Source organism: Skermanella mucosa (genome assembly GCF_016765655.2).
GTDB lineage: Bacteria > Pseudomonadota > Alphaproteobacteria > Azospirillales > Azospirillaceae > Skermanella > Skermanella mucosa.
Genome location: NZ_CP086106.1, coordinates 2,475,582 through 2,701,126 on the forward strand (window position 1 = coordinate 2,475,582; position 225,545 = coordinate 2,701,126).

Annotated in this window: 215 protein-coding genes and 4 tRNA genes (2 of these 219 cut by a window edge); 107 read left to right on the forward strand and 112 right to left on the reverse strand. The window is 65.8% G+C overall.

Annotated features, from left to right (window positions below; all coding sequences use genetic code 11):
- Both JL100_RS11185 and JL100_RS11190 read right to left on the reverse strand, forming a co-directional pair.
- On the reverse strand, positions 1-654 hold the start of the coding sequence (locus JL100_RS11185) for a DHA2 family efflux MFS transporter permease subunit (protein WP_202679776.1). Its footprint begins 903 nt before the window's first position; 654 of the gene's 1,557 nt are visible here — the first part of the coding sequence; it begins with the start codon at positions 652-654; the stop codon falls past the left edge of the window.
- Positions 654-1,748, reverse strand: a complete 1,095-nt coding sequence (locus JL100_RS11190; protein ID WP_323378486.1) for an HlyD family secretion protein — start codon at positions 1,746-1,748, stop codon at positions 654-656. The genes JL100_RS11185 and JL100_RS11190 overlap by 1 nt, the downstream gene beginning before the upstream one ends.
- Positions 1,749-1,925: 177 nt before the next feature.
- On the opposite strand from JL100_RS11190, the gene JL100_RS11195 reads away from it, so the two are divergent.
- Both JL100_RS11195 and JL100_RS11200 read left to right on the forward strand, forming a co-directional pair.
- The gene (locus JL100_RS11195; protein ID WP_202679775.1) at positions 1,926-2,579 is read left to right on the forward strand and encodes a TetR/AcrR family transcriptional regulator; all 654 of its coding nucleotides are present in this window, start codon (positions 1,926-1,928) and stop codon (positions 2,577-2,579) included.
- 196 nt (positions 2,580-2,775) lie between these two features.
- The gene (locus JL100_RS11200; RefSeq protein ID WP_202679774.1) at positions 2,776-3,957 is read left to right on the forward strand and encodes an MFS transporter; all 1,182 of its coding nucleotides are present in this window, start codon (positions 2,776-2,778) and stop codon (positions 3,955-3,957) included.
- A 131-nt stretch (positions 3,958-4,088) separates the two neighbouring features.
- On the opposite strand, the gene JL100_RS11205 is transcribed toward JL100_RS11200, so the two are convergent.
- The 3 genes from JL100_RS11205 to JL100_RS11215 form a co-directional block, all read right to left on the reverse strand.
- Positions 4,089-4,256 carry a YdcH family protein gene (locus tag JL100_RS11205; protein WP_158045044.1) on the reverse strand — a complete coding sequence of 56 codons (168 nt, stop codon included), beginning with the start codon at positions 4,254-4,256 and terminating at the stop codon, positions 4,089-4,091.
- 312 nt (positions 4,257-4,568) lie between these two features.
- Positions 4,569-4,644, reverse strand: a tRNA-Phe gene (locus tag JL100_RS11210).
- Positions 4,635-5,213, reverse strand: coding sequence for a hypothetical protein (locus JL100_RS11215; protein WP_228421204.1), 579 nt, complete (start codon positions 5,211-5,213; stop codon positions 4,635-4,637). The genes JL100_RS11210 and JL100_RS11215 overlap by 10 nt, the downstream gene beginning before the upstream one ends.
- Here JL100_RS11215 and JL100_RS11220 point away from each other — a divergent pair.
- Positions 5,212-5,565, forward strand: a complete 354-nt coding sequence (locus JL100_RS11220) for a hypothetical protein (protein WP_202679772.1) — start codon at positions 5,212-5,214, stop codon at positions 5,563-5,565. The genes JL100_RS11215 and JL100_RS11220 overlap by 2 nt on opposite strands.
- 45 nt (positions 5,566-5,610) lie before the next feature.
- Here JL100_RS11220 and JL100_RS11225 read toward each other — a convergent pair.
- Positions 5,611-5,686 (reverse strand) — tRNA-Phe (locus tag JL100_RS11225).
- Between the two features lie 282 nt (positions 5,687-5,968).
- Here JL100_RS11225 and JL100_RS11230 point away from each other — a divergent pair.
- Positions 5,969-6,151: a hypothetical protein gene (locus JL100_RS11230; protein ID WP_202679771.1), complete on the forward strand. Its 183-nt coding sequence runs from the start codon at positions 5,969-5,971 to the stop codon at positions 6,149-6,151.
- 75 nt (positions 6,152-6,226) lie between these two features.
- On the opposite strand, the gene tldD is transcribed toward JL100_RS11230, so the two are convergent.
- Both tldD and JL100_RS11240 read right to left on the reverse strand, forming a co-directional pair.
- Positions 6,227-7,663, reverse strand: a complete 1,437-nt coding sequence (tldD, locus tag JL100_RS11235; protein WP_202679770.1) for a metalloprotease TldD — start codon at positions 7,661-7,663, stop codon at positions 6,227-6,229.
- Between the two features lie 122 nt (positions 7,664-7,785).
- Positions 7,786-9,381, reverse strand: coding sequence for a lysine--tRNA ligase (locus tag JL100_RS11240; protein ID WP_202679769.1), 1,596 nt, complete (start codon positions 9,379-9,381; stop codon positions 7,786-7,788).
- Positions 9,382-9,541: 160 nt separating this feature from the next.
- Here JL100_RS11240 and JL100_RS11245 point away from each other — a divergent pair, with 160 nt between their 5' ends.
- Positions 9,542-10,249: an ABC transporter permease gene (locus tag JL100_RS11245; RefSeq protein ID WP_323378488.1), complete on the forward strand. Its 708-nt coding sequence runs from the start codon at positions 9,542-9,544 to the stop codon at positions 10,247-10,249.
- A gap of 10 nt (positions 10,250-10,259) precedes the next feature.
- Here the strand turns inward: JL100_RS11245 and JL100_RS11250 are convergent, their stop codons facing one another.
- The 5 genes from JL100_RS11250 to JL100_RS11270 form a co-directional block, all read right to left on the reverse strand.
- Positions 10,260-10,544 carry a hypothetical protein gene (locus tag JL100_RS11250; protein WP_202679768.1) on the reverse strand — a complete coding sequence of 95 codons (285 nt, stop codon included), beginning with the start codon at positions 10,542-10,544 and terminating at the stop codon, positions 10,260-10,262.
- A 223-nt stretch (positions 10,545-10,767) separates the two neighbouring features.
- Positions 10,768-11,184, reverse strand: coding sequence for a type II toxin-antitoxin system tRNA(fMet)-specific endonuclease VapC (vapC, locus tag JL100_RS11255; RefSeq protein WP_202679767.1), 417 nt, complete (start codon positions 11,182-11,184; stop codon positions 10,768-10,770).
- The gene (gene vapB, locus JL100_RS11260) at positions 11,184-11,408 is read right to left on the reverse strand and encodes a type II toxin-antitoxin system VapB family antitoxin (RefSeq protein WP_202679766.1); all 225 of its coding nucleotides are present in this window, start codon (positions 11,406-11,408) and stop codon (positions 11,184-11,186) included. Before vapB ends, vapC begins: the two co-directional genes overlap by 1 nt.
- 180 nt (positions 11,409-11,588) lie before the next feature.
- A complete protein-coding gene (locus JL100_RS11265; RefSeq protein WP_202679765.1) occupies positions 11,589-12,962 on the reverse strand; it encodes an ATP-binding protein in 1,374 nt (457 codons plus the stop codon).
- A gap of 1 nt (position 12,963) precedes the next feature.
- Positions 12,964-13,698, reverse strand: a complete 735-nt coding sequence (locus tag JL100_RS11270) for a response regulator (RefSeq protein ID WP_202679764.1) — start codon at positions 13,696-13,698, stop codon at positions 12,964-12,966.
- Positions 13,699-13,886: 188 nt separating this feature from the next.
- On the opposite strand from JL100_RS11270, the gene JL100_RS11275 reads away from it, so the two are divergent.
- From JL100_RS11275 to JL100_RS11290, 4 genes are all read left to right on the forward strand, one after another.
- A complete protein-coding gene (locus JL100_RS11275) occupies positions 13,887-14,456 on the forward strand; it encodes a Spy/CpxP family protein refolding chaperone (protein ID WP_202679763.1) in 570 nt (189 codons plus the stop codon).
- Positions 14,457-14,563: 107 nt separating this feature from the next.
- The gene (locus JL100_RS11280; protein ID WP_202679762.1) at positions 14,564-15,136 is read left to right on the forward strand and encodes a septation protein A; all 573 of its coding nucleotides are present in this window, start codon (positions 14,564-14,566) and stop codon (positions 15,134-15,136) included.
- Positions 15,133-16,065 (forward strand): heme-dependent oxidative N-demethylase family protein, encoded by a 933-nt coding sequence (locus tag JL100_RS11285; protein ID WP_228421205.1) that lies wholly within the window; start codon positions 15,133-15,135, stop codon positions 16,063-16,065. The genes JL100_RS11280 and JL100_RS11285 overlap by 4 nt, the downstream gene beginning before the upstream one ends.
- A gap of 124 nt (positions 16,066-16,189) precedes the next feature.
- A complete protein-coding gene (locus JL100_RS11290) occupies positions 16,190-17,272 on the forward strand; it encodes a CAP domain-containing protein (protein ID WP_202679761.1) in 1,083 nt (360 codons plus the stop codon).
- Positions 17,273-17,315: 43 nt separating this feature from the next.
- Here JL100_RS11290 and ahcY read toward each other — a convergent pair whose 3' ends face one another.
- Positions 17,316-18,620 carry an adenosylhomocysteinase gene (gene ahcY, locus JL100_RS11295; protein ID WP_202679760.1) on the reverse strand — a complete coding sequence of 435 codons (1,305 nt, stop codon included), beginning with the start codon at positions 18,618-18,620 and terminating at the stop codon, positions 17,316-17,318.
- Between the two features lie 32 nt (positions 18,621-18,652).
- Here ahcY and JL100_RS11300 point away from each other — a divergent pair, with 32 nt between their 5' ends.
- Together JL100_RS11300 and JL100_RS11305 are read left to right on the forward strand one after the other, a co-directional pair.
- Positions 18,653-18,871, forward strand: a complete 219-nt coding sequence (locus JL100_RS11300; protein WP_202679759.1) for a hypothetical protein — start codon at positions 18,653-18,655, stop codon at positions 18,869-18,871.
- An 86-nt stretch (positions 18,872-18,957) separates the two neighbouring features.
- Positions 18,958-19,209 (forward strand): hypothetical protein, encoded by a 252-nt coding sequence (locus JL100_RS11305; RefSeq protein ID WP_202679758.1) that lies wholly within the window; start codon positions 18,958-18,960, stop codon positions 19,207-19,209.
- 21 nt (positions 19,210-19,230) lie between these two features.
- Here JL100_RS11305 and ptsP read toward each other — a convergent pair whose 3' ends face one another.
- From ptsP to JL100_RS11335, 6 genes are all read right to left on the reverse strand, one after another.
- A complete protein-coding gene (gene ptsP / locus JL100_RS11310; protein ID WP_202679757.1) occupies positions 19,231-21,060 on the reverse strand; it encodes a phosphoenolpyruvate--protein phosphotransferase in 1,830 nt (609 codons plus the stop codon).
- Positions 21,050-21,361, reverse strand: coding sequence for an HPr family phosphocarrier protein (locus JL100_RS11315; RefSeq protein ID WP_202679756.1), 312 nt, complete (start codon positions 21,359-21,361; stop codon positions 21,050-21,052). Before JL100_RS11315 ends, ptsP begins: the two co-directional genes overlap by 11 nt.
- A 16-nt stretch (positions 21,362-21,377) precedes the next feature.
- Entirely contained in the window at positions 21,378-21,779 is a 402-nt protein-coding gene (locus JL100_RS11320; protein ID WP_201070286.1) for a PTS sugar transporter subunit IIA, read from the reverse strand.
- 49 nt (positions 21,780-21,828) lie between these two features.
- A complete protein-coding gene (gene rapZ, locus JL100_RS11325) occupies positions 21,829-22,758 on the reverse strand; it encodes an RNase adapter RapZ (protein ID WP_323378491.1) in 930 nt (309 codons plus the stop codon).
- Entirely contained in the window at positions 22,755-23,198 is a 444-nt protein-coding gene (locus JL100_RS11330; protein ID WP_323378493.1) for an HPr kinase/phosphorylase, read from the reverse strand. Before JL100_RS11330 ends, rapZ begins: the two co-directional genes overlap by 4 nt.
- 161 nt (positions 23,199-23,359) lie before the next feature.
- Positions 23,360-23,623: an usg protein gene (locus JL100_RS11335; RefSeq protein WP_202679754.1), complete on the reverse strand. Its 264-nt coding sequence runs from the start codon at positions 23,621-23,623 to the stop codon at positions 23,360-23,362.
- A 335-nt stretch (positions 23,624-23,958) separates the two neighbouring features.
- On the opposite strand from JL100_RS11335, the gene groES reads away from it, so the two are divergent.
- The 4 genes from groES (at position 23,959) to JL100_RS11355 (ending at position 27,554) form a co-directional block, all read left to right on the forward strand.
- Complete coding sequence (groES, locus tag JL100_RS11340) at positions 23,959-24,273, forward strand: co-chaperone GroES (RefSeq protein ID WP_202679753.1); 315 nt, start codon at positions 23,959-23,961, stop codon at positions 24,271-24,273.
- A 64-nt stretch (positions 24,274-24,337) separates the two neighbouring features.
- The gene (groL, locus tag JL100_RS11345; RefSeq protein WP_202679752.1) at positions 24,338-25,975 is read left to right on the forward strand and encodes a chaperonin GroEL; all 1,638 of its coding nucleotides are present in this window, start codon (positions 24,338-24,340) and stop codon (positions 25,973-25,975) included.
- A 176-nt stretch (positions 25,976-26,151) separates the two neighbouring features.
- Positions 26,152-27,198: an EF-P lysine aminoacylase EpmA gene (gene epmA, locus JL100_RS11350; RefSeq protein ID WP_202679751.1), complete on the forward strand. Its 1,047-nt coding sequence runs from the start codon at positions 26,152-26,154 to the stop codon at positions 27,196-27,198.
- Positions 27,199-27,218: 20 nt separating this feature from the next.
- On the forward strand, positions 27,219-27,554 hold the full coding sequence (locus JL100_RS11355) for a hypothetical protein (RefSeq protein WP_202679750.1): 336 nt from the start codon (positions 27,219-27,221) through the stop codon (positions 27,552-27,554).
- Here the strand turns inward: JL100_RS11355 and JL100_RS11360 are convergent.
- Together JL100_RS11360 and JL100_RS11365 are read right to left on the reverse strand one after the other, a co-directional pair.
- Positions 27,502-28,509: a DMT family transporter gene (locus JL100_RS11360; RefSeq protein ID WP_228421206.1), complete on the reverse strand. Its 1,008-nt coding sequence runs from the start codon at positions 28,507-28,509 to the stop codon at positions 27,502-27,504. The genes JL100_RS11355 and JL100_RS11360 overlap by 53 nt on opposite strands.
- Positions 28,510-28,524: 15 nt before the next feature.
- On the reverse strand, positions 28,525-29,622 hold the full coding sequence (locus JL100_RS11365) for a DNA topoisomerase IB (RefSeq protein ID WP_202679749.1): 1,098 nt from the start codon (positions 29,620-29,622) through the stop codon (positions 28,525-28,527).
- A gap of 177 nt (positions 29,623-29,799) precedes the next feature.
- Between JL100_RS11365 and glgX (JL100_RS11370) the strand changes: the two genes are divergently transcribed.
- From glgX (JL100_RS11370) to JL100_RS11385, 4 genes are all read left to right on the forward strand, one after another.
- A complete protein-coding gene (gene glgX / locus JL100_RS11370) occupies positions 29,800-32,157 on the forward strand; it encodes a glycogen debranching protein GlgX (protein WP_202679886.1) in 2,358 nt (785 codons plus the stop codon).
- Positions 32,154-33,569, forward strand: coding sequence for a sensor histidine kinase (locus JL100_RS11375; RefSeq protein WP_202679748.1), 1,416 nt, complete (start codon positions 32,154-32,156; stop codon positions 33,567-33,569). Before glgX (JL100_RS11370) ends, JL100_RS11375 begins: the two co-directional genes overlap by 4 nt.
- A gap of 57 nt (positions 33,570-33,626) precedes the next feature.
- Positions 33,627-34,124, forward strand: coding sequence for a hypothetical protein (locus JL100_RS11380; protein ID WP_202679747.1), 498 nt, complete (start codon positions 33,627-33,629; stop codon positions 34,122-34,124).
- A gap of 116 nt (positions 34,125-34,240) precedes the next feature.
- Complete coding sequence (locus JL100_RS11385; RefSeq protein ID WP_202679746.1) at positions 34,241-35,695, forward strand: TrkH family potassium uptake protein; 1,455 nt, start codon at positions 34,241-34,243, stop codon at positions 35,693-35,695.
- A 7-nt stretch (positions 35,696-35,702) separates the two neighbouring features.
- On the opposite strand, the gene JL100_RS11390 is transcribed toward JL100_RS11385, so the two are convergent.
- From JL100_RS11390 to JL100_RS11405, 4 genes are all read right to left on the reverse strand, one after another.
- Complete coding sequence (locus JL100_RS11390) at positions 35,703-37,061, reverse strand: hypothetical protein (RefSeq protein WP_202679745.1); 1,359 nt, start codon at positions 37,059-37,061, stop codon at positions 35,703-35,705.
- Positions 37,058-38,164, reverse strand: a complete 1,107-nt coding sequence (locus JL100_RS11395) for a hypothetical protein (protein ID WP_202679744.1) — start codon at positions 38,162-38,164, stop codon at positions 37,058-37,060. The genes JL100_RS11390 and JL100_RS11395 overlap by 4 nt, the downstream gene beginning before the upstream one ends.
- Before the next feature lie 77 nt (positions 38,165-38,241).
- On the reverse strand, positions 38,242-40,485 hold the full coding sequence (locus JL100_RS11400; RefSeq protein WP_202679743.1) for an anthranilate synthase: 2,244 nt from the start codon (positions 40,483-40,485) through the stop codon (positions 38,242-38,244).
- Positions 40,486-40,771: 286 nt separating this feature from the next.
- Complete coding sequence (locus tag JL100_RS11405; RefSeq protein ID WP_202679742.1) at positions 40,772-42,256, reverse strand: helix-turn-helix domain-containing protein; 1,485 nt, start codon at positions 42,254-42,256, stop codon at positions 40,772-40,774.
- A 250-nt stretch (positions 42,257-42,506) separates the two neighbouring features.
- Between JL100_RS11405 and JL100_RS11410 the strand changes: the two genes are divergently transcribed.
- The 5 genes from JL100_RS11410 (at position 42,507) to JL100_RS11430 (ending at position 49,409) form a co-directional block, all read left to right on the forward strand.
- Complete coding sequence (locus JL100_RS11410; RefSeq protein ID WP_202679741.1) at positions 42,507-44,039, forward strand: acyl-CoA carboxylase subunit beta; 1,533 nt, start codon at positions 42,507-42,509, stop codon at positions 44,037-44,039.
- A 13-nt stretch (positions 44,040-44,052) separates the two neighbouring features.
- Positions 44,053-46,038 carry an acetyl-CoA carboxylase biotin carboxylase subunit gene (locus JL100_RS11415; protein WP_202679740.1) on the forward strand — a complete coding sequence of 662 codons (1,986 nt, stop codon included), beginning with the start codon at positions 44,053-44,055 and terminating at the stop codon, positions 46,036-46,038.
- A gap of 25 nt (positions 46,039-46,063) precedes the next feature.
- Complete coding sequence (locus tag JL100_RS11420) at positions 46,064-46,654, forward strand: biotin transporter BioY (RefSeq protein ID WP_202679739.1); 591 nt, start codon at positions 46,064-46,066, stop codon at positions 46,652-46,654.
- Between the two features lie 144 nt (positions 46,655-46,798).
- A complete protein-coding gene (gene scpA, locus JL100_RS11425; RefSeq protein WP_202679738.1) occupies positions 46,799-48,931 on the forward strand; it encodes a methylmalonyl-CoA mutase in 2,133 nt (710 codons plus the stop codon).
- 118 nt (positions 48,932-49,049) lie between these two features.
- Entirely contained in the window at positions 49,050-49,409 is a 360-nt protein-coding gene (locus JL100_RS11430) for a NifB/NifX family molybdenum-iron cluster-binding protein (protein ID WP_202679737.1), read from the forward strand.
- 10 nt (positions 49,410-49,419) lie between these two features.
- Here JL100_RS11430 and JL100_RS11435 read toward each other — a convergent pair whose 3' ends face one another.
- The gene (locus tag JL100_RS11435; protein WP_202679736.1) at positions 49,420-50,241 is read right to left on the reverse strand and encodes a PhyR family response regulator anti-anti-sigma factor; all 822 of its coding nucleotides are present in this window, start codon (positions 50,239-50,241) and stop codon (positions 49,420-49,422) included.
- 391 nt (positions 50,242-50,632) lie between these two features.
- Here JL100_RS11435 and JL100_RS11440 point away from each other — a divergent pair, with 391 nt between their 5' ends.
- Complete coding sequence (locus JL100_RS11440; protein WP_202679735.1) at positions 50,633-51,286, forward strand: cytochrome b/b6 domain-containing protein; 654 nt, start codon at positions 50,633-50,635, stop codon at positions 51,284-51,286.
- A 53-nt stretch (positions 51,287-51,339) separates the two neighbouring features.
- Here the strand turns inward: JL100_RS11440 and JL100_RS11445 are convergent, their stop codons facing one another.
- Positions 51,340-51,795, reverse strand: a complete 456-nt coding sequence (locus tag JL100_RS11445) for a c-type cytochrome (protein ID WP_202679734.1) — start codon at positions 51,793-51,795, stop codon at positions 51,340-51,342.
- 249 nt (positions 51,796-52,044) lie between these two features.
- Between JL100_RS11445 and JL100_RS11450 the strand changes: the two genes are divergently transcribed.
- From JL100_RS11450 to JL100_RS11470, 5 genes are all read left to right on the forward strand, one after another.
- On the forward strand, positions 52,045-53,223 hold the full coding sequence (locus JL100_RS11450; protein WP_228421207.1) for a glycosyltransferase family 4 protein: 1,179 nt from the start codon (positions 52,045-52,047) through the stop codon (positions 53,221-53,223).
- Between the two features lie 231 nt (positions 53,224-53,454).
- Entirely contained in the window at positions 53,455-53,697 is a 243-nt protein-coding gene (locus tag JL100_RS11455) for a DUF4170 domain-containing protein (RefSeq protein WP_202679732.1), read from the forward strand.
- A 549-nt stretch (positions 53,698-54,246) separates the two neighbouring features.
- Positions 54,247-54,777 (forward strand): hypothetical protein, encoded by a 531-nt coding sequence (locus JL100_RS11460; protein ID WP_202679731.1) that lies wholly within the window; start codon positions 54,247-54,249, stop codon positions 54,775-54,777.
- Between the two features lie 64 nt (positions 54,778-54,841).
- Entirely contained in the window at positions 54,842-56,527 is a 1,686-nt protein-coding gene (locus tag JL100_RS11465; protein WP_202679730.1) for an AMP-binding protein, read from the forward strand.
- 147 nt (positions 56,528-56,674) lie between these two features.
- Positions 56,675-57,478: a response regulator gene (locus JL100_RS11470; RefSeq protein ID WP_202679729.1), complete on the forward strand. Its 804-nt coding sequence runs from the start codon at positions 56,675-56,677 to the stop codon at positions 57,476-57,478.
- Between the two features lie 518 nt (positions 57,479-57,996).
- Here JL100_RS11470 and JL100_RS11475 read toward each other — a convergent pair.
- On the reverse strand, positions 57,997-58,392 hold the full coding sequence (locus JL100_RS11475) for a hypothetical protein (protein WP_202679728.1): 396 nt from the start codon (positions 58,390-58,392) through the stop codon (positions 57,997-57,999).
- Between the two features lie 19 nt (positions 58,393-58,411).
- On the opposite strand from JL100_RS11475, the gene JL100_RS11480 reads away from it, so the two are divergent.
- Positions 58,412-59,077: a response regulator gene (locus tag JL100_RS11480; protein ID WP_202679727.1), complete on the forward strand. Its 666-nt coding sequence runs from the start codon at positions 58,412-58,414 to the stop codon at positions 59,075-59,077.
- A gap of 64 nt (positions 59,078-59,141) precedes the next feature.
- On the opposite strand, the gene JL100_RS11485 is transcribed toward JL100_RS11480, so the two are convergent.
- Positions 59,142-60,041 (reverse strand): ChbG/HpnK family deacetylase, encoded by a 900-nt coding sequence (locus JL100_RS11485; RefSeq protein ID WP_202679726.1) that lies wholly within the window; start codon positions 60,039-60,041, stop codon positions 59,142-59,144.
- 267 nt (positions 60,042-60,308) lie between these two features.
- On the opposite strand from JL100_RS11485, the gene JL100_RS11490 reads away from it, so the two are divergent.
- The 3 genes from JL100_RS11490 to JL100_RS11500 all read left to right on the forward strand — a co-directional run bounded on the left by JL100_RS11490 (position 60,309) and on the right by JL100_RS11500 (position 63,808).
- Positions 60,309-61,223 carry a VOC family protein gene (locus JL100_RS11490; RefSeq protein WP_228421208.1) on the forward strand — a complete coding sequence of 305 codons (915 nt, stop codon included), beginning with the start codon at positions 60,309-60,311 and terminating at the stop codon, positions 61,221-61,223.
- A 188-nt stretch (positions 61,224-61,411) separates the two neighbouring features.
- Positions 61,412-62,344 (forward strand): DHH family phosphoesterase, encoded by a 933-nt coding sequence (locus JL100_RS11495; protein ID WP_202679725.1) that lies wholly within the window; start codon positions 61,412-61,414, stop codon positions 62,342-62,344.
- Between the two features lie 87 nt (positions 62,345-62,431).
- Complete coding sequence (locus JL100_RS11500) at positions 62,432-63,808, forward strand: sensor histidine kinase (RefSeq protein WP_202679724.1); 1,377 nt, start codon at positions 62,432-62,434, stop codon at positions 63,806-63,808.
- Here the strand turns inward: JL100_RS11500 and JL100_RS11505 are convergent, their stop codons facing one another.
- Both JL100_RS11505 and JL100_RS11510 read right to left on the reverse strand, forming a co-directional pair.
- Entirely contained in the window at positions 63,809-64,468 is a 660-nt protein-coding gene (locus JL100_RS11505) for a class I SAM-dependent methyltransferase (RefSeq protein ID WP_202679723.1), read from the reverse strand.
- 122 nt (positions 64,469-64,590) lie between these two features.
- Positions 64,591-64,761 carry a hypothetical protein gene (locus JL100_RS11510; RefSeq protein WP_202679722.1) on the reverse strand — a complete coding sequence of 57 codons (171 nt, stop codon included), beginning with the start codon at positions 64,759-64,761 and terminating at the stop codon, positions 64,591-64,593.
- Between the two features lie 171 nt (positions 64,762-64,932).
- Between JL100_RS11510 and JL100_RS11515 the strand changes: the two genes are divergently transcribed.
- Positions 64,933-65,124 carry a hypothetical protein gene (locus tag JL100_RS11515; RefSeq protein ID WP_202679721.1) on the forward strand — a complete coding sequence of 64 codons (192 nt, stop codon included), beginning with the start codon at positions 64,933-64,935 and terminating at the stop codon, positions 65,122-65,124.
- A gap of 58 nt (positions 65,125-65,182) precedes the next feature.
- Here the strand turns inward: JL100_RS11515 and JL100_RS11520 are convergent, their stop codons facing one another.
- From JL100_RS11520 to JL100_RS11530, 3 genes are read right to left on the reverse strand one after another with little or no spacing between them, the layout of a single operon-like run.
- On the reverse strand, positions 65,183-66,205 hold the full coding sequence (locus tag JL100_RS11520) for a threonine ammonia-lyase (RefSeq protein ID WP_202679720.1): 1,023 nt from the start codon (positions 66,203-66,205) through the stop codon (positions 65,183-65,185).
- Positions 66,206-66,244: 39 nt separating this feature from the next.
- On the reverse strand, positions 66,245-66,928 hold the full coding sequence (locus JL100_RS11525) for a haloacid dehalogenase type II (protein WP_202679719.1): 684 nt from the start codon (positions 66,926-66,928) through the stop codon (positions 66,245-66,247).
- A 4-nt stretch (positions 66,929-66,932) separates the two neighbouring features.
- Positions 66,933-68,891, reverse strand: a complete 1,959-nt coding sequence (locus JL100_RS11530; RefSeq protein WP_202679718.1) for a lytic transglycosylase domain-containing protein — start codon at positions 68,889-68,891, stop codon at positions 66,933-66,935.
- Positions 68,892-68,978: 87 nt separating this feature from the next.
- On the opposite strand from JL100_RS11530, the gene dapA reads away from it, so the two are divergent.
- The 3 genes from dapA to JL100_RS11545 all read left to right on the forward strand — a co-directional run bounded on the left by dapA (position 68,979) and on the right by JL100_RS11545 (position 71,635).
- Entirely contained in the window at positions 68,979-69,854 is an 876-nt protein-coding gene (gene dapA / locus JL100_RS11535; protein ID WP_202679717.1) for a 4-hydroxy-tetrahydrodipicolinate synthase, read from the forward strand.
- A gap of 64 nt (positions 69,855-69,918) precedes the next feature.
- Entirely contained in the window at positions 69,919-70,407 is a 489-nt protein-coding gene (gene smpB / locus JL100_RS11540; protein ID WP_202679716.1) for an SsrA-binding protein SmpB, read from the forward strand.
- Positions 70,408-70,465: 58 nt separating this feature from the next.
- Positions 70,466-71,635, forward strand: coding sequence for a zinc-dependent alcohol dehydrogenase (locus JL100_RS11545; protein ID WP_202679715.1), 1,170 nt, complete (start codon positions 70,466-70,468; stop codon positions 71,633-71,635).
- A 164-nt stretch (positions 71,636-71,799) separates the two neighbouring features.
- Here JL100_RS11545 and JL100_RS11550 read toward each other — a convergent pair whose 3' ends face one another.
- The gene (locus JL100_RS11550; protein ID WP_158048089.1) at positions 71,800-72,384 is read right to left on the reverse strand and encodes a LabA-like NYN domain-containing protein; all 585 of its coding nucleotides are present in this window, start codon (positions 72,382-72,384) and stop codon (positions 71,800-71,802) included.
- A 199-nt stretch (positions 72,385-72,583) separates the two neighbouring features.
- Here JL100_RS11550 and folK point away from each other — a divergent pair, with 199 nt between their 5' ends.
- From folK to era, 9 genes are all read left to right on the forward strand, one after another.
- Entirely contained in the window at positions 72,584-73,039 is a 456-nt protein-coding gene (folK, locus tag JL100_RS11555; protein ID WP_323378542.1) for a 2-amino-4-hydroxy-6-hydroxymethyldihydropteridine diphosphokinase, read from the forward strand.
- Between the two features lie 75 nt (positions 73,040-73,114).
- Positions 73,115-73,579, forward strand: a complete 465-nt coding sequence (gene rpoZ, locus JL100_RS11560; protein ID WP_202679713.1) for a DNA-directed RNA polymerase subunit omega — start codon at positions 73,115-73,117, stop codon at positions 73,577-73,579.
- Between the two features lie 99 nt (positions 73,580-73,678).
- The gene (locus tag JL100_RS11565) at positions 73,679-75,847 is read left to right on the forward strand and encodes a RelA/SpoT family protein (RefSeq protein ID WP_202679712.1); all 2,169 of its coding nucleotides are present in this window, start codon (positions 73,679-73,681) and stop codon (positions 75,845-75,847) included.
- A 125-nt stretch (positions 75,848-75,972) separates the two neighbouring features.
- Positions 75,973-76,530, forward strand: coding sequence for a DUF2062 domain-containing protein (locus JL100_RS11570; RefSeq protein WP_202679711.1), 558 nt, complete (start codon positions 75,973-75,975; stop codon positions 76,528-76,530).
- Complete coding sequence (locus JL100_RS11575; protein ID WP_202679710.1) at positions 76,527-77,285, forward strand: pyridoxine 5'-phosphate synthase; 759 nt, start codon at positions 76,527-76,529, stop codon at positions 77,283-77,285. Before JL100_RS11570 ends, JL100_RS11575 begins: the two co-directional genes overlap by 4 nt.
- Before the next feature lie 4 nt (positions 77,286-77,289).
- Positions 77,290-77,727 (forward strand): holo-ACP synthase, encoded by a 438-nt coding sequence (gene acpS / locus JL100_RS11580; protein WP_202679884.1) that lies wholly within the window; start codon positions 77,290-77,292, stop codon positions 77,725-77,727.
- Positions 77,728-77,797: 70 nt separating this feature from the next.
- Entirely contained in the window at positions 77,798-78,538 is a 741-nt protein-coding gene (gene lepB, locus JL100_RS11585; protein WP_228421209.1) for a signal peptidase I, read from the forward strand.
- A gap of 10 nt (positions 78,539-78,548) precedes the next feature.
- Positions 78,549-79,307 (forward strand): ribonuclease III, encoded by a 759-nt coding sequence (gene rnc / locus JL100_RS11590; RefSeq protein WP_202679708.1) that lies wholly within the window; start codon positions 78,549-78,551, stop codon positions 79,305-79,307.
- On the forward strand, positions 79,300-80,238 hold the full coding sequence (era, locus tag JL100_RS11595; RefSeq protein ID WP_228421210.1) for a GTPase Era: 939 nt from the start codon (positions 79,300-79,302) through the stop codon (positions 80,236-80,238). Before rnc ends, era begins: the two co-directional genes overlap by 8 nt.
- Here era and JL100_RS11600 read toward each other — a convergent pair.
- Positions 80,226-81,077, reverse strand: a complete 852-nt coding sequence (locus tag JL100_RS11600) for an amidohydrolase family protein (protein WP_202679707.1) — start codon at positions 81,075-81,077, stop codon at positions 80,226-80,228. The genes era and JL100_RS11600 overlap by 13 nt on opposite strands.
- A 314-nt stretch (positions 81,078-81,391) precedes the next feature.
- Here JL100_RS11600 and JL100_RS11605 point away from each other — a divergent pair, with 314 nt between their 5' ends.
- Entirely contained in the window at positions 81,392-81,613 is a 222-nt protein-coding gene (locus JL100_RS11605; protein WP_202679706.1) for a hypothetical protein, read from the forward strand.
- A gap of 48 nt (positions 81,614-81,661) precedes the next feature.
- Here the strand turns inward: JL100_RS11605 and JL100_RS11610 are convergent, their stop codons facing one another.
- Positions 81,662-81,994, reverse strand: a complete 333-nt coding sequence (locus JL100_RS11610; protein WP_202679705.1) for a hypothetical protein — start codon at positions 81,992-81,994, stop codon at positions 81,662-81,664.
- Positions 81,995-82,150: 156 nt separating this feature from the next.
- Here JL100_RS11610 and JL100_RS11615 point away from each other — a divergent pair, with 156 nt between their 5' ends.
- Complete coding sequence (locus tag JL100_RS11615) at positions 82,151-82,732, forward strand: TetR/AcrR family transcriptional regulator (protein WP_202679704.1); 582 nt, start codon at positions 82,151-82,153, stop codon at positions 82,730-82,732.
- A gap of 68 nt (positions 82,733-82,800) precedes the next feature.
- Complete coding sequence (locus JL100_RS11620; protein ID WP_202679703.1) at positions 82,801-83,910, forward strand: alkene reductase; 1,110 nt, start codon at positions 82,801-82,803, stop codon at positions 83,908-83,910.
- A gap of 13 nt (positions 83,911-83,923) precedes the next feature.
- Here JL100_RS11620 and JL100_RS11625 read toward each other — a convergent pair whose 3' ends face one another.
- The 4 genes from JL100_RS11625 to JL100_RS11640 all read right to left on the reverse strand — a co-directional run bounded on the left by JL100_RS11625 (position 83,924) and on the right by JL100_RS11640 (position 86,325).
- Entirely contained in the window at positions 83,924-84,184 is a 261-nt protein-coding gene (locus tag JL100_RS11625; protein ID WP_202679702.1) for a hypothetical protein, read from the reverse strand.
- Between the two features lie 159 nt (positions 84,185-84,343).
- Positions 84,344-84,817 (reverse strand): metal-dependent hydrolase, encoded by a 474-nt coding sequence (locus JL100_RS11630; RefSeq protein WP_202679701.1) that lies wholly within the window; start codon positions 84,815-84,817, stop codon positions 84,344-84,346.
- Between the two features lie 203 nt (positions 84,818-85,020).
- Positions 85,021-85,281, reverse strand: a complete 261-nt coding sequence (locus JL100_RS11635) for a hypothetical protein (RefSeq protein WP_202679700.1) — start codon at positions 85,279-85,281, stop codon at positions 85,021-85,023.
- Positions 85,282-85,398: 117 nt separating this feature from the next.
- Positions 85,399-86,325: an aldose 1-epimerase gene (locus JL100_RS11640; protein ID WP_202679699.1), complete on the reverse strand. Its 927-nt coding sequence runs from the start codon at positions 86,323-86,325 to the stop codon at positions 85,399-85,401.
- Between the two features lie 137 nt (positions 86,326-86,462).
- Here JL100_RS11640 and xylB point away from each other — a divergent pair, with 137 nt between their 5' ends.
- Positions 86,463-87,938 (forward strand): xylulokinase, encoded by a 1,476-nt coding sequence (xylB, locus tag JL100_RS11645; RefSeq protein ID WP_202679698.1) that lies wholly within the window; start codon positions 86,463-86,465, stop codon positions 87,936-87,938.
- Positions 87,939-88,006: 68 nt separating this feature from the next.
- Positions 88,007-88,828 carry a class II glutamine amidotransferase gene (locus tag JL100_RS11650; protein WP_202679697.1) on the forward strand — a complete coding sequence of 274 codons (822 nt, stop codon included), beginning with the start codon at positions 88,007-88,009 and terminating at the stop codon, positions 88,826-88,828.
- A gap of 36 nt (positions 88,829-88,864) precedes the next feature.
- On the opposite strand, the gene JL100_RS37005 is transcribed toward JL100_RS11650, so the two are convergent.
- The 3 genes from JL100_RS37005 to JL100_RS11660 form a co-directional block, all read right to left on the reverse strand.
- A complete protein-coding gene (locus JL100_RS37005) occupies positions 88,865-88,951 on the reverse strand; it encodes a small membrane protein YohP (protein WP_456115319.1) in 87 nt (28 codons plus the stop codon).
- Between the two features lie 29 nt (positions 88,952-88,980).
- Positions 88,981-89,913: an allantoinase PuuE gene (gene puuE, locus JL100_RS11655; protein WP_202679696.1), complete on the reverse strand. Its 933-nt coding sequence runs from the start codon at positions 89,911-89,913 to the stop codon at positions 88,981-88,983.
- A 222-nt stretch (positions 89,914-90,135) separates the two neighbouring features.
- Complete coding sequence (locus JL100_RS11660) at positions 90,136-90,342, reverse strand: hypothetical protein (protein ID WP_202679695.1); 207 nt, start codon at positions 90,340-90,342, stop codon at positions 90,136-90,138.
- A 308-nt stretch (positions 90,343-90,650) separates the two neighbouring features.
- Between JL100_RS11660 and JL100_RS11665 the strand changes: the two genes are divergently transcribed.
- Entirely contained in the window at positions 90,651-90,905 is a 255-nt protein-coding gene (locus JL100_RS11665) for a hypothetical protein (RefSeq protein ID WP_202679694.1), read from the forward strand.
- Between the two features lie 24 nt (positions 90,906-90,929).
- Here the strand turns inward: JL100_RS11665 and JL100_RS11670 are convergent, their stop codons facing one another.
- Both JL100_RS11670 and JL100_RS11675 read right to left on the reverse strand, forming a co-directional pair.
- Positions 90,930-92,099 (reverse strand): ChaN family lipoprotein, encoded by a 1,170-nt coding sequence (locus tag JL100_RS11670; RefSeq protein ID WP_228421211.1) that lies wholly within the window; start codon positions 92,097-92,099, stop codon positions 90,930-90,932.
- Between the two features lie 88 nt (positions 92,100-92,187).
- Positions 92,188-92,787: a PQQ-dependent catabolism-associated CXXCW motif protein gene (locus JL100_RS11675; protein WP_202679692.1), complete on the reverse strand. Its 600-nt coding sequence runs from the start codon at positions 92,785-92,787 to the stop codon at positions 92,188-92,190.
- Between the two features lie 174 nt (positions 92,788-92,961).
- Here JL100_RS11675 and JL100_RS11680 point away from each other — a divergent pair, with 174 nt between their 5' ends.
- The 4 genes from JL100_RS11680 to JL100_RS11695 all read left to right on the forward strand — a co-directional run bounded on the left by JL100_RS11680 (position 92,962) and on the right by JL100_RS11695 (position 98,275).
- Positions 92,962-93,720, forward strand: a complete 759-nt coding sequence (locus JL100_RS11680) for an ABC transporter ATP-binding protein (protein ID WP_202679691.1) — start codon at positions 92,962-92,964, stop codon at positions 93,718-93,720.
- Between the two features lie 72 nt (positions 93,721-93,792).
- Positions 93,793-94,545: an SDR family NAD(P)-dependent oxidoreductase gene (locus tag JL100_RS11685; protein ID WP_202679690.1), complete on the forward strand. Its 753-nt coding sequence runs from the start codon at positions 93,793-93,795 to the stop codon at positions 94,543-94,545.
- Between the two features lie 86 nt (positions 94,546-94,631).
- Positions 94,632-95,315, forward strand: coding sequence for a hypothetical protein (locus JL100_RS11690; RefSeq protein WP_202679689.1), 684 nt, complete (start codon positions 94,632-94,634; stop codon positions 95,313-95,315).
- Positions 95,316-95,692: 377 nt separating this feature from the next.
- Entirely contained in the window at positions 95,693-98,275 is a 2,583-nt protein-coding gene (locus JL100_RS11695; RefSeq protein ID WP_202679688.1) for a hybrid sensor histidine kinase/response regulator, read from the forward strand.
- Positions 98,276-98,327: 52 nt separating this feature from the next.
- Here JL100_RS11695 and JL100_RS11700 read toward each other — a convergent pair whose 3' ends face one another.
- Positions 98,328-99,167: a universal stress protein gene (locus JL100_RS11700; protein WP_202679687.1), complete on the reverse strand. Its 840-nt coding sequence runs from the start codon at positions 99,165-99,167 to the stop codon at positions 98,328-98,330.
- 209 nt (positions 99,168-99,376) lie between these two features.
- On the opposite strand from JL100_RS11700, the gene JL100_RS11705 reads away from it, so the two are divergent.
- On the forward strand, positions 99,377-99,835 hold the full coding sequence (locus JL100_RS11705) for a ferritin-like domain-containing protein (RefSeq protein ID WP_202679686.1): 459 nt from the start codon (positions 99,377-99,379) through the stop codon (positions 99,833-99,835).
- 72 nt (positions 99,836-99,907) lie between these two features.
- On the opposite strand, the gene JL100_RS11710 is transcribed toward JL100_RS11705, so the two are convergent.
- Positions 99,908-100,120 carry a hypothetical protein gene (locus tag JL100_RS11710; RefSeq protein WP_202679685.1) on the reverse strand — a complete coding sequence of 71 codons (213 nt, stop codon included), beginning with the start codon at positions 100,118-100,120 and terminating at the stop codon, positions 99,908-99,910.
- 217 nt (positions 100,121-100,337) lie between these two features.
- Here JL100_RS11710 and JL100_RS11715 point away from each other — a divergent pair, with 217 nt between their 5' ends.
- The 3 genes from JL100_RS11715 (at position 100,338) to glgB (ending at position 106,572) form a co-directional block, all read left to right on the forward strand.
- Positions 100,338-100,754 carry a LemA family protein gene (locus tag JL100_RS11715; protein ID WP_202679684.1) on the forward strand — a complete coding sequence of 139 codons (417 nt, stop codon included), beginning with the start codon at positions 100,338-100,340 and terminating at the stop codon, positions 100,752-100,754.
- Positions 100,755-100,987: 233 nt separating this feature from the next.
- Complete coding sequence (gene treS / locus JL100_RS11720) at positions 100,988-104,302, forward strand: maltose alpha-D-glucosyltransferase (RefSeq protein WP_202679683.1); 3,315 nt, start codon at positions 100,988-100,990, stop codon at positions 104,300-104,302.
- Entirely contained in the window at positions 104,302-106,572 is a 2,271-nt protein-coding gene (glgB, locus tag JL100_RS11725; RefSeq protein WP_202679682.1) for a 1,4-alpha-glucan branching protein GlgB, read from the forward strand. The genes treS and glgB overlap by 1 nt, the downstream gene beginning before the upstream one ends.
- Before the next feature lie 31 nt (positions 106,573-106,603).
- Here the strand turns inward: glgB and JL100_RS11730 are convergent, their stop codons facing one another.
- The 11 genes from JL100_RS11730 to phaR all read right to left on the reverse strand — a co-directional run bounded on the left by JL100_RS11730 (position 106,604) and on the right by phaR (position 121,313).
- Positions 106,604-106,813 carry a hypothetical protein gene (locus JL100_RS11730; RefSeq protein ID WP_202679681.1) on the reverse strand — a complete coding sequence of 70 codons (210 nt, stop codon included), beginning with the start codon at positions 106,811-106,813 and terminating at the stop codon, positions 106,604-106,606.
- 17 nt (positions 106,814-106,830) lie between these two features.
- Entirely contained in the window at positions 106,831-107,151 is a 321-nt protein-coding gene (locus JL100_RS11735) for a hypothetical protein (protein WP_202679680.1), read from the reverse strand.
- Positions 107,148-107,402, reverse strand: a complete 255-nt coding sequence (locus tag JL100_RS11740) for a hypothetical protein (protein ID WP_202679679.1) — start codon at positions 107,400-107,402, stop codon at positions 107,148-107,150. Before JL100_RS11740 ends, JL100_RS11735 begins: the two co-directional genes overlap by 4 nt.
- 26 nt (positions 107,403-107,428) lie before the next feature.
- Positions 107,429-111,640: a DEAD/DEAH box helicase gene (locus JL100_RS11745; RefSeq protein WP_202679678.1), complete on the reverse strand. Its 4,212-nt coding sequence runs from the start codon at positions 111,638-111,640 to the stop codon at positions 107,429-107,431.
- A gap of 120 nt (positions 111,641-111,760) precedes the next feature.
- Positions 111,761-112,237: a bacterioferritin gene (gene bfr, locus JL100_RS11750; RefSeq protein WP_158045132.1), complete on the reverse strand. Its 477-nt coding sequence runs from the start codon at positions 112,235-112,237 to the stop codon at positions 111,761-111,763.
- A gap of 170 nt (positions 112,238-112,407) precedes the next feature.
- On the reverse strand, positions 112,408-114,591 hold the full coding sequence (gene malQ, locus JL100_RS11755; RefSeq protein ID WP_202679677.1) for a 4-alpha-glucanotransferase: 2,184 nt from the start codon (positions 114,589-114,591) through the stop codon (positions 112,408-112,410).
- A gap of 37 nt (positions 114,592-114,628) precedes the next feature.
- A complete protein-coding gene (gene treZ, locus JL100_RS11760; protein ID WP_228421212.1) occupies positions 114,629-116,503 on the reverse strand; it encodes a malto-oligosyltrehalose trehalohydrolase in 1,875 nt (624 codons plus the stop codon).
- Positions 116,504-116,587: 84 nt separating this feature from the next.
- Positions 116,588-117,616, reverse strand: a complete 1,029-nt coding sequence (locus JL100_RS11765; protein ID WP_202679676.1) for a response regulator transcription factor — start codon at positions 117,614-117,616, stop codon at positions 116,588-116,590.
- A gap of 71 nt (positions 117,617-117,687) precedes the next feature.
- Positions 117,688-119,853, reverse strand: coding sequence for a glycogen debranching protein GlgX (gene glgX, locus JL100_RS11770; protein WP_202679675.1), 2,166 nt, complete (start codon positions 119,851-119,853; stop codon positions 117,688-117,690).
- 179 nt (positions 119,854-120,032) lie between these two features.
- Positions 120,033-120,428 carry a hypothetical protein gene (locus tag JL100_RS11775; RefSeq protein WP_202679674.1) on the reverse strand — a complete coding sequence of 132 codons (396 nt, stop codon included), beginning with the start codon at positions 120,426-120,428 and terminating at the stop codon, positions 120,033-120,035.
- 264 nt (positions 120,429-120,692) lie between these two features.
- On the reverse strand, positions 120,693-121,313 hold the full coding sequence (gene phaR / locus JL100_RS11780) for a polyhydroxyalkanoate synthesis repressor PhaR (protein ID WP_158045137.1): 621 nt from the start codon (positions 121,311-121,313) through the stop codon (positions 120,693-120,695).
- 485 nt (positions 121,314-121,798) lie between these two features.
- On the opposite strand from phaR, the gene JL100_RS11785 reads away from it, so the two are divergent.
- The 5 genes from JL100_RS11785 (at position 121,799) to JL100_RS11805 (ending at position 126,177) form a co-directional block, all read left to right on the forward strand.
- Positions 121,799-122,980 carry an alpha/beta fold hydrolase gene (locus JL100_RS11785; RefSeq protein WP_228421213.1) on the forward strand — a complete coding sequence of 394 codons (1,182 nt, stop codon included), beginning with the start codon at positions 121,799-121,801 and terminating at the stop codon, positions 122,978-122,980.
- Between the two features lie 180 nt (positions 122,981-123,160).
- A complete protein-coding gene (locus JL100_RS11790; protein WP_202679672.1) occupies positions 123,161-124,336 on the forward strand; it encodes an acetyl-CoA C-acetyltransferase in 1,176 nt (391 codons plus the stop codon).
- A gap of 181 nt (positions 124,337-124,517) precedes the next feature.
- A complete protein-coding gene (gene phbB, locus JL100_RS11795) occupies positions 124,518-125,240 on the forward strand; it encodes an acetoacetyl-CoA reductase (protein WP_202679671.1) in 723 nt (240 codons plus the stop codon).
- A gap of 95 nt (positions 125,241-125,335) precedes the next feature.
- Positions 125,336-125,716 (forward strand): carboxymuconolactone decarboxylase family protein, encoded by a 381-nt coding sequence (locus tag JL100_RS11800; RefSeq protein ID WP_202679670.1) that lies wholly within the window; start codon positions 125,336-125,338, stop codon positions 125,714-125,716.
- Positions 125,713-126,177, forward strand: coding sequence for an NUDIX hydrolase (locus JL100_RS11805; RefSeq protein WP_202679669.1), 465 nt, complete (start codon positions 125,713-125,715; stop codon positions 126,175-126,177). Before JL100_RS11800 ends, JL100_RS11805 begins: the two co-directional genes overlap by 4 nt.
- 63 nt (positions 126,178-126,240) lie before the next feature.
- Here the strand turns inward: JL100_RS11805 and carA are convergent, their stop codons facing one another.
- Positions 126,241-127,434: a glutamine-hydrolyzing carbamoyl-phosphate synthase small subunit gene (gene carA, locus JL100_RS11810; RefSeq protein ID WP_202679668.1), complete on the reverse strand. Its 1,194-nt coding sequence runs from the start codon at positions 127,432-127,434 to the stop codon at positions 126,241-126,243.
- A gap of 331 nt (positions 127,435-127,765) precedes the next feature.
- Here carA and JL100_RS11815 point away from each other — a divergent pair, with 331 nt between their 5' ends.
- The 6 genes from JL100_RS11815 to JL100_RS11840 all read left to right on the forward strand — a co-directional run bounded on the left by JL100_RS11815 (position 127,766) and on the right by JL100_RS11840 (position 133,417).
- Positions 127,766-128,221 carry a GatB/YqeY domain-containing protein gene (locus tag JL100_RS11815; RefSeq protein WP_202679667.1) on the forward strand — a complete coding sequence of 152 codons (456 nt, stop codon included), beginning with the start codon at positions 127,766-127,768 and terminating at the stop codon, positions 128,219-128,221.
- A 184-nt stretch (positions 128,222-128,405) separates the two neighbouring features.
- Positions 128,406-130,271, forward strand: a complete 1,866-nt coding sequence (gene dnaG / locus JL100_RS11820) for a DNA primase (protein ID WP_202679666.1) — start codon at positions 128,406-128,408, stop codon at positions 130,269-130,271.
- A gap of 129 nt (positions 130,272-130,400) precedes the next feature.
- Complete coding sequence (gene rpoD, locus JL100_RS11825) at positions 130,401-132,365, forward strand: RNA polymerase sigma factor RpoD (RefSeq protein WP_202679665.1); 1,965 nt, start codon at positions 130,401-130,403, stop codon at positions 132,363-132,365.
- Between the two features lie 132 nt (positions 132,366-132,497).
- A tRNA-Ile gene (locus tag JL100_RS11830) sits at positions 132,498-132,574 on the forward strand.
- 90 nt (positions 132,575-132,664) lie between these two features.
- Positions 132,665-132,934, forward strand: a complete 270-nt coding sequence (locus JL100_RS11835) for a hypothetical protein (RefSeq protein ID WP_202679664.1) — start codon at positions 132,665-132,667, stop codon at positions 132,932-132,934.
- Positions 132,935-133,000: 66 nt separating this feature from the next.
- Positions 133,001-133,417, forward strand: coding sequence for a SufE family protein (locus JL100_RS11840; protein ID WP_202679663.1), 417 nt, complete (start codon positions 133,001-133,003; stop codon positions 133,415-133,417).
- 9 nt (positions 133,418-133,426) lie between these two features.
- Here the strand turns inward: JL100_RS11840 and JL100_RS11845 are convergent, their stop codons facing one another.
- From JL100_RS11845 to gloB, 3 genes are read right to left on the reverse strand one after another with little or no spacing between them, the layout of a single operon-like run.
- Positions 133,427-133,885 (reverse strand): cupin domain-containing protein, encoded by a 459-nt coding sequence (locus JL100_RS11845; protein ID WP_202679662.1) that lies wholly within the window; start codon positions 133,883-133,885, stop codon positions 133,427-133,429.
- A 9-nt stretch (positions 133,886-133,894) separates the two neighbouring features.
- Positions 133,895-134,521, reverse strand: a complete 627-nt coding sequence (locus JL100_RS11850) for a glutathione S-transferase N-terminal domain-containing protein (protein WP_323378499.1) — start codon at positions 134,519-134,521, stop codon at positions 133,895-133,897.
- A gap of 30 nt (positions 134,522-134,551) precedes the next feature.
- Positions 134,552-135,313, reverse strand: coding sequence for a hydroxyacylglutathione hydrolase (gene gloB / locus JL100_RS11855; protein WP_202679661.1), 762 nt, complete (start codon positions 135,311-135,313; stop codon positions 134,552-134,554).
- 85 nt (positions 135,314-135,398) lie between these two features.
- Here gloB and JL100_RS11860 point away from each other — a divergent pair, with 85 nt between their 5' ends.
- The gene (locus tag JL100_RS11860; protein WP_202679660.1) at positions 135,399-136,250 is read left to right on the forward strand and encodes a class I SAM-dependent methyltransferase; all 852 of its coding nucleotides are present in this window, start codon (positions 135,399-135,401) and stop codon (positions 136,248-136,250) included.
- On the opposite strand, the gene uvrA is transcribed toward JL100_RS11860, so the two are convergent.
- Positions 136,208-139,063 (reverse strand): excinuclease ABC subunit UvrA, encoded by a 2,856-nt coding sequence (gene uvrA, locus JL100_RS11865; protein ID WP_202679659.1) that lies wholly within the window; start codon positions 139,061-139,063, stop codon positions 136,208-136,210. The two genes, JL100_RS11860 and uvrA, sit on opposite strands and share 43 nt — an antisense overlap.
- Before the next feature lie 235 nt (positions 139,064-139,298).
- On the opposite strand from uvrA, the gene JL100_RS11870 reads away from it, so the two are divergent.
- The 4 genes from JL100_RS11870 (at position 139,299) to JL100_RS11885 (ending at position 143,462) form a co-directional block, all read left to right on the forward strand.
- On the forward strand, positions 139,299-139,781 hold the full coding sequence (locus JL100_RS11870) for a single-stranded DNA-binding protein (protein ID WP_202679658.1): 483 nt from the start codon (positions 139,299-139,301) through the stop codon (positions 139,779-139,781).
- A gap of 156 nt (positions 139,782-139,937) precedes the next feature.
- Positions 139,938-141,395 carry a hypothetical protein gene (locus tag JL100_RS11875; protein WP_202679657.1) on the forward strand — a complete coding sequence of 486 codons (1,458 nt, stop codon included), beginning with the start codon at positions 139,938-139,940 and terminating at the stop codon, positions 141,393-141,395.
- 114 nt (positions 141,396-141,509) lie between these two features.
- A complete protein-coding gene (locus JL100_RS11880; protein WP_202679656.1) occupies positions 141,510-142,487 on the forward strand; it encodes an SDR family oxidoreductase in 978 nt (325 codons plus the stop codon).
- Between the two features lie 111 nt (positions 142,488-142,598).
- Positions 142,599-143,462: a YsnF/AvaK domain-containing protein gene (locus JL100_RS11885; RefSeq protein WP_228421214.1), complete on the forward strand. Its 864-nt coding sequence runs from the start codon at positions 142,599-142,601 to the stop codon at positions 143,460-143,462.
- Between the two features lie 25 nt (positions 143,463-143,487).
- Here JL100_RS11885 and JL100_RS11890 read toward each other — a convergent pair whose 3' ends face one another.
- Both JL100_RS11890 and JL100_RS11895 read right to left on the reverse strand, forming a co-directional pair.
- On the reverse strand, positions 143,488-144,897 hold the full coding sequence (locus tag JL100_RS11890; protein ID WP_202679654.1) for a sensor histidine kinase: 1,410 nt from the start codon (positions 144,895-144,897) through the stop codon (positions 143,488-143,490).
- A 143-nt stretch (positions 144,898-145,040) separates the two neighbouring features.
- Entirely contained in the window at positions 145,041-145,757 is a 717-nt protein-coding gene (locus JL100_RS11895; protein ID WP_202679653.1) for a methyl-accepting chemotaxis protein, read from the reverse strand.
- Between the two features lie 409 nt (positions 145,758-146,166).
- Between JL100_RS11895 and pstS the strand changes: the two genes are divergently transcribed.
- The 4 genes from pstS to pstB are packed head-to-tail and all read left to right on the forward strand — an operon-like array spanning position 146,167 to position 149,928.
- The gene (gene pstS / locus JL100_RS11900; RefSeq protein WP_202679652.1) at positions 146,167-147,231 is read left to right on the forward strand and encodes a phosphate ABC transporter substrate-binding protein PstS; all 1,065 of its coding nucleotides are present in this window, start codon (positions 146,167-146,169) and stop codon (positions 147,229-147,231) included.
- 41 nt (positions 147,232-147,272) lie between these two features.
- The gene (gene pstC, locus JL100_RS11905; RefSeq protein WP_228421215.1) at positions 147,273-148,238 is read left to right on the forward strand and encodes a phosphate ABC transporter permease subunit PstC; all 966 of its coding nucleotides are present in this window, start codon (positions 147,273-147,275) and stop codon (positions 148,236-148,238) included.
- A 5-nt stretch (positions 148,239-148,243) separates the two neighbouring features.
- Positions 148,244-149,086, forward strand: a complete 843-nt coding sequence (pstA, locus tag JL100_RS11910; protein ID WP_202679650.1) for a phosphate ABC transporter permease PstA — start codon at positions 148,244-148,246, stop codon at positions 149,084-149,086.
- Positions 149,083-149,928: a phosphate ABC transporter ATP-binding protein PstB gene (gene pstB / locus JL100_RS11915; RefSeq protein ID WP_456115312.1), complete on the forward strand. Its 846-nt coding sequence runs from the start codon at positions 149,083-149,085 to the stop codon at positions 149,926-149,928. The genes pstA and pstB overlap by 4 nt, the downstream gene beginning before the upstream one ends.
- Before the next feature lie 9 nt (positions 149,929-149,937).
- Here the strand turns inward: pstB and JL100_RS11920 are convergent, their stop codons facing one another.
- Positions 149,938-151,863 (reverse strand): sigma-54-dependent Fis family transcriptional regulator, encoded by a 1,926-nt coding sequence (locus tag JL100_RS11920; protein ID WP_202679649.1) that lies wholly within the window; start codon positions 151,861-151,863, stop codon positions 149,938-149,940.
- Positions 151,864-152,240: 377 nt separating this feature from the next.
- Between JL100_RS11920 and JL100_RS11925 the strand changes: the two genes are divergently transcribed.
- The 4 genes from JL100_RS11925 (at position 152,241) to JL100_RS11940 (ending at position 155,186) form a co-directional block, all read left to right on the forward strand.
- Positions 152,241-152,840 carry a QcrA and Rieske domain-containing protein gene (locus JL100_RS11925; RefSeq protein ID WP_202679648.1) on the forward strand — a complete coding sequence of 200 codons (600 nt, stop codon included), beginning with the start codon at positions 152,241-152,243 and terminating at the stop codon, positions 152,838-152,840.
- A 42-nt stretch (positions 152,841-152,882) separates the two neighbouring features.
- A complete protein-coding gene (locus JL100_RS11930) occupies positions 152,883-154,610 on the forward strand; it encodes a methanol/ethanol family PQQ-dependent dehydrogenase (RefSeq protein ID WP_202679647.1) in 1,728 nt (575 codons plus the stop codon).
- Positions 154,611-154,619: 9 nt separating this feature from the next.
- Positions 154,620-154,904: a hypothetical protein gene (locus tag JL100_RS11935; RefSeq protein ID WP_202679646.1), complete on the forward strand. Its 285-nt coding sequence runs from the start codon at positions 154,620-154,622 to the stop codon at positions 154,902-154,904.
- 111 nt (positions 154,905-155,015) lie between these two features.
- Positions 155,016-155,186, forward strand: coding sequence for a hypothetical protein (locus JL100_RS11940; RefSeq protein WP_202679645.1), 171 nt, complete (start codon positions 155,016-155,018; stop codon positions 155,184-155,186).
- 454 nt (positions 155,187-155,640) lie between these two features.
- Here JL100_RS11940 and JL100_RS11945 read toward each other — a convergent pair whose 3' ends face one another.
- The 3 genes from JL100_RS11945 to JL100_RS11955 form a co-directional block, all read right to left on the reverse strand.
- A complete protein-coding gene (locus JL100_RS11945) occupies positions 155,641-157,059 on the reverse strand; it encodes a homospermidine synthase (protein WP_202679644.1) in 1,419 nt (472 codons plus the stop codon).
- Between the two features lie 94 nt (positions 157,060-157,153).
- On the reverse strand, positions 157,154-158,476 hold the full coding sequence (locus JL100_RS11950) for a type III PLP-dependent enzyme (protein ID WP_202679643.1): 1,323 nt from the start codon (positions 158,474-158,476) through the stop codon (positions 157,154-157,156).
- A 422-nt stretch (positions 158,477-158,898) separates the two neighbouring features.
- A complete protein-coding gene (locus tag JL100_RS11955; protein ID WP_202679642.1) occupies positions 158,899-159,651 on the reverse strand; it encodes a class I SAM-dependent methyltransferase in 753 nt (250 codons plus the stop codon).
- Positions 159,652-159,920: 269 nt separating this feature from the next.
- Here JL100_RS11955 and JL100_RS11960 point away from each other — a divergent pair, with 269 nt between their 5' ends.
- Positions 159,921-160,196, forward strand: a complete 276-nt coding sequence (locus JL100_RS11960; RefSeq protein WP_228421216.1) for a cupin domain-containing protein — start codon at positions 159,921-159,923, stop codon at positions 160,194-160,196.
- A gap of 113 nt (positions 160,197-160,309) precedes the next feature.
- Here JL100_RS11960 and JL100_RS11965 read toward each other — a convergent pair whose 3' ends face one another.
- The 10 genes from JL100_RS11965 to JL100_RS12010 all read right to left on the reverse strand — a co-directional run bounded on the left by JL100_RS11965 (position 160,310) and on the right by JL100_RS12010 (position 167,394).
- The gene (locus JL100_RS11965; protein ID WP_202679641.1) at positions 160,310-160,495 is read right to left on the reverse strand and encodes a hypothetical protein; all 186 of its coding nucleotides are present in this window, start codon (positions 160,493-160,495) and stop codon (positions 160,310-160,312) included.
- Positions 160,496-160,565: 70 nt separating this feature from the next.
- Positions 160,566-161,180, reverse strand: coding sequence for a GNAT family N-acetyltransferase (locus JL100_RS11970; RefSeq protein WP_202679640.1), 615 nt, complete (start codon positions 161,178-161,180; stop codon positions 160,566-160,568).
- A gap of 45 nt (positions 161,181-161,225) precedes the next feature.
- Positions 161,226-162,098: a 3-mercaptopyruvate sulfurtransferase gene (gene sseA, locus JL100_RS11975; RefSeq protein ID WP_202679639.1), complete on the reverse strand. Its 873-nt coding sequence runs from the start codon at positions 162,096-162,098 to the stop codon at positions 161,226-161,228.
- A gap of 39 nt (positions 162,099-162,137) precedes the next feature.
- Entirely contained in the window at positions 162,138-162,842 is a 705-nt protein-coding gene (locus tag JL100_RS11980) for an alanyl-tRNA editing protein (protein WP_202679638.1), read from the reverse strand.
- Between the two features lie 14 nt (positions 162,843-162,856).
- Positions 162,857-163,861: a cysteine synthase A gene (locus JL100_RS11985; RefSeq protein ID WP_202679637.1), complete on the reverse strand. Its 1,005-nt coding sequence runs from the start codon at positions 163,859-163,861 to the stop codon at positions 162,857-162,859.
- A gap of 92 nt (positions 163,862-163,953) precedes the next feature.
- Positions 163,954-164,568, reverse strand: coding sequence for an NUDIX domain-containing protein (locus JL100_RS11990; protein ID WP_202679878.1), 615 nt, complete (start codon positions 164,566-164,568; stop codon positions 163,954-163,956).
- A gap of 130 nt (positions 164,569-164,698) precedes the next feature.
- The gene (locus JL100_RS11995) at positions 164,699-165,184 is read right to left on the reverse strand and encodes a helix-turn-helix domain-containing protein (protein WP_228421217.1); all 486 of its coding nucleotides are present in this window, start codon (positions 165,182-165,184) and stop codon (positions 164,699-164,701) included.
- Between the two features lie 220 nt (positions 165,185-165,404).
- Positions 165,405-166,445, reverse strand: coding sequence for a S1C family serine protease (locus JL100_RS12000; RefSeq protein ID WP_202679635.1), 1,041 nt, complete (start codon positions 166,443-166,445; stop codon positions 165,405-165,407).
- Positions 166,446-166,640: 195 nt separating this feature from the next.
- Positions 166,641-166,841: a hypothetical protein gene (locus JL100_RS12005; RefSeq protein ID WP_202679634.1), complete on the reverse strand. Its 201-nt coding sequence runs from the start codon at positions 166,839-166,841 to the stop codon at positions 166,641-166,643.
- A 479-nt stretch (positions 166,842-167,320) separates the two neighbouring features.
- Positions 167,321-167,394, reverse strand: a tRNA-Cys gene (locus JL100_RS12010).
- A gap of 258 nt (positions 167,395-167,652) precedes the next feature.
- Between JL100_RS12010 and JL100_RS12015 the strand changes: the two genes are divergently transcribed.
- The 14 genes from JL100_RS12015 (at position 167,653) to JL100_RS12080 (ending at position 184,558) form a co-directional block, all read left to right on the forward strand.
- Positions 167,653-168,309 carry a protein-L-isoaspartate O-methyltransferase family protein gene (locus tag JL100_RS12015; protein WP_202679633.1) on the forward strand — a complete coding sequence of 219 codons (657 nt, stop codon included), beginning with the start codon at positions 167,653-167,655 and terminating at the stop codon, positions 168,307-168,309.
- A 60-nt stretch (positions 168,310-168,369) separates the two neighbouring features.
- Positions 168,370-168,702, forward strand: a complete 333-nt coding sequence (locus tag JL100_RS12020; RefSeq protein WP_202679632.1) for a rhodanese-like domain-containing protein — start codon at positions 168,370-168,372, stop codon at positions 168,700-168,702.
- A complete protein-coding gene (locus JL100_RS12025; protein WP_202679631.1) occupies positions 168,702-170,084 on the forward strand; it encodes a TolC family outer membrane protein in 1,383 nt (460 codons plus the stop codon). Before JL100_RS12020 ends, JL100_RS12025 begins: the two co-directional genes overlap by 1 nt.
- Before the next feature lie 291 nt (positions 170,085-170,375).
- Positions 170,376-170,837, forward strand: coding sequence for a DUF2497 domain-containing protein (locus JL100_RS12030; RefSeq protein WP_228421218.1), 462 nt, complete (start codon positions 170,376-170,378; stop codon positions 170,835-170,837).
- Positions 170,838-170,971: 134 nt separating this feature from the next.
- Positions 170,972-173,629, forward strand: coding sequence for a valine--tRNA ligase (locus JL100_RS12035; protein ID WP_202679877.1), 2,658 nt, complete (start codon positions 170,972-170,974; stop codon positions 173,627-173,629).
- Between the two features lie 1,208 nt (positions 173,630-174,837).
- Positions 174,838-176,517 carry a dihydroxy-acid dehydratase gene (gene ilvD / locus JL100_RS12040; protein WP_456115313.1) on the forward strand — a complete coding sequence of 560 codons (1,680 nt, stop codon included), beginning with the start codon at positions 174,838-174,840 and terminating at the stop codon, positions 176,515-176,517.
- A 34-nt stretch (positions 176,518-176,551) separates the two neighbouring features.
- On the forward strand, positions 176,552-177,346 hold the full coding sequence (locus JL100_RS12045; RefSeq protein ID WP_202679628.1) for a YdcF family protein: 795 nt from the start codon (positions 176,552-176,554) through the stop codon (positions 177,344-177,346).
- A gap of 80 nt (positions 177,347-177,426) precedes the next feature.
- Positions 177,427-178,398, forward strand: a complete 972-nt coding sequence (locus tag JL100_RS12050; protein WP_202679627.1) for a septal ring lytic transglycosylase RlpA family protein — start codon at positions 177,427-177,429, stop codon at positions 178,396-178,398.
- A 97-nt stretch (positions 178,399-178,495) separates the two neighbouring features.
- A complete protein-coding gene (locus JL100_RS12055) occupies positions 178,496-179,647 on the forward strand; it encodes a D-alanyl-D-alanine carboxypeptidase family protein (RefSeq protein ID WP_202679626.1) in 1,152 nt (383 codons plus the stop codon).
- Positions 179,648-179,650: 3 nt separating this feature from the next.
- Positions 179,651-180,280 (forward strand): dTMP kinase, encoded by a 630-nt coding sequence (tmk, locus tag JL100_RS12060; protein ID WP_202679625.1) that lies wholly within the window; start codon positions 179,651-179,653, stop codon positions 180,278-180,280.
- The gene (locus JL100_RS12065) at positions 180,277-181,362 is read left to right on the forward strand and encodes a DNA polymerase III subunit delta' (RefSeq protein WP_202679624.1); all 1,086 of its coding nucleotides are present in this window, start codon (positions 180,277-180,279) and stop codon (positions 181,360-181,362) included. Before tmk ends, JL100_RS12065 begins: the two co-directional genes overlap by 4 nt.
- A gap of 55 nt (positions 181,363-181,417) precedes the next feature.
- A complete protein-coding gene (metG, locus tag JL100_RS12070) occupies positions 181,418-182,974 on the forward strand; it encodes a methionine--tRNA ligase (RefSeq protein WP_202679623.1) in 1,557 nt (518 codons plus the stop codon).
- Positions 182,975-182,981: 7 nt separating this feature from the next.
- Positions 182,982-183,788 (forward strand): TatD family hydrolase, encoded by an 807-nt coding sequence (locus JL100_RS12075; protein WP_202679622.1) that lies wholly within the window; start codon positions 182,982-182,984, stop codon positions 183,786-183,788.
- Complete coding sequence (locus JL100_RS12080) at positions 183,785-184,558, forward strand: MBL fold metallo-hydrolase (RefSeq protein WP_202679621.1); 774 nt, start codon at positions 183,785-183,787, stop codon at positions 184,556-184,558. Before JL100_RS12075 ends, JL100_RS12080 begins: the two co-directional genes overlap by 4 nt.
- Positions 184,559-184,575: 17 nt before the next feature.
- Here JL100_RS12080 and JL100_RS12085 read toward each other — a convergent pair whose 3' ends face one another.
- From JL100_RS12085 to JL100_RS12095, 3 genes are read right to left on the reverse strand one after another with little or no spacing between them, the layout of a single operon-like run.
- The gene (locus JL100_RS12085; protein ID WP_202679620.1) at positions 184,576-185,904 is read right to left on the reverse strand and encodes an NAD(P)H-dependent oxidoreductase; all 1,329 of its coding nucleotides are present in this window, start codon (positions 185,902-185,904) and stop codon (positions 184,576-184,578) included.
- Between the two features lie 7 nt (positions 185,905-185,911).
- Positions 185,912-186,712, reverse strand: a complete 801-nt coding sequence (locus tag JL100_RS12090) for a phytanoyl-CoA dioxygenase family protein (RefSeq protein ID WP_202679619.1) — start codon at positions 186,710-186,712, stop codon at positions 185,912-185,914.
- Positions 186,713-186,738: 26 nt separating this feature from the next.
- A complete protein-coding gene (locus JL100_RS12095; protein ID WP_202679618.1) occupies positions 186,739-187,422 on the reverse strand; it encodes a GntR family transcriptional regulator in 684 nt (227 codons plus the stop codon).
- Between the two features lie 243 nt (positions 187,423-187,665).
- On the opposite strand from JL100_RS12095, the gene dmeF reads away from it, so the two are divergent.
- Positions 187,666-188,622 carry a CDF family Co(II)/Ni(II) efflux transporter DmeF gene (gene dmeF / locus JL100_RS12100; RefSeq protein ID WP_202679617.1) on the forward strand — a complete coding sequence of 319 codons (957 nt, stop codon included), beginning with the start codon at positions 187,666-187,668 and terminating at the stop codon, positions 188,620-188,622.
- On the opposite strand, the gene JL100_RS12105 is transcribed toward dmeF, so the two are convergent.
- Both JL100_RS12105 and JL100_RS12110 read right to left on the reverse strand, forming a co-directional pair.
- A complete protein-coding gene (locus JL100_RS12105) occupies positions 188,617-188,922 on the reverse strand; it encodes a hypothetical protein (protein ID WP_202679616.1) in 306 nt (101 codons plus the stop codon). The two genes, dmeF and JL100_RS12105, sit on opposite strands and share 6 nt — an antisense overlap.
- A gap of 50 nt (positions 188,923-188,972) precedes the next feature.
- Positions 188,973-189,215, reverse strand: coding sequence for a hypothetical protein (locus JL100_RS12110; RefSeq protein ID WP_202679615.1), 243 nt, complete (start codon positions 189,213-189,215; stop codon positions 188,973-188,975).
- A gap of 350 nt (positions 189,216-189,565) precedes the next feature.
- On the opposite strand from JL100_RS12110, the gene mazG reads away from it, so the two are divergent.
- Together mazG and JL100_RS12120 are read left to right on the forward strand one after the other, a co-directional pair.
- Positions 189,566-190,402, forward strand: coding sequence for a nucleoside triphosphate pyrophosphohydrolase (gene mazG / locus JL100_RS12115; RefSeq protein ID WP_202679614.1), 837 nt, complete (start codon positions 189,566-189,568; stop codon positions 190,400-190,402).
- 4 nt (positions 190,403-190,406) lie between these two features.
- Positions 190,407-191,186, forward strand: coding sequence for an SDR family oxidoreductase (locus JL100_RS12120; RefSeq protein WP_202679613.1), 780 nt, complete (start codon positions 190,407-190,409; stop codon positions 191,184-191,186).
- 12 nt (positions 191,187-191,198) lie between these two features.
- Here JL100_RS12120 and JL100_RS12125 read toward each other — a convergent pair whose 3' ends face one another.
- From JL100_RS12125 to JL100_RS12190, 14 genes are all read right to left on the reverse strand, one after another.
- Positions 191,199-191,999 (reverse strand): inositol monophosphatase family protein, encoded by an 801-nt coding sequence (locus JL100_RS12125; RefSeq protein WP_202679612.1) that lies wholly within the window; start codon positions 191,997-191,999, stop codon positions 191,199-191,201.
- A gap of 434 nt (positions 192,000-192,433) precedes the next feature.
- Positions 192,434-194,086: a chaperonin GroEL gene (gene groL, locus JL100_RS12130; RefSeq protein WP_202679611.1), complete on the reverse strand. Its 1,653-nt coding sequence runs from the start codon at positions 194,084-194,086 to the stop codon at positions 192,434-192,436.
- 37 nt (positions 194,087-194,123) lie between these two features.
- Complete coding sequence (locus tag JL100_RS12135) at positions 194,124-194,411, reverse strand: co-chaperone GroES (protein WP_201080463.1); 288 nt, start codon at positions 194,409-194,411, stop codon at positions 194,124-194,126.
- A gap of 250 nt (positions 194,412-194,661) precedes the next feature.
- Complete coding sequence (hflX, locus tag JL100_RS12140; RefSeq protein WP_407697016.1) at positions 194,662-195,969, reverse strand: GTPase HflX; 1,308 nt, start codon at positions 195,967-195,969, stop codon at positions 194,662-194,664.
- Positions 195,970-196,000: 31 nt separating this feature from the next.
- Positions 196,001-196,249, reverse strand: coding sequence for an RNA chaperone Hfq (gene hfq / locus JL100_RS12145; RefSeq protein WP_158045550.1), 249 nt, complete (start codon positions 196,247-196,249; stop codon positions 196,001-196,003).
- 77 nt (positions 196,250-196,326) lie between these two features.
- Positions 196,327-197,055: an HAD family hydrolase gene (locus JL100_RS12150; RefSeq protein ID WP_202679610.1), complete on the reverse strand. Its 729-nt coding sequence runs from the start codon at positions 197,053-197,055 to the stop codon at positions 196,327-196,329.
- Positions 197,055-197,918: a D-amino-acid transaminase gene (locus JL100_RS12155; RefSeq protein WP_202679609.1), complete on the reverse strand. Its 864-nt coding sequence runs from the start codon at positions 197,916-197,918 to the stop codon at positions 197,055-197,057. The genes JL100_RS12150 and JL100_RS12155 overlap by 1 nt, the downstream gene beginning before the upstream one ends.
- A gap of 55 nt (positions 197,919-197,973) precedes the next feature.
- The gene (trkA, locus tag JL100_RS12160) at positions 197,974-199,350 is read right to left on the reverse strand and encodes a Trk system potassium transporter TrkA (RefSeq protein WP_202679608.1); all 1,377 of its coding nucleotides are present in this window, start codon (positions 199,348-199,350) and stop codon (positions 197,974-197,976) included.
- Between the two features lie 21 nt (positions 199,351-199,371).
- Positions 199,372-200,778 (reverse strand): nitrogen assimilation response regulator NtrX, encoded by a 1,407-nt coding sequence (gene ntrX, locus JL100_RS12165; RefSeq protein ID WP_202679607.1) that lies wholly within the window; start codon positions 200,776-200,778, stop codon positions 199,372-199,374.
- The gene (locus JL100_RS12170) at positions 200,768-203,041 is read right to left on the reverse strand and encodes a sensor histidine kinase NtrY-like (protein WP_202679606.1); all 2,274 of its coding nucleotides are present in this window, start codon (positions 203,039-203,041) and stop codon (positions 200,768-200,770) included. Before JL100_RS12170 ends, ntrX begins: the two co-directional genes overlap by 11 nt.
- A gap of 72 nt (positions 203,042-203,113) precedes the next feature.
- Positions 203,114-204,568, reverse strand: coding sequence for a nitrogen regulation protein NR(I) (gene ntrC / locus JL100_RS12175; protein WP_202679605.1), 1,455 nt, complete (start codon positions 204,566-204,568; stop codon positions 203,114-203,116).
- The gene (locus JL100_RS12180) at positions 204,568-205,698 is read right to left on the reverse strand and encodes a two-component system sensor histidine kinase NtrB (protein ID WP_202679604.1); all 1,131 of its coding nucleotides are present in this window, start codon (positions 205,696-205,698) and stop codon (positions 204,568-204,570) included. Before JL100_RS12180 ends, ntrC begins: the two co-directional genes overlap by 1 nt.
- The gene (gene dusB, locus JL100_RS12185) at positions 205,698-206,684 is read right to left on the reverse strand and encodes a tRNA dihydrouridine synthase DusB (protein WP_202679603.1); all 987 of its coding nucleotides are present in this window, start codon (positions 206,682-206,684) and stop codon (positions 205,698-205,700) included. Before dusB ends, JL100_RS12180 begins: the two co-directional genes overlap by 1 nt.
- Before the next feature lie 151 nt (positions 206,685-206,835).
- Positions 206,836-207,651 (reverse strand): cytochrome C assembly family protein, encoded by an 816-nt coding sequence (locus tag JL100_RS12190; protein ID WP_202679602.1) that lies wholly within the window; start codon positions 207,649-207,651, stop codon positions 206,836-206,838.
- A 108-nt stretch (positions 207,652-207,759) separates the two neighbouring features.
- Between JL100_RS12190 and JL100_RS12195 the strand changes: the two genes are divergently transcribed.
- A complete protein-coding gene (locus JL100_RS12195; protein ID WP_202679601.1) occupies positions 207,760-208,935 on the forward strand; it encodes a bifunctional 2-C-methyl-D-erythritol 4-phosphate cytidylyltransferase/2-C-methyl-D-erythritol 2,4-cyclodiphosphate synthase in 1,176 nt (391 codons plus the stop codon).
- A 21-nt stretch (positions 208,936-208,956) separates the two neighbouring features.
- The gene (locus JL100_RS12200; RefSeq protein WP_202679600.1) at positions 208,957-209,457 is read left to right on the forward strand and encodes a CinA family protein; all 501 of its coding nucleotides are present in this window, start codon (positions 208,957-208,959) and stop codon (positions 209,455-209,457) included.
- On the opposite strand, the gene JL100_RS12205 is transcribed toward JL100_RS12200, so the two are convergent.
- The 12 genes from JL100_RS12205 to tpiA all read right to left on the reverse strand — a co-directional run bounded on the left by JL100_RS12205 (position 209,442) and on the right by tpiA (position 222,341).
- Positions 209,442-210,359 (reverse strand): DNA/RNA non-specific endonuclease, encoded by a 918-nt coding sequence (locus JL100_RS12205; protein WP_202679599.1) that lies wholly within the window; start codon positions 210,357-210,359, stop codon positions 209,442-209,444. The genes JL100_RS12200 and JL100_RS12205 overlap by 16 nt on opposite strands.
- Before the next feature lie 48 nt (positions 210,360-210,407).
- Positions 210,408-210,881, reverse strand: a complete 474-nt coding sequence (locus tag JL100_RS12210) for a type II toxin-antitoxin system RatA family toxin (RefSeq protein ID WP_202679598.1) — start codon at positions 210,879-210,881, stop codon at positions 210,408-210,410.
- 9 nt (positions 210,882-210,890) lie between these two features.
- The gene (gene lipA / locus JL100_RS12215) at positions 210,891-211,850 is read right to left on the reverse strand and encodes a lipoyl synthase (protein WP_202679597.1); all 960 of its coding nucleotides are present in this window, start codon (positions 211,848-211,850) and stop codon (positions 210,891-210,893) included.
- 135 nt (positions 211,851-211,985) lie between these two features.
- Positions 211,986-213,389: a dihydrolipoyl dehydrogenase gene (lpdA, locus tag JL100_RS12220; RefSeq protein WP_202679596.1), complete on the reverse strand. Its 1,404-nt coding sequence runs from the start codon at positions 213,387-213,389 to the stop codon at positions 211,986-211,988.
- 15 nt (positions 213,390-213,404) lie between these two features.
- Positions 213,405-214,781 (reverse strand): pyruvate dehydrogenase complex dihydrolipoamide acetyltransferase, encoded by a 1,377-nt coding sequence (locus JL100_RS12225; protein ID WP_202679595.1) that lies wholly within the window; start codon positions 214,779-214,781, stop codon positions 213,405-213,407.
- A 58-nt stretch (positions 214,782-214,839) separates the two neighbouring features.
- Complete coding sequence (locus JL100_RS12230; RefSeq protein WP_202679594.1) at positions 214,840-216,237, reverse strand: pyruvate dehydrogenase complex E1 component subunit beta; 1,398 nt, start codon at positions 216,235-216,237, stop codon at positions 214,840-214,842.
- 111 nt (positions 216,238-216,348) lie between these two features.
- Positions 216,349-217,356, reverse strand: a complete 1,008-nt coding sequence (gene pdhA, locus JL100_RS12235; RefSeq protein WP_202679593.1) for a pyruvate dehydrogenase (acetyl-transferring) E1 component subunit alpha — start codon at positions 217,354-217,356, stop codon at positions 216,349-216,351.
- A 192-nt stretch (positions 217,357-217,548) separates the two neighbouring features.
- Entirely contained in the window at positions 217,549-217,911 is a 363-nt protein-coding gene (locus tag JL100_RS12240; protein ID WP_202679592.1) for an FtsB family cell division protein, read from the reverse strand.
- An 81-nt stretch (positions 217,912-217,992) separates the two neighbouring features.
- Entirely contained in the window at positions 217,993-219,270 is a 1,278-nt protein-coding gene (gene eno / locus JL100_RS12245) for a phosphopyruvate hydratase (RefSeq protein ID WP_202679591.1), read from the reverse strand.
- A 117-nt stretch (positions 219,271-219,387) separates the two neighbouring features.
- Positions 219,388-221,016 (reverse strand): CTP synthase, encoded by a 1,629-nt coding sequence (locus JL100_RS12250; protein WP_202679590.1) that lies wholly within the window; start codon positions 221,014-221,016, stop codon positions 219,388-219,390.
- 109 nt (positions 221,017-221,125) lie between these two features.
- Positions 221,126-221,464 carry a preprotein translocase subunit SecG gene (gene secG / locus JL100_RS12255; protein ID WP_202679589.1) on the reverse strand — a complete coding sequence of 113 codons (339 nt, stop codon included), beginning with the start codon at positions 221,462-221,464 and terminating at the stop codon, positions 221,126-221,128.
- Positions 221,465-221,585: 121 nt separating this feature from the next.
- Positions 221,586-222,341: a triose-phosphate isomerase gene (gene tpiA / locus JL100_RS12260; RefSeq protein ID WP_202679588.1), complete on the reverse strand. Its 756-nt coding sequence runs from the start codon at positions 222,339-222,341 to the stop codon at positions 221,586-221,588.
- A 234-nt stretch (positions 222,342-222,575) separates the two neighbouring features.
- Between tpiA and JL100_RS12265 the strand changes: the two genes are divergently transcribed.
- Together JL100_RS12265 and trpE are read left to right on the forward strand one after the other, a co-directional pair.
- Complete coding sequence (locus JL100_RS12265) at positions 222,576-224,456, forward strand: peptidylprolyl isomerase (RefSeq protein ID WP_202679587.1); 1,881 nt, start codon at positions 222,576-222,578, stop codon at positions 224,454-224,456.
- A gap of 6 nt (positions 224,457-224,462) precedes the next feature.
- On the forward strand, positions 224,463-225,545 hold the 5' portion of the coding sequence (gene trpE, locus JL100_RS12270; protein ID WP_202679586.1) for an anthranilate synthase component I. Its footprint extends 423 nt past the window's final position; 1,083 of the gene's 1,506 nt are visible here — the first part of the coding sequence; its start codon is at positions 224,463-224,465; its stop codon lies off the right edge, out of view.

Sequence of the window (225,545 nt, forward strand, 5' to 3'; positions counted from 1 at the left end):
GCCCAGGAACAGCGCCATGAACAGCAGGCCCGGGAGGTCGAACCCCTTGAGCACGCCCAGGTCCGGCTTGTCGACGTCGACGAAGCTCCAGACCAGGGCGGACACGGCCAAGCCGGGGCCGACATTGATCAGGAAGAGCCAGTGCCACGACAGGCTCTGCGTCAGATAGCCGCCCAGGGTCGGCCCCAGGGTCGGGGCCATGGTCGCTACCAGGCCGATCATGACCGAGACGCCGGCGCGCCGGTCCGCCGGGAACAGGGAGAAGCTGGTGGCGAACACGGTCGGGATCATGGCGCCGCCCAGGAAGCCCTGCAGGGCGCGGAAGACGATCAGCGACTCGATGTTCCAGGCGAAGGCGCAGGCGATGCTCATGATGGTGAAGCCGATCGCCGACACGACGAACAGCCAGCGGGTCGACATGACGCGCGCCAGGATGCCCGACAGCGGGATCATGATGACTTCCGCGATCAGGTAGGAGGTCTGGACCCAACTGATCTCGTCGGCGCTGGCCGACACCCCGGCCTGGATTTCCGCCAGGCTGCTCGACACGATCTGGATGTCCAGGATCGCCATGAACATGCCCACGACCATGGCGAAGAAGCCGATCCAGTCCCTCGCCGTGACGCGCCGGGCCCCCGCGGCTTCGGCCGCCATCACTTGCGTCCCGGTTCGGCCGCGGCGGCGGTTCCGAAGATCCCGCCGGCCGCCAGCGGCCCGATCCCCTCGTCCCGGGTGTCCACCGAAACCTCGACCGAAAGCCCGGGCCGGAGCAGGCCGGCCAGCGGGTTGTCGGACGGCACGGCGATGCGGACGGGGATGCGCTGGACGACCTTTGTGAAGTTGCCGGTCGCGTTCTCCGGCGGCAGCAGGCTGAACTGTGAGCCGCTGGCGGGCGCGAAGCTGTCGACGGCGCCGCGCAGCACCTGTCCGGGGAAGGCGTCCACCGACAGGTCGACCGGCTGGCCGCGCCGCATGCCGGCGAGTTGGGTTTCCTTGAAGTTCGCGACGACGTAGACGTCGGGGAGGGGAACGATGGCGAGAAGCGCGGAGCCCGCCTTGACATACTGGCCCAGCTGGACCCCCTTGTTGCCGATCACGCCGCCCACGGGTGCGCGGATCACCGCATGGCCCAGATTGTCCCGCGCCAGGTCGAGGTTTGCCTCGGCCTGCCGAAGCTTCGCCTCCGCCTCCTTGCGCGACGCCTGAAGCACGCCGAGCTGGTCGTGCTCGGCCGCCAGGCCGGCGATCGCCTTGTTCAGCGCAGCTTCGGCCTTTCGGAGGTCGGCCTCCGCGGCGTCGTACCGCTGGCGGCTGACCGTGTCGCCGCTGACCAGGCTTTTCACCCTGTCGTAATCCTGCCGGGCGCGATGCAGGTCGGCCTCGGCGCCCGCGACCGTCGCCTGGCTCTGCACGATCATCGAGTGCTCGAGGGTGATCCGGCTGTCGATGCTGCCGATGGCGGCCCGCGCGGCGTCCATCGCCGCGTCGGCCTGTGCTTCCTGCGCCCGGTACTCGGCGTCGTCGATCACGACAAGGATGTCGCCGGCCGCGACCTCCTGGTTATCGGTGACACGGATATCGGCGACGTAGCCGGCGATCTTCGGGCTGACGATCGAGATGTCGCTGTGCACATAGGCATTGTCGGTCGATTCCAGGAAGCGCCCGACCGTCCACCACTGCCAGCCGAAATAGCCGCCGGCCGTCAGCACCAGGACAGCCGCCACGACCAGAACCGACCTGCGCATCATCCATAAACTCCCCAAAGAGCGCCGCCCCCCGGATCACCCGGACCTACCCGGCGTGACCGAACTGAACGGTTCAGTTCACTCTGCTCTTCCGGAAAGTGAGCAGGTCGATAGGTCTTGTCAATGCAAAACTGAACGGTTTAGTTTAGTGTCCGATCCCTGCTTTCCGGAGATGACGAGATGCCCAGGATGGTCGTTCAGGACCAGCACCGCGAGAATCGCCAGGGGCAGAAATCCGCCCAGATCATGTCCGCCGCGAAGACGCTGTTCACCAGCCAGGGGTTCGGCGCGACCAGCATGGATGCCATCGTCCGCATGGCGAACGTTTCCAAGGCGACCCTCTATGCGCATTTCTCCGGAAAGGAGGAACTCTTCGCCGCCATCGTCAGCCACGAGTGCCGGACCCAGCAGAGCCTGCTGTGGGCGCCCGGCGTGGAGGAGAAGGAGGTCGAGGACGCGCTCGGCGAGATCGGCCGCAATTTCCTGGGACTGATCCTGTCGGCCCCGGCCGTGGCCATCTTCCGCGTCGTCGTGGCGGAGTCCGCCCGGTTCCCGGATCTCGGCCGGATCTTTTTCAATTCCGGCCCTAACCAGATGAGGCAGAGCCTCAGTTCGTATCTCGCCAAGGCGACGGCGCGCGGCCGGCTCGACATCGACGACCCCTGGCGCGCGGCCGAACACTTCATCGGGATGCTGCAGACCCCGGTCCACTTCAGCGTGCTGTTCGGCGTGAAGGATCATTTCTCTCGGGATGAACTCGACGGGATCGTGAAGGACGCCGTGGGGGCGTTTCTCCGTGCCTATCTGCCACGCGATCGGATGGAGAAGTCGTGACATAAGTGGTACATTGTTTGAGGGGTTGCTGACTTCAAAGCGCTTTGTTCGTTGTTGAGCAGTCATCGAACGTACTGCCCCTGTCAGCGACATCGGTTTCCCTGGACATCCTGAACAATCGGCCGGACGTGGATTCATCAACTCTGCTGACGGGCGCTTAAAGATTTAGCTTAAATTGAGAGACACGGAATCGGTCATGACTCAGGAACTCGCCGTCGCGGAGCATTCACGACCGGCACAGGCCCGTATCGCGGTCGCCGTGATCTTCTTCGTCAATGGAACCGCCCTGTCGAGCTGGGTCCCCCATATCCCGACGGTGCAGCAGAAGCTTGGCTTGAGCACCGGTACGCTGGGGCTCGCGCTGCTGGGAATCGCGGGCGGATCGCTTGTATCCATGCCCATAGCCGGGTGGCTGATCGCGCGGCACGGCAGCCGCGTCGTCACGCTTACGGCGGCAATCCTATACTGCCTTGCGACGCCGCCGTTGCTTCTGGCCTCGAGCCTGCCGGCGTTGATCATGGCCTTGATCCTGTTCGGGGCGTTCAACGGCGCGATGGACGTCGCGATGAACGCCCACGGCGTGGCTGTCGAGCGCGCCATCGGACGACCGGTGATGTCGTCGCTCCACGCGCTGTTCAGCATCGGCGGGCTGGTAGGGGCGGGGAGTGCGGTGGTCCTGCTGCCGATCGGGATGACGCCGGCCGCCCATGTGACCGCCGCGGCGACCGGGGGGCTTCTCCTTGTGCTCGCCTCCGCGCGTTTCCTGCTGCCGCGAGGGGTCGATATCAGCACGGGCGGCGGCCCTCGTTTCGTTTTGCCGCGCGGGCGGTTGCTGGTGCTGGGGGCCATGGGCTTCTTCATCCTGATGATGGAGGGCGCCATGTCGGACTGGACCGCGGTTTACCTGAAGATCGACCTGGGAACCGGCGCCGCCTTCGCAGGGCTCGGATATGCCGTCTTCTCCGCAGCCATGGCGGTCGGGAGACTGACCGGGGACCGTATGGTCGCCAGCTTCGGCCCGGTCGCGATGGTCCGGTGGGGATCGCTGCTGGCGGCGGCCGGCCTGGGTGGAGCATTGCTGTTGCACGATCCGGTGGCCGCGGTCGTTGGCTTCGGCCTTGTCGGGCTGGGCCTCGCCAATATCGTGCCGATCCTGTTCAGCGCGGCCGGGAGGACTCCGGGCATGGCTCCGGGACTGGCGATCGCAGCCGTGACGACGGCCGGATACTTCGGCTTCCTCGCAGGGCCACCGCTAGTCGGGCTCGTCGCCGAAGTGCTCGGGCTGCCCGGTTCCCTCGGAATCCTTGCCGCTGCGGTCGGATTGATGGCGTTTCGGTCAGGGGTACTGGAACCGCGCGAAGGGCGGGTTCAATCCTGAGAAATGCCGGTTGGACGGGGAAATGGTGCCGCGAAGAGCGGGACGGGAGTTGACGGTAAGCACCCTGCGGCGGACCGGCTCCTAGCGTTCGCCGGGCGACCGCAGGGCAGAAGAAAAGCCTGTGCTTTTCCTCAGTGGCGGGAGAGCCGCGCCAGTTCGTCCTTTACCCTGAGTTTATCAAATTTAAGTTTCTTGATGTCGATATCTTCGGAGCCCGGCTGCTTCTGCAGGGCTTCTATCTGTCTGTCGAGCGAGGCATGGCGGTCGCGTAGAGCCTGAATGTGATTCTCGTTCACCATGTGACGTGCTCCATGTCTTTCAGACTATAACATGAGAAGCATACACGCTCTCGAAGGGATTGCCAGCCTCTTCGTGTATGAAAATGAAAGAATCCCGATGTTTCACGCAACATTGAACCAGTTTAAATGCATACCAGAATAATTTTTCTTAAGATTGCAAACGAAGGTCTGGTTAACCAATGTTTCCCGGACTTTGGGGCCGATCTGTGGGGCAGGAGGGTTTCGGCAACGGCCACATCAGGGCATGCATGACTTGACCACGCGGGTACTCAACGTGGGGTTCAAAGCGTCATCAATCTGATAAGGGAGAGATGGTGCCCAGGGACGGATTTGAACCGCCGACACGGGGATTTTCAGTCCCCTGCTCTACCAACTGAGCTACCTGGGCGCCGCCGTCATTCCGCATCGGCCAAGTATGCCGTGCTGCGGTGGGGCAGGGACGTGCTTATAGAAAAGTTCGCCGAGGCTGTCCAGGGGAGAAGTTGCCGGAAGCGCTTGCCGTCGTAATCCGGTTACACGACATTGCGGAAGGAATTCCCCTTGCGGAGGCTGGCAATCATGGTCGATCCCACCGCGTCGAGGCGCGTCCGGCGGTATCGCGCGGTCCAGAAGAACCCGCGTGACATCGTGCGGGCGGACCTCCAGGTTCCGAAGCTGGAACTGGCCGATCTGAAGGCCGCCGCCAAGGAAGCGCGCGATCGGCATGCCAGGGCTTGCCTGGCGAAACGCGAACTGGACTTCGTGCTTGCCACGATCAATGCGCCGCGCCCTTGCCATCTGGATGCCCAGGGATTGGTTCATTGCCTCCATACCCCCAATCCCGACCCCGCTTGGCTTCCCCATGTCGAAGCGCTGTTCGACGAGGTTTCGGTCGAAGGCATCCACGATCTCGTGCTGGCAGGGGTCATAGACTTCGAGCAGCTCTATCGCGCGTCCCGCACCTGGAGAGTAACGCATGGGCGAAACGTCCCCTGGATCAAGGAAATGGCCGACCTCAGCTTGGCGAGACCTGCTGACTTCGACGATCCAGCTGTTCGACACGCTGCCCGAGACCCCTGAATGGAGTTTCGGCGAAGGCACATCGCTGGCAGTCCATTGCGACCACCGCTACAGCCATGACATCGATGCTTTCGTCAGCAGCGCCGAAGTCATTCGGGCCCTGTCGCCCAATCGCAATCCTGCCACCAAACGGCTTCCGGATGGTCGCAAGTACGAATATCCTGGGAATTACCTGAAGCTCGTACTCGATCGCGGCGAGATCGACTTCATCATCGGCGGCAGTCGTACGGATCGAGCCGTCGAGTCATGAGAGTTCGACGGCAGGATCTTGAACATCGATCTATCGGCAAGGAAGTGGTGCCCAGGGACGGATTTGAACCGCCGACACGGGGATTTTCAGTCCCCTGCTCTACCAACTGAGCTACCTGGGCATCCGGTCCGGCGTGGCCTGAAGCGTCGCCGTCGGGGCGTGCTTGTAGGAAAAATTACGGGGCCTGTCCAGCACCGGATTTCATTTTCGTGCAGATTTCGTGAACCAGGCGCCCGGCCATCCGGATGCCATGAAGGGAGTAGCCGTCCGCGTCCCGCATTCCCGGTACGCGCCGTCGATGATGCGGCGCAGCATGGTATCCTGTGAGATCATGTCGCAAGGTGCCGAAAGCCCATGACGGTATGATGACAGCAACCAGCATCCAGCCCGAAGGGGTGACGTCATGAAGATCGTCGCGCGCGAACAGAACAGCTTCCGGATCACTTGCCCGAACGGCCATGACTTTACCGCTCCGCGCCACAGCATCTCGGTGGAATGCCCGACCTGCGGCGCTACCGGGAGCACCCGCGAACTCGTGGACAGGATGATCAGGACTGCGGAGCGACCCCAGGCGACGGCCGCCTGAGGGTTTGAGGCCCTTGCGTCCGCCGCACCACGGCCCACCCGGGCCATGGTGCAACGGATGACGCCGGCCGTCAGGTCAGGCCGCGGCGGTGCCGCCGACGGTCAGGCCGTCGATCCTCAGGGTCGGCTGGCCGACGCCGACCGGCACGCCCTGGCCTTCCTTGCCGCAGGTGCCGATGCCCGGGTCCAGTGCCATGTCGTTGCCGATCATGCTGACCTTGGTCAGCGCGTCGGCGCCGTTGCCGATCAGGGTGGCACCTTTCACCGCGGGGCCGACCTTGCCGTCCTCGATCAGGTAGGCCTCCGAGGCGGAGAAGACGAACTTGCCCGAAGTGATGTCCACCTGCCCACCGCCGAAATTCACCGCGTAGAGGCCCTTCTTGACCGAGCGGATGATTTCCTCCGGGGTCTTGTCGCCGGAGCGCATCACGGTGTTGGTCATGCGCGGCATCGGATGATGGCCGAAGCTCTGGCGGCGGCCGTTGCCGGTCGGCTTGACGCCCATCAGGCGCGCGTTCATGCGGTCCTGCATGAAACCGACCAGGATGCCGTCCTCGATCAGGGTGGTGGACTGGCTCGGCGTGCCCTCGTCATCGACCGTCAGCGAACCGCGCCGACCCTCGATGGTCCCGTCATCGACGACGGTGACGCCCGGAGCGGCGATGCGCTGGCCGAGCAGCCCTGCGAACGCCGACGTCTTCTTTCGGTTGAAGTCGCCTTCCAAGCCGTGGCCGATCGCCTCGTGCAGCAGGATGCCGGGCCAGCCGTTGCCCAGCACGACCGTCATCTCGCCGGCCGGCGCCGCGATCGAGCCAAGGTTGACCAAGGCCTGCCGGAGCGCCTCGTCCACCTGCCCCTGCCAAGCGGCAGGGTCCAGGTAGGCGTCGTAGCTGGTTCGTCCGCCGACGCCGTGGCCGCCGCTCTCCATCCGGTCGCCGTCGGCGACCACGACCGAGATGTTCAGGCGGACCAGCGGGCGGACGTCGGAGACTCGCAGCCCGTCGGCGCGGATGATCTGGACGGCCTGCCACTCGCCGCCGATCGACGCCGAGACCTGCCGGACCCGGGGGTCGCGGCCGCGCGCATAGGCGTCGATATCCGACAGCAGCTTGACCTTGGTCTCGAAATCTACCAGGGCGAGCGGGTTGATCGCTTCGTAGAGCGCGCGGTTGGTGCCGGTCGGCGGCTCGGCCATGGTGCCGCTGTGGCCGGCATGGACCGCCTTGACGGTCTCCGACGCGCGTCGGATGGCGTCTTCGGACAGGGTGGAGGCGTGGGCATAGCCGGTCGACTCGCCGGAGATCGCGCGGAGGCCGAAGCCCTGGCTGGTGTCGAAGCTGGCGCTCTTCAGCTTGCCGTCGTCCCAGGCCAGGCTTTCGGACTGGCTGTATTCCAGGAAGAGTTCGCCGTCATCGGCACCCGCCAATGCTTCCGACACGATCGATTCGGTACGTGACCGGTCGAGACCGGCGCGGTTGAAGAAGATGTCGTCGGTTACGGCGAGGGTGCTCATACAAGACTCCGGAACGGGGGGATGCCGTGGCAGTTGGCCCATCATAAGGGTAGAATACTTATGTGGGCCAGCCCCCGCGGATGTGAAGGGCCGGCCGAGGTCCACCCTTCGACGGCGGTTTTTCAGCCGGGGTTCTGCGGCCCGACCTCTCGCTCCAGCGCCTGGGCGATCAGATCACGGGTATTGCCGATGCCGTACAGCTCGATGAAGCTGCCCATGCGCGGCCCCATGGTCTGTCCCAGCAGCACCTCGTAGAGCGCCTGGAACCAGCTCTTCAGGTCGGCGAAGCCGTGCCGCTTGCCGATCTCGTAGACCTGGAACTGGATCTCCTCCGCCTTGGCGCCGTCCGGCAACCGGCCCAGTTCTTCCAGCAGCTCCCGCATGGCCGCGCGCTCCTGTTCGGTCGGCGCGCGGTACCGCTTCGTCGGCTTGACGAAGTCCTGGTAATAATTGACCGCGTACTGCACCAGCCGGTCCAGGAACGGTGCGCTCTCGGGATTGGCGTCGGGCGCGTAGCGGGTGATGAAGCCCCACATCACGTCCTTGCTCTCCGCGTTGGCGACGCCGGCCAGGTTCAGCAGGATGTTGAAGCTCAGGTCGCTGCGCGCCTCCGGCGGGTGGCCGCCATGGATGTGCCAGGCCGGGTTCTCCAGCTTGCGGGCCGGCTCCTCCGACGGGAACTTGGAGACGAAGGCCAGGTACTCGTCCACCGCCCGGGGGATCACGTCGAAGTAGAGACGCTTCGCGACGCGCGGCTTCTGGAACATGTAGAGCGACAGGCTCTCGGGCGGGGCGTAGCGCAGCCATTCCTCGACCGACAGGCCGTTGCCCTTGGACTTGGAAATCTTCTGGCCCTTGTCGTCCAGGAACAGTTCGTAATTGAAGCCCTCCGGCGGCTGGGTGCCCAGGATTCGGCAGATCTTCCCGGCCAGCTCGACCGACGGGATCAGGTCCTTGCCGGACATTTCGTAGTCGACGCCCAGCGCGTGCCAGCGCATGCCCCAGTCCGGCTTCCATTGCAGCTTGCAATGGCCGCCGGTCACCGGGGCTTCCTTCTTCCTGCCGTCCTCGTCCTCGAACACGATGGTGCCGGCATCCACGTCATGTTCCAGGATGGGCACCTGGAGCACCCGGCCGGTGGTCGGGGAGACCGGCAGGAACGGGCTGTAGGTCGCCGCCCGCTCCTCGCGCAGCGACGGCAGCATCACCTTCATGACGGCGTCGTAGTTGCGGAGCACCGTCAGCAAGGCCTCGTCGAACCGGCCCGAACCGTACCATTCTGTCGCGGACTGGAACTCGTACTCGAACCCGAAGCCGTCGAGGAAGCCCCGCAGCATCGCGTTGTTGTGGTGGCCGAAGCTTTCGAACTTGCCGAACGGGTCGGGCACCCTGGTCAGCGGCTTGCCCAGGTGCTCGCGCACCATCTCCTGGTTGGGGATGTTGTCCGGAACCTTGCGCAGCCCGTCCATGTCGTCGGAGAAGGCGAACAGGCGGGTCGGCACGTCCGGCGCCATGAGCTGGAACGCGCGGCGCACCATGGTCGTGCGCGCGACCTCGCCGAAGGTGCCGATATGGGGCAGTCCCGACGGTCCGTATCCGGTCTCGAACAGGACATAGCCTTTGGCCGGCGCTTTGCCCTTGTAGCGCGCGATCAGCTTGCGCGCTTCTTCGAAGGGCCACGCCTTGGCCTGCAATGCCAGTTCCTGTTCGCCAGACATCGTACTTCACCGCTCGGGATATAGTTTGGAAGCGGCGACCCTAGGGAACTTGGGAGCGCCGGTCAATCGCGACGCGACGCCGGCAAAGGGGGCCGGGGGAGTTGTCGTGCGTCGGGGGGCTGGCTACCATGGCATCCTTCCGGCAACTCCGACGGTTATCATGATGCAGGACGTGATCGACGCCTTCGCCGCCGCAGGCGGCCTGATCCTGGGTTTCGACGACCAGCTGGCCCAGATCGTGCTGCTGTCGCTGCGCGTCACCCTGACGGCCGTCGGGATCGCCATGGTGATCGGCCTGCCGTTGGGCGCCATGCTGGGGATCGCCCGGTTTCCCGGCCGGGGAGCCGTCATCGTCCTGTTCAACGCCCTGATGGGGCTGCCGCCGGTCGTGGCCGGGCTCCTGGTCTACCTGATGCTGTCCCGCTCCGGTCCTCTCGGCGGGCTGGGCTTGCTGTTCACGCCCGCCGCCATGGTCATCGCCCAGACGGTCCTGGTCACTCCCATCGTCATCTCGATCACCCGGCAGGTGGTCGAGGACATGTGGAGCGAGTACGAGGAGCAGCTTCGCTCCCTGGGATCGACGCGCCGGCGCGCGATCCCGACGCTGCTGTGGGATGCGCGCTTCAGCCTGGTCACCGGAGTGCTCGCCGGTTTCGGCCGGGCCAGCGCCGAGGTAGGGGCGGTGCTGATCGTCGGCGGCAACATCGCCGGGGTCACCCGCACCATGACTACCGCCATCACGCTGGAGACCGGCCGCGGCGACCTTGCCCTGGCGCTCGGGCTCGGCATCCTGCTGCTGGTGCTGACGCTGGCGATCAACGCCGCCGCCTATGCCGTCGGGCAGGTGGCGCGGAGGTCCGCCGGCTGAGCGGATGGCTTCAGTCGTCGTACCGGCCCCATTTCTTCTTCTTGCCATGGTGATGGTGGTGATGGACCTCCCGCCCGCCGTCGGGCGTGGTCAGTGCGCCCAGCAGGGCGCCGCCGGCTCCGCCGACCAGGGCGCCGCCGAGGGGGTCGTAGCCGAACAGGTAGCCTCCCGCGGCGCCCGCGCCAGCACCCAGCGCGCCGCCCGTGGCGGCGCGGCGTTCGGCATGGTTCAGCGTGCAGGCCGACACCAGGATGCAGCCGGCCAGCAGGAAAACGGTACCCAACTTCATCGTCATGGAAGAGCCTCATGGATCAACTGGAGGCAGCCTGCCGCGTTACCGGCGCATGCCCTGTGACCAGCATCACCCGGCGCGAAATAAAGCGGTAGTGCCGCTTCCGGACCGGGCCGCGGCCGGAGGGATTACGCCTCGGCCAGCAGCAGGTCGGCGGGCGGCGCGACGGTCCGCCGACTGAACAGGTTGCCGCCTGGGCGTTGGCAGATGCCCTTCGCCCCAAGCCTCAGCTGCCCGGGGACTCGTCCAGCCAATCCTCGCAGCGCAGCCCGTCGACGCGTCTGAATTCGCGCAGGTTTCCGGTGACCACGACGAGGCCTCGGCTGCGGGCGTGGCCGGCGATCATCAGGTCGTACGAGCCAATCACCATGCCGCGGCGCTTCAGGTCGGCCCGGATGTCGCCGTAATGCGCAGCGGCCTCGTCGTCGAACGGCAGCACCTCGAGACGGGCGGCCAGCCGTTCGACCTCACGGCGCATGTCAGCCGGCCGGTCCGACTTGGCAGCGCCATGCAGCAGTTCGCCCAGGGTGACCGCCGAAATGGACAGGCCATCGGCCTCGTCGTTGAAACGCGTCCGGGCGCTGGCCGGCCGATCGCGCAGGACCCGGATACACACATTGGTGTCGAGCATGAAGCGGCGCATCACAGCGCTTCGCGCTCCTGGGCGGCGGGCTGGTCGCGGTCCGGGAAACCGATGCCGGGGGAATCGAAAAAGTCGTCCCATACACTGTCGGCCGGGATGATGATGCGTCGGGGACCTTCGCGCAGGATCAAGACGTCGCGCACTCCCGGCGGGAACGAAACGTCTTTCGGGAGTCGGACGGCTTGGCTGCGGTTCGAGTGGAACAGGGTGGTACGGGCTTGCATGGGACGCCTCAGTCCGGAGTTCTCGTAGGAAGGCCGCTATTGGATATACGATTGGGATACACATCGCCTCGTCGCGGACGACAAGGACCTCCACGCCGGGTCTTGATCGGGCGACTCGCCCGACGTTATCCTCAAGACTGCGCAGCGCCCGGCGGCACTTGGCCATTTTGAAGAGCCGTATCACGCCTCCGCCAGCAGCAGGTCGGCGCTCAGGCCGCCGCCGGGCCGGTTGCGGAGCGTGACGTCGCCGCCATGGGCCCGGGCGATCGTGCGAGCGACGGACAGGCCGAGGCCGGTGCCGCCGGTATCGCGGCTGCGCGACCGCTCCAACCGGTAGAAGGGGGCGAAGACCTTCTCCTGCTCCTCCACCGGGATCCCCGGCCCGTCGTCGTCTATGCGGATCGCGACGTGCCCGTCTTCTTGATGGTCCAGCAGCGCCACCCGGGCGCAGCCGCCGTATTTCAGTGCATTGTCGATCAGGTTGCCGATCGCCCGGCGCAGCGCGACCGGCCGGCAGGCGATCGTCCTATGCTCCGGCCCCGAATACTCGACCTCGTATCCGGCATCCCCGAGGTCGTCGACGAGGCTCTGGAGCAGCGCCGCGAGGTCGATCGGGACGCGCGGCTCCTTTCGCGCGTCGTCGCGCGCGAAGGCCAGGGTGGAAGCGATCATCGCCTCCATCTCCTCCAGGTCGGCCAGCATCTTGCGCTGCTGTTCAGGATCCTCGACGAACTCCGCGCGGAGCCTCAGGCGGGTCAGCGGCGTGCGCAGGTCGTGGCTGATCGCCGCCAGCATCTGGGTCCGATCCTCGACGAACCGGTGCAGGCGCGTCTGCATCTGGTTGAAGGCGCGGGTCGCCTGCCGCAGCTCGCGCGGTCCGGCCTCGGGCAGCAGCGGCGCCTCGCCGTCGACGCCCAGCCGCTGGGCCGCTTCGGCGAACCGCTTCAAGGGCGCGCTCAGGCGGCGCCCGGCCCACAGGGACAGGCCGAAGATGACCAGCCCGACGAGACACATCCACAAGCCGAAGCGGATCAGGCGGAACGGGCCGTCCCGGTCGGGGTCGGACCGGAACACCAGCCAGGTTCCGTCCGACAGGGGCAGCGCCATCTGCATCACGTTGCCGAACAGCCGCGCCTCGATCGGGGCCAGGGGACCCGGGCTGGGCGGGCCGTTCCGCACCTCGATCAGGATCTCCCGCGTCGGGTCTTCCAACGCGTTGCGCAGCCTCCGGCGGAAGCCGTCCAGGGGGAAGCCGACCTGGTTCCGCTCGATGTCCGGTGCCCTGGGCCGCCACTCCACCTCCAGGCCGGGCGCGTCGACCGCGCGGACGACGCGCGGGCGGAACTGGGGCGGAGTCTCGTCGGCCAGGCGGACGATGGCCGCTACCCGTTCGACCATTTCCCGAGGGCCGTGGCGCGGATGGCCTTCGCCGCGGTCGGTCACGTACACCAACGCGCTGACCGCCTGGGTCAGCGCCAGCGCCATCAGCACCGTCAGGCCAAGCCGGACGGCAATTCCCGCCGGAAGGAACCTCCGCTTGAACCTCTCCCACATGTCAGGCCTTCGTGACGGCAGGTGTGAAGATGTAGCCGCCGCTGCGCACCGTCTTGATCAGGGTCGGCTCCTTCGGGTCCGGCTCGATCTTGCGGCGCAGGCGGCTGACCTGGACGTCGACGCTGCGGTCGAACGGCATGGCGGTGCGCCCGCGCGCGAGGTCGAGGAGCTGGTCGCGGTTCAGCACCCGCTGGGGATGTTCGGCGAAGGCCACCAGCAGGTCGAACTCGCCGGCGCTGAGCTGGACCAGCACGTCGTCGGGCGACCACAGCTCCCGCTTGGCGACGTCGAGCCGCCACCCTTCGAAGGTCAGCCCCCGACTGGCCGGTTCGGCCGAGGCCCCGACCGGCAGGCCGGTGGAGCGTCGCAGCACCGCCTTGGCGCGGGCCAGAAGCTCGCGCGGGTTGAAGGGCTTGGCCAGATAGTCGTCCGCGCCCATTTCCAGCCCGACGATCCGGTCCGTCTCCTCGCCCATGGCGGTCAGCATGATGATGGGAATGGCGCCCGCCGGCCCGGGCTGGGCACGCAGGCGGCGGCACAGCGCCAACCCGTCCTCGCCCGGCATCATGAGGTCGAGGACGATCAGGTCGATCCGGGATGTCTCCAGCACCTGCATCATCTCCGCGCCGTCGCGGGCGCTCGACACGCGGTAACCGTGCTTGGTGAGGAACTGGGAGATCAGGGTGCGGATTTCCCGGTCGTCGTCGACCACGAGAAGGTGGGGCTGCTTGTCCATGGCCGGCATCTTCCTTCAGGGCAGGTCGCATGGGTAAGGCATTTGTTGTAACTGATCGTTACAGCGGGGGCGCCGGTTACACAACGTTACCAAATGCCTCTGCCGGAGACATCAAGCGGCAAAGGTCGGGCCCCATCTTCAGGTCATCGAAGCGACGATCCGCTTCGCAGGACAGATGGAGACAGAAAATGAAGCGTACCGTTTTGGCAACCGCCGTGCTCGGCACGATGCTGGCAGCCGCCGTCCCGGTCTTCGCCCAGGGCGGTCCCGGCGGTCCGGGCGGCGGTCCCGGCGGCCCCGGTGGTCCCGGTCCGCGCTTCGAGCGGATGTGCGAGAACCTGGACGCCCGCGTCGCCGGCATGCTGGCCTTCGCGGAGACCCGTCTGAAGATCACCGACGCCCAGCGTCCTGCCTGGAACAACTTCACCCAGGCGGTCAAGAACAGCGAAAGCCCCATGAAGCAGCGTTGCGAGAACCCGGAGGCCTTCACCCGCCCCGCGACCTTGCCGGAGCGGGCCCAGCGCATGGAGGAGATGATGACGGCCCGGCTTGAGCAGGTCCGGCAGATCCGTCCGGCGCTCGACCAGCTCTACGCCGGCTTCTCGGACGAGCAGAAGAAGACCGCCGACGAGATGACTGAGCGCATGATGCGGCACGGGCGGGGCGGCTTCGGAGAGTTCGGCCAGGGGCATGGTCACGGGCACGGGCATGGCCACGGCCGTGGCGACGGCCCGCGCGGCGACCGCGGCCCGATGTAACCGACGAATTTGGATGTCCGGCGCGCTGGAGCGCGTGCCGGACATCCAGCGTCGGCGGCACGCCGTTTTCTCTTTGAGAGCCGCCGCGTCGCCGCTATGTAGGGACCGTGAACCAACTGACCAAACTCCTGATCGAAGCCGGGCCGCTTGCGGTCTTCTTCGTGACCAATTCGAATGCCGGCATCATGATCGGCACGGGCGCCTTCATGGCGGCTACGGCCGTGGCCGTGCTGCTGTCCTGGCACCTGGAACGCAAGCTGCCGATCATGCCCCTGGTCGGCTGCTTCTTCGTGATCCTGTTCGGCGGATTGACCCTGTGGCTCGATGACGACCTGTTCATCAAGCTGAAGCCGACCGTGGTCAACCTGCTGTTCGCCACCGTTCTGTTCACCAGCTTGGCGCTCCGCCGCAACGTGATGAAGCCGCTGCTCGGGACGGTGCTGAACCTGAGCGAGGAGGGCTGGCGCATCCTGACGGTCCGCTGGGCCTGCTTCTTCGTGATCCTGGCCGTGCTCAACGAGGTGGTGTGGCGCACCATGACCACCGATGCCTGGGTCAATTTCAAGGTGTTCGGGATCCTGCCGCTCACCCTGGTGTTCAGCGGCCTTCAGATGCCGGTGATCATGAAGCACCAGATCCCCGACGAGGCCGAGGCCAAGGAGCCCGCGCGCGCCGAATGACCGCGGAAAGCGTTCCCGACTATCTGCCGTTCGCCGAGGGGCCGTTCCGCATGGCGATGGGCCTGATGGCCCTGAAGCCGGCGGACTGGATCGAGATAGACGGCAATTACGCCTCCGAGATCGCTCTGCGCGACCGCCTGCTGATCGAGCGGCGCGGCGACGTCCTGGCCATGCGGCCGGGGGCCGCCGGGGCCTGCCGCGAGGTGCTGGACCAACTCGCCGGCTTCCTGCCGGAGCGGTTTCCCGAACATTTCCAGCGAACCGGCCCGGAACTGCTGAACCACGTCACCGGTGACCGCTGGCAGGTGGAGGGCGAGCTGTCCGACCCGCTGGAGATCGCCGGGCGTCTGGTCCAGGAAGACCTCTGCATCCTCCAGGAGGTGGATGGGGAGCTTCGCCTGACCGCGGGGGTCCTGTGCTTTCCCAACCGCTGGAGGCTCGCCGACAAGCTGGGTCTGCCCATGCTGGGCATCCATGCTCCGGTACCGGCCTACGCCGACCGTCTTGGCAGGCCGGTGGACCGGTTCCTCGGCCTGATGACGCCGGACAGGCCGGTCTGGCGGCTGAACTGGTCGCTGACGGACGATCCGACGCTGTTCCAGCCGGTGGGGCATGGGCGGCTCGAACCCGATCGGAGCATGACGGCGGAGAATGCCGGGGTGCGCGTCTTCCTGCGCGTCGAGCGGCAGACCCTGCGGCGCCTGCCTCGCACCGGGGCGGTCCTCTTCACGATCCGGACCTATCAGCGTCCGGTCGAAGCCCTGGCTGCCCGGCCGCAGGAGGCGGCTCGCCTGGCCTCGGCGGTCCGCGCCTTGCCCGACGACACCGCCCGTTATAAAAGCGTCATGCCATTCCGGTCGGCTCTGTTGGCCTGTCTGGATCGTATGACCGGTCTGTCCGCTAGTAATAGTCAGCAAGATAGATCGTAAGCCGGTCCGACAATGCGTTGACCGAGGGAACTGGATCCGGGCGGTGGCTCATAATTGTAACGGTACTTTCCATAGTACACGGACTATTGCTGCCTCCCAGATGGTATTCCTTTGAGGTGATGAAATGACCGAGCCGACTGCGCTCGATCAATACCTGATCGAATTGATCAATCGGGCGCGACTGGATCCCACCGCGGAAGCGGCGCGCCTGGGGATCGATATCAACCAGGGGCTTTCCGACGGACAGATCAGCACGGCGCCCAAGCAGCCGCTCGCCTTCGATCCGGACCTGACCGAAGCGGCGCGCGGACACGCCGGATGGATGCTGGATAGCGACGTGTTCTCCCACACCGGCGCGGAGGGCAGCAATCCCGGCACGCGCATGGCGGACGCGGGCTACGAGTTCACCGGGAATTGGCGCTGGGGCGAGAACATATCCTGGCGCGGCACCATCGGACCCGCCGAGGATGCCGCAGCGTCGGTGGGGCGCCAGCACGATGCGCTGTTCCTTAGCCCCGGCCACCGCGAAAACATCCTTCAGGACGATTTCCGCGAGATCGGTGCCGCCACCGTTTCCGGTGACTTCCAGGGTTACGACACGCTGATGGTCGCCGAGAGCTTCGGGAAGACCGGCGACGACGTGTTCCTGACCGGCGTGGCCTATGATGACCTTGACGGAAACGATTTCTACACGCCGGGCGAGGGAAGGGGAGGCATCAACGTCACCGCGACCCCGATGGGATCGGCCGAACCGGTCAGCCTGACGGACCTCACCGGCACGGCCGGCGGCTACGAGATCGCGGCCCAGCCGGGAACCTACTCGGTCACGTTCTCCGGCGGTGGGCTGGCAGCTCCCGTGGTGCAGACCGTGGAGCTGGGAAGCGAGAACGTGAAGCTCGACCTGATCGATCCGGAAGTCGCCCCGCCCGCCCCGGGCAGCGAGGTGGCCGGCGTGTCCGGTATCGGCTCGCTGGCTTCGCTGATCGACTATTTCGCGGCTGAAACCGAAGGCCTGGACTTCGCCGCGCTGGTCGATCATGTCCAGACCGGCGAACCCTTGCCGGATGCCTGGGTCGACACGATTCAGGACGGAGTCGAAGTGCTGCGCACGGTCGACGTGGATGCGATCGCGGACGAGCTGTCGGGTTTTATCGGCCTTGCCGGCCTGCCCGATGTCCGGAACGCCGACGACGGCCAGTGGATCTGACGCGAAGGGCCGGCCCGGTTATCCCGGACCGGCCCTGACGGTCTTAGTAACGGTAGTGGTCGGGCTTGTACGGGCCGGCGGCCGGAACACCGATATAGGCCGACTGCTTCTCGGTCAGCTCGGTCAGCTTCGCACCGATCTTGCCGAGGTGCAGGCGGGCCACCTTCTCGTCCAGGTGCTTGGGCAGGACATAGACCTTGCGCTCGTATTTGGCATGGTTCTGCCACAGCTCGATCTGGGCCAGCACCTGGTTGGTGAAGCTGGCGGACATCACGAAGCTGGGGTGGCCGGTGGCGCAGCCGAGATTTACGAGCCGGCCCTTGGCCAGCACGATCAGCCGCTTGCCGTCGGGGAACACCACCTCGTCCACCTGCGGCTTCACCTCTTCCCAGGCGTAATTGCGCAGGCTGTCGATCTGGATCTCGCTGTCGAAGTGACCGATGTTGCAGACGATCGCCCGGTCCTTCATCTGGCGCATGTGATCCTGGGTGATCACGTCCACATTGCCGGTCGCCGTCACGAAGATGTCGCCCACCGGGGCGGCGTCGTCCATGGTGGTGACCTGATAGCCTTCCATGGCGGCCTGGAGCGCGTTGATCGGGTCGATCTCGGTGACCAGGACGCGCGCTCCCTGGCTGCGCAGCGAGGCGGCCGAGCCCTTGCCCACGTCGCCGTAGCCGGCGACCACGGCGACCTTGCCGGCCATCATCACGTCGGTGGCGCGCTTGATGCCGTCGACCAGGCTCTCCCGGCAGCCGTACAGGTTGTCGAACTTCGACTTGGTGACGCTGTCATTGACGTTGATCGCGGGCACCTTCAGCGTGCCGGCCTTGACCATCTCGTAGAGGCGGTGGACCCCGGTGGTCGTCTCCTCGGACAGGCCGCGGACGTCGTTCAGCATCTCCGGATACTTTTCGTGCATGATCTGGGTGACGTCGCCGCCATCGTCCAGGATCATGTTCGGCGTCCAGCCGTCGGGGCCGCGCAGGCTCTGCTCGATGCACCACCAGAACTCCTCCTCCGTCTCGCCCTTCCAGGCGAACACGGGGACCCCGGCGGCGGCGATGGCGGCGGCGGCCTGGTCCTGGGTCGAGAAGATGTTGCACGAGGACCAGCGGACGGTCGCGCCCAGGTGGGTCAGCGTCTCGATCAGGACGGCGGTCTGGATCGTCATGTGCAGGCAGCCGACGATCCGCGCGCCCTTGAGCGGCTTGGAGTCGCCGAATTCCTCGCGCAGAGCCATCAGGCCGGGCATCTCGGTCTCGGCGATCGCGATTTCCTTGCGGCCCCAGCCGGCGAGCTCAATGTCCTTGACCTTGTAATCAGTGAAACCACTGGCGACGGCCATCTGGAAAACTCCTTGCGGTAACTGCGGTACGAGTGACTGCGCAGGGTTTATCAAGACCCGCTCTTCCGGGCAAGCATAAAGATATCTTTATGTCTGCAACAATGTACGGCAAGCCCACCGGATTGAAAGTTGCGGCGGCCTGTCGCATCGGACGTGCGCTGCCGCCTCTCCTGCATCGTTACGGTTATGGATCGATCGCCGAGAAGAAACCGGTGGACCGCTTATCCGAATGGCATATAACCATCGACTGATCTTCGCACTTGCGGTATCGCGGGATTTTTCCGGATCGCCGTGACCGCCGCGAATTGATGCATGATGATCCTTTGGAGCCGATGCCATGACGGAGCCGAGAGACCAGCCGGAAGCGCAAGCCGCTCCTGTTCGCACGATTGGGACGGCCCTGCAGTTCCTGCTGGTGATCGCGTTCCTGGCCGACCTCGTCTTCCTGGCGACCTTGGGGCTTCATCTTTCCGACGGCATCGAGGCGACCGGACTCACCCTTGCAGCCGGAAGCGCGATCCTGCTGTTGGCGGCATTGATCCGCGTCACCCGGCGGATCGGTGCGTCCGGGCCGGCGGAGCAGGGATGAGAAGGCGCCGCGCCGTGCCTCTCACGCCAGGGCGTTGAAATCGTCGAGCAGGATGGCGATCCGGCCCGCATCGCTCTGCTCCATGATGACCCGGGCCCGGCGGGTCGCCTCAACGAGGTCAAGTGCCCGGATCCGGCGCTTGACCGCCAGCAGCGATCCGGGCGACATCGACAATTCCCGGATGCCGAAGCCCAGGAGCAGGGCGGCATACCGGGGATCGCCGGCGATCTCGCCGCACACGCTGACGGGGATGCGCGCCCGCAACGCCGCTTCGGTCGAGAACTGGATCAGGCGCAGCACCGCGGGGTGGAGCGGGTCGTAGAGGTGGGCCACCTGCTCGTCGCCGCGGTCGATCGCCAGGGTGTACTGGGTCAGGTCGTTGGTCCCGATCGCAAAGAAGTCGCAGGTCGTCGCCAGCGCGTCCGCCGACAGGGCGGCGCCCGGGATCTCGATCATCACGCCCAGCGGCGGCAGCGGATCGGCGATCCGCACGCCGCGCCGCTTCAGCCGGTTGGCGACGCGGATCAGGATCTCGCGGACCTTCCGCACCTCCGAGACCGTGCAGATCATCGGCAGCAGGATGCGAACCGGGCCGTGCGCGCCCGCCCGCAGCATCGCGGCAAGCTGGGTCTCCAGCAGCTTCGGCTCGCGCAGGGACAGCCGGATGGCGCGCAGCCCCAGCGCCGGGTTGGCGCAGTCCGCGAAGTGACCGCCCAGCGAGGTCGCCAGCTTCTCGCCCCCGATATCCAGGGTCCGCGCGGTCACGGTGCGGCCCTGCATGCCTTCGACGATGCCCTTCAGGCTCTCGTACTGCTCTTCCTCATCCGGCAGGTCGTCCCGGTTCATGTAGAGGAACTCGGTCCGCAACAGGCCCACTCCGGCGGCACCGCAAGCCATGGCGCCCTCGACGTCGCGCGGCATCTCGATGTTCGCGTTCAGCACGATCGACGTGCCGTCGCGGGTCACCGCCGGCAGGTCGCGCAGGCGCTTCAGCGACTCCCGTTCGCGGGCCAGATCCTGCTGGCGCGACTGAAAACCGTTCAGCGTCGCCACTCCCGGATTGACGAAGACCCGGCCCGAGATGCCGTCCACGACCACCCGGTCACCGGTGCGCACCCCGTGCATCAGCCCGGCGACACCCAGCACCGCGGGCAGGCCCAGCGACCGCGCCATGATCGCGGTATGGCCCTCGGCTCCGCCCAGCACGGTCGCGAATCCGCCGATCCGCCGCGGGTCCATCAGGGCGGTGTCGGCCGGCGTCAGCTCCTCCGCGATGATGATGCTGCCTTCGGGAACCTGGGAGAACGCCTGGAACTTGCGCTGCATCAGCACCCGGATCAGCCGGGCGCCGACCTCGCGCACGTCGGCGATGCGCGCCGAGATGTAAGTGTCGTTCATCTCCGCGAAGCTGTGCGCCAGTGCCGCGATCTCGGCCTGGACGGCGCCCTCGGCGTTGATCCGGTCGTTCAAGATCCGGCGTTCCACTCCGCGGGTCAGCCGGGAGTTGGACAGCATGGCCAAATGGGCGTCGAGCAGGAAACCGACATCCTCCGCCGCCGATTCAGGAAGCAGCGATGCCTTCTCCTTCAGCTTGCGGATCTGCCGGCAGGCCTTGCCCGTGGCCTCGGCAAAGCGCGCCCGCTCCGCCTCGATCTGCTCCGGGTCGATCTGGTATTCCGGCACCTGGAGCGTTCCGCTGTCCACCACATAGGCAGGGCCGACGGCGATGCCGGAGGAAACGCCCAGGCCGCGCAGCATGCGTTCGGGCGACGCATGCCCCACGGGTGAGGTTCCGGGGATCCTGCTTTCCGGCGGCTCGGTCGGCTTGGAGGGGTCCCGGTCAGTCTTCATCGAACTTGCGCCCGATCAGGTCCACCAGCGCCGTGATCACCGGCTCCGCCTGGTTCCCATAGGCGCGCAGGGTGACGGTGCAGCCCTGGCTGGCCGCAAGCATCATGAGGCCCATGATCGATTGGCCTGACACGATCATGTCGTTCCGTTCGACCTCGACCTCCGCGTCGTACAGGGCGGCCAGCTTGACGAACTTGGCCGCCGCGCGGGCATGCAGGCCGCGCTGATTGCAGATGGTTACGGTGTCGAAGGCGTCCGGGGCTTTGCCGCCGGAGGCATTCTCAGTGCCGGATACCGACATTTTCCAGTCCTTGGGCTCAATTATCGGACAGCAGCGTCGAAGCGACGTTGATGTATTTCTGCCCGGCATCGCGGGCGGCGAGCACCGCATCCGCCAGCTTTTCGGAACGCCGCACGCTGGCGAGCTTGATCAGCATGGGCAGGTTCACGCCGGCGATGACCTCGACCTTGGCCTTGTCCATCACGCTGATGGCGAGGTTGCTGGGAGTGCCGCCGAACATGTCCGTCAGCAGGACGACGCCGCTGCCGTCGTCGACTTCCGCGACGCTGTTCAGGATGTCGAGCCGGCGCTGCTCCATGTCGTCATCGGGACCGATGCAGACCGCCGCGACCTGCTCCTGTTCTCCCACGACGTGCTCGAGTGCCGCGATGAACTCGGTCGCGAGACGCCCGTGCGTTACAAGAACCATTCCGATCATCGAACTTCCTTCTATCAACCGATCTGAACGCCGGCTTGTCATTTCAGCGTCATCCCTGCCGGGTGCCGCTCCGTTCCAGGTCGCGATGCGTAAGCCCTACCTTGTAACCCTGGCCGCCGAGCCACTCGGCCAGTGATTTCGCCACGAAGACCGACCGGTGGCGGCCGCCGGTGCAGCCGATCGCGATCGTCAGGTAGCTCTTTCCTTCCTGGTTGTAGCGCGGCAGGAGCGGCTGCAACAGGTCCGTCAGATGACTGAAGAAGGCATCGAAATCGGGATCCTCCGCCACCCTTGCGGCGACCGGTGCGTCCAGCCCGGTCAAGGGCCGCAGGCGCGGATCGTAATGGGGATTGGTTAAGAACCGTACATCGAAGACCAGATCGGCCTCGCGCGGCACGCCCTGGCGGAACGAGAACGACGTGACGAAAACATGGAGCGTCGGCTCCGCGCTCAGTTTGAAGTGTCCGGCGAGGATGCGGCGCAGGTCGTGGATCGACAGCAGCGACGTGTCGATCGTGACGTCGGCCCGGTCCTTCAGCGGGGCCAGAAGGGTTCGCTCGCGGAGGATGCCGTCGGCGACCGGACGGTCCACGGCGAGCGGATGGCGCCGCCGCGTCTCGGTGTACCGACGCTGCAGGATCTCGTCGGCGCACTCCAGGAAGATCAGCCGCACCGCAAGGTCCGGCCGGGCGGCCAACGCCTCGATCCGCGCCATCAGCGCGTCGGAACTGAAGTGCCGCGTCCGGGCGTCAACCGTGATGGCTATGGGCCGAGACAACAGGTCGCCCTGCTCGACCAGCGCGTCGACCATGTTCATCGGCAGATTGTCCACCGCCTCGTAGCCGAGATCTTCGAGGCACTTGAGGGCGGTGGAAAGGCCGGCGCCCGACATCCCGGTGACGATCGCGACGGCGCGTGGCTTTGGCGGGTCCTGGGAGAACTCGCCGGGAACCGTCCCCTCGGAAACTGGCATCGTCATGGGCGTTCCGGAACAGGCTCGAGTGCCCCCGCCTTGAGGCGCGCGGCGGCGAGCCTCACCTTGGCCGGCGTCGAAGCGTGGAAGGGGGCGAGGGCCACCCGGCGAATCGGGCGGTCCAGAAGCGGGCAGGTCTCGACCTCGGGCAGGCGCTCGATCCGGTCGTCATCGCCGAGATCGACGACGAGCCCGACCGGAGCGGCCCGGACGGCATCGACGGGCAGGATGCCGATTCCCCGAACCTCCAGCAGTCCGGCAAGCGGCTTGGGCGCCCTGGCCATCACGCGGCCCGCCGCATCCAGGCTCAACTCGACCTGGTCATCGGCGACCAGACGCGCGCCGCCATCGATCAGGCGCAGAGCCAGATCGGACTTGCCGCTGCCGGAGGGTCCCCGCAACAGGACCCCGAAGCCCGACAGCGCTACGCACGTGCCGTAAATCATTAACATGGTCTGGGGAGGTTGCTGTGCCCGCGTCCCGCTGTCAATGCTCAGCCGCTGGAATAAATAGCTCTTTCGGGATTTGCAATGCGATTTCGATCGGTCCGGCCGTGCGGTCGGAAGCGCCGCCGCGTCCGGTTCCGGCGCGGCGGCGCTTCGAGGGTTCAATGAAGCTTCAGTTCCGCATCGACGAAGCGGCATTCGCCCGGCTTTATCAGGGAATTTGACGCCACCTTCACGGAGTGGAGCTTGCCATCCAGCTCGCGTTCCCAGAACGTCAGGAACTTGCGCAGCACGGGGTAGCGGGGAGCTATGTCCAGGTCCTGCCAGATGTAGCTTTGCAGCAGACCCGGATGGTCCGGCATGTGGTACAGGATCTCGGCGACGGTCAGGCGATAGTCACGCAGCTGAAGACTCAAACTTGCCATGCAGATCTCCTCCGTGGTTGCGACCGGTGGGACTCCCGACATCTTGGTCTTGGCCTGAGTGTGGCCTTGGACAATTTCCCTGGCAAGCGAAATCAGCCTTTATAATCAGTAAGTTAGCAGCCGATTGCGGTGGCTGCTGCCAAGCCGGCGAACGGCCTCGAAAAAATCCGCAAAAACCCTCTTGAAACGAAATCCGGCTTCAATTAGCTAGTTGGCACTTCTCGGGCGAGAGTGCTAACAGCGCGCGGCGCGGCATCCTCGGCCGGGGTTCATTGATCCCATGTCTTGAGGGCCGGCACGACCGGCCCGGTTCTGAATTTGGAGGAGATTCCGCGATGAAGTTCCGTCCTCTGCATGACCGCGTGGTGGTTCGCCGGGTGGAGCAGGAAAGCAAGACCGCCGGCGGCATCATCATCCCGGATACGGCCAAGGAGAAGCCGCAGGAAGGCGAAGTGATCGCCGTAGGCCCCGGCGCCCGGGACGAGAGCGGCAAGGTCCATGCGCTCGACGTCAAGGCCGGCGACCGCGTCCTGTTCGGCAAATGGTCGGGCACCGAGGTCAAGATCGACGGCGTGGACTACCTGATCATGAAGGAATCGGATCTGCTGGGCGTGCTCGAAGCAGCACCCGCCACCGCCAAGGCCGCCTGACCGGCGCCGCCTCATCCGGACTTAACATTTCCAGCCTCAACATTTCCAATCAGGGTTTACGGACATGGCTGCCAAGGAAGTCAAGTTCAGCATCGACGCGCGCAACAAGATGCTGCGCGGCGTGGACATTCTGGCCGACGCCGTCAAGGTGACGCTGGGCCCGAAGGGCCGCAACGTGGTGCTGGAGAAGAGCTTCGGCGCTCCGCGCATCACCAAGGACGGCGTCACGGTCGCCAAGGACATCGAGCTGTCCGACAAGTTCGAGAACATGGGCGCGCAGATGGTGCGCGAGGTCGCCAGCAAGACCAACGACCTGGCCGGCGACGGCACCACCACCGCGACGGTCCTGGCCCAGGCGATCGTCCGCGAGGGCGTCAAGTCGGTCGCGGCCGGCATGAACCCGATGGACCTGAAGCGCGGCATCGACCTGGCGGTGGAAGCCGTGGTCGAGGCGGTCAAGGCCTCCTCCAAGAAGATCAACACCAACGCCGAGGTGGCCCAGGTCGGCACGATCTCGGCCAACGGCGAGCGCGAGATCGGCGAGATGATCGCCCGCGCCATGGAGAAGGTCGGCAACGAGGGTGTCATCACCGTCGAAGAGGCGAAGTCGCTGGAGACCGAGCTGGAAGTGGTCGAGGGCATGCAGTTCGACCGCGGCTATCTCAGCCCCTACTTCGTCACCAACGCCGACAAGATGCAGGCGGAGTTGGAGAACCCCTACATCCTCCTGCACGAGAAGAAGCTCTCCGGCCTCCAGGCCCTGCTTCCGGTCCTCGAGTCCGTCGTTCAGAGCGGTCGTCCGCTGGTGATCGTCGCCGAGGACGTCGAGGGCGAGGCGCTGGCCACACTGGTGGTCAACAAGCTGCGCGGCGGCCTGAAGATCGCCGCGGTCAAGGCCCCGGGCTTCGGTGACCGCCGCAAGGCGATGCTGGAGGACATGGCCATCCTGACCGGCGGCCAAGTCATCAGCGAAGACCTCGGCATCAAGCTGGAGAACGTGACGATCGACATGCTCGGCACCGCCAAGCGCGTCGTCATCACCAAGGAGAACACCACGATCGTGGACGGCGCCGGGTCGAAGGACGACATCAACGCCCGCTGCACCCAGATCCGCCAGCAGATCGAGGAGACCACCAGCGACTATGACCGCGAGAAGCTGCAGGAGCGGCTGGCCAAGCTGGCCGGCGGCGTCGCGGTGATCCGCGTCGGCGGCGCCACCGAGGTCGAGGTGAAGGAGCGCAAGGACCGCGTCGACGACGCGATGCACGCGACCCGCGCGGCGGTCGAGGAAGGCATCGTCGCCGGGGGCGGCGTGGCCCTGCTGTACGCTACCAAGGCGCTCGACGCGATCAAGCCGGCCAACGACGACCAGCGGGTCGGCGTCGAGATCATCCGCCGCGCCCTGCAGGCTCCGGCGCGCCAGATCGCGGTGAACGCCGGTGTCGACGGTTCGATCGTGGTCGGCAAGCTGATCGAGCAGACCGACACCGGTTTCGGCTACAACGCCCAGACCAACCAGTACGGCGACATGTTCCAGTTCGGCGTGATCGACCCGACCAAGGTCGTCCGCACCGCGCTGCAGGACGCCGCTTCTGTCGCCGGCCTGCTGATCACCACCGAGGCGATGGTGGCCGACAAGCCGGAAAAGAAGGCTCCCCCGGCCGGAATGCCCGGCGGCGGCATGGGCGACATGGACTTCTGATCCGATCGTTCAATATACTTGTATCGATGCAATCGCCTTGGGCGGCCCGCTTGGGCCGCCCTTTTTCTTGACGGTCCTTGGCGGCTCCGGACCGCCGACCCGGCAAAACGCTCTGTCGCTCCCACATATCCGCGGCTATCTGTGTCATCTGTGGCCGAGAATGGAAGAGCACTGCGATGGAATGGTGGCATCCCGACAGTTTCGCCCGGCGGCGCCCGTTCCTGGAGGGCAGGGCGCTGATCGCCTCCAGGGTGCGGGGCTGGTTCGAAGGGCAGGGCTTCATCGAGGTCGAGACGCCGGCCCTCCAGGTATCGCCCGGGCTGGAGCCTCACCTGATCGCGTTCTCGACCGAGCTTGTCGGTCCCAATCCGGACGACCGGCGCACCCTGTATCTCCACACCAGCCCTGAATTCGCCATGAAGAAGCTGCTGGTGGCGGGGATGCCGAAGCTGTTCCAGCTCGCCAAGGTGTTCCGCAACGGCGAGCGGTCGGGCACCCACAGTCCGGAATTCACCATGCTGGAGTGGTACAGGGCAGGGGCCGGCTACCGGGACCTGATGGAGGACTGCACCGCCCTGGTCCGGACGGCGGCCCGGGCGGGCGGGCGCGAGGGGTTCCAGTGGCGCGGGCGGTCCTGCGATCCGTTCGCCCCATGGGAGGTGCTGACCGTCGCCGACGCCTTCGACCGCCACGCCGGCATAGACCTGCTCGCCACCGCGCCCGATCCGCTGGCACCCGACGCGGAATTGCTGGGACGCGAGGCGGAGCGGATCGGAATCCAGCCCCATTCCGGGGATTCCTGGGAAGACCTTTTCTTCCGCATCTCCCTGGACCTGATCGAGCCCAATCTCGGCATGGAGCGGCCGACCTTCCTGACGGACTATCCCGTCTCCATGGCGGCATTGTCCCGCCCCAGGCCCGACGATCCCCGCGTCGCCGAGCGCTTCGAGCTTTATGCCTGTGGCCTGGAACTCGCCAACGCCTTCGGCGAGCTGACCGATGCCGCTGTCCAGCGAGCCCGGTTCGAGGCAGACATGGATCTCAAGGAGCGGCTCTACGGCACCCGCTATCCGATCGACCCGGATTTCCTGGCGGCGCTGGAGTTCGGCATGCCGGAGAGCGCGGGAATTGCCTTGGGGTTTGACCGGTTGGTCCTGTTGTGCACCGGGGCGGAGGATATCGGCGATGTCCTCTGGGCTCCGGTGGCCGGTTTCGAAAGGTGATGGGATTGATCGGATTTCTGTTGAACAAGGTTCCGCTGCGGCTCCTGCTGTCCGCGGGGCTGCTGCTGACCGCTTCCTGTGCCAGCCTGGAGCCCAATCCCTTGCTGGGCCGCTGGACCCTGTCCTCGCCGGTGGCTCCCGGCTTGGTGCTGGGCACCTACGAGTTCCGGCGCTCCAGCATGACTGCCTTCGGGATGACCCAGCGGGTGGAATACTCGGTCGAGGGCAATGACGTGCTTGTCCTCCCCGAGGCGCTCGGGATCGGGTTGGAGATCACGGTGGTGGACGAGGACACCGCCCGGCTCAACGATCCGGTGACCGGCGGCCTGGTGACGCTGCGCCGGCTTCGGAGCTGAGTTCCGGGGAGTTGAGTTCCGGGGAGTTGAGTTCCGGCGCCGCGGCGAGCCGCTGCTCCCGGTGGAAGACGAACAGGCCGCTGGCGACGATCAGTGCCGCCCCCGCCGCGACCCACGGGTCGGGGACATCGCCCCAGATGATCCAGCCCAGCGCCAGCGCCCAGACCAGCGACGTATACTGGTAAGGCACCACGACCGCGGCGGGGCTTAGCTTCAGCGACTGGTTGACCAGCGCGTGCGCGGCCAGCGCCACGACGCCCAGGATGCCGAGGAGGCCCAGGTGCGGCCATGTCGGCAACGTCCAGTAGAACGGAACGGCGATGGCCCCCGCCGCCCCGACGCCCAGCGTCTGGAAAACCAGCAACGTCAACCCGCCGGTTCCCCGCAGCGAACGCGTCGAGATCAGCATCAGGGCGAAGGTGAAGCTGCCGCCCAACGCCGCCAGCGCGCCGAAATTCAGGATGTCGCCGGTCGGCCTGAGCACCATGAGCACGCCTGCGAAACCCACGGCGATCGCGCACCAGCGCCGGGGTCCGACCTTCTCGCCCAGCAGCGGCACCGACAGGGCCGTCACGAGCAGCGGGGCCGCCATGTAGATCGTCAGGACGTCGGCCAGCGGCAGCACCCGGACCGAGATGTAGAACAGGGCGACCTCGGCGATCATCAGCGCGACCCTCACGAGATGCGCGATCGGCTTGTCCGTCCGCAACACCCGGAGCGGGCCGGCGCGCATGATCAGGGGGGCCAGGATCAGCAGCGACGCGGCGCTTCGGATGGCGAGGATCATCGGGACCGGATAGATCTCCACCAGCCACTTGCCCATCGCATCGTTCAGCGTGAACAGCGACATGCCCAGGATCATGCAGAGGATGCCGAGCCGGTTATCCGGCCGTTCCTCCATGGAGGCGGAAGGGGATCCGGCCGCCGGGACGGCGCGGGAGGCGGGAGAAGACAAGCGGGAAACTCCGGATCAGGCGGCGTCGCGCTCCAGGCGGCGGTGGAGAAAGGCCAGAACGGCCGCTTCCTCCGGCTTGAGGGCGGCGAGGCCGGAGCGCAGATCGTCTTCTACCTGATCCTTCAATTGGGTGACCAGATCCCCTTCGAGATAGCAGTCGAGCACCTGGGGGTGGATATAGCATTTCCGGCAGATCGCCGGCGTGTTGCCGAGCCGGGCGGAAACCCGTTCGATGGCGGCGCGCAGATTGCGCTTGGCGGCGGCCTTCGTGTCGAAGCTCTCGAACTCGGCCAGAGCCAGCGCCGCCAGCACGGTTCCGGCCCAGGTGCGGAAGTCCTTGGCCGAGAAGTCCTTGCCGCTGATTTCCCTGAGATAATCGTTCACGTCCTGCGAGGTGACGCCGTGGCGGGTGCCGTCATCGTCGAAGTACTGGAACAGGTGCTGGCCCGGCACGTCCTGGCAGGACTTGACGATGCGGGCGATCCGCCGGTCCTTGACCTGGAGGTTCCAGACCTTGCCGCTCTTCCCCTTGAACTCGAAACGCAGCTTGCCGCCATCGACCTCGACATGCCGATCCTGCAGGGTAGTCAGGCCGAAGCTCTTGTTTTCCTTGGAATATGTCGCGTTGCCGACGCGGATCAGAGTATTTTCCAGCAGGTGGACGACGGTCGCCAGGACCTTCTCGCGCGGCAGCCCGCGCTTGCCCATGTCGGCCGCTATGCGGTCCCGGATCGCGGGCAGTGCCCGGCCGAACTCCAGCATGCGCTCGTACTTGGTGCTGTCACGCACTTCCCGCCAGCGGGGATGGTAACGGTACTGCTTGCGGCCCCGGTCGTCGCGGCCCGTGGCCTGGATGTGTCCCCGGGGGTCGGGGCAGATCCAGACATCCGTGTAGGCCGGCGGGATCGCCAGTGATCTGATACGCTCAAGGTCCGCCTTGTCCTTCAGGACGCTGTCGTCGGGGTTCCTGTAGCTGAATCCCTTGCCCGACTTCCGCCGCCGGATCCCGGGCTCCTCGTCCGAGACATAGACCAGTCCGGCCTGTTCCGCCGCCGCCGGCGGATCGACGACAGTGCCTTCCTCTTCGTTCACGCGGATCGCGCCGTCCTGCATTCTGACTTCCTTGGCCTCGGTTACTTGGCTGGGCTACTGAGCAATAACGCTTTGAAAAGAAAATCAGCGCGGTCGAGTTGCCGGACGGGACCTTGCGGGCACTTCGGTTGTTCTCTCGTCACCTGATGCCAAACCTGCGATCTCCAAAATTTCCATCGAGGCCGATCCGTGAGCAGAATGCCGCCTGTTGTCAATGTCGTCCGCCGGTCCCGTATCCAGGAAGGTCTCCCTTTTCCCCTGGGCGCGACCTGGGACGGGTTGGGAGTGAATTTCGCGCTTTTCTCCGCTCACGCCACGAAGGTAGAGCTTTGCCTTTTTGACAGGGACGGCAAGAGGGAGCTGGAGCGTATCGAGCTGCCGGAGTACACCGACGAAGTCTGGCACGGCTATCTTCCCGACGCCAGACCGGGCACCGTGTACGGCTACCGCGTCCACGGCCCCTTCGAACCGACCGCGGGCCACCGCTTCAACCCGAACAAACTTCTGCTTGACCCCTATGCCAAGGCGCTGGTCGGCCATATGCGCTGGTCCGACGCCCATTTCGGATACCGCATCGGCTCGCCGCGCGACGACCTGTCGTTCGACCGGCGCGACAGCGCGCCGGGCATGCCCAAGTGCCGCGTCGTCGATCCGGCCTTCACCTGGGGCCATACCCAGGCGCCGCGGATTCCCTGGGAACGGACGATCTTCTACGAGACCCATGTGGGCGGCTACACGATGCGCCACCCCGCGGTGCCGCCCCAGCTCCAGGGGACCTATGCCGGGCTGGCCCACCAGGACGTGGTCGATTACATCCGCAGCATCGGCATCACCTCGATCGAGCTCCTGCCGGTCCACGCTTTCCTGGACGACCGGCACCTGCTTGAGCGCGGCCTGCGGAATTACTGGGGCTATAATACGATCGGCTTCTTCGCGCCGGAGCCTCGCTATTCGGCCTCCGGGACGATCGGCGAGTTCAAGGAGATGGTCGCCCGTTTCCACGACGCGGGCATCGAGGTGATCCTGGACGTCGTCTACAACCACACCGCCGAGGGTAACGAGCGCGGCCCGACTCTGTCCTTCAAGGGCATCGACAACGCCTCCTACTATCGCCTGGCGCCCGATCCGCGGTACTACATCAACGATACCGGCACCGGCAACACGCTGAACGTGTCCCATCCGCGGGTGCTGCAGATGGTGACCGACAGTCTCCGCTACTGGGCGACCGAAATGCGGGTGGACGGGTTCCGTTTCGACCTGGCGACCATCCTGGGACGCGAGCCGCACGGCTTCGACCAGGGCGGCGGATTCCTGGATGCCTGCCGCCAGGACCCCATCCTGTCCCGCGTCAAGCTGATCGCCGAGCCGTGGGACATCGGCCCCGGCGGCTATCAGGTCGGCGAGTTCCCGCCGGGCTGGGCGGAGTGGAACGACCGTTACCGCGACACCATCCGCAGCTATTGGAAGGGTGACGAGGCCAAGCTGCCGGAAGTGGCATCCCGTCTGACCGGCTCCAGCGACTTCTTCGAGAAGCGCGGCCGCCGTCCCTGGGCGAGCGTGAACTTCATCACCGCCCACGACGGCTTCACCCTGAACGACCTCGTCTCGTACAATGAGAAGCACAACGAGGACAACGGCGAGAACAACAACGACGGCCATTCCAACAATCATAGCTGGAACCATGGCGTCGAGGGACCGACGGACGATCCCGAGATCAAGACGCTCCGCGAGCGGCAGAAGCGCAACATGCTGGCCACGCTGCTGTTCTCGCAGGGAACGCCGATGATCCTGGCCGGCGACGAGTTCGGCAATACCCAGGGCGGAAACAACAACGTCTACTGCCAGAACAGCGAGATCGGCTGGATCAACTGGGACAAGATCGATGAAGACGATCAGGCCCTGATCGAGTTCGTCCGCGAGGTGGTGGCGCTCCGCCAGTCCCATCCGCTGCTGGGTCTGCCGAAGTTCCTGCACGGGCACCAGGACAAGGAACTGGGGTTCAAGGACATCACCTGGATCACCCCCGCTGGCGTCGAGAAGAGCTCGGAACAGTGGCAGGATCCGATGGCGCGCTGCGTCGGCATGCTGCTCGACGGACGGGTCGCCCGCGGGCTCCAGCAACAGGCCAAGGGCAAGCCGGGCGATATCCTGATGCTGGTGATCAACTCCTACCACGAGGATCTGCCGTTCAAGATGCCTTCCGTGCCGGGAGTGGTCGGCTGGCAGTCCCTTCTCGACACGGCCAGTCCGGGCAAGAAGCCGTCCCTGCTCGACACCGACGGCCAGATCACGGCGGCCGGGCGCAGTCTGGTGCTGCTGACGGCGCTCCATGACGGTGCGGTCTGGACCAGCGCCGAGTCCACCCGCGAGCGGCTGTCCATGCCCGAGTTCGACCCGGTTCCCGAGCCGATGGAGGACGATGTTCCCCTCGACGCGCCGACTGCGGCCGAATTGGCGGCGGTCGATCCCGCCGACCACGGACGTCCGGCCGAGGAGGCTTCGCCGGAGGAGGCCGAGGCGCAGCAATCCGAACCCAGCGAGACACCGGCAAAATGAGCGACATGCTGGGGCCTGACGAGGAGCGGTTCCGCGCTCTTGCCGACAGCGCCCCGGTCCTGATCTGGATGTCCGAGACTACCGGGCGCGGCATCTACTTCAACCGCGCCTGGGTCGACTTCACCGGCCGCCCGCTTGAGCGGGAGGTCGGTGAAGGCTGGCTGGAAATCCTTCATCCCGACGATCGCGGGCAACTGGATGATGCGTTCGAGGCTTTCAACGCCCGGCGCCCGTTCCAGATCCAGTTCCGCCTGCGACGACGGGACGGCGTCTGGCGCTGGATGCTGAACACCGGCAAGCCGCGGTTCACGCCGGAGGGAAACTTCTCCGGCTATACCGGCAGTTGCGTCGACATCACCGAACGGTTCGAGGCGGAGGAGGAAGCGCGCCGCCAGCTCCGGCTGATGCGGACGATCACCGACAACGCCGCGGAAGCGCTGTTCCTGATGGACGGGCAACGTCGGGTTTCGTTCGTCAACCCAGCGGCCGAGCGCATGTTCGGCTGGCCGGCAGAGGAATTGGTCGGCAGGGACCTGCACGATGCCCTGCACTACCGCTATCCGGACGGCCGGCCGTTTCCCATAGAGGAATGCCCGCTCAACGCGACCCTCTCGACCCGCAGCACGCTCCGTGAACACGAGGATGTCTTCTTCCGTCGAGACGGCTCCAGGGTCGACGTGCTCTGTTCGGCGGCGCCGATCCTGAGCGGCGACAGGGTCGACGGCGCTGTTCTCGTCGTCCATGACATCACCGAGCAGAAGCGTGTCGAGGCCAGCATCCTGCAAGCCAACCAGGAACTGGTGGCGGCGCTGGAAGAGCGCGAGGTCCTGCTGAAGGAGGTTCACCATCGCGTCAAGAACAACCTTCAGGTGGTGGTCAGCCTGCTGCGGCTGCAGGCGAGCCGCCTGCGCGACGAGACCGGGGTCGATGCCCTGCGCGAAAGCCTGAACCGGGTCTCGGCGATGAGCACGATCCACGAACTGCTCTACCGCTCGACGACCCTGGCCGACATCGATTTCGCCGAGGTGCTGCGGACACTGACCGCCAACCTCCAGGATGCCTACAACCTGCCGGAGGAGCAGGTGGTCAGCGTGGTGGAGGCCGCCGTGCCCGTGCCGGTCAGCATGGATGCCGCCGTGCCCCTGGCCCTGATCGCCAACGAGCTGATCTCGAACGCCTACAAGCACGCGTTCCCGAACGGCGCCACCGGCGAGGTCAGGGTCAGTCTGGCGCGGGAGGATGGTGCCGTGGTATTGCGCGTGTCCGATACCGGACCCGGCTTCACGCCTCCCGCGCGGCGCTCCAGCCTCGGCATCATGCTGGTCGACCGCCTGGTCCGGCAGATTTCCGGCCGGCTCGACCAGGAGCCGCCGCCCGGAACGCGTTACCGTCTGACGTTCTCCCTGGAATGACCCGGGATGTACCGGACCGGTGGATCGGGTCGATGTCTCAGCGGGGGAGGGGAAACCATGGCCGATAGTGGACAGCCGCCGGATTCCGGCGACGTCGACTGGCAGTTCGACACCGTCGCCGGCTCGGCCGGGGAAAGGCGCGATTTCCGGATCACGCTCGGGCTGCGGGAGGGCTGGAGCCGCTCCGGCAGGATCTACGACATCGAGCAGGCGGTCCGGGTCGCCCACGACTGGATGAAGCGCCGCGCCGATGCCGGGCAGCCGTTCCTGTCCGGCATGTTCACCCGCGGCGAGGTCGTCTATGCCTGGCCGGGCGCCGGAGGCGCCGGGAGCAAAGGCGCCGCCGGCAGCGACCGGGAGCCGGTGGCGATCTTCACGGGCGAGGCCCTGCCGCTCTACAGCGGCGACCTGGACGACGAGTCGATCTGCGCCCTGCTCAACGATCTCGCTTCCGAGATGGGGCGGGTGCTCGGGCAGGAGGATCTCCACCTCGCCTACAAGGACCGCGCCTGGGTGCTGCGCCGGGTGCGGGACAAGGGCGACGGGCGGGGATAGCGGCTCGCGCCGGGCGCCGAATCGCGGCAATCAAAGCGGTCTTTACAAGGAACAGAAGGCGTGATGCATTGGCGTCACGTGACAGGCATGCGGATCGGCAGGAGAACTGAAACTTGATGGCCGCACTTGACGTTCGGCCCGTCTTCTACGTGATCGGCAGCCTCATCACCATCCTGGCAGTCGCCATGCTGGCTCCGATGCTGGTCGACCTCGCCGCCGGAAGCTCGGACTGGAAAGTATTCGGCACCGCATCGGCCTTGACGCTGTTTTTCGGCGTCCTGCTGCTGCTGACCAACTGGACGCCGACCATAACGCTGAATCTCAGGCAGACCTTTCTCCTGACGACGCTCAGTTGGGTGATCGTCTGCCTGTTCTCGGCGCTTCCCTTCATGTTCTCGGTCATCAACCTGAGCGCCACCGACGCCTATTTCGAAGCGATGTCCGGCCTGACCACGACGGGGTCCACGGTGATCGCCGGGCTGGAGACCCTGCCGCCGGGCTTGCTGCTGTGGCGGGCGCTGACCCAATGGCTGGGCGGCATCGGGATCGTCGCCATGGGCATCGCCATCCTGCCGTTCCTGCGAGTCGGCGGCATGCAGCTGTTTCGGTCCGAGTCGTCGGACCGGTCCGACAAGGTGGTGGCGCGGGCGTCCGATTTGGCCATCTGGCTCGGCTGGGTCTACCTGACATTGACGGTCATGACCACCGTCGCCCTTAGGTTCAGCGGCATGACGGTGTTCGACGCGGTGACGCATGCCATGGCGGCGGTTTCCACCGGCGGTTTCTCGACCCGGGATCCCTCGATCACCGCGTGGGAGAGCGATGCCATCGAGTGGGTGCTGGTCGTCGCCATGACTGCCGGCGGCATGCCTTTCGTCCGGTTCCTCAGCTTCGCCAAGGGGGACGCCGGCGCCCTGTGGCGGGACACGCAGGTGCGCTGGTACATCGGGTTCCTGGCGGTGGTCTCGATCGTCATGGGGACATGGCTGTCCCTGCGGGAAGACCTGAGCTGGTACGACGGAGTCAGGCTCGCGACGTTCAACGTCGTCTCCGTGGTGACCACGACCGGCTTCGCGTCGGCAGATTACAACAGCTGGGGACCGCTCGCGATCGCCGCCTTCCTGGTGCTGACCCTGGTCGGCGGATGCACCGGCTCGACTTCCGGCGGCATCAAGATCTTCCGGTTCGAGATCCTGTTCCTGGTGCTGAAGAAGCAGCTTATCCGGCTCTACAGCCCGCACCGCGTGATGCCGATGACCTACAATGAGAAGATAGTCGACAGCGACATCATGCTGTCGGTGATGAGCTTCGGCTTCATGTTCATGGCCCTGCTTCTGATTTTCACCATCGCGCTGGGAGCCGCAGGGCTGGACCTCACCACCGCCCTGTCCGGCGCCGCCACGTCGCTGGCCAATGTCGGCCCCGGCCTGGGACCGATCATCGGCCCGGTCGGCAATTTCGCTCCCCTGCCGGACAGCGCCAAATGGATCCTGACCACCGGGATGCTGCTGGGTCGGCTGGAGTTCTTCACCGTGATCGTCCTGATGAACCCCAACTTCTGGCGCGGCTGAACCGAGGCTAAGGCGCCGCCATCGCTCTCTGGCCGAGTCCCTCCAGGGCCCGCGAGCCGCGGGTCAGCAGCATGTCGGCCCGGCTGGAGCCGCCGACCAGCTCGATCATCCGGATCGCCCCGAACAGGCGGGAGCCGGCCAGCACCGCCTCGGAATGCCGCGTGTCGCCCGATTCGAGTTGCAGGATCAGGGAACCGGCGCTGCGCTCCAACTCCTCCTCGATCATCTTCAGCGTGCTCTCGACCATGCCGCCCAGCCCCAGCGGCGCCGCGATGCGGGTACACCGGCGCAACGCGCGGGCATGGTCCTCGGCTTGCTGGAGCCGCTCCATCGTCAATTCCCCTTCCAGGGCCGCCGGCAGGATCCGGCCGGGGGCGGCGTCGATCACGCCTGACTGGATCAGTCCGCGAACGGCGCCGCGCACCGTCTGGAGGCGGCTGGCAACGGAGTCGTCGTAAGCCGAGTCGAGCGCGCTTCCGGCAGAGATCAGGCCGTCGATCAGGCTTTCAGCCAGGGCAACCGCATCGCCAGGCCGCGTCGCCAGGGTCGCGTCCCCTGTCAGGTGATGGGAGCGCTCCTCCAGGTTCCTGACCACCATCGATCCGAGGCGGGCGATGATCAGCGGCTTCTGCGCCCGGGCATGCTTTCCGAAATCCATGTCCTCCAGGCGCTGGAGCAACGAGGCCGGATTGGCGAGCCGGCCGGCGACCACCAGCAGGATCTGGAACGGCCTTCCCGGGTCCCGCCGGGCGACCATCTGGACCTGATGCTCGATCACCGCGATGTCGGTTGCCGACAGATAGGTGATCGGCTTTTCCGGCAGCAGCGGCTTCAGCTCCTCTATTGCTTCCGCGCTGTCGAGGAAGGGCATCACCGATTCGACGTCGCGGCGCAGGATGGTCGCGGGTATGTCGCCGGCCGGCGGTTCGGGCAGGTCGAGGCGGCGTTTCAGCACTTCCGCGGCCGCCCGCCACAATTGCCGGCCGATGGCCTGCTGCCCCGCCGTGTCGCCCGGATCGGTCGCGGCGCTGTTATGCTGCAGCAGGTTCAACAGTTTCGGGTCGATGCCGTTCTCCACGATCCGCCAGATCGGGATGATCGCGCGCCGCTGGACTCCGCCGATGGTGCCGACCCGGCCGCCGCCATCCAGCACGTCCTCGAAGGGCAGGCACATCAGGCGGGTCAGGGTCGGGCGCCGCTGGGGGCGGACCTGGGTAAGGCGCGGGCGGATCGTTGCCAGCGTATCCTCGACCTCCGGCCGCTCCCGGACCTGCTCGAGCAGCTTCACGATTTCCCGGAACTTCGCGGCAGGTACGTCGAGCAGCCGCTTTTCCAGATCCTTCAGGTCGGTCTTCTGGCTTGTCATGCCGCCTTCGCCTTGACCCGCTCGATGCGCTGGATCATTTCCAGGTCCCGTTCGCCGGTCCGCCAGTCCTCGTAGGGGCGGACCGTCCGGCGCTGGGACCGCGCGACCCTGACCTTCTCGGCATGGAGGTCGGTGGTCGCTTCCCGTGTCGGAACCAGCGGCAGGACGCGGAAGATGTCCTCCATCGCCTCGCACTGCTCCTGCAGTTCCTTCCCCTCCGACTCGGCCCAGCAGGCCACCACGTAGTCCCATCCGTCGAGCAGCCAGGCAAGCCGGATCGACAGGTCGCGGACGTGCGGCATCTCCCGGTGCCAATGGGACAGCAACGGACCGATATCCATCAGCTTGCCGTTGAACGCGGCGAGCACTTCGTGGCCGAGATCGATCGTCAGGCCCGCGACGTCGGCGCAGAACCGGCCGACCGGCGCGCTCTCCTCCGGAGCGGTTCGCGACCATTCCGTCATCTTGTCCCGGCAGGCCGACAGGTCGGCGACGCGGCGGCGGAGCCGTCCCGGCCTGGGCGCCCGTTCCAGGCCGATCGGGCAGATAGCGTCGCTGAGTTCCTCCACCCGGGCGAACAGTTCCGTCGGCGTCAGCTTCAGGCTCGCCGCCGCCCGTGCCATCAGGCCGCGCGCCAGCAGTTGCCCCTGCTCGGTATCGAGGCCCGCCGTCAGGATGTCCGCGCTGTCCAGCCCGACCGCTTCCAGGATGCCGACGATCAGCATGTAGTTCGCCAGGGTCCGGTGATTCTCGTCCTCCCGGAGAGCGGCATCGGCGGCCGCCGCGGCGGGAGGGCCGGCGAGGCCGGTCCGCGCGACCCGCAACGACGCGGCCCGGACCTCGTTGGGCGAACAGACCGGCTCCTTGACGATCAGGCGATGGAGGCAGCGGTCATGCACCGTCATCGACACCATTTCCGGTACCGCCTTCCAGGGAATGACATAGATGCCCTTCCCGGCGGAAAAGCTCGGCACCAGCACCTCCAGCCTGTCCCGATCGTCCTTCCTGATACGGGTCTGGGACAGCATCGGTGTGGTGAATGAAACCGCCGTGCCCCGCTCCTCAAAGGTCGACGGGGCGAATTGTACCGCCTGCCTGCTCACGTCGTAGATCCTGCCTGGGCCGATCCTTCGGGATGTGGAACGGATGGCGGGGACGGTCCCGCCGCCGCGGTGCTCCGTCAGACTGTACAGGCCAATGTTTCTGCTAGTCCAGAAGAGGTAGGCCGATCGGCCGAATTTTCGGCCAGGTGTTGCCCGTCTGCGGATATGCCTTCGACCACCGCGCGGATCAGTCGCAGCCCCACGTCGTCCTCGACCGACAGGATCGACTCCGGGTGGAACTGGACGGCGGCGAGGGGAAGGCGCCGGTGCTCGATCGCCATGACGACGCCGTCCTCGGTGACCGCGGTCACCTCAAGTTCCGCGGGGAGGGAGGCCCGGTCGGCGTACAGGGAATGGTACCGGCCGACGCCGAATCCTGCGGGCATTCCCGTGAACAGCCGCCCGCCGGTCACCCGCACGCGCGACGGCTTGCCGTGCATCGGCTCCTCCAGCACGCCCAGCCGTCCGCCGAAATGCTCTACCATTCCCTGCAGGCCGAGGCAGACGCCGAACACCGGCACGCCCAGGTCCAACGCCTTGCCGAGGGTCGCGGAGACATCGAAGTCCACAGGCCTGCCGGGGCCGGGCGACAGCACCAGCAGGTCGGGCCGGCATGCGGCCATGCCGGCCCGCGCGGCGTCGGCGCGCAAGGTCGTCACCTCGGCACCGGTCTGCCGGAAATAGTTGCCCAGGGTATGGACGAAGCTGTCCTCATGGTCCACGAGCAGGATCCGCTTTCCGGCACCCGGCCGCACCGCCGGTGCGCCTGCGGGCACTCCGTTGCCGGCCGGCCGCCGGATGGCATCGAACAGGGCCGAGCCCTTCAGCCGGCATTCGGCGTCCTCTGCCTGCGGATCGCTGTCGTAAAGCAGCGTGGCGCCGACCCTGACCTCGGCGATCCCGCGATGGAGACGGATCGTGCGTAGCGTCAGCCCGGTGTTCATGCCGCCGTCGAAGGTCAGGCAGCCGATCGCGCCCCCGTACCAGCGGCGGGGAGAGTTCTCGTTGTCCTCGACGAACTGCATGGCCCGCCGCTTCGGCGCGCCGGTCACCGTGACCGCCCAGGCATGGCTAAGGAAACCGTCGAGCGCGTCGAATCCCTCGCGCAGCGTTCCCTCCACATGGTCCACGGTATGGATCAGCCTGGAGTACAGCTCGACCTGGCGGCGGCCGATCACCCGCACCGAGCCGGGCTCGCAGATCCGCGACTTGTCGTTGCGGTCCACGTCGGTGCACATGGTCAGTTCGGCCGCGTCCTTGGCGGAATTCAGCAGGGTCAGGATCTGCGCGGCGTCGCCGATCGGATCGGCGCCCCGCGCGATGGTGCCGGAGATCGGGCAGGTCTCGATCCGGCGTCCCTCGACGCGGACATACATTTCCGGCGACGCCGCCACCAGGAACTCGCCGTCGCCCAGGTTGATCAGCGCGCCGTAGGGCGACGGGTTGGCCCGGCGCAGCCGGCGGAACAGGGTGGCCGGACCGCTGGGCGAGGGCTCCGCGAAGACCTGGCTCAGCACCGTCTCGAACAGGTCGCCCCGCTTGAAGGCTTGGCGCGCCCGCTCCACCGCAGCGGCATAGCCGCCCGGCCCGTGGTCGCATGACGGCAGTCCGGAGGCACCGGCCGGCGGCGTGGCGTCGTAAGGGCAGGGGGCGGTCGTCCGGGCCAGCCCGTGGGTCCGCTCGCCCGCCGCGGCGAACTCGTAATGGTGGATCGTCGCGGTGGCCGTGACATGGTCGACCACCAGCACCTCGTCCGGCAGGTACAGCACCATGTCGCGCTGGTCGCAGGCCCGCTCCAGCCGACGCCGGATCGGCTCGAATTGGAAAGCCAGATCATACCCGAAGGCGCCGTACAGGCCGAGCCTGCGGTCCTCTGCCGACTCGAACAGGCCGGACACCGCCCGCAGCACCGAGAAGACGGAGGGTTGCCGGCTGCGTTCCTCCTCGGTGAAGCCCGGCGTCGCCTCCCGTACCCGGCACTGGATCAGGCCGGGTGCAGTTTCCAGCCGTTCCAGGGCTTGCAGGTCCGCCAGCGCCTCGCAGATGGCGCGGAGCAGCACCCGGCCGCGCGGGTTCAACGCCTCGATCCGGACGTCGCGGTCGCGGGCGGTCAGCATCACCGGCGGGTCGACGAACCCCAGGTCCCACCGGGTATAGCGGCCGGGATAGTCGAAGCTGGACGACAGCAGCACGCCGCGCCGCCGCTCCAGCGCGTCCACCAGAGGTTCGACGGCGCCGTCGTAGGGCTGCGGGATCAGCCGGCGCTCGACCTGGATGCCGCCGCGCGTGCGATAGGTGAGGGACTTGGGAAGCTCTGCCATGGTCGTGGTTTCCTTCGGGGCTCGCGATTCCAGGTGCCGCGACGGAGACCGAACGGAACTACCACGTCCTCTCGCTGAAAAGACGAAGGCCGCCCGGAACCCGTGGCGGCCTCGATGTCGATCACAGTGATCGTCAATGCATGAGGGTTGGCCGCCCGGTTACACGGGCCACCACCAACGCTGCGCTGCTGTGACGACGAAGCTGTTCATGCCGACGACGGTGACATGGCGTCCGGGAACGGTCAAGCGCCATTCCGACGCTGCCGCCGCCCGACGAGCCGGCCGGTCATCCCACACCCTCGACCGCCGTTCCCGTGACCGCTCCCGCTTCGCCCTCGCCTGCCTGGGTGAACAGGTAGGGGACGAAGCTGCGGTGATGCTCGTTCACCGTCAGGTGGCTGCCGATCGGCGGGAAGGCCCGCTGCTGGCAGTCCTCGCGCTCGCAGATCCTGCAACTCACCCCGATCGGGACGGCGGCGTCGGCGTTGCTGATATCCAGCCCGGCCGAGTAGACGACCTCGGACGCGTAGGCCGCCTCGCAGCCCAGGCCGATGGCGAACTGGCGGCTCGGCTTCAGGTAGGCCCCGGCCCGTTTCGTTACGCTGCGGGCGACGCAGATATAGGCGACGTTGTCCGGCATGCGGGCGAGCTGGACCAGGATCTTGCCCGGCTGGGCGAAGGCCTCATGGACGTTCCACAGCGGGCAGGCGCCGCCGAACCGCGCGAAGTGGAACCGCGTGGCGCTGTGCCGCTTGGTGATGTTGCCTGCCATGTCCACCCGGACGAAATAGAACGGCACGCCGCGGGCTCCCGGCCGCTGGAGCGTGCTGAGCCGGTGGCAGACCTGCTCGAAGCTGACCGCGAAGCGGCTCTGGAGCTGCTCTATGTCGTGGCGGACGGCCCTGGCCTGCGCGGCGAACGCGCGGTAGGGCATCACGAGCGCGCCGGCGAAATAGTTCGCAAGCCCGACGCGGCAGATCGACTTGGCGTCCTCCGTGGTGAAGTTCGCCTCGGCGATCAGCTGTTCGATCGTCTCGCTCTGGCCCAGAAGCGCGATCTGGTGCGCCAGATGGAAGGCCCGGCTCGGCCCGCTCAGCAGGGCCGACAGGAACAGCGTGCCGCTCGCCGAGTCGTAGCGCCGCATCGCCGTCTCGCCGTCATGGTCGGCGACGATCCTGATCCGCACGTCGTGGCGGGCCTTCAGGTGGTTCATCAGGTCGGTCTGCATGTCGGCCGGGCGGAAGCCCTCCTGCTCCGACAGCTTCTCCGCGGCCTCGTCCAGGGGGCCGACATAATTGTTGGAATAATGGAAATAGTCCCGCACCTCTTCGTACGGGAACTGCGGCCCGGCCAGCGCCTGACCGCGCTCGTGGCTCGACAGGGTCTCGGCCAGCGATTGGACCCGCTCCTGGAGCTTCTGGTAGGCCTGGTGCAGAACCAGTGAACGCCGCGCCAGCTCCGGCGAGGCGGCAGCGGCGTTGCGCAGCTCCGACATGCCGATCGGCCCGCCGGCGAACAGCGGGTCGGCGAGCGCCTCCCGCAGGTCGGAAACCAGCCGGGCCTCCTCGTCCTCCACGAATGTCGCGAGATCGATCTCGAAAATGGTCCCGATTCGCAGCAGAACGGGCAGCGTCAGCGGGCGCTGATTGTTCTCGATCTGGTTCAGATAGCTCGGCGACAGTTCCAGCAGTTTCGCAAGTGCTGCCTGCGTCAATCCGCGCTGTTCGCGCAAACGGCGCAGCTTGTATCCGAGAAAAAGCTTCTTTTGCATACTAATATACGCCGAAAATTCGCAAACTTCGCAGTCTTATCATCCCTTTCGGCGAAGCTTTTTGCAAGTTCGCTCTTTTGTTACGGGACAATCATTGCAACCCTGCCAAGGATGCAAATAAGGTGCGCTGCTGCTCTCGGGTGCCGAAGGCGGGGCTCAGGCGCATGGGTTGCCATCGCTTGGAGCGCGGTTGTGCAGGGCACCGACCCGGGGCGCGCGGGCGTGGATTGAACGGGGGAAACGACGGATCATGCAGGAAGTCCTTGCGAAGCTCGAACAGATGCGCGCCGCGGCGCGGGCCGGCGGCGGTGAACGGCGCGTCGAAGGCCAGCATGCCAAAGGCAAGCTGACCGCCCGCGAGCGGATCGAACTGTTGCTCGACGAGGGCTCGTTCGAGGAATGGGACATGTTCGTCGAACACCGCTGCGCCGATTTCGGCATGCAGGAGCAGAAGGTGCCGGGCGACGGCGTCGTCACCGGCCACGGCACCGTCAACGGCCGGCTGGTGTTCGTGTTCTCGCAGGACTTCACCGTGTTCGGCGGCTCGCTGTCCGAAGCCCATGCCGAGAAGATCTGCAAGGTGATGGACCAGGCGCTCAAGGTCGGCGCGCCCGTGATCGGGCTGAACGATAGCGGCGGCGCCCGCATCCAGGAGGGCGTCGCGTCGCTGGGCGGCTACGCCGAGGTGTTCCAGCGCAACGTCATGGCCTCGGGCGTCGTGCCGCAGATCTCCCTGATCATGGGTCCGTGCGCCGGCGGCGCCGTGTACTCCCCGGCCATGACCGACTTCATCTTCATGGTGAAGGACAGCTCCTACATGTTCGTGACCGGGCCCGACGTGGTGAAGACCGTCACCCACGAGGTCGTCACGGCGGAGGAACTGGGCGGCGCCATGACCCACACGGCCAAGTCGGGCGTGGCCGACCTGGCGTTCGAGAACGACGTCGAGGCGCTGCTCCAGACCCGGCGCTTCATCGACTTCCTGCCCCTGTCCAACCGCGAGAAGCCGCCCGTCCGCGTGACCGCCGATCCCGGCAACCGCGACGACTTCTCGCTCGACACGCTGGTCCCGGCCAATCCGAACAAGCCCTACGACATGAAGGAGCTGATCCTGAAGGTCGTGGACGAGGCCGACTTCTTCGAGATCCAGCCCGACTACGCCAAGAACATCATCACCGGCTTCGGCCGCATCAACGGCGGCACGGTCGGCGTGGTCGCCAACCAGCCGATGGTGCTGGCCGGCTGCCTGGACATCCAGTCCGCGATCAAGGCCGCCCGCTTCGTCCGCTTCTGCGACGCCTTCAACATCCCGATCGTGACATTCGTTGACGTTCCGGGCTTCCTGCCGGGGACCGCGCAGGAATACAACGGCATCATCAAGCACGGCGCCAAGCTGCTGTTCGCCTACGCCGAGGCGACGGTGCCCAAGGTCACCGTGATCACCCGCAAGGCCTATGGCGGCGCCTACGACGTCATGGCGTCCAAGCACCTGCGCGGCGACGTCAACTATGCCTGGCCGACCGCCGAGATCGCGGTCATGGGGCCGAAAGGCGCGGTGGAGATCATCTTCCGGTCCGACATCGGCGACCCGGAGAAGATCGAGCAGCGGACCGAGGAGTACCGCCAGAAGTTCGCGACCCCCTTCGTGGCCGGCAGCCGCGGCTACGTCGACGACGTGATCATGCCGCACGGAACCCGGCGCCGCGTGTCCAAGGCTCTCGCCATGCTGAAGAACAAGCAGCTCGAGAATCCCTGGAAGAAGCACGACAACCTCCCGCTCTGAAGGCGCGACCACCATGTTCTCCAAGATCCTTATCGCCAACCGTGGTGAGATCGCCTGCCGCGTCATCAAGACCGCCCGGCGCATGGGCATCAAGACCGTCGCCGTCTATTCCGAGGCGGACGCCGCGGCGCTGCATGTCGAGATGGCCGATGAGAAGGTCCTGATCGGACCGGCGCCGTCCGCACAGAGCTATCTGGTCGCCGACCGCATCATCGAGGCGTGCAAGCGCACCGGCGCCCAGGCCGTCCATCCCGGCTACGGCTTCCTGTCGGAGAAGGCGGAGTTCTGCGAGGCGCTCAAGGCCAACGGCATCACCTTCATCGGGCCTGACGTCCGCGCCATCGCGGCGATGGGCGACAAGATCGAGTCGAAGAAGCTGGCCCACGCGGCCGGCGTCAGCACCGTCCCCGGTTACCTGGGCGTCATCCCGGATGAGGACGACGCGGTCCGCATCGCCAAGGACATCGGTTACCCGGTGATGATCAAGGCGTCGGCTGGCGGCGGCGGCAAGGGGATGCGCGTCGCCTGGAACGACGAGCAGGCCCGGGAAGGCTTCCGCTCCGCCCGGAACGAGGCGCGCTCCAGCTTCGCCGACGACCGCGTGTTCGTCGAGAAGTACATCGAGCAACCGCGCCACATCGAGATCCAGGTGCTGGGCGACGCCTTCGGCAACACCCTGTACCTGGGCGAGCGCGAATGCTCGATCCAGCGCCGCCACCAGAAGGTCATCGAGGAGGCGCCGAGCCCCTTCATCGACCCGGCGACCCGCAAGGCGATGGGTGAGCAGGCGGTGGCGCTGGCCAAGGCGGTGGAATACAAGTCGGCCGGAACGGTCGAGTTCATCGTCGACGCCAACCGCAACTTCTACTTCCTGGAGATGAACACCCGACTCCAGGTCGAGCATCCGGTGACGGAACTGGTCGTGGGACTGGACCTGGTCGAGCAGATGATCCGCGTCGCCGCCGGCGAGAAGCTGAAGCTTCGCCAGGAGGACGTCGAGTTGAACGGCTGGTCGATCGAGGCCCGCGTCTATGCCGAGGACCCGACCCGCGGTTTCCTGCCCTCAACCGGCCGGCTGACCCGCTACGTCCCGCCGGCGGAGGACGCGCACACCCGCGTCGATACCGGCGTCTATGACGGCGGCGAGATCAGCATGTTCTACGATCCGATGATCGCCAAGCTGATCAGCCGGGGCGCCGACCGCAACAGCGCGATCCACCACATGCGCGAGGCGCTGGACAAGTTCCAGATCCGCGGCGTGGCCCACAACATCAGCTTCCTGTCGGCGCTGATGAACCATTCGCGGTTCGTCGAGGGCCGCCTGACCACCAACTTCATCGCCGAGGAGTTCCCCGACGGCTTCCACGGCCTGTCGCTCGATACCGACACCAACGAGCGGCTGATGGCGGTCGCCGCCTCCGTCCAGCGCAAGGTTGAGGAGCGGGCAGCCACCATCAGCGGCCAGATGCCGGGAGCTCGCCACAAGGTGGCACGGGACTGGGTGGTGCGGACCGAGCGGACCAACCATCCCTGCACGGTCGAGGCGGTGGACGACGGCTACGACGTGTTGTTCGGCGACAAGCGGTTCGAGGTCCGCTCCGACTGGGAGATCGGCCAGCCGCTGTGGACCGGTACGGTCAACTACCGGCCCTTGTCGATCCAGCTGGACCGGGTCGGCACCGGCTACCGGCTGATCCATGCCGGGGCCGAGATGAAGGCACAGGTGCTGAGCCCCCGGGCCGCCCAGCTCGCCGACCTGATGCCCGTCAAGCTGCCGCCCGACATGTCCAAGTTCCTGCTGTCGCCGATGCCGGGCCTGCTCGCCCGCGTCGCGGTCGAAGTGGGGCAGGAGGTCAAGGCCGGCCAGGAGCTGGCGGTCGTCGAAGCCATGAAGATGGAGAACCTGCTGCGCGCCGAACAGGACGGCAAGGTGGCGAAGATCCACGCGGCTCCGGGCAGCAGCCTCGCCGTGGACCAGATCATCATCGAGTTCGCCTGAACGCGCTCCCCTGAAGGACAGTGACATGAAGTCGTATTCCCCGACCCACCCGACACTGCTCGGCACGCTGGCACCCGGCGGAAGCCTGATCCGCGCCGCCGGGTTCGCGCTCGCCGGCAGCGTCCTGCTGGCCCTGTCGGCCAAGGCCCAGGTGCCGTTCTGGCCGGTCCCGATGACCCTGCAGAGCCTGGTCATCATGATGCTGGGCATGGCCTATGGCAGCCGGCTCGCCGTGGCGACCGTCCTGCTCTACCTGGCCCAAGGCCTGGCCGGCCTGCCGGTGTTCGCCGGCGCCGGAGCCGGGCTCGCCTACATGACGGGGCCGACCGCGGGCTACCTGATCGGCTTCGTCATGGCGGCCGGCCTGATCGGCTGGCTCGCCGAGCGCGGCTGGGACCGCAGCCCGCTCAAGGCCGTAGCGGCCATGTCGATCGGCCACGCCCTGCTGTTCATCCCCGGCGTCACCTGGCTCGCCGTGCTGTTCGGGATGGACAAGGCCGTTGCCGTCGGCCTGACGCCCTTCGTCGCCGCGACGCTTCTGAAGACCGCCCTGGGCGCCCCGCTGATGCACGCCGCCTGGACCGTGGTCGCCCGCCGGTCGCAGAATTGGGGCTGATCGGGCACGGGAACGCGCCTCCGCCAGGGGGCGCGTTGCTGCATGCTGCGGCACGTGACCGCATGGCCCGTCGCCTGTTCTGATACGATACCGTTCCGAAGACACCGTCGAACAAGACGCTTAGCCGCCCCGGAGGATTGTCCCATGGTCGATTTCCCCAAGAAGACGCTGGCCGACTGGACCGCGCTCGCCACCAAGGACACCGGCGGCGCCTCGCCCGACACGCTGGTCTGGGACACGCCGGAGGGCATCCCGGTCAAGCCGCTCTATACCGCCGACGACCTCGCCGGGCTGGAGCTGGAGACCCTGCCGGGATTTGCGCCGTATACGCGCGGACCGCGCGCGACCATGTACTCCCACCGGCCCTGGACGATCCGCCAGTATGCCGGCTTCTCCACCGCGGAAGAGAGCAACAAGTTCTACAAGCAGAACCTCGCGGCCGGCCAGATGGGGCTGTCGGTCGCCTTCGACCTGGCGACCCACCGGGGCTATGACAGCGACCATCCGCGCGTGGTCGGCGACGTCGGCAAGGCCGGGGTGGCGATCGACAGCGTCGAGGACATGAAGATCCTGTTCGCCGACATCCCGCTGGACAAGATGACGGTCTCCATGACCATGAACGGCGCGGTGCTGCCGGTCCTGGCAGGCTACATCGTCGCGGCGGAAGAGCAGGGCGTCAGCCAGGACAAGCTGGCCGGGACCATCCAGAACGACATCCTCAAGGAGTTCATGGTCCGCAACACCTACATCTACCCGCCCGCGCCCAGCATGCGGATCGTCGCCGACATCATCGAGTACACGGCGCTGAACATGCCGCGGTTCAACTCGATCTCGATCAGCGGCTACCACATGCAGGAAGCCGGGGCGACCGCCGTGCAGGAACTGGCCTTCACCCTGGCCGACGGGCTGGAATATGTGCGCGCGGCCAAGTCCAAGGGGCTGAAGGTCGACCAGTTCGCGCCGCGCCTGTCGTTCTTCTTCGCCATCGGCATGAACTTCTTCATGGAGATCGCGAAGCTGCGGGCGGCCCGGCTGCTGTGGGCGCGGCTGATGCAGAAGAATTTCGAGCCGAAGGACGCCCGCTCCCTGGCGCTGCGCACCCATTGCCAGACCTCCGGCGTGTCGCTGACCGAGCAGGACCCCTACAACAACATCATCCGCACCACGGTGGAGGCCATGGCCGCCGTGCTGGGCGGAACCCAGTCTCTGCACACCAACGCCTATGACGAGGCGCTGGGCCTGCCGACTCCGTTCTCCGCCCGCATCGCCCGAAACACGCAGCTGATCATCGCGGAGGAGACCGGAATTCCCCACGTGGTCGATCCGCTCGGCGGCTCCTACTATATCGAGGCGCTGACCAACTCGCTGGCGACCCACGCCCAGGCCCTGATCGACGAGGTCGAGGGGCTGGGCGGCATGACCCGCGCGGTCGAGAGCGGCATGCCCAAGCTGAAGATCGAGGAGGCCGCCGCCAAGCGCCAGGCCCGTATCGACCGGGCGGAGGAAGTGGTCGTCGGCGTCAACAAGTACCGCGTCGCCAATCCCGAGAAGGTCGACGTGCTGGATATCGACAATACCGTGGTGCGCGAGCAGCAGGTCGCCCGGCTTCAGAGGATCCGCGCCAGCCGCGACGAGGCGGCATGGCGGGCCTCGCTGGACGCGCTGACCCAGGCGGCGAAGGATGGCAGCGGCAACCTCCTCGACCTGGCGGTCAAGGCGACCCGCGCGCGGGCGACCGTCGGCGAGATCTCCGACGCGCTCGAATCCGTCTTCACCCGGCACCGCGCGGTGATCCGCTCAGTCAGCGGCGTCTATGGCGCCGCCTACGAGGGTGACGAGGGTTTCGCCACGATCCAGCAGGAGGTCAAGGCCTTCGCCGAGGAGGAGGGGCGGCGTCCCCGCATGCTGGTGGTCAAGATGGGCCAGGACGGCCATGACCGCGGCGCCAAGGTGATCGCCACCGCCTTCGCCGACATCGGCTTCGACGTCGATGTCGGCCCGCTGTTCCAGACCCCGGACGAGGCGGCCCGCCAGGCGATCGAGAACGACGTCCATGTCATCGGCGTATCCAGCCAGGCCGCGGGCCACAAGACCCTGGTCCCCTCCCTGATCGAGGAGCTGAAGAAGGCCGGCTCGGACGATATCATCGTGGTTTGCGGCGGCGTGATTCCGCCGCAGGACTATGATTTCCTGCTGAAGTCCGGCGTCGCGGCGATCTACGGCCCGGGCACCAACATTCCGAAGGCGGCCCACGAGATCCTCGGCATGCTCCGTTAGGAAGCGGGCACCTGCGGCAAATGGACATCCAGGCCGGCGGTTGCGGCATTTCAATGATGCCCGGTCGCTGGCCGTCGCATGTTCGGGCGACAGTCGCCGCACCAGGAGTTTCGCAAGCATGCGCATCGCCCTCACCAGCCTCGATCTGGAAACCGTCACCCCTCATGCCGGCCGGTGCCGGAGCTTCCTGGTCTACGAGGCCGAAGCGGGAACGGAACCGGTCAAGGTCAAGGACCTGTTCCTTGCGGAGGATCAGATCTTCCATGTCTTCGAGGGCGATGGTCCGCATCCGCTCGACGAGGTTACCGTCGTCATCACGGGGAATGCCCGGGAGAAGTTCATCCGCAAATGCGCTAGCCGGGGCATCGAGGCCGTCCTGACGTCGGAGACGGACCCGGTCGTCGCGGTAAAGGGCTACTTCGTCGGCACGCTACCGGCTCCGGCGCCGCTGCCGGAAAAATGTTATCACGAACACTGAAGGGTTGCGGCTATCCGACGGACCGGCCGGCCAGCGTCGGCTTGGCGTCGCCAGGGCGCGGCGTGAACACGGCCTGGGTGATCGCCCGCTCGATCTGCTCGCGGGTGAACGGCTTTTTGATGACCGGTCCCAGATAGTCGAGACCGCGCTGCTTGAGCTCCTCGGCGAACGCCGTCACGAAAATGATCGGCAAGGCCCGCGACTCCCGAAGTGCCTGGGCCGTGGTGATGCCGCTGCCGCCATGGGCCAAGCGCAGGTCCATCAGCGCAAGGCTGGGCTGGTTGGCGGCGGCGGTCGCCAGCGCCTCCTCCATCGTGGCGGCGGTGCCACAGACCTTATGGCCCATGGCCAGCACGGTCTCGGTCAGGTCATAGGCGATGATGGCGTCGTCCTCGACGATGAGGATGTTCGCGACCAGTTGCTCCCGCATGGCGTTCTGGGCCCTGCCGAGAGCCTCCCGCACCTGCTCTACCGGCTCTCCGATCACCTCGGCCGCCTGCGTCGTCGGCAGCTCTTCCAGGCTGACCAGCAGGAAAACGCGGCGTTCGAGCTCCGGAAGGCTGCTCAGCGCCGCTTCGATCGGATGCCCGGGCTCCGGCGCTTCTGCAAGTGCGGGTTCGGTATCGAACAGACTGTTGAGCAGCGCGTAAAGCCGACGTCGCGTCACCGTTTCCGCGTCGTCTTCCAGATGATAGCGCTCCGGGTCGGCAAGTGCGGCTTCCACCGCGCGCGTAACCAGATCGTCGCCGCGCGACGTGGAGCCGGTGAGCGCGCGCCCGTAGCGTCGCATGTACGGCAACTGAGCCATCAGTCTCCGGGCTTGCGCTTCCATATATCCTCCGCAGGTCCCCTTCCGTTCCTTGAAGGGATGATGTCTGTTTATCCCGCGCGCGGAACGAATTCAAGCCGACTGCGCAAGTGTAGTCCCCAGCCTCATGTTTGAACGAGCATAAAGAGTAGTGCGGCAAATGATGGTGTCTGCTGCGCGAAAGGTTAAGTCTTTCGGGATATAGCCCGCCGGTGCATTGCCGACAGAGGCAATTGGCCGCTGCTATTCTTGCCGCGCGAGATTTCGAATTGCTCTATGATCGCATAGATAACCCACTGTTCGGCAAATGCCACTGCGGGCCGTCAAATGGTCGCGCCGCATTATCAATGGATCTATCGTATCATCGCAGGGAGTCATCATGAAGGAGTATGATAAACGCCCCCCGGAGCGGTCCGTGGCCGTCTGGGACCTGCCGGTGCGGCTATTCCATTGGCTTCTGGTAGCCGCGGTCGGGGTCTCGTGGGCAAGCGGGGAACTCGGCTGGATGCGGATTCATTTCGTCACCGGTTATTTCATTCTGACGTTGTTGCTGTTTCGAGTGGCCTGGGGCTTTGTCGGCAGCAAGTCTGCCCGGTTCAGCGATTTCCTGAAGGGGCCGGCTGCGGCATTCGAGCATCTGCGCGAGCTGCGGTCCTCCGGCAAGCACGCCCACCCTGTTCTTGGACATAATCCGCTGGGCGGATGGATGGTCGCGGCGCTTCTCCTGATCCTGGCGGTGCAAGTGGGAAGCGGCCTTTTCACCAGCGACGACATCCTGGTCGATGGGCCGCTGGTCGCCCATGCCGGGAGTGCCGTGGTGAAGTTGCTCAGCACTGTCCATCGTCTGGCTTTCAACCTGATCCTGGCGATGGTCGCGGTTCATATCGTCGTAATCGTCGCTTACCTGCTCCTCCGCGGGGAAAATCTCGTCCGGCCCATGCTGACGGGTCGCAAGATCGTCCCGGGCGGCATCACCGTGGAACCACCCCGCCAAGCAGGCCTTCTGCCGGCCGCCCTGATCGCCTTTATGGCTGCGGCATTGGTCGTGACTCTGGTGACGGCCGCCTGACCGGCCGGCGCCACAGGGGATTCCCCCGGCGCCGGTCCAGCCGGGATGAAGGACTATTCCGCCCGATAGGTGTCGTGGCAGGCTTTGCAAGTGCCGCCGACGGCTCCGAACTGCTTCTGCACCGCCGCCTTGTCTCCGGACGCGACCACCTGGACGAGCTTGGCGCTTTCGGTTTCGAACGCCTGGGCCTTGGCGGTGAAATCGGCGGGACTGGTCCAAATCGTCGGCTTGGCCTTCGTGTCGCCCTTGTCGGACCCGGCCGGGAACAGCCCGGGTACCTGCTTGGCGAACGAGGCGAGGGACTGCGCGGGAGCGGCGGCGCCTCTAAGGTCAGCGCCATCCTCCAGGATCTTCTTGATGGCTCCCATCGCCTTCTTGTTGCCATCGAAGCCCTCCTTGCGGACCTTCACCGGATCGTCGGCGGCGTGGACGCCGGCGGACAGGATGCCGGTCCCGACCAGGAGCACGCCGGCGATGGCCGCAACGGCGGCAATGCTGCTCTTCCGCATGATTGGTATACCTCGCTATAGGGGATTATGTTTTTCGCGGGGAGAGTCGAAGGACGCGGGTCGGTTGTCAAGGTTGCGCCCAGGGACTGCCGGTACGAGTAACGTGCCGCCAGTTCGAAAGTGTTCGTTCCAGACCCGGAACCATGCCCCTGAACGGTGGGTTATCCCATCGCGATGCAGGATCTATTGCTTCTCACTCCCCACATTCCGCACCCGGAGCAATCCGGTTCCTCGCAACGCGCCTGGCGTATGCTGCGGTATCTTTCGGGGCGCTATCGGGTCCATCTCGGCTGCTTCGCGGACGACTCGATCGATCGGCGGCAGGAAGGCTTTGTCCGTCAGTTCTGCCACAGCGTTTTCTTCGCCCGCGGCTGCCCGCCGGCAGCCAAGGGATCGGGACCGGCGGGCCTGTTCGGGTTCAACCGGCCTTTGCGTACGGGCAGGGATGCCGGGCTGTCCATCTGGGTCGAGCGGATCTGGAGCGCGCGTCGTCCAACCCGTGTCCTGGCGCTCTGTGCCGCCATGGCGCCTTATGCCCTGATGCGGCCGGATTTGCCGGCGCGGCGTGTCCTTGACCGTTCGGATATCGAAGGCGATCCCTGGGGAGGGGACCCCGCTCCAGAGCAGTGGCGGCCCGCCCAAGGAATATGGCGCTGGCTCCAGACCCGGGAGCTGCGCGCGATGCTGCTTCTGGACCAGCACCGCCTTGCCTCCTGGGATGCCAGCCTTCTGAGTTCGGCCCCGGCGGTTGCCAAGCTCCGGCAGTTGTTGCCCGACGTCGCCGGCCGGATCCATCATGTTCCCGACGGCATCGATACCGTCCGCTTTGCGCCCAACGACGGCCGTTACGCCCCGCCGCTGCCGTACGGCGGCCGCTCGATCCTGATGGCCGGCGCGCTGGATGGTCAGGTTGACGCGGAAGCGGCGAAGTGGTTCGCCGTCGAGGTCCTGCCCCGTGTGCGCGCCGTGGCGCCCGACTGCAGGCTGATCCTGGCGACACCGGATCTCGGTTCGGGACTTCCGCCGCCCACGGCCTGCCCCGGGGTCACCGTTGCTACCGGCGTCCGCGACATGCGCCCCTGGCTCGCCCATGCCGCCGTCGTTGTCGCACCCTTCAGCCTACCCAATCCCCGTCCAGTGCTGGAGGCGATGGCGATGGGGCGTCCGGTCGTCGCGACGCCTGGCGCACTCGGCTCCTTCCGTGAACTGATCGAGCAGGACCTTTGGCTTGCTGCGGAGCCGGCGGACGTCGCCCAGGCCGTTCTGGCCGCCCTGTATGTGCCGCTGGGGACCGCGGTCGGGCGGGCCGCTCGCGCCCGCGTCCTGGCATACCACTCCTGGGAAGCGGGATTGGCACGGCTCGACGCGGTACTCGAAGGGCGCGCCATGCCCTGCATCGAGCGGACCCGCCCGATGACCATGGGGTGAAGCGGATGTCGCCCCTATCCGGTGAGAGTGCAGCCTCAGCGGCATCTCGCCGCAGCTCCATCGTATGGCCGCCGCCGGATTCGTATAGGTCGGGCATCGCGGGTTCAGCCATGCTATAGCGCGGCCAGCAGGCGGTCATCGGGCCCCATGGCGGTCCTGCCGGCGGATTGATGGCTGCTGGCAGGCCACTGGACCGGACCGCCCTCCCGATCTGAGTAAAGGAGGCTTTCGGTGCCCAACAAGCAACTGCTTCACCTTGTTTTCGGCGGACAGCTGGTCAGCCCTGATTCGACCGAGTTCGTAGATCCGAACAAGCTTCACATCGTCGGCATCTTTCCGAACTATGCCGAGGCTTACAAGGCGTGGCGCGGTGCCGCTGCGGCCACCATCGATGATGCGCACATGCGCTATTTCATCGTCCACATGCACAGGTTCCTCGATCCCGCGAGCGATGGGGACGGACACGCCCACTGACCCTCTTCCGGGCGCAACTCCGACGGCAAGAATGCAAAGAATGCCGGGAAGGGGCGTGCCGTTAACCAAACTGCAAGAGATTGCGAAATAAGGTTAACGCGCCCTAGCTGAGGGTGAGGCAAGTGTTCCCGACCTAGGGTGCGGCTGTCAGGTTTCTGGCGACGCACCCTTTCTTTCCCTGCCGGGCACTGAGTCTGCTCGTGTTCTGCAAGGCAAGCGGTCCGGCCTGTCCTTCATCCTGAAATTGTTCGAGGCGTGAGAATTCTTCGGAACCTGACAGGCGAAGGCGTGTTCCCAGTGCAATGGTGTGATTCCTCCCTGAACCGCCAGCCACTGCGAAGCCGCCATGCGGGTCCTATGTCCGCTGGCGGCCTTTTTTGTCACCTCTCTGTCATTTCGGCTAGCAAATCCCACCGGTTTGCCGATGGTTTCTGGTAATGTCCATGGGATATGGTTGCGATCTCACCGGGTTTAGTGCCGCCGTATACCTGTCAAGGTTGATGTGTCTTTGGGCTTTTGCAGTATTTCTTTGTCGAGCCGGATTTGCCCATGTCTGAAGAAGAGATAGACGCCCAGATTCTCCAGGGCATTCCGGACCACGAGCTTCACGACTTCCTGGCATGGCGCGACCGCGTTCGCGACGCCAACATTTCGGGCAAGACCCTGCTTGCCACGGATTACCTGAACCATTTCAACGAGATCGTCATGCTGATCGAGATGGTTCCGGACATGCCCGACATGGTCGAGGATTGCCGGGCCTGGCATCCCAAGTCTTACCAGCAGCATTTCCGGGACAGCGGCTTCTCCGAGAAGGATCTGGCGATCGAGGCCTATGACCATGTCCCGAACAAGTTCCGGTCCCCGTTCGAAGCGACGATCGCGCAGATGGATGCGGTGATCCTATTCACGCTCGACCGAATGGAGTCGGCCATCGCCGCCGACGATTCCGACCGGCTGCGCTTCGATTGCTCGACCTCCGTCGAGATGCTTCACAAGATCATGCAGGTGGCGAACGGCATCATCCATGGCACCACCCACGTGATGCAGCAGACGGAAATCGACGATTACATGGGCAGATAGCCAGCGGCGATCGGCGCTCCGGGCTCCAGTTGCCGGCCGCCATCCCGGCATGGTACGACCAATCATGTCCCTGACGAGCGGTAGCGGCGCTTTCCTTACTCCCGATGCCGGACGCGGCGAGGCCGGCCCGGTAGATGCGTTCGTGCGCGATAGGCTGCCGCCTCGAGATCAATGGCCGGAGTTGGTCTTCGACCAGCCCCGATACCGCTTCGAGGGTCCGCTCAACGTCACCGTCGAGTTGGTCGACCGCCATGTGCGCGAGGGGCGCGGTTCCCGGCCATGCTTGATCGAAGCTGAGTCTGGGCGGCTGACTACCTATGCCGAACTGGCTGACCGGATCGATCGCATCGCCGCGCTGCTTACCGGCGCCTTCGGCCTCGTTGCCGGCAACCGCGTCCTGCTGCGCGCTCCCAATTCGCCGATGCTGGTGGCCTGCTGGCTAGCGGTTGCGAAGGCCGGCGGAGTCGTCGTCCCAACGATGCCTTTGCTACGCACCCGCGAACTCGGCGTGATCTGCGCCAAGGCCGAGGTCGGCCTGGTGCTGTGCGACGACCGGCTGCTGCCGGAGTTGGCCGTCCTGGATACCGTAGCGGGTTCCAGGCCGATTGTGTTGCCGTTCGGCGAACTGGCCGAACGGATGGCGGAGCAGCCCCCCGGCTTCCAGGCCTGCGCGACCGACGCCGGCGATGCATGCCTGATCGCATTCACGTCAGGAACCACAGGAAACCCCAAGGCCGTCGTCCATTTCCAGCGCGACCTGATGGCCGTAACGGAAGGGCTCCCGCGCGAGATCCTGAATGCCGGACCCGATGACGTGTTCTGCGCCGGGTCCTCCCTGGCCTTTACCTATGGCCTAGGCGCCGCAGTCCTGTTTCCGTTGCGGCTCGGCGCAGCGAGCGTCCTGGTCGAGACTGCCACGCCCGAGGCGCTGCTCGATGCGGTGGCCGACCACGGCGTCTCCCTGATCTTCTCGGTTCCGACCGGCTATCGTGCCATGGCCGACCTGGGGCGCGGCAGGGCATTTCCCAACCTGCGCGCCTGTGTCTCGGCAGCCGAGGCATTGCCCCGCCGGACGTTCGATGCCTGGTTCGAGGCAACCGGCCTGCCGATCATCGATACCATCGGCTCGACCGAGATGCTGCATACCTTCATGGCAAACCCACCCGATGCGCTTCGCCCCGGTGCCACGGGCAAACCTCTGTCGGGATATCGCGCCATGGTCGTGGACGAGGCCTTCCGTCCGCTTCCGGCCGGGCGGGTGGGCCGCTTGGCGATCCGCGGCCCGGTCGGCTGTCGCTACCTGGACGATCCCCGCCAAGCCGAGTACGTGCAGCATGGCTGGAACCTGCCCGGAGACGCATTCCTGGTCGATGACGACGGCTATTTCTGGTACCGGGGGCGCACCGACGACATGATCGTTTCCTCCGGGTACAATATTTCCGGCGTGGAGGTCGAGGAAGTGCTGCTGGAGCATCCCGCCGTGCGCGAGTGCGCAGTCGTTGCTTCGCCCGACGACCGGCGAGGAACCGTCCCCAAGGCTTTCGTCGTTCCGACCGACGGCGTGCGGGGCGACCCCGAACTGGCAGCGGAACTCCAGGCCTTCGTGAAAAGATATCTCGCCCGCTACAAATACCCGCGCGCGGTCGAGTTCATGACCGCCCTGCCGCGGACTGAAACGGGCAAGATCCAGCGTTTCAAGCTGCGTGACCTGGAACTGGAGCGCGCAGCCGAGAGAACCTGCCTTCTATAGGTTCGTTCCATTATCATTACGTGTCCATGGATTGGTAACTTCCCGTCAAGAATGATTGGGTAGGGTGCATGCTGAGCGATGCCGCAGTGACGGTTACGAGGTGTCGCGCGCTAGTTCCATGAGTCGTCCCGAGCCCATTGCGCACCTATGCCCATCGTCGTCGTCGTGGACGATCGCCGCATCAATTTGAAGATCCTTTCAAAGCTGGCCGGATCGCTGGCCGCTGACATCATCGTCCACGCCTTTGCCGATCCGGTGGAGGCTCTGGACTGGACCGCATCCAACTGTCCGGACCTTTGCATCACCGACTTCAAGATGCCGGTTCTGGACGGTGCCGCCTTCATCCGCCGCTTCCGGGCCCAGCCGGATCGCACCCATGTGCCGGTCGTCGTCGTCACCGCGTTCGATGACGCCAGGCTGCGCCGTCAGGCGCTTGAAGCGGGTGCGGACGATTTTCTGCTGGGACCGGTCGACCCCCTGGAGTTCCGCGCCAGGGTACGGACGCTGCTGACGCTGAGACGCCAGCACCTGCTGCTCCGTGGACAGGGAGTGCGCGCAACCGTGGCTCGTTGTCGCGACCTGGTAGAAGTGCTGGACACGGTTCCGGCCATGGTCTCCGCTACTGGGCCGGATGGAAGGTACCAGTACGTCAACCGTACCTATGCGGCGGCGCTGGGAGTTACGGCGGAACGGGCGGTCGGGCGATCCCCTGCGGATCTGCTTCCGCGTGATGGCGGGACGCGTGCCATGGCGCTGGATCGGCGTGTGGCCGCCCGAGGCGAACCGATGACGCCGTTCGAGGAGGAGGTCGAGATGCCCGACGGCGTGTGCCGCACCCTGGTTACGCTCAAGACACCCGTGCGTGACCGGGCCGGCACCATCGTGCGAATCGTCACAGTGTCGATGGATGTGACCGCCTGTGCCCGGACCGGCGATGGAGAAAAGGCATGACCGGGCAGATCCCGGACCAGACCATCGATCCCGATGGAGAACTCGACTTGCCGGTACCTCCGCCAAGTCGGGTTCGTGGTCTGTTGATTTCCTTCGGCTCCGCCGCACTGGGTTTGTCCGCGGCCCTGGCGTTTCATGCCCTTTCCGGCGTCGACTCCCTGCTGATGCCGGCTCTTGCGGTTGCCCTGCTGACGGCCGGACCCGTCGGGACGGGATGGATCGCGTGGCGGCGCACTCTGCGCGATGCGTGGCGGGAGATCATGTTCCGATGCGTGGACGAGGTCGTCCTGGCAATCCTGCGCATCCTCGGACTTACCGCCATGATGCTCTATGCCGCCGGCGTCATGGTTCTTTCTCCCGTTCCGGAGGTCCAACGGCTGGAAGCGGCGATGCTGGTCCTCCAGGCTGGATCGCTTTGCGGCTGGATTATCCTGCTCGACCTGCTGCGACGCAGGCAGGCTTGCCGAAAAAGGCGCATCGGCGCAGCCTGTGCGGACCTGGTTTGCGTGACCGCACTTCTATGCCTGGGCGGCCCGCCCATGCAGGTCTGGATGTTCTGTTATCTTGGCATCGCGCTCGCCAGCGGCCTGGGTGACGGCCGCACCGGCCTGATCCTGGCTTCGGCCGGAGGCGTCGCCGGGCTTGCCGTGGTCGCGGCTTTCACCGGTGTTCTGTCCGAGACGCCGTTCCTGATCGTCGGGGTCGGAGTGGGGTTGCTGCTGTTGCCAGCCCAGTCGGTCTTCCTGGCCGGCTCCGGCCTTGGCCGGACGATCGGTCCGCCGAAAAGGAGGTTTCGGATCCTTCTCGCGGAGAATAGCCGGTTCGGGTTGCGCAGCCTTCGCCGGTTGCTTGAACGCGCAGGACACACCTTGCTCATCGCCGAGGATGGAAATACCGCCCTCGACCTGCTGCACAAGGGGGGGGCTCGATGTCATGCTGCTCGACGTGCAGCTGCGAGATCCCAATGCACTCGACCTCGTCCGCATGTATCGGTTCATGCGGTCGGAGGACGCGCATCTGCCGATCGTCGGGCTGGTGCCTGGGCTGACCGATCCGGCCCGCAAGCGGTGCATCGCCGCCGGAATGAACGAGGTGCTGCCGGTGCCGGTCGAGGAGTTCCGGCTACTGGAGGCGGTCGACCGTCTCGGTGCGGCATCGCTGAGCGCCCGCGAGGCCTTGGAAACGGGCGTCATAGCGTCGATCTCGGCCCATCCCCGCTTCTCCACCGTCGCAGAGCCCTGCATCGACGAAGATGCGCTCGACGCGCTCCAGTCGCTGGACCCCGACAATGGTTTTCTGGAGGACGTCATCGCGGTTTTCCTTGCCGATGGTGCCGAACTGATCGATGCGATGGTCAAGGCATTGAACGAAGGGGACGTGGTCAGCTTCCGGGATCACGCCGACTCGTTGGGAAGCAGTTCCACCCACATAGGTGCAATCCGCCTCGTCAAGTTACTGGCCCGATGTCGTGACATGCCGACACGGGGCTTTCGAGAGGAAGGCAACCAGAAAATGCTGCAGATCCAAGATGAGTTCAGGCGCGTCCGAACCGCATTGCAGAGCCATGTCTGGACCCTGCATCACAGCAACTTCAACTGACCGGCACTCCCTTGAACCAGAAGAACATCCGGCACTGTCACCGCAAAATGCCAAGCGGCGAAGATTACTTCCGGAACCTGCTGAGACACAGGTTCCGTTTGTTCAGCAACGCGGGCAACCCGTGCCCGCCCAACCAGTCGTACTCGACCCGGCGCTGCTCGACCACCGGATCGACCGCTCTCAAGGTGTCGTCCGGAATGCCGGGATGACACATTACCAGCCCGATGCCAGCCTGCGGCTCAGGCAGATCCTCGACGAAGCGGTCCATCATCGCACCGAACGGCACGGGTCTGGAAAAATCATAAACACCACGAAAACTGATGTTGGTCGCAATCGTATGCTTCCGCGCAAGTTTGTGCAAGCGCCTAGACAACATTGAAACAAAAAAGGACTTGGGAATAGCTATTCCACGCGTTAAGATAGCAGAAGCGCCGTCATGACACGATCTTAGATATGGGGTGGCCGTGGTAGGAGACTTCCCCTTCAGCCGGCCGGACAGTGCCCGGATCACCGCCTCCCGGATCGTTGGAAGCTGGTGGACATGCTGATGCCCGTCGATGAAGGCAGGCGGACGGCCCAGTGCGGCCTCGAAGGCGTCGATCTGGCGGTTCAGTTCTTCATCGACCTCGTCCGCGTCCAGTCGGCGACTGTAGGCCAGCCTCATCAGCGAGCCGAGGGAAGGCAAGCGCCCGCCGGGAGCCGTTCGGGGCATGGGACCGATCGGCTGCTGGTCGGTCAGCGTCAGGTGAAGTCCCACGTCGATCTGGTCGACATAAGGAAGAAGCCAAGTCGCGTGATCCCGCCAGAACGGGGACGAGGTCATGCAGCTGGTGGCCGACAGCCTTTCGCGGTCGATCAGGTCGCGGATCGCCGAACTGACCCCCGGCGACAAGCCATAATCGTCGGCGCAGAGTACGAATGGCTTGGGGGAGCGTGTCGGCGGAGGGGGAAAAGCGGCGGTCACGGTGTCGGCTGATCCGTACGGAGGGTGGGGTCGTGCGGCCGGAGATAGAAGCAAAGCCGCCAGGGTTTTGCAACGTGGGTGCGGGCCTGACAATCAAACCCTCGCGCCGGACCAGCACCTTGAGCCATCCCATGTTCACCTTCCGCGCGGATGGAAGGCGTCCTGCGACGGTTTGTCAGCAGGACGTAGGGCACCCGGCGCGCGTTCCCGTTCCCTTGGGCATCGGCAAACGCTTGCCGTTGCCGGATGGACGACTGCCGCACTGTGATGGCCGACATTGACCGTCCCGAGCATTTGGGACAACTTGAAGATACGAATCGATCATCAGGGGCCGGGATCGACACAGGTGAGCGCGACCGGACACATGAAGGGCACTTCATCTCGGGCGGTTTAACTTCATCAAGGAGCGGGATCATGTCCACTTCGCCCAGCATCTTCGTATGGCATGAGCTGATGACCGACGACACGGAGTCGGCCATCGCCTTCTACCGGGCCGTGGTCGGCTGGAACTCCCAGGACTGGGGGGAACCCGGCGCCTATACGCTGGTCGGCCCGGGGGAGGAGCGGGTCGCCGGGATCATGCCTCTGCCCGAGGAAGCCCGGGCGGCCGGTGGCCGACCCGCCTGGCTCGGCTATATCGGCGTCGCGGATGTGGATGCCGCAACGGTTTCCCTGGTTGCCGCCGGCGGCCGGGTCTGGAAGCAACCCTCCGATATCCCCGAGGTCGGCCGCTTCTCCGTCGTCGCCGATCCGCAGGGCGCCGTGTTCATGCTGTTCAAGCCGACGGGCGGCAATCGGCCCGCGGCCTCCGATGGAGCACCGGGCCATGTGGGCTGGAACGAGCTGTGCGCGGTGGATTGGGAGCAGGCATTCGACTTCTATTCCGGGCAGTTCGGCTGGACCAAGGCGGATGGCATCGACATGGGCTTGATGGGCATCTACCAGCTTTTCTCGGCAGGCGGAGCTCCGATCGGCGGCATGATGAACAAGCCCGAGGCGATGCCTGTGCCGGCCTGGATATTCTACTTCAATGTGCCCGAAATCGACGCGGCCGTGGCGCGCGTGATGGCGGGCGGCGGCCAGATCCTCAACGGCCCGATGGAGGTGCCGGGCGGGAGCTGGATCGTGAACTGCGTGGATCCGCAGGGCGCGATGTTCTCGCTGGTGGCACCCGCCCGCTGAGAGGGCACGCGGGAGAGGTCCGCATATCCCGGTGACAAGGGCCTCTCCCCTCCTTTGCGATCCCCTGGTGTTCCTGGTATCCGATCCCGCCGTCCGTACCGCCGCTGGACATGGCGGACGGCGGCTTGACCGCGCCCGTGGATATGATCATAAGTGGTAATCCGAAAAGAGGTTCCAGGGGCAGGTGCATGATGGGCGGGCGGAAGTTCCGGTTGGTCACCAGAAGCGACTTCGACGGCCTCGTCTGCGCGGTCCTTCTTCGGGAATTGGACATGATCGACGAGATCAAGTTCGTCCATCCCAAGGACATGCAGGATGGCGTGATCTCCATCGGTCCCCTGGATATCACCACCAACCTGCCTTACGTGCCCGGCGTCCATCTGGCGTTCGACCATCATCTCAGCGAGACCAGGCGGGTCGGCCAGCATTCCAACCATGTCATCGATCCCAAGGCACCCTCGGCCGCCCGGGTCGTGTACGACTACTATGGCGGGGCGGAAAGGTTCGCGGGGATCTCCGGGGAGATGATGAGAGCGGTCGATCAGGCGGATTCGGCCGACTATGGGATCGACGACATCCTGCGTCCGGCCGGCTGGACGCTGTTGAACTTCCTGATGGATCCGAGGACCGGGCTCGGACGCTTCCGGGATTTCCGGATTTCCAACTACCAGCTCATGATGGAATTGATCGACCGGTGCCGGAGCCACGACATCGACGGTATCCTGGCTCTGCCCGACGTCGCCGAACGGGTCGAGCTCTACTTCGCCCAGGAGGAGCTTTTCAGGCAGCAGGTCGCCCGCATCGCGGTGGTTCACCAGGACTTGGTCGTCCTGGACCTGCGGGCGGAGGAGACCATCCACGCCGGGAACCGCTTCATGGTCTACGCGCTATACCCGGGCTGCAGGATCTCCATGCATGTCCTGTGGGGCGTGAAGCAGCAGAACACGGTTTTCGCGGTGGGCAAGTCGATCCTGGACCGCACGTCGCCGGTCGCGGTCGGCCCTCTCATGCTCGAGTATGGTGGTGGCGGTCATGAGGCGGCCGGAACCTGCCAAGTAACCAATGACCGTGCGGAAATCGTCAAGAGAGAGCTTATAGAACGACTTTCTACCTTTAAATGAAGCAGTTTCCAGACACTTAGCAAATTATCAACTTGTCGAGCCTAGGCTTGGCAGGTCCCATTGTGAAGCTTGAAGGACGGCACTTCGATGGAGACGGTTCCTGTCGGTCCTCATGGAGGTACCGTCCGTCGCGCAGCGCTCCATGGAGCCCTGCTCATCTGCGTTTCCGTCGGAGCGACGCAGGGCCTTCTGGCCCTGGATCTGCTCGAAGCCTTCGCAGCCCCTCTCATCACCATCCTGATCGCGGTCGCCATTGCGGCGACGGCAATGCTGTTCCGGCTGCGGCAGCGGCTGAGCCGCGCGGCGACCGCGCCGGAAGCGGCCCCGCCGGTCGGTGAAGGTCTCTACGCTTCCATCGTCTCGGCCCTGCCGGAGTTGATCCTGATCAGCCGCAACGGGCGAGTCGATTATGTCAACGACAGCGGCATCCGCATGGTCGGCGTCGCGTCGGCCGATATCCTTCTCGCCCGCCCGGTGCTGGACCTCGTCGACGCCGTCACGGCGCGGGAGGTTCGGGATCGCATCGAAGCGGCCCTTCTCGCCGGGGAGGCCGTTGCCCCGTGCGAGATCTGGCTTTCGCGGTTCGACGGCGCCCCGCTTTGCGTCGAGGCTTGCGGCGTGCCGATGGCCTGCCAACCCGACTCGCTGGTCCTGCTGACCATGCGGGACATCTCCGATCATCGGCGAACCGAGGCGGCCCTGCGCCGGGCCAAGGAGCAGGCGGAGCTTGCGAACCGCACCCGGAGCCAGTTCCTGGCCAATATGAGCCATGAACTGCGCACGCCGCTGAACGCGATCATCGGGTTCTCCGAGATCATCGCCGACGAGGCTTTCGGCCCGACCGGACAGCCGCTCTACACGGAGTACGCCCGCGATATCCGCGATGGCGGGCGTCATCTTCTTACGGTGATCAACGACATCCTGGACTATTCCAAGGTCGAGGACGGCAAGATGGAGCTCTACGAGGACATCGGCGACATAGCAGAGATCATCGCGGCATCCGTGAGGGTCGTCATCGGGCGCGCGGAGAGCGCCGATGTTCGGATCACCCAGGAGATCCAGGAGAATCTACCTCACGTCCTGGCGGACGCCATGAAGCTGAAGCAGGTCCTGCTGAACCTGCTGTCCAACGCGGTCAAGTTCACGGCGCGCGGAGGCAGCGTCACCGTTTCCGCCGCCGTGGCGCCCGATGGCGGACTGGACATCACGGTCGCCGATACGGGGATCGGGATGACCAAAGCCGAGATCGCCATGGCCCTGGAGCCGTTCACCCAGATCGAATCCGACCTGAGCCGGAGATACGAAGGGACGGGACTGGGTCTGCCGATCACGAACTCGCTGGTCGAACTGCATGGCGGGCGACTGTTGATCGCCAGCACGCCCAGCGTGGGCACGCGCGTGACGGTCCACCTGCCGGTCTCCAGAATTCTCCGGCAGGCGGCACCGTCCCTGGCCAGCCGATGATCACCCGCGGCGCAGTGCCGCGAATTCCCGCTGGGAGGCGTTTTCGGTTTGCTTCCCTTCCGGGCTCAACACCAGCAGCTTCACGACGTCACCCATGACGAAATCGTTCCTGACCGGGGTCAGGCGGGCTTCCGGCAGATAGGATTCGTACTGCGCGGTATAGCGCGCCGCGAAGGCGAAGTTCAGCCAGGGCGAAACGACGCGCATCATCAGGCGGACCGGCGCCTTCTTCGACATCGTATAGTCCAGGATGCGGATCGTTCCTGTCGGCTTGCAGATGCGGTGCATCTCACGCAATACCGGGAGCTGAAGCTCCTCCGGCAGGACGCAGAACACGAACGTCGCGGCGATGACGTCGAAATGGTTGTCCGGAAACCTGGTCCTGGTGAGGTCCATCTCCAGGAACTCGGCGGCGACGCCTTCCTTGGCGGCGCGCTTCCGGGCCCTGACCAGCATGCCGGGACTGTTGTCGACGCCGATGACCCGCGCGTTCCTGGGATAGAAGGGGATGTTGCATCCCGTTCCGGCCCCGGCGTCCAGCACCATGCCGCCGGCGTCGCGGAATACATCGTTGCGTAGCCGCCGCTTCCAGGAAACTTCGTAGGCTTTGTCCAGCACGTCGTAAAGAGGAGCAATCCGCTCATACTTTTCGTAACTCACCGCCCATCACCCTTCGCTGGAGATCATCTCAACGGATCGGGTGCGGATACTCGGTGCTGGAACATAAGGCAAATGAACCTTTTAATACCATCCGGTCCCGGGAAAGTAACGGGAACGTCCTGTCAGCTCTTCCCTCCGAGGATCAGGACGTATCGTCCATCCCGCGTCAGGGAAGGAAGGCAGCGGGTGGTCTTCCGCTTCTGGTCCTCGTGGCGTTTGGCCATGACCTCTTCGAGCTTTCGCAGCGGTCGCAGCAGATAGGGGCTGACATTCGTGCTCTTGGTGTCGTCCATGACGCAAATCGCCTGCCGGAAAGCCGTTCTGTTTCGAAGAATATGGACGTTCACCCGGCAGGACGGGAGAGCGATTACGTCTGTAAGCATATGTACTGACGGTTTAGCCATCCGGGAATTGGAGCGGAATCGCTCTCTCATCCGTTGGTGCTCCCGGATGGAGGAAATGCAATGAAAATCATCGAACGCCGCCCCGGCGGTTATCTGGTGGACTGTGGTTGCGCCCATGGGGGTCCGTTCGTTCAGCGCCGTCCGGCGCTGGCGGCGGAATGCCCGAAATGCGGCAAGACCGGAATGATGGCGGAACTGGTGACGACCTGGGTGATCGCCAACGACCGGGAGCGGATCGAAGCCGCGGACTGAGGTCCCGGATCAGAACTGCGCCAAAGGGCGGGAGACCGATGGTCCCCGCCCTGATCCCTCAGCCCGGGACATCGTGAGCGATAGCCAGGGCCCTTTCATAGACGATCGGGTCGACGTTGCCGCCGGAGCATACAACGGCGATCGTCTTGCCCGGCGCGGGTATCCTGCCGGCCAGCACTGCCGCCAGTGCCACGGCGCCACCCGGTTCCACGACCAGCTTCAAATGGTCCCGAGCCACCGACATCGCGCGGCAGACCTCGGTATCGGAGACGGCGAATCCTTCCGACAGGTGCGCCGCGTTGACCGCGAAGGTCAGCTCCCCCGGCTGGGCCGCCAGAAGCGCATCGCAGAACGATACGGCGCCCGGGTCGTTCGACAGGCGCCTTCCGTCGGCCAGCGACCGGCGCGTATCGTCGAAGCCCTCCGGCTCCACGGAATGGACCGCGGTTTCCGGCAGCCGCTCCGCCAGGGCAAGGGCGATCCCGCTGATCATTCCGCCGCCTCCGCAGGGCGCCAGCACCATATCGGGCTGGGCGCCCAAAGCTGCCGCCTGGTCGGCCAGTTCCAGGCCGATCGTGCCTTGTCCGGCCATGACGTAGGGATCGTCATACGGCCGTACCAAGGTGGCGCCCGTCTCCGCCGAAATCCGCGCACCGATCGCCTCCCTGTCCTCCGTCCAGCGGTCGTACAGCACGACTTCGGCACCCCAACCCCGGGTATTGGCGACCTTGATCGCGGGCGCGTCCGATGGCATCACGATGGTTGCCCCGATTCCGAGCATCCTGGCCGCCGCGGCTACGCCCTGTGCATGGTTGCCGGAGGAGAACGCCACCACCCCGCGCGGGCGCTCCGCTTCGGGGATCAGGCTGATGCGGTTATAGGCGCCTCGGAACTTGAAGCTGCCCGTGCGCTGAAGCACTTCGGCCTTGACCAGAAGCCTGCATCCCAGAGCGTCGTTGAGGAGGGGGGACTCCAGCAGCGGGGTGAGGACGGCGCGCCCGGCCAGCCGCCCGGCGGCGGCCACGATGTCGGCGTAACCGGGCAGGTGGCCGGCATCGAGAGTCGGGGAGTTGAATGACATAGAGGGGAAACCCTTGGTGACGGAAGGCGGCGGGACCGTTCAGGCATCCCCACGCGCGACAAGGCCGGGCAGGCGGTCCAGGCTGCGCATCACGAGCTTCGGCGGGCCCGGCAGCCGGTCCCTTGTCTGGTCGAGCCGGTTCAGCCACACGGTTTGGAAGCCGAAATGTGCGGCTCCGGCGACATCCCACCCGTTGGACGACACGAAGCAGATCCGCTCCCGGGCCATGCCGAGCCGCTCGCAGGCGAGCTGATAGACCGAGGGGTGCGGCTTGTAAACACCGACCTCCTCGACCGACAGCACGGCGTCCAGGCTGTCCGTGATCCCGGCGCTCTCGATGCCGGCAGCCAGCATTTCGGGCGTTCCGTTCGACAAGATCGCGGTCTTCAGCCCCGCCAGCCGCAATTCCGCCAGGACCGGGGCGACATCCGGATAGCAGTCGAGCGACAGGTAACGTTCCATCAAGCGGTGCTTGAGCCCCGGGTCGTCGAGTCCGGAGGCATCGAGCGCGTAGTCCAGCGCGTCCCCGGTAACCTGCCAGAAGTCCCGATGCTCTCCCATCAGGCTCAGCAGCCAAGTGTATTCGAGCTGCCGGGTGCGCCAGACGGCGCCGACCTGGTCGGCCTTGTCTCCCATCTCGCCGGCCAGACGGCCGGTCGCCGACCGGACATCCAGGAGGGTGCCATAGGCGTCGAAGACGCAGGCCGCGATGCCGGTCAGCATGGTGTCACCGTCTCAGATCCTCCTCCAGCAGCAGCCTCGCCGTACCGCCGTTCATGCGGGCGCGATAGACGTGGAGAGCCTCCATCACCCGCTGGACATAGTTGCGCGTCTCGTAGATCGGAATCAACTCGATCCAGTCGATCACGTCCACCCCTTCGGCCCGCGGGTCCCCGTTGGCCTGAAGCCACTCGCGCACCCGTCCAGGACCGGCGTTGTAGCCCGCTATGGCAAGGATGTAGGATCCGTTGAAGCGGTCCAGCAATTCCCTCATGTAGGCGCTGCCCAACGCGATATTGTACTCCGGGTCGGCCGTCAGCCGGCCGTTGGTGTGCTCCATGCCCAACTGGTTCGCGACCTGCCTGGCGGTCGCCGGCATCAGCTGCATCAGGCCCCGGGCGCCTGCCGGGCTGACGGCATTCTGGTTGAAGGTGCTCTCCTGCCGGATCAGGGAATGGACCAGCGCGGGCTCCAGCCAGCCGAGCTGCGGCATGTCGACCACGGGATAACCGGCATCGGACAGCGTGACGTCGTCCTGCACCGCCTGCTTGGCGACGGCGACCGCCAGGTCGGCCCGGCCGATCTCCCGCGCCAGCCCGGCGACCAGGGCGTACTCCTCGGCAGTCTTGGCGTTCGACCCCATCCGGCGGACGAAGATCCCCTCCCGGTCGGCCACCGGGTCGATGCGGTTCAGCATCCGGGCCAGCCTCGGCAACTCCCGCCGTCCGAACGCCGCGACCGCATCGGCCGATGGCCGTGCTTCGGCGGGCAGGGCGCCGGCGGCTGGTGCTTGCAGGCGCTGCTGGGCAAGCTGTCCATAGAAGGTCATGACATGCTGGGCAGCCAAGCCGTACCACCTGCGCGCCTCGTCCGCCTGCTTCAGGGACTCGGCGGCGCGTCCCGCCCAGTAGGCTCCCCGGGACCGGCTGATCGGCGCGCTGACACCGGCGTACAGCCGCTCGAAATGCTTCAGCGCCTGCTGCGGCCTGTTCAGGAAGCGGAGCGCCAGCCACCCGGACAGGAACTCGGCTTCGGCCATCGGCAAGCCGTCCCGCTGCCCGTGATTGGAGGCGATACGGTAGGCCTCCGCATAGGCGCCGCGCTCGATCGAGCGCCGGGCCAGGATATGCATCTCGGTCCACCACGCCGCCGGACGGCCCAGTTCGGCCGGCTTGTCCATCAGGATCTCCAGCGCGCCGGCATCGAGGTCCTTCCGTCGGCGCCAGCGTGCGCGCTCGTAGAGCAGCCCCGGGTCGTTGCGCAGACTGGGCGGCACATTGTTGATCAAGGCGTCGACATTGCCCCGCTTCATGCCTGCCAGATGGAACCGCGCTTCCGCGAGCGCCTGGTGCCCGCTGCCGACCAGGGGGAGCATGCGGCGGGCGGCCGACTCTTCGTTGTCCCACATCAGCCGGTCGAACCGGGCCAGATGGTCTCGGGGGCGCAGCAGGTTGCCGAAACGCGAGCGGAAATCCTGCTCCTCCGTCTGGCCGAAGCCGCCGGCGACCCAGCGCTCACGAACCAGTTCGGCGGCCTGCGCGGTCTTGCCGTCATTCAGCAGCACCGTGGCATAGCGCAAGGTGCCGCCGCCGGTCAGCGGAGGATAGGCCTCGAACCAGGCCTTCACGTCGGCGGACGGCATCCAGAGCGGCATTGCCATTTCCGCGTTCCGGCGCAGGGTGTTCAGGTTCGGCCATTCCGGGTTGCCGCGGACGAAGGCGGCGATGGACTCGAAGCTCGCGGCGGTGCCGGGGCGCGCCATGTCGAGCCACTGGATGGCCTTGGCCGGCAGCGGTTCCTCGGCCTGGGAAGCCAGGGCCATTGCTTCGTCCCAGCGGCCGCTCTCCGCCGCCCTGAACGCGGTGCGGTAGAGTGTCAGGTCGCGTTCGTCCAATTCGGCGGCCGACGCGCCTGGCATCCAGGCACCGGCCGCGACGGACAGGGCCAGCACCAGGGCGATTACCATCGCATGGGCGGGGCGGGCGCACTTGCCGTACCAGTCCGCTGCGGCTAATGTGCCTGCCTTATTTCTTGTGCCGGTACGGAGGTCGGTATGTTTTCGGGGTCCATCGTCGCGCTCTTGACGCCTTTCAAGAACGGGAAAGTCGACGAGAAAGCCTTCCAGTCCTTCGTCGATTGGCAGATCGGGCAGGGAACCAACGGGCTGGTGCCGGTCGGGACGACCGGCGAGTCCCCGACCCTCAGCCATGAGGAGCACATGCGCGTCGTCGAGCTGTGCATCGAGGCGGCCGCCGGCCGTGTGCCGGTCATCGCGGGCGCAGGCTCCAACTCGACGGCGGAGGCGATCGCCTTCACGCGTCACGCCAAGAAGGCGGGCGCGGAGGCCGTGCTTACCGTCACGCCCTATTACAACAAGCCCACGCAGGAAGGTCTGTATCAGCATTACAAGGCGATCCACGACGCTGTAGAAATTCCGATCATCATTTACAACATACCGGGTCGCAGCGTGATCGATATGACGGTCGCCACAATGGCACGTCTCGCGAAGCTTCCCAATATCGTCGGCGTCAAGGATGCCACGGCGGACTTGACCAGACCGTTAAGGACCCGTGTCGAAATCGGGCCGGAATTCTGCCAGCTCAGCGGCGAGGATGCCACTGTCGTCGGCTATCTGGCGCAGGGCGGGCACGGCTGCATCTCGGTGACCGCCAACGTCGCTCCGGCCCAGTGCAGCCAGCTTCATGCCGCCTGGACCGCTAACGACAGGCCGACCGTCGAGCGGCTGCGCGACCAGTTGATGCCGCTTCACCACGCCCTGTTCCTGGAGACCAGTCCGGCACCGGTCAAGTACGCGGCCAGCCTGTTGGGCCTCTGCTCCGAGGAAGTCCGGTTGCCCGTGGTCCCGGTGACGGATGCGACGCGGACGGCCGTGCGCGAGGCCATGGTGAAGGCGGGCGTGCTCAACTGAGCACGTTCGGCGGCACGGCGTAAGACAACCTGCGTGGCAGGAAGAAGAAAGTAGAGGAATAATCATGGCTCAGCCGGGGCCCGTCTCGGGCCGGATCGCGGCTCAGAACCGCCGTGCCCGGTTCGATTACTTTATCGATGAAACGCTTGAGGCGGGGATCATGCTGGTCGGCACGGAGGTGAAGTCGCTCCGCGCCGGCAAAGCCAGCATCAACGAATCCTATGCGGGCGAACAGAACGGCGCATTGTACTTGGTAAACGCCTACATTCCGGAATACCAGCTCGCCGGCCAGTACTATCAGCACGAGCCCAAGAGGCCGCGGAAGCTGCTGGTCCACAAGCGGGAGATGAACCGCCTGATGGGCGCCATCAAGCGCGAGGGCGTCACGATCGTCCCGTTGTCGATCTACTTCAACGCGCGCGGCATCGCCAAGGTCGAACTCGGGGTTGCCCGGGGCAAGAAGAAGGTGGACAAACGCGCCTCGGAGAAGGAGCGCGACTGGCAGCGCGACAAGGCTCGGGTGATGCGCAGCAGGGGGAAGGACGCGGATTAAGGAACCATACCAGCCGAACCCGGTTGGAGCCTCCAACGGAAAGACAAAGGAGACTCCGATGCGCGCACTGGTCTGGCATGGCAAGGAAGATGTCCGGGTCGACACCGTGCCCGATCCCAAGATCCTGAATCCCAGGGACGCGGTGGTCAAGATCACGTCGACGGCGATCTGCGGGTCGGACCTGCACCTGTACGGCGGCTACATCCCCTCGCTGAAATCCGGCGACATCCTGGGCCACGAGTTCATGGGGGAGGTGGTCGAGGTCGGTAAGGAGCCTGGACGGCTGAAGGTCGGAGACCGAGTCGTCATTCCGTTCACCATCGCCTGCGGGCACTGCTATTTCTGCGACCATGACCTCTGGTCACTGTGCGACAACTCCAATCCCAATTCGGAGATGACGTCCAAGGTCATGGGGCAATCGCCGTCGGGGCTGTTCGGATACACCCACCTGTTCGGCGGTTATGCCGGCGGACAGGCCGAGTATGTCCGCGTGCCTTACGCCGATGTCGGACCTTTCAAGGTGCCCGATGGCTTCAGCGACGATCAGGTCCTGTTCCTGACCGATATTTTCCCGACCGGCTACATGGCGGCCGAGAATGCCGACATCCAGCCCGGCGATACGGTCGCGGTGTGGGGTTGCGGTCCGGTCGCGCAGTTCGCGATCCGTAGCGCCTATCTTCTCGGGGCGGAGCGGGTGATCGCGATCGACCGCGTTCCCGAACGGCTTGCCATGGCGCGCGACGGGCGGGCGATCACGATCAATTTCGACGAGGAGGACGTTCACGATCGCCTGATGGAACTCACCGGCGGGCGCGGTCCGGACAGCTGCATCGATGCCGTCGGCATGGAGGCCCATGGAGGCGGAAGTGTCGACGCGGTCTACGATCGGGTCAAGTTCGCCGCCTTCATGACTACCGATCGGGCCCATGTGCTGCGACAGGCGATCCTGGCGTGCCGCAAGGGCGGGACCGTTTCGCTGGCGGGCGTCTATGGCGGCGTGGTGGACAAGATCCCCATGGGAGCAGCTTTCAACAAGTCCCTGAAGTTCAGGATGGGTCAGACCCACGTCCACAAGTACCTGCCACGCCTGATGAAGCACATCCAGGAGGGTGATCTCGACCCCAGTTTCGTGATCACCCACAAGTTGCCCCTCGACCAGGCGCCCGAAGGTTACCGGATCTTCCGGGAGAAGAAGGACAACTGCATCAAGGTCGTCCTTAAACCCTGAGCGTCACCTTCGCCGGTATTTGCCCGTTGGTGAAGACCGGAGCGGAGCGTAGCTGGTTTAGGCCTGTGAAACGAAAAACCGGACCGGGGGTCGACCCCCGGTCCGGTTTTTCGTTCATGGAGAGGCTGGCCTGAAAGATGCCGAAACGATAGGTTGAAGATCGTTCAGGCAGTCTCGTAAAGGTTGCTGTGCGGATCGTTGGACGGCGGGTCGCGATGCTGGTGGACCCGGGCGATCGACGGCGACAGATCCTGGAGTTCGATGAAATTGTCGGCCTGCCTGCGCAGTTCGTCGGCGACCATGGGCGGCTGGCTGCGGACGGTGCTGATCACCGAGACCCGCACTCCCTTCCGCTGAACGGCGTCGACCAGCCGCCTGAAATCTCCGTCGCCGGAAAACAGCAGGATATGGTCCACATGCTCAGCCATCTCCATCACGTCGATGGCGAGCTCGATGTCCATGTTCCCCTTGATCTTGCGCCGTCCCGATGCGTCGGTGAATTCCTTCGTCGGCTTTGTTACCATGGTGTAACCATTGTAATCGAGCCAATCCACCAGCGGCCTGATCGGGGAGTATTCCTGATCTTCGACTAGCGCGGTATAGTAAAAGGCACGGACAAGGCGTCCTTTGGATGCAAACAGGTCAAGAAGGCGTTTGTAATCGATATCGAAGCCTAGGGCTCTCGCCGCGGCATATAAATTTGCACCGTCTATGAACATTGCGATGCGTTCTTCTTGATAGAATATCATCTGAGTACCTTTTGGACTATAATGGTTGTCACGCACCGGCCAATTTCTTATCCCGCTTCGCTCGCCAGGCAGGAAGGTCTTTAATGCCGCATTGGCCACGATGTAGAGATAGGGCAATGCTTCCAAGCAGACAAGAGGTTCCCTTGAGGCCACGACAAAAGTGATTTTCATCGCATTAGGATCAAACCTTTCCAGTGATGTGTATGGCTCATCCCAAGACATATGCGAAGCTGCGATAGGTGCGCTGCAAGACCGCGGAATCTCTGTGGTCGCTCGCTCGCGCTGGTTCCGGACGGCACCAGTTCCGGTCTCAGATCAACCTTGGTTTGTTAACGGCGTGATTGCGGTCGCTACAGGGCTAAGGCCTGCCGATCTTCTCTCAATACTGCACGAAGTCGAGGCGGAATTCGGGCGGACCCGAAACATCCGCAACGAAGCCCGAATCCTGGATCTGGACCTCGTCGCATATGACGATCTTGTAACAGATGGGGCGACACCGCCGGCGCTTCCCCACCCCCGGATGCACGAAAGGGCGTTCGTCCTGCTTCCGCTTTCGGACATCGCGCCGGACTGGAAGCATCCGTCGACGGGGATCAGCCTGCCCGACCTGATCGCGGCGCTTCCCGCCGACCAGCGCGCGGAACCGGACGCCTGATACGTCTCGCACTTGCTTCGACCCTACCCAAACCGTATATAGAATAGCTTGGCATATTGTTGGAGTTTGCCCCTTATGGCACGCGTAACCGTTGAAGACTGCGTCATCAAGATTCCAAATCGTTTCGAGCTGGTCATGATGGCCGCCCAGCGGGCGCGGGACGTCGCCACGGGTGCTCCGCTATCGATCGACCGCGACAACGACAAGAACCCGGTCGTGGCGCTGCGCGAGATCGCGGACGAAACGATCGGCCTGGACGAACTGCGGAACGCGCTGATCCGCGGCCACCAGAAGGTTGTCGAGGCCGACGAGCCGGAGGACGACATCGTCGAGCTGATGGCCGGCGAGCAGGCTTGGGCCCAGCAGATGACGGTGGGCGACGATGACCTGGGCGGCGACGACCTGGGTGCCGACGGCGACGTGGAGGAGGGTGACGACGTGCTCGCCGACATGGAGCAGGAGCCGGGCGTCGACATCGACAGCGAGGAAGGCCAGTTGGTCGACCGTGACGTCGACGATGTCGGCAAGGCCTACGAGTAAGGGCCGGCCGGGAATTCGGGTCTCGGATCGCGGGAGGATCGCCGTACGAGTGTGCGAGATCGAATTCATGACGCCGTCGTTTGCCGTGGGTGATGGTCGATGATCCGGCAGTACGAGCTAGTCGAGCGAGTCAAGGCGTATGATCCGAGCGCGGATGAGGATGCCCTCAACCGCGCTTACGTCTTCTCCATGCGTGCCCATGGTTCACAGACGCGGGCCAACGGCGACCCCTACTTCTCCCATCCGCTGGAAGTCGCCGGCATCCTCACCCAGATGAAGCTGGACAGCGCTTCGATCGTGACGGCCCTGCTGCACGACACGGTCGAGGACACCGTCGCGACGCTGGAGGATGTGCAGCGCCTGTTCGGGGCCGATATCGCTCGCCTCGTCGACGGCGTCACCAAGCTGTCGCGGATCGAGCTTCAGAACATCGAGACACAGACCGACCAGGCCAAGCAGGCGGAAAACTTCCGCAAGCTGGTGCTTGCCATGTCGGAGGACATCCGGGTCCTGCTGGTCAAGCTGGCCGACCGCGTCCACAACATGCGCACCCTGTCTTATCTGCGGGACCCCGAGAAGCGGAAGCGGATCGCCCGCGAGACGCTCGAGATCTACGCACCGCTTGCCGAGCGCATCGGCATCCACAAGATGAAGGACGAGTTGGAAGATCTCTCCTTCTCCGAGCTGAATCCCGACGCCCGTGACAGCATCCTCGCACGCCTGGCCTTCCTGCGTACGTCCGAGGGCGGGCTGGTCGGCCGCGTCCTCGACGAACTGCGCCATACGCTGGCCGAGCATGGCCTGCCCGACGCGACGGTCACCGGCCGGGAGAAGACAGCCTACTCGATCTGGCGCAAGATGCAGCGCAAGAACGTGGCCTTCGAGCAGCTCTCCGACATCATGGCGTTCCGCGTCATGGTCGATTCGGTCGAGCAGTGCTACCAGGGGCTGGGCGTGATCCATGCCCGCTATCCGGTCGTGCCGGGCCGCTTCAAGGATTACATCTCGACTCCCAAGCCCAACGGTTACCGCAGCATCCATACCTCGGTGATCGGGCCGGAGCGCCAGAGGATCGAGGTGCAGATCCGCACCGACGACATGCACGAGGTGGCAGAACTCGGCGTCGCCGCCCATTGGGCCTACAAGCAGAACCACCAGCGCACGGAAGGCCGCCAGTATCGCTGGCTGCGCGAACTGCTCGATATCCTGGAACATGCGCAGAAGCCCGAGGAGTTCCTGGAGCACACCAAGCTGGAGCTGTTCCAGGACCAGGTGTTCTGCTTCACGCCCAAGGGCGACCTGATCGCGCTGCCGCGCGGCGCCACCCCGGTCGACTTCGCCTATGCGGTTCACAGCCAGATCGGCGACACCTGCGTCGGCGCCAAGGTCAACGGGCGGATGCTGCCGCTGCGCAGCCAGCTGCAGAACGGCGATCAGGTGGAGATATTCACCTCCAAGGCCCAGACGCCGTCCCCCACCTGGGAACGCTTCGTCGTCACGGGGAAGGCGCGGGCGCGCATTCGCCGGTTCATCCGGACGCAGCAGCGCTCGCAATACATCGATCTCGGCAAGGCCCTGCTTCAGAAGCTGTTCCGCCAGGAGGGCTACGAGTTTTCCGACAAGGCGGTCGAAGGTGTCGTGAAGATCTTCCAGGCGTCCTCCGTGGACGACCTGTTCGCCAGTGTCGGCGCCGGGCTCCAGTCGGCGCGCGAAGTCTTCAACGCGGTCTTCCCCGGCCACAAGCCGGCGTCGGAGCGCGACGACAAGGTCGTTCCGATCAGCCGGTCCGCCCGGCACAAGCACAAGAAGGACATCCCCCTCCCGATCCGCGGCCTGATTCCCGGCATGGCGGTACACTATGCGGGCTGCTGCCATCCGCTGCCGGGTGACCGTATCGTGGGGATCGTGACCACCGGCAAGGGCGTCACCATTCACACGATAGACTGCGAAACGCTGGAAAGCTTCAGCGATACGCCGGAGCGCTGGATCGACGTCGGCTGGGACAGCGGCGGAGAGGCGGCCGAGGAGCATGTCGGTCGCATCAACGTCATCATCGCGAACGAAGCGGGCAGCCTGGGAACCCTGTCCACCGTGATCGGCAAGAACGGCGGCAATATCACCAACCTGAAGATCACCAGCCGCAACACGGATTTCTTCGAGATGCTGATCGACATCGACGTCAAGGACGTCAAGCATCTGACCAACATCATCGCGGCGCTCCGGGCAACTCCGGTGATCAATTCGGTCGATCGGGCACGCGGACGGTGACTGAACGCGTCGCCGCCTCCATATAGGACGAAGAACGCGGCGGCAGCGCGCCCTTGGAGCCACATCCGCCGCTGCCGCCGCATTGCAACGACGTCCTGCCCCGATAGACTGATCCGTCCCGCCCCATGTTCCGCCGCCGCACCAAGCACGCCTTCCACCATCGCATCCGTGACCTGTTCTGGCCGCGCGGGGGATGGCGGCGTTCCTCGGCTTATGTGGGGCACCGCATCGGGCGGCTGCCGGGTACGCCCTATTCCATCGCGGCCGGCTTCGCTTGCGGGGCCGCGGTCTCCTTCACCCCCTTCATCGGCTTTCACTTCCTGCTCGCGGCAGGGCTCGCCCTGGTCCTTCGGGGCAACCTGCTGGCGTCGGCGATCGGCACGGTGGTCGGAAACCCCTGGACTTTTCCCGGCATCTGGTTGGCGACGTACCGTGTAGGGGCTATGGTGTCCGGGCAATCGCATGGTGGAGAAGTGGCGGCGCAACACCTGACCCTGGCAATGATCCTCGATCACCCGGGACAGGTGTTCCTGCCCATGGTGATCGGAGGCACGCTGCTGGGGATCGTCGCCTGGTTCCTGTTCTTCTTTCCCGTGCGCGCCGCGGTATCGGCCTATCATGCCCGGCGCGTCCTGCGGCGGACCAGAAAGGCGCGGCACCGCAAGCTGGAGCTCGAAGTATGATACGCACCCTGCGCCTTGGCGTGAACATCGACCATGTCGCGACGATCCGAAATGCCCGGGGCGGCAGGCACCCGGACCCGCTCCGCGCCGCCCGCGCCGCGGCGGAGGCCGGGGCCGACGGCATTACCGCCCATCTGCGGGAGGATCGGCGCCATATCACCGACGACGACATCCGGCGGCTGAGCGCGGAAATCGACCTTCCCCTGAACTTCGAGATGGCGGCGACCAGGGAGATGGTCGCCATCGCCTTGCGCCACCGTCCGCATGCCGCCTGCATCGTTCCCGAGCGGCGGGAGGAACGGACCACCGAGGGTGGCCTCGACGCCGCCGGCAACCGTGACGCGCTCACCCCGATCATCCGGGATCTGGGCGCCGCCGGGATCCGGGTGTCCCTGTTCGTCAATCCCGACCCGCTCCAACTGGATGCCGCCGCATCGCTCGGCGCCCCGGTGGTCGAAATCCACACGGGAGCCTATTGCGACGCCGAGGCGGACGATGTCCGTGCCCATGAGTTGGAGCGTATCCGGGCCGCGGCCGCCCATGCGGAGGCGATCGGGCTGGAGTGCCATGCCGGCCATGGCCTTGCCTTCGATACCGTCGGTCCGGTCGCGGCCATTCCGACCATCGTGGAGTTGAACATCGGACATTTCCTGATCGGCGAAGCGGTTTTCGGAGGGCTCGACGGGGCCATCAGGCGGATGCGGGCGCTGATGGACAGGGCGCGGTCCGCTGCGGACGATCGGCGCGGTGCCTGACCCCATGATCCTCGGCATCGGCAACGACCTGATCGACATCCGGCGCATCGAGCGCACCTTGGAGCGCTATGGCGAGCGCTTCCTGGATCGCGTCTTCACCGATGTGGAGCGGCGGAAATCGGACCGGCGCAACCAGCGCGCCGCCAGCTACGCCAAGCGGTTCGCCGCCAAGGAGGCCTGCGCGAAGGCGCTCGGCACCGGGCTGAACCGCGGGGTCTACTGGCGCGACATGGGTGTGGTGAACCTGCCCGGCGGACAGCCGACCATGCATTTGACCGGCGGCGCCCTTGAACGCCTTAAGCGGATCACGCCGCCCGGCATGTCACCCGTGATACATCTCACCTTGACCGACGACCTCCCTTTGGCGCAAGCCATCGTCATCATATCCGCCGTGCCCGCCGGTGAAGCCGTCCAGGACGGCTCCTCCGTCCCTCAAACCTGACCGCCACGGAGCAGCCGCCCCCGGGTGGCGTCACGCCATGACAGAACTGACGAGAAAGCAGACAGAATCGATGCAGAAGAACAAGAGCGGCGGCATCGGCGAGACCATCAAGACGGTCGTCTACGCCGTCGTGATCGCGTTCGGCGTCCGGACCTTCGCCTATGAACCGTTCAACATCCCGTCCGGATCGATGATCCCGACGCTTCTCGTGGGCGATTACCTGTTCGTCTCCAAGTTCTCCTATGGCTACAGCAAGTACACGGTCGCCTTCGGCGCGCCGCTGTTCGACGGCCGCCTGCTCTACACCAAGCCGGAGCGCGGCGACGTCGCCGTCTTCAAGCTGCCGCGGGACAACAAGACCGACTATATCAAGCGCATCGTGGGACTTCCCGGCGACCGGATCCAGGTGATCAACGGCGTGCTGCACATCAACGGGGAAGCGGTCAAGCGGGACCGGGTCGAGGATTTCGTCACGACCGACCAGTTCGGCCGCCAGATCCGAGTCGCCCAGTATGTCGAGACGCTGCCCAACGGCCGCCAGCACCGCATCATCGAGGAGAGCGACAGCGCTTCGCTCGACAACACGCCGGTGTACGTGGTCCCGGAAGACCACTTCTTCGCGATGGGCGACAACCGCGACAACTCGCTCGACAGCCGGGTCGGCGCGATGGTCGGTTTCGTCCCGGTCGAGAATCTCGTAGGGCGGGCCGAGTTCCTGTTCTTCTCGATCGACGACGATGCCCGCTTCTGGGAGTTCTGGAAGTGGCCGTGGGCCGTGCGCTTCGGCCGTATCTTCGACGGCGTGAACTGAGGGGGACGGCATGTCCGCCATCGGAACCGAACAGAACAGCCAGTCCGGTCCCGCCGACCTCGCCCAATTGTCGGCGGCCCTGGGTCACCGGTTCAGGCAGCCTGAGCTTCTGGTGGACGCGGTGACCCATCCCAGCGTCAGCGGGATGGAGCGCGTCGGCAAGCGGCCGGGCAGGGCGGCGATCCCGGGGCTCGCCTACGAGCGGCTGGAGTTCCTGGGCGACCGGGTCCTCGGCCTGGTCATCGCCAACTGGCTGCTTGAGCGCTTCCCCAATGAGCGCGAGGGGGCGCTGGCCCGCCGTCTCGCCAGCCTCGTCCGGTGGGAGACCCTGAGCCAGGTTGCGGCCACGCTGGACCTCGGTCGCTATCTGAGGCTCTCCACCGGCGAGGCGGGGTCCGGCGGCCGGACCAACGGGACGATCCTGGCCGACTGCTGCGAAGCGGTGATCGGCGCGCTGTACCTGGACGGCGGTTTGCCCGCCGCGGAATCCTTCATCCGCAGCCGGTGGGCCGACCAGATAGACCGTGCGGCATCGCCGCCGCAGGACGTCAAGACAGCCCTCCAGGAGTGGGCGCAGGGGCGCGGCAAGCCATTGCCCGTTTACGAAACCATGGGCCAGACCGGCCCGGACCATAGCCCGCAGTTCGAGGTCAGGGTGCATCTGCAGGGTTTCGAGCCCGCCGTCGCCCAGGGCAATTCGAAGCGGGCGGCAGAGAAAGCCGCGGCGAGCGAGATGCTTCGCCGCGTCGGAGCACCGATCGATGAATGACGAGACCGATTCCCTGGAACCGGCCCCCATGCCCGACCATCCGCGCTGCGGATTCGTGGCCCTGGTGGGAGCGCCCAATGCCGGCAAGTCCACCCTTCTGAACACCATGATCGGCGCCAAGGTGTCGATCGTCTCCCCTCGCGTCCAGACCACCCGTACCCGGGTGCTGGGCATCGCGACGGAGGGCGATTCCCAGGTGATCTTCGTCGATACGCCCGGCATCTTCGCGCCCAAAAAACGGCTGGAGCGCGCCATGGTGGCTGCCGCCTGGCAGGGGGCCAGCGATGCCGACCTGGTGGTGCAACTGGTCGACGCCGCGCGGAAATCGATCGACGGCGATACCCGCGCCATCATCGCCAAGCTCAAGGGATCCGGGCGTCAAGCCATCCTGGCGCTGAACAAGATCGACCTCATCAAGCGGGACAAGCTGCTGGCGCTTTCCGCCGAGTTGAACGCCGAAGGCATCTTCACCGACACCTTCATGATCTCGGCCGAGACCGGCAACGGCGTCGATGACCTGCGCAGGCACCTCGCGTCGCGCATGCCCGAGGGACCGTGGCATTTCCCGTCCGATCAGCTCTCCGACATCCCGATGCGCCTGCTGGCGGCCGAGATCGTCCGGGAGAAGCTGTTCCTCCAGCTTTACCAGGAACTGCCCTATTCGGCGACGGTGGAGCCGGAAGGCTGGGAGGAGTTCGACGACGGCAGCGTCAAGATTTCCATGGTCGTCTTCACCGAGCGGGACAGCCAGAAGGCGATCATCCTGGGCAAGGGAGGCCAGCGGATCAAACAGATCGGCGCCACCGCGCGCACGGAACTGGAGGAGATGCTGGAGCGCCGCGTCCATCTTTTCCTGCATGTCAAGGTGCGGGAGGAGTGGACCAACGACCCCGAGCGCTATCGCGACTGGAATCTCGATTACAACGCGTAGAATTCGGCAGCGTTCTCCCTCATCAAGCGGCGCCGGTCCGCGCTCGTGCAGAACTGCGTCGCCCATAGGACGGTCTCGATCCAGCGCGGATAATCCGTCGCAAGGGTGCTGACGGGCCAGTCGCCGCCGAACATCACGCGGCGGAAGCCGAAGCACTCGATCACATGGTCGATGTAGGGGCGCAAATCCTCGCGGTTCCAAGCCACATGATCGGCTTCGGTCGCCATGCCCGACAGCTTGCACCATACGTTCGGCAGTTCCGCCATGGCCTCGATATCGGTCCGCCACCGGTCGATCAGGCCGGCGCGGATGCCCGGCTTGCCCGCATGGTCCAGCACGAAGCGGACTTCCGGGCAGCGCCGGACCAATTCGACCGCGGCAGCCAATTGTCCGTGGTAGACGCAGATGTCGAAGCTGAAGCCGTAGCGGGGCAGCAGCCTGACACCCTCGATGAAATCCGGCCGAAGGCAGAATTCCGGGTCGGGCTCGGACTGGATCAGGCGGCGGACGCCCCGCACGAGGCGACGCTCGGCAAGCCTTTCCAGGTGAGGTTCCGCGGCACTTCCCAGCTCCAGGGGAGCCGCCGCGACGATAGCCCCGATGCGCGGGTCGGCCTCAGCCAGCCCGGTCACCCAATCGGCCTCGGCAAGCCGGTCCGCGGGGGCGGCATCGACTTCCACGAAAACCAGACGGTCCACCGGGATGGGGCCGCAGGCGCCGGTGAAGTCGCCGGGAAGGTGAGGGCGGTTCAGCGCCGGAACGCCTGCCATCCAGGGATAGCCCAGGACCGAGGGATCATAGAGGTGCACATGGCTGTCGATGATCGGAAATACGCTCATGATGCTTCTGCCTCCCCCGGGAATGCAGCAGATCCTATTCGATCTTCCCTGTCGGAGCCAGGAGTTAGCGGGCAAAGGAACACACATTCTTATCGAAAGAGGTAACCCTATGGCGAAGTGATGCTAGAAGGCTCAAGACTTCGGCCGAATGGATTAGCGGGATCTACATTACCTAATGCGGTATAAAATGGGGTAATCCCTAAACCAAACCCCCTCGTAAAGCGATATTTACTTGTCGTTAAGATTCTGAAGTCAGTATTGCCTCGTGGACAGCAAGGCGCCACCTCGAAAAACCTCTCACGAAAGAGCCGATCATGACCGACGTTCGCCGCTACACTGATCTTCGCCTCGCTCAATCCAGCCGCGTTCATGCCCGCCTGATCGAGCGATTCATCGAGGTCACGGAGTCCGAACTGGCGGGGCAGTCCGATCCCTTCGTCCGTGAGAGCCTGCAGGACCTGCTGTCGACCATGCGCGACGATCGCCGCGGCTACGGCATGATCGGCGGCGTCATGGCCGTCAGCGAGGCTGCCTGACGCTCGAAACGATATCCGTGGCGCCGATGAAGCGGTGCCGGCGAGCCTTCAGGCGCCGGTCTCGCTCTCGGCCGCGGCGGCCAGTGCCATCAAGGGCACGAGCAAGCCAAGGCTGACCAGCCGCAGCCATCCCGCGGCTTCGCCGGCCGGGGGCAGGTAGCTGATCGCGGCAAGTCCCGCCATCGCCATGAAAAGCAGGGGCGACAAACGCCAGTACAGCCGGTGCCACCGCGACCGGTTCGGCGGCAGGAACAGCGCCTGGCGCAGGGACCATTTCGGGTCCAGGATCGTCTTCAGCAGCAGTATGAAGAGACACATCGCGACCACGCTCGCGACGTTGGTGCCGCTCAGGTCGAAATCTCCCATGTCATTGGGGCCCATGGTGTCCTCCCAGCATCATCGAATGGCTGGAATGTGCGGCGAATCCGGCGCTGCGGACAAACGAGCAATTTTCATGATCCGCATAGATCCCTCTCATGCGGCGCAGACATGAAGTTTTTTCTGGACTGTCTGGTCCGGAACCCCCATGTATCCGGCATGGGCAGACCGCGTGAATTCAATGCCGACGAAGCTCTGGACCGTGCGCTGCACGTGTTCTGGACCAAGGGTTATGCCGGCACCTCGATGACAGACCTGCTGGAGGCCATGGGCCTCAGCAAGAGCAGCTTCTACGAGTTTTTCGGCAGCAAGCACGAGGCCTTCATGGCGGCGTTGCGCCGTTATGGGGATCGCGAGGCCGCCCGGTTGGACGCGTGCGTCGGCTCGGCAGGGTGTGCCCGTCGCCTCATCGAGGTCCAGCTTAGAAGCATCATCGAGCGGCCCTCGGCGGAGGGTGATCGGCGCGGATGCCTGACGGTGAACTGCGCGGTCGAGCTTGCGCCACATGATCCCCTGATCGAAACGGCCATCGCGGCCCATCTGGATCGGATGGAGGAGCTTTACCACCGCCTGATTGCCCGCGGACAGGCGGACGGCGGCATCTCGACCCGCCACGATCCCCGGACGCTGGCCCGTTACCTCGTCAATTCCCTCTGCGGCCTTCAGGTCATGGCGAAAGCCGGCCGTGATCCCCAGGCACTGGAGGATGTCGTCTTGACCACCCTCGAAGCCCTGGACTGACGCGATCTATCGTCAGCCCCATTCTACGTAAATTTTGGACCAATCGGTCCTTAACTAAAGGAAGTATCATGAGCGAGAGCGATCTTTTCCAGCCCGTCAAGCTCGGCCCCTATACCCTGGCGAACCGCATCGTCATGGCCCCGCTGACCCGCAGCCGCGCCAACAAGGACGACGCCCCCTTCGCCCTGCACGCGGAATATTATGGCCAGAGGGCGACCGCCGGGCTGATCATCAGCGAGGCGACCCAGATCTCCCGCCAGGGCAAAGGTTACGCCTACACCCCCGGCATCCACAGCGAGGCCCAGGTCGCCGGTTGGAAGCAGGTGACCGACGCCGTACACGCCAAGGGCGGCAGGATCTTCCTCCAGATGTGGCACGTCGGCCGCATCTCCCACCCGTCGCTGCAGGAGAACGGTGCTCTTCCCGTCGCTCCCAGCGCGATCAAACCGGAAGGCAAGGCTTTCACGGAAGACGGCTTCGTCCCCTTCGTAACCCCGCGGGCGCTTGAACTGGACGAGATCCCCGGTATCGTCGAGCAGTACCGGACGGCCGCCGGGAACGCCAAGCGCGCCGGCTTCGACGGCGTCGAGATCCATGCCGCGAACGGCTACCTGATCGACCAGTTCCTGCGCGACGGCACCAACAAGCGGACTGACGCCTATGGCGGGTCGGTCGAGAACCGCGCACGCCTGATGCTGGAAGTGACCGAAGCCGTCGTCGGCGTCTGGGGCGGCGACCGGGTCGGCATCCGTCTGTCGCCGATCAGCCCGGCCAACGACATCTCGGACAGCGACCCGGATCCGGTCTTCACCTATGCGGTGGAACAGCTGAATCGCTTCGGCCTGGCCTACCTGCATCTGGTGGAAGGTTCCACCGGCGCGAGCCGCGAGGTTTCCGGCGCGGTGGACCTGCGCAAGCTGCGGCGGATCTTCGACGGGCTCTACATCGCGAACAACCTGATCGACCGCGACACCGCGATCGCGCTTCGCGAGACCGGTGAGGCCGACCTGGTCGCCTTTGGCCGGCCGTTCATCGCCAATCCCGATCTCGTCGAGCGGCTGCGGATCAACGCCCCGTTGAACGAGCCTGACCGGGACACATTCTACGGCGGCGGGGCGGAAGGCTATACGGATTATCCGTTCTTGAGCGACGTGGAGCGCCAAGCCGCAGCCGATTGAGGGCGGCGGATCGTCAGGCCGCCTCGTTCAAGGTGACAGCCTGTCCGGCACCTTCGCCGGGCAGGCCATCCCTGAGGCCTATACGGTAATAGGCCAGCCGTTCGCGCTGGAGCGTCTCCACGTAATCGATCAGGCTGTCACGCAGGAAACCAGGCTCGCAGGCCTCCGCCCGGCTCAGCACCGTACCGATGTAATCGTCGAGTAACATGATATGTACTAGTGCGGCACGCATGGCGGTGCTGTCGTTGACGGTCTGCAGAGACTGGTCAGGCATTGACTTCCCCCTAAGTGTTTTATGGTTGTCGGTCGAGCTTTATAGCAGGCATATGAGTTTTTTCCGACCCGGCACAAAGACTTCTATCCGGCTTCGCATCTTTGTCATGCGGGCTACTGCACTCGGCTTTGCTGCATCACACAATCCACCTTCGAATGTTCAGCCGCAACTGCCCAGAGCCTGGGCAAAAAGCCAGCCCGCCACAACGGTCACCAGAGCCTGTTCCGCGAACGAGCCGGTTCTGATCAGGGGGAACGCGAAGGTCCGCTTGAGCGGCCAAGCGAGGCACAGTCCGGCGGGTGTAATCAGGTCGGCCGCCAAGTGGCTGGCATAGCCGATCACGAAGGGCAGGGTATGGTGCCATTGCTGCCCGTCCCAGCGAAGCACGGCGACGCACCCGGCGACCGCCACGATCGAGTGGGTCAGGCCGCGATGTCCGAACAGTTTCGACAGCGGAACGGAAATGAACTTCAAGCGCCGCCCGACCCACGACTTCGGATGGTCGATATCGGGACCCAGCGACCCGGCGACGGCCAAGCCGAGCGCCACCGGGTCGAACAGGGGCAAGCCCATGCCATGGGCAAGGTAGAGCCATGAGGCGGAGCCGATCAGGGCGTGGGAACCCGCCATCATGGCGTTATCCCGTTCCGGTCCTGAGGAACCGCCCGACCACCTTGAGAAGACATCTGAACCGCACACGGTAAAACGTTGATTCAGTTCAGAGTCTATCTTAATTATCCACAGAACTAAAGCCGAACATCATGGCTTTTCGGTGTCCTTGGACTCAACTCGCCCAAAATGCCGGGGACACGCCTGCCGGTGCAGGGCGGGGCGGGTCACGACAGGAAGGGGAACAATCCCATGATCGCGGCGACGACGCTGTCGTAACAACTCAGGCTTGGGCTGAACATCACCGCCATGGCCTCGCCGCTCTTGCCATCCATCGCCAGCTCAAGTGCCGACATCCCGGCGTCCCACAGGCCGGAGCATCCGGAAGATACGGTGTTCGCCGCCGCGCCCGCGTCGCTGGCGAAGCTCTCGACCGATTTCTCAAGCGTTTCGGCGGCCTTGCCGAGGGATTCGGTAGTGTCGCTCATGGTCACCCTCCAGGTGCATCGTGCAGATGAAGGGTCCGACATCGCAACGCGCCCATGCGCTTGCCAGAGGGGCCCGGACCCCGATCAATGCCAGAGATGGTGGTGCCGAGTCCCTAATCAATCCCCGCTGGATCGCTCGCTCAGTTCGACCGCGAAAGTGATCGAGCCGCCGAAGCTGTCGCCCGGCGCCAGCTCCGCGAATCCGGTGCCCCGCTCGCCGGCCGCGGCGCGGTTGACGGCGTTGGTCATGTGGCTGACCGGCTCGAAGCAGAAGTAATCCTGGTTGTGCGGCACATAGACGACGGCATGCCGGAACGGCGGCGTCGCCTCGATGCGGAGGCTCGCCCCCGCGCCCGGCCAGTCGATCCGCGCGCGGCCGTTCCAGCCGGTGAAATTGTTGTCGAGCACGATATCGTCCAGCGCGACCCCATGGGGGAAATCCCAGGCCAGCGGCAGCGGCACCCGCTCGGTCGGGATGTGCCCCTCGTCCCCCAGCCAGACGCCGTCGAGGTCGGCGGTCAGCCGGGTGCCGATCGGCTTCGGGAAATAAGGATGAAGCCCGAGCCCCGCGGGCATCGCAAGATCCCCCGTATTGACCAGTTCCATCGCTATGGTCAGACGGTCATCGGCGAGTTGGAACCGTTGGGTCGCGCTGTAGGCGTAGGGCCAGGTTCCGGCGGCGTAATCGAAGGTCATCACCGCCGAGCTGCCGTCCTGGGTGGAAACGGTCCAGGGCGCCTGCCAGCCGTGGCCGTGGATCACGTCGGCGATGAACGGCGCATTGGGCGGCAGATCCACGGAGCGGCCATGGAAGACGAAGTGGCCGCCCGCGATCCTGTTGGAGAACGGGACGAGGGGATGGCAGGACAGGTCGGCCGGCTCGCACCGGTCGACGGCGCCGGGCTGGGCGGGGCGCATCAGGTGAAGTGGAGCCTGGTCGTCCCGATGCAGCAGCAGCCGGATGATCGATCCTCCGCACTGCGGGCTGATCGCGCATTCCAGAGGGCCGTGGCGGAGGATGATCGCGCTGTCCGGTTCTGCCATGGCTGCCTCTCGGCTGACGTTGCGCCGTTGTGGTGGACGGCGGATATGGCATAGCCTACCGGCAAATGAAAGACGCGCCAGCGGGATCGGTCGGACCGGCTCAACCCGGCGGCGCCACGGCTGGGTAGGGGGAAAACGTGTTTCTTGGGATCGATCTGGGCACATCGGCGGTGAAGGCCGTGCTGGTGGATATCGGACAGCGGGTCGTCGCCCAGGCGGTGGCGCCGCTCACCGTCTCGCGCCCGCATCCCCTGTGGTCGGAGCAGGACCCGGAAAGCTGGTGGCGCGCCACCAACGCGGTCGCGGCGGAACTGCGCCGCTCCCACTCCGCCGAGATGGCCCAGGTGACCGGCATCGGCCTGTCCGGCCAGATGCACGGCGCCACCCTGCTGGACGGACGGGACCGTGTCCTGCGGCCGGCCATCCTGTGGAACGATGGCCGAAGCGGTGCCGAATGCGCCGAGCTGACGCGCAGGATACCGTCGCTTCCCGAGATCGCCGGCAACCTGGCCATGCCGGGCTTCACCGCGCCCAAGCTGCTTTGGGTCGCCAGGCATGAGCCCGAGATATTCCGCGCGATCGCCAAAGTGCTTCTGCCCAAGGACTATGTCCGCCTGCGCATGACCGGTCGTTACGCATCCGACATGTCCGATTCGGCTGGAACCCTGTGGCTCGACGTGGCCCGGCGCCGCTGGTCGCCCGAACTGCTGTCCGCGACCGACCTGGACGAGGGCGAGATGCCGGAGCTGTTCGAGGGGTCGGAACCGACCGGCCTCCTGCTGCCGGAGGTGGCTTCCGCCTGGGGATTGGGCGATTCCGTCGAGGTGGCCGGAGGCGGCGGAGACAATGCCGCCGGAGCCGCCGGTGTCGGCGTGCTGAAGCCCGGATCGGCCTTCCTGTCGCTCGGCACGTCGGGTGTCCTGTTCGTCGCCAACGCGGGGTTCGCGCCAAATCCCGCGCGCGGGGTCCACGCGTTCTGCCACTGCTTCCCGGGCCTGTGGCACCAGATGTCGGTAATCCTCAGCGCTGCGAGCTGCCTCACCTGGGTGACCCGTCTCACCGGCGCCTCCAGCGAAGCCCAACTCCTGGCCGAGGTCGAGGCCGCCGACCGCGATACCGGGGCGCTGCTCTTCCTACCGTACCTCTCGGGTGAGCGTACGCCCCACAACGATCCCGACGCCAAGGGCGTGTTCTTCGGGCTGAACCACGACCATGGCCGCGCCGACCTCGCCCGGGCGGTGCTGGAGGGCGTGGCCTACGCCTTCGCCGACGGGCAGGACGTGCTTGCGGAGGCGGGCACCGAGATCGGCACCGTGTCGGTCATCGGCGGCGGCGCGCGGAGCCGGCTGTGGGGTCGCATCCTGGCCGACGTGCTGGGTCGTCCGCTTACCTACCACAAGGGCGGCGAGGTGGGACCGGCCTTCGGCGCCGCCCGGCTGGCCCGGCTGTCGGTCACCGGCGAGGACATGGCGTCGGTCTGCACCGCGCCCGAGACCGATCTCGTGATCGAACCCGATCGGGCCGCGACCGAGCGGCATGCGTCCAAATTGACACTGTACCGGGATATCTACCGCGGACTCTCGGGCTTGTTCCGGGGCGGGGCATCGACATAATTCTGCCATGGGGTTAACCTTACCTCATTCGGTTGACCCCATGATCCGAACATCTTCGCGGAGCTAGCATGTGCCGTTGGCTGGCCTATCAAGGCCGTCCGATCCCGATCGATACCCTTCTGTTCAAACCCGCCAACTCCCTGATCCACCAGTCGCTCGCGGCCCAGCGCGGGCATGTGCCGACCAACGGCGACGGCTTCGGGCTGGGCTGGTACGGTCATCTTCGGAAGCCCGGCCTGTACCGGGATACCATGCCTGCCTGGAATGACCTGAATCTTCGATCCGTGTCCGAGCAGATCCGATCCGGGTTGTTCTTCGCCCATGTCAGGGCGTCCACCGGGGCATCCACGGCCCGGGTCAATTGCCACCCGTTCCGTTATGACCGCTGGCTGTTCATGCACAACGGGCAGATCGGCGGCTGGCCGGTCGTCCGGCGCGTGGTCGAGAACCTGATAGCAGACGACCTCTATCCGTTCCGCGAGGGCAGCACCGACAGCGAAGTGATTTTCTATCTTCTGCTGACCAACGGCGTCGCGGATGACGTCCATGCCGCCTTCGCGCGGACATGCCGCCAGATCGGGGAGGCCATGGCCGCCCACGGCATCATCGAGCCGCTTCGGCTGACCGCCTGCCTGACCGATGGCGAGCGCCTGTACGCGCTGCGCCACTCCAGCGACCGGGCCTCGCCGACCTTGTTCTATGCGCTGGGAGGAGGCATCAGCGTCGACCAGGGCTGCTGCCGTTTCGAAAGCAGCCAGGGCGACGTTCTGGTCCTGTCGGAACCCCTGGACGCCATCGAGGCGGTCTGGCACGAGGTGCCGGAAGGACACATGCTGACGGCCTCGGGGGGCAGGGTCGAACTGCATCCGTTCGATCCGACACTGCAATGAGGATGCCGGCGTTCGCCGGGAGCGCCGACAGGGTCGTCAGAAGATCAGCGCCAGCAGTCCGATCACGACCAGCAATCCCATCAGGAAGATCAAGCCGATAGCGCCGCCCAGGAATTTCAGCATTGTCGATCGTCTCCTTGTTCGGGCGGCGGTCAGCCGTTCCGGACGGCGGGTCGGTAGGGATGCTGCTCGCGCCAGTGGTTCGCGATATCGATCCGGCGGCAGATCCAGACCCGGTCGTGGCTCTGGATATAGTCCAGGAAACGGGCGAGGGCCGCGGCGCGGCCGGGACGTCCGACCAGACGGCAATGCAGGCCGATGGACATCATCTTCGGTGTCCTGGCGCCCTCGGCATAAAGGACATCGAAACTGTCCTTGAGGTAGCTGAAGAACTGATCGCCGGAATTGAACCCCTGCGACGTGGCGAAGCGCATGTCGTTGGCATCCAGCGTATAGGGCACGATCAGCTGCGGCTTGCCGTGGCTGTCGTCCCAATACGGCAGGTCGTCGGCATAGCTGTCCGCGTCATAGACGAAGCCGCCTTCCTCGACCACCAGCCGCCTCGTGTTGGGGCTGCATCGGCCCAAATACCAGCCCAACGGCCTGCTGCCGGTCAGTTCGGTCTGGATCTCGATGGCGCGCCGCATGTGGTCGCGTTCGACATCCTCGCCGACGTGCTGGTAATCGATCCAGCGCCAACCATGGGTCGCGATCTCATGTCCCGCTTCGACCATGGCGGCGACCGCCTCGGGATTGCGCGCCATCGCCATGGCAACGCCGAACACGGTCAGAGGCAGGCGCCGCTCGCCGAAGATGCGCATCAGTCTCCAGAAGCCGGCACGGCTGCCATACTCGTAGATCGATTCCATGTTGATGTGACGGACACCGTGGAGAGCCTGGGCACCCACGATTTCCGACAGGAACGCTTCGGACGCGGCGTCGCCATGCAGGATGTTGTTCTCGCCGCCCTCCTCGTAGTTCATGACGAACTGGACGGCGATGCGCGCGCGGTTGGGCCACTGTGCATCGGGCACCCGGGCGCCGTAGCCGATCATGTCGCGCGGATAGCCATTTTCGGTGGACATGCTTCCTTCTCCCAAAACACGACCCGTTGCATCGCCATGAAGCATGGCCCTGGGCACGACATCACGGTGTCGAGGACGGGACATTAGTTCGATGTCGTCGGTTGTTCAATGTACGCCTTGGCCGGTTGCCCGACGACTCATGTCGGGCGATCTGATCGGGGGCATCGGATCGGGGCTATCGGATCGAGGCCATCGGATCGAGGGAAGGGTATTGGTGGATGATCAGGCGCCGGGACGGCTTTCCTCCGGATCCGTTCTGGTCTCTGCAGACATTTCCTGTGACGAACCGGTGGACCGCCTTGCCGCCGCCATCGCCCTGACCTGCCGCGCCTCTTCGACGACACGCCGCGACCGTTCGAAGGCGGCATTCGCCCGCTCAAGCAATGCCGCCAGACGCGGGTTCAAAGCTCCTTGATGCGTATCCGTCATGAGTCCTCTCCCTATGCGATTGCAATAAGGGGACAGTCACACAGTCAAGTCTGTACGCTAACGGACCCACCTTGGCAAAAACATGCGGAAAATCCGGTCTCTTCCATCAACCCACCCAATGTACGAAACCGAACAGACAGACCTGTATTATTGATGCCTGCTGAGGTCTGGATGTCGATCCGCAGGGAAGTCGCGGGGCGGATTCTACTCAAATACATCGCTTTTGCACATGCGGGCGATGGTTTGACATGGGTGAGCCCAGGGCCGCGCTGTCTATGCGACGTATCGTCGAATATGAGAGAGCAACAATGATCACCAACGAGTTCTTCGTTACGACCAGGGTTGGCAAATGGTACGTGGACAACGGGATGGAATCCCACGGACCTTATCTGAGCCAGCGTGACGCCGTCGCCGATGCGATCGACGCGGCGAAGTCGGTATCCGGCCGCAAGAAGCCGGCCACCGTCCTGCTTAAGCTGCCCGGCTCCCATGCGGAGGTTGTCTGGAGTTCGCGGGAAGAGATACGCGAAGCCAACGCCGCCAAGGCAGCCGTGGAGGCGTGAGCCGGAGCGGTTCGCGCCCGCACCTCAGAAAACCGGGAACTTGGCGACGATCTCCCTGGTGGCCCCGTCCCGTTGCACGCTGAGCGGCAGCCACGTTCCCGGTGCCTGGCGGTTGACGATGTCGATGAACTTGCCGACTTCGGTGGTCTTCGTGCCGGCAGCGGCCAAGATGATGTCGCCCGCCTTCAGCCCGGCGGTCTCGGCCACGCTGGCGCCGGCTACCGACTCGATACGCAGGCCCTCGTCCCGGGGAGCGAGGCTCACTCCCAGCCGCGGACGCCAGGATCTCTGTTCCTCCGGATCGTCGGAGACCCCGAACACCGCGTCGGCAAGACCGGCCTCCAGTTCCGAACAGGGAATGGCGGCGCTCCAGGGCAACAGGACCATGCTGTTCCCGATGCCGAGGTCGGAGAGTTGGTGGGGGATGCCGTAGCGATTCTCAATGTGACCCGCGCCGACGATGCCGACCACGGTCGCACCGGTGCGGCGGTGGGCGTCGGCGATCGCTTCCGCCATGGCGCGGTCCCATAGGAGTTGGGCCTCCTGAAACCGGCGGAACGCGGGATCTACCCTCACGTCGCCTGTTACGGGTTCGCGGCCGTGGGCAGAGTAGATTTCGGCCAGATCGTCGATATAGGCGGCGGGCGCCGGGGCAGGGTCGCCAACTCCCTCGCGGCTGGGCGGCGGGATGCTGTCCCAGCCCTCCCGTCCCACGCGCGCCGTCAGCGCGCGGTCGACATTCAGGGCGACCACCGGGATCCGGTGCATACGAGCGAACTGAAGGATGGGCATGTAGAGCGCGCTGTCATAGCCCCACACGGTGCGCCAGTCACTCTCGGCCAGGAATTCCTCCTCGGTCGTCTGACCGGCGATCCATCGATCAAGCGCCGGCTGAGCCCTGCGCGGGAACATTTCCATCCCGATCACCAACTCCGGCCGATAGGCGTGCAGGCCGGCCAGCGTGTGGAGTTGCCAGCGGTGATGTTCCACGCTGTCGTGCCGCTCGCCCAGCAGCACCACGGGCATCCCGGATGCCCGGCGGAACAGCTCGGGCACGGCGAGCGCGCCGCCGGCCGTCTTGTCCGCCGGTTCGATCCAGGCACCTTGGGGAATGCACGCGGAGGGGTTTCCGGCGGCTTCCGCCGGTCCGCCCCGCCACGCCATGCATCCGGAAAGAAGGACGGCGACAGCCATCAGTTTTCGCACGAGCGGCATTCCTTTCGGGTGGGGCCTCGCATTTGCAGAGTCCGACATTTAGGTCCGGCAGATCCGGTGACCACCGTCAACCTGCGTCCAGGGGAACCGGATCGACGATTTCGGTCGGGAGTTCGAACTGTTGCCAGACGTCGATGCCGTCGCGGAACCAGTATACCTGCGTGTACCCCCAGGAAAGCGCGCGCTTCGCGGCGTTCCACGACATCCAGCAATCGGTCACGCAATAGAACAGCAGGCCGGCCGCCTTGTCGCCCGCGGTCAGCCGATCGAGATTGCGACGGAAATAGTCTTCCACGACGGGGTCCGGTCGGCCCTCGCCGACTTCGGGAAGCCAAGTGCTGCGGGCGATCGCGACATGGGGCTTCGCAACCAGCCATTTGCCGGAAACGCCGGGCGAAGCGGCCCTGGGAACCTTCATGACATCGATGAACAACACGGATCCCGCCTTGTGCAGCGACTCGGCCTCCTCCAGCGAGACGGTGGCGGCCCCGGGCACATGGGATGGAACGGGGGCTCGGTAGCGATCGAGGCGATAGCCGTCCGGCAGCGGAACTTCCGATCCGGGTCGCGTGTCGCCCGCCGTTCCCGGGGCCGATGCCGCCAGGAGACAGCTCAGCAACGCGATCGTCGGGGCGAAGATGCCCCCGGTCCGGCATGTCCGTTTCATCGATGCAGGCAATCATGGGGCTGGATGTTCGCACCAGTGCCACGATAGTGCTATAGGCGACCGGACTATGGAAGATTAAGGTTCAGGCTTTGTTTCGTCTGGTACGGTTGAATGTTGAATACCTTCGCCCGGAGTCCCGACCCTGATGGTTTGTCCGGCCCGGTGCCGGACACAATGCCCGACCTGTTGGTACAGATCGACGGCAAAAGGTTTCCGGCGGTCGGCGACGCCCCTGCCCACGAGGCGGTACGCGGGTTCCGGCTGGCGGCGCGCCGCGGGGAGTTCGTCGCGATGGTCGGTCCGTCCGGCTGCGGCAAGACGACGACGCTGAACATCGTCGCTGGCCTAGACCGTGACTTCAGCGGACAGGTGCGGCTGCCGACGGCGGCGGGCCGGGACCGTCCGGTCCTTGGATATGTCTTCCAGAACCCCCGACTGCTGCCGTGGCGCACCGTTTACCAGAATCTTGCGCTGGTGTTGGATCCCGGTCATGACCCTGACGCAGAGGCCAGGATCGCAGCCCTGCTCGACGCCATGGACCTGACCCGCGTTCGGGACCAGTATCCCGGGCGTCTGTCGGTCGGAATGGCCAGGCGAGCGGCTCTCGCCCGCGCCTTCGTCGTTCAGCCCGATCTGCTGCTGATGGACGAACCCTTCGTGTCGCTGGACGAACTGACGGCCCAGCGGCTGCGGTTGCTCCTGCTCGACGTGTGGAGCGCCCGGCCGACAACGGTCCTGTTCGTCACCCACAATCTGCGCGAGGCGATCCAGCTTGCGGACCGGCTCGTGCTGCTTTCGCTTCCTCCCACGCGGGTGCTCGCCGATCTGCCTATTGATTTGCCGCGCGCCGACCGGAGCAACGAGGCCGTCGTCGAGGCTTATCGCGCCGAACTGCTGGGGCGCGGGGGACCGGCGATCCAGCTGCTGGGGTGACCTTCCGGGCGAGCAAAGGGCGAATGCTTGGCCGGCTTTGCAGCGGTCGCGGCGTTGCGGTATTGTGGGGGCATGCCAGAGACGCCCGCACCCGAGAAACCGACCGTCATCCTGACCGGCGCCAGCCGGGGGATCGGCCATGCCACCGTCCAGCGCTTCAGCGACGAGGGTTGGCGCGTGATCACCTGCTCGCGGGAGACGATCCCGGAGGACTGTAAAGCCGATCCCAACTGGACCCACCATATCGCCGCTGACCTGGGCGATCCGGACAGCCGCGCCGAGTTCGTCAAGGAAGCGAACCGGGTGCTGGGCGGCGGGCCGCTTCATGCGCTGGTCAACAATGCCGGGGTGTCACCCAAGACACCGATCAAGGAACGTCTCGGCTGCTTGAACGGCGACCTGAATGCCTGGCGCTCCGTCTTCGAACTGAACTTCTTCGCGCCGCTGGTCCTGGCCCGCGGCTTCGCTGCCTCGCTCGCCAAGGGCAAGGGCGCCATCGTCAACATCACCTCGATCGCCGGCCATGCGGTCCATCCTTTCGCCGGCTCGGCCTACAGTACGTCGAAGGCGGCGCTGTCCGGCTTGACCCGCGAGATGGCCGTGGAGTTCGCTGATCTTGGCGTACGGGTCAATGCGGTCGCTCCAGGAGAGATAGAGACCGCGATGCTGTCACCGGAAACCGACATCCTGATCCCACGCATTCCTCTGCACCGGCTTGGACAGCCGGCTGACGTCGCATCGGCAGTTTTCTATCTCAGCTCGTCCGCGTCCAGCTATGTGACCGGAACGGAGATCTTCGTGACCGGTGGGCAGCATTTGTATTAACAAATACGCGTCTTCCCAACAAGTTTGACAATCGCTTCATAAAACCATCATGATTGATTAACAAACCAATCGTGAAGGATGGGGCGGTGGCGTCGATTTCGGAGAACAGCTCAAGAAGCTCGTTGAATATTACTGCAAGCGGCGACACGTCGCGTCGATGGCTGGCGGTAGGTATTTCGGTTCCGGCGATCATCGTCACATTGGCACTTCTCCAGAATGGGTATACTTACGGAGAGCTTCTCAACGATCCGGCCGACATCATCGGTTATGACCCATTCCTCGGGATGATTTCCACCCTTGGCCTGTTCTCCTGGGCCGCCGCTGCCGGGGTCGCCGCCCTGGCGGCCACAGTGCTCCGCGGCGCAGGGGATGCGCAGGCCGGCCGCTTTTTCGGGATCGCCGGTGTTCTCACGCTGCTTCTGCTGGTTGACGACGCCTTCATGCTCCATGAGCAGGTGTTGCCGAAAGGACTGGGCATTCGGGAGCGCTATATAAAGGTGGGATACTTGTTTCTGGCGGCGGCATTCGCCATGACGTTCTTCCGTTTCCTGATCCGCAACAATCCGATCCTGCTTGCCTCTTCGGTCGGCTTCCTCGCCGGCAGCGTCGTCTTCGACAACCCGGCACTTCTGAATGGCCTGGGCTTGATGCAGACCGATCTCGTTCTGTATATCGTGGAGGACGGGTGCAAGTTCACCGGCATCGTCCTCTGGTTTACCTGGATGCTGAAGACCGCAGCAGATTCGATCGGAAATCCGGCGGGGACTTGACTATCGGTTCGGACAATACCGGAATGCCTGGACTGGGTCTCTTGAGTCCCTGCCTTTGATGTGTGTCCGACAAGCCATTTTGGTCGCATTCCAGGGACACTTGCCCCCTGATGGGTGTCGGTCGCCCATTCAGCACACTTTCGCGACCCGCGGTAGCGCAACGCCATCGGTGTCGGGCCTGCCGGAGAAGTCCGGTCGGGATCGATGATGGATCGTACGGTCAGTAACGGACAGCCATGAGCCGGCTCCGAAGTAAAAAACCGCCAATGATGTCTTTCAATGACTATGCTCCGTTCCTTCGGCAGGGATGCGATGGTATTATCACTAAGGTAACGTCGCATCCCTGACGGAGTAGCAGAATTTTGAGCCGGCGGCGCATGGAACTGCTGATCGTGACGATGGCGGCGTTCTGCGCGCTGAGCGTGGTGGGCATGCGGGCGGTGTGGCTGTGGTCGGAGTACGACCGCGAACTTGCGAGGGCCGAGTCTGCGAGTCGCGATCTCGCTCGCATGACCGAGGAATACATCGACCGGATTTTCGAGACCAGCGACCTGATCGCTTTGGAGGTCGTGCGCTACGTCCGGCAGAAGGGCGGCGTCGAGCAGATCAGCAACCGCCTGGAGCCGCACCGCTATTTGGGCGATCTGGCGCGCCGGATCGCCGGTTCGCAGATCTTCGTCGTCGACCGCAAGGGTGCTCCCGCGCTGCTGACCACGCAGTTCCCTGCGCCCTCGGGCGATTTCACTGATCGCGCCTGGCTAAGGGACCATCTGGCCGGAGCGGAAAGCCATATCGGCGAGGCCCTGATCGGCCGGTTTCCCGAGGAGATCCTGTTCACCTACTCCCGTACGATCCGGGATAACGAAGGATCCCTTGACGGGATCGCGCAAATTTCGATGCGGCCGACCTTCTTCGAGCAGGTTCCGCTGACCAGCGACCTGGGGACCGGTGTCCAGTTGACGGTCTGGAACCTTGACGGCGGCGTCATCGCCCGGACGGGCATGACGCCCCAGGAGATCGGCCGGAATTACAGGGACCACTCGGCCTTCTGGTCGCTTCTCGCCGGGCAATCCGGTACCTTCCGCGCACAATCCCCGTTCGACAGGGGGGACCGGATCTTCTCTTTCCGGCGGCACGCTTCCTGGCCGGTGATCGTCAGCGCAAGCGTACCGGTCTCCAATGCGATGATCCCGTTCCGCGAGAGCCTTCACCAGAGCGCCTGGCAGATAGCCCTCCTCCTGTTCGGGCTTGCCGCGCTGACGGCGGTGTCGCTGCGAATGAGCCGGCGCGAGGCCATCCTGCGTGAGGAACTCACGATGTCCAACGATGCCCTTGCCCTTTCGGGACGCCGGCTGGAAGGGCAGGTCGAGGAGCGCACACGCGAACTCGGTGCGGCCAACGACAGGATGCGGGAGGAGGAAAGGCGCTTCCGCGGCATCTTCAACTCCATGTTCCAGTACATAACCTTGCTCAGGCCCGACGGGACCGTCCTGGAGATCAACCGGGCGGCGCTGGATTTTGGCGGGCTGAGCCAGGATGACGTTATCGGAATGCCGTTCTGGGAAACGCCCTGGTGGCGGCCGGACGGAGACGCTGCGGACAAACTGCGGCAGGCGATCACCCAGGCGGCGGGGGGTGAGTTCGTGCGTTACGAGGCCGAGATCACGGGAGTGGGCGACCGCAGGGTACTGATCGATTTCTCGCTGAAGGGCGTCACCGACGAGCAGGGCAGAACCGTCCTGCTGGTGGCCGAGGGGCGCGACATCTCAGACCTGAAAGCCGCTCAGGCGAAGCTTCACGAGGCTCAGAAGCTGGAACTGCTGGGCCAATTGACCGGCGGCGTCGCCCACGACTTCAATAACCTTCTGATGGTGATCCTGAGCAACCTGGATCTGCTGCGGAAACGCCTGCCCGACGACGAGCGGGTGCGGCAGTTCGCCGACAGCGCGATCCAGGCGGCGGAGCGCGGCACCACCCTGACCCAGCGGCTGCTGGCTTTCGCCCGCCGACAGGATCTGCGGCCCGAGGTGATCGACCTGCGCGACCTTGTCGGGGGCATGAAGGACTTGGTGGAGCGATCGGTCGGGGTCGGTATTCGCACGGTGTTCGACCTGCCCGACGGCCTGCCGAATGTCCGGGTCGACGCCAATCAGCTCGAACTGGCGTTGCTCAACCTCGTGCTGAACGCGAAGGACGCGATGCCTGAGGGCGGCGTCCTGACCATTTCGCTGCGCCACCAGCCGGCCGATCGCGATGATCCCGGCCAGCCGCGCGCCGGCTTCGTCTGCCTGACCGTCTCCGACAACGGTTGCGGGATGGACGAGAAGACTTCGCGGTCGTGCATAGAACCGTTCTTCACGACGAAGCAGCCAGGCAAGGGCTCGGGCCTCGGGCTGTCCATGGTCCATGGGCTGGCGGTGCAGTCGGGCGGCTGGCTGCGCATCCTGACCCAGGTCGACATGGGGACCCGGATCTCGGTCGGCCTTCCGGCCGCGGGGACGGTGATGCCGATCAAGCCGCTCCTCCCCGGTCTCGGGAACGAGGTGTCGGCTCCGCCATCGTGCCGTATCCTGCTGGTGGAGGACGATGTTCTCGTCGGCATGGGAGCCGAGGCGGTGCTTCAGGACATGGGGCATGCCGTCACGCTGGCCCATGACGGCAGCCACGCGCTGGACATCCTGGACAGCGCCGGCCCGTTCGACCTGATCATCACCGACTATGCGATGCCAGGCATGACCGGGCTGGACCTGATCGAGGCCCTGCGGAGCCGACACCCGGATCTGCCCATCATCCTGGCTTCCGGTTATGCCGACCTGCCGACCGGTGCTATTCCGGCAGGTGTCGCGCGGCTGTGCAAACCCTACCGGCCGCCAGACCTGATCGCCGTACTGGCCGACCTTCTCGGTCCCGGCGGCCCGTCGAACGTCATCCGCTTCCAGCGCGACCCGCGCGCCCAGTGAGTCCGATCCGGTCCGGGATCCTCAGACCATCAACCGTCGTCGGCCCGGACCGTCAGTGGGCGAGCAGCACCGGCATGTTGGCCATCGCCAGGATATGGCTGGTGGCGCCGCCGAAGATCATCTGGCGCAAGCGGCTCTGGGTATAGGCTCCCTTGATCAGCAGGTCGACCTCCAGCGCCTTGGCATGTTCCAGGATCGTCTCGCCGACGCCGCGGTTCTGCGGAACGTGCATCGCTTGGGCCGGAATGCCGGCCCGGGTCAGGTAGCGGGCGGCCTCCTCGGCGCTCGGGCCGGCGACCACCCCGCCTTCCACGGACAGGACGAACACACGCTCCGCCTGCTCCAGGAAGCTGCGGGCGAGACCGACCGTGCGTGCCGTCTCCGTGCTCGCGTTCCAGGCGATCATCACGTTGTGGCCGAGGCGGCGTGGGGCCGTCGGGGGCGCCACCAGGACCGCCCGGCCGCCGTCGAACAGCGCCGCCTCCAGGGTGCTCATGCGGGGCGGGGTGGCGCCCCGCGAAGGCTGGCCCAGCACCGTCACGTCGAAAAGCCGCGCATGCTGACCGATGAAATCGTCACCCGGCGGAGCCTCGATCCGGAAGGTGGCCCAGGGTTGGCCGCTGCCGGCACCACCGTCCAGGGGGACGTCGTTGCGGTTCAGGAACTGCTCGAATTCCAGCCGGGAGCGCTGGATGCTCTCCCAGTCCTCTTTCCGGAAATCCTCGACCACGTAAGGCGCGCCCATGCCGGTCGCAGCGATGATCCCGGCGAAATCCGGCCGGACGTGCAGACCTTCCATGTGGCTGCCGAAGCGCCTCGCCACCAGCAGGGCCGTCTCCAGCACCGACTCCAGCAGTTCGCTTTCCTCGACCGGAATGAGAATGCTCTTCATGTGCCTGAACCCCCTAGATGCCTTCGTGATTATCGACCGGTTTCACCGGCGACGATCATCCGCCGAGCCAAGGCGCCATGCAACCATCTTGCAGGCTAGGTCAAATCGTCACGCGGCGCAGTCCGGATGGGTTCAAGGCGAGACAGCGGACGGCTCTGGTCCTACTGTGGGCATGACCCATCTTTCCCACTCTCCATGCTGGTTTGATCATGAACGATGTAGCAGAGTTTCTCGCCTATGCGATCAAGCTGGAGGAGGATGCCGCGGCGCGTTTCTCCGATCTGGCCGAATCGATGAAGACCTACGGCAACCGGGATGTGGCCGAATTTTTCGGCAAGATGGCCCACTTCTCGCGACTTCACCTGGCGGAAGCCCGAAAGCGCGCGGGGTTCCACAAGCTGCCGGACATGAAGCCGGAAGATTTCGTGTGGCCGGGCGACGAGAGCCCGGAGGCCACCTCCATGGAGGGATCGCACTACCTCATGAACGCGGAATATGCGCTGTCACTGGCACTCGACAGCGAGGAGCGCGGATACGCTTTCTATCAGAACGTCGCGACCACCACCAAGGACCCCGAAATCCGCATGATGGCGGAGGAGTTCGCGGAGGAGGAGGCGGAGCATGTCGCCGAACTGAAGAAATGGGTGACGCGGTTCAAGGCCGCTTGATCCGTCCTTGGACGCCCGGCTGCCGCCCAGTTCGAGCCGGCCGGCAGCCGGGCGTTCCTTGAGTCCCAGGCTTCAAGCCTTCAGGGCGGAGTAGTCGATCTCGTAGACCTTCTCCTGCGGCTTGTAGCTCTTGAACGCCAGGATCACGTCGTCGATCGTGACATCTTCGGGAACGTTCAGAATTTCGTAAATAACGGAAGATCCGCTGGTCGGGCCGACATCGGCGCTGCGATGGGCCTTTGTCACCAGCCCTTCGCCCGCGACCTTGATCATATATGATGCCATTATTCAGCGCTCCTGAAGCTTTGCCTGTCGAAATTGGACCAGAACTTTGGTCATGCGGGTCTCGGCCCTATCTGGACCTTGACCAAGACTAGCAGCCCTTCCGGTGCCGGACCGCGCGACAAGTTGCCCTTGGGTCCCGGGTCTGAAAAATTCCCGAACAAATTATCTCTATTTCTCCGCACGCGATGGTATGATGCGCGGGCAGGGGGATACCGACATGGATGTAGCGCTGATCGTTGCGACGCTTTGCGTGGTTTACATCGCGTCGATCTACAATCGTCTGCAGCACCTGCTGCTTGTGGTCCAGGAGAGGAAAGCTAACGTCGAGGCCGGGGCGCTCGGCCGAACCGAACTGCTGGAGAGGCTTGCGGACGGCTCAGGGCGGGCGCCGGAGTACCATCAGATGCTGGCGCAACTCGCCGGCGCGGAACAGGATCTGCTGGCCCGCCGGGAAAGTTGTAATGCGGAAATCAGGGCGTACAACGCTTATCGCGCACAGATCCCCCAGATCCTCCTGAGTCGCATCGCCGGCTTCCGCCGGATCGACTTCCTGGTTCCGGACCGTACCCTCTCCGCCGGACGGCCGCGCACCGAAGATGGGACTTCGGCCACCGTTACGCCGATGAGGCGCTAGTCCAAGCGAAACCCCAGAGAGTTTTAACTGAAACGGCCGGGAGCAAGGGCCGGGCAAGCACGAGACCGCAAAAACTGGGGGGCACCTGTGCCTTCCAGCGTTCTCGCGTGTTACCCTGATCAGTCGCACGCTCATCCAGCACCGGCAGCCCGCGCCGAGACGCCGTGAGCGGCCAAGATCCGCCAAGCCCATAACCAACGGGCGCCCACGTCCTTGCAACAGCCCGGGATACCATGATCGATCGGAACGACCGCCTCTGGTACAAGGATGCCGTCATCTACCAACTCCACGTGAAGGCCTTCTTCGACGCCGATAACGACGGCATCGGCGACTTCGCGGGGTTGTCTCAGAAACTGGACTACCTTCAGGAACTCGGTGTCACGGCGCTGTGGTTGCTGCCCTTCTATCCCTCGCCGCTGCGTGACGACGGCTATGACATCGCGGACTATCGCAACGTCAACCCGTCCTACGGATTCATGCGGGATTTCCGGCAGTTCGTGCGCGAGTGCCATAACCGTGGGATGCGCGTCATCACCGAGCTGGTCATCAACCACACTTCCGACCAGCATCCTTGGTTCCAGCGCGCCCGGACCGCCAAGCCGGGCTCCAACCACCGCAATTTCTACGTCTGGAGCGATACCGACCAGAAGTACCAGGGCACCCGGATCATCTTCCTGGATACCGAGAAGTCGAATTGGACCTGGGACCCGGTCGCGAAGGCCTATTTCTGGCACCGCTTCTACTCGCACCAGCCGGACCTTAATTTCGACAATCCGGCCGTGATGCGCGAGGTCCTGAGCGTGCTGCGCTTCTGGCTCGACATGGGGGTGGATGGGCTGCGGCTCGACGCCGTGCCCTACCTGATCGAGCGCGAGGGCACGAACAACGAGAACCTCAGCGAAACCCACGACGTCCTGAAGCAGATCCGCGCCGCCGTGGACGAGGGCTACCAGGACCGCATGCTGCTGGCCGAGGCCAACCAGTGGCCGGAAGACGTGCTGCCCTATTTCGGCGACCTGTCCAAGGGCGGCGATGAATGCCACATGGCGTTCCACTTCCCGCTGATGCCGCGCATGTACATGGCGATCGCCCAGGAAGACCGGCATCCTGTCACCGACATCATGCGTCAGACGCCGGAAATCCCGGAGACCTGCCAGTGGGCCGTCTTCCTGCGCAACCATGACGAGCTGACCCTGGAGATGGTCACCGACAAGGAGCGGGACTATCTCTGGAACTTCTACGCCAAGGACCGGCGGATGCGGATCAACCTGGGCATCCGCCGCCGTCTCGCTCCGTTGATGGACAACGACCGGCGCAAGATCGAACTGCTGAACAGCCTGCTGTTCTCCATGCCCGGCACGCCGGTGGTCTATTACGGCGACGAGATCGGGATGGGCGACAACGTCTATCTGGGCGACCGCGACGGCGTCCGGACGCCCATGCAATGGTCGCCGGACCGTAACGGCGGCTTCTCCCGGTCCGACCCGGCCCGTCTCTACCTGCCGGCCGTCGCCGATCCGATCTATGGTTTCGACGCCGTCAACGTCGAGGCCCAGGAGCGCAGCCCGTCGTCGCTGCTGAACTGGATGAAGCGGCTGGTCGCGGTGCGTCAGCAGCAGAAGGCGTTCGGCCGCGGAACGTTGCGCTTCCTTTATCCCGGCAATCGCAAGGTGCTGGCGTACCTGCGCGAGCACGAGGGGGAAGTGATCCTGTGCGTCGCCAACCTGTCACGGTCCGCCCAGGCGGTCGAGCTTGACCTGGCGCGCCACAAGAACTGCGTTCCGGTCGAACTGATCGGCCGAAGCACGTTCCCGCCGATCGGCGACCTGCCATACCTGCTGACGCTTCCGGCCTACGGCTTCTACTGGTTCGGTCTGACCAACACCGCCGAGCAACCGGCTTGGCACGAGCAGCTTCCGGAAGTCATGCCGGAGTTCGTGACGCTGGTGATCACCGATGGCTGGCGCAACCCGACCGGCCGCGCGGCGACCGAACTGTCCCGTGACGTGCTGCCGACCTACCTGCCCAAGCAGCGCTGGTTCGGCGCCAAGGACGAGGTCATCAACGAGACCCGGGTCCGCACGATCGCGGAGCTTTCGGGTCGGGGCGAGACCTTCATGCTCGGCGTCATCGACGTCGTGCTGTCCGGGGTGGACGAGCCGCATCCCTACTTCCTGCCGCTGGCGGTCAACTGGGACGAGAGCGCCGCGTCTCCCGCATCGCCCCTGCTGCCCTATACGCTGGCGCGCGCCCGGCGCGGTCCGCGGTTGGGCGGCCTGTACGACGCCATGCAGTCGGACCGTTTCCTGCTGGCCGCCGTCGACGCGATCAAGCGCAACGATCAGGTCAAGGCGAGTTCCGGCACGATCCAGTTCCAGCCTACCCAGCGCATGGCGGATCTGGAGCTTCCCGAGGAACCGGAGATCCGTCGGCTGGGCGTCGAGCAGAGCAACACGTCCGTCCTGGTCGCCGACCTGATGGTGGTGAAGGCCTACCGCAAGCTGGTCCGCGGCGAGCATCCGGAACTGGAGATCGGCCGCTTCCTGACCGAGGTCGCCGATTTCCGCAACACGCCGCCGCTGCTGGGCTCCGCCTTCCACGTGGACGACGACGGGACGGCGACCGCCCTGATGATCGTTCAGGGTTTCGTGCGAAACCAGGGCGACGGTTGGAGCTACACGGTCGATCAACTGGTGCGGTACCTGGACGAGATCCGGCTGGGCGCCCCCACCACCGAGGAGACCGAACAGTCCGCGGCCGAGGACCTTGAGTTCTACATGGCATTGGCCGGGACGCTGGGGCAGCGGACCGCGGAGCTGCATCGCGCGCTGGCGGTGGAGAGCGGCAACCCCGCCTTCGAGCCGGAACCGGTCACCGACGACGATGTCTCGCGGTGGATCGACGAGGCCAGAAGCCAGGCGGAACGCGCTTTCGGCAGCCTGGAGCAGGCCCGGTCGAGGCTGACCGGAGACGAGCTTGCCGAGGCCGAATCGCTGCTGGGACGCCGCCAGGAGTGCCTGGACCTGATCGGTTCCCTCGTTGCCGGAGGCGTCACCAGCTTCAAGACGCGCTACCATGGCGACTATCATCTGGGTCAGGTGTTGAAAGCCCAGAACGACTGGTACGTGATTGACTTCGAGGGCGAGCCGGCCAAGACGCTCGACCAGCGCCGGGCCAAGCATGCGCCGCTCCGCGACGTGGCCGGCATGCTCCGGTCGTTCAACTACGCGGCCTGGGCGGCGGTGAAGCGGGTCCAGGAGATGCAGGCCGACGCGGGGTCCAGGGTGCTCGGCACCGCGCTGGAATGGGAGCAGCAGGCCTCCGGAGCATTCCTCACCGCCTACCACGATGCGATTCTGGGGTGTCCCAGCTATCCTGCCGACGAGCGCGTTGCAAAACGTCTGCTCGACCTGTTCACGTTGGAGAAGGCGCTTTACGAAGTCGCCTACGAGGCCGCCAATCGGCCGACATGGCTGGGCATCCCGATCAAAGGGGTGGCCGGCATCCTTGATGCACACGCCGCCAGCTCACAGCCTGGGGAGGTTTGATGACCGCCTTTACCAAGAACCCGACCAGCCAGCCCGCAACCGGGACCGCCGACGGTTCGGGTGCCAAAAGCGCCGAAGTCCTGCGTCAGGAGATCGAGGCCATCGTCCGGGCCGACCATGGCGACCCGTTCGGCATCCTGGGGATGCACACCGACGGGCCGGAAGGCGCCGTCACCGTCCGCACCTTCATCCCCGAAGCGCGCCGGGTCCTGCTGATCGACGGCCCTAGCGGCGAGCCGATCGCGGACTTGGAGAAGATCCATTCCGACGGCTTCTGGGCCATCACGCTGGACGATCGCAAGAATCTGTTCCGCTACCGGTTCCGTATCGACTTCGCGACCCACACCGGCGAGTTCGAGGACGCCTACAGCTTCCCGCCCGTGTTGGGCCAGCTCGACGTCCACCTGCTTGCCGAGGGCACCCACCTGCGCAGCTTCGAGCGGCTGGGGGCCCACCCGCACGAGATGGAAGGCGTCGCCGGAACCGCGTTCGCGGTCTGGGCGCCCAACGCCCGGCGCGTCTCGGTCATCGGCGATTTCTGCAACTGGGACGGCCGCCGCCTGCCCATGCGCAAGCGCCACGAATGCGGCGTGTGGGAACTGTTCGTGCCCCACGTGGCCAAGGGCGACCGCTACAAGTACGAGATCAAGGGTCCGACCGGCAGCCTGATGCCGTTGAAGGCCGACCCCTATGCCTTCCGGTCCGAGCTGCCGCCCCATACGGCCTCGGTCGTCCAGGGACTGAACAGCCACGACTGGGGCGACAAGGAGTGGCTGCGCGACCGGGCCAAGACGGACTGGCGGGGCAAGCCGGTCTCGATCTACGAGTGCCATCTCAGCTCGTGGAAGCGTCCGGACGGCGAGGGCGGGATACGGTACCTGACCTATGACGAACTGGCCGACGACCTCGTTTCCTATGTCAAGGAGATGGGCTACACCCACATCGAGCTGCTGCCGATCACCGAGTTCCCGTTCGACGGATCCTGGGGCTACCAGCCGATCGGCATGTATGCTCCGACCAGCCGCCACGGCGACCCCGTCGCCTTTTCCCGCTTCGTCGAGCGCTGCCACCAAGAAGGGATCGGGCTGCTGCTGGACTGGGTGCCGGGCCATTTCCCGACCGACCCCCACGGCCTCGGCATGTTCGACGGGACGCACCTGTACGAGCACGCCGACCCGCGCCAGGGATTCCACCAGGACTGGAACACGCTGATCTACAATTTCGGCCGGCGCGAGGTGTCCAGCTTCCTGCTGGGCAGCGCGCTGTACTGGATGGACCAGTTCCATTTCGACGGCATCCGGGTGGATGCGGTGGCGTCGATGCTGTATCTCGATTACAGCCGGCAGGCCGACCAGTGGGTGCCCAACCAATACGGCGGCAATGAGAACCTGGAGGCGGTCGCCTTCCTGAAGCGGATGAACGAACTGGTCTACGCCAACCATGCCGGCGCCATGACCGTGGCCGAGGAGTCGACTTCGTGGCCGGGCGTGTCGCGGCCGGTCTATCTCGGCGGCTTGGGCTTCGGCTTCAAGTGGAACATGGGCTGGATGCACGACACGCTCCGCTTCATGTCCAAGGACCCGATCCATCGGCGCTATCACCACCACGACCTGACCTTCGGCCTGCTGTATGCCTTCAGCGAGAACTTCGTTCTGCCGCTGAGCCACGACGAGGTGGTACACGGCAAGGGCTCGTTGCTGAACAAGATGCCGGGCGACCGTTGGCAGAAGTTTGCCAACCTGCGGGCCTATTACGGCTTCATGTGGACCCATCCGGGGAAGAAGCTGCTGTTCATGGGCGGCGAATTCGGCCAAGAGCGGGAATGGAACCATAATCAGGGGTTGGATTGGTTCCTGCTGGACGATCCTTTCCACAAGGGTGTACAGAACCTGATCCGCGACCTTAACCACCTGTATCGCGATACCGCCGCGCTGCACGAACTGGACAACGAAGCCCCGGGCTTCGAGTGGATCGAGGCGAACGACAGCGACAACAGTGTCCTGGCCTTCCTGCGCTACGGCAAGGACAGGGAGCGGCCGGTGGTCTCGGTCAGCAACTTCACGCCGCTTCCCCGGCAAGGCTACCGGGTCGGCGTGCCGCTGCCGGGTTTCTACCGCGAACGGCTGAACACCGACGCAGGCATCTATGGCGGCAGCGACGTCGGCAACGGTGGCGGCGCCGAGGCGGAGGAGGTGCCGCACCATGGCCGGCCCTACTCGATCTGCCTGACGGTGCCGCCGCTGGGCACGCTGGTCCTGGAACGGCAGTAGCCCGGACGATACGGAAGGGCGGGGCGCCCGTTCAGGGCGCGCCGTCCGACCGTCGATTGATGACGAATACGGCCGACGCGGCATCGAATCCGCGCCGGTTCAACTCGTCCAGCAGTTCCCCCAGCATGTCGCCGAGGCACCCCGCGTCATCATCTTCTATCGGCCTGCCGTCAGGATCGAGCACGCGTACCGTTCCGCTCCCGTCATCCAGGCGGGCGACGTAAACTGCTGGGTCCGGCATGTTGGTTCCCAGGCCGATCAGTGCTGGGAGGGGGAGAAGATCGCTGCGAGAGCGGCATCGTCGAGGTCCGGAATGTCGCGTACGGCATCCATCCAGCGATCGAGGTCGTCGGAGGAAGTGCCATGCACCCGTTCGGCCACGGACCGGGGAACATGGCCCAAGCGTCGTTCGATCTGCCGGAGCAATGAGCCAGCCTTTCCCTTGACCTCGCCTCGAGCTTCACTCCTGGCCGCGATCTCCCGCAGATAGGGATGCTCATCGACGTTGATCTGCACTGCCATGGACTTCAGCTCCTCCTTCACGATCGGCACCGCCCTGCGCAACTGGGCGAGGATCAAAAGCTTCGCCGTCCCGTCATCACGCGCCCGGCGGTCGAGCGGGACGACACGGGCCAGGATGCTCCCCGAATATCGTTGTTTCCGCACAGGATTGCCAGCACCGCATCCCCGGGGGCATGACTGTCGAACAGCGGTTGGGGATCGAGGTCTCTGATGTGGCGGACGTGATAGGCGAAGTTCAGGTTGGGATGCCCGATACCAGCCGGCTTGCCCCTGCCGCGTTCGCCCAGATGAAGGACGAGTTGCGTCACCGGAGCGCCGTCATTGAGCTCCGGGATCAGCCGCTCAGGAGGTTCATCAGCTCCTCGTCGCTGAGCTTGGCGCTGGCCTCGCTGCCGTCCAGCAGTTCGGCCGCCATCTCGCGCTTGTCCTGGTGCAGGCCCAGGATGCCTTGCTCGATCGTTCCGGCGACCGCCAAGCGATAGACGGTGACGGGGCGCTGCTGGCCGATCCGGTGGGCGCGGCCGGAGGCCTGGTCCTCGACGGCCGGGTTCCACCAGGGATCGAGGTGGATGACATAGTCCGCAGCGGTAAGGTTCAGCCCCGTGCCGCCCGCCTTGAGGCTGATCACGAAGAGATCGCCCTCGCCGGCTTGGAAGGCGTTGACCCGCTTCTCCCGCTCGCGCTGAGGCGTCTGACCGTCCAGGTACTGGTAGGCGATGCCGCGCTCGTCCAGGGCCTTCCGGACGATCTCCAGAAAGCCGACATACTGGCTGAAGACAAGCGCCTTGTGCCGGTTGCGCACGAGCTCGTCGACCAGTTCGAGAAACAGCGACAGCTTGGCGCCCTCCATCCCGGTGGCGTCGGGAGCCGCGAGGGACGGGTGGCAGCAGGCGCGCCGCAGCCGCGTGATCTCGGCCAGAATGTGGATCTTGCGCTGGCCGGAGGCGTCGTCGGGCAGGTTCTCGATCCGCTCCATGGCACGGCGCCGCAGGGCTTCGTACAGGGCGCGCTCGTCGTCGTCGAGATCGACCAGGATCGTCTGTTCCGTCCGCGGCGGCAGTTCAGTCAGCACCGCCGATTTGGTCCGGCGCAGGATGAAGGGGCCGACCAGGGCCTTCAGGGACTGCTTGGCCGACTTGTCGCCGCGCTCGATCGGCAGGGCGAAGCGCTTGCGGAAGCTTTCCAGGGAGCCGAGCAGGCCTGGATTGATGAAATGGAACAGGCTCCACAGCTCTTCCAGGTAATTCTCCACCGGCGTCCCGGTCAATGCCAGCCGGAAGTCGGCCTGGAGCATCATGCTGGCCTGGGCGCGCTTGGTCGCCGCGTTCTTGATCGCCTGCGCCTCGTCCAGCACGGCGATCCGCCAGGGTGTCGCCGACAGAAGTGCCGCCTCCTGATGGAGCAGGCCGTAGCTGGTTACCAGCACGTCCATCGGACCCAGCGACTTGACGAGGGCGGTGCGGTCGCCGACAGCGGCGAACTGGTGGACGAAGAGGGACGGCGCGAACCGTTCGATCTCGGCGGCCCAGTTGTGGCAGACCGAGGTCGGGGCAACCACCAGGATGGCGCCGTGGGGAGCGTGCTCCAGCATCACCGCGATGGCCTGGACGGTCTTGCCGAGACCCATGTCGTCGGCCAGGCAGGCCCCGGCACCCCAGTGAGCCAGACGCGACATCCATCGGAATCCTTCGGCCTGATAGTCGCGCAGGTCGGTCTGTAGCGTCGAGGGGATCTTGGGGGCGTGACTGCCGGCCGCCCGGATCCGTTCCAGCTGGTCGCGCCACTGCTTGTCGGCATCGAGCTTCCCGGCATCTTCCAGCGCCTCGGCGACGGCGAATGCCGCCATCCGGTGGACCTTGCGGCCCCGCCCATCGCCCTCGGACAGCGCGCCCAAGCGGTCCAGGCGGCGGCGCAACTCCTCCGTCAGCGCCAGGAAGCGGCCATCGTCGAGCTGGATGAAACGGCCCTGCGTGCGGGCGGCCCGGTCCAGCAGCTCCCGCAGGTCCATCACCAGGTTCTCGTCGATCCGGACTTCGCCGCTGACCTGGAACCAGTCGCGCGAGGCCCGCAGCTTGACCGACATGCCGGCGCTGGCCGCCGCGGCCGTGACCTGGAGCCGGCCGCCTTCCGGCCATTCCAGCGAGACGGCTCCAGGGTATCCTTGGACCTCGGACAGGAATTCGAGGCTGTCGTAGAGGTCCGGCAACGCCCATTCCATCTCGCCGACCGCGCGCTCGTCAAGGCTGGGACAGGCGGCCAGCAAGGCCGTGAGCTCCGCCGTTTCGCGCTCCAGGTCGCGGTTGGCGCGCTGGGTCTTGCCGTCGACCAGTGACAGTACCGATTTGCCTGCGTGCCCCGGCAGGTAGTGCGGCCCGGCATCCCCGAACGGCAGCACGAAGGCGGACACCCGAAGGCCTCGGTCGATCGGGACAAGGCGGAGGACGGGCGTAGGATCGCCTTCGATGGCAGGGACCTCCACGGCGTCGATCTCCGACCGGATCGGCAGCGCCCCGCCGATCGACCGCCGGACCAGGTTTACGACGCGGTCTCGTCCGTCCCGGGGGACGACCATGCCGTCCGACCCGAGAAGCGACCCGACCTTCACCACGTCGGCCGAGACGTCGATCACGCGATAGCGGTCCGGCGCCTCCTGTTCCAGGAGGGTTGCGGGCTGTTCGGAGAAGTGGGACAGCGCGATGCGATAGCCGCCAGGTGCTTCGGAAACGACCAGTTCGACCGGGTAGCGGACGAGGTCGAGCTGACGGCTCCTGTCTTCCGCGTGGAAAACCCGTGGGTGGCCGACCAGTGCCAAGAGCGTCTTGTAGGGATCGGGGCCGTAGCTCTCCATAGCGGTGTAATAGTAAGGGGTCCGATCGTAGCCATGGCGCAGCGTCGCGACTACCCGCCGGTCGTGGTCGTCCATCTCCAGCGGGGGTTCGTTCTTGCCGACACGGCGGAACGACAGCGTGCGCCCGGCATTCCAGCCCTCCTTGACCTTCGCGGTTTGTTCGACCACCTCGATCGTGCCGATATCGGGCTCCAGAAGCCAGATCAGGCGCTTCGACTTCTTCCTGGCGGGCTCTGCGACGGGATTGGCGGACGGCGCCAGCAATGTCTCGAGATGGTCGAGCGCACGTTCCCAAGGATCGTTCACCTTGATCAGATCGACGAGGCGGATGATCGGCTGGCGGCCGGGCCGTCCCAGGAACTCGCGGTAGGGTTCGGGGTCGTTGGCCAGCTTCTCCAGCAGCGAAGCATAGATCTCCGCTATCAGCGGCAAGGTGTCCCGGTAGCGTTCGAACAGCGACTTGAGCTCGGCCATTCGAGCCCGGAGCGGCGTGGGGTCGAGCAGGAACTGGGCAAGTGGCTCGACAGCCCGAGCCAGCGGAGCATTGTAATTGAGAGCTGAGTTCTTCAGGACGTTTCCAGCCGCATCGTCCTTTCCCTGCACGATAAGGGCCATTGCCCAGGCCGCGTCGACGCCACCCAGGTTCGAGCTTCCGAAGGTATCGCGCCCGGCATCCTCCACCCAGCCCATCAGCTCCGGAATCAGCGCGGAATCTCCTTCCCTCAGGATGCACAGCATGGCCAGGAGGCCCTCTATGTCGGGCAGGAAGATCTTTCGCTTGTGGGTGGATTTGCGGAACAGTTTCAGGCCTTCGCGGAATCCCGCCAGCGCCTCGGTGTTGCGCCCGCAGGTGAAATGCGCCATCGCCGCGATCAGATGCCTGTAGGCGGCCACCATCACGCCGTGGTCGCTCGCCTTCCCTCCCTCGATTTCCCGCGTCCTGGGGCGCAGATCCTCCCCGATCTGGATCGCTCCGGCGGGTTCGCCTCTCAGGATCGCGAACCGTGCGAGGGAAATGCGGGTGCCAGGGTCCTGGCTCGTTGCGGCCAATTGCTCCAACTGTGTCCGGAAACCGTCGAAGTCCGGCGGGCGATGCCCAGTGCGGAGCAAGAAGTCGAGCTTCGCCAACAGCAAGGCTTCCCGGATGACAGGTGCCCGGCTGGACAACCACTCCGGCCGAAGGGTGACATCGCTGACGAAACCCGCCAGGAGCGCCAGGGTGCCGGGTGTATCCTCGACGAGCCTTCCGGCCATGGCATCGTCATAATTCCCGTAGACGACGAAACGCAGTTCCCGGATGCGGTGCGCTTGGTAATGGACGTATGAGGTTGAGCGGCTGGTCCGTTCCACCGCTTCGATGTAGAGGCCGCACATCGGGTCCGCGAATGCGGCGATGTTCATGTCATGGCAGAACTGGTTCCTTTCCTGGTTCAGTCCCAGCCACAGGCCGCTGCCCTTCACCTGTGACACGACCTCGCCGACGAAGCCCGCCCCGAGCGTCTTCCCGCCCGGTAGCGGAATCTTGACCGCCGAAACCGCCTTGTACAGCGTACCATTGCCGGCTCCACTGCCGGCGACGATCTTAAGGTGAACCACGACCTTGGCGGCAGGCGACAACTCGCCATAAAGACGATAAAGCTCCTCGGGCGGCGGAGCTTCCGGGGATTCGGCCTGGGGCTTGACGGGACTGTACTGCATGGCAGGACGCTAACGGTTACGGACCAGCCTATCAACAGGTACCGAAAGCGGGAAATTCAAAACGGCGGCCCCGGATGGGACCGCCGCCGGACTTGCGGTGAAGAAGGTCGGGAGGAGCGTTCAGCTCGCTTCGAACATCTGCTCCTGCTGGTAATTCTGGGCGCCGACGCGTTGGATCAGGTCCAACTGGGTTTCCAGCCAGTCGATGTGTTCCTCGGTCTCGTCGAGGATCTTGACGAAGATCTCCCGGGTCTGGAAATCGCGGACCTCCTCGCAGTAGGCGATCGCCTCTTGAAGGCAAGTGCGGTTATGGCTCTCGACACCGAGGTCGCAGGTGAACATCTCTGGCACGTCTTCGCCGATTTTCAACTTGTGCAGGTCCTGAAGGTTCGGCAGGCCTTCCAGGAACAGGATCCGCTCGATGATATAGTCGGCGTGGTTCATCTCGCCAATTGATTCATCATATACATACTTGGCGAGCCGCAGAAGGCCCCAGTTCTTCAGCATGCGCGCGTGCAGAAAGTACTGGTTGATCGCCGTCAACTCGTTCGTCAAAATAGTATTCAGATGACGGATTACTTTCGGATCGCCCTTCATTTTCTTCTCCGTGCAAGCGCTGTGGACCAGCCCCTAGATCGCACCCGGGTGGGATGCGTAAACCTCGCTGTCTGTTAAATATACGAACCGGCCCGAAATAAAACCTGAAAGTTATTCTCACGGACCGTTTTCTTGCGCCGATAACCATTCTCATTATGACAGTGCTTCGATCAGTCGCGGCCGTGCTCGCGATTGATGGCCCGGACGATGGCCTGGGCGAGCGGGGACCCTGGGATGCCGTCGATCTCGACCGGCAGCTTGCGCTGCCAGTTCGGGTGCTGGTGGACGGTGCCGGGCAGGTTGGGCTGGTCGATCTCGCCGACCATGTCCTCCGCCTGGACCATCAGGATCCGGCCGGGCGTGCGTGCCAGGTAGCCGTGTATCGCTCCGGTCAGTTCGTCCGTCAGCGCCTCGGAACCGGTCTCCTTCGGAACCACGCCCACCCACCGCATCGAGGATAGCAGCCGTTCGCGGTCGGTCCTGCGCTCGGCCAGTTCGGAGTCCAGCGTGCCGGGCTCCGAGTACTGGCCCAACTCGGCACGGACCCGGATGTCGTGGCCGTTCCACCAGCCCTTCAGGGTCGGCAGGTCGTGGGTGGTGACCGACACAAGGGAGTCGCGCGGGTAGTGCTCCGGCGCGATGAAGCCCTTGTCGGGACCCCGTTCGAAATAGAGCACGCGGTATGACAGGATGCCGGCCCGCTGCATGGCCGGGCGGAAGCCCTCGGGAACGGTGCCGAGGTCCTCGCCGATTACCAGGCAGCGGTTCCGCCGGGATTCCAGCGCGATGATGCGCACCAGGTCGCGCATCGGATAGGCCACATAGGCACCGCCCTCGTGATCCGGCCGGGACGGTATCCAGAACAGGTGTTGAAGCGCCATCACGTGGTCGATCCGAATCGCGCCGGCGTGTCGCATGTTGGCGCGGAGCGACTGGATGAAGGTCTCGTACGCGGTCTCGACCAGCCCGAGCGGCGACAGGGGCGCCAGCCCCCAGTTCTGTCCGTCGGGGCTGAACATGTCGGGCGGCGAGCCGACATTGGCTCCCTGTACGATCACGTCCTGCGCCGACCATGCCGCGGAGCCTCCGGGATGGTTGGCGACGGCGAGGTCGCGGTAGAAGCCGATCGGCATGCCGGCGCGGTGGGCCCGGTGGGCCGCGGCGGCGAGCTGGTCGTCGGCGACGAACTGCATCCACTGGAAGAACTCGACCCGATCGGCGTGCTCCTCGGCGAAACGGGCGACCGCCTTGCTCAGGGGATCGCGGTAGGCTTCGGGCCAGTCCTGCCAAGCCCATTTACCCTCGCCCTTGAAGAAATGCTCGTGCAGCGCGTCGAAGACGGATTGGCGGACCAGAGGCTCGTCCATTTCCCGCTGGAACAGCAGGAAGGCATCTCGGCGTGGTCCGACGTTTTCGCGGGCGCTTTTGAAGACCAGTTCGAGAACCGGCATCTTGAGGTCGGCGACCGCCCCGTAGTTGACCAGCGGCGCTTCGCGGACGGCCCGGAGCCGCTCCTGGAAGTCTGCGCTTTCGATCAGGGAGCGCGCCTCCGGACTCTCCGCCAGTTCGGGCAGGACGGCGACGTCGATGAACAGGGTGTTGAGGAAACCCCGGTTGCTTGGCGAGTAGGGGCTGTTGTGGTTGGGATCGGAGGGGAACAGGGCGTGCAGCGGGTTGAGACCCAGCACGCCCGCGCCCATGCCGGCGGCCTGCTCGGCGGCGGCTCCCGCATCGCCATAATCGCCGATGCCCCAGTTCGTCCCGGAGCGCAGGGAATAGAGCTGGACCCCCATGCCCCAGGACCAGCCGTCGCCGCCCGCCAGATCGTCGGGAGACAGGCAGCTTTCCGGCGCCACGATAACACAGGCGGATCCTTCGTGGACGACGCTGTCGGCGACGTTCAACTGGATCGCCAGCCGGTGATAGCCGTGGGGCAGGGCCTCGGGCAGTGTCAGGCGGTGCCGGGTGTAGCGGACATCGTCGAAGGTCTCCTCCCCGACGACAGGCAGGTCTGACAGGGGCTGTTCGCCCCAGTGCACGTCACCGAACTCCTCCGAAAGGGTCCAGGTGATCCCGGCGGGGCCGGTCCGGTCGGGCACGGTGAAGTCGACCTCGACCGGATCGGATTCGCCAAGCACGAAGACCGGTCTCAGCATGCGCCGCCAGTCCCGCTCTCGCAGCCGGTACAAGCTGTCGGCCGCCTCCTCCGGAGTGCCGGCCGGGAAACCCATCGCCTCAACCAGGTCCCGTTTGGTGGCGGGGCCGATCTCGCGCCGGTTTCCCCAGATGTCGTGATAGAACGGCTCGACACCCAACATCCCGGCCAGCCGGTCCAGATCGGCTCCATCCTTCATGCTCTGCTTTCCCCTCTAAATCCCACCGGTTGCCGTCTTAGACCGTCCCGGACGGTTCGGTGATGTACCAGGCGACGGCCCAGGGACCCATTCGCCCCGACTCCAGGTCGCTGCTGACCGACCGGGCGTCCTGGGATCGGCCGGTCTGGAACAGCAGGTCGCCCGTGACTGCTTCCAGCCCCTCCACGGGTTCGTCGCCCAGGTTAGCAACTAAGGTCAGCCGTCCGCCATCCTTGAAAGGCCAATGGGCCTCGATGGCGGTCTTGCCCCGGACCTTCGAGACGCTGTCGACGCCGATGCCGGCGAGCCGCGGGACCAGCTTGCGCGACCTGATGTCGATAAGCGTCCGGTACCAGTCGAGCCATTCGGCATGGCCCGATGCCGACGCCGCGTCCCAATCGAGCTTCGATCCCTCGAAGGTGCCTTCGTTGTTCGGATCGGGGATCTTCTCGCGCGCTTCCGGGTCGGAAAACTCGGCGAAGCCGGCGAACTCCTTGCGGCGCCCCTCGCGCACGGCGTCGGCCAGTTCGCCGTGGAAATCGGTGAAGAAGTTGAACGGCCGGTCGCTTGCCCATTCCTCGCCCATGAACAGCATGGGCACCTGCGGCGTCAGCAGGAACACCGCGGTGATGGCCTTCAGCCGCTCGGGCGAAATCAAGGCCGACAGCCGCTCGCCCATGGCCCGGTTGCCGACTTGGTCATGGTTCTGAAGGAAGCTGACGAAGGCCTGAGGCGGCAGGTGACCGCTTGACTCGCCGCGGATCTTGCCGTCCTGGTGGGGGGAGGGGTCGCCCTGATAGACGAACCCGTCAGCCAAGGAGCGTGCCAGCTTCCCATGCGAATCGTCGGCGAAATCCTCGTAGTAGCCGGCGCGCTCGCCGGTCACCAGCGCGTGGGCGGTATTGTGGAAATCGTCGTTCCACTGGGCGGTGAAGTGGGGCGGCAGGCCGGCATCGTCGCGGCCCAGCCGATGCGCCTGGTTCGCCTCGTTCTCAAGGACCAGGTGGACGTGGCGGCCGGGCGTTCCGGACTCGATCCGGCCGCGGACGGTCTCGGCCAGTTCCGTCAGGATGTGAGGCTTGCTGTCGTCGATGATCGCATGGACGGCGTCGAAGCGGAGCCCGTCGAACCGGTACTCCTCGAGCCAGTAGAGCGCATTGTTGATGAAGTAGTCGCGCACCGGGCGCGCGTCCTTGCCGTCGAAATTGATCGCCGCACCCCAGGGTGTGTGATGGCGCTCGGTGAAGAACGATTTGGCGTAGGTGCTGAGATAGTTCCCCTCCGGCCCGAAGTGATTGTAGACCACGTCCAGGAAGACCATCAGCTCACGCTCGTGCGCCTCGTCGATCAGGCGCTTCAGAGCGTCGGGCGCGCCGTAGGCATCGTCGGGCGCATAGGGCAGCACGCCGTCGTAACCCCAGCCGCGCCGGCCGGCGAAATCGGCCAGCGGCAGGAACTCGATCGCCGTGACCCCCAGCTTCGCCAGATGGTCGAGCTTGCGGCGCACGCCGTCGTAGGTGCCCTCGTCGGTGAAGCAGCCGACGTGAAGCTCGTAGAGGATCGTCTCTTCCCATGGGCGGCCGCGCCATGCGGTGGTGCGCCACTCGTAGGCGTTGGGATCGACCACTTGGCTCGGACCGTTGACATCCTCCGGCTGGAAGCGCGAGGCCGGGTCGGGCACGCACAGCCCGTCGGGCAGCCGGTACTGGTACCGCGTTCCGGCCGGCGCGCGGTCGGTGACTGTTTCGAACCAGCCGTCCTCCCGCGCCGTCATCGGCACGGGAGCATCCGTCCGGCCGTCGAGGACAAGACCTATCTCGGCATGTGAAGGCGCCCAGAGGCGAAAGCGGGTCGTTCCGTCCTGGCGAAGTTCGGCGCCGAAAGGCATGGAGTGGGCAAAGCGGGCGGACATCGGGGAGCCATCCTGGGATTGGACTGTGAGACACCGCTTAGAACATCCTCACATGGCGGATGATCCCGTCCTTTCCCGGAAAGGTCAAAGAAAGCTGCCGGTCCCGGCCAGTCCCCCCTGGACAAGGCTTTTGGCCCCTTCGGCCGCCTTGGCCTCCGCCATCTCGTTGAGCCGGCTGCGGTACATTGCCGCCGCGGCGGCGACCTCGCGGCCCGGAGCGTCCGCGGGGCGCTCCGGGCTCAGCGTCGACATGATCTCCAGCGCCGAGGATTTCAGGCGGTCCAGCCCTGGCGGAACCATGCCGGAGAGGATCTGGGCGTGCGCCACCTCGACCGCGGCGATCAGGGCCTTGGCTTGGTCGGCGGCCGTGGAGCGGCTGCCGGTCGCATGGGCGGGCAGGCGATGGATCAGGTCGTCCAGCACGGGCACCACCCGCGTCAGGTGCTCGACCGCGATCCGTTCGACAGGCACGGCCGAGAGGCCCGGGGTCGCGAACTCGATCAGGAAGGCGGCCTGGAACGCCTGCCGCAGCAGTTTCTGCTCGTTCACCTCGGCGGATGCCCGTTCGATCAGTTCGTGAGGGTTGGTCCTGCCGAAGGCGTTGGTCGCCTTGAGGCGCAGCGTATTCGGAACCTCGACCAGGGGGATCTGGCTGCCTTCGCGCGGGGACTTGCGCCGGTCCGGGCCGATGAAGTCGCTGGTCACCACGAAGTTCCGCGGGTTCTCGACCAGGGCCGTGATCCGCTCGTGGAGTTGCTTGGGAGCCAGCGGCTTGACCAGCAGGGCGTCAGCGCCGCAATTGGTCACCCGGGCGAGCAGCGGCTTCGTCGGGTTGAAGGCGGTCACGACGATCGCGAGGAACGGATTGGCGCCCAGCAGGCCGTGGCGGAGGGCATGAACGACCTTGAAGGTCTCGCTGTCGGTGCCGGTGGCGTCGGCGACCAGCAGGTCGGGATTGCCGGTCTCGAACGCTTTCCGGACGTCCTCCATATGACCGAACGCCTGGACCCGGTTGATCCGCAGATGCCCCAGGGCGTCGCGCATCAGGCGGCGGACATTGCCCTCGGGTTCGAACAGGATGCACTCGACCTGGCTTAGATCGTACTCTGGCATGGCGATGATCGGTCGGCAGAAGGACAGGATCGGCGCGGGCGCGCGGGAAAGCCCAGTATCGCCGCCAATCCCTAACGCGCCGCTAAATCGAGACGATTTGTATCTACCAGCACGAACAGATGAGCCGAACGGCCGTCCACATCGAAGGTTTCGCCGGCCGGAAGGTCCCCGCGATCCGAATGCCCGTCAGCCTCGACCGTATCCAGCAGGCAGCGCCAAGCCGTGCCGCCCCGTACTTTCGGCAGGATGAACGGGACCGTATCGTGGAAGGCGTTGAGGATGATCAGCAGGCGGTCGTCCGTCGCCGGGTTGCCGTCGTGCGTCATGTAGTCGCCTGCCTCTCCGTTGAGCAGCAGCCCGATGCAGCGGGCGTGCCGGTCGCCCCACTGCGCACTGGTTTTCTCGGTGCCCTGCGGCGTGATCCAGGTGATGTCCTTGACCTCGTCGGCCGACTTCTTGGTGCCGTGAAGGAATACGGCGCGGCGCAGCACCGGGTGTCGCCGCCGCAGGTCGAGCAGCCGCCGGGTGAAGTCGGCAAGGTCGCGCCCGTCGGCGGTGACGCCCGGCCAGTCGATCCAGGAGACTTCGTTGTCCTGGCAATAGGCGTTGTTGTTGCCGCCCTGGGTGCGTCCGATCTCGTCGCCGGCCAGCAGCATCGGCGTACCCTGGGAGAGCAGCAGGGTGGTCAGGAAGTTTCGGCGCTGGCGCTCCCGGAGGGCCGTGATCTTGGGATCGTCCGAGGGGCCTTCGACACCATGGTTCCAGCTGTGATTCCCCGAGTGGCCGTCCCGGTTGCCCTCGCCGTTGGCCTCGTTGTGCTTGTGATTGTAGGAGACCAGGTCGTTGAGCGTGAAGCCGTCGTGGGCGGTCACGAAGTTGATGCTGGCCCAGGGCCGCCGCCCATGCCGCTCGAACAGGTCGCTCGATCCCGTCAGCCTGCCGGCCAACTCCGGCAGCATGCCCTCGTCGCCGCGCCAGTAGCGCCGGACCGTGTCGCGGTAGCGGTCGTTCCATTCCGCCCAGCCCGGCGGGAAGCCGCCGACCTGATAGCCGCCGGGGCCGATGTCCCACGGTTCGGCGATCAGCTTCACGCCGGACAGCACCGGGTCCTGGCGCACGGCGTCAAGGAAGCCGGAGCCGGCGTCGTAGCCGTGGATTTCGCGCGCCAGCGTCGTGGCGAGGTCGAAGCGGAAGCCGTCCACATGCATCTCGGACACCCAGTAGCGCAGGCTGTCCATCACCATCTGGAGAACCCGCGGATGGGTGATCGCCAGCGTATTGCCGGTGCCGGTGTCGTCGATATAGAAGCGCTTGTCGCCGGGCATCAGGCGGTAGTAGCTGGCGTTGTCGATCCCCCGGAAGCTCAGCGTCGGGCCCATGTGGTTGCCCTCGCCGGTGTGGTTGTAGACCACGTCCAGGATCACCTCGATGCCGGCCTCGTGCAGCCGCGCCACCATGGTCTTGAATTCCGACAGGACGCCGGTCGTCATGAACCGCGGCTCGGGCGCGAAGAAGCCGATGGTGTTGTAGCCCCAATAGTTCCGCAGGCCGCGCTCCACCAGGTGGCGGTCGTCGCAGAAGGCCTGGACCGGAAGCAACTCGATCGAGGTGATGCCCAGCGAGCGCAGCTTGTCGATCACCGACTGGGTGCTGAGCCCGGCGAAAGTGCCGCGGAGTTGCGGTCCGACTTCGGGATTGCGCATGGTGAAGCCGCGGACATGGGCCTCGTAAATGACCGTGTCGCTCCAGGGGACGCGCGGCGCCCGGTCGTTGCCCCAGGTGAAGGCGCGGTCGACCACCCGGCACTTGGGCATGCCGCGCGCGTTGTCGCGGCGGTCGAACGACAGGTCCTCGCGGGTCGAGCCGACGCGGTAGCCGAAATGGGCGTCGGACCAGCGGAGCGCTCCGAACAGAGCCTTGGCATAGGGATCGAGCAGCAGCTTGTTGGGATTGAACCGGTGGCCGGCCGACGGTTCATAGGGTCCGTGGACCCGGTAGCCGTAGAGGGTGCCCGGCCGCGCCTCCGGCAGGTAGCCGTGCCAGACCTGGTCGGTATATTCGGGCAAGGCCACCCGATCGATCTCGCGCGTGCCGGTCTTGTCGAACAAGCATAGCTCGACCTTGGTGGCATTGGCCGAGAACAGGGCGAAATTGACGCCGAAGCCATCCCAGGTAGCGCCCAGCGGATAGGGCCGGCCGGGCCATACCACGGTGCGCTGGGAGCCCGTCGTCTTCATGTGCGTTCACCGCTAAGGTCGGGAAGGGGATTGGTGCGTAGGAAACCGAAAGTCACTCTGCTTCCGCGAGGTGTGGCGATATCGGATGGTACCTGCTGGGCAAACGCAAGTATGGGAAATCGCCGTGCCGTGCAAGAGCTTCGTGCCGGGAGCCGAAACCCCGCCCGAATGCGTTGCCGTCAGGGCATACCGTAGCGCAACCGGGGCGCCGCGGTCTCGCTCGCGCGCTCGTAGGCGCTGATCGCCTGCCGCCACGGCTCGATGTAAAGACCAGTCTTGAGGACTTCCTGCGCCAGGACCTGGGCAACGAACGGGGCGCTGCCGGGAGCCGCCCAGGCGCGCCGGCTTTCGGCTGCCTGAGGCTGGGCGGCGATCGCGGACTGGCGCGGCGCTTCCACGTCTTCGCGCCGCGCTGCGGGATCGGCGCGGTCGAATGCGGTTCCGGCGGTGGCGTCGTCCGCCTCCCGGTCCGCCGCCCGCCGCGGGCGGCGGCGCCTCTCGCGCTCGACTTCATCCGTCCGCGCCGGCAGGGAGCGGGCAGGGGATATCGGCACCAGACTGCGCGAGTCGGGCAAGGGCTGGATCGGAGAGCGTGAAAACGGGCCGACGGCCATTCCCGTGCCGAACCTTCTGCTGGATGGACCTTCCAGGGATTGAACAGCAGTTTCGATCCCGGAGCCTTAAGGAATTCCGAATCCGGACGGCGCCGGCGGATTAGCCCCCGGGGAAGGAATTCGGGCAATCGCGATGGTTCCGGGCGGGGCTGCCGGATGGGCACCAAGGCACCGCCCCGCCGGACGCAGCCTTCCTTCCGGCAAGTCCCGGCCGTCCGGTTTCCGTTACTCGGCCTTCGACTTAGTGATCGTGACGAGTTGCTTCTGAAGTTCTTCGAGCTGCTTCTGCAGGTCGTCCAGCGTCTTCTCGCTTTCGGCCCGGGCGCGCTGGGCCGCCTGGTCGAACTGCTCCGCCGCGGCCTTGCCCTGCTCGGTCTGCGGTCCGAACGGGGTGAACATCCGCATCGCCCGCTCGAACATCGCCAGGTTCTGCTTGCCCACTTCCTCGAACGTGGTGCCGAACGGGAAAATCCCGCCGATCGTGTTCGAGAAATAGTCGCGCATCTGTTCCTGGTTCCGGGCGAACGACTGCATGCTGTATTCGAGGTAACGGGGCACGACCCACTGCATGTTGTCGCCGTAGAAGCTGATCAGCTGGCGGAGAAAGCTGATGGGCAGAAGATTCTGTCCTTTGCTTTCCTCCTCCACGATGATCTGCGTCAGCACGGAACGGGTGATGTCCTCGCCCGTCTTCGCGTCATAGACGACAAAGTCCATCCCGTCCTTGACCATCTGACAGAGGTGGTCCAACGTGACGTAGCTGCTCGTTGCAGTGTTGTACAGCCTGCGGTTGGCGTACTTTTTGATCGTGATCGGGGCAACTTTCGCGTCGTCTTTTTCGGCCATTTCGTATGCTTTCACGCGGTGGCATTGCGCTTAAATCCCTCAAGACATTAGGAGTACGCGAAGAAAGCTCCTTTAAGCAAGCTTTCTGCCGCGTCGCCGTCCGCAATTGGGCGGCGACCTGTTCGGGCCGCGACATACCGTACAATGGCGGCGCCCTGTTCAAATGCGGTAGTTCACTATTATATTCGCCGCCATGGCCAACACATCGGATCAGGAACCGCCCTCCCTCGAAAGCCTCGCGCGCCGCTATCTCGACCTTTGGCAGGACCAATGGTCGGCGCTGGCGGTCGATCCCGAGGTCGCGGAGAATTTCGCCCGCCTGTTCCAGATCCTGGGGCAGGGAGCCGCCGCCATGGCTCCCTTTTCGGCATTCGCCGCGCGCGGCAGCAGTCAACATCAGCAGTTTCATGACCCATTCGCCCCCTTCACGGCCGGCCGACCCATGGCGGATACCCCGACAGGGACCGCGTCCGCTCGCGCTCCACATGGCGGCGACCCTGACCACGCTGCTGAGCTCGCCCGCCGGATTGCCGTTCTTGAGGAGCGGATCGATTCCCTGGAAGGGGGGGCTTCGGGACCGCGCCGCGGACCTGCGGGCGGAACTCGCCGGCGTCGATCCTGAAGCTTTCGCGCGGGCCGTCGACCGCGAGATGCGGTGGCGGTTCGACGCGCTGCTGACGGGGGTGGAACGGTACCGGAACCATGCCTACCGCCGCGATCTTGCCGATCCGCCGGCGGTCTGGCGCGAAGGGCCGGCCCGCCTGCTCGATTACGGGGCGGGCGACGGGCCGGGCGGCGGCGGGCTGCCCGTCCTGTTCGTCCCGTCGCTGATCAACCGCCACTACATACTCGACCTGTCCGGGGATTGCTCCCTTATGCGCTGGCTGGCCGTCCGCGGCATCCGGCCGCTGCTGCTCGACTGGGGCCGGCCCGGCCCGGCGGAACGCCGCTTCACCCTGACCGACTTCGTCGCCGGTCGGCTGGAACGCGCGCTGAATGCCGTCCTGGACCTGTTCCCCGCGCGGCCGGCCGTGGTCGGGTACTGCATGGGCGGCCTGCTGGCGACGGCGCTCGCCCAACGGCGGCCCCGCGATGTCGCGGGCCTCGCCCTCCTTGCGACGCCTTGGGATTTCCATGGCGACAATCCGGCCATGGCGAAGCGCACGGCCGCCGCCTTGGCCCCCTACGAGCCGGTGCTCGATACCTGGGGCGAACTGCCGGTGGATGCCATCCAGGCGCTGTTCGCGATGCAGGACCCGCTGCAGGTCGCGCGCAAGTTCACCCGGTTCGCGCGGATGCCGCCGGACGGCGCCGCCGCCCGCGGGTTCGTGGCCCTGGAGGACTGGCTGAACGACGGCGTCGCTCTGCCGGCGGCGGTTGCGCGGGATTGCCTGACCGGATGGTACGGCCGCAACGACACCGCGGAGGGGCGCTGGAGCATCGCCGGAGAGAGCGTCGATCCCCGCAGGCTTCGGCCGCCTGCGCTGGTCATGATCCCCGAGAAGGACCGCATCGTTCCGCCGTGCTCGGCGCGGGCGCTGGCCCAAGCGATCCCCGGCGCCGACATCCACAATCCCCACCTGGGGCATGTCGGCATGATCGTCAGCGCAGGAGCGCAGACTTTGGTGTGGGAACCCCTTGCCGAATGGCTTCGCAACCGAAGGTGATTGCTCTAATAGTTAGGAGACTAGGTTTCTCTTTTCGAATGCGCGACTTAGTAGCGCGGGCAAAAGTGTAGGGCGGGCATGAACCCGCGGTGACTTGCGCCGAAAAATTGCTGGGGCTAGTTTAAGCCGTGCTTAAGGCAGGCCCATAAAAAAATTGCCATCAGCTAAGGAGCGTTCCCCATGACCGAAGTCGTTATCGCCAGCGCCGCGCGCACGCCGATCGGTGCGTTCAACGGCTCGCTGAGCTCGGTACCCGCCCATACCCTGGGCGAAGTGGCGATCCGCGAGGCGCTGAAGCGCGCGGGCGTCGATGCGGGCGAAGTGTCGGAGGTCGTGCTGGGGCAGGTCCTGACCGCCGGCACCGGCCAGAACCCCGCCCGCCAGGCCGCCATCGCCGCCGGCATCCCGGTGGAGAAGACCGCCTACGCGATCAACCAGCTTTGCGGTTCCGGCCTGCGCACCGTCGCGCTCGGCTACCAGGCGATCAAGCTGGGTGACGCCGACATCGTCGTCGCCGGCGGCCAGGAGAGCATGAGCCTGGCACCCCACTGCATGCATCTGCGCAACGGCACCAAGATGGGTGACACGCAGATGATCGACACCATGATCAAGGACGGGCTTTGGGACGCCTTCAACGGCTACCACATGGGCACCACGGCGGAGAACGTCGCCCAGAAGTGGCAGATCACCCGCGAGCAGCAGGATGAATTCGCCACCGCCTCCCAGAACAAGGCCGAGGCGGCGATGAAGTCCGGCAAGTTCAAGGACGAGATCATTCCGGTCACCATCAAGACCCGCAAGGGCGACACCGTCGTCGACACCGACGAGTTCCCCAAGGCCGGCGTCACGGTCGATGCCCTGGGCAAGCTGCGCCCGGCCTTCTCGAAGGACGGCTCGGTCACCGCGGGCAACGCCTCGGGCATCAATGACGGCGCCGCGGCGCTGGTGCTGATGGGGGCCGATGCCGCCGCCAAGCGCGGCATCACGCCGCTGGCCCGCATCGTGTCGTGGGCGACTGCCGGCGTCGATCCCGCCATCATGGGTTCCGGCCCGATCCCGGCCAGCCGCCTGGCCCTTCAGCGCGCCGGCTGGAGCGTCGACGACCTGGACCTGATCGAGGCGAACGAGGCCTTCGCCGCGCAGGCCTGCGCGGTCAACAAGGACCTCGGCTGGGACAAGTCCAAGGTCAACGTCAACGGCGGCGCCATCGCGCTCGGCCATCCGATCGGTGCGTCCGGTGCCCGCGTCCTGGTCACGCTGCTCCACGAGATGCAGAAGCGCGACGCCAAGAAGGGCCTCGCCACCCTGTGCATCGGCGGCGGCATGGGCATCGCCCTCACCGTTGCCCGCGACTAAGCGGTCCGGTTCCTGTTGATGCACGTTAGCGTTGACATCGGGCCGGATCCGTCCGGGTTGATGCACGTCAACGCGCAGGACGTGAACGACTGTTAATACTGTCAGGCTGAAGCCGCACGTCATCGCGGCTTCAGCTTCGGCCACCACGTCAAATCATCATCGCTTTCTGGGGGAGGAATCAATGGCAAGAGTTGCAGTTGTTACGGGCGGTACGCGCGGCATCGGCGAAGCCATTTCGGTCGGTCTCAAGGACGCCGGGTATAAAGTCGCCGCCATTTACGCCGGCAACGACGAGAAGGCTAAAGAGTTTTCCGAGCGGACCGGCATCGCGGTCTTCAAGTGGGACGTCAGCAACTTCGAAGCCTGCAAGGAGGGTCTCGCGAAGGTCGCGTCGGAACTGGGGCCGGTCGAGATCGTCGTCAACAACGCCGGCATCACCCGTGACGGCGTCATGCACCGCATGACCTACGAGCAGTGGAACGACGTCATCCAGACGAACCTGACGTCTTGCTTCAACATGTGCCGCAACGTGATCGACGGCATGCGCGAGCGGGGCTTCGGCCGCATCGTCAACATCGGCTCGATCAACGGCCAAGCCGGCCAGTACGGCCAGGTGAACTATGCGGCGGCCAAGTCGGGCATCCACGGCTTCACCAAGGCGCTCGCCCAGGAGGGTGCGGCCAAGGGAATCACCGTCAACGCGATAGCGCCCGGCTACATCGACACCGACATGGTCCGTGCCGTTCCCCCGAACGTGCTGGAGAAGATCGTCGCCAAGGTTCCGGTCGGACGGCTCGGCAAGGCGTCGGAAATCGCCCGCGGCGTGCTGTTCCTGGTGGCCGACGAGGGAGGCTTCGTCACCGGCTCGACCCTGTCGATCAACGGCGGCCAGCACATGTATTGATCCTTCGCCCCTCCGGCGGTGTTAGGATCGACGGGGCGCCCCGCTGGGGCGCCCCGTCTTCATTTCCGCAGGCAACATTTCCGAGTGGAGGACAGATGGTCGAGTACGAGGACGCCAGTCCCGAAGTCCGCGCCGTCTATGACGACATCATGGCGACCCGCAAGACCGACCTGATCAACAATTTCTGGAAGGTCCTGGCCAGCCATCCGCCGACGCTGAAGCGCACCTGGGAGAGCATCAAGGAAGTCATGGCGCCCGGCGCGCTCGATCCGCTGACCAAGGAGATGGTCTATCTCGCGGTCAGCGCCACCAACAACTGCGAATACTGCATCGCCTCGCATACGGCGGCGGCCCGCAAGGCCGGCATGACGGACGAGATGCTGGGCGAGTTGCTGGCCGTCGTCGGCATGGCGAACGAGACCAACCGGCTCGCCAACGGCTACCGCGTCCAGGTGGACGAGCGGTTCAAGTCGTGACCCCGCCCAAACGGGGGTACCCTGACCGGGAATATCCGGACCGGCCCTGGGTCGGGGTCGGCGTGGTGGTCTGGCAGGGCGACCGGGTCCTGCTGATCCGCCGAGGCCGGGCGCCCCGACTTGGTCAATGGGGCTTGCCGGGCGGCGCGCAGTCGGTCGGCGAGACCCTGTTCGAGGCGGCGGCGCGCGAGGTGCTGGAGGAGACCGGTCTCGTGGTCGATCCGCAGGCGGTCGTGACGGCGCTGGACTCGATCAGCCGCGATCCCGATGGGGAGATTCAGTTCCACTACACCCTCGTCGAGGTGCTGGCCGAATGCGCCGAAGGCGATCCGGTCGCGGCCGACGACGCAATGGATGCACGGTGGGTCACGCCGGAGCAGGTCTCGGAACTGGTCGAGTGGGGGGAGACGATCCGGGTGATCCAGCTGTCCCGGGCATTCCGGCGAGGGATCGCCGGGTAGAATTCTCGTACCTCGGATGGACGGGCATCTTCATCCATGCCCGTCCAACCGTGACGAAGCCGGTCAGCCTCGCTTGTCGATCAGGTCCACGAAACGGTGGAACAGGTAGTGGCTGTCCTCCGGGCCGGGCGAGGCTTCGGGATGGTACTGGACCGAGAAGATCGGCTTGCCCCTGACCTTCAGCCCCTCGTTGGTGCCGTCGAACAGGCTGACATGGGTCACTTCCACGTCGGTCGGCAGGCTGTCCGGCTTGACCACGAAACCGTGGTTCTGGCTAGTGATCTCGACCCTTCCGGTCTCCAGGTCCTTGACCGGGTGGTTGGCGCCCCGGTGGCCGCGGGGCATCTTCTCGGTCTCGGCGCCCAGCGCCAGCGCCATCAGCTGGTGTCCCAGGCAGATGCCGAACATCGGCACACCGGTATCCATCAGTCCGCGGATCGTCGGCACGGCATAGGTCCCGGTCGCGGCCGGGTCGCCCGGTCCGTTGGACAGGAAGACGCCGTCCGGCTTGTGACGCATCACGTCCTCGACCGTGGCCGTCGCCGGCACCACCGTCACCTTGGCGCCGGTCCCGGCGAGGCAGCGCAGGATATTGCGCTTGGCGCCGTAGTCGATCGCGACGACGTGGTGGCGCGGGTTCTCCTGCGTCGCGTAGCCCTGGCCGAGCTTCCACATCCCCTCGTTCCAGGAATAGGTCTGGCGGCACGAGACATCCTTGGCGAGGTCCATGCCTTCCAGGCCCGGCCATTGCCGCGCCTGGGCGACCAGCGCGTCCAGGTCGAACCGCCCGTCCGGGGCGTGGGCGATCACGCCGGTAGGCGCCCCCCCGTCGCGGATGCGCCGGGTCAGGCGCCGGGTGTCGATGCCCGAGATGCCGATCAAGTCGAAGCTCTTCAGCCAGTCGTCCAGGTGGCGGGTCGCCCGCCAGTTGGACGGATCGGTGATGTCGGCGCGAAGCACGAGGCCGCGGGCCGCGGGCGTGACCGTTTCGATATCCTCGCCGTTGGCGCCGGTGTTGCCGATATGGGGGAAGGTGAAGGTGATGATCTGCCCGGCGTAGCTGGGGTCGGTCAGGATCTCCTGGTAGCCGGTCATCGACGTGTTGAAGCAGACCTCACCGACCGACGCGCCCACGGCACCCAGTCCGCGCCCCCACAGCACCGTACCATCGGCCAGGACGAGGACGGCGGTGGCGCCATCCGGGCGCGACGCATCTGCGGCGCTCGGCGCCGGGGTGGCGGAAATGTTTTCGGACATCGGTGAAAGACCCCATATTGACGGCCCTTGCGGGCGCATTACCTGAAGCGGCTCGGACCCCGGCCGCCCCGCCCCGATTTGGTCGGCAGGAGGGCGCGCGTCAACCCCGCGGCCGGACCCGGACCATGCGCCCGGGCTCGATCGCGGCCCGGCCTTGATCGTGGTTGGAACCGACCGCGTGCGATTAGACCATGGCCGGCGCCCGGTCAATAGGATGCGGTGTCCGCATCGCTCTGTCGGGGCGGGCGGCGGGCATGCCGTGGCGCCGCTGGCGGAGGGGGCCGACATTCGCTATCATTCTGTAAAATTTGCTTCATGAGGACTCCACACGATGTTCCGCAGCCGGCTCAACGAGGCCTTGAAAGAGGCGATGCGGTCCAAGAACCAGCGCGCCGTCTCCACGCTGCGCCTGATTTTGGCGGCTCTGAAGGACCGTGACATCGCCGCGCGCGGGCGCGGGGTCACCGACGGCATCGATGAGGACGAGATCCTGTCCATGCTCCAGACCATGATCAAGCAGCGGCGCGAAGCCATCGCCCTATACGAGCAGGGCGGCCGGCTCGAACTGGCCGAGCAGGAGCGGGAAGAGATCGGCATCATCGAGACCTTCCTGCCCAAGCAGTTCAGCGAGGACGAGATCCGCGGCGCGGTCGACACCGTGATCAAGGATATCGGCGCCACCGGCATCAAGGACATGGGCCGCACCATGGCCGAGCTGCGCACCCGCTATGCCGGCCAGATGGATTTCGGCAAGGCCAGCGGTTTCGTGAAGACCGCGCTGGTCTGACGACTTCCTCGATAGCGGTTTCCTTTATAGCCTGTTAACCAATCATGCCTTACCGTTCCAGCGACGCCGTTCATCGGCAGCCAAGAAGCTCGGACCCGGTTCCCGCAGCACTGGAGCGGCACACGCCATGATCTGGCGATCCAACTATCGGCAATCCAAGCATTGAAGGTGATGCGCAGGCGCCATGGCGTTTCCTCCCCAATTCCTTGAAGAGCTGCGGGCGCGTCTGCCGCTCTCCGACGTTGTCGGGAAACGGATGCGGCTGATCCGCGCGGGCCGGGAATTCAAGGCGCCCTGTCCCTTCCACAACGAGAAGACGCCGAGCTTCTACGTCAACGACCAGAAGGGCTTCTTCCACTGCTTCGGTTGCGGCGCCCATGGCGACATCATCGGCTTCGCGATGCGCCATGACAATCTGGCCTTTCCCGAAGCGGTCGAGCAACTGGCGTCCGAGGCCGGGCTGCAGGTGCCCCAGGCCACGCCGGAGGACCGGCAGCGCTTCGAGCGGCAGAAGTCGCTGCACGACCTGGTCGAGGCGACCTGCCGCTGGTTCGAGAAGCAGCTTTCCGGCGCCGGCGGCCATGCCGCGTTCGACTACCTGAAGAGCCGCGGGCTTGACGAGGAGACGATGGTCCGCTTCCGCCTCGGCTTCGCCCCGGCGGACGGCAACGCTTTGCGCGTCCATCTGGCGCGGGAAGGATTCAAGGAGGAGGACATGCTGGAGGCCGGCGTCGTCAGGGCGTCGGACTATGGCGGCGGAGCCTTTTCCTTTTTCCGCAACCGCGTGATGTTCCCGGTCACCGACCGGCGCGGCCGTGTGGTCGCCTTCGGCGGCCGCATCATGGAAGGCGACGGGCCGAAATACATCAACTCCGCCGACAATCCCCTCTTCCACAAGGGGCGGCTGCTCTACAACATGAGCCGCGCTCGGCAGGCGGCGGCCGACGGCCAGCAGATCATCGTGGTCGAGGGCTACATGGACGTCATAGCCCTGGTCCGCGCCGGCTTCGACGGCGCCGTGGCGCCTCTGGGCACCGCGCTGACCGAAACCCAGATCCTGGAGCTGTGGAAACTGGCGCCCCCGGGGCGCCGGGTCCCGGTGCTATGCTTCGACGGCGATGCCGCCGGGCAGCGCGCCGCCTTTCGCGCGGTCGAGCGGGTTTTGCCGCACCTGCTGCCCGACCATTCGGTCCGCGTGGCCTTCATGGTGGGCGGCGACGATCCGGACAGCCTGCTGAGGAAGGAAGGGCCGAAAGCCATGCAGCAGGTGCTGGACGGCGCCATGCCGCTGGCCGACGTGCTTTGGCGGATGGAGGAAGAGGGCAGGGTGCTGGACACGCCCGAGGCCCGCGCCGGGCTCCAGGCCGCCTTGGACGAGCGGGTCGGCCTGATCGCCGACCGGACCGTGCAGTCTCTCTACCGCGACGAAATGCGCCGCCGCTTCTTCGAGAAGTTCCGTGCCCGGCCGGCGTTCCAACCGGGGCAGCGTTTCACCGGCGGGAGCGGAGGCGGATTCAAGGGGCGCGGCTACCGTCCGCCGCGCAACACCGATCCGCCGCCCGATTTTCAGCGCAGCCGGCCCAGGCCCGCTCGGGAAGGTCGGGAGCGTGTCCTGCTGGCAACACTGCTGAACCACCCTGAACTGTTCGAGGAGGTCGGTGAATCAATAGGTAGCGTTGAGTTCTCACTGCCCGCGCTTGACCTGCTCCGTCAGGCCGTCGTGTCGGTGCTTAGCGAAAATACCGGGCTTGACGCTGCCGGATTGGGTAGCCACTTGACTGATAAGGGCTTCTCCCAACTGGAAGATGCCATAGGTCCGGCTTCCTTTCTGTATGCCTTTGCCAGGCCCGATGCGACACTGGAGCAGGCCCGGCGAGGCTGGTATGACGTATGGGGGCAGACATATACCGATCATATCAAGTCCGAGCGCCGGGAGGCGACGCAATCCTTCGCCCGCGACATGAACGCCGATAACTGGTCTCGGGTCCGGGCGCTGCTCGAAGCCGAAGCCGGCGCGGCCGAGTTCGACGACCCCGACCTTGAATACTGAGGTCGCCTATGGCAGATGGAGCAGGAGCTTGGGTCAGGCCAAAAAAAGTCAGTCCTGTGTGTGCGGGTGGCGCGGGGCACCGTGGGCCTTGCGTCACGCACGTGTTATCTAGGCGGGGGCATCATTCGAATGGCCACGAAAGCGACGAACGGCGCGGAAGTGACGGAAAATCGTGAAGAATCAGGCGATGGCCCGCTGATGGACGGCATGGTGCAAGCGGTCAAGAAGATGATCGCCCGCGGCCGGGAGCGCGGGTACGTCACCTATGACGAGATGAATGCCGCCCTTCCGCCCGACCAATCCTCGTCGGAGCAGATCGAGGACACGATGGCCATGCTCTCGGAGATGGGCATCAACGTCATCGAGAGCGAGGAACAGGACGACAACCAGAACGCCGCCGCCGATGCGGACGGTGAGGCCCGGGTCGCCGGTAACCTGGACGACGACGATATCGGCCGCACCGACGATCCCGTCCGCATGTACCTGCGCGAGATGGGATCGGTAGAGTTGCTGTCCCGCGAGGGCGAGATCGCCATCGCCAAGCGGATCGAGGCCGGCCGCGAGCAGATGATCGGCGCGATCTGCGAATCTCCGCTGACGATCCGCGCGATCATCGAATGGCACGACGCCCTCAACGAGGGCAAGATGCTTCTTCGGGACATTATCGACCTGGACGCCACTTATGGCGGAGGACCCGACGCCGAGGGCATCAGCGTTCCGGCGGATGGGGAGGGCACCCCCGCGCAGGAGGCAGGCGCCGAGGAGTCCGAGGAAGCCCCGATCGGCGCCGAAGGCGAAGGTGAGGGAGAAGGGGAAGGCGAGGAGAACAATCTCTCCCTGTCGGCCATGGAAGCCGCGCTGAAGCCGCAGGTGCTGGAGACCTTCGAGAAGATCGCCGCGACCTATGAGCGGCTTCATAAGATCCAGGAAGCCCGGTTGGCTGCCATCCAGCGCGGAGAGGACCTGGGCAAGAACGACAAGAAGTACGACCGCCTGCGCGCCGAGCTGATCGAGCTGATGAATACCGTGCGCCTCAACAATGCACGGATCGAACAGCTGGTGGAGCAGCTTTACGGCCTGAACCGCCGCCTGAATAGCATGGAAGGCCGTCTGCTGCGCATGGCGACCGACTGCAAGGTCAAGCGCGAGGACTTCCTGCACCACTACCAGGGCCACGAGTTGGACCCCAATTGGACGGACAGGATCAAGGGGCTTTCCGGCAAGGCCTGGCCGCGCTTCCTTGAGAAACATTCGACCGAGATCGTCCGGGTGCGCGAGCAGATCTCCGTCCTGTCGGACGAGTCCGGCCTGCCGATCCAGGAATTCCGCCGCATCGTCTCGACCGTCCAGAAGGGCGAGAAGGAGGCGAGCCGCGCCAAGAAGGAAATGGTCGAGGCCAACCTGCGGCTGGTGATCTCGATCGCGAAGAAGTACACGAACCGCGGCCTTCAGTTCCTGGACCTGATCCAGGAGGGCAATATCGGCCTGATGAAGGCGGTGGACAAGTTCGAGTATCGACGCGGCTACAAGTTCTCCACCTATGCGACGTGGTGGATCCGGCAGGCGATAACCCGCTCCATCGCCGACCAGGCCCGCACGATCCGCATCCCCGTGCATATGATCGAGACGATCAACAAGCTGGTGCGGACCTCCCGCCAGATGCTGCACGAGATCGGCCGGGAGCCCACGCCGGAAGAGCTGGCGGAGCGCCTGCTGATGCCGCTGGAGAAGGTCCGCAAGGTCCTGAAGATCGCCAAGGAGCCGATTTCCCTCGAAACGCCGATCGGCGACGAGGAGGATTCGCATCTCGGCGATTTCATCGAGGACAAGAACGCGGTCCTGCCGCTGGATGCCGCGATCCAGGCCAACCTGCGGGAGACCACCACCCGCGTCCTGGCGAGCCTGACCCCCCGCGAGGAGCGTGTGTTGCGCATGCGCTTCGGCATCGGCATGAATACCGATCACACCTTGGAAGAGGTCGGCCAGCAGTTCTCGGTCACCCGTGAACGCATCCGGCAGATCGAGGCGAAGGCGCTTCGCAAGCTGAAGCATCCCAGCCGGTCGCGCAAGCTGCGCAGCTTCCTGGACACCTGAGCCGGCTTGACGGAATCGGCGGACGCGCGGCTTCGGTCGCGCGTCCCGTCCTTTCTGCGACGAGACCGGGGCACGGCAATTATCGGGGTTGCTTTAAGGCGTTTTCGGCGGCACATTCTCGTGCCTCGCGTCGGGCGTGTAGCTCAACTGGTTAGAGCTGGCCGCTCATAACGGTCTGGTTATCGGTTCAAGTCCGGTCACGCCCACCATTCCCCGCCGCCTTCCTCTGGTGCAAACGCTTGCAAAACTTCGGTTTTGACCGCACCTTCTTATCATGTGCTTAAGCACGCGGAGGGAGAATGGCGGAAACCATCGATCTATCCTCGTTCCGACAGGCGCGCGAAGCAGCGCCACTGGCGCGGGCCACGAACTCTTTCCTCGCCCTGGCAACCCAGACGAACCATGCCGGCCTCGATACCAGGCTGTTGCTCCAGGCCATGACCATCGCGCTGGCAAAGTTGGTCGTGGAGGCCACGGACCAGGAAGACGCCGAAAGGGTCGCCAAGCAGATCGGCGACAGCCTTCCAGCCCTGGTGGAACACCTCGTCAGGACCGACCCGACCCATTGAACGTCAGCGGGCTTGCGCCTGGGCCGGTTGGCTGATACGGACCGGTGAACGCGACCAGGAGCCGCCATGACGATCGACGAGTTGATCGAGAACTTCGAACTGTTCGACGAGTGGGAGGACAGGTACCGCTACGTCATCGACCTGGGACGCGGCCTGCCGCCGCTGGACGACCGCTATCATACCGATGCCTTCAAGGTCGAAGGCTGCATGAGCCAAGTCTGGCTGGTGCCGCTGCCGTCCGAGGAACGCCGTATGCGGTTCGCCGCCGACAGCGACAGCGCGATCGTGAAGGGACTGGCCGCGGTCCTGCTGACCGCTTATTCGGACCACACGCCGGAGGAGATCCTGGATACCGACCTGGAAGCCATCTTCGCCCGGATCGGCCTGGACCAGCATCTCAGCCCCAACCGGCGCAACGGCTTCTTCTCCATGGTCGAGACCATCAAGGCGTCCGCCAAGGCCCGGATCGCCGCCAGCGACTGACGCGCCCCGTCAGCCTTTTCCGCCGACCCGGGGCATCGGGCGCCAGTCCGGCGGAGCCAGCTCGAACCCGGCGAACTCGAAGGCCGGTGACACCGTGCAGCCGACCAGCGTCCAGGCTCCCAGCGATACCGCCGTCTGCCAGGCACCGGCGGGAACGACGGCCTGGGGGCGCTGCCCCTGGGCGAGCGCCGGTCCTAGATGCACCGCCTCGGCATCGTGGCCGTTCGGCGAGATCGTGAGGGCCAGCGGTCCTCCGGCATACCAGTGCCATATCTCCACCGCGTCGACCCGGTGCCAGGCGGAGAACTCGTCCGCCTGCAGCAGGAAATAGATGGCCGTGCAGGAGCCACGCGAACCGTCCGCCGACTTGTCCCGGAACGTCTCGACATAATGCCCGCCCTCGGGATGCGGCTGCATCCCGAGAAGCCGGATGATCTCCGCGGCGGAGAGATCGCCGATCGGCGGCACCGCGCGCCCTCAGGCCGCCGGAGGCTTGGTGGCCGCGAAGCTTTCGCGGGCGCTGGCCCCGTCGAACCAGGCGCTGAGGGTTGGCCGGCCGTGCCGCCAATCCTCGTGCCCGAAGCGGAAATCCAGGTATCCGAGCGCCGCGAGCACGGCCAGCGTCCCGATATCGGCGCGGGTGCCGAGTTGGCCGGCCTCCTTCTCCAGTTGGTCGAGGGATCGGGCCACCGCCCGGCGCTGACGCTCCATCCAGTCGGCCGAGCGGATCTGTTCCGGCCGGTTGCCCTCCAGCCGCCGCAGGATCGCGGCATCGCAGATGCCGTCGGCGAGCGCCTGGAACCGCAGAGCCGCCCAGCGCTCCGCGCCCGGCGGGGGAAACAGCCGTCCCTCGCCACCGGAAGCCAGGCTGTCCAGGTATTCGCAGATGACCGGGCTGTCGAACAGCGCGGTGCCTCCTTCGACGACCAGGGCCGGGACCTTGCCGAGCGGGTTGTCGTCCGGGAGGTCGGTCTCCGGACTCCAGGCGTCGGTCTTCTCAAGCTCGACCCTGTCAGCCAGGCCCAGTTCGTGAATCACCATCATGACCTTGCGCACATAGGGCGAGGTCGCGCTGTAGCGCAGCTTCATGTCGGGTCCTTTCAAGAATGCCCTCTTTGCTTAACGAGGCAGCTGTCAGAAATGATCCTTGCGCCGCCGGATCTCGGCGAAGACCTCTACCGGATCGGTGCCCGCGAGGCCGAGTTCGGCGGCAAGATCCGGATCGTCGGCGCGCAGGAATGGGTTGGTCGCCCGCTCGACGCCGAGGGTGGTCGGGATGGTCGGCTTGCCGGCGTCGCGCAGCACGGCGATGTCGGCCGCGCGTTCCTTGAGGGCAGGGTTGCCGGGATCGACGCTGACCGCGAAGCGGGCGTTGGACAGCGTATATTCGTGTCCGCAATAGACCCGAGTGTCGGCGGGCAGCTCCCGCAGCTTCAGCAACGAGTTCCACATCTGGGCCGGCGTCCCTTCGAACAACCGGCCGCATCCCAACGCGAACAGCGTATCGCCGCTGAACAGGGCGGACGCGTCGGGAAACCAGAAAGCGACATGGCCGCTGGTGTGGCCCGGCGTCTCGAAGACGCGGACTTCGTGCGAGCCGAAATGGTAGGTGTCCTCGTCGGCGACGACCACGTCCAGTTCGGGAATGCGGCCGCGGTCGGCTGCGGGTCCGATGATGGTACAGCCGAAGCGCTGCTTCAACACGCCGTTGCCGCCGATATGGTCGGCATGATGATGGGTGTTGAAGATGTGCGTCGGACACCAACCTGTTCTATCCAGGGCGGCGAGCACGGGTCCGGGATCGCCGGGATCTACGATGCCGACGGCATCGCTCTGGGGATCCTTGAAGAGGTAGACGTAGTTGTCGCTGAGCGTTGGGATGAGCTGGATATCCATGACGAAGAGGTTACCCCATGGCCGTGGGTCAGGCAAAGCCCCGGGCATGACCCCGGCTGTTGTTTCGTGTTAGACTCTGGACACAATGTATACCGACGCCATTGATCTGCGCGAGTTTTACGAGAGCAGCCTGGGACAGGTCGCCCGGCGGATGATCCGTCGTCGTGTCCGCGAGCTGTGGCCGGATGTCCGCGGCCAAGTGGTTCTGGGCGTTGGCTATGCCGCCCCGTACCTGCGCCCCTTCCGGGACGAGGCGGAGCGCACCATAGCACTGATGCCGGCGTCGCAGGGTGTCGTCTATTGGCCGGCCGAGGGTCCGGGATTGTCCGCGCTGGCGGACGAGGCGGAACTGCCGCTGCCCGACATGTCGGTCGACCGGGTGCTGCTGGTCCATGGCCTGGAATGTACCGAGCAGCTTCGTCCGATGATGCGCGAGATCTGGCGCGTCATGGCGGGCGGCGGGCGGCTGCTGGTGGTGGCGCCGAATCGGCGCGGCATTTGGGCGCGGATCGACCGCACGCCGTTCGGACACGGCAGCCCCTATTCGCCGTCCCAGCTGAAGCACGTGCTCCGGGAGAACATGTTCGTTCCGGAACGCTCGGCCCGTGCCCTGTTCATCCCGCCGATTCGCTCCCGCTTCCTGCTCGGGTCTGCGCCGGCTTGGGAGGAGGTCGGCGAGCGCTGGTTCAAAGCTTTCGCCGGCGTCTATCTGCTGGAGGCGAGCAAGCAGATCTATGCGGGCGTGTCGCGCAAGGTGGTCCGTCCGAAGAAGCGCCGCCTGATGGTGCCGATCCCCTCCGGCGCCGGCATGCCGGGCGCCGCCGGCGCCGCCCATGTCGAGCATGTGGACGGCGTGCCGACGGCGGCCTGCGAGGAGGCGGACGAAACGACCGACTATGCCGACTTCCGCGACTTGCCAACCGGCGTCGGCAGGTAGGGCGCCAGATAGCGGCCGGTGTAGCTGCGTTCCTCCCGGACGACCTTTTCGGGAGGGCCCTCGGCGACGATGTCGCCGCCGCCAGTGCCGCCTTCCGGGCCGAGATCTATGATCCAGTCCGCGGTCTTGATGACCTCCAGGTTATGCTCGATCACCACGACGGTGTTGCCCTGGTCCACCAGGGCATGGAGCACCTCCAGGAGCTTCCGCACGTCCTCGAAATGCAGGCCGGTCGTCGGCTCGTCGAGGATGTAGAGGGTGCGGCCGGTGGCGCGGCGGCTCAGTTCCTTGGCGAGCTTGACCCGCTGGGCCTCGCCGCCCGACAGCGTGGTCGCCGCCTGCCCGACATGGATGTAGCCCAGGCCGACCCGTTCAAGCGTCTGCATCTTGTCGCGGATCGACGGAACCGCCTTGAAGAACTCGGCGCCTTCCTCCACCGTCATGTCCAGGACATCGGCGATGCTCTTGTCGCGGTACAGGATTTCCAGCGTCTCGCGGTTGTACCGCTTGCCGTGGCAGACATCGCAGGTGACATAGACGTCGGGCAGGAAGTGCATCTCGATCTTCAGCACCCCGTCACCCTGGCAGGCCTCGCACCGGCCGCCCTTGACGTTGAACGAGAATCGGCCGGGTCCATAGCCGCGGGCCTTAGCTTCCGGCAACCCGGCGAACCAGTCGCGGATCGGCGTGAAGGCACCGGTATATGTGGCCGGGTTGGACCGCGGCGTCCGGCCGATCGGCGACTGGTCGATGTCGATCACCTTGTCCAGGTGCTCTATGCCGTTGATCGCGTCATGCTCCGCCGGATGCTCCCGCGCGCCGTTGAGTTTGCGGGCGAGCGACTTGTAGAGGGTCTCGATCACCAGCGTGCTCTTGCCGCCTCCCGAGACGCCGGTGACGCAGGTGAAGGTGCCGAGCGGGATCTTCGTGGAAATATCGCGCAAGTTGTTCGACCGTGCGCCGACGACCTCCAGGAATTGGCCCTTGTGGCCTTTGCGCCGCTGGGCCGGTACAGGAACCGACCTGCGACCGGTCAGGTAGTCGGCGGTGATGCTGTCCGGGTTCTGCATCACCTCCTCCGGCGTGCCGGCGGCGATCACCTGGCCGCCATGGACGCCGGCGGCCGGCCCCATGTCCACCAGGTAGTCGGCGGCCCGGATCGCGTCCTCGTCGTGCTCGACCACGATCACCGTGTTGCCGATGTCGCGGAGCCGCCGCAAAGTCTCCAGCAGGCGGTCGTTGTCGCGCTGGTGCAGCCCGATCGAGGGCTCGTCGAGCACATAGAGCACGCCGGTCAATCCCGAGCCGATCTGGGAGGCGAGCCGGATGCGCTGACTCTCGCCGCCCGACAGCGAGCCGGAGTTGCGGCTGAGCGTCAGGTAGTCGAGACCGACATTGTTGAGGAAGCCCAGCCGCTCGTTGATCTCCTTCAGGATGCGGTAGGCGATCTCCTGGTCCTTGGGCCGGAGATGCTGGTTCAACTCGCCGAACCACTCGCCGGCCTTCAGGATCGACATCTCGGTGACCTGGCTGATGTGCAGGCCGCGGATCTTGACGGCCAGCGCCTCCGGCTTCAGGCGGGCGCCCTTGCAGGCCTCGCAAGGCTGGCTGGACTGGTACTTGCCCAGCTCCTCCTTGACCCAGGCGCTCTCCGTCTCGCGCCAGCGCCGTTCGAGGTTGTTGACGATCCCCTCGAAGGCCTTGTTGGTCTCGTAGCTGCGCAGGCCGTCGTCATAGCGCATGGTGACCGGCTTGCCGCCGGAGCCGTAGAGGATGGCATGCCGGACATCCTCCGGCAGGTCCTTCCACGGCTTCGTGGTCGCGACCTTGTAGTGGCGCGCCAAGCTTTCCAGCGTCTGGGCGTAGTACTGCGAGGTCGAGTTGGCCCAGGGGGCTATGGCGCCCTTGTCGAGCGACAGGTCCTCGTTCGGCACGACCATCAGCGGATCGAAATACAGCTTCTCGCCCAGGCCGTCGCACGATGGGCAGGCGCCGAACGGGTTGTTGAACGAGAACAGCCGGGGTTCAATCTCCGGGATCGTGAAGCCGCTCTCGGGACAGGCGAACTTGGCGGAGAAGGTGGTCCGCTCGCCGCCGTCCGCGTTCTCCGCGAAGGCGAGGCCGTCGGCCAAGCCCAGGGCCTGTTCCAGCGAATCGGCGATCCGGTTGCCCAGCCCCTCGCGCACGACGATCCGGTCGACGACCACCTCGATGTCGTGCTTCAGCTTCTTGTTAAGGGCGGGGGCCTCGTCGATCTCGTACAGTTCCCCGTCGATCTTGACGCGCTGGTAGCCGCGCTTGGACAGGTCCTGGAGTTCCTTGCGGTACTCGCCCTTGCGCCCGCGCACGATCGGGGCGAGCAGCAGCAGGCGGGTGCCCTCCGGCATGTCCATGATCCGGTCGACCATCTGGCTGACCGTCTGGCTCTCGATCGGCAGGCCCGTCGCGGGCGAGTAGGGGACGCCGACCCGAGCGAACAGCAGCCGCATATAGTCGTAGATCTCCGTCACGGTACCGACGGTGGAGCGCGGATTCCGCGACGTGGTCTTCTGCTCGATCGAGATCGCGGGCGACAGCCCCTCGATCGAGTCCACGTCCGGCTTCTGCATCAATTCCAGGAACTGGCGCGCGTAGGCCGACAGGCTCTCGACATAGCGTCGCTGCCCCTCGGCGTAGATGGTGTCGAACGCCAGCGAGGACTTGCCGGACCCGCTCAGGCCAGTGATCACCACCAGCTTGTCGCGCGGCAGATCCACGTCGATGTTCTTCAAATTATGTTCCCGCGCGCCGCGGACCGTGATAGATTTGTTCATGAGATGTTCTTACCAGGAAGACCGGTAGAGGGGAAGCGACAAACCACAGACATATGAGCGATGCGGGATGGAATTGCGACTCCCGGCTCGGCAGATCTGTGGTGCGAATCGTGGGACACGAGAGTCGCGGCACCGGGCCGTGACGGCGTAGCCAAGGGCAGCCGTTGCGTTCCGGACCTCTCCCGCCTACGGTAGGCATCATCGCGCCACCGGCGGATCAGGAGTTAGAGAGACCATGAACGTATGGACATTCAGCGGCCGCGTCGGCGCCGATGCGGAATTGAGGACCACCCAGAGCGGCGAGAAGGTGCTGAGCTTCCGGGTGGCCAACGACGTCGGGTTCGGTGACCGCAAGACAACCCAGTGGGTCGACTGCTCCATGTGGGGCAGGCGGGCCGAATCGGTCGCCAACTATGTCAAGAAGGGCGACAAGGTCGTGGTCAGCGGCGAGCTGAAGCTGGAGGAATTCCAGCGCCGCGACGGCACCCCCGGTTCCAAGCTGAGCGTCCGCGTCGCCGAGATGGATCTCGGCAGCAAGCAGGGTGAAGGCGGCGGAGGCGGCTACGAGGGTGGCGGCGGGGGCGGCTACGGCAGTGGCGGTGGCGGCGGCGGTGGTTACGGCGGCGGCAGCGGCGGCGACCGGGGTGGCTCGGGCGGCGGCCGTGGCGGCAGCAAGCCGGCCTTCGACCAGGATCTGGACGACGAAATCCCGTTCTAAGCTGCCGGCTCGAACCGGCCAGAGGCAGTCTGACGCAAGTTGTATGGTTGGGGGCTTCCCTGCTTCGGCGGGGAAGCCCTTTTCATTGGTTGACGGTTGACCTGCCGCGCGGGCTATGGCTGTTACGCCGGAGTATTTCACCGCAGGAAACCAGGATTGGCCGAGAGTTCGCACCGTTATCCATTCATCCTGGCCCTTGGCCTGACTCTGGCGGCTTTCGCCTTGAACGCGGCAAGCGTCTTCCCGAACGGCTTCGTGGAGGACGACGGCTATTTCTACAGCAGGATCGCCTACAATATCGGGGTCAACCACCTCTCCAGCTTCGACGGGGTGTCGACCACCAGCGGCTATCACCTGCTCTGGGGATGGCTGCTCGCCGGGATAAGCTGGATCATCGGCTTCGTCACGCCGGCGGTCCCGGTTCACCTGTTCGCCCATCTCGCGGCCTTCTACAGCCTGATCCTGCGGGCGAGCTGGGAGGCCACCCGCCGGCCGGTGGCTGCTGTCGCGGTGGCCGCGTTGCTGTTGACCTCCAGCGGGCTGATGGAAACCGGGCTGCTGGCGCTGCTCCTCGCGATCCTCTTCCGGTCCTTCCTGGCCCGGGACGACGAGCGGCCCGCGGTCCCGATGATCCTGGCGGCCGGCCTCGTTCCGCTCGTCCGGATCGACTCCGCCATCATCGTCGCAATCCTGGTCCTGTATCTGCTGATCCGCCGGCGGCGGGCAGGCGTCGTCCTGGCCGCCGCGCTCGCGGCCGGGTGCTTCGCGCAGATCGCGCTTATGAAGGCGGTGTTTGGCGAGTTTTATTCCGTGTCGTCCTTCCTGAAAGTCAGTGCGGACGTTCATGGTTCCGGCCTCGTCGCCCATCTCAGGGACAACATCTTCGCGTCCTCCGGACAACTGGCGCGCTTCGGCTGCATGGCACTGCTGCTCGTCTGTTGTCTGGCCACCATCGTGGGCGCCGAGACCCGTGAACAGATGCTGCGACGGGCGACCGTCGTGGCTTCGGTCCTTGCGTTCTTCACACCGCTGCTCGTCCTCGTCAATGTACGAAGCTGGTACTTCGTCGTCCCGTTCCTCGGCCTCGCCACAGTAGCCTGCCAGCCGTTCCGGACGGGCCGGAGCCGCTCCGTCGCCCCCCGCCGCGACCTCGCGCTGGGATTGGCGGCGCTTTTCCTGGCGCTGAACCTTGCCGGCCGCGTCCACTACTACGCCGGTTTCCGGGCCGACCAACTTGCCAGCGCGGAGCTGATCCGCACCATACATCTTTCGGTCCCAGCCTCCGCCCGGATGTACCAGATCGACGGCAGCGGGTTCGTCGGCTATTTCGCCGACCGGACCCTGATCAACGGCGACGGGCTGGTGAACAGTTACGACTACGCCCGACGGCTTCGAGCCAACGCCCTAGGTGGATACCTGGCGGAGATGGGCGTCTGCTACGTCGTGACCAACGTTGCGGAACCGCCGGTCGGCCCGGATGCCGCCATCGTCGAGATCGGCGGGCTGGTAGTCAGGCGGGGGGAGGTCGACCACGTCTATTCGCGACCGGACCGGAACGTGAATCCCTACGCCAGGTTCAACATGTATCGCCTCCGGCGCGCCGATTGCCTGTGACCGCGACACTCGGAACCAAGCACTGGAAGCCCTGTTGTCGGTCCCATGCTGCATTGCGGCACGGACAGTGGCGATGCGCCACCCGACAACCGACAACATCGAAGGGGTTCTCAGATGCCTCCACATCCTGACCATCCCGTGGTCGTGATCACCGGAGCTTCGAGCGGTATTGGACGCGCGACGGCCCACGCTTTCGCCCGGAAGGGAGCTACGGTGGTCCTCGCCGCCCGGCGGGCGGAAATGCTGCGCGAGGTGGAGCGCGAATGTCTCGACCTTGGTGGCCGGGCGCTGGCGGTGCCGACCGACACGACCCGGGAGGACCAGGTCGAGAGGTTGGCTGCGATGGCCCTGGAGCATTTCGGCCGGATCGACGTCTGGTTCAACAATGCCGGGGTCGGCGTCTTCGGCCGCTTCGAGGATATTCCGTCAGACGCCTGGCGCCGGGTCATAGAGACGAACCTGTTCGGCTATGTCCATGGCGCCAAGGCGGCCATGCGCCAGTTCCGCGCCCAGGGCCACGGCGTAATGATCAACAACGCCTCCATCGTGGGCCGTCTCGCGAAGCCGGACTCCACGGCCTACGCCACCAGCAAGTTCGCGGTCAGGGGCTTCTCCGAAGCCTTGAGGCAGGAAGTGCTGGACCAGCGCGATATTCATATCTGCACCATCCTGCCGTCGGTGATCGACACGCCGTTCTTCCATCATGCCGCCAATTTCAGCCATCACCGCGTGCGCGCCGCTCCGCCGGTCTACACGCCCGAGAAAGTGGCCCGGACGGTGGTCGGTCTGGTCGATCATCCGCGTGCCGAAGTGATCATCGGCGGGATCGGCAAGGTCGCCGCGATCCAGAAGCGGCTCGCCCCCTCGCTGATGACCCGGATCAACGGCCGTGCGCTGAACTACGGCTTCCTGGCCGACGAGCCGAGCGACGAGACCACCGGAACGCTGTTCGAACCGATGCGGGACGGGCAGGGCGTCCATGGCGGCTGGAGAAAGGGTTACAACAATGGCGGCGTTCCGCTGGCGGCGCTGACCCTGCTGGCGCTTCCCGCCGCAATCGCGTTCCTGCTGCGCGCCCGCCGGGCCTACTGAGGGCCGGCGTTCCGACATTAATTCAAGCAATCTCGACGTGTGCTGGAGACGATCGGGCGGTTGCTGCTGTTGACGGTCCATCGATGCCCCGGTCCGCTACCGGACCGGGGCATGGCAGGCATTCAACAGATTGTTAAAGAGGACGCTGAAATGGCTCAGTATACCATCGTGACCATGTTCCGGGATCGGGACGTCATCGGAACCGTCCAGCAGGAACTGCGCAATTCGGGCGTGGACCTGCACGACGGGCAGATGCTTGACCGCGATCAGGGCGACGTGGAAGGCGAACTGGTTCGCCGCCACGTCGATGGTGACGACATTCGCCATTACATGCGCGGCGTGGAGAAGGGATATCCGCTCCTGGTGGGGACCGTGGACGAGGCCAACCTGCAGCGGACCGTGGACATCCTGGATAATCATGGCCCGGTCGACATGCGTGACGGCGCGGATCTGGACTCCGGTGCCGCTGATCTGACGACGGACCAATCCGCCGGCACCGGACTTTCGGCTGCGGCAACCGGCCTGCGGGACGTCAACGAGACCGACGACATGGATCGCCGGACTGGCACCGCGGAGCAGGAGGAAGTGATTCCGATCGCCGAGGAGGAACTGCGTGTCGGCAAGCGGGCGGTCGAGCGCGGCGGCGTCCGGGTTCGCAGCTACGTGGTCGAGACCCCGGTTGAGGAATCGGTCAGGCTGCGCGACGAAACCGTCCATGTGGACCGCCGCAAGGTAGACCCGAACCGCCAGGCGACCGACGCCGACTTCAAGGAGCGGGTCGTCGAATTGCACGAGACCGATGAGGAAGCGGTCGTCAGCAAGCAGACCCATGTCACCGGGGAAGTGGTCGTCCGCAAAGACGTCGAAGAGCGGGAACAGACCATCTCCGACACCGTACGCCACACCGAAGTCGACGTCGACAAGGGGGCTGCCGGTCTGGACCGTACCAATCTCGACAAGGGACCTGTTCGCTAAGGATCTTTAGACCAGGGTTGTCTGCTTACGGCGGAGGCTTCGGCGCCTCCGCCGTACCCAGTGGGACCGTGATCGCGAACATCGATCCATGGTCGGGTCGGGAGCAGACCGTCACTGGGTGGTCGAGCAGGGCCGCCGTTCGACGGACGATCGAGAGGCCGAGGCCGACGCCGCGGAAATCCGTTTGTTCCACTTGGTCGATGCGCCTGAACTCCTCGAAGATGTCGTCCAAGCGGTCGGCGGGAATGCCGATGCCGGTATCCCATACCTCGATGCGGATGTGCACGCCGCGCCGTCGGCAGCCGAGCAGGATCTTTCCTTCGGCGGTATAGCGCACGGCGTTCGCCAGCAGGTTGGCGATGATCTGGTGTAGCAGCACCGGATCGCTCAGGACCGTGCCGTCGCAGTGGCGAACCGTAAGCGTGAGGCCGCGATTTCCGGCGAGGGGACGGAACTCGTCGCCCAACTCCTCCAGCAGATCGTCCACGGAGAAGCTCTCGAGCCGGACCTGGACCGTCCCGGTCTCCAATCTGGACAGGTCGAGCAGTCCGGCCAGCATCCGTTCGCCGGATATGTGAGCTTTCATCAGGTTGCGCACCAACTCATGGTTGGACGTTCCAGCGAGCCGCGTATCGAGCAGGTCGATGAACAGCCGCATGGCCTGGAGCGGCTGTCCCATGTCATGGCTGGCCGCGGCGAGAAACCGGGTCTTGGCTAGGTTGGCGCGGTCGGCCTCGTCGCGCGCGATCCTGAGGTCCGCCGTGCGCTGTTCCACCTGCCGTTCCAGGTTGTCCAGCACGGTGGAAAGCTCTTCGGCGAGTTGGATCTTGTCGAGCTTCAACAGCAGCATCTCGCGTATCCACCCGTTCAGCTTCCACGCTGCGGTCCACAGGCCGCCGGTGAAAACTATGCCCAGCACTGCCATGCCAAGATAAACAGGGCTGCCTTCCAGGCCCAGGCGGACGACCAGAGGCAGCATGCAAGGCGCCAGGAATGCCGTCACGACCGGCATCAGCGGCGACAGCGTGGCGACCGATCCGGCGGCCATGCCGCCCAGCACGAAGGCGACGAACATGCGGTAGATCAGGGGATCGGGCATGAGCAGGACCAGCCCGATGCCCCAGATGAGACCCGACACGCCGGACGCCAAGGTGAGCTTGGCGACCATGCGGTCGGGGTCGAGGCGCCTGCTCGGACTGCCGCTCAGCCATTTCAACTGCACGAAACGGATCGCGGTCAGCCCGATCAGCAGTCCCGCCCAGAGAATGGCATGGTTGATCCGCACGACCGGGGCGAGGACCATCACGGTCAGGACGGGATTGGCCAGGTTCGCGACCAGAACCAGGGGAAGTTGCTTTACGACCAGCGAAACCTGCTCGCTACGGACATCGGAAGGCCGGCTCCTCCGGTCCGCGCCCCCATTGGCCTGTCCCATTGCGCCGCTGCCCCGCTCGTGACATCGGCACGTATCATACAATGCCGCATTATTGCCGGGATCTGATTTTTTAACAGAATCCGATCATCGCTGAAATCGCTCGGGCTTGCGGTCGAGAACACGCTGTACGGGGGAGGATCCCGTCACGGCGGAGATTGCTCGGTCGCAGTCGTCGGAGCCGCGCGCCGGCCGGTCCATTCCGCCAAGCAAACCACCTTGCGGCCCCCGTCGGGCAGGATGCCCTCCACCATATCCTCCATGCCGGAGACGACCGCGCCGACTTCGTCCACGGTCTCCGAAACGCTCGTGGCCAGTTCGTTTATGTCCCTTATGTGGTCGCCGATCTCGGCCATGGATTTCCCGGTTTCGCCGGCGATGGTCCGGGCCGCCGTGGCCGCGGTCGCGAAACCCTTGCCGGACTGGGCGAAGCGGACGGTCGCGATCATGCTGTCGAGGGCCAGCAGGTTGGTTCGCGCCGCGATGTCCTGGGTCGCCTGGGTCGCCTTTGCGATCCGACAAAGGCTGCTGTTCAGGGCCCGGAGCGTGTTTCTGACCCGCTCCCGGAGGTCGCTGATACGGCCGAGGGCCGGTGTGACCGAGGCGATGGAGGCCGGTCCCGCCGGACCTGGCGGCTGGGCGGCTTCGGCCAGGGACGCCGGCCGGCCGAACCTCCGGTGGTGGACAATCCGGGCGGAGAAAAAGCCGATGCATGCCAGGACGGCCGTGCCGCCGAGCCATGCGGAGGCCGCCGTCCCGTAAGGCACTTCGCCGACGACCAGGACGCCGCCGAAGACCAGCCAGGCGGCGCTCCAGACCAACAGTTGCCCCCAAGTCGCCCCGAAGGCGCCGTTCTTGCGCATCGCGATCCTCCGTCCTTCGGTATCAGGCGCCGCGAGGTAAGCGCCGCCCGATCCTGCGGACCCGGGTCCGCACATGCCCGAGAGTGTATCGCGTTTCGTGACTTAAGGGTTACCTATTCAGGAACAGATGGCGCAAGTAGGTTATGGCGGTCATCGGTCGATCTGCTAGGTTCGCGCCGCCAGTCGTCAACAATGCGCGTCCGAGCGATCCTGCGGCGTAAACGTGAAAGCCCCGGCAAATGAGGCCTCCACCAGTGTCAACACTAAGCTGAGCAAGATAGGGTGTGTGCAATAAGCACTAAATGCCGTATTAAGATTTAGTGAAGGATGCTTTGGGGTTGGTCAGTTGTTGCTCGAATTTGTTAATAACGCGACTGCCCATGACCTTCATGATGAGCGAGAGGATTTGATGACCATCATCAGCAAGACCGTCATCCGCAGCGCAATAGCCGGGCTCGCCGGCATCGTGCTTGGGTCTTCGGCATATGCCCAGAACATCTCCGGCGCGGGCGCGACCTTCCCCTATCCGGTCTATGCCCGCTGGGCGCAGGCCTATCAGCAGGAGACCGGGACCAACATCAACTACCAGTCGATCGGCTCGGGCGGCGGCATCCGGCAGATCAAGGAAAAGACGGTGACCTTCGGCGCTTCGGACAGTCCGCTGAAGCCGGAGGAACTCGAGCAGGCCGGTCTCGTCCAGTTCCCCATGATCATGGGCGGCGTGGTCCCCGTGGTGAACGTTCCCGGCATCCAGCCGGGCCAGCTCCGGCTCGACGGCCCGACCCTTGCCAACATCTATCTGGGTGAAATCACCAGCTGGGACGACGACGCCATCAAGGCTCTCAATCCCGACCTGCAGCTTCCCGATCTCGCGATCGCGCCCGTCTACCGCTCCGACGGGTCGGGCACCAACTTCCTGTTCACCAACTACCTGAGCCAGGTCAGCGAGGACTTCAAGGAGCAGGTGGGCAGCAACACCTCGGTCCAGTGGCCGACCGGACTGGGTGCCCGCGGCAACGAAGGCGTCGCGGCCCAGACCAGCCAGATCCAAGGCGCCGTGGGGTATGTCGAGTACGCCTACGCCAAGCAGAACCAGATGACCAACGCCGTCATGAAGAACAAGGACGGGCAGTGGGTCGAACCCAACAGCGAGACCTTCCAGGCCGCGGCGGCCTCCGCCGACTGGAGCGCCAACCCCGGCTATTACGTCATCCTGACCGACCAGCCCGGCGCCAAGAGCTGGCCGATCACCGGCGCCAGCTTCATCCTGATGCATCGCCAGCCGCAGGACCCCGCCGCTTCCCAGTCGGCGCTCCGGTTCTTCCACTGGGCCTATATGAACGGCGACCAGATGGCCGACGAGCTGGACTACGTTCCGATGCCCGACAAGGTCGTGGACCAAGTCGAGCAGACCTGGACCACCGGGTTCGCCGAAGTGAACGGTGAGGCCATGTGGACCGGCGGCCAGCAGTAACGTAACGCCGACCTGGACGCAGAAAAATGACCGATACCGCCATGACAGCCCAAAGCCGCACCCTCAGCGGCAGCCAGGCCAGACGCCAGAGCCTGATGGACAAGGCTTTCCAGTCCGCGACGGCGTTCTTCGCCGTTCTCGTCCTGCTGATCCTTGGCGGAGTCTTCGTCTCGCTGGTGCAGGGCGCCCTTCCGGCGCTCGGCACCTTCGGGTTCGACTTCGTGACCACGCAGGTCTGGAACCCCGTGACCGACCGCTTCGGCGCGGTGTCGCCGATCTATGGCACATTGATGACGGCCTTGATCGCCATGGCGGTCGGCATTCCCATCAGCTTCGGCATCGCCGTGTTCCTGACGGAACTGGCGCCGCCGTGGCTGAAGCGTCCCGTCGGCATCGCTATCGAGCTGCTGGCCGGCATTCCCAGCATCATCTATGGCATCTGGGGCCTTTTCGTGTTCGCCCCGATCTTCCAGCAGACCCTCCAGCCGTTCCTGATCAACACGATCGGCCAGGTGCCGGTGATCGGCGACCTGTTCTCGGGCCCGCCGTTCGGCATCGGCATCTTCACCGCCGGCCTTATCCTCGGGATCATGGTGCTTCCGTTCATCACCTCGATCATGCGCGACGTGTTCGAGACGGTGCCGCCCATGGTCAAGGAATCCGCCTACGGCCTTGGTGCCACCACCTGGGAGGTGGTCTGGAAGGTCGTGCTGCCCTATACCCGCGTCGGCGTGGTCGGCGGCGTCATGCTGGGCCTGGGACGTGCCCTGGGCGAGACGATGGCGGTCACCTTCGTGGTCGGCAACGCGCACCGCATCGGCAATTCCCTGATGGCGCCGGGAACGACGATTTCCGCCGCGATCGCGAACGAATTCAACGAGGCCGTCGGCGAGCTGTACATCTCGTCCCTGATCGCCCTCGGCCTGATCCTGTTCTTTATTACCTTCACCGTGCTGGCACTGGCCAAGATCATGCTGATGCGCATGCAGCAGCGGTCGGGAGGCTGACCGACATGAATCTCTACGCCCGTCGCCAACTCACTAACCGGGTCGCGCTCGGCTTGTCGATGGCGGCCGCCGCCTTCGGCATCTTCTGGCTGGTCGCGATCCTCTGGACCCTGTTCTACAACGGGCTGTCCGCGCTGGCGCCCAGCATCTTCACCATGAGCACGCCGCCGCCCGGCGTGGCGGGCGGCCTGATCAACGCGATTTACGGCAGCGTCGTGCTGACCCTGCTGGCGACCCTGATCGGCACGCCGATCGGCATTCTGGCCGGGACGTACCTGGCGGAATATTCCCGCGGCAACCTGCTGGGGCAGGTCATCCGCTTCATCAACGACATCCTGCTGAGCGCGCCGTCGATCATCATCGGCTTGTTCATCTATGGCGTCATGGTCGTCCCGATGGGCCATTTCTCGGCCTGGGCCGGCGCGGTCGCACTTTCGGTCATCGTCATCCCGGTCGTGGTCCGCACCACCGAGGACATGCTGAACCTAGTGCCGGCGAGCCTGCGCGAGGCCGCTGCGGCGCTGGGCGCCCCGCGGTGGAAGGTGATCGTGATGATCGCCTACCGTGCCGCCCGGAACGGCATGATCACCGGCGTGCTGCTGGCGGTGGCGCGGATCAGCGGCGAGACGGCCCCGCTGCTGTTCACGTCGTTGAGCAACCAGTTCTGGAGCACCGACATGAACGCGCCGATGGCGAACCTGCCGGTCGTCATCTTCCGCTTCGCGCTCAGCCCTTACGAGGACTGGCAGCAGTTGGCCTGGGCCGGCGCCCTGCTGATCACCGTCACGATCCTCATCATCAACATCACCGCCCGCGTGCTCGCCGGGCTCGGATCGAAGGGACGATGACCATGCAAGAAGCCCGCTCCACCGCCACGGCCGGCCGCCAGATGCTGGTCCAGTCCATGCCGCCCGGCGCCGCGCAGGAAGGCCAGATGGTCGAGAAGATATCCGTCAGGAACCTCAGCTTCTTCTACGGGGATTTCGAGGCGCTGAAGAACATAACCCTGCCGCTTTACGATCGGAAGGTTACCGCATTCATCGGCCCTTCGGGCTGTGGCAAATCCACGCTGCTTCGCATCCTCAACCGGATCTACGACTTGTACCCGAAGCAGCGCGCCGTGGGCGAGGTGCTTCTCGACGGGCAGAACATCCTGGCGCCGGGCATCGACCTGAACCTGCTGCGTGCCAAGATCGGCATGGTGTTCCAGAAGCCGACTCCGTTCCCGCTCAGCATCTACGACAACATCGCGTTCGGCATCCGGCTCTACGAGAAGCTGCCGCGCGACGAGATGGACGGCCGGGTCGAGCAGGCCCTGCGCCGCGCCGCCTTGTGGAACGAGGTGAAGGACAAGCTGAACCAGAGCGGCCTGAGCCTGTCCGGCGGCCAGCAGCAGCGCCTGTGCATCGCCCGGGCCGTCGCGGTCAACCCGTCGGTGCTTCTGATGGACGAGCCGGCATCGGCGTTGGACCCGATCTCCACTTCCAAGATCGAGGAATTGATCGACGAGCTGAAGAGCGAGTACTGCATCTGCATCGTCACCCACAACATGCAGCAGGCGGCGCGCGCGTCTGACTTCACGGCCTTCATGTATCTGGGCGAGCTGATCGAGTACGGCGTGACGGAGGACCTGTTCACGGCGCCCAAGCAGAAGCGCACCGAGGAGTACGTGACCGGCAGGTTCGGCTGAACCGCCGCTTCAAAGCTGGTTCGGCGGCACGACGCCGAACTTGGCCATGCGCCGGTAAAGCGTCATCCGGCTGACGTTGAGGCTCCGGGCGGCATCCGCCACGCACCATTTGTGGCTGCGCAGGATCGCCTGGAGCCGTTCCGCCTCGGTACAGGCGGCCGGGCAGGCGGCGGCCGCGCCGGAAAAGCGCGGCATGCCAAGGGGAAGGTCCTCGCACCGGATCAGCCCGTCCTCGCAGCCGATCACCGCGGCCCGAACGACCGTCCGGAGCTGGCGGATATTGCCCGGCCAGTCGTGGCTCATCAGCAGGGATCGCGCTTCGGGCGTCAGGCGGGGAGGGGCGGGAAGCCCCGTCGCCTCCAACTCCAGCGCGCGGTCGATCAGCGCAGCCTTGTCGGCCCGGTCGCGCAGCGGCGGCAGGACGATGCGCAGGCCGTTCAGCCGGTAGAACAGGTCTGCCCGGAAGGCGCCGGAGGCGACCAGGGCTTCCAGGTCGTGGTGGCTGGCGCAGATCACGTGAAGATCCAGCGGAATGGCGCGGTCGCCCCCTAGCGGGATCACCTCCCGTTCGGCCAGGACGCGGAGCAGCCGGGTCTGGGCTCCCAGCGGCATGTCGCCGATCTCGTCCAGGAACAGGGTGCCGCCGTTGGCCTGGACCAGCTTGCCGCGCATGCCGTCGCGCCGCGCGCCGGTGAAGGCGCCTTCCGCATAACCGAACAGTTCGCTCTCGATCAGGCTTTCCGGCAGGGCCGCGCAGTTGATGCCGACGAACGCCCTGGCGGCGCGGGCGCTGGCGTCATGGATCGCGCGGGCGAAAGCCTCCTTGCCGGTCCCGGTCTCGCCGCCCATCAGGATCGGCAGGTCGCAGTCTACGAAGCGGCGGATGCGGCGGACATGGGCCTGCATCTGGGGATCGCCGCCGGCCAGCTCTTCGAGCGTCATAGGGCGGGACGGGCGCGCCGTCGCCGGGGAGCGTGCGGCGAGCCGGCGCGGCGGCTGCCGCCGCGCCGTCGCCGCCAGCGGCATCCGGAGCGTCACTGCCCAGCGCCGCTCGGTGCCGGACTGGCGTACCAGGGCCATCCCCTCGGCCAGCCGGTCCAGCGACGTCTCCAGCACGGCGTCCAGTCGGGTGCCGATCAGGGTCTTGCCGGCGAACAGCCTGCGCGCGCCGCCGTTGAGGCCGACCACGGTGCCCGCCGGATCGACCGCGATCATGGCATCGGTCTCTATCCCCGCCATCTCCGGCGAGCGGGCGAGGGCGAGCACGCAGTTCTCCCGCGTGCGGGCCAGGAACCAGGTGTCCTCAATCTGGCGCGCGGCGGACATGACGAAGCCGTGGACCAGCGACTGGAACTGCCCACCCGCCGGCGCGGTCAGGGAAGAGACGTCCAGGGCGGCCAGCAGCTCCCCGGCGGGTCCCAGGATCGGCGCCACGGAGCAGGTCAGGCCGGTGTGGCGGACCGCGAAATGATCGAAGCGATGGACCAGGATCGGCTTGCCCGAAGCGAGGCAGGTGCCCACGCCGTTGGTGCCCTCGCAATCCTCCGCCCAGACGGCGCCGCGTTCCAGCCCGGCCCGAGCCATGCGCCCCTCGACCGGCAGGCTGCCGAACCGCTCGATCGTAACGCCGTGCCGGTCGGCCAGCAGGACGACGTAGCCGGACGCCGCGAGCTGGGCATGGAGGCCGAGCAGGCTCTCCCGGGCGAAGCCCAGGAACTCGCCGACCGGCTCGACATGGTCGCGCAACTCGGGCGGCGTCAGGACGTTGGGAGCGTTGACGGTGGCCGGGTCGAGCCGGTGCTTCAGCACGCAGCGCTTCCAGGAGTCGGCGATGATGTCGTGGGGCGGCGGACTGGTCGGCACGGCGGCTCCGTCGACCCAGGCCATGATGCGGTCTATATGGTCGCTCGCCGTCGATCCGGGCGCGATCATCATTCCCCCAATCCGTGACACCGGTTTTCCGGCTTTCCTGTCTTCGGGTCAGGCTAACTCAATAAATAATTTGAGGCTAGAGCATGAGCCGAGTTTTGAAGCAATGTTCCTAAAAATATTTCCTTGTGCGGCGCAATATCAGAGGGCTCGGCTTGTGACGAATGCTGTGTGACACGTGTAACGATATGTGACGCCGAGGCCCGGTTGAACCTGGAGTTTTCCCACTCGACAGGATTGGCACGCTCATTGCTGCACTAACCCCCGCATCAATCGATGTGACGGTCCGATGTCTCCTCCTTACGGTGCGGCGCAACACGCGCCGCACCGATTTCCCGGTCGGGGTCGGGCCGCCCGAAAAAGGATACAGGGGAAACTGCCACGTGGATCATCAGGAGCCTGAAGTCGATATCGAGCGCCGGACCGTCCTGAAGGCGGCGTTGTGTGCCGGAGTGGCGCTTCATCTGGCGCCGATGGGCGGTCCGGCGGAAGCCGTGGCCCAGGGAGACCCGCGCAAGTCGAGGCCCCAGGCGGGCGACCGGCTGGTGTTCGCCTCCGGCGAGCGCAAGGGAGAGCCGATCGGCGACAAGGACATCGAGCAAGGCCGGCAGCAGGTCATGGCCTATTGCCTCGACCCGGCGTCGGAAACGGTCCGCGACGGCTCGCGGCTCAACAAGGTGATGCTGATCCGGCTCGATCCGGCCGATCTGGACGAGGAGACCCGGAAGCACGCCGCCGGCGGCATCGTCGCCTTCTCGGCCGTCTGCAGCCATGCCGGCTGCGACGTTTCCGGCTGGCACGCAGAGGAGAGGATCCTCGAATGCCCGTGCCACCACTCCAAGTTCGACCCGCGCGCCAGCGGCAAGGTGGTCGGCGGCCCCGCGCCCCGCCGCTTGGCGCTCCTGCCGCTGGAGAACGGCCCCGACGGGCTGGTCGTGGCGGCCGGGTTCATCGGCAAGGTCGGCGCCGCGACGTCGGCCTGAGGGCAAGCAACGAAACGATAAACAACATTTCGGGAGGAAACCATGGACAAGAGAGCGTTGGCCAGGGGCATCGCCGCGGTGGCGCTGATGCTGGCTCCGGTACCTGTACTGGCGGCCGGCCCGCTGGACAACTATGCGCCGGTCACCCAGGAGCGGCTGGAGAAGCCGGAGGACGGCAATTGGCTGCAGTACCGCCGCACCTATGACAGCTGGGGCTACAGCCCGCTGTCCCAAGTGAACACCGGCAACGTCAAGGACATGGTGCCGGTCTGGAGCTTCTCGACCGGCGTGAACGAGGGGCACCAATCGCCGCCGGTGGTCAACAACGGCGTCATGTTCATCACCACGCCCCAGGCGCAGGTGATAGCGCTGGACGCCAAGACCGGCGACCTGCTGTGGCGCTACAAGCGCGAGCTGCCGGAGGACCTGACCCAGCTCCATCCGACCAACCGGGGCGTGGCGCTGCTGGGCGACAAGGTCTATGTCGGCACGGTGGACGCCTTCATCGTGGCGCTGGACGCCAAGACCGGAAAGCCGGTGTGGGAGCAGCCGGTCGAGGATTACCAGAAGGGCTACTACATCACCATGGCGCCGCTGGCCGCCAAGGGGAAGGTGATGGTCGGCATGTCCGGCGGCGAGTTCGGCATCCGGGGTTTCCTGGCGGCGTTCGACGCGGAGACGGGCAAGCCCGCCTGGAAGACCAGCACCATTCCGGGACCGGGCGAGCCGGGGAACGAGACCTGGGCGGGCGAGACCTGGAAGACCGGCGGCGCCCCGGTCTGGATCACCGGCAGCTACGACCCGGCCACGGGCCTGTCCTATTGGGGGACCGGCAACGCGGCGCCGTGGATGGCCGACCAGCGGGCGGGCGACAACAAGTGGGCGAACTCCGTCGTCGCGATCGACGTGGAGACCGGCAAGATGAAGTCGGCCCACCAGTACCATTGGAACGAGGCATGGGATTGGGACGAGGTCGCGGCCCCGATCCTGGTCGACGTGCAGCGGGACGGCCGGACCTACAAGAGCCTCGTCCATGCCGGCCGCAACGGCTATCTCTGGATTCTGGAAAGGTCGGGGGACGAGATCAAGTTCGTCGACGCCAAGCCTTTCGTCCGGCAGAACGTGTTCAAGAGCCTGGATCCCAAGACCGGGCGGCCGACCTATGACGAGACCAAGGTGCCGGGAACCGGCAAGCGGGCGGACTTCTGCCCGTCGCTGTGGGGCGGCAAGGACTGGCCGCCGGTGGCCTACAACCCGCAGACCCGGCTTATGTACATTCCGGCCAACGAGAACCTGTGCGGCTACCTGGAGGGCAAGCAGACCGAATACGAGCCGGGCCAGCTCTATATCGGCGTCGCCATCTCCGACATCGGCATGACGGTCCATCCCGATGCCGACCATATCGGCGAGCTTCAGGCCTGGAACCTGGATACCGGGCAGAAGGTCTGGACCCAGAAGTTCGACAAGTCGCAGAACTGGGGCCCTGTACTGACGACAGGCGGCGGCCTGGTCTTCATGGGCGGCACCAACGACCGCTTCTTCCGGGCATTCGACGCCAAGACCGGCGACAGGCTGTGGGAGACGCGGACGAACTCCGGCGTGACGGGCGTGCCGGTATCCTACGAGGTGGACGGGGTGCAGTACGTCGCCGTCCAGTCCGGGTGGGGTGTCGATGCCCAGCGCAAGCAGGAGAAGCTGGCCCAGCTCGGCTACGCGACGCTGGACGTCCCCCAGGGTGGCGTCGTCTGGGTCTACGCGCTTCGCAAGTAGATCCGGGAGATGCTTCGACTTAGGTCGGTGCCGGGAGATCCGCCGTCGCGCTGGTCGGCCGAGATCGTGGCGGGCTGCGGGGAGTTCCGCAGCCTGCTGCTCGGGACCGGGCGGGACCGCCGCTACATCATCGACTTCTGCGTGGTCGCGGACCGGCCGATGATGCTGATCAGCCTGACTGACGGAACGCCGGAAGCAGCGGTCTATATCGAAGCCGGCAGGGTCATCCTGGAGGACCGGTGCCGGCATGCCGCGGTGGTGGAGGGCGGCCTGTTGCGGGAGGAGGGGGAATAGGCGCGCTTTTGTTGCCCTGCGGGGGCTCTTTCCCGCAACAAGCGGCTTGACGTGGGCTCCGGATGTGCGAACCTTTCCGTCAACTGCAAACAACGGAAAGGAGGTGATCCAATGTCTCATGGAGCAAAGCCGGTCATTGCCGTGCTGTTCGGCATCTCGGCTCTTCTGACGGCTGGGGTCGCCAGTGCCTGCCCTTCGCACACGACCCACTCCGCTCAGGCCCCGGCCAGCGACACCGTCGCCGACCAGGGCAAGAAAGTGCAGAGCGAGACACGCGGCTGACGACTGGCTGCACCATGGTAAGAGGCGGGCCGTCCCACACCGGGGCGGCCCGTTTTCCTTTGGGGAGGGGTAGGGCGGGCCTCCCCAGGCCGTGGGTGACGGTGATGGACGAAGATAGATCACCGATCCCCCGGGCGTCGCTTCAACCCAAGTTGGTACCGGACTGGCCCTGAATCAAGGATTATGTTCCTTTTATCGCCGTCGTGCCGCAGAACCCGTTGGACTGGCCGCAGATGTCAGCAAAGGTCATGGGTCTCGATAATGTTGACATCACTCCCCCTGGTTATGTTCGCAAATGTCAGCATCCGTACCAAAGGGGGCCTGTAGCCAGCTTGGCTTGGCCACATCGACAGCCACAATCCAACTAGGTGAATACGATGTCAGGCGCCGCTCCGCCAAGCCCGAACCACATCCCCGGTGATGGCGGTTATCACCGGGGTGGGGATTGTCCCGATCAGACCACCCGGAAGTTCTTGAACTGCCAGGGATCGGAGGTGTCTACGTCCTCCGGGAACAGGACGCCCCGGTTGTGCAGCGGAGTCCAGTCGCTGTAGGCACCGGTCAGTTTACCAAGGTAGGGTGCGGCGATTTCCAGCACGCGGTTGTGGTTCAGTTCCTCCGGTTCGACGATGCCGGCCCGCGGGTTCTCCATCGCCCAGATCACGCCGGCCAGGGCCGCCGCGGTCACTTGAAGGCTGGTCGCGTTGTTATGCGGGCACAACTCGCGGGCTTCCTGGATCGAAAGCTGGGAACCGAACCAGTAGGCGCCTTTCTTGTGGCCCATCAGCAGCACGCCCAGCTCGTCGATGCCGCCGATGATCTCGTCCATCATCAGGCGCTTTTCCGGTTGAAGGGTCCAGGTCTTGCCTGCGAACTCGTGGAGCGACAGGATCGCGTCGTCGCACGGGTGATAGGCATAGTGGACGGTCGGCCGGTAACGGACCGAGGTGCGGTCCCAGACGGTCAGGTAGTCGGCGATCGAGATCGCCTCGCTGTGCGTGATCAGGAAACCATGAAGCGGCCCCTCCTTGGGCGTCCAGGTTCGCACCCGGGTGCCGGCGCCGGGACGCATCAGGTAGATCGCGGCGTCGCATCCGAACTCGTGGCGCCGGCCGTCGGGGGGAAGGCCCTTCTCATGGGTTCCCCAGCCAAGTTCGGCCGGCTGCGCGCCCTCGCCGACGAAGCCGTCGATCGACCAGGTGTTGACGAACTCGCCGCGCTTCTTGGGTACGTTGGCTACCTGGGTGTCGCGCTCCGCCACATGGATGGCCTTGATCCCCAACGCCTGGGCCAGTTCCGCCCAGCCGCTGCGGGTACGCGGCTCCTTGACCTCCAGACCGGTGTCTCGGGCGACGTTGAGCAAAGCCTGCTTCATGAAATGGGAGACCAGCCCGGGATTGGCGCCATGGGTGATCACCGCGGTGGGGCCGTTGGCATAGCCGCCCTTGTGCTGCAACACCGATTCGCGCAGCGCGTAATTGGAGCGGAGCGAGGGCGACAGGCTCGTGTCGGTGTAACCGCCGGCCCAGGGCTCGATGCAGGTGTCGAGGTAGAGCGCGCCCCGGGTGTGGCAGAACTTGATCAGCGAGAGGCTGGACACGTCGACCGACAGGTTCAGGATGAAGTCGCCCTCGCCGACCATCGGGTCGAGCACGGTCCGGAAGTTGTCGCGGGTTAGCGCCACGCGGTGGAACTTGACGCCATATTCCTCCGCCTCGGCCTTGCCGCGGTCCTCGGCCGTCACGATCGAGATCTGCTCGGGCTTCATGTCGATGTGGCGCAGCAGGAGAGGCAAGATGCCCTGGCCGATGCTGCCGAATCCGACGATGACGATGCGGCCGGCAAACTTGACGATGGGATTGGTCGTGGTCATGGCTTGTTCCGAACAGGCTGGAGGTGGCTGACGAATGTCGGGGCCCCGCTGGGTGGATAGGTTGACGGGTGAGACAGTAGAGGACAGGCTGCGTTCAGGCAGCCTGTTCCGTGATGTAGCCGACCGAATTTGCATTTTCGCCGCTTCGATCGGACAGATGGGCCTGTTCATCGGCCCGATCCAGGTAGCCCGGAGTTTCCAGGAGCGGCCGATCGGTCACATCGACGAGGCGGGCATTGTCGAACCCGTTGAACGCGGTCCGCAGGCACGAGCCGTAGGCCCCGAGCTGGCCCAGCTCGATCCAGTCGCCGGTCCGGATGTCTGCCGGCAGCAGGAAGGGGCCGGCCATGTAGTCGGCGCTGTCGCAGGTCGGGCCGTAGAAGGCGAACGCCTCCTCCGCCGCGTCCGACGCTCCGGCATCCGGACGGATCATGCGCGCCGGGAAACGGAAGGCGGGGACGCCGGCATCGGACAGGCTGCCATAGACGCCGTCATTGATGAACAGCTCGTTGCCGCGGCGCTTGATCACCTGGACCAGCAGCGAAACGCCGGGTGCGACGAGGGCGCGGCCGGGCTCGCACCACAGGCGGGTGCTGGACGGCAGGTCCAGGCGCGCGAAGCCGCGCGCAATGGCTTCCATGAAGTCTCCCAGCGGGGGCGGGGTGACGCCGGGATAGCTGACCGGGAAACCGCCGCCCACATCCATCACGTCGATCTCGACGCCGGCCCGTGCTATTACCGTGCCGGCCAGTTCGAGCGCCCGTTCGTAGGCGGCCGGATCCAGGCACTGCGATCCGACATGGAAGCAGATGCCGACCTTGCGGCCGACGGCGCGGGCGGTGCGCAGCAGCTTGGCGGCCTCGTCCGGAGCGGCTCCGAACTTGCCGGACAGGTCGTAAACGGCCGAGCCCTTCGGCAGGGCGAGGCGGATGAACAGCCCCAGGTCGTCGGCACCGTCGGTCTGTCCGACAAGCTTCTCCAGTTCCTCGGCGCTGTCGAGCGAGAAGTCGCGCACGCCGAAGTCGAAATAGGCTTGGCGGATGGCGTCCGGCGACTTGACCGGATGCATGTAATGGATCTCGGCGTTCGGGAACATCTGGCGGACCAGACGGACCTCCCCCGGAGAAGCGGCATCGAAATGGCGCACGCCGCCCTCGTAGAGCGCGCGCAGCACCGCCGGCTCCGGATTGCACTTCACCGCGTACAGCACGTCGCCGGGAAACGCCGACACGAACCGGGCGGCGGTCGCGGACAGGACGGCAGGGCGAAGGCAGTGGACCGGATCGGAGGGGCGCAGCGTCTCGACCAGATTGTCGACGCAGGTGACGGGGCGGCGGACGGACGGCGCGCCGCGGCGGCTGAGCGTGGTGCCTCGGCGCAGCGGCGAGACGGCGGAACGGTAGCGGACTTGAGCCATGACGCATCCTCTCGTGGGCCGCGGCCGCGCCGGCAGACCCATGAAGACAAAACGACCCTAACGGCATGAAGGCCGCGGGAATGGACGAATTGAGCGGGGATGAGATCGGCAAATCGGGCGACGCCCCGGCACCGCTCTTGAACGCGGTGTGCGGGATCTTCTCAGCGCCGGCGGATTTGCCCGCTACCTTACGGTACTAAAGCCTTCTGGCCGATATCTAACATACTTACCTCCCTCTCGGGACCGGCCCACGGATGACCGGTTCTGCCAAAAAGGACGCGGTACGTCGTTACATAACCTCAAAGGGCCAGCGGCACGTGCGGGTGCGTCAACGACCGTTGAGATACTCTTTCTGTGCGCAGATGCAAGAGTATTTTTGTTACAGACCTGGATTTTTGGCCGGGGAGTCAGGAAACGCCGGGTCAGAGCAGCGCCAGGGCCAGATAGTCGCCGAGATGGCGCCAGATGCAGCCGACTTCGCGGAACCCGACCTGCCGCAGGGCGGCCAGATGGAATTCCATGGTCATTTCCTGCTTGCGTGGGAGATTGGAGAAGCGGCGATGGCGTTCGGCCACGGCAGCTTCCAACGCAGGTTCAGCCGCGACCGCTTCCCACCAGCCGACCCAGTCGTGGGCGCCGTCCGCCTTCGCCGCCGCCCGGTTCGCCTTGATCGACGCCGCCGTCATGCGCCTGAGGGTCGGCTGGGTCTGGTCGTAGGAGCAGATGTCGCCGTTGACGAAGACGCCGCCGGGTGCCAGCACCTGCGTCAGGTCCTGGTAGACCCGCATCAGGTTCGGGGCGCCCAGCCAGTGCAGGGCGGTGGTGCTGACGACGGCGTCGAACTGCCGGCCGTCCAAGTAGTCGACCCAGTCCTGCCGACGCATGTCCAGCTCGATCCAGCTCCGATCGGGGCTCTCGGCGTGGACGGCGCGGGCGAGGGTCAGAAGGACGGGATCATAGTCCAGGCCGACGATCTCCGCGCCGGGCAGGCGTTCCGCCAGGCGGTCGCCGAGGCTTCCGGGACCGCATCCCAGGTCCAGGATGACGGGGGCCACGAGACCGGCGGCGGTCAGGGCGTCGGCGATGATTTCGAATCGGATCTCCCGGTGACCGACATAGCCTTCCTGCTGCCGGTCCCATTCCTTGATCCAACGGGACGCCTTCTCAACGGGCAAGTTTCGCATCCGGGTCGCCGTCAACGCCTGATCCATTCGCGACATCCTATTCCTGGGCCGCACGCCCGGTCCATGACCGTACCAACGTAAGTTCTCTATCCGACGATAAAACCTCCTGTGACATAAAGTCTTCACGAATGCCGGTACGGTGACGAAGAAATTGGGTATGCCCCTGATGGTGCGACGCAGCAATCATTTGGATTATCGGAAGGATAGTATCGTTGAATAACAACATATTGAGAGACATTCCTCATGCAGGGCGCGAGGAAGTGATCACTCGGTTGCTGGCGATGCCGTCGGTTCGGGTCGAGCGGATCGTTTCCCACGGACAGGTGTCACCGCCGGGTTTCTGGTATGACCAGGACGAAGGAGAATGGGTGCTGGTGCTGGCCGGATCCGCAGTGCTGGAGGTCGAGGGCGAGGCAGTGGCCATACCTATGGGGCCGGGCGATTGCATCGACATTCCGCCCCGCCGGCGCCATCGCATCGCCTGGACGGACCCCGACCAGCCCACCGTCTGGCTGGCCGTGTTCTATGCCGTCTGATGGTCCGGATCGTCTGATGGTCCGGATCGTCTGATGATCCGGCCGGGGGACCTGATGAGCCCGCTACGGGAGAGAGGTGGCAGTCCTGTACAGCCGGGGCCGGGATCCCGGCATCAACGCCCGCCGACTTCCTTTTCCAGATCGGAGATCCGCTTCGCCATGGCGGTGCGGATGCCGGGCGCTACGGTCGGTTTTAGGGCGGCGAACTGCTCGCGGAGCTGCTTCAACAGCAGGACCTTCTGGTCGCGGCTTCGCTTGATGGCGACATTGTCCGAGTGTTGGCCTTCGAAGGCACGCATGACTGACCTGTCCGTTGCTGTCTGGAGTGCTCGTGGTAGGCCGGGACCATAGGAGGCACTGCTTAATAAATCAAGAAGTTACGATCGGGTGTTGAGGTGCCGCATTAACTGGGATCAAGCCCATCGCGCGGGGGTCGTCGGCGATGCGGACTTCCTGCCGGACCGGCACGAACCCGGCGCGTTGATAGAGGCGCAGGGCCTTGGGGTGGTCCAGCGTGCAGGTATTGACGGTCAGCTTGCGGGCCCCTCCCGTCCAGGCCGAGTCGATCGCGCAGCCCAGCAGAAAGGGGCCGAGCCTCATGCCGACGAATTCCGGGATCATGCCGAAATACCGAAGGTCCACGATATTCTCCCTGCCGCGCCGGTCCAGTTCGGCGAAGCCGGCCGGAACGCCGCCGACATACAGCACCGTGATCTCCACCTTGGGATCATGGATGATGGCGGCCAAGGCTTCGTCGTCCAGCTTGCGCCGGTCGACCCATAGCCAGGGTTCCCCGACCGTGTTGTAGAGATACCTGTAGAAGGAGACCGTCGGGCGTTCCGCCCGGAGCAACGCCAGCTTTTCGACCGGCGGGCGTAGCTTCGGCGCGTTGGGCGGGCTGGTCATCTCCAGGAAGGTGATGACCACGCGGAGCTTGCCCGGCGGCAGACCCGGCACGACGCGAAGATCGGGTGGGGTCGGCATCAGGTCTCCTTCACCGATTTCGGGCACCGATTTCAGGCACCGATTTCAGGAGTTCGCCTTGGCAGGCCCGGTCTCGACCGGCAGGTCCTCGCGCCGGCCCCATTCCGCCCAGGAGCCGTCATAGACCGCGACGTCCTCCTTGCCCAGGAGGTAGAGCCCCAGCGCGGCGACGCAGGCCGTGATGCCGCTGCCGCAGCTGGTGACGACCGGGCGCTTCATGTCGATCCCAGCCTTGTCTACGAGCGCCTGGAGTTCGTCAGCGGACTTGAAGGTGCGATCGCCGGCGTTCAGCATGTCGGCGAACGGCAGGTTGAGGCTGCCGGGGATGTGTCCGGCCCTGCGGCCCGGCCAGAAATCGGGTTCGGCTCCGGTGAAGCGGCCGGCGGCCCGTGCGTCCACGATCTGTTCGCGGTCGCGGCCGATCGTGTCCTGGACCTGACCGGCGTCGCGGACCAGGAACGTGTTGAGGCGCGCGGTGAAATGGCGTTCGCGCGGCATCGGCGGGAGGTCTTCGAGGGGGCGCCCCTCGGCGATCCATTTCGGCAGGCCGCCGTCCAGAACCGCGACGTCGCGATGGCCGAACACGCGGAACATCCACCAGACCCGCGCGGCGCTCATCAGTCCGTGGGTATCGTAGACGACGATGCGGACGCCGTCGCCCAAGCCGAGCTTGCGGACCCGCGAGGTGAACTTCTCCGGTGCCGGCAGCATGTGCGGCAGGTCGCTGGAGGTGTCGGCGATCTCGTCGATATCGAAGAACACCGCGCCGGGGATGTGGCGCTCGTTGTATTCGGCGCGGGCGTCGCGGTCGGCACCCGGCAGGAAGTAGGTCGCATCGACCACCCGGACATCGGGAGCGCTCAGGTGCTGGGCGAGCCAGTCGGTGCTGACCAGCGCATCGGGCTTGGAATAAGGCATCGTTTCCCCTCGAAAGATCGGTGCGGCTTCAGCCGGCTGTCATGTTGCGAGCGCGACGACCACGCGCCGGTTCTGCTTGCCCTTGTTCTCGATCTTGACGACCTCGACCCGGCCGATCTCGCCGGTGCGGGCGACATGGGTGCCGCCGCAGGGCTGGAGGTCCACGCCGTCGATCTCCACCAGCCGGACCTTGCCGGTTCCGGTCGGCGGCTTGACCGACATGGTGCGGACGAGGTCCGGGTTGGCATCCAGCTCGGCGTCGTCGATCCAGCGGTACCGCACGGCATGGTCGCCGTCCACCAGCCGGTTCAGCGCCGCCGTCAGCTCGTCCTTGTCGAGGCTGCCGGACGGCACGTTGAAATCCAGGCGGCTTTTGTCCGTCCCGATCTGGCCGCCGGTCACCGCCCCGGGCACCACGGCGCAGAGCAGGTGCAGGCAGGTATGCATGCGCATGAGGGCGAATCGGCGGTCCCAGTCCAGCTCGACCACGACCGGCGTACCGGGCGGCGGTGCTGCGGCACCGGGTTCGAGCACGTGGATCGCCGTATCGGGGCCGTCGCCCTTGATCGTGTCGATGATCCGTACCTCGTCGCCGCCATGGCGGAGCACGCCGGTGTCGCCCGGCTGGCCGCCGCCGGTCGGGTAGCAGACTGTCCGGTCCAGCGTGACGCCGCCGGCATCGGCCGACACGACGGTCGCATCGCACCGCGCCGCGTAGGAGTCGTGGCGGAAGATCGTTTCCATGCGCTGCTGTGCCCTCATTCGTCCAGCCATGCCGGCACCGGCAGGTTCTTTTGCCGGAGAAAGGCGGGGTTGAACAGCTTCGACTGATAGCGCGTCCCGAAGTCGCACAGGATCGTCACGACGGTATGCCCAGGCCCCAGGTCCCGGGCCACCTTCATGGCCGCGGCCACGTTGATCCCGCTGGAGCCGCCCAGGCACAGGCCCTCGTTCTTCAGCAGTTCGAACAGCAGGGGCAGGGCCTCCTCGTCGGTCACCCGGTGCCAGCCGTCGATCGGGGCGGCTTCCAGGTTGCGGGTGATGCGGCCCTGGCCGATTCCCTCCGTGATCGAGCTTCCTTCGGCCTTCAGTTCGCCATGGGCATAGTGATTGTAGAGCGCGGACCCCATCGGATCGGCCAGCACGATGCGGACGTCCGGGTTCTTCTCCTTCAGCGCCATGCCCACGCCGGCCAGGGTGCCGCCGGTGCCCACCGCGCAGGTGAAGGCGTCCACCCGTCCGCCGGTCTGGCGCCAGATCTCCTGTCCCGTGGTCGCCCTGTGGCCCTCGCGGTTGGCGACGTTGTCGAACTGGTTGGCCCAGATCGCGCCGTTCGGCTCCGACGCGGCCAGTTCGTTCGCCAGGGTCTCGGAGTAGCGGACATAGTTGCCCGGATCCTTGTAGGGCAGGGCTGGGACCAGGCGAAGATCGGCGCCGACCAGCCGAAGCATGTCCTTCTTTTCCTGGCTCTGGGTTTCCGGCATCACGATGACGGTTCGGTAGCCCAGGGCGTTGCCCACCAGGGCCAAACCGATGCCAGTGTTGCCGGCAGTCCCCTCCACGATGACGCCGCCGGGCTTCAGGGCGCCGCGGTGCTCGGCGTCCCGGACGATCGCGATGGCGGCGCGGTCCTTGACGGAGCCGCCGGGATTGAGGAACTCGGCCTTTCCCAGGATGTTGCAGCCGGTCGCCTTGGAGGGACCTTCCAGCCGGATCAGGGGTGTTTCGCCGATACTTCCGATGAATCCTTCGCGTACGTCCACGGTGAGCGTTCTTCCCTCTGGCCTGTCGAATGGCTGACAGACTAGCTTTCGCCCGTCACCGGATCAAGCGGGCCTCAGGCCCTCTCCCGCCTTCAGGTCCTCTCGCTCCTCTCGCTCCTCAGGGCGTCACGGTGCCGGGCAAGCCAGTTCAGCGCGATGATGCTGGCGGCATTGTCGATCTCGCCCTCGTCGACCCGCCGGATCGCCTCTGCCGAGGGAACGACATGGACGCGGATGTCCTCGTGCTCGTCGGTGAGGCCGTGGATGCCCCCGGTGCCGGACGAGTCGACCAGACCCAGGAAAACCGTCACCACCTCCGTGCTGCCGCCGATGCTGGCCATGAACTCGCCGATCCGCCTGATGTCGCCGCCGATCTCGCAGCCGGTCTCTTCTAACGCTTCGCGGCGGGCGACCTCGGCCAGTTCCTCGCCGGGCTTTACCACTCCCGCAGGGACTTCGAAGCTCCAGGCGGACCGGCCGGCCAGACGCGCCGGCAGGCGGAACTGCTCCACCATCACGACCGTGTCGGCCTTCGGGTCGTAGAGCAGGGCCGCGACCGAGTTGCCGCGCTCGAAGATCTCCCGCTCGAGTTCCTGGGTCCAGGCTCCATCGAACTTCCGGTGGCGGAGCCGGTAGCGGTCCATCCGGAAAAAGCCGTCATGCAGGGTTTCCTTGGCAAGGATCTCGATATCCTGCTCGTCGTTCATCATGTCGCTCGATCGCATCGGAATAAAGGCCACGGGCTGTTGTGCGGCAACAGCGCATCTCTTAACCCATGCCGCCGCCGGGTGCGAGCACCCCGCCGGACAACCCCAATGCGTCATCCCGCCCTGCCCGCTACACCTCTTCGGGAACGCTTTCGGGGGTGGCATCTTCCCCTCGGCGACCTCGGTTGATCGAGGCGCTTTCGCTTACGGTGCGCAGGAAGTCGAGCGCGCGCCGGCGGACTTCGGCGTCCGTTATGCTGTAATAGGCCCGCACGAGTTCCGTGGTTTCGCGGTTGAGCAGGACGTCGGAGCCCAGGGGCGACTCGCCGATCGCGCGGGAGCCGTTGGGCAGCCGGGTCGACATCACGGCCGCGGTCTCGTCCGGCATGTCGTCGAAGAAGTAGGCCACGGGAACGTCCAGGACCCTGGACATGTCGTAAAGACGACTGGCGCCGACCCGGTTGGCGCCCCGCTCGTATTTCTGGATCTGCTGGAAGGTCAGCCCTAAGGCGTCCCCCAGCTTTTCCTGGCTGATTCCCAGCAGCAATCGACGCAGGCGGAGCCTGGCACCCACGTGCGCATCGATCTCGTTGGCGACATTCTTCGGCTTGCCCATCATTCTCCACGCCCGTCTGCGGCTGCATATCGGATCCCGGGCGTGAAAATATCCGCGCCTCGGACGATCCGACAAAGCAAGCGCGGGCGGATCACCTCCTCGGGGAGGCACCGCCGCGCCAGCCAAGGCATGCTATATCCAAATAAATATAAATACCACTAGAAGGCGATCGATCCTTCCGGATAACGCCGCCTATACGAGAAGATATGATGACAGTGCCTTAGAATGTGGGCCTGAGCCTGAGGTGGCGGAGCCGGTCGATAGACTGGACCGACACCGTCTCGACCCGTCCCGCGCGCTGGATCCCGAGCGGGACGCTGACGCCGGCTTCGCCCAACGCCCAGATTTTCCGATAGAAATCCGCAAGCCGGTTGACCGGCTGGCCGCCGACGGCGACGATCGCATCGTCCGGGCGCAGGCCGGCCGCCGCCGCCGGGCTGCCCGGCGTGACCCGCTGGATGACGAGCCGGTCTCCGGCCTGCTGGGTGGTGACGCCGAGCCAGGGACGGGGCGACTCGGCGGAGCGGCCGAGTGCCAGCAGATCGCCGAGAATGGGATGGAGCACATCCACCGGGATGAACATGTTGCCGGGTGCCACCAGCGGCGGCGCCGCGTCGTGGACGAACAGGGAGCCGACGCCCATAAGTTCACCCCTGGGCGAGACTAGTGCCGCGCCCCCGAATTCGGCAATGGCCGGCGAGGTGAAGATCGCCTCGTCCAGCAGGTATTCCCAGTATCCCGCGAACTCCCGTTTGCTGACGACCAGCGTCGCGTGGACCGCGCCGGGACCGCCGTGGGCCAGGGCCAGCATCGGATCACCGACCTTGGCCTCCTCGGAGCGGCCGAGCCGCATCGGCTTGGCGCGGAACCCGTACTGTCCCCTGAGCAGGCCGAAGCCGCTGACATGGTCGTAGGCCACGATCTCGGCGGGATGGACCTTGCCTTCGGCGGTCCGGACCTCGACCGCGCTGGCTTCCATGATCAGGTAACCGATGGTGACGATCAGTCCCGCGCCGTCGATCACGATGCCGCTGCCAATACGCTCCGTACCGAGGCTTTCGGCGGAGCGGGCGTCGGAGGGGACCGTAGCCTTGATCCCGACGACCGACTGCATCATCGCGGTCACGTCGGGCGCCTCGACCCGCTGGGCAGCGACCGGAGCCGGCCTCGCGACCCATGGGGCCGCGGCCAGCGCGGCGATCAATCCAAGCCGGCCCAGGCGGGCCAGCGGTCGGTCCAGCAGGCGGACAGGCGAAAGCATCACAGACCTCCCTCGCATCCGCGCGATCGCCGCGCGCCGTATCAATCACATGTGCGGGAACGGAGGCTTCATCAAGCGCCTGTCGGGCAAGGAGGGCGGACAAAAAAGTGCGGGGGCAGGCAGCGCGGCAAGGCCTGCCCCCGCTGCAGTCGCGCCAGCGAAGGAGAGGTGGGAAGGGGATGAAGGGTCCGCGGCTCAGCGCGGCAGGGGCACCAGGATCATCGGCCGGGTATTCTCCGGCAGGGCAGCGTCCGGGACGGCCAGGAGGTCGGACGGCCCCTGCCACGCGGTGAACGCGATTCCGCCGGCCACCGCAACGGTCAGTGCCAATCCGGCCAGGGCCGCCACGGCGTGGTTGCGGGTGAACGATGCTGTATGTCCTGCCGCGATTTGCATGATCCGCTCCTCGTACTGACTTACAGGCCTGCCTTGAGTTCCCCGATCCTTCAGGGTTCCGCTCGGGCCGGCCGGTTCTCCGGCCGGGGCGTCGGATCACATCGAACCGTCACTCCAGGCCAACAATTCGCTTTCGAAAAGTATGATGCACGAATCCGGCGGGCATCTGCCACGTTTTCAAAAAGGTCCGCCTGAATAGTTTTGAAGGTGTAGTAAAAATGCGTCAGCATTGTCGACCTATTCCATAATCAGGTAAACAAAGAGCGACTATATAAAGAAGTTTGTCTTTCCTGAAAACAAGATAATATCGATAGGGGTATATGTGTTCTCAACGGAAGAGGGCAGGGGAGGGCAGGGGAGGGGACAGCTTTCCGGTGGGGCAGGCCGAAGATTAGTCACCAGGGCGCAAGTTTAGCCGCTGGCCGCGGTGATGGCCGCGCTGCCATGCCTTTGCTCAAATGTCGAGGAACATGGGGGATTGGAGGCACGGCCGGGAATCGAACCCGGATATACGGATTTGCAGTCCGCTGCATCACCACTCTGCCACCGCGCCAGGTGCCGGGACCGGCCCTTGATCGTGCCGGCTCCGGAGAGGTGACCTGATATAGCCGGCCCGGAACCGCCGGTCAAGCGGCGGACGGCGTGCCGCTACCCGCCGATGAGGCATCCATGCGACAGACCGCCTGTGTCGTCAGACGCTTCGATGGCTCTCCGTTGTGTTCGAACGCATTGACGGATATAAGGCGATACAGCGCCGCTCCGCCGCGGAAGACTGGCGCGCCGGATGAAACAAGATCAGAAAACGGTTGCCATGCCCGATTATTCCGCAGCCCGCTACAACATGGTCGAAGGGCAGGTCCGCCCCAACAAAGTAACCGACCACGCGCTGGTCGATGCGATGTCGACCATTCCCCGCGAACTGTTCGTGCCCAAGGCGTCGCGCGGCTTCGCCTATGTGGACGAAGATATCCCGGTCGCCAAGGGGCGGTATCTGATCGAGCCCATGGTGATCGCCCGCCTCCTCCAGGAGGCGCGGGTCAAGCCGACGGACATCGTCCTCGATATCGGCTGCGGCACGGGCTACGCCAGCGCCCTCCTGTCGCGCATGGCGGCGACCGTGGTCGCGCTCGAGGAGAACCCCGAGCTGGCGGCCCGGGCCGAGGAGACGTTGCGCGAACTGGGCGTGGACAACGTCGTGCTGGTGCAGGGGCCGCTGACCGAGGGCTATGCCAAGCAGGCGCCCTACGACGCAATCCTGATCCACGGCGCGGTGACCGAGGTTCCGAAGGCGATCCTGGACCAGCTGGCGGACGGCGGCCGGCTGGTGACGGTGGTGGCGCCGGACGCGCGGATGGGGCAGGCGCGCCTGTTCCAGCGCACCGGCGCGGTCGAGACCGGCCGCATCCTGTTCGATGCCTCCACTCCCCTGCTTCCGGGCTTCGAGCCCAAGCCGGTCTTCCAGTTCTGACGACCGGCCGCGATGTCCGACGGATGCGGGCCTGGAGCATCAAGTGACTAGGAGCGAGTGATGACCGACACAGTGCCGCTGCAGATAGATGTCGATGCTCTTCAGGGTCTGCGCCAGTCCGGCGCCGATCTCGCCCTGGTGGACGTGCGGGAACCTTGGGAGTTCGAACTCTGCGCGATCGAGGGGAGCACCAGCGTTCCCCTGGGGGCGCTGGCCCGTCGCGCCGGGGAACTCCCGAAGGATCGGCAGATCGTCGTGGTGTGCCATCATGGTGGGCGGAGCGCCCAGGCGACCGCCTGGCTGCGTCACAACGGGTTCGACAAGGCGACCAACCTGATGGGCGGCGTTGACGCATGGGCTCGCCGAATCGATCCGACGATGAAGGTGTATTGATGAGACGGAACTCACGGCGGACCGGCACCGCCCTCGGTGCTTCACTGGGCGGCGCCCTGCTGGCCCTGGTGGCGAGCCAGCCCGCCTCTGCGCAGAGCCTGGAGGAAGCGCTGGCGAACGCCTATGCGACCAATCCGACGATCGATTCGCAGCGCGCCCAGCTGCGCGCGACCGACGAACTGGTGCCGCAGGCGCTGTCCGGCTACCGTCCGTCGGTGGAAGCCACCGCCGACGCGGGCTACAACCGGCAGCGGACCCGTGCGGCCGGCGTCAACCGCGACAGCAACCTGCAGCAGCGGGGAGTCGATCTCAGCGTCGTGCAGCCGCTCTATACCGGCGGCAGGACGGAGGCGAGCACCAAGCGCGCCGAAGCCCTGGTCCAGGCCCAGCGGGCGGACCTGCTGTCCACCGAGCAGTCGGTCCTGCTCGATGCCGCGACCGCCTACCTGGACGTGGTGCGGGACCAGGCCGTCGTGGACCTGAACGTCAACAACGAGCAGGTGCTGCGGCGGCAGCTCGACGCCTCGCAGGACAGGTTCAATGTCGGCGAGATCACCCGGACCGACGTCAGCCAAGCGGAGTCGCGGCTTGCCCGCGCGGTTTCCGACCGGATTCAGGCCGAGGGCCTGCTGAGCGCCAGCCGCGCGGTCTATGCCCGCCTGATCGGATCGCCTCCCGGCCGGCTGACGGCACCACGCCTGCGCTTCGACCTGCCGGCGACCCGCGAGGAAACGATCTCGCTGGCCGAGAGCAACAATCCCGGCGTGGTGGCGGCGGAGTATTCGGAAACGGCGGCCCGCAACGCGGTCGACCAGGTCCGGGGCGAGATGCTGCCGTCGGCCAACCTGCGCGGCACTGTGTCGCGTGTCTATGAGCCGAGCAGCCAGGCCGACCGGTCCGACGGCGCCTCGGTGGTGGCTTCCGTCACGATCCCGCTCTACCAGGCCGGTTCGACGGCGGCGCGGGTCCGCGAGGCCCGGCAGACCGCCAGCCAGCGGCGCATCCAGATCGAGGAGGCGCGGCGCCAAGTGGTGGAAAACGCCATCCGGGCCTGGGAGGGACTGACCACCGCCCGCGCCACGATTCAATCGCGCCAATCCCAGGTCCGGGCCTCCGAGATCGCGCTGGAAGGCGTGCGCCAGGAAGCCCTGGTCGGATCGCGGACGACCCTGGACACGCTGGACTCGGAGCAGGAGCTGCTGGATGCGCGGGTCGAACTGGTCCGGGCGCAACGCGACGAGACCGTCGCCGCCTTTGCCGTGCTGGAAGCCACCGGTCAGCTCACCGCCCGCCAACTCGGACTCCAGGTCAACTACTACGACCACGAGAAGCACTACAAACAGGTTCGCGACAAGTGGTGGGGCACCGATATCGATGAGTGAAACTTCGGCTCTCGCCAGACCGGTTGAACGACTTGGTAGTAATTTAACCTGTTGTGACATAGGCTCCGGGTTCCGGATCAGGCCCCTGGGGTTGCGCTGATGAGTGATACCAAGTCCCAGCAAGAACCATCGATGGAGGAAATCCTAGCCTCCATCCGGCGAATCATATCCGAAGACACCGAGCCTGCGGAGCCGAGCAAGCCTGAACCGGCCCCGCCGCCTCCCGCTCCCACGCCGGCTCCCGTCTCGGCCTATGTCGCTCCGCCTCCGCCGCCTCCTCCCGAGGAGCCGATGGACGAGGATGTGCTGGAACTCACCCAGATGGTGCAGGACGACGGTTCCGTCATCGACGTGGAGGATCCGCAGGACGATCCATGGGCCCGGGCGATGGATCCGGAGCCCGAACCCGAGGAGCCTGAGCCGCCGCTGTCCCTCGACTCCCTGGACGACCTGTTCGACAAGCCGGCGCCGCGCCGTCAGCCGGTTTCCAGCTATGACGACGACGATCTGGTGTCGGCACCGACGGCGGCCGCGACCAGCGCCGCCTTCGCGCAGCTCGCGAGCAGCATCGGCGGCAACCGCTTCTCCGGCAGTATGCAGGCCTATGGCGGCGGCCCGACGGTCGAGGATATCCTGAAGGACGTCATGCGGCCGCTGCTGCGCGACTGGCTGGACCAGAACCTGCCGCCCATGGTCGAGCGAATGGTCCAGCGCGAGATCGAGAAGATGGTACGCCGCGCCCAGGGCGGCTGACGAGCGATCCAGCCATAAGCCTTGGGCGTCAGAACTGATCGGGGCGGACCGTGCTGAAGGCAGGGTCCGCCAAATCCATTTCCGTGGTCCAGGTCATTCAGATCCAGGGACCCGAAAAGTTGAAAGATTCAGCGATGCTGGACAAGACCTACCGCCCCGCCGACGTCGAAGCGAAGCACTACGACGCGTGGGAGAAGTCGGGCGCCTTCGCCGCCCATGCCGAGTCGAACGCCCGGCCCTATACCATCATGATGCCGCCGCCCAACGTGACGGGCAGCCTGCACATGGGGCACGCGCTGACCTTCACCCTCCAGGACATCCTGATCCGGTACCACCGCATGCGCGGCGACGACGCCCTGTGGCAGCCGGGAACCGACCATGCCGGCATCGCGACCCAGATGGTGGTCGAGCGTAATCTGGCAGCCGAAGGCAAGACGCGCCACGACTTGGGCCGCGCCGCCTTCATCGACAAGGTCTGGCAGTGGAAAGCTGAGTCGGGCGGCACGATCACGCGCCAGCTTCGCCGGCTGGGCGCCTCGCCCGACTGGGAGCGCGAGCGCTTCACCATGGACGAGGGCCTGTCGGAGGCGGTCGCCAAAGTCTTCGTCACGCTGCACAGGCAGAAGCTCATCTACCGCGACAAGCGCCTGGTCAACTGGGACCCGAAGCTGCATACCGCGATCTCCGACCTGGAAGTGGAGTCGCGGGAGGTCAAGGGACACCTCTGGCACTTCAAGTATCCGTTGGAGAACCAGCCAGACCGCTTCATCACCGTCGCGACCACCCGGCCGGAAACCATGCTGGGCGACACCGCCATCGCGGTGCATCCTGAGGACGAGCGCTATCGCGACCTGATCGGAGGCTTCGCGGTGCTGCCGCTGGTCGGGCGGCGCATCAGGATCGTCGGTGACGAGTATGCCGACCCGGAGACCGGCAGCGGCGCGGTCAAGATCACCCCGGCACACGATTTCAACGACTTCGAGGTCGGCCGGCGCCACGGCCTGGAGATGATCAACGTCCTGGACCGGGACGCCCGGATCATCGACGACGCGATCATCCCCGAAGCCTACCGCGGCCTGGACCGGTACGAGGCGCGCAAGCGGATCGTCGCCGACCTGGAAGAGCTGGGCCTCGTCGAGAAGATCGAGCCGCACACGCACATGCTGCCCCACGGCGACCGGTCCGGCATGGTGATCGAGCCGTGGCTGACCGACCAATGGTACTGCGACGCGGTCACCCTGGCCCAGCCCGCGATCAAGGCGGTCGAGGAGGGCAGGACGGTGTTCGTTCCCAAGCAGTGGGAGAACACCTATTTCGAATGGATGCGCAACATCCAGCCCTGGTGCATCAGCCGGCAGATCTGGTGGGGCCATCAGATCCCGGCGTGGTACGGCCCGGACGGGACCGTCTTCGTCGAGGAGACCGAGGAGGCGGCCAAAGCGGCGGCCGCGGCCCATTACGGCTCGGAGACCGAGCTGACCCGCGACCCGGACGTGCTGGACACCTGGTTCTCGTCGGCGCTGTGGCCGTTCTCGACCTTGGGCTGGCCGCAGCAGACCAAGGAGCTGGAACGCTACTACCCGGGCGACGTGCTGGTCACCGGCTTCGACATCATCTTCTTCTGGGTCGCCCGGATGATGATGATGGGGCTTCACTTCATGGGCGACGTGCCGTTCCGCCACGTCTACATCCACGCCCTGGTGCGCGACGAGCGCGGGCAGAAGATGTCGAAGTCCAAGGGCAACGTCATCGACCCACTGAACCTGATCGACGAATATGGCTGCGACGCGCTGCGCTTCACGCTGGCGGCCATGGCGGCGCAGGGGCGCGACATCAAGCTGGCGGTCGGCCGCGTCGAGGGATACCGCAACTTCGCGACCAAGCTGTGGAATGCCGCGCGCTATTGCCAGATGAACGAGTGCCTGCCGCAGGCGGGCTTCGACCCCGGGGCCGTCGGCCAGACGGTCAACCGCTGGATCGTCGGCGAGGTGGCGAAGACGTCTGCCCGCGCGGCCGAGGCGATCGAGGCCTATCGCTTCAACGACGCGGCCAACACGCTGTACCAGTTCACCTGGGGTACCTTCTGCGATTGGTACCTGGAGTTCACCAAGCCGATCCTCAACGGAGACGACGCCGCCGCCAAGGCGGAGACGCGGGCGACGACAGCCTGGGTGCTCGACGAGATCCTCCACCTGCTGCACCCCTTCATGCCCTTCATCACGGAGGAGCTTTGGGAGCAGATCGGTACTGACCGGGCGACCGGCCTGATCCGCGCCGCCTGGCCGGAGTTCGGCCCGGAGATGGAGAACGGTGCCGCCCAGGCCGAGATGGACTGGGTGGTCCGCCTGGTTTCGGCGATCCGTACCGTCAGGAACGAGATGAACGTGCCGGCGGGCGCCCAGATCCCGATGCTTCTCAAGGACGCCTCGGCGGAGACGGTCCAGCGGTTGGATACCCACCGCGACATCATCCTGCGCATGGCCCGCCTGTCCTCCGCCGCGACGACCGGCGATCCGGCGCCCAAGGGAGCCGTCCAGGCGGTGCTGGACGAGGCGACGGTGGTGCTGCCCCTGGCCGGCGTGATCGACATCGACCAGGAGAAGGCCCGCCTGACGAAGGAGATCGACAAGCTTTCCGGTGAGGTCGCGAAGATCGACCAGAAGCTGAACAACGCGAACTTCGTTTCCCGCGCGCCCGAAGAGGTGATCGAGGAGCAGCGGGACCGCCGTGCTGCGGCGGAGTCGGCGAAGCAGAAGCTGGCCGAGGCGCTCGCACGGCTGACTTCGGCGTAAGCCGGCGTCGGACCACCGTTTCCCAGGGGGCTTTACTGACGATGACCTCGACGGGAAATGGTGGTCCGACGCCGATGGCGCGGTCCGGACCATCCGCGTTTCCTATAAAAGAACAAAGAGTGTACAAGAAGAGAGCGCGGTGACATCCCAGCGGGGAACCCGAGGGTTTGCGGTCCTTTGGCAAAGAGAGATGTATACATCATCAGCCAAGCCGAAGCTGTTTCACGGTGTCGCCGACACTTACGATTGCTGCCAGTATATTTTCCTATGAACGGGGCTTTGCCTCGAATCCCTGTCTGAAAATTTCCGATAGCGTGGATTGGATCGGTTCTTGATCAAACAGCGCGGGGTATTTATATTCTTTTGTGTTAACACTATGGCGAAGGAGTGAGATGCCATCGAGACCAGCGGGCGACTTGGGGCGCCGCGGCAAAGCGGCAAGGCGCCCACCGCAAAGTGATTCGCCGCACGTCTCGTCAACCCGCAAGAAGCCGCCGGCTGGTGGGCGCCGAGAGGTCGCTGCAAGCTCTGCAGTGGCTAAACCTTTAGGTGTTGAAGAGCTTCTCGATGAAATAGAGAAGGAAGCCAACCAGAAAGGTTGGATAGATTATGATGAAAGCAATCCATTCAAGTAGAATCGCTCATCGTAGCGCGGCTCCGCGATATCCAAGGCTATGTTGAAAGTAGAATATCCGCCACATTTTCAAAAATCGGCCAGAGATCTCGATCCCGGATACCAAACAATCATCACTTAGATGATTCAGGCAGTGAGATTGGCAACGGATTTAAGAACCAGATTGAGTATTCACTGAATAAATCTTGGCAATCGTTTTGTTTTGATTCATTGTGGGTGGTGCCTAATCTACCGTAGAATCGCGGCCGGCTCCGCGGCGAAGATTGAGTCACTACTTTTCGGCCGCGTTTTCTTCGAGAACGAGAGATTGTGGTTCGACTTCGAGAAGTCGCCGCCCGTTTTCTAGAGAATTGGTGGCGCGAGCCAGCCATGCGCCTTTCGCATCCGAGCATCCCGCCCCGCCATTCACCTTTGCCGTCCAAAGCGCACTAGGCTTCGGAAACCCGCGGCGCTATGTTCCGGCGCAACAAGAGCAGCCCTCCGCGGGCCAAATGGCAACAAGAGGTAATCGGTCATGCCCTACGGCGACAACAAACCCACCACCTGGGACAAATCGAACCTGCCGAGCCGGCATGTGTCCGTTGGGCCCGAGCGGGCGCCGCATCGCTCCTATTACTACGCCATGGGGATGACGGAGGAGGAGATCGCGCAGCCCTTCATCGGCGTCGCGACCTGCTGGAACGAGGCGGCTCCCTGCAACATCTCGCTGAACCGGCAGGCGCAGGCGGTCAAGATCGGCGTCAAGGCGGGGGCGGGCACCCCGCGCGAATTCACCACCATCACCGTCACCGACGGCATCGCGATGGGCCATGCCGGCATGAAGTCGTCGCTGGTCAGCCGCGAGGTCATCGCGGACTCCGTCGAGGTGACCATGCGGGGCCACTGCTACGACGGGCTGGTCGGGCTGGCAGGCTGCGACAAGTCGCTGCCCGGCATGATGATGGCCATGGTGCGGCTGAACGTTCCGAGCGTCTTCATGTATGGCGGCTCGATCCTGCCGGGCAAGTACAAGGGCAAGGACGTCACGGTGCAGGACGTGTTCGAGGCGGTCGGCGCCCACTCGGCCGGCCGGATGAGTGACAGCGACCTGCACGAGCTGGAATGCGTCGCCTGCCCGTCGGCCGGTTCCTGCGGCGGTCAGTTCACCGCCAATACGATGGCCTGCGTGTCCGAGGCGATGGGCATAGCGCTTCCCGGTTCCGCCGGCGCCCCGGCCCCCTACGAGAGCCGCGACGCTTATGCCGAGGCTTCGGGCCGTGCCGTCATGGAACTAGTCAAGCGCAACATTCGGCCGCGGGACATTGTGACCCGCAAGGCGCTGGAGAACGCCTGCGTCGTCGTGGCCGCCTCCGGCGGATCGACCAACGCGGGCCTGCACCTGCCGGCGATCGCGCACGAGTGCGGTATCGAGTTCGACCTCCACGACGTCGCCGAGGTGTTCAAGCGCACCCCTTACATCGCCGACCTGAAGCCGGGCGGGCGTTATGTCGCCAAGGACCTGTTCGAGATCGGCGGCGTGCCGGTCCTGATGAAGGCGCTTCTGGACGGCGGATACCTGCACGGCGACTGCATGACGGTGACCGGCAAGACGATCGCGGAGAACCTCGCCGACGTGGTGTTCCCGACCGACCAGGACGTCATCCGTCCGACCAGCGACCCGATCACCCCGACCGGCGGCGTCGTGGGCTTGCGCGGCAATCTGGCGCCCGGCGGCGCGATCGTGAAGGTCGCCGGCATGAAGAAGCTCCAGTTCAGCGGCCCGGCCCGCGTGTTCGACTGCGAGGAGGAGGCCTTCGCCGCCGTCGAGCGCCGCGACTACAAGGAAGGCGAGGTGATCGTCATCCGCTACGAGGGACCGCGGGGCGGCCCCGGCATGCGCGAGATGCTGTCGACCACCTCGGCCATCTACGGCCAGGGCATGGGCGACAAGGTTGCCCTGATCACCGACGGCCGTTTCTCAGGTGCCACGCGCGGCTTCTGCATCGGCCATGTCGGGCCGGAGGCGGCGGTCGGCGGTCCGATCGGCCTGCTGAACGACGGCGACATCGTCTCGATCGACGCCGAGGCCGGGACCATCACGGTCGAGCTGTCGGACGAGGAATTGGCGGAGCGCCGCAAGGCGTGGACGCCGCGCCGCCACGACTTCCAGTCCGGTACGCTGTGGAAGTACGCGCAGCTCGTCGGCGACGCCGAGAAGGGGGCGGTGACCCACCCCGGCGGAGCGGCCGAAACCCACTGCTACGCCGACATCTGACGGCACGGCACAAGTCCCGGATCGGCTTCGACCCATGTCCTTCGTCCTGTCGAAGCTGGTCTGGGCGCTCGTGAAGCCCGGCAACGTCCTGGCGGCTTTGCTGGTCGTCGGGCAGCTTTTGCAGGTCAGCGGCCGCTCCGGCCTGAGGCGGGCAGGGTGGTGGATGACCACCGCAGGCATCCTGGCGGTGGCCCTCATCACGCTGCTGCCGATCGGGCAGGTGACCCTTCGGCCGCTGGAGGAGCGGTTTCCCCGGCCGGACCTGCCCGAGGTGGTGGACGGGATCATCCTTCTCGGCGGTTCCGTCCATACCGAGATGACCGCCGACCGGGGGCAGCCGGTGCTGAACGGCGCCGCCGAGCGGATCACCGAGTTCGTCAGGCTTGCCCGGCGCTATCCGGATGCCCGGCTGGTCTTCACCGGCGGGTCAGGCTTCGTCTTTTCCGGCGACCTGCGGGAAACCGACGTCATCGCCGAGGTGCTGGACGGGCTGGGCTTCGACATTTCCCGGATCCTGTTCGAGCGCGAGTCGCGCAACACCTACGAAAATGCGCTCTTCACCAAGGATCTGGTCGGCGCGGCTTCCGGCGGAACCTGGCTCATCATCACGTCCGCCGCCCATATGCCGCGGTCGGTCGGCATCTTCCGCAAGGCCGGCTGGCCAGTCGTGGCCTACCCGGTCGACTACCGCAGCGCCGGCGAACTGATGTGGGGACCGGACCTGCTGGCCGGCCTGGATGCGCTGAACGAAAGCATGCGCGAATGGATCGGGCTGGTCGCCTACAGGATCATGGGCCGGACCGACAGCCTGTTTCCCGGACCCGCCTGATTACTCGAATCGGTTAACCATTTTTGTTGGAGCTTTGGCTTAGATGGGTTAGGTTCGCCCCACCTATCGAGGAAGCCAGGATGGCCGGGAAAGCTGTGGCCAGCAATCTGTTGAATGCTCTGCTGGTGGCCGCCGCCATCATCGCCCTGTCGGGATGCTCCACCCAGACCCCATCGTCCAAGGTGGCCGGCCAGGGTGGCGTCCGGTCCGCCATGGGCGGCTACAAGATCGGGGAGCCATACCAGATCAAGGGGGTCTGGTACTATCCCAAGGAGGATTTCGGCTACGACGAGACCGGGATAGCGTCGTGGTACGGACCAGGATTCCACGCCGAAACGACGGCGAACGGCGAACGGTTCGACCAGAACGAACTGACCGGCGCGCACAAGACGCTGCCGATGCCGAGCCTCGTGCGGGTGACGAACCTGGAGAACGGCCGGTCCATCATCGTCCGGATCAACGACCGAGGCCCGTTCGTGCCCGGCCGAATCGTCGACCTGTCCCGCCGCGGCGCCCAACTGCTCGGGTTCGAAGCTCAGGGGAGCGCGAAGGTCCGCGTCACGGTCCTGCCGGACGAAAGCAGGGCGGTCGCCGCCGCCGCGCGGGCAGGGCAGGCCGGAGTCGACGTGGCGCAAGTATCGCCCGACGGAGCCCCGGTACCGGTCGCGGCGCCGCGGGGTGCCGTGCAGGTCGAAGGAGCCCAGGTCCCGATACAGGTCGCGGAACGGCGTGCGTTCGATCCGGCGCAGACCCTTCCGGGTGCCACGGTGGACGGCCGGTTCATGCCGGCTCCGGTCGTCGCCGAGCTTCCGGTGCGCTCTTCCGGCAGGATCTACGTGCAGGCCGGGGCCTTCACGGTGTATGAAAACGCCAACAGGCTGCGGGCGCGGCTGTCGGGCCTGGGGGTTTCCCGGATCGACCCGGCCATGGTCGGCGATACCCAGTATTTCCGGGTCCGTGTCGGTCCTCTTCCGACCATTGAGGCGGCGGACCAGGTCCTGGGCCAAGTGATCGAGGCCGGCAGCAACGGCGCACGGGTCATCGTCGATTGAAGACGATACGGGGGCGTCCGCGAGGATCGAACCCCGGGCAGCGCGCGGCTGGAGTCCATGCCGCGCAGGTACTTGGAAAATGAGGATAACGAAAGAGATGTCCGTCGCCCATCCGCGCAAACCGATCGCCTGGATCGCAGGGATCATCGTCTCCTGCATCGCGAGCGTCTCGTCGGCTGCGTCGATCGACACCATCGCGAAGCAGGCGATCCTGATCGACATGTCGACGGGGACAACCCTGTTCGAGAAGAACGCCCACCAGCGCATGCCGACCTCCTCGATGAGCAAGATCATGACCATGTACATGGTCTTCGATCGTCTCAGGGCGGGCCGCCTGTCGCTGGACGATACGCTTCCGGTCAGCGAGCGTGCCTGGCGCATGCAGGGCTCGAAGATGTTCACCGAGCTGAACGCGCAGATCAGGGTCGAAGACCTCATCAAGGGCGTCATCGTCCAGTCCGGCAACGACGCCTCGGTCGTGCTGGCGGAAGGGCTGTCCGGCTCGGAAGAGCGGTTCGCGGAGGAAATGACGCGGCGCGCGCGGGAGATCGGCCTGAACGAGAGCAACTTCAAGAACTCCACCGGCTGGCCCGACGAGAACCACTATTCGACCGCCTCCGACCTGGCGCTGCTGGCCCAGCACCTGATCAAGGACTACCCGGAATACTATCACTACTACTCCCAGACCGAGTTCACCTATCACGGGATCAAGCAGGGCAACCGCAACCCGCTGCTGTACCGCAACATGGACGTGGACGGGCTGAAGACCGGCCATACCGAGACCGCGGGCTACGGCCTGACGGCGTCAGCGGAGCGCAACGGCCGGCGGCTCGTGCTGGTGGTCAACGGGCTGCCCAGCATGCAGGCCCGCGCCGACGAGTCGGCCCGCCTGCTGGAATGGGGGTTCCGGGAATTCGAGTCCTACGCCCTGTTCAAGAAGGGGGAGCCGGTCGATCAGGCCGCCGTCTGGCTGGGTGATTCCGACACCGTCCCGCTGGTGGTCGAGGAGGACCTGCGGGTCACCATGAACCGGGACGAGCGCCGCAACCTCAAGGTCTCGGTCGTGCTGGAGGAACCTGTGCCGGCACCGGTCGCCCAGGGCACGCCGCTGGGCAAGATCGTCATGGAGGCGCCGGGCTTCAGCAGGAAGGAAGTGCCGCTGGTGGCGGGCCAGAGCGTCGATCGGCTCGGCTTCGTCGGCCGGATCGGCGCCGCGGCGATGCACCTGATTTCGGGCGGAGGCAGCTGACCGGTGACGCGCGGCCGATTCATCACGTTCGAAGGCGGCGAGGGCGCTGGCAAGAGTACCCAGCTCAAGCTGCTGGTGGCGGCGCTGGCGGGGCAGGGCAGGGATGTCCTGGCAACCCGCGAGCCCGGCGGGGCCACGGGGGCGGAAGAGATCCGCAAGCTCCTGGTGTCCGGAGAGCCGGGCCGGTGGGATGGGGTGACCGAAGCCCTTCTCCATTTCGCGGCGCGCCGTGACCACCTGACGCGGACGGTCTGGCCGGCGCTGGACGCCGGCCGCTGGGTCGTTTCCGATCGCTTCGCCGACAGCACCATGGCCTATCAGGGCTATGGCCATGGGTTGGGGCGGGAGCCGATCGAGCGGCTTTATGGCGTGACCGTCGGCGATTTCGCCCCCGACCTGACCCTGATCCTCGACATTCCGCCGGGTACCGGAGTCGCTCGCGCCCACTCCCGGCATGACGGCGAGGACCGCTACGAGCGGATGGATCTGGGCTTCCACGAGCGTCTCCGCGACGGGTTCCTGGACATAGCGTCCCGCGAACCCGGCCGTTGCGTCGTGATCGATGCCGGCGGCACGGTCGAGCAGGTCCATGCCGCCATCCTGGCCGCCGTGACCGGGCGGCTCCGGCCATGAGCACGGAGATTGCCGATCCCCGCCATAATCCGGAGCTTCTGGCCCATGACCAGGCGGAGCGGATCCTGCTCGACGCCTGGAACTCGGGCCGGCTGCCGCATGCTTGGCTGATCGGCGGCGTGCCGGGCATCGGCAAGGCGACCCTGGCGTTCCGGTTCGCCCGGTTCCTGCTGTCCCAGGGCCAGGAGTCGGGCGGACTGTTCGGCGATCCGCCGCCCGCGACCAGCCTGCGGATCGGTCCCGAACATCCCGTGTTCACACGCGTCGCGTCCGGCGGGCATGCCGACCTTCTGACCATCGAAAGGCCCTTCGACGACAAGAAGGGCCGGCTGAAGTCGGACATCCCGGTCGACCAGGTCCGCCGCATAGCGCCGTTCCTGCGCCTTACCGCCGCCGAAGGCGGCTGGCGGGTGGTCGTGCTCGACGGGGCCGAGCGGCTGAACATGAACGGCCAGAACGCGATCCTGAAGATCCTGGAGGAGCCGCCGGCCCGGACCGTGCTGCTGGTCGTCACGGAGAATCCCGGCGGCCTGCTCCCGACCATCCGGTCGCGCTGCCGCAAGCTGCTGCTCAACCCGCTGCCCGAGGAAGTCGTCGCAGACCTGCTGGCCCGGATGCGGCCGGATCTCGCCGACGCCGACCGGGCAGCGCTGGCCCGGCTGGCCGAAGGCAGCATCGGCCGGGCGCTCGATCTGGCCGAGGCGGGAGGGCTGGCGCTGTACCGTGACCTGATGGGCCTGCTCGGCACGCTGCCGCGACTCGACGTCGTTGCCGCGCATGGGCTGGGGGACAAGCTGGCGCGCAAGGGAGCCGACACCGCATACTATGCGGTGACCGATCTGCTGGTCTGGTGGCTCGCCCGCTTCGCCCGTTCGCTCGCCCGTGGAGCGATCCCGCCGGAAGTGGTCCCCGGGGAGGCAGCCCTGATGCAGCGTCTCGCGCGGGATCGCGGCCTTGATCGGTGGGTGGAGGTATGGGAAAAGGTCAATCGCCTTTTCGCACGGGCCGAAAGTGCCAATCTCGATCGCAAACAGGTCGTCCTGAACGCCTTGCTGACGGTGGAGGCCGCCGCTTCGGCCTGACGATCGAGGGCGGCACCGGAATTCAAGAAGTCACGCCGCGCAGGAGAGCCAAGAAATGGCCGGGCCACAGCCCTTCTACATCACGACGCCGATCTATTACGTCAACGACGTGCCCCATATCGGCCACGCCTATACTACGCTGGCGTGCGATGTCCTGGCCCGGTTCATGCGGCTGGACGGCCGCGACGTGAAGTTCCTGACCGGCACCGACGAGCATGGCCAGAAAGTCGAGAAGTCGGCCCAGGTGGCCGGCGTCGATCCCCAGGCCTTCACCGACCGGGTGTCGCAGAATTTCCGCGACCTCGTCGGTGCCATGAACTATTCCAACGACGACTTCATCCGCACGACCGAGCCGCGCCATATCGAAGCCTGCCAAGCCCTGTGGCGGACGCTTGCCGACAAGGGCGAGATCTATCTTGGGTCCTACGCCGGCTGGTATGCCGTCCGGGACGAGGCGTTCTACGGCGAGGATGAACTGACCACCACGCCGACCGGCAGGAAGCTGGCGCCCAGCGGGGCGGAGTGCGAGTGGGTCGAGGAGCCGAGCTACTTCTTCCGCCTGTCGGCCTGGCAGGACCGGCTGCTGAGGTTCTACGACGAGCACCCCGACTTCATCCTGCCGCCGGGCAAGCGCAACGAGGTGATGGCCTTCGTCAAGTCGGGGCTGCGCGACCTGTCGGTCAGCCGGACCACCTTCAACTGGGGCGTCCCGGTGCCGGGCGACGAGCAGCACATCATGTATGTCTGGCTCGACGCGCTGACCAACTATATCACGGCGCTGGGCTATCCCGACACCGCGCCGGGCACGCCGTATGCCAAGTACTGGCCGGCCGACCTGCACATGGTCGGCAAGGACATCCTGCGGTTCCACGCGGTCTATTGGCCGGCTTTCCTGATGGCGGCCGGCCTGGAGCCGCCCAAGCGGGTGTTCGCCCATGGTTGGTGGACCATCGAAGGCCAGAAGATGTCCAAGTCCCTGGGCAACGTGATCGCGCCCGAGACGCTGGTCTCGACCTACGGGCTGGACCCGACGCGCTATTTCCTGCTGCGCGAAGTTCCGTTCGGCAATGACGGGGACTTCTCGCACCGGGCGATGGTCAATCGCTTGAACGGCGACCTGGCGAACGACTATGGCAATCTGGTGCAGCGCGTGCTGTCCATGATCCAGAAGAACTGCGGCGCCACGGTACCGGACGCCGGCGCCTTCGGCGAAGCCGACGACAAGCTCCTGGGTTCGGCCGGGGCCTTGCTCGATACCGTCCGGCGGGAACTGTCGGTGCAGGCCTTCCACAAGGCGATCGAGGCGATCTGGGCCGTCATCGGCGACGCCAACCGCTATGTTGACGAGCAGGCGCCCTGGGCATTGCGCAAGACCGATCCGGCGCGTATGGGAACGGTTCTGTATGTGTTGGCCGAGACGATCCGCCGGCTGGCGATCCTGACCCAGCCGCTGATGCCCGACGCGTCGGCGAAGATCCTGGACCAGCTCGCCGTTCCGGCCGGAGAGCGCGGGTTCGACAGGCTCGCCGAAGGGCAGGCGCTGGCGTCGGGAACCCCGCTGCCCCGTCCCGAGGGCGTGTTCCCGCGGTTCGTCGAGGAAGCTGGAAACTGAGAGCACGATGCTGATCGACAGCCATTGCCATCTGGATTTCCCCGACTTCGCGGAGGAGCGGGACGAGGTGATCGCGCGGGCGAAGCGGGCAGGGGTGGCCCGCATGGTCACGATCTCGACCCGGATCAGCCGGTTCGACCAGATCCGGGAGATCGCGGAAGCCTATGACGAGGTCTATTGCACCGTCGGCGTTCACCCGCATCAGGCGGCCGAGGAACAGGCCGTGACCTCGGTCGAGAGGCTGGTCGAACTGTCGCGGCATCCCAAGGTGGTCGGGATCGGCGAAAGCGGCCTGGACTATTTCTACGACAACAGCCCGCGCGATATCCAGCAGGCGGGTTTCCGCATGCACGCCCAGGCCTGCCGCGAGACCGATCTTCCCATCGTGGTCCATACCCGCGACGCCGACGAGGATACCGCCCGCATCCTCAAGGAGGAGGGAGCGGGGCAGGGGCTTCGGGGCGTCCTGCACTGCTTCAGCTCCGGCCGAGCGCTGGCCGAGCAGGCCCTGGAGTTCGGGTTCTATATCTCTCTGTCGGGCATCGTGACCTTCAAGCGGTCCGAGGAGCTGCGCGACATCGTCCGGTCGGTGCCGCTCGACCGTATCCTGGTGGAGACCGACGCGCCGTTCCTCGCGCCGATCCCGAAGCGCGGCAAGCGCAACGAGCCCTCCTTCGTGGCCCATACGGCGGCCGCCGTCGCCCAGGTCAAGGGCATAAGCCCGGAAGAACTCGCGGCGCGGACGACCGAAAATGTCCTGAAGCTGTTCAACCGAATGCCGGCACCCGCCGCCGGGACGATTCCCGCATCATGAGGATCACCATTCTCGGTTCGGGCGGGTCGGGAGGCGTTCCGCTGATCGGAGGCGATTGGGGGGCCTGCGACCCGGCCAACCCGAAGAACCGGCGGAGCCGGCCTTCGATTCTGGTCGAGGACCGGGGATCCCGCGTGCTGGTGGACACAAGCCCGGACCTGCGGGAACAGCTGATCGCCACCCGGACGACTTGGTTGAGCGGCGTGGTCTTCACCCACGGCCATGCCGACCACACCCATGGGCTCGACGACCTTCGCGGCATCAACCATGCGATGGACGCGCCGATCGACGTTCATGCGGACCGGAGCACGCTGGACGACCTGATGCACCGGTTCGGCTATTGCTTCACGCCGATCAAGCCGGGCTCGATCTATTACAAGCCGGCGCTGGTTCCGCACGTGATCACCGGCCCGTTCAGCGTCGGCGGGATCGAGATCCTGCCGTTCGAGCAGGATCATGGCTGGATGAAGACGCTGGGCTTCCGGTTCGGACGGTTCGGCTATTCCACCGATGTGGTCAGGATGGAGGATGCCGCCTTCGAAGCGCTGGAGGGCATCGACACCTGGGTGGTCGATTGCGTCCGCGTGGCTCCTGCCCATCCCGTCCATGCCCATCTCGAGCTGACGCTGGAGTGGATCGAACGGGTTCGCCCGCGTCGGGCCTATCTGACCCACATGAACCAGAGCATGGACTACGAAAAGGTGATGGCGATGCTCCCTCCGGGAGTCGAGCCGGCCTATGACGGCTTGGTGATCGACATCCCGGATTGAGCGGCTTTCGATCTCCGTCACTCGGCGGCGGCGCTGGCCTCCTTTAGCGCGAACCGCCGCTCCATGTCGCGGCGCACCCGCACGGCCTCGGTGTCGGGAATGCTGATGTCCGCCCAGGTGACGATCCGGCCGGCCGGAACGTCCTTCAGCAGCTTGACCTTGTGAGCGAGGCCGATCGGCAGCGCCCCTTCGGCAAGGCTCCGCTCGGCCGGAACCAGCTTGCCCCAGACGGTGTAGCCGCCCTCGCCGTCGAGCATTTCCCCGGCCTTGAGCGGCCGCTTTGCGACGGCGGCCACGTCGCCGCGGAAACCGCGGGTCTGGCCGGTCGGCTCGCCGCGGAGCGCCGCCGACAGCACCGAGATGCCCAGCTCCAGCCCGATCAGGTGGTACGGCTTGTACATGGCGGCGTAGTTGCCGGTGTCGTCCGTCTTCAGGCCGTACTGCTTGAAGCAGGCCCGGGCATAGTCGTTCGGCGCCTTCAGGACGACGTAGACGCCCCAGCGCAGGTCCCGGAAGACCGGCCTGCCGTCCCGTTCCAGGGAGGAGACGGTCTCCACCATGCCCTCGCGCTCCAGCACGCCACCGGCGGAAGCGGGCCGCAGGACGTGGGGCAGGTCGTCCACGCCGCAGGGCGGGAAGAGCAGGCCGTCGGACGGCACGGCGAGTTCGCAGGCGTTCGCGATCGCCGCCATTTCGAGCGCCGACTTGGTCCCGTCCAGGAAGGAATTGAACATCTGGGCGTTCATGCCGGCGGTGCGGGCCTCCTCGGGCGTCAGGCCGTAGTGGGACCAGACATCGTCCGGGGTCACCGTGTGGAACAGCGGCAGGTACTTGGTCCCCTTGCCGGCCGCGACCACCTGGAACCCGCAGGAGCGGCCCCAGTCCACCATCTCGGCGGTGAGCGCGGGCTGATCGCCGTAGGCCATGGAATAGACTACGCCCTTGGCCCGGGCCTCCTCCGCCAGCAGGGCGCCGGCCAGGACGTCCGCCTCGACGTTCACCATGACGATGTGCTTGCCGGCCGCGATGGCGGCGCGGGCGTGGGCGATGCCGGCGGCCGGGGCGCCGGTCGCCTCGACGACGACTTCCACGCGATCGTCTCCGCACGCCTCGGCGCCGGAGGTGACGAACTCCGTGCGCGCGATCCGGGCTTCGTCCCAGCCGACCTGCCGGCACGCCGACTTGGCCCGTTCGGGGTCGAGGTCGGCGATCACGGCGACCTCCAGGCCCGGCGTCGTCGGGACCTGGGACAGGAACATGGAGCCGAACTTGCCGGCGCCGATCAGGCCGACCCGGACCGGCCTGCCTGCGGCGACCCGGGCCTGGAGCAGATGATGGAGATTCATCAGGCCCTTACTCCGCAGCCAGCCGGCCGGACCGGGCATAGGCGGTCAGGGCGTCGTCGGCGACCGTCTCGATCGGCGTGAAATCCCGATGGGCGATCCATTCCGGCCGGGTCGGCTTGCGGATGTGGTTGGAGACCGCGCACAGGGTCAGATAGACGATCTTGCGAGGGTAGGGGGTGATGTTGCCCGCCGAGCCATGGACAAGGTTGCCGTGGAACATCAGGACGGAGCCGGGCTTGCCGGTCGGTGCCACGATGCCGCCTTCGTCCACCAGCTTGGCTACGGCGTCATGATCCAGCGTCCAGAGCGGGTAGGAAGTGGTCTGCTTGTCGTGGCCGGCCGGGAGCGTGCCGTGGGTGTGGCTGCGCGGGATCAGCATCAGGGGGCCGTTGATCGGCATGACCTCGTCGATGAAGACCGAGATGTTCATGGCGCGGGGTTCCGGCATGCCGTCGTCGCGCGCCCAGGTTCCATAATCCTGGTGCCACTGCCAGACCTCGCCGTCAAAGGCGGCCTTCGCGTTGATCTTGTACTGGTGCATGTAGAGCTTTTCGCCGAAGAACTGCTCAACGGGCTCGATCAGGCGGGGATGGGCGCCGAGGATGCGGAAAGCCTCGTTGTAGGTGTGCGCGGCGAAGGCGGTGCGCGGCGCGCCGCTCTTCTCGCGCCAGACTTCCGGTCGGTCGGAGCGGTAGATCTGCTCGGCCTCGCGGCGCAGGACCTCCACTTCCTCGGGCGTGAAGGCTTCCGGCAGGAAGATGTAGCCCTGTTCCTCGAAGGTGGCGAGCTGTTCCGGGGTGAGTTTCATGGTCGTTTCCTCCGTTGCTGTTGTGATCAGGCGGCCTGGTTGATCGCCGCCAGTCTTTGGGATGTCTCGGTGCCGGCGCGGCTGGCGTGCTTGAGTGCTGCGGCTTCGGCGTTGGTGGCGTCACCGGCCAGGATGAAGCCCGCGATGACGGCATGTTCGTTCCAGACCTTGGGCCGGTGCCCCGGCTCGTTCAGGACGACCCCCATGGACCGCTTGAGATGCGGCCATTGCGGCGCCACGGTTTCCTCGATCGCCGAGTTTCCGGACAGGCGGTAGATCGCCGTATGGAAGTCGGCGTCGGCCTGGATGAAGACGGCCGCTGGTCTGTCGGGATCCAGCGACGCGCCACGCTGAAGCGCGTCTTCAAGCTCCCGGCGTGCCGAGGGTCCGGCGGTGCCGGCCGCGATCCGCAGCGCTGCCAGCCGGGCGGCGAGGGCGTCGAGCGACGTCCTGACCTGGTAGAGGTCGAGGATGCGGGCCGCATCCAGCGGCGCCACGGTCAGGCCGCGCTTGCCGCTTTCCACGAGCAGGCCTTGGCGCTTGAGGAGCTGGAGAGCGTGGCTGACCGGCTGACGGGATACCCCGAGCCTTTCGGCAAGTTCCTCCTGGCGGATGCGGCTGCCGGCCGGCAAACTGCCGTCGGCGATCGCCTTTACGAGAGATTCGTAGACTTGGTCGATCAGAACCGGCTGGGAGGATATCGGCTTCATGGGTCCGTCGCTCGGGTAAGGAGTTTCGGAATTCAGAATTCCGTATGCGGTGAAGCTAGGCTAATCAGTCCCGATGGTCAACCCACATACCGTTGTATCCAGAAAATTATTTCCATAATATAAATTATCACATCCAGGTTGGGGTGCGGAAAGGGCGGTATCCGTGTTCCCGGTTTGCCTGGATTGTCGTGGTGCGATGCCGACGACCCTGCCCGCCTGTTAATGGTTCCAGGAGGATTTCAAATGCATAGCGACTCCCTGCATCGTTGGCAGCATGACCATAGTTTCGGCCAGGATCGCGCGGCGGTCGGCGAGCGGCGCACGATGCTGGTGGTCGCTTTGACCGCCATCACCATGGTGATCGAGATCGGTGCCGGCGTTTGGACCGGATCGATGGCGCTGCTGGCGGACGGCGTCCACATGGCATCCCATGTGCTGGCGCTCGGCATTTCGGCCTTCGCCTATGTCTATGCGCGCCGGCATGCCCACGATGCCCGCTTCAGCTTCGGGACCGGCAAGGTCAATGCCCTGGCCGGCTTCACCGGTGCACTGCTGCTGGCCGTCGTGGCGCTGGGAATGGCCTGGGAAAGCGCCGGCCGCCTGCTCGCCCCTGGGGAAATCGCGTTCGACGAGGCGATCGTGGTCGCTGTCCTGGGGCTTGTGGTCAATGCGGCGAGCGTCGTGATCCTCGGCGGTCACCGGCACGATCATGAGCATGCCCATGACCATCATCACGGAGATGAGCATCATCATCACCATGGGCACCATGGCGAGGACCATAACCTGAGATCGGCTTACCTGCATGTCCTGACCGATGCGCTGACCTCGGTTCTGGCGATCCTGGCGCTTCTCGGGGCCAAGTATCTCGGAGCCGGTTGGCTGGACCCGGTAATGGGCATAGTCGGCGCTGTTCTGGTCGCCAACTGGTCACGCGGCCTGCTGCGCAGCACGACCGGTGTCCTGCTGGACCACCAAGCTCCCGAACCTGTGCGGGAGCGGCTGCGGAACATCTTCGAAATCGGGAGCGGCGATCGGATCGCCGACCTGCATGTCTGGTCGATCGGCCCCGGAATCCATGCCGCCATCGTCAGCATCGTGACGCATGAACCAAAGACGCCGGAATTCTACCGGAGCTTGGTTCCTGACGATCTAGGCATCAGGCATTTGAGCGTGGAGGTCAATTCTACCGAACAACTATGAATCTTCAGAGGATTCAAAGTCAAAAACAAATCCCTTGTCATTCACAGTTACGAATCCGCACTGGTACATGTCTATCCTGCTTTCAGTGATCTGATACAGGACATACAGTCTCTTGGATTTGAATTTCTGCTCGACCAGCGCATGCATTGTGCCGATTTCGTCATCGTGGAACCGGTAATCCGTCTTCTCGGGCGGAGTGGTGCCGGCCGAAACAACCAATTCTATCACAATGCTTCGATGTTTTGGCTGCAGTTCACTAAGCCGCCTGTTGAATTCAGGTGTAAGTTCGACGTTCGGCATTTTCTCGGTCTTGCTTGTCGATGGTACGGCTCAGCTTACCGGACATGAAATCAGGACGATGACGCCTCAGGGTCAAACTTGGTCCACCCGATCTCGTCAGCCTCCTTCTTGATGCGCTTGACCATCTTGGCCGCTTTCGCGGATTGCTCCGGCGTGGCGATGATCGGGCCTGCCTTGGTTGTCGGGCGCGACCGCGGTGGCATTTCCTGTTTGGTTTGGACCTCCGCCAGCGCGGCCTTCGCGCTCTTGTGCGGAGAGTTTCCGACATAGTCAGGCTTCTCGCTGCGATCCATGGCTCTAAGCCTTCCAAGGGTAAGTTTTCCTCCGAAAGACTTACCCTGTCAGGAGTGCGAATCAAGCGGTATCGTTGCTTGCGAAGCTTGCAAGTCCCGATAGCACCACGATGTGCTCCATCGGCAACGGCACTTCTTCCTATGCTATGGAAGGTGCGTGCAGCCAAAGATTGCCGGCTCGCCCTGCCCGCTTTCCGGCACCGAACGGACCGCAGAGTTCTTCGTTTCCAGATGGAAATGGACGGCCGGACGAGGCATCCGCTTGCTGTGCACCGGACATACGGGTTTGCACCTCCCGCGCCCTCGGCTAAGGTCGGGCTATCTTCCTCTCCGCGACGGATACAATCCGCATGTCCCGAAACATCGACCGCCTGCTCGACATCATGGCCCGGCTGCGTGACCGCGACGGCGGCTGCCCGTGGGACCTGGAGCAGACTTTCCGAACCATCGCGCCCCACACGATCGAGGAAGCCTACGAGGTCGCCGACGCGATCGAGCAGGACGACATGCCCGCGCTCAAGGACGAACTGGGCGACCTGCTGTTCCAGGTGGTCTTCTATGCCCAGATGGCCCGGGAGGCCGGCGCATTCGACTTCGAGGCGATCGCGGGCGCTATCTCGGACAAGATGATCCGGCGGCACCCGCATGTCTTCGGCGACGTGACGGTGGAGAGCGCCGATGCGATGGTCGTCCGCTGGGAGGACCAGAAGGCGGCCGAGCGGGAGGCCAAGGCCGCCGCAGAAGGCAGGGTTCCCAGCGTGCTGGACGGCGTTATCGGCGGCCTGCCGGCGCTGACCCGGTCGATCAAGCTCCAGAAGCGGGCGGCGCGCGTCGGTTTCGACTGGGCCGAGACCGCCGACATCCTGGACAAGATCGAGGAGGAGATCGGCGAACTGCGGGCGGAACTGCAAGCCGCCGACCCTGCCCGGCTGCGCGACGAGCTGGGCGACCTGCTGTTTGCCGTCACAAACCTCGCGCGGCGGTTGGATATCGACCCGGAGACGGCGCTGCGCGGCACCAACGCCAAGTTCGAGCGCCGATTCCGCCGGATCGAGGCATGGCTGGCCGAGGCCGGGCGGGATCCCGCCCGGTCGGACTTGGCCGAGATGGAAACCCTGTGGCAACGGGCCAAGCGCGAGGAGACGGCGCTGGGATCGGGCGGCAGGAACAACAAGAACGAGGAGTGAGACGATGACCTATGCCAACAACGCCCCGCACAAGCCCGGGATGGTGCTGATCACCGGCGCCACCGGGGGATTCGGCAGCGCCTTCGCGCGCCGTTTCGCCGCGATCGGGTCGAAGCTGGTGCTGGCCGGACGCCGGGCGGACCGGCTCAAGGCGCTGCGCGACGAGCTGAAGACGGATGTCCACACCGTCGAGGTGGATGTCCGCGACCGCAGGGCCATCGAGCAGGCCTTCGGTTCCCTGCCCGCCGGTTTCAATGAGGTCGAGACGCTGATCAACAATGCCGGCCTGGCGCTGGGCGCCGATCCCGCCCAGAAGTCCGATCCGGACGACTGGGAGACCATGATCGACACCAACGACAAGGGGCTGGTGTTCTGCACCCGCGCGCTGCTGCCGGGCATGATCGAGCGCGGACGCGGCCATGTGGTGAACATCGGGTCGACCGCGGGCAACTACCCCTATCCCGGCGGCCACGTCTATTGCGCCTCGAAGGCTTTCGTGAAGCAGTTCTCGCTGGCGCTGCGGGCGGATCTCCAGGGCACCGGCGTGCGGGTCACCAACGTGGAGCCGGGCATGGTCGAGACCGACTTCTCGCTGGTGCGCTTCAAGGGCGATGCCGAGAAGGCGGGCAAGGTCTATGCGGACACGACGCCGCTGACCGCCGACGACGTGGCGGAGGCGGTGTTCTGGGCGGCGACGTTGCCGCCCCATTTCAACGTCAACCGCCTGGAGATCATGCCGACCACCCAGGCGTTCGGGCCGCTGTCGATCCACCGGTCGACGTGACCGTTCCGGCGGTCAGTCCTGGAACAGGAGATCGCGCAGTTCCGTCCAGCTCGGGCGGTCGGGGGCCAGCAGGAGGCCTCCGGCCTGCTCGGTCGGGGCATAGGGGCTGCCGTCGAGCCTGGCATGGTAGCCGCCCGCCTCGGCGTGCATGAGGGTCCCGGCGGCATGGTCCCACGGCATGATCCGGCGGTAGAGCGAGAAATGGACCTCGCCGCTGGTCAGGCTCAGATACTCGTGGGCGGCGCAGCGGAGCGAGAAGGTATGGGCGAACCGGTGCCGGCGCTCCTCCAGCCGCTCCCGGATAGAAGGGTCGAAGTAGCGCGACGACAGGACGCCGGTCATGTCGGCCGGCGAGGCCGGGTCGGCGGTGCGGAGCCGGGTGGAGTCCAGCCAAGCCCCCTCGCCTTTCACGGCGACGGCCAATCGGCGGCCCAGCGGGTCGTGGATCCAGCCGGCCAGCGTCTCGCCTCCGCCGGCCAAGGCGACGATCACGCCGAACTGGGTCTTGCCGGAAGCGAAGTTGGACGTGCCGTCCACCGGATCGATGATCCAGACCGGCTCTTCGTTGAAGATCCGCTTCAGCACCGCCGGGTCGGCGGCCGTGGCTTCCTCGCCGATCACCACCGAGCCGGGAAGCAAGTCGCGCAGGCGGCGGGACAACTCCCGTTCGCTGGATTCGTCGGCGACGGTGACGAGGTCGCCGGGACCTTTCTCACGGATATCGGAGGTCGCCAGCCGGCGGAAACGGGGCAGGATCTCCGCTTCGGCCACCTCACGGATGATGGTCGAAACGCGGTCGGTATCTGGCAGCATACAGGGGAAATCCAGGTCAGCTCTGAGGAGTGCTTCTATCGGATATATTGGAAGCCGACGCGATATTGCAAAACCTGATTGCCGGTCCGGGAACTCCCCTGCCCCGCCGCTGGGTGACGCCCGCCCTCAGCTTCTTTCGGGCAGCAGTTCGAGCACCGCGTTCACGACCAGGAACATCACGATCAGGGAAAGGGCCGTACGCATCAACATGTCGTTCCTCCGGTTCGGTCTTTGTCGGCAGACCCGTCGCACGGGCTTCTAGGCGCCGTTGCACAGGCCCATTGAGGCTATCCAAGCGGCATTTCGCCATACGACCTTCGGATAGGATGGGCTGTCTTCCGCTGATGACTCCCGGAAACGGAAAAGGGCCGCAGCGCGATGCTGCGGCCCCTTCCCTGTTCGACTTCCAGCCGGAGCGGCCGGACGACCGGTGCTTAGAAGCCCATGTCGCCCATGCCGCCCATGCCACCCATGCCGCCCGGCGGCATGGCCGGGCCGCCCTTGGGCTCCGGCTTGTCGGCGATCATCGCCTCGGTGGTGATCAGCAGGCCGGCGACCGAGGCCGCGTCCTGCAGGGCGGTGCGCACGACCTTGGTCGGGTCGATGATGCCGGCCTTGAACATGTCGCCGAACACGCCGTTCTGGGCGTCGTAGCCGTAGGACGGATCGGTCGACTCGAGCAGCTTGCCCACCACCACGGCGCCGTCGGCACCGGCGTTGTCGGCAATCTGACGGGCCGGGGCCTTCAGGGCGCGACGGATGATCTCGACGCCGACCCGCTGGTCGTCGTTGGTCACCTGGACGTTGTCCAGGGACTTGATGGCGTACAGCAGGGCCGCACCGCCGCCCGAAACGACGCCTTCCTCGACCGCGGCGCGGGTCGCGTGCATCGCGTCGTCGACGCGGTCCTTGCGCTCCTTCACCTCGATCTCGGTGGCGCCGCCGACGCGGATCACCGCGACGCCGCCGGCCAGCTTGGCCAGCCGCTCCTGCAGCTTCTCACGGTCGTAGTCGCTGGTGGTCTCATCGATCTGACGACGGATCTGGGTGCAGCGGGCCTCGATGTCGGCACCGGCGCCGGCGCCGTCGACGATCGTGGTCTCTTCCTTGGTGATCAGCACGCGCTTGGCGGTGCCGAGCATCTCCAGGCTCACGTTCTCGAGCTTGATGCCGAGATCCTCGCTGACGACCTGGCCGCCGGTCAGGATAGCCATGTCCTCGAGCATCGCCTTGCGGCGGTCACCGAAGCCCGGAGCCTTCACCGCAGCGACCTTCAGGCCACCACGCAGCTTGTTGACCACCAGGGTGGCCAGGACCTCGCCCTCGACGTCCTCGGCGACGATCAGGAGCGGACGGCCGCTCTGGACGACGGACTCGAGGACCGGCAGCATCGCCTGAAGACCGGAGAGCTTCTTCTCGTGCAGGAGAATGAAGGGATTCTCCAGCTCGGTGGTCATCTTCTCGGCGTTGGTGACGAAGTAGGGGCTGAGATAGCCGCGGTCGAACTGCATGCCCTCGACCACTTCCAGCTCGGTCTCCAGCGACTTCGCCTCTTCGACGGTGATGACACCCTCGTTGCCGACCTTCTCCATGGCGCGGGCGATCATCTCGCCGATCTCGCGCTCGCCGTTGGCCGAGATCGTGCCGACCTGGGCGATCTCAGCGTTGGTGTTGATCTTCTTGGAGGAGGCCTTGACGGAATTGACGACGGCTTCCACCGCCAGGTCGATGCCGCGCTTCAGGTCCATCGGGTTCATGCCGGCCGCGACCGACTTGACGCCCTCGCGGACGATCGCCTGGGCCAGGACCGTCGCGGTGGTGGTGCCGTCGCCGGCCAGGTCGTTGGTCTTGCTGGCGACCTCGCGCACCATCTGCGCGCCCATGTTCTCGAACTTGTCGGACAGCTCGATTTCCTTGGCGACCGTCACGCCGTCCTTGGTGATGCGCGGTGCGCCGAAGCTCTTCTCCAGCACCACGTTGCGGCCCTTCGGGCCGAGCGTCACCTTGACGGCGTCGGCCAGAATGTCCACGCCGCGCAGCATGCGGGTGCGGGCGTCGACCGAAAACTTAACTTCCTTGGCAGCCATGCCCTGGATCTCCTATATGGCGGTTGACGCGGGGTTTTTACTCGAGGACGCCCATCAGGTCGGACTCACGCATGATCAGCAGCGTGTCGCCCTCGATCTTGACCTCGGTACCGGACCACTTGCCGTACAGCACCTTGTCGCCCGCCTTGACGTCGAGCGCGGTGACCTTGCCGTCCTCGCCGCGGGCACCGGGGCCGACGGCGACGACTTCGCCCTGCATCGGCTTTTCCTTGGCGGTGTCCGGAATGATGATGCCGCCGGCAGTCTTGTTTTCCTGCTCGGTCGGCTTCACGACGACGCGATCATGCAAAGGCCTGAACTTCATGGGATCTCTCCGAGATGTCTGTCGCCGGCCTTGGTGCCGGCTGTGTTGTCAGCGCTGGGTGTTAGCACTCAAGGCCAGGGAGTGCCAGCCGTATAGCGGCAGATCTCCCCGCCGTCAAGCATTTCACCCCGGCAGATGGGGTCTCGCCTCTTTTGCGCCAGGGGTCGCGGCGCGTTTTCCCGGGGCAAAATGAAGGCCGGCACCCTGGAAGGCGCCGGCCCGGAGATTTCCGCACGCGAACGGATATGCGTCAGGTGGCGGGATGGTAATCGTATCGTCGCTCGAAACGGGCGAGGTCGGCAGGATCCAGGGCGATCTGGAGATGGGCGAAGGACTCGTCGTCCCGCCGCTCCAGCACGTCCCCGCGCTGGTAGAGCCAGGCCAGCGCCGCCCCGTCGTCGATCCGGACGGCCAGCTCGACGGTCTGCCGGTCCATCGTCATATGACGGTCGAGGAGCGCGAACAGCTCCGGTAGCCCCTCGCCGGTCAGGGCCGAGACCGCCTGCATATGGTCATTCCGCGCGGCCTGGGCGAGCAGGGCGTTCCGCGTCGCGGCGTCGAGCAGGTCGATCTTGTTCAGCACCTCCACCACCCGTCCGTCCTGGGACGGATCGATGTCGAGGTCGCGCAGCACCGCTTCCACGTCGGCCTTCTGGGCCTCCGAATCCGGATGGGCGATGTCGCGGACGTGCAGGACGATGTCGGCGGCCTGCACCTCCTCCAGGGTCGCCCGGAAGGCTGCGACGAGGTGGGTCGGCAGGTCGGAGATGAACCCCACCGTGTCGGACAGGATCACCTTGCGGCCGGTCGGCAGCTCTATCCCGCGCATTGTCGGGTCGAGCGTCGCGAACAACAGGTTCTTGGCGAACACGTCGGCGCCGGCCATCCTGTTGAACAGCGACGATTTGCCGGCGTTGGTGTAGCCGACCAGGGCCACCACAGGATAGGGCACCCTGTCCCGCGCCTTGCGGTGCAGGTCCCGGGTCCGCCGGACCTCGTCCAGCTCGCGCTTCAGCTTGATGATGCGGTCGCCGATCAGGCGGCGGTCGATCTCGAGCTGGCTCTCGCCGGGTCCGCCCAGGAAGCCGAAACCGCCGCGCTGGCGCTCCAGGTGGGTCCAGGACCGGACCAGCCGCGATCGCTGGTAGCTGAGCGCGGCAAGTTCCACCTGCAGTTGCCCTTCGCGGGTCCTCGCCCGGGCTCCGAAGATTTCCAGGATCAAGCCGGTGCGGTCGATGACCTTTGCGTGAAGCCCGCGTTCCAGGTTGCGCTGCTGGACGGGCGACAGTGCGTGGTCCATCACGACCAGGTCGATCGGTTCCCCCCGCTCCTCGGCGTCGCGGATGAGGCCGGCGAAATGCTCCACCGTGCCCGATCCGAGCAAGGTCGAGGGCTGGGGCCGGTTGACCTTGACGGCTTCGGCGTGGGCGACATCCAATTCGATCGCGGCAGCCAGCCCGACGGCTTCGTCGAGGCGAGCTTCCGGGCTGCGCATGCCATCGTCGATCTTGGCTTCGCGCAGGATCGGATGGATCACGAGGGCGCGGCCGGTGCCCATGGCGGACCGGCCGGTGCCCTGATCGGGTGCGTTAGGTACCTTCACCTTCCTTGGGCGGTTCGAAAAGTTGAATAGGATGGGCAGGCATCACGGTCGAGATTGCATGCTTGTAGACCAGTTGGCTATGCGCATCGCGTCGCAGCAGGACGGAGAAGTTGTCGAACCACGTTATGATGCCTTGGAGCTTCACGCCGTTCACCAGGAACACGGTGACCGGAGTCTTGTTCTTTCGAACGTGGTTTAAGAAAACGTCCTGAACATTTTGACTTTTTTCGGACATGTGCAATCGCCCCGTTGTGATGGTTCTTGGGGCCCCATCCCAGAGCCCGGATAACATTCCATAACCCTTTTGTTGGGCTATTTTCGTTGTTCGACTGGAGTCTCCAGCGATATGGGGGCGCCAAGGCGCCGCACCAAGTCGGATACTATATCGCAGGTGTCAAACCGGTGCGCAGGCGGAAAATTCCCGAAGTCGTCCGGACTGTCCCCGATCAGCACCGGAACGCATCCGCCGGCATGGGCGCACTGCATATCCACATCTGCATCGCCGATGAACCAGACCTCGGGACCGGCGATCAACCCGCCGGGTTCAAGGGCCATGTGGATGGGGTCAACCGCAGGTTTATCTTGGGGCGCATCACCTGCCCCGACGAGCTTGCCGAAGTAGCGGTCCCAACCGAGCTGGGCCGACTCGGCCCGCAGGAAACGGCCGGTCTTGTTGCTGACCACCCCGAGATAGACGCCCTGCCCGGCCAGTACCGACAGCAGCTCCTCGGCACCCGGGAGCGGCTTAAGGTAATCGAGATGGTGGCGGCCGAAATGGTCGTAGAAGATGTCGCGCGCGTCGGTCCAGCGGTCGCCGAACAGCCGGGGGAAGCTGTCGCGAAGGCTCTGCCGGACGCGGAGGCGGGTCTCCTCCAGGGTCCACGGCGGCAGGCCGTGGGCGACCAGCGCGGCGTTCAGCGCGGCATGGATGCAGCCCCAGTTGTCGACCAGGGTATTGTCCCAGTCGAACAGGACCGCGCGGGGAAGCCGCGACGGCTCCCCGTTGCTAATGTCGGGGGCGGCAAGGCCGTGTTCCGGCATCACGACGCGCCCGCCGTCCGAGCATACTCGAGGTAGGCCTGCCTCAGGCGCTCGCCCAGGGAACCCGGCTTGCCGTTGCCGACGGTGCGGTCGTCGATCCGGGTGACCGGCATCACGAAGGTGCTGGCGCTGGAAACGAATGCTTCCCGCGCCCTGTAGGCTTCCTCCAGCGAGAAGGGGCGCTCCTCGAACGGAATGCCGGCTTCCTTGGCCAGCCGGATGATCGACAGCCGCGTCACGCCGTTCAGGATCAGGTTGTTGGCGTAGCGGGTCACCAGGGTGCCGTCCTCGGTGACGATCCAGGCGTTGCTGGAGCAGCCCTCGGTCACGTTGCCGTCCGGATCAAGCTGCCACGCCTCGAACGCCCCAGCCTCCACCGCCTGTTGCTTGCCCAGCACCTGCGGCAGCAACGCCACCGACTTGATGTCCCGGCGCAGCCAGCGGATGTCGGGAATCGAGATCACCTTGACCCCGTTCTCCAACTGTTCGGCGGTAGCGAAGGCGGCCGCCCGCTTGGTCGTCATCACGAGGGTGCTGTGGGAGTGCTTGGGGAACTTGAAGTCGCGCGGGGCGACGCCGCGGGTGATCTGGAGATAGATCGTCCCTTGGGTCACGTGGTTGCCGGCGATGAGCCGACGCATCAGCAGCTTCAGGACGCGGGGCGCCACCGGCCACGCGATCCGCAACTCGTTCAGCGACCGGGCCAGGCGATCAAGGTGCCCCTGCTCGTCGACGAGCCTGCCGCCGATGATCGTGACCACCTCGTAGACCCCGTCGGCGAACTGGAATCCGCGGTCCTCGACATGGACCATGGCCTCGCCGTGGGGAACGAACCGGCCGTTGACATATGCGTATCGAGCCATGCTTTCCGCTTCTTTGGGTGAGCTTTTCAGGATCGCGGGACGGGTCGGCGGGCGTTCAGAAGAACTCGAGCCGGACCGCGAACATTTTCTCGACCTTCTTCACCTGCCCGACCGCGGCCAGGATGATCACCCTGTCGTGCGGCTTGATCACCGTGGAGGGCCTGGGGATGATCACCTCCTCGCCGCGCACGATGGCGCCGACGATCACGCCGGTCGGCAGTTTGATCTCGCGCAGCGGCGTGTTGATCAGGCTGGAAGTCTCCAGCGCCTCCGCCTCGATCACCTCGGCGAAGCCTTCGCGCAGGCTGTGGACCGCGCGGATCCGGCCGCGCCGGACATGTTGCAGGATGGTCGAGACGGTGATGGTCCGCGGGCTGACCACCGCGTCGATGCCGAGCGTGGTGACCAGCGGCGAGTAGGTCGTCTTGTTGATCAGGGTGATGGCGCGCTGGCAGCCGTAGCGCTTGGCGAGCAGCGAGGCCAGGATGTTGCCCTCGTCGTCGTTCGTCACGGCGACCACGGTCTCCGCCGCCCTGACATTGGCCTCCTCCAGGATCTCCGGGTCCAGGCCGTCGCCGTGCAGGACCATGGTCCGGTTGAGCCGCTGGGCGATGTACTGGGCGCGGCCGCGGTCGACCTCGACGATCCGCGCGCTGACCTGCGGATGCTTCGCCTCCAACTCTTCGGCGAGGCACAGGCCGATATTGCCGCCGCCCAGGATGATGATCCGGCGGGCCTCGGTCTCCTCATGGCCGAAGGCGGCCATGGCGCGACTCAGGTGCCGGGTGTCGGCGACGAAATAGACCTCGTCCCCTGGCAGCATCTGGTCGTCGCCACCGGGGATGATCGGCTTGTCGTTGCGGACGATCGCCACGACCTCGAGATTCAGGTCGGGAAACAGACCGGTCAACTGGCGTAGCGGCGTGTGCAGGATCGGGCAGTTGTCGGAGCAGATGACGCCGATCACCCGGACCTTGCCGTCGGCCAGCGGGATCATGTCGAACGCGCCCGGAACCTGGAGCCGGCGGGCGACCGCCCGGGCCACCTCGATCTCGGGCGAGATGATCACGTCGATCGGCATGTGCTCGCGCGAAAACAGGTCCGCCCATATGGGAGCCAGATAGCTCTGGTTGCGGACGCGGGCGATCTTGGTGGGCACATTGAACAGCGAATGCGCCACCTGGCAGGCCACCATGTTGACCTCGTCGGCCAGGGTGACCGCGATGATCATGTCGGCGTCGGCGGCGCCCGCCTGCTCCAGCACGTTGGGGTGGGAGGCGAATCCGACCATGGCCTGGACGTCCAGCGTGTCGCTGATCTTCTGGATCAGCTCCGGCGACTGGTCGATCACGGTGACGTCGTTGTTCTCGGTCGCGAGATAGCGCGCGATGTTGGAGCCGACCTGGCCGGCGCCGCAGACGATGACCTTCATGGACCGGTGACCTTCATGACCTCAATCCCCGGCCAGCTTGTGGGGGGGCTTGTCGTTGCCATGCACGCCCAGCGACTTCAGCTTGCGGTGCAAGGCGGAGCGCTCCATTCCCACGAACGCGGCCGTGCGGGATATGTTGCCGCCGAACCGGGTCACCTGGGCAAGCAGATATTCGCGCTCGAACACTTCGCGGGCCTCGCGCAGCGGCAGGCCCATGATCTCGCCGCCCTTGTCCCACTTCAGGACCGTCGGGGTGATGGCGCCGATCTCGGGCGGCAGCATGTCGGCGCGGATCGGCTCGCGCGGGTCGCCGGTCGACATGATCAGCAGCCAGTCCACGACGTTGCGGAGCTGGCGCACGTTGCCCGGCCAGTCGTAGGCCTGGAGCGCCGCCATGGCGTCCTCGCCATAGTCGCGGGCGGGCAGGCCCGCCGTCTCGGACGAGCGGATCATGAAGTGGCGGGCCAGGAGCGGAATGTCCTCGCGACGCTCGGTCAGCGGCGGGACCCGGATCGGCACGACGCTGAGCCGGTAGAACAGGTCCTGCCGGAACCGCCCGGCCTCAATCTCCGACGGAAGGTCGCGATTGCTCGACGCGATCACGCGGACGTCGACTTCGACCCTCGCGCTGCCGCCGACCCGCTCGAAGGTCTGCTCCTGGAGCACGCGGACGATCTTGCCCTGGGTCTCCAGCGGCATGTCCGCCACCTCGTCCAGCAGCAGGGTGCCGCCATGGGCCTGCTCGAAGGTGCCGACCTTGCGCGGCAGGCCGTCCTGGCCGTGCTCGGTTCCGAACAGCTCGACCTCCAGCCGGTCTGGCCGCATGGTCGCGCAGTTGAGCCCGACGAAGGGGCCGTCGGCCCTGCGGGAGCGGGCGTGGAGAAGGCGGGCGACGACCTCCTTGCCGGAACCGGCGGGGCCGGTGATCAGCACCCGGCTGCCGGTCGGCGCCACCTTCTCGATCGAGTGCCGGACATGGTTGATCGCCGACGACTTGCCGATCAGCTCGATCTGGCCGCCGGTCCGAAGCCTCAGCTCCTCGTTCTCCCGCCTGAGCCGGGCCGCCTCGATCGCGCGCTCGACCAGGACCAGCAGGCGGTCGGCCTTGAACGGCTTCTCGATGAAGTCGTAGGCGCCCTGCTTGATCGCCGACACGGCGGTCTCGATCGTCCCGTGGCCGCTGATCATGATGACCGGCATGTTGGGATGATCGCGCTTCAGCTCGGCCAGGATCTGGATGCCGTCCAGCCGGCTGCCCTGGAGCCAGATGTCCAGGATCACCAAGCTCGGTCTTCGGGCACCGACGGCGGCGATCGCCTGGTCGGCGTCGCCGGCCTGCCGGGTCTTCATGCCTTCGTCTTCGAGGATACCCGCAATCAGCATGCGGATGTCCGCTTCGTCATCGACGATCAGGATGTCATGCGCCATAGCGACTCTGTTTCTGCTGCGTTTCTTCGGCGGCCACGGCCGGCGCGGCGATTTCGGTCTTGGGGATCACCAGACGGACTTGCGCGCCCGGGCCGGAAGCCCTGTCTTCGAGCACCAGCTCACCGCCATGGTCTTCCATGATCTTCTTGACGATCGCGAGCCCAAGCCCGGTGCCCTTGGCCCGGGTGGTGACGTAGGGCTCGGTCAACCTGTCCCGTTCCTCGTGGGGCAAGCCCTTGCCGTTGTCGGCGATGACGATCGACACCCGGTCGTCGTCCACCTCCAGGCTGAGATCCACCTGCCCCGGCGGCAGCGTCCCGATGTCGGGCGCGGGGCGGCCGTCGATCGCGTCCACTGCGTTCTGGAGCAGGTTGGTCAGCGCCTGCGAGATCTGCCGGCCGTCGCACGGCACGGTGAGCGGCCCGGGCGGCAGGTCGGCCGTGAACTTGATGGCGGGATGGGCGCTGGACTGGAGGAACACGGCTTGGCGACACAGTTCGTTGATGTTCTGTGGCTTCATCACCGGGCTCGGCATCCGCGCGAAGGCGGAGAACTCGTCAACCATCCGGCCGATATCGTCCACTTGGCGTACGATGGTATCGGTACACATCTGGAACGTCTCGGGGTCGCTGGTGATTTCCTTGAGGTATTTTCGGCGTAAACGCTCGGCCGAGAGCTGGATCGGGGTCAGCGGGTTCTTGATCTCGTGCGCGATGCGACGCGCCACGTCGGCCCAGGCAGCCTTGCGTTGCGCCGAGAGCAGTTCGGTGACGTCGTCGAAGGTCACGACGAAGCCGCGGATGTCGCTTCCGACCGACTCGGCGGCGACCCGCACCAGCAGGGTCCGCGTCGCCCCGGCGCGGCGGAGCTGGACCTGGGCCTCCATCAGCTTGGCCGGGCGGCGCCGGATCATGCCCATCAGCTCGCCCATCTCGGGCGCCACGTCGACCAGCTTGCGGCCGATCAGGATCTCCGGGTCGTCGACCCCCAGCAGGTGGGCGCCGGACAGGTTGGGCAGGTTGATGCGGCCCTCGTGGTCCAGGCCGACGACGCCGGCGGAGACGCCGGCCAGCACGGTCTCGGTGAAGCGGCGGCGCAGGTCGAGCTGGCGGTTGGCCTCGATCAGTTCGCGCCGCTGGCTCTCCAGCTGGCTGGTCATGCGGTTGAAGGCCCGGCTCAGGGTGCCCAGCTCGTCCTCCGGCAGGAGTTCCGGCACGCGGGCTCCCAGATCCCCTGCCCTCACCCTCTCGGCGGCGCCGATCAGCGAGCCGATCGGCGCCACCAGCGCCGTCGCGAAATTGAGGCCGATCCACACCGCGGCCAGCAGCAGCAGAAGCGCCACCACGACGAAGATCAGCGTCACCGTGATCTGCAGGCTGGAGCGCTTGCCTTCCAGTTCGGCATAGGCGCTGGCCGCCTCCTGGGCCGACTCCATGTGGTTCAGCACCCGCGGCTCCACCAGCCGGCCGACGAACAGGAAGGTATCGACGAAGCGGTCCAGCCGGACCAGCGCCCTGACCCTGTCGTCGGTGTCGGTCACCATCAGGACGACCTCGCCCTGCCGGGCACGCTCCAGGGCGCTCTCGGGGATCGGCTCGAATTCCAGCGTGAAGGACAGGCCGGAACGCGCCAGCATCCTGCCGCTGCCGTCGAAAACGATCGCCTCGGTCAAGGCCCGCAATGCCGCCTGGGTCGCGACCACCTGGGCGAACCGGCCGGGATCGGTCAGCAGGCGCGCCGCCTCCCGGTTCAGGTCGTTGGCCATGGCCAGCGCGTCGGCCCGGATCACCTGCTGGTGCTCGTGAAGATAGGCTTGGGCGACGGCGCGCGACTCGTTGATCGCGGTGCGCACCCGTTCGCTGAACCAGGACTGGACGCCGACATAAAAGAAGATTGCGGAGAAGGCCGCGACGATGATCGCCGGCATGACGGCCAGAAGGCTGAAGGTCGCGACCACCCGGACATGGAGGCGGGACCCCGCCAGGCCGCGCCGCCGCTCGATCCACAGCCCGACGATGCGCCGCGCGATGATGGCGCCGAGCAGCAGCAGCAGCGCCAGGTCAAGCGTCAGCAGCAGGCTGACCGTATTGGGATCGTTGCCGAACGGAGGCGTCGCGGTCAGGGCCGCGTATGTCGCGAAGCCGGCGCCGATCGCCGCGACGGCCAAGGCGACGGCGAGCTTGCCGGCCAGCCCGACGCGGCTGGCCCAGATCAGGAACTGATTCCAGAAGGATTGCGGCATACCCGCGGGTTCACTGGTCATCTGTCTCGTCGCACCGGGCTCACCCTGAACCCGTCCTGTGACCAGGATGTCACGAGACCGATGCAGGGTGTGTTATTTTAGCCCACGGATGACCTGAATATCCAGTTCGCGAATCTTCTTTCTGAGGGTGTTCCGATTAAGTCCCAACATCTGTGCAGCCTTGATCTGGTTACCGCGCGTCGCCGAGAGGCTGAGGGAGATCAGAGGGCGCTCGATTTCGCGCAGGACGCGGTCGTACAGACCGGCGGCCGGGATGCCGTCCTTGTGGGCCGCGAAATAATCTTTCAGATGCCGTTCCACCGCCGAGCTGAGGCCTTCGTTCTGGTGCTCCTCGACCTGGGGCGTGGCGGGCGCCGCGTCGGCCAGCTCGGACTCGATCACGTCGATGCCGATCACCTCCTGGCTGTAGAGCGCCGCGAGGCGCCGCACCAGGTTCTCCAACTCGCGCACGTTGCCGGGCCAGCGATAGCGCTTCAGGCGGTCCATCGCCGGGCCGTCGATGCTCTTGATCGGCAGCCCTTGGGCGGAGGTCAGGGTCAGGAAATGGCGGACCAGCGACGGGATGTCCTCGCTCCGTTCGCGCAGCGGCGGCAGGCGGATCGGCACGACGTTGAGCCGATAGAACAGGTCCTCGCGGAACAGGCCCTGGCGGATCAGCGTGCGCAGGTCGCGGTGGGTCGCCGCGATGATCCTGACATCGGTCTTGATCGGGGTGCGGCCGCCGACCGTCGTGTACTCGCCCTCCTGGAGAACGCGGAGCAGCCGGGTCTGGGCTTCCAGCGGCATGTCGCCGATCTCGTCGAGGAACAGGGTGCCGCCTTGGGCCTGCTCGAACCGGCCGGTGGATCGGGTCGTGGCACCGGTGAAGGCGCCCTTCTCGTGGCCGAACAGTTCCGACTCGATCAGCTCGCGCGGGATCGCCGCCATGTTGATCGCGACGAATGCGCCGTTGCGGCGCTTGCCGTATTCGTGAAGCGCGCGGGCGACCAGTTCCTTGCCGGTGCCGGACTCTCCGGTGATCATCACCGTCAGGTCGGTACCCATCAGCCGGGCCAGGACCCGGTAGATCTCCTGCATCGCCGCCGACCGGCCGATCAGGGGGAGCTGCTCCTCCGTATCCGCATTGTCGAGGGCGCTGTTGCCATTGAGGGCGAGCGGCTGGGGCGCGCTGAGGGCGCGCTCGACCACGTTGACCAGTTCCTTCAGGTCGAACGGCTTCGGCAGGTATTCGAAGGCGCCGCGCTCGGCCGCCTTGACCGCAGTCATCAGCGTGTTCTGGGCGCTCATCACGATGACGCGCAGCTCGGGGCGGATCTTCTTGATCCGCGGGATCAGGTCGAGTCCGTTCTCGTCCGGCATGACCACGTCGGTGATGACGAGATCTCCCTGCCCGTCGGCCACCCAGCGCCACAGGGTCGACGCGTTCCCCGTGGTCCGTACGTCGTGGCCAAGCCGGATCAGGGCCTGGTTCAGCACGGTGCGGATCGCGCGGTCGTCATCGGCGACCAGGATCGTCGATGACGGCATTACGACTGCTCCAGAGACTGTTCGAAATCGGCATACATCGGTAGCGATACCTTGAATACGGTTCGGCGCGGCAGCGTCTCGAAGTCGATGACTCCGCCATGGTCGCCAATCAGTTTCGCAACCAATGCAAGACCCAGGCCGGTTCCATTCCGCTTGGTCGTGACGAACGGATCGAACAGATGCGAACGGAGATCCTCCGGTATGCCGTTGCCATTGTCCTGCACGCTGATCAACAACGGCAGGTGGACTCGGCTGTCGGTGCCGGGAACGGCCAGCCGGACGCCATGCTGGTAGGCGGTGCTCAAAATAATCTCACCGCTCTGTTCCGGAACCGCTTCTGCCGCATTTTTAATCAGGTTGAGGAAAACCTGGATCAGCTGGTCGCGGTTGCCGTACACGTCGGGAAGGGACGGATCATACCTTTCCGTGAAACGAACCGTGCGGGCGAAGCCGCTCTGGGCGACCTTGCGGACATGTTCCAGAACACTGTGGATATTGACCGCCGTCCGATCCGGCGGCCGCTTGTCGGAGAACACCTCCATGCGGTCGACCAGCGCCACGATGCGGTCGGACTCGTCGCAGATCAGGCGGGTCAGCTCGCGGTCCGGTTCGGACGCGTTCTGTTCCAGCAGCTGGGCGGCTCCGCGGATGCCGGACAGCGGGTTCTTGACCTCGTGGGCCAGCATCGCGGCCATAGCGGTGACCGAGCGGGCAGCGTTCCGGTGGGTCAGCTGGTTATCGATCTTGCGGGTGATCGATTTTTCATGGAGCGACATCACCACGCAGTCCGCCGGCTCCCCCAGGGGCGCCACGCGGACCGTGACCAGATGGACACCGATCCGGGGCGTGTCGAGGGTGACGCCGTATTCCGACATGCTGGCACCGCCGGCCAGGGCCTGCTCGATCAGGAAGAATACCGGGCTGTCCGCCGGCAGCAGGTCGGTCAGCGGCTGGCCGATCAGCGCCGCTGCGCCGCAGTCGAAGAACTCCTGGGCTTCCAGGTTGACGTAGCGGATCTCGTGCCGGTCGCCGATCACCAGCACCGGATCGGGCAGCGCGTTGAGGATGCCGGAGGGATCGATCTCCTGCCGCATCGACTTGCGCCGCAAGGGGGTTGCCGCGCGCGCCATCAGGCTGCCATCCGTTCGATTTCGGGGGAATAGAAGGACCGGATCATGTCGAGCACGACGGCCGGATCGGAGATGCGGTTGACTTCGGCACGGAACTCCGCCGAGCCGGGCAACCCCTTGCTGTACCAGGAGACATGCTTGCGGGCGATCTTGACACCGGTGTCGGTACCGTAATGTTCCAGCATTGCCTCGTAATGTTCGAGAAGCGTGGCGAGTTGATTCTCGAGCCGCGGGTCGGGCAAGCGCTCACCGGTGCGCAGGTAATGGATCACCTGGCCGATGAACCAGGGGCGGCCATAGGTCCCGCGTCCGATCATGACGCCGTCGGCGCCCGAGTCCTCCAGGCAACGGGTCACGTCCTCGAAGGTGGTCATGTCGCCGTTGGCGATGACCGGTATCGAGACGACCTCCTTCACCCGGCGGATCGCCTTCCAGTCCGCGGCGCCGGTATAGAACTGGCACCGGGTGCGCCCGTGGACCGTGACCATCCTGATGCCGCATTCCTGTGCAATACGGGCCAAGTTGGGAGCGTTGCGGTTCGAGTCGTCCCAGCCCAGCCGCATCTTCAGCGTGACCGGGATGTCCACCGCCTTGACCGTCGCCTCCAGGATGCGGGCGGCGTGGACCTCGTCCCGCATCAGGGACGATCCGGCATGGCCGTTGACGATCTTCTTCACCGGGCAGCCAAAATTGATGTCGATCAGCGCGGCGCCCCGGTCCTGGTTCAGTTTGGCCGCTTCCGCCATGACCGCCGGCTCGCACCCGGCGAGCTGCACGGCCATGGGAAATTCCTCGGCGCAGTTGGTCGCCATCTTCATGGTCTGGCGCGACGCGCGGATCATCGCCTGGCTGGCGATCATCTCAGACACGACGAGACCGGCGCCGGCTCGCTTGACCAGACGGCGGAACGGCATGTCCGACACGCCCGACATGGGGGCCAGGATGACGGGGTCGTCAACCCTGATGGATCCGATGTTAATGCCCATCTTTTGGGCAAATCCCTGCAATGCTTTCATTTTGTGCAGGCTAGCACGCATTCGGAAAATATCGCAAGCGCGAAGAATGCCGATGAAACCATCGCTTGGGTCATGGCTGGACGCGAATCGGCCCGCGGAACGCAGTCTGATCCCGATAAATTTAGGAAATTAAAATATCCGTGACGAATTTGACGCCGGGATAGCCCAATGTGAGCAGAAGAAAAGCAAGAAGTACAAAGCGGGCGGCCCGTTTGCCCCGCACGCCGGTCGCGGCATGGGCGATCAGCAGCCCACCGATGACGAGGAAAGTGGCGACAGAAAGAACTGTCTTGTGGTCGACTCGAAACAGGACACCTTGCTCGAAGTACAGGACCGACATGCCGGTCGCCAAGCCGAGGCCGAGCACGATCTCCGACGCCACCAGCAAGCGTCCCTGGAGCTGCTCGCTGTCGGCCATGGGCGGCAGCATGCGGGTCAGCGCCGTCGGGCGCTTCGCTTTCAGCGCCCGCTCCTGCAGGAAGGCCGCCAGGGCCGAGACCGCGGCCAGGGTCAGCAGGGCGTAGGTCGTGACGGAAACCCCGATATGCAGGTCGACCCAGACGGTCGGGGCCGAGGCGCTCAGCGTCGGGTCCGGCGCTTCGGCGGTGGCGGTCGCGAACAGGCCGACCAGCACCAGATAGGGCAGCAGCAGCGGCATCAGCCGCCAGCCGGAGCGGGTGGTCAGGCACAGGCCGGCGTACAGCACCATGCAAGCCGTGATGCTGACCCAAAGCGTCGTGGATAGCCCGGTGCGCCATGTACCGTCGAGTTGGACCACGGACCAGGCGAGCGGGCCGGCGACGGCCACGAACAGGACGGCCCAGAACACTGCGTCCGGTCCCCTGCCCTGCCGGAATCCGTCGCGCATGTATGCCAACAGCGAGGCCGGCATCAATGCCAGCAGGGCGGTCAGGCTGAACATCACGTTTTGGAACATGCTTTCCCGTTCTACTCCGGTCCGGATGGCCGCTTGGCTGCGGCGGCGCGACAGGCTAGGCTCGGTGCCCGAAACTTCCAAGGTGCTTCGAAGAATGCGGACCCGACCATGACCCCATGCGTGGCGCTGATCGTCGCCGCCGGCAGCGGAGAACGCTTCGGCGGCGACCGCCCCAAACAATACCAGGATTTGGGGGGCCGTGCCGTGCTGCACCATACGGTCGGCGCGTTTCTTCGCCATGCCTGCGTCGATGCCGTCCAGGTGGTGATCCAACCCGCCCACCGCGAGCTTTATGATGCCGCGGTCGCCGGCCTGGATCTGCCCGAACCCGTCGCCGGGGGCGCGACCCGCCAGGAGTCGGTGCGTCTCGGGCTGGAGCGGCTGGCCGCCCGCGACCCGGCGCCCGCCTTCGTGCTGATCCACGACGCCGCACGGCCGCTGGTGAGCGAGGCCACCGTCCAGGCGGTCCGGGACAGGCTGGACGCGGTACCCGCCGCGATCGCCGCCGTTCCAGTGACGGACACGCTGAAGCGCGGCACCGGCGGCCTTGTCAGCGGCACGATCGAGCGCGCCGGCCTATGGCGCGCCCAGACGCCGCAGGGCTTCCGCTTCCCGGAGATCCTGCGGGCGCATCGGGAACTGGCCGGTGCCGAACTGACCGACGACGCGGCGGTGGCCGAGCGGGCGGGCTTGGAAGTGGCCCTGGTGGAAGGCAACGCGGAAAACCTCAAGGTGACCAATCGAGACGACCTGGCGCAGGCCGCCATGCTGATGAACGCCTCCCTGCCCTCCCTGCCGCCGGACGTTCGGACCGGGATGGGCTATGACGTCCACCGGTTCTCGCCCGGCGACCATGTGGTGCTGTGCGGCGTCGAGGTGCCCCACGAGGCGCGGCTGGAAGGCCATTCCGACGCCGACGTGGGGCTGCATGCCCTGACCGACGCGATCCTGGGCGCGCTGGCCGCCGGCGACATCGGCAGCCATTTTCCGCCCAGCGATCCGCAGTGGCGCGGCGCCGACAGCGCCCTGTTCCTGCGCCACGCGGTCGGAATGGTCCGCGAGCGCGGCGGCGTGATCGCCCACGCCGACGTGACGCTGATCTGCGAGCGACCGAAGATCGGCCCGCACCGGGAGGCGATGGTCGCCCGCATGGCCGAGCTGCTGGGGATCGCGCCCGACCGGGTCAGCGTCAAGGCGACGACCACCGAGCGTCTGGGCTTCACCGGCCGGGGCGAAGGCATCGCGGCGCAGGCGGTGGCCACCATCCGCCTGCCGGCGACCTGATAAGGGGGGGAGGAAGCGCCGATGTTGCCCGAAGACGTCCTGGACCGCGCCCGAGCCGTCCTCGCCGCCTTTGACGCGGCGGGGCTGAGGCTGGCGACCGCGGAGTCCTGCACCGGCGGCCTGATCGCCGCCGCCCTGACGGAGATCGCCGGCTCGTCCAGCGTGGTGGAGCGAGGCTTCGTGACCTATTCCAACGAGGCGAAGACGGAACTGCTGGGCGTGCCGTCCGACCTGATCGGCCGGGTCGGCGCCGTGAGCGCCGAGGTGGCGGAGGCGATGGCGGCCGGCGCGGTCGCCCACTCCCGGGCCGATGCCGCCGTGGCAGTCACCGGCATCGCCGGGCCGGGCGGCGCCACGCCGGGCAAGCCGGTCGGCCTGGTCTATTTCGGGGTCGCCCGGCGTGGCGGCGCGCTTCGCCACGAGCGCAGGGTGTTCGAGGGCGACCGGTCGGCGGTGCGGCGGGCGGCGGTGTTGTTCGCGCTGGAACTGGCCGCCGGGGTAGCGGCTCAGGGCGTCAGGTAGAGGTCCTTGACGCTCGCGAGGGCGATCTGCATGCCGGGATCGCCCTTCTCCAGCACGTCGAACGGCACGTAGGCACCGAAATCCAATCCCGTGTCTTCGGACAGACCGGCGATGCTGACCTGCGAATCCTGGAAATCCCCGAAGATGAAACGCCGCCGCCGGGCCGGCAGCAGGCGGGCCTGGGAGCGCTTGTAGCCTATGGCGGTGAGCTGGCGGGTAGGCGCGTTGGTGAAGACCACGACCTTCCAGAACTCCAGAGGGATCGGGACGTCGTAATAGAGCGGGTCGTCCTCCTGGAACACCGGTCCCGTGATGACCGAGATCCGGATGTTCTCCCGATCGGTGTTGTCGAGGATATAGTCCTCCAGCCCGAGCCATATGCCGCCGTTGAACGACTGCCGCTGCGGGCAGGCATTGGTGGCGTGGAAGGTGTCGGCGTCGGCCAGCTTGGCGGTCTTCTTGTCCCCCCAGTTCGGATCCTCCCGGCGGGTCATGTGGCCGCGGCTGAAGAAACCTTCCTTGTCGTTGCCGTAGACGCCGTCGAGGATCTGGAATTCCCGCCCTATCCGGGGATCGAACCGCCAGATGTTCGTGCGCTTGACCGTCCGGTCGGACTTGGCGCCGTCGATGTTGACGGCACTGAAGAGCGGCAGCCGTCGCTTCGTCGAGACCTTGACCGAGAAATGTGTGTATTTGACCTCGTGGGGATCGTCACCGTCCGACAGGGCCATTGGATCGACGCCGGCGACTTCCCAGGCTTCGGTTCCGGGCAAGGGGAGCGGCTGCGCCGCATCCACGAACGACGGGTCGTACCCGCTGCGGCCGGCATAGTCCTCGATCGGCCGGGGCGTCTGCACGACGCGCTGAGGCTGAAGACCAGTGGAGGGACCGAAGCGACGCATGACAGGAGCCTGTGCAATGCTCTTTGGCATCTCAGTACTCGCGGCCGCTCAGGCCGGCGTCGAGGTCGTGGTGCCCACCGTGGTTGTGCCGTCGCCGTAAAGCTGGCGCGCCCGTCCTTCGAACGCGGCGACCATGCGACGGACGGCCTCGTTGAACAGCACGCCGATAATCTTCTGGAGCATCTTCGAGCGGAACTCGAAATCGACGTAGAAGTCGATCAGGCAGCCGCCGTCTTCCGTCGGCAGGAACATCCAATGGTTGTTCAGGTAGCTGAACGGGCCTTCGGTGTAGGAGACGTCGATCCGGTCGGGCGGGCTCAGGGTCACGCGTGACGTGAAGCGCTCCCGGATCATCTTGAACCCGATGATCAGGTCGGCGTAGATCACGTCTCCTTCCCGCTTGCGGATCCGGGCCGCGAGGCACCAGGGGAGAAACTCCGGATACCGCTCGATGTCGGCCACGAGGTCGTACATCTGCTCCGGCTTGTAGGGCAGTACCCGCTTCTCTGCGTGTGTCGGCATCAGGTTTCCTTAGGAGGCGGCGGCCGCGGCAAGCTTGGCGTCGCGCGCGTCGCGCATCCGTCGGAAATCGTCGCCCGCATGGTAGGACGAGCGGGTCAGCGGCGAACTGGAAACCATCAGGAAGCCCTTGCCGCGCGCGATCGCCGCGTAGCTGGCGAACTCGTCCGGCGTGACGAAGCGGTCCACCGCGGCATGCTTGGGCGTGGGCTGGAGATACTGGCCGATGGTCAGGAAATCCACGTCGGCCGCCCGAAGGTCGTCCATCACCTGCAGCACCTCTTCCTTGGTCTCGCCAAGCCCGACCATGATGCCGGACTTCGTGAAGAGGCCGGGTTCCAGCTCCTTCGCACGGGACAACAGATTGAGGGAGGTAAAGTAACGGGCGCCGGGACGGATCGTCGGATAAAGCCGCGGCACGGTTTCCAGATTGTGGTTGAACACGTCCGGAAGCGCCCTGGCGACATGCTCCACCGCACCCTTCTTGCGCATGAAGTCGGGCGTCAGGATCTCGATCGTGGTGCCGGGAGCGGTCTCGCGGATGCGGCGGATGGTGCGGGCGAAGTGGTCGGCGCCACCGTCGTCCAGGTCGTCGCGGTCGACCGAGGTGATGACGACGTGCTCCAGGCCCAGCGTACCGACGGCTTCGGCGACGTTGTCAGGTTCGTGCGGGTCCAGGAGGTCCGGGCGTCCGGTCGCCACGTTGCAGAAGGCGCAGGCGCGGGTGCAGACGGCGCCCAGGATCATGAAGGTGGCGTGCTTCTTCTTCCAGCACTCGCCGATGTTCGGGCAGGCCGCCTCTTCGCAGACGGTGTTCAGCTTCAGTCCGCGCATCAGGCGCCGCGTCTCGGCGTACTCCGCCGAAACCGGAGCCTTGACCCTGATCCAGTCCGGTTTGCGCTGCACCGGGTTATCCGGCCGGTGGGCCTTTTCCGGATGGCGGACGCGGTCGATCGGGGGGGATGCGGTCATGATTTCTTCAAGCTCCATATGCCTGTGCCAGAAGTGTAACGCACCGGCACGGACATCAAGGTGCAAATTGACCCAACTCCTTCGAAAGGAGGCACCGTGCCGGGGACACGGGGAGCCCGGCACGGCGACGGGCCGTCAGTAGTGGATCGCCCTACCGTAGGCGGCGAGGACCGACTCATGCATCATCTCCGACAGCGTCGGGTGCGGGAAGATGGTGTGCATCAGTTCGGCTTCGGTCGTCTCCATGGTCTTGGCGATGCCATAACCCTGGATCAGCTCGGTCACCTCGGCGCCGATCATGTGGGCGCCCAGCAACTCGCCGGTCTTGGCGTCGAACACCGTCTTGACCATGCCCTCGGGCTCGCCGAGCGCGATCGCCTTGCCGTTGCCGATGAACGGGAAGCGGCCGACCTTGACCTCGTAGCCCGCCTCCTTCGCCTTCGCCTCGCTGAGGCCGACGCTGGCCACCTGCGGGTGCGAGTAGGTGCAGCCCGGGATGTTGCGGACGTCGATCGGGTGGGCTTCCTTGATCCCGGCGATGTGCTCGACGCAGATCACGCCCTCGTGGCTTGCCTTGTGGGCCAGCCAGGGCGCGCCGACCACGTCGCCGATGGCGTAAAGGCCGGGTTCGTCGGTCTCCAGCCACTCGTTCACCAGGATGTGCGACTTCTCGGTCTTCACCTTGGTGTTCTCGAGGCCGATGTTCTCGACGTTGCCGACGATCCCGACCGCGAGGATGACCCGGTCCACCGTGATGGTCTCGGTCTTCCCCTTGGCCTCGATGGTGGTGGTGACGCTGTCGGCGCCCTTCTGGAACTCACCGACCTTGGCGCCGGTGTAGATCTTCATGCCCTGCTTCTCGAACGACTTTCGGGCCATGGCGCTGATCTCCTCGTCCTCCGCGGGGAGGATGCGGTCGACCATCTCGGCCACGGTCACCTTGGCGCCCATGTTCAGGTAGAAGCTGGCGAACTCGATGCCGATTGCTCCGGAGCCGATCACCAGGATCGACTTGGGCATGGCGTCGGGAACCATCGCGTGGCGATAGGTCCAGACCAGCTTGCCGTCGGCCTTCATGTTCGGGAACTCGCGGGCGCGGGCGCCGGTCGCGATGATGATGTGCTTGGCCTGGAACTCGCCGACGGTGGTGGTGCCGTCCTTCTCGACCTTGATCCTGCCCTTGCCGAGCAGGGTGGCATGGCCGTCGATGACGGTGACCTTGTTCTTCTTCAACAGGTGCTTGACGCCGCCGGAGAGCTGGGAGGCGACGCCGCGCGACCGCTTGACCACTTTCTGGAGGTCGAAGCTGACCTCCTTGGCGGAGAAGCCGTATTCGTCCAGGTGGTGCAGCAGGTGCGACACCTCGGCAGAACGCAGCAGTGCCTTGGTCGGGATGCAGCCCCAGTTCAGGCAGATGCCGCCCAGGTGCTCGCGTTCCACGACGGCGGTCTTCATGCCGAGCTGTGCCGCCCGGATCGCGGCGACGTAGCCGCCGGGTCCGCCGCCGATGACGATGAGGTCGAATTGAGTATCAGCCACAGGCTTGTTCTCCCCTTAGAGCAGCATCGACAGCGGATCTTCGATCAGCTTCTTGAAGGCGGCGAGGAACTCGGCGCCGACCGCGCCGTCCACCACGCGGTGGTCGACCGACAGCGTGCAACTCATCATGGTGGCGACGGCGAGCGCCCCGTCCTTGACGATCGGCCGCTGCTCGCCGGCGCCGACTGCCAGGATGCAGCCCTGCGGCGGGTTGATGATCGCGCCGAACTCCCGGATGCCGAACATGCCCAGGTTGGAGATCGAGAAGGTCCCGCCCTGGAACTCCTCGGGCTTCAGCTTGCCGTCGCGGGCGCGCTTGGCCATGTCCTTCATGGAGTTCGATATCTCGACCAAGCCCTTGGTCTCGGCCGCCTTGATGATCGGCGTGATCAGGCCGGTCGGGGTCGCGACCGCGACCGAGATGTCGGCGTTCTCGTACTGGAGGATCGCGTCGTCGGTCCAGGCGGAGTTGGCCGCCGGCACCTTCTTCAGCGCGAGCGCCGAGGCCCGGATGACGAAGTCGTTGACCGACAGCTTGTACTCGTCCGACCGGCCGTTCAGCTCCGCCCGGGTCTTCAGCAGCTGGTCGATCTGGAGGTCGATGGTCAGGTAGAAGTGCGGGACGGTCTGCTTGGCTTCGGTCAGGCGGCGCGAGATGACCTTGCGCATGCCCGAGTTCGGGATCTCGCGGAACTTCATGCCCAGCTTGGTCGAGAAATCCCGGGCGTCGACGCCGGCCGGCTTCTGCGCGGACTGGACGGCCGCCGGCGACTGGCTGGCCGCCTGCCCGGCCGCGGCCGACGGAGCCGGCTTCGGCGTCTCGGCCTTGGGAGCCTCCGCCGCGGCTGGCTTGGCGCCCTTCTTGGCGGTGCCGCCGGAAACCGCGGCCTCGACGTCGTGCTTTACGATCCGACCGTTGGGGCCGCTGCCCTGGATCTGGGTCAGGTCCAGGCCGGCCTGCTCCGCCATGCGCTTGGCGAGCGGGCTGGCGAAGACGCGGGCACCGTCGTGGGACGGGGCGGACTTGGGGGCCGGCGCGGCATCGGTCTTGGGGGCGGCCTCGGGAGCTGCTGGGGCACCGCCGTCCGCCGGCTTGTCCGCAGGCTTCGGCGCGGGCTTGCCGCCGCCGTCCAGGGCGGAGGCGTCCTCGCCCTCCTCCAGCAGGAGGGCGATCACCTGGTTGACGGCGACGCCCTGGGTGCCTTCGGGGACCACGATCCTGCCCAGCGTGCCCTCATCGACCGCTTCGACTTCCATCGTGGCCTTGTCGGTCTCGATCTCGGCGATGACATCGCCGGACTCGACCTTGTCGCCTTCCTTCTTGAGCCATTTCGCGAGGTTGCCCTCGGTCATCGTCGGCGACAGCGCCGGCATCGTGATTTCAATCGGCATCTAGTGTCCCCCCGAGGGCGCGCCGGAAGCAGTGCCGGCGCGCCGTCTTGTTGTCGCGTCAGCTCCGGTACAGAACGGCCTTGGCAGCCTTTTCGATGTCCTCGGGCTGCGGCAGGGCGAGCTTCTCCAGGTTGGCGGCGTACGGCATCGGCACGTCGGCGCCGTGCACCCGGTAGACCGGGGCATCCAGGTAATCGAACGCCTGCTCCATCATCAGGGCGGACATCTCGGCGCCGATGCCGGCGAACGGCCAGCCTTCCTCGACCGACACGAGCCGGTTGGTCTTCTTGACGCTGTTGACGATCGTCTCGGTGTCGAGCGGGCGGATCGTGCGGAGGTTGATCACCTCGGCCTCGATGCCCTGTTCCGCCAAGCGCTCGGCGGCGGCCAGCGCCTGGCCGACCATGTAGGAAAAGGCCGTGATCGTCACGTCCTTGCCGGCCCGCAGGATCTTGGCGCGGCCGATCGGGATGATGAACTCGGGATCCTCCGGCACGTCGAAGCTGTGGCCGTACAGGATCTCGTGTTCCAGGAACACGATCGGGTTCGGATCGCGGATCGCGGACTTCAGCAGGCCCTTGGCGTCGGACGCCGAGTAGGGCGCCACCACCTTCAGGCCCGGGACGTGGGCGTACCAACTGGAATATTCCTGGGAGTGCTGGGCCGCGACGCGCGATGCGGCGCCGTTCGGCCCGCGGAACACGATCGGGCAGCCCATCTGGCCGCCGGACATGTAGAGGGTCTTGGCGGCGGAGTTGATGATGTGGTCGATCGCCTGCATGGCGAAGTTGAACGTCATGAACTCGACCACCGGCTTCAGCCCGTGGAAGGCGGCGCCGACGCCAAGGCCGGCGAAGCCGTGCTCGGTGATCGGGGTGTCGATCACGCGGCGGTCGCCGAACTCCGCCAGCAGGCCCTGGGTCACCTTGTAGGCGCCCTGGTACTCGGCGACTTCCTCGCCCATGACGAACACCTTGTCGTCGCGGCGCATCTCTTCCGCCATGGCGTCGCGGAGCGCCTCGCGGACCGTCAGCTTGACGGTCTTCTCGAAATACTTGTCCTCGTCGCTGGCGGGCGGCGCGGCCTTCTCGCCGGCCGGGGGAGAAACCGGCAGGGTCGGCTTGGTCTCCTCCTCGCCCTTGACCTTCTGGAGGGCCACGGACTGCGGCGTGTCGTCGGAAACCTCCGGCGTCTCCAGCTTGCTTGCGTCCTCGTCCTCGCCCATCAGCAATGCTATCGGGGTGTTGACGGCGACGCCCTCGGTCCCCTCGGCGATCAGGATCTTGCCCAGCTTGCCTTCCTCGACCGCCTCGACCTCCATGGTCGCCTTGTCGGTCTCGATCTCCGCCAGGATGTCGCCCGACTTGACGTCGTCGCCTTCCTGCTTGACCCACTTGGCCAGCTTGCCTTCCGTCATGGTCGGCGACAGCGCTGGCATCAGAATTTCAATCGGCATTGCAGTTCCTCCGGCACCGGTTCCGCGCTCCGCCTTCTTCGGGCGGCAACGGGAGGGGCGACGCCGGCATGCCGGCGGCGCCCCGGGGTGGCCTCAAGCTGATGTTGCGGCTTAAGCGTCGACCAGGATGTCGGTCCAAAGCTCGGCGGGGTCGGGTTCCGGACTCTGCGTCGCGAACTCGGCGGCCTCGGCCACGATGTTCTTGATGTCCCGGTCAATCCCTTTCAGCGCATCCTCGTCCGCCGTGCCGTTATCCAGCAGCAGCTTCTTGAGGTTGTCGATCGGGTCCATCTCCGTCCGCATCTTGGTGACTTCTTCCTTGGTGCGGTACTTGGCCGGGTCGGACATGGAGTGGCCGCGGTAGCGGTAGGTCTTCATCTCGAGGATGACCGGGCCGTTGCCCTCGCGCGCGTGGGCGGCCGCTTCCTCGGACGCTTCCCTGACGGCGAGCACGTTCATGCCGTCGACCACATGGCCGGGGATGCCGTAGGCGCTGCCGCGCTCGCACAGTTCGCCGGCGGACGCGCGGTGCTGCGAGGTGCCCATGGCGTACTTGTTGTTCTCGATCACGTAGACGACCGGGAGCTTCCAGAGAGCGGCCATGTTGAAGCTCTCGTAAACCTGACCCTGGTTGATGGCTCCGTCACCGAGATACGTGACGTTGATGTTGCCGTCCTGGGAATACCTGTGCCCGAAGGCGAGGCCGGTGCCGATCGGCACCTGGGCGCCGACGATGCCGTGGCCGCCGAAGAACTTCTTCTCGCGGCTGAACATGTGCATCGAGCCGCCCTTGCCCTTGGAATAGCCGCCGCGGCGTCCGGTCAACTCGGCCATGACGCCTTTCGGGTCCATGTCCGTGGCGAGCATGTGGCCGTGGTCGCGGTAGCTGGTGATGATGCTGTCGCCGGGGATCAGGACGTTCTGCATGCCCACGACCACCGCTTCCTGGCCGATATACAGGTGGCAGAAGCCACCGATAAGGCCCATGCCGTACATCTGCCCGGCCTTCTCTTCGAAGCGGCGGATGAGCAGCATCTCGCGGTAGTACTTGAGCAGTTCCTCGGGTGAATATTGAGGGGTTTCGTCAGCCTGCGGCTTGCGACGTCTGGACGTAGCCAAGTGCTCCTCCCGATGTTAGGCGGGAGGGGTCCGTCCCTTCCCACCCAGGCTCTTGCTTGGGATAGAACTAACGCCATACCGTTCACGGCGCAACAGCATTTCTCGCAATACCTTGTTATCTAACGTGAATTTCGGCTTAACCGGAATTCAGTTAAGCTTATGGCAACGCAATGCTTTTCAGCGCCTCGATATTCAGGGCTGACCGGCGGTTACCGGGGGCGCAACGCTGCTACGCGGTACGAGAATGATAACGTCGTCCGGGTGGCTGTAGTTCAGCACCGCCCGGGCGCGTTCATCCAACATGTCCGGGTCGAGATGATCACGCCGCAGCAGGGACGCGCGCTTCTCCAGCTCGATGCGTTGCTCGCTGGCTTGCGCCAGGGTGGCCTGGGCCTGCTGGATTTCATTCTGGAGATGGGAAAGCGCGATCAGTCCGCGGTCGCCCTGGACCGCGTGATACGCGAAATATCCGACGATGGCGGCACCGATCGCGGGGCCGATCGTCTGACGCAGGGCGCGGCCCATGGCGTCTTTTACATGATCGATTGCAGTCATGACGCGATGGAATCACGAAGAATTCCATCGCGTCAAACGAAAACTATCGATTGGGCAACGGATGCCGCAAATGTTGCGGCGTTACCCGCGGATCACGCTCTTTCCCGCGAAGCGCGCCGAATTGCCGAGCTGTTCCTCGATCCGGATCAGCTGGTTGTATTTGGCCAGCCGGTCCGACCGGGACAGGGATCCGGTCTTGATCTGGCCGCAGTTGGTCGCGACCGCCAGGTCGGCGATGGTCGCGTCCTCGGTCTCGCCGGAACGGTGGGACATCACGGCGGTGTAGGAAGCCTTGTGGGCGATCTCCACGGCGTGGAGCGTCTCAGACAGGCTGCCGATCTGGTTGACCTTCACCAGGATGGAGTTGCCCACGCCCCTGGCGATGCCGTCGGTCAGGCGGGCCGGGTTGGTCACGAACAGGTCGTCGCCGACCAGCTGGACCTTGCCGCCGATCGCCGCAGTCAGGGCCGCCCAGCCGTCCCAGTCGTCCTCGGCCATGCCGTCCTCGATCGAAATGATCGGGTAGCGGCCGATCAGGTCGGTCCAGTAGGAGACCATGGCCTCGGCATCGAGCACCTTGCCCTCGCCCGCCAGATCGTACTTGCCGTCCTTGAAGAACTCGGTCGAGGCGGCGTCGAGGGCCAGCATGATGTCCTCGCCGGGCTTGTAGCCGGCGGCCTCGATCGCCTTCATCACGAAGCCGAGCGCGTCGTCGGTCGAGGCGAGGTTGGGCGCGAAGCCGCCCTCGTCGCCGACATTGGTGTTATGGCCGGCGTCCTTCAACTTCTTCTTCAGGGACTGGAAGACCTCGGCGCCCATCCGGATCGCGTCGGCGCAGCTCTCCGCCGCCACCGGCATGATCATGAATTCCTGGATGTCGATCGGGTTGTCCGCGTGGGCGCCGCCGTTGATGATGTTCATCATCGGGACCGGCAGCATGTTGGCGAAGGCACCGCCGACATAGCGGTAGAGCGGCAGGTCGGCTTCCTGGGCCGAGGCCTTGGCGACCGCCAGGCTGACGCCCAGGATCGCGTTGGCGCCGATCCTGCCCTTGTTTGGCGTGCCGTCCAGGTCGAGCATCAGCGCGTCCACGGCACCCTGCTCGCTGGCCTCCATGCCCGCCAGCGCGTCGAAGATCTCGCCGTTGACGGAATCGACCGCCTTCAGCACGCCCTTGCCGCCATAGCGGCCCTTGTCGCCATCGCGCAGCTCGACCGCCTCGTGGGCGCCGGTCGAGGCTCCCGACGGAACGGCCGCCCGGCCGAAAGCGCCGGATTCCAGGGTGACGTCGACCTCGACGGTCGGATTGCCGCGACTGTCGAGTATCTCGCGCGCGTGAATGTCGGTGATGACGGACATGTTTAACCCCGAGGTGGCTTATTGGCGTTGTCGGGGCGAAGTCATAAAGGCCGCGGGGCGGGTTATCAAGGCGGCAGGCGGCACGTCCTTCGGGGTCGCGCCGCCTCTGCCGCCGGATCAGACCAGCCGGCTCTGCTCGATGGCCGCACGGATGAAGTCGGTGAACAGCGGGTGCGGGCTCAGCGGCTTCGACTTCAGCTCGGGATGGAACTGCACGCCGACGAACCAGGGATGGCCCGGCAATTCCACGATCTCCGGCAGGGTTCCGTCGGGAGAGAGGCCCGAGAACAGCAGGCCCGCCGATTCCAGTTGGCCGCGGAAATTGATGTTGACCTCGTAGCGGTGCCGGTGCCGCTCGCTGATCGTTTCGGAACTGTAGATCTCGCGGATCTTGGATCCCTCGATCAGGCGGCAGGGATAGGCTCCCAGGCGCATGGTGCCGCCCAGGTCGTCGGCACCCGTGCGCAGTTCGGTCTGGTTGCCGCGCTGCCATTCCGTCATAAGGCCGACCACGGGGACCACGTCGCGGCCGAACTCGGTAGAGCCGGCGTTCGGCACGTCGGCCATGTGCCGCGCCGCCTCGATCACCGCCATCTGCATGCCGAAGCAGATGCCGAAATAGGGCACCTTGTGCTCGCGGGCGAACTGGACCGCCCGGATCTTGCCTTCCGAGCCGCGCTCGCCGAAACCACCGGGCACCAGGATGCCGTGGACATGCTCGAGATGCTGGACCGCGTCGTCGGACTCGAAGATCTCCGCGTCGATCCAATCCAGCTTGACCCGGACATTGTTGGCGATGCCGCCGTGGATCAGCGCCTCGGCCAGCGACTTGTAGCTGTCGAGCAGGCTGGTGTACTTGCCGACGACGGCGATGGTCACCTCGCCCTCGGGCTGGCGGACGGTATGGACGATGCGGCGCCAGCGGCTGAGGTCCGGCTCGCCGTCGTGGGGCAGGCCGAAATAGCTCAGCACCTGAACGTCGAAGCCCTGCTCGTGGTAGCTGATCGGAACCGCGTAGATCGTATCCACGTCGAGGGCCGCGATCACCCGCTCCTGGCGGATGTTGCAGAACAGGCCGATCTTGCGGCGCTCGCTCTCGGGGATCGGGCGGTCGGCGCGGCACAGCAGGATCGTCGGCTGGATGCCGACGCTCAGCAGTTCCTTGACCGAGTGCTGGGTCGGCTTGGTCTTCAGTTCGCCGGCCGACGGGATGTAGGGCAGCAGCGTCAAGTGGATGAACAGCGCGCGGTCGGTCCCGACCTCGTTGCCGAACTGGCGGATCGCCTCCAGGAAGGGAGTGCTCTCGATGTCGCCGACGGTGCCGCCGATCTCGCACAGGACGAAGTCCTCGTCCGTGATGTCGGCTCGGATGAACTCCTTGATGGCGTCGGTTACGTGCGGGATCACCTGGACCGTGGCGCCCAGATAGTCGCCGCGCCGCTCGCGCTGGATCACCGTGGAGTAGATCCGGCCGGTGGTGACGTTATCGCTCCGGCGCGCCGAGACGCCGGTGAACCGCTCGTAATGGCCGAGGTCGAGGTCGGTTTCCGCCCCGTCGTCGGTGACGTAGACCTCGCCGTGCTGGTACGGGCTCATGGTGCCCGGATCGACGTTGAGGTAGGGGTCGAGCTTGCGCAGGCGCACCTTGAAGCCGCGCGCCTGCAGCAGCGCACCCAGGGCCGCCGAGGCGAGGCCCTTGCCGAGCGAGGAAACGACGCCGCCGGTAATGAAAATGTACCGAGTCATGGTGCCTTGCCGATCCGGGAGTGAACACTAAAGCCTGAAATGAGAGAGGCGGCCGATCAGCCGCCTCCCGACCACTTGATGCCCGGCCCTGCCTCCGGGCCCCCTCCGCCTACTGGGAGACGGGTGCCGACGGTGCGGCGGGAGGTGCCGGCGGAGCATCCGCCGGGGGAGCCGACTGCTGGGGGGCCGGCGGCATCGAATCGATGATCGAGCGCGGACTGGAATGACCGCCGGCCATGACCGCCAGAACAAGGCTCGTCAGCATGAAGCAGCCCGCCAGGACGGCGGTCGTGCGGGTCAGCAGGTTCGCCGTGCCGCGGGCCGACATCATGCCCCCGCCGCCACTGCCGCCGATGCCCAGGCCGCCGCCTTCCGACTTCTGAACCAGCACCACGCCGATCAGCGAGATCGCGATCAGCAGGTGCACGACCAGAACCACTGCTTCCATGGTTCGGAAACCTTCTCTGAAAAGAAAACCATTCTCAAAAACCGATAAGCGCGCCAGCCGCCCCTTTCGGATGGGCATGGCGCGCCTCCGGCCGATATTTACTAACTCGCCGCCGGTTTCGCTAGCGGCAAGTTTCCGCGATCGCCCAAAAATCTTCGGCCACCAGGCTGGCGCCGCCGACCAGGGCACCGTCCACGTCGTCGACCGCCATCAGTTCCGCGGCGTTCGACGGCTTCACCGAACCGCCGTACAGGATGCGCACCGCATCGGGATCGCCGGCCCGGCCGACGAGGGTGGCGCGGATATGGGCATGCACCTCGGCCACATCGGCGGCGGTCGCGGTCTTGCCCGTGCCGATCGCCCAGACCGGCTCGTAGGCGATGACGGTGTTCGCGGCGTCGGCGCCCGCGGGGAGCGAGCCCGCGACCTGGGAGGCGACGACGTCCAGCGCCTGCCCCGCTTCCCGCTGCTCCAGCGTCTCGCCGACGCAGACGATCGCGATCAGACCGGCGGCATGGCCGGCGGCCGCCTTGGCCGCGACCAGGGCGTCGTCCTCGCCATGGTTCTGCCGCCGCTCCGAATGGCCGACGATCACGAAGCCCGCGCCCGCGTCGGCCAGCATGGCGGCGCTGATGTCGCCGGTATGGGCGCCCGATTCCTTCGGATGGCAGTCCTGCCCGCCGACCGCGAGCGGAGTCCCGGCGACGGCGCCGGCGACCGGATGGACCAGGGTGGCCGGCGGGCAGACCAGCATGTCGAAGCCGACCGTCCCGGCCGCCGCCAGCCGGCGGGCCAGGTCGGCCGCCAGTTCCAGCCCTGCGGCGTGGAGGCCGTTCATCTTCCAGTTTCCGGCGATCAGCTTGCGGCGTGCGGGCATGGGCTCCATCTCGTCGTGGGTTGCAGCGAATGTGGGATGCTGTCTAGCAAGCGCCGGGCACCAATTCCACACCGGTGCGCATCCGTCGGCCGTCGCGGCGGGAGGTTGCCCCGGGAAATCCTCTGTTGCCGCTGTGGGGACCGGCTCCTATGATGCCGCGCCATCCGCGGCGGCGCCGTCGCAATGCAGTTATAGTTGCCGGTTCGACCGGCCCCGCTTTCAAGACGTTGGAACATGCTTCAAGCCCTGCGCAGCACCGTCGGTTCCTGGGTCGTCAAGATCCTGTTCGTCCTCCTGATCCTCAGCTTCGCGGTATGGGGCATCGGCGACATCTTCCGTGGCCGGACCGACACCACCGTCGCCGAGGTCGGTGACGTGAAGATCTCCACCCAGGAACTGGACAACGCTTTCCGCCAGGAGCTGAACAGGCTGCGCCAGATGCTGGGGGGCCAGATCGACGCCGACCAGGCCCGCCAGCTGGGGCTGGTCGACCAGACGCTGGAACAGCTCGTCCAGCGCACCCTGCTGAGCCAGGCGGCCGACGAAGCCGGGCTCCGGGTCAGCGACCAACTCGTGCTGAACGAACTGCGCGAGGAGCCGGCTTTCCGGAACCAACTCGGCCAGTTCGATCCCGACCAGTTCCGCCGCGTGCTGGCCGCCAACCAGCTGACCGAGGAAGGTTACGTCCAGATCCTGCGCGCGGAGATCAAGCGGACCCAGCTTGTCGGCGCGGTGGCCGCAGGCGCCCAGGCTCCGGCGCCGCTGGTGGAGGACCTGTTCCGTCGGCAGGCGGAGCGTCGCGTCGCCGAGACGATCCTGGTGCCCAACGCCGCCATGGGCGACGTCGGCGTGCCCGACGATGCCGCCCTGGCCGCCTTCCACCAGGAAAAGGCGGTCCGCTTCACGGCACCGGAGTTCCGCAAGCTTACCGTCGCCCTGCTGACGGTGGACGACGTCGCCGACGAGATCGCCGTTTCCGACGAGGATCTGCGGGCCGCATACGACGCGCGCGCCGCCGAGTTCCAGACGCCCGAGCGCCGCACCGTCGATCAGGTCCTGGTCCAGGACGAGGAGACCGCGCGGACGATCGAGACGGCGCTCAGCCAGGGCCAGAACCTGGAGGAGGCCGCGGCCAGTGCCGGGGCGGAGGTGCTGACGCTCAACGACTTGGCTCGCGAGGACCTGCTCGGCGAATTGGCCGAGCCGGTGTTCGCCCTCCAGGAAGGGGCGGCCAGCGCTCCGCTCCAGAGCCCGCTCGGCTGGCACATCATGCGCATCAAGGACATCGAGCCGGGCAGCGTGCAGACCTTCGAGCAGGTGCGCGACACTCTCGCGGCGGAGCTGAAGCGCGACCGAGCGGTAGATCAGGTCTACGAGCTGGCCAACAAGGTCGAGGATGAACTGGCCGGTGGCGCCAGCATCGAGGACACGGCCCAGCGGCTCGGGCTGCGGGTGACCCGGGTGGAAGCGATCGACGCCACCGGTCGGCGGCCGGACGGCGGCGCGGTGGAGGATCTGCCCGGCGCCCAGCAGGTCGCCCAGGCGGCCTTCGCCCTTCAGCAGGGCGGCACCGGCAACCTGACCGAGATCCAGGGCGGCGGCTATTTCATTGCCCGGGTCGATGCCATCACCCCTGCGGCGCTCCGCCCGCTCGACGCCATCCGCGACGAGGTGGTCGCCGCCTGGCAGGCCGAGGAGCGCTCCAAGCTGGCGGCCAAGCGTGCGGAGGAAATTGCCGAGCGCCTGCGGGCCGGTACGCCGGCCGGCGAGGCGGCTTCCCTGGTGCCGGGCGCGATCGAGGGCGTCACCCCGCCGCTGACGCGCGCCGGCCGGGAGACCGGCGGCCTGCCGCCAGCGTCGGTCCAGCAGCTCTTCGAGATGACCCAGGGGGAGGTCGCGGTGACGCCGACCCAGGATGGGCAGCTGGTCATCCGCCTGCGCGACATACAGCAGGCCGATCCGGCCTCGTCGGAGCCCCAGTTGGCGCAGCTTAGACAGGGCGTGCAGCAGGCCGTGGCGGGAGACCTGCTGGCCCAGTTCACCGACGCGCTGCGCCAGAGCCATGCGGTGTCGATTCACCAGTCCACCATCGACTCCATGTTCCAGCGGAACTGACCGATCATGAAGGCCCTGCCCGCCCGTCCCGGCTTCGTCGAAACCTATGGGGCAGGTCGGCCCCAGGTCGTCTGGACCACCCTGGTCAGCGACCTCGAGACCCCGGTTTCGGCCATGATCAAGCTGGCCGACGGCCAGAAGAACTGTTTCCTCCTGGAGTCGGTCACCGGCGGGGAGGTGCGCGGCCGGTACTCGTTCATCGGGCTGAGGCCGGACCTGATCTGGCGGTGCCGCCGCGACAGGGTCGAGATCAATCGGCGAGCCCGGTTCGACACCGCCGCGTTCGAACCGACCGACGAGCCGCCGCTCCAGGCGCTGCGCTCACTCCTGGCGGAAAGCCGGATCGACCTGCCGGCCGAACTGCCGCCCATGGCGGCCGGCTTGTTCGGCTATCTCGGCTACGACATGGTCCGGCTGATCGAGCGGCTGCCCGACGACAACCCGGACATGCTCGGCATTCCCGACGCGATCCTGATGCGGCCGACCATCATCGCGGTGTTCGACGGGATCCAGAACCAGATCACGCTGGTGACTCCGGTCTGGCCGGCCGCCGGCCTGGATGCCGACGCCGCCTATGACCTTGCCCTGGAACGGCTGGGCGACGCCATATCCGACCTGCAGCGCAACCTGCCCTACCGGCGCGAGGCGACGGCGGTGACGCGGGCCTTGCCGGAGCCGGTGTCGAACACCACGCGGGAGGAATACCACGCGATCGTCGAGCGGGCGAAGGAGTACATCCGGGCCGGCGACGTGTTCCAGGTGGTGCCCTCTCACCGGTTCAGCGTCCCGTTCGAGCTGCCGCCCTTCAGCCTGTACCGGGCGCTCCGACGGCTGAACCCGTCGCCGTTCCTGCTTTACCTGGATTTCGAGGATCTCAGCATCGTCGGCTCCAGCCCGGAGATCCTGGTGCGGCTGCGCGATGGCAAGGTGACGATCCGCCCGATCGCCGGCACCCGCAAGCGCGGCGCCACGCCGGAGGAGGACAAGATCCTGGCCGCGGACCTGCTGTCCGATCCCAAGGAACTGTCGGAGCACCTGATGCTCCTGGACCTGGGCCGCAACGATGTCGGGCGCGTGGCCGAGATCGGC

Excerpts from the sequence above, each read along its gene's own strand:
- JL100_RS11660 (WP_202679695.1), bottom strand. The coding sequence starts at position 90,342 with ATGACGGATACGCATCAAGGAGCTTTGAACCCGCGTCTGGCGGCATTG.
- JL100_RS11490 (WP_228421208.1), top strand. The coding sequence starts at position 60,309 with ATGGCCGACATTGACCGTCCCGAGCATTTGGGACAACTTGAAGATACG.
- JL100_RS12090 (WP_202679619.1), bottom strand. The coding sequence starts at position 186,712 with ATGAAACTCACCCCGGAACAGCTCGCCACCTTCGAGGAACAGGGCTAC.
- pstC (WP_228421215.1), top strand. The coding sequence starts at position 147,273 with ATGACAGCCCAAAGCCGCACCCTCAGCGGCAGCCAGGCCAGACGCCAG.
- JL100_RS12105 (WP_202679616.1), bottom strand. The coding sequence starts at position 188,922 with ATGCCGAACGTCGAACTTACACCTGAATTCAACAGGCGGCTTAGTGAA.
- JL100_RS12120 (WP_202679613.1), top strand. The coding sequence starts at position 190,407 with ATGACCTATGCCAACAACGCCCCGCACAAGCCCGGGATGGTGCTGATC.
- JL100_RS11665 (WP_202679694.1), top strand. The coding sequence starts at position 90,651 with ATGATCACCAACGAGTTCTTCGTTACGACCAGGGTTGGCAAATGGTAC.
- JL100_RS11480 (WP_202679727.1), top strand. The coding sequence starts at position 58,412 with ATGCTGCTCGACGTGCAGCTGCGAGATCCCAATGCACTCGACCTCGTC.
- JL100_RS11840 (WP_202679663.1), top strand. The coding sequence starts at position 133,001 with ATGACGATCGACGAGTTGATCGAGAACTTCGAACTGTTCGACGAGTGG.
- JL100_RS11330 (WP_323378493.1), bottom strand. The coding sequence starts at position 23,198 with ATGATTTACGGCACGTGCGTAGCGCTGTCGGGCTTCGGGGTCCTGTTG.
- bfr (WP_158045132.1), bottom strand. The coding sequence starts at position 112,237 with ATGAAGGGCGATCCGAAAGTAATCCGTCATCTGAATACTATTTTGACG.
- JL100_RS11625 (WP_202679702.1), bottom strand. The coding sequence starts at position 84,184 with ATGCCTGACCAGTCTCTGCAGACCGTCAACGACAGCACCGCCATGCGT.
- JL100_RS11470 (WP_202679729.1), top strand. The coding sequence starts at position 56,675 with ATGCCCATCGTCGTCGTCGTGGACGATCGCCGCATCAATTTGAAGATC.
- tpiA (WP_202679588.1), bottom strand. The coding sequence starts at position 222,341 with ATGCCCGCACGCCGCAAGCTGATCGCCGGAAACTGGAAGATGAACGGC.
- hfq (WP_158045550.1), bottom strand. The coding sequence starts at position 196,249 with ATGTCCGAAAAAAGTCAAAATGTTCAGGACGTTTTCTTAAACCACGTT.
- JL100_RS11320 (WP_201070286.1), bottom strand. The coding sequence starts at position 21,779 with ATGATCGGAATGGTTCTTGTAACGCACGGGCGTCTCGCGACCGAGTTC.
- JL100_RS12205 (WP_202679599.1), bottom strand. The coding sequence starts at position 210,359 with ATGCGTCGCTTCGGTCCCTCCACTGGTCTTCAGCCTCAGCGCGTCGTG.
- JL100_RS11495 (WP_202679725.1), top strand. The coding sequence starts at position 61,412 with ATGATGGGCGGGCGGAAGTTCCGGTTGGTCACCAGAAGCGACTTCGAC.
- vapB (WP_202679766.1), bottom strand. The coding sequence starts at position 11,408 with ATGCAAGCCCGTACCACCCTGTTCCACTCGAACCGCAGCCAAGCCGTC.
- JL100_RS11800 (WP_202679670.1), top strand. The coding sequence starts at position 125,336 with ATGGTCGAGTACGAGGACGCCAGTCCCGAAGTCCGCGCCGTCTATGAC.
- JL100_RS11230 (WP_202679771.1), top strand. The coding sequence starts at position 5,969 with ATGAAGATCGTCGCGCGCGAACAGAACAGCTTCCGGATCACTTGCCCG.
- JL100_RS11565 (WP_202679712.1), top strand. The coding sequence starts at position 73,679 with ATGATCCGGCAGTACGAGCTAGTCGAGCGAGTCAAGGCGTATGATCCG.
- JL100_RS11530 (WP_202679718.1), bottom strand. The coding sequence starts at position 68,891 with ATGGTAATCGCCCTGGTGCTGGCCCTGTCCGTCGCGGCCGGTGCCTGG.
- dnaG (WP_202679666.1), top strand. The coding sequence starts at position 128,406 with ATGGCGTTTCCTCCCCAATTCCTTGAAGAGCTGCGGGCGCGTCTGCCG.
- JL100_RS12150 (WP_202679610.1), bottom strand. The coding sequence starts at position 197,055 with ATGCCGGAACACGGCCTTGCCGCCCCCGACATTAGCAACGGGGAGCCG.
- JL100_RS11545 (WP_202679715.1), top strand. The coding sequence starts at position 70,466 with ATGCGCGCACTGGTCTGGCATGGCAAGGAAGATGTCCGGGTCGACACC.
- JL100_RS37005 (WP_456115319.1), bottom strand. The coding sequence starts at position 88,951 with ATGCTGAAATTCCTGGGCGGCGCTATCGGCTTGATCTTCCTGATGGGA.
- metG (WP_202679623.1), top strand. The coding sequence starts at position 181,418 with ATGGCCGGGCCACAGCCCTTCTACATCACGACGCCGATCTATTACGTC.
- JL100_RS11220 (WP_202679772.1), top strand. The coding sequence starts at position 5,212 with ATGGGCGAAACGTCCCCTGGATCAAGGAAATGGCCGACCTCAGCTTGG.
- JL100_RS11215 (WP_228421204.1), bottom strand. The coding sequence starts at position 5,213 with ATGCGTTACTCTCCAGGTGCGGGACGCGCGATAGAGCTGCTCGAAGTC.
- JL100_RS11515 (WP_202679721.1), top strand. The coding sequence starts at position 64,933 with ATGAAAATCATCGAACGCCGCCCCGGCGGTTATCTGGTGGACTGTGGT.
- JL100_RS11445 (WP_202679734.1), bottom strand. The coding sequence starts at position 51,795 with ATGCGGAAGAGCAGCATTGCCGCCGTTGCGGCCATCGCCGGCGTGCTC.
- JL100_RS11450 (WP_228421207.1), top strand. The coding sequence starts at position 52,045 with ATGCTGCGGTATCTTTCGGGGCGCTATCGGGTCCATCTCGGCTGCTTC.
- JL100_RS11435 (WP_202679736.1), bottom strand. The coding sequence starts at position 50,241 with ATGGAAGCGCAAGCCCGGAGACTGATGGCTCAGTTGCCGTACATGCGA.
- JL100_RS11265 (WP_202679765.1), bottom strand. The coding sequence starts at position 12,962 with ATGTGGGAGAGGTTCAAGCGGAGGTTCCTTCCGGCGGGAATTGCCGTC.
- JL100_RS11510 (WP_202679722.1), bottom strand. The coding sequence starts at position 64,761 with ATGGACGACACCAAGAGCACGAATGTCAGCCCCTATCTGCTGCGACCG.
- JL100_RS11930 (WP_202679647.1), top strand. The coding sequence starts at position 152,883 with ATGGACAAGAGAGCGTTGGCCAGGGGCATCGCCGCGGTGGCGCTGATG.
- JL100_RS12030 (WP_228421218.1), top strand. The coding sequence starts at position 170,376 with ATGGACGAGGATGTGCTGGAACTCACCCAGATGGTGCAGGACGACGGT.
- JL100_RS11385 (WP_202679746.1), top strand. The coding sequence starts at position 34,241 with ATGGCCGCACTTGACGTTCGGCCCGTCTTCTACGTGATCGGCAGCCTC.
- pstS (WP_202679652.1), top strand. The coding sequence starts at position 146,167 with ATGACCATCATCAGCAAGACCGTCATCCGCAGCGCAATAGCCGGGCTC.
- JL100_RS11980 (WP_202679638.1), bottom strand. The coding sequence starts at position 162,842 with ATGGAAACGATCTTCCGCCACGACTCCTACGCGGCGCGGTGCGATGCG.
- JL100_RS12025 (WP_202679631.1), top strand. The coding sequence starts at position 168,702 with ATGAGACGGAACTCACGGCGGACCGGCACCGCCCTCGGTGCTTCACTG.
- JL100_RS11420 (WP_202679739.1), top strand. The coding sequence starts at position 46,064 with ATGAAGTCGTATTCCCCGACCCACCCGACACTGCTCGGCACGCTGGCA.
- JL100_RS12015 (WP_202679633.1), top strand. The coding sequence starts at position 167,653 with ATGCCCGATTATTCCGCAGCCCGCTACAACATGGTCGAAGGGCAGGTC.
- JL100_RS12200 (WP_202679600.1), top strand. The coding sequence starts at position 208,957 with ATGTTGCCCGAAGACGTCCTGGACCGCGCCCGAGCCGTCCTCGCCGCC.
- glgX (WP_202679675.1), bottom strand. The coding sequence starts at position 119,853 with ATGAAGACGACGGGCTCCCAGCGCACCGTGGTATGGCCCGGCCGGCCC.
- glgX (WP_202679886.1), top strand. The coding sequence starts at position 29,800 with ATGCCGCCTGTTGTCAATGTCGTCCGCCGGTCCCGTATCCAGGAAGGT.
- treS (WP_202679683.1), top strand. The coding sequence starts at position 100,988 with ATGATCGATCGGAACGACCGCCTCTGGTACAAGGATGCCGTCATCTAC.
- JL100_RS12050 (WP_202679627.1), top strand. The coding sequence starts at position 177,427 with ATGGCCGGGAAAGCTGTGGCCAGCAATCTGTTGAATGCTCTGCTGGTG.
- ptsP (WP_202679757.1), bottom strand. The coding sequence starts at position 21,060 with ATGAAGACTGACCGGGACCCCTCCAAGCCGACCGAGCCGCCGGAAAGC.
- JL100_RS11945 (WP_202679644.1), bottom strand. The coding sequence starts at position 157,059 with ATGACCACGACCAATCCCATCGTCAAGTTTGCCGGCCGCATCGTCATC.
- JL100_RS12020 (WP_202679632.1), top strand. The coding sequence starts at position 168,370 with ATGACCGACACAGTGCCGCTGCAGATAGATGTCGATGCTCTTCAGGGT.
- JL100_RS12125 (WP_202679612.1), bottom strand. The coding sequence starts at position 191,999 with ATGCTGCCAGATACCGACCGCGTTTCGACCATCATCCGTGAGGTGGCC.
- ntrX (WP_202679607.1), bottom strand. The coding sequence starts at position 200,778 with ATGGCGCATGACATCCTGATCGTCGATGACGAAGCGGACATCCGCATG.
- glgB (WP_202679682.1), top strand. The coding sequence starts at position 104,302 with ATGACCGCCTTTACCAAGAACCCGACCAGCCAGCCCGCAACCGGGACC.
- JL100_RS11290 (WP_202679761.1), top strand. The coding sequence starts at position 16,190 with ATGACCGAGCCGACTGCGCTCGATCAATACCTGATCGAATTGATCAAT.
- JL100_RS11745 (WP_202679678.1), bottom strand. The coding sequence starts at position 111,640 with ATGCAGTACAGTCCCGTCAAGCCCCAGGCCGAATCCCCGGAAGCTCCG.
- JL100_RS11940 (WP_202679645.1), top strand. The coding sequence starts at position 155,016 with ATGTCTCATGGAGCAAAGCCGGTCATTGCCGTGCTGTTCGGCATCTCG.
- JL100_RS12170 (WP_202679606.1), bottom strand. The coding sequence starts at position 203,041 with ATGACCAGTGAACCCGCGGGTATGCCGCAATCCTTCTGGAATCAGTTC.
- groL (WP_202679611.1), bottom strand. The coding sequence starts at position 194,086 with ATGGCTGCCAAGGAAGTTAAGTTTTCGGTCGACGCCCGCACCCGCATG.
- JL100_RS11715 (WP_202679684.1), top strand. The coding sequence starts at position 100,338 with ATGGATGTAGCGCTGATCGTTGCGACGCTTTGCGTGGTTTACATCGCG.
- rpoD (WP_202679665.1), top strand. The coding sequence starts at position 130,401 with ATGGCCACGAAAGCGACGAACGGCGCGGAAGTGACGGAAAATCGTGAA.
- JL100_RS12210 (WP_202679598.1), bottom strand. The coding sequence starts at position 210,881 with ATGCCGACACACGCAGAGAAGCGGGTACTGCCCTACAAGCCGGAGCAG.
- rpoZ (WP_202679713.1), top strand. The coding sequence starts at position 73,115 with ATGGCACGCGTAACCGTTGAAGACTGCGTCATCAAGATTCCAAATCGT.
- pstB (WP_456115312.1), top strand. The coding sequence starts at position 149,083 with ATGACCATGCAAGAAGCCCGCTCCACCGCCACGGCCGGCCGCCAGATG.
- JL100_RS12155 (WP_202679609.1), bottom strand. The coding sequence starts at position 197,918 with ATGGCTCGATACGCATATGTCAACGGCCGGTTCGTTCCCCACGGCGAG.
- era (WP_228421210.1), top strand. The coding sequence starts at position 79,300 with ATGAATGACGAGACCGATTCCCTGGAACCGGCCCCCATGCCCGACCAT.
- malQ (WP_202679677.1), bottom strand. The coding sequence starts at position 114,591 with ATGAAGGATGGAGCCGATCTGGACCGGCTGGCCGGGATGTTGGGTGTC.
- JL100_RS11245 (WP_323378488.1), top strand. The coding sequence starts at position 9,542 with ATGATGCAGGACGTGATCGACGCCTTCGCCGCCGCAGGCGGCCTGATC.
- JL100_RS11730 (WP_202679681.1), bottom strand. The coding sequence starts at position 106,813 with ATGCCGGACCCAGCAGTTTACGTCGCCCGCCTGGATGACGGGAGCGGA.
- JL100_RS11430 (WP_202679737.1), top strand. The coding sequence starts at position 49,050 with ATGCGCATCGCCCTCACCAGCCTCGATCTGGAAACCGTCACCCCTCAT.
- dmeF (WP_202679617.1), top strand. The coding sequence starts at position 187,666 with ATGCATAGCGACTCCCTGCATCGTTGGCAGCATGACCATAGTTTCGGC.
- dapA (WP_202679717.1), top strand. The coding sequence starts at position 68,979 with ATGTTTTCGGGGTCCATCGTCGCGCTCTTGACGCCTTTCAAGAACGGG.
- JL100_RS11390 (WP_202679745.1), bottom strand. The coding sequence starts at position 37,061 with ATGACAAGCCAGAAGACCGACCTGAAGGATCTGGAAAAGCGGCTGCTC.
- uvrA (WP_202679659.1), bottom strand. The coding sequence starts at position 139,063 with ATGAACAAATCTATCACGGTCCGCGGCGCGCGGGAACATAATTTGAAG.
- rapZ (WP_323378491.1), bottom strand. The coding sequence starts at position 22,758 with ATGACGATGCCAGTTTCCGAGGGGACGGTTCCCGGCGAGTTCTCCCAG.
- JL100_RS11275 (WP_202679763.1), top strand. The coding sequence starts at position 13,887 with ATGAAGCGTACCGTTTTGGCAACCGCCGTGCTCGGCACGATGCTGGCA.
- JL100_RS12225 (WP_202679595.1), bottom strand. The coding sequence starts at position 214,781 with ATGCCGATTGAAATCACGATGCCGGCGCTGTCGCCGACGATGACCGAG.
- JL100_RS12045 (WP_202679628.1), top strand. The coding sequence starts at position 176,552 with ATGTCCTTCGTCCTGTCGAAGCTGGTCTGGGCGCTCGTGAAGCCCGGC.
- JL100_RS11785 (WP_228421213.1), top strand. The coding sequence starts at position 121,799 with ATGGCGGCGACCCTGACCACGCTGCTGAGCTCGCCCGCCGGATTGCCG.
- JL100_RS11705 (WP_202679686.1), top strand. The coding sequence starts at position 99,377 with ATGAACGATGTAGCAGAGTTTCTCGCCTATGCGATCAAGCTGGAGGAG.
- JL100_RS11950 (WP_202679643.1), bottom strand. The coding sequence starts at position 158,476 with ATGGCTCAAGTCCGCTACCGTTCCGCCGTCTCGCCGCTGCGCCGAGGC.
- JL100_RS11270 (WP_202679764.1), bottom strand. The coding sequence starts at position 13,698 with ATGGACAAGCAGCCCCACCTTCTCGTGGTCGACGACGACCGGGAAATC.
- JL100_RS12055 (WP_202679626.1), top strand. The coding sequence starts at position 178,496 with ATGTCCGTCGCCCATCCGCGCAAACCGATCGCCTGGATCGCAGGGATC.
- JL100_RS11250 (WP_202679768.1), bottom strand. The coding sequence starts at position 10,544 with ATGACGATGAAGTTGGGTACCGTTTTCCTGCTGGCCGGCTGCATCCTG.
- secG (WP_202679589.1), bottom strand. The coding sequence starts at position 221,464 with ATGGAAGCAGTGGTTCTGGTCGTGCACCTGCTGATCGCGATCTCGCTG.
- JL100_RS11335 (WP_202679754.1), bottom strand. The coding sequence starts at position 23,623 with ATGGCAAGTTTGAGTCTTCAGCTGCGTGACTATCGCCTGACCGTCGCC.
- JL100_RS11405 (WP_202679742.1), bottom strand. The coding sequence starts at position 42,256 with ATGCAAAAGAAGCTTTTTCTCGGATACAAGCTGCGCCGTTTGCGCGAA.
- JL100_RS11570 (WP_202679711.1), top strand. The coding sequence starts at position 75,973 with ATGTTCCGCCGCCGCACCAAGCACGCCTTCCACCATCGCATCCGTGAC.
- treZ (WP_228421212.1), bottom strand. The coding sequence starts at position 116,503 with ATGTCCGCCCGCTTTGCCCACTCCATGCCTTTCGGCGCCGAACTTCGC.
- hflX (WP_407697016.1), bottom strand. The coding sequence starts at position 195,969 with ATGGGCACCGGCCGCGCCCTCGTGATCCATCCGATCCTGCGCGAAGCC.
- JL100_RS12095 (WP_202679618.1), bottom strand. The coding sequence starts at position 187,422 with ATGAAGCCGATATCCTCCCAGCCGGTTCTGATCGACCAAGTCTACGAA.
- JL100_RS11195 (WP_202679775.1), top strand. The coding sequence starts at position 1,926 with ATGCCCAGGATGGTCGTTCAGGACCAGCACCGCGAGAATCGCCAGGGG.
- JL100_RS11190 (WP_323378486.1), bottom strand. The coding sequence starts at position 1,748 with ATGATGCGCAGGTCGGTTCTGGTCGTGGCGGCTGTCCTGGTGCTGACG.
- JL100_RS11410 (WP_202679741.1), top strand. The coding sequence starts at position 42,507 with ATGCAGGAAGTCCTTGCGAAGCTCGAACAGATGCGCGCCGCGGCGCGG.
- lipA (WP_202679597.1), bottom strand. The coding sequence starts at position 211,850 with ATGACCGCATCCCCCCCGATCGACCGCGTCCGCCATCCGGAAAAGGCC.
- JL100_RS11200 (WP_202679774.1), top strand. The coding sequence starts at position 2,776 with ATGACTCAGGAACTCGCCGTCGCGGAGCATTCACGACCGGCACAGGCC.
- JL100_RS11695 (WP_202679688.1), top strand. The coding sequence starts at position 95,693 with ATGGAACTGCTGATCGTGACGATGGCGGCGTTCTGCGCGCTGAGCGTG.
- JL100_RS11525 (WP_202679719.1), bottom strand. The coding sequence starts at position 66,928 with ATGCTGACCGGCATCGCGGCCTGCGTCTTCGACGCCTATGGCACCCTC.
- JL100_RS11285 (WP_228421205.1), top strand. The coding sequence starts at position 15,133 with ATGACCGCGGAAAGCGTTCCCGACTATCTGCCGTTCGCCGAGGGGCCG.
- JL100_RS11630 (WP_202679701.1), bottom strand. The coding sequence starts at position 84,817 with ATGATGGCGGGTTCCCACGCCCTGATCGGCTCCGCCTCATGGCTCTAC.
- JL100_RS11205 (WP_158045044.1), bottom strand. The coding sequence starts at position 4,256 with ATGGTGAACGAGAATCACATTCAGGCTCTACGCGACCGCCATGCCTCG.
- JL100_RS12195 (WP_202679601.1), top strand. The coding sequence starts at position 207,760 with ATGACCCCATGCGTGGCGCTGATCGTCGCCGCCGGCAGCGGAGAACGC.
- JL100_RS11885 (WP_228421214.1), top strand. The coding sequence starts at position 142,599 with ATGGCAGGCATTCAACAGATTGTTAAAGAGGACGCTGAAATGGCTCAG.
- JL100_RS11895 (WP_202679653.1), bottom strand. The coding sequence starts at position 145,757 with ATGCGCAAGAACGGCGCCTTCGGGGCGACTTGGGGGCAACTGTTGGTC.
- JL100_RS12190 (WP_202679602.1), bottom strand. The coding sequence starts at position 207,651 with ATGTTCCAAAACGTGATGTTCAGCCTGACCGCCCTGCTGGCATTGATG.
- JL100_RS11920 (WP_202679649.1), bottom strand. The coding sequence starts at position 151,863 with ATGATGATCGCGCCCGGATCGACGGCGAGCGACCATATAGACCGCATC.
- JL100_RS11610 (WP_202679705.1), bottom strand. The coding sequence starts at position 81,994 with ATGGGCCCCAATGACATGGGAGATTTCGACCTGAGCGGCACCAACGTC.
- JL100_RS12085 (WP_202679620.1), bottom strand. The coding sequence starts at position 185,904 with ATGAATCTCCATCATCTGCTCCAGGCCCGGGTCGCCGCAGGCAGGCCG.
- JL100_RS11640 (WP_202679699.1), bottom strand. The coding sequence starts at position 86,325 with ATGGCAGAACCGGACAGCGCGATCATCCTCCGCCACGGCCCTCTGGAA.
- trkA (WP_202679608.1), bottom strand. The coding sequence starts at position 199,350 with ATGAAGGTCATCGTCTGCGGCGCCGGCCAGGTCGGCTCCAACATCGCG.
- JL100_RS11635 (WP_202679700.1), bottom strand. The coding sequence starts at position 85,281 with ATGAGCGACACTACCGAATCCCTCGGCAAGGCCGCCGAAACGCTTGAG.
- JL100_RS12230 (WP_202679594.1), bottom strand. The coding sequence starts at position 216,237 with ATGCCGATTGAAATTCTGATGCCAGCGCTGTCGCCGACCATGACGGAA.
- JL100_RS12265 (WP_202679587.1), top strand. The coding sequence starts at position 222,576 with ATGCTTCAAGCCCTGCGCAGCACCGTCGGTTCCTGGGTCGTCAAGATC.
- JL100_RS11835 (WP_202679664.1), top strand. The coding sequence starts at position 132,665 with ATGGCGGAAACCATCGATCTATCCTCGTTCCGACAGGCGCGCGAAGCA.
- JL100_RS11870 (WP_202679658.1), top strand. The coding sequence starts at position 139,299 with ATGAACGTATGGACATTCAGCGGCCGCGTCGGCGCCGATGCGGAATTG.
- carA (WP_202679668.1), bottom strand. The coding sequence starts at position 127,434 with ATGTCCGAAAACATTTCCGCCACCCCGGCGCCGAGCGCCGCAGATGCG.
- mazG (WP_202679614.1), top strand. The coding sequence starts at position 189,566 with ATGTCCCGAAACATCGACCGCCTGCTCGACATCATGGCCCGGCTGCGT.
- JL100_RS11240 (WP_202679769.1), bottom strand. The coding sequence starts at position 9,381 with ATGTCTGGCGAACAGGAACTGGCATTGCAGGCCAAGGCGTGGCCCTTC.
- JL100_RS11550 (WP_158048089.1), bottom strand. The coding sequence starts at position 72,384 with ATGATATTCTATCAAGAAGAACGCATCGCAATGTTCATAGACGGTGCA.
- JL100_RS11675 (WP_202679692.1), bottom strand. The coding sequence starts at position 92,787 with ATGAAACGGACATGCCGGACCGGGGGCATCTTCGCCCCGACGATCGCG.
- smpB (WP_202679716.1), top strand. The coding sequence starts at position 69,919 with ATGGCTCAGCCGGGGCCCGTCTCGGGCCGGATCGCGGCTCAGAACCGC.
- JL100_RS11965 (WP_202679641.1), bottom strand. The coding sequence starts at position 160,495 with ATGCGTGCCTTCGAAGGCCAACACTCGGACAATGTCGCCATCAAGCGA.
- phaR (WP_158045137.1), bottom strand. The coding sequence starts at position 121,313 with ATGGCCGAAAAAGACGACGCGAAAGTTGCCCCGATCACGATCAAAAAG.
- lepB (WP_228421209.1), top strand. The coding sequence starts at position 77,798 with ATGCAGAAGAACAAGAGCGGCGGCATCGGCGAGACCATCAAGACGGTC.
- gloB (WP_202679661.1), bottom strand. The coding sequence starts at position 135,313 with ATGGATATCCAGCTCATCCCAACGCTCAGCGACAACTACGTCTACCTC.
- JL100_RS12110 (WP_202679615.1), bottom strand. The coding sequence starts at position 189,215 with ATGGATCGCAGCGAGAAGCCTGACTATGTCGGAAACTCTCCGCACAAG.
- JL100_RS12075 (WP_202679622.1), top strand. The coding sequence starts at position 182,982 with ATGCTGATCGACAGCCATTGCCATCTGGATTTCCCCGACTTCGCGGAG.
- dusB (WP_202679603.1), bottom strand. The coding sequence starts at position 206,684 with ATGGGCATTAACATCGGATCCATCAGGGTTGACGACCCCGTCATCCTG.
- JL100_RS11460 (WP_202679731.1), top strand. The coding sequence starts at position 54,247 with ATGTCTGAAGAAGAGATAGACGCCCAGATTCTCCAGGGCATTCCGGAC.
- acpS (WP_202679884.1), top strand. The coding sequence starts at position 77,290 with ATGATCCTCGGCATCGGCAACGACCTGATCGACATCCGGCGCATCGAG.
- JL100_RS11890 (WP_202679654.1), bottom strand. The coding sequence starts at position 144,897 with ATGGGACAGGCCAATGGGGGCGCGGACCGGAGGAGCCGGCCTTCCGAT.
- JL100_RS11415 (WP_202679740.1), top strand. The coding sequence starts at position 44,053 with ATGTTCTCCAAGATCCTTATCGCCAACCGTGGTGAGATCGCCTGCCGC.
- JL100_RS12240 (WP_202679592.1), bottom strand. The coding sequence starts at position 217,911 with ATGACTGCAATCGATCATGTAAAAGACGCCATGGGCCGCGCCCTGCGT.
- JL100_RS11790 (WP_202679672.1), top strand. The coding sequence starts at position 123,161 with ATGACCGAAGTCGTTATCGCCAGCGCCGCGCGCACGCCGATCGGTGCG.
- JL100_RS11605 (WP_202679706.1), top strand. The coding sequence starts at position 81,392 with ATGACCGACGTTCGCCGCTACACTGATCTTCGCCTCGCTCAATCCAGC.
- JL100_RS12080 (WP_202679621.1), top strand. The coding sequence starts at position 183,785 with ATGAGGATCACCATTCTCGGTTCGGGCGGGTCGGGAGGCGTTCCGCTG.
- JL100_RS11500 (WP_202679724.1), top strand. The coding sequence starts at position 62,432 with ATGGAGACGGTTCCTGTCGGTCCTCATGGAGGTACCGTCCGTCGCGCA.
- groES (WP_202679753.1), top strand. The coding sequence starts at position 23,959 with ATGAAGTTCCGTCCTCTGCATGACCGCGTGGTGGTTCGCCGGGTGGAG.
- JL100_RS11365 (WP_202679749.1), bottom strand. The coding sequence starts at position 29,622 with ATGCAGGACGGCGCGATCCGCGTGAACGAAGAGGAAGGCACTGTCGTC.
- JL100_RS12135 (WP_201080463.1), bottom strand. The coding sequence starts at position 194,411 with ATGAAGTTCAGGCCTTTGCATGATCGCGTCGTCGTGAAGCCGACCGAG.
- puuE (WP_202679696.1), bottom strand. The coding sequence starts at position 89,913 with ATGTCCACCGAAAATGGCTATCCGCGCGACATGATCGGCTACGGCGCC.
- ahcY (WP_202679760.1), bottom strand. The coding sequence starts at position 18,620 with ATGGCCGTCGCCAGTGGTTTCACTGATTACAAGGTCAAGGACATTGAG.
- ntrC (WP_202679605.1), bottom strand. The coding sequence starts at position 204,568 with ATGCCGTCATCGACGATCCTGGTCGCCGATGACGACCGCGCGATCCGC.
- JL100_RS11620 (WP_202679703.1), top strand. The coding sequence starts at position 82,801 with ATGAGCGAGAGCGATCTTTTCCAGCCCGTCAAGCTCGGCCCCTATACC.
- JL100_RS11615 (WP_202679704.1), top strand. The coding sequence starts at position 82,151 with ATGGGCAGACCGCGTGAATTCAATGCCGACGAAGCTCTGGACCGTGCG.
- JL100_RS12005 (WP_202679634.1), bottom strand. The coding sequence starts at position 166,841 with ATGCAAATCGCGGCAGGACATACAGCATCGTTCACCCGCAACCACGCC.
- groL (WP_202679752.1), top strand. The coding sequence starts at position 24,338 with ATGGCTGCCAAGGAAGTCAAGTTCAGCATCGACGCGCGCAACAAGATG.
- JL100_RS11380 (WP_202679747.1), top strand. The coding sequence starts at position 33,627 with ATGGCCGATAGTGGACAGCCGCCGGATTCCGGCGACGTCGACTGGCAG.
- JL100_RS11305 (WP_202679758.1), top strand. The coding sequence starts at position 18,958 with ATGACGGAGCCGAGAGACCAGCCGGAAGCGCAAGCCGCTCCTGTTCGC.
- JL100_RS11315 (WP_202679756.1), bottom strand. The coding sequence starts at position 21,361 with ATGTCGGTATCCGGCACTGAGAATGCCTCCGGCGGCAAAGCCCCGGAC.
- JL100_RS11575 (WP_202679710.1), top strand. The coding sequence starts at position 76,527 with ATGATACGCACCCTGCGCCTTGGCGTGAACATCGACCATGTCGCGACG.
- JL100_RS11465 (WP_202679730.1), top strand. The coding sequence starts at position 54,842 with ATGTCCCTGACGAGCGGTAGCGGCGCTTTCCTTACTCCCGATGCCGGA.
- vapC (WP_202679767.1), bottom strand. The coding sequence starts at position 11,184 with ATGCGCCGCTTCATGCTCGACACCAATGTGTGTATCCGGGTCCTGCGC.
- JL100_RS11520 (WP_202679720.1), bottom strand. The coding sequence starts at position 66,205 with ATGTCATTCAACTCCCCGACTCTCGATGCCGGCCACCTGCCCGGTTAC.
- JL100_RS11765 (WP_202679676.1), bottom strand. The coding sequence starts at position 117,616 with ATGCCAGAGTACGATCTAAGCCAGGTCGAGTGCATCCTGTTCGAACCC.
- JL100_RS11670 (WP_228421211.1), bottom strand. The coding sequence starts at position 92,099 with ATGGCTGTCGCCGTCCTTCTTTCCGGATGCATGGCGTGGCGGGGCGGA.
- JL100_RS12035 (WP_202679877.1), top strand. The coding sequence starts at position 170,972 with ATGCTGGACAAGACCTACCGCCCCGCCGACGTCGAAGCGAAGCACTAC.
- JL100_RS11710 (WP_202679685.1), bottom strand. The coding sequence starts at position 100,120 with ATGGCATCATATATGATCAAGGTCGCGGGCGAAGGGCTGGTGACAAAG.
- JL100_RS11880 (WP_202679656.1), top strand. The coding sequence starts at position 141,510 with ATGCCTCCACATCCTGACCATCCCGTGGTCGTGATCACCGGAGCTTCG.
- JL100_RS11995 (WP_228421217.1), bottom strand. The coding sequence starts at position 165,184 with ATGGGCAAGCCGAAGAATGTCGCCAACGAGATCGATGCGCACGTGGGT.
- JL100_RS11400 (WP_202679743.1), bottom strand. The coding sequence starts at position 40,485 with ATGGCAGAGCTTCCCAAGTCCCTCACCTATCGCACGCGCGGCGGCATC.
- JL100_RS11990 (WP_202679878.1), bottom strand. The coding sequence starts at position 164,568 with ATGAACGACGAGCAGGATATCGAGATCCTTGCCAAGGAAACCCTGCAT.
- JL100_RS11970 (WP_202679640.1), bottom strand. The coding sequence starts at position 161,180 with ATGCCGACCCCACCCGATCTTCGCGTCGTGCCGGGTCTGCCGCCGGGC.
- JL100_RS11375 (WP_202679748.1), top strand. The coding sequence starts at position 32,154 with ATGAGCGACATGCTGGGGCCTGACGAGGAGCGGTTCCGCGCTCTTGCC.
- rnc (WP_202679708.1), top strand. The coding sequence starts at position 78,549 with ATGTCCGCCATCGGAACCGAACAGAACAGCCAGTCCGGTCCCGCCGAC.
- scpA (WP_202679738.1), top strand. The coding sequence starts at position 46,799 with ATGGTCGATTTCCCCAAGAAGACGCTGGCCGACTGGACCGCGCTCGCC.
- phbB (WP_202679671.1), top strand. The coding sequence starts at position 124,518 with ATGGCAAGAGTTGCAGTTGTTACGGGCGGTACGCGCGGCATCGGCGAA.
- JL100_RS11860 (WP_202679660.1), top strand. The coding sequence starts at position 135,399 with ATGTATACCGACGCCATTGATCTGCGCGAGTTTTACGAGAGCAGCCTG.
- JL100_RS11680 (WP_202679691.1), top strand. The coding sequence starts at position 92,962 with ATGCCCGACCTGTTGGTACAGATCGACGGCAAAAGGTTTCCGGCGGTC.
- JL100_RS12065 (WP_202679624.1), top strand. The coding sequence starts at position 180,277 with ATGAGCACGGAGATTGCCGATCCCCGCCATAATCCGGAGCTTCTGGCC.
- epmA (WP_202679751.1), top strand. The coding sequence starts at position 26,152 with ATGGAATGGTGGCATCCCGACAGTTTCGCCCGGCGGCGCCCGTTCCTG.
- pstA (WP_202679650.1), top strand. The coding sequence starts at position 148,244 with ATGAATCTCTACGCCCGTCGCCAACTCACTAACCGGGTCGCGCTCGGC.
- JL100_RS12000 (WP_202679635.1), bottom strand. The coding sequence starts at position 166,445 with ATGCTTTCGCCTGTCCGCCTGCTGGACCGACCGCTGGCCCGCCTGGGC.
- JL100_RS11650 (WP_202679697.1), top strand. The coding sequence starts at position 88,007 with ATGTGCCGTTGGCTGGCCTATCAAGGCCGTCCGATCCCGATCGATACC.
- eno (WP_202679591.1), bottom strand. The coding sequence starts at position 219,270 with ATGTCCGTCATCACCGACATTCACGCGCGCGAGATACTCGACAGTCGC.
- JL100_RS11700 (WP_202679687.1), bottom strand. The coding sequence starts at position 99,167 with ATGAAGAGCATTCTCATTCCGGTCGAGGAAAGCGAACTGCTGGAGTCG.
- JL100_RS11685 (WP_202679690.1), top strand. The coding sequence starts at position 93,793 with ATGCCAGAGACGCCCGCACCCGAGAAACCGACCGTCATCCTGACCGGC.
- JL100_RS12180 (WP_202679604.1), bottom strand. The coding sequence starts at position 205,698 with ATGGCGCGCGCGGCAACCCCCTTGCGGCGCAAGTCGATGCGGCAGGAG.
- tldD (WP_202679770.1), bottom strand. The coding sequence starts at position 7,663 with ATGAGCACCCTCGCCGTAACCGACGACATCTTCTTCAACCGCGCCGGT.
- JL100_RS12250 (WP_202679590.1), bottom strand. The coding sequence starts at position 221,016 with ATGACTCGGTACATTTTCATTACCGGCGGCGTCGTTTCCTCGCTCGGC.
- JL100_RS11935 (WP_202679646.1), top strand. The coding sequence starts at position 154,620 with ATGCTTCGACTTAGGTCGGTGCCGGGAGATCCGCCGTCGCGCTGGTCG.
- sseA (WP_202679639.1), bottom strand. The coding sequence starts at position 162,098 with ATGCCTTATTCCAAGCCCGATGCGCTGGTCAGCACCGACTGGCTCGCC.
- JL100_RS11600 (WP_202679707.1), bottom strand. The coding sequence starts at position 81,077 with ATGAGCGTATTTCCGATCATCGACAGCCATGTGCACCTCTATGATCCC.
- JL100_RS11815 (WP_202679667.1), top strand. The coding sequence starts at position 127,766 with ATGTTCCGCAGCCGGCTCAACGAGGCCTTGAAAGAGGCGATGCGGTCC.